The 186,469-nt window shown below is 64.6% G+C and carries 185 protein-coding genes, 5 tRNA genes and 1 pseudogene (1 of these 191 running past the window's edge); 89 read left to right on the top strand and 102 right to left on the bottom strand.

The features are described 5' to 3' along the window. Both groEL and RPS27_RS29720 read right to left on the bottom strand, forming a co-directional pair. The coding region (groEL, locus tag RPS27_RS29725; protein ID WP_313754825.1) for a chaperonin GroEL at positions 1–915 on the bottom strand (915 nt) is incomplete at its 3' end. A 45-nt stretch (positions 916–960) separates the two neighbouring features. Continuing rightward, on the bottom strand, positions 961–1,275 hold the full coding sequence (locus RPS27_RS29720) for a co-chaperone GroES (RefSeq protein ID WP_194403050.1): 315 nt from the start codon (positions 1,273–1,275) through the stop codon (positions 961–963). A gap of 378 nt (positions 1,276–1,653) precedes the next feature. Here RPS27_RS29720 and RPS27_RS29715 point away from each other — a divergent pair, with 378 nt between their 5' ends. Next, on the top strand, positions 1,654–1,941 hold the full coding sequence (locus tag RPS27_RS29715; RefSeq protein ID WP_194403049.1) for an usg protein: 288 nt from the start codon (positions 1,654–1,656) through the stop codon (positions 1,939–1,941). Between the two features lie 164 nt (positions 1,942–2,105). Here RPS27_RS29715 and RPS27_RS29710 read toward each other — a convergent pair whose 3' ends face one another. Then, positions 2,106–4,235, bottom strand: a complete 2,130-nt coding sequence (locus RPS27_RS29710; protein WP_313754824.1) for a tetratricopeptide repeat protein — start codon at positions 4,233–4,235, stop codon at positions 2,106–2,108. Between the two features lie 221 nt (positions 4,236–4,456). Here RPS27_RS29710 and RPS27_RS29705 point away from each other — a divergent pair, with 221 nt between their 5' ends. Continuing rightward, positions 4,457–4,984, top strand: a complete 528-nt coding sequence (locus RPS27_RS29705) for a cupin domain-containing protein (protein ID WP_194403047.1) — start codon at positions 4,457–4,459, stop codon at positions 4,982–4,984. A 114-nt stretch (positions 4,985–5,098) separates the two neighbouring features. Here RPS27_RS29705 and RPS27_RS29700 read toward each other — a convergent pair whose 3' ends face one another. Next, positions 5,099–6,349 (bottom strand): nucleoside transporter C-terminal domain-containing protein, encoded by a 1,251-nt coding sequence (locus RPS27_RS29700; RefSeq protein ID WP_313754823.1) that lies wholly within the window; start codon positions 6,347–6,349, stop codon positions 5,099–5,101. A 160-nt stretch (positions 6,350–6,509) separates the two neighbouring features. On the opposite strand from RPS27_RS29700, the gene RPS27_RS29695 reads away from it, so the two are divergent. Beyond that, positions 6,510–7,748 carry an MFS transporter gene (locus RPS27_RS29695; protein WP_194408376.1) on the top strand — a complete coding sequence of 413 codons (1,239 nt, stop codon included), beginning with the start codon at positions 6,510–6,512 and terminating at the stop codon, positions 7,746–7,748. Positions 7,749–7,918: 170 nt separating this feature from the next. Here the strand turns inward: RPS27_RS29695 and RPS27_RS29690 are convergent, their stop codons facing one another. The 6 genes from RPS27_RS29690 to RPS27_RS29665 all read right to left on the bottom strand — a co-directional run bounded on the left by RPS27_RS29690 (position 7,919) and on the right by RPS27_RS29665 (position 13,394). Beyond that, positions 7,919–8,677, bottom strand: a complete 759-nt coding sequence (locus RPS27_RS29690) for an SDR family oxidoreductase (protein WP_194403045.1) — start codon at positions 8,675–8,677, stop codon at positions 7,919–7,921. 26 nt (positions 8,678–8,703) lie between these two features. Next, positions 8,704–9,462 (bottom strand): proteasome-type protease, encoded by a 759-nt coding sequence (locus tag RPS27_RS29685; protein ID WP_194403044.1) that lies wholly within the window; start codon positions 9,460–9,462, stop codon positions 8,704–8,706. Positions 9,463–9,544: 82 nt separating this feature from the next. Beyond that, positions 9,545–9,952: a carboxymuconolactone decarboxylase family protein gene (locus RPS27_RS29680; protein WP_194403043.1), complete on the bottom strand. Its 408-nt coding sequence runs from the start codon at positions 9,950–9,952 to the stop codon at positions 9,545–9,547. A gap of 63 nt (positions 9,953–10,015) precedes the next feature. Continuing rightward, positions 10,016–10,858: a transglutaminase domain-containing protein gene (locus RPS27_RS29675; RefSeq protein ID WP_194403042.1), complete on the bottom strand. Its 843-nt coding sequence runs from the start codon at positions 10,856–10,858 to the stop codon at positions 10,016–10,018. 168 nt (positions 10,859–11,026) lie between these two features. Further along, positions 11,027–11,971 (bottom strand): alpha-E domain-containing protein, encoded by a 945-nt coding sequence (locus tag RPS27_RS29670; RefSeq protein ID WP_194403041.1) that lies wholly within the window; start codon positions 11,969–11,971, stop codon positions 11,027–11,029. Between the two features lie 4 nt (positions 11,972–11,975). Beyond that, a complete protein-coding gene (locus RPS27_RS29665) occupies positions 11,976–13,394 on the bottom strand; it encodes a circularly permuted type 2 ATP-grasp protein (RefSeq protein WP_194403040.1) in 1,419 nt (472 codons plus the stop codon). Positions 13,395–13,670: 276 nt separating this feature from the next. Between RPS27_RS29665 and RPS27_RS29660 the strand changes: the two genes are divergently transcribed. Genes RPS27_RS29660 through RPS27_RS29650 form a run of 3 tightly spaced genes read left to right on the top strand, consistent with a single transcriptional unit; the run spans position 13,671 to position 15,663 of the window. After that, positions 13,671–14,408 carry a competence/damage-inducible protein A gene (locus RPS27_RS29660; protein ID WP_194403039.1) on the top strand — a complete coding sequence of 246 codons (738 nt, stop codon included), beginning with the start codon at positions 13,671–13,673 and terminating at the stop codon, positions 14,406–14,408. A 40-nt stretch (positions 14,409–14,448) separates the two neighbouring features. After that, positions 14,449–14,976, top strand: a complete 528-nt coding sequence (gene gpt / locus RPS27_RS29655) for a xanthine phosphoribosyltransferase (RefSeq protein ID WP_063195254.1) — start codon at positions 14,449–14,451, stop codon at positions 14,974–14,976. 24 nt (positions 14,977–15,000) lie between these two features. Next, complete coding sequence (locus RPS27_RS29650) at positions 15,001–15,663, top strand: hypothetical protein (RefSeq protein ID WP_194403038.1); 663 nt, start codon at positions 15,001–15,003, stop codon at positions 15,661–15,663. 22 nt (positions 15,664–15,685) lie between these two features. Here RPS27_RS29650 and RPS27_RS29645 read toward each other — a convergent pair whose 3' ends face one another. After that, complete coding sequence (locus RPS27_RS29645; RefSeq protein WP_194403037.1) at positions 15,686–16,708, bottom strand: methionine synthase; 1,023 nt, start codon at positions 16,706–16,708, stop codon at positions 15,686–15,688. A gap of 143 nt (positions 16,709–16,851) precedes the next feature. On the opposite strand from RPS27_RS29645, the gene RPS27_RS29640 reads away from it, so the two are divergent. The 3 genes from RPS27_RS29640 (at position 16,852) to RPS27_RS29630 (ending at position 19,266) form a co-directional block, all read left to right on the top strand. Further along, positions 16,852–17,553: a glutathione S-transferase N-terminal domain-containing protein gene (locus RPS27_RS29640; RefSeq protein WP_194403036.1), complete on the top strand. Its 702-nt coding sequence runs from the start codon at positions 16,852–16,854 to the stop codon at positions 17,551–17,553. Positions 17,554–17,680: 127 nt separating this feature from the next. Next, positions 17,681–18,289 carry a 2-hydroxychromene-2-carboxylate isomerase gene (locus RPS27_RS29635; protein WP_194403035.1) on the top strand — a complete coding sequence of 203 codons (609 nt, stop codon included), beginning with the start codon at positions 17,681–17,683 and terminating at the stop codon, positions 18,287–18,289. After that, a complete protein-coding gene (locus RPS27_RS29630; RefSeq protein WP_194403034.1) occupies positions 18,289–19,266 on the top strand; it encodes an NADPH:quinone oxidoreductase family protein in 978 nt (325 codons plus the stop codon). The genes RPS27_RS29635 and RPS27_RS29630 overlap by 1 nt, the downstream gene beginning before the upstream one ends. A 99-nt stretch (positions 19,267–19,365) precedes the next feature. Here the strand turns inward: RPS27_RS29630 and RPS27_RS29625 are convergent, their stop codons facing one another. The 8 genes from RPS27_RS29625 to RPS27_RS29590 all read right to left on the bottom strand — a co-directional run bounded on the left by RPS27_RS29625 (position 19,366) and on the right by RPS27_RS29590 (position 29,858). Further along, a complete protein-coding gene (locus RPS27_RS29625; protein ID WP_194403033.1) occupies positions 19,366–20,256 on the bottom strand; it encodes a crotonase/enoyl-CoA hydratase family protein in 891 nt (296 codons plus the stop codon). A gap of 179 nt (positions 20,257–20,435) precedes the next feature. Then, the gene (locus RPS27_RS29620) at positions 20,436–21,857 is read right to left on the bottom strand and encodes an amidase (RefSeq protein WP_194403032.1); all 1,422 of its coding nucleotides are present in this window, start codon (positions 21,855–21,857) and stop codon (positions 20,436–20,438) included. After that, on the bottom strand, positions 21,850–23,022 hold the full coding sequence (locus RPS27_RS29615) for a M20 aminoacylase family protein (protein WP_194403031.1): 1,173 nt from the start codon (positions 23,020–23,022) through the stop codon (positions 21,850–21,852). Before RPS27_RS29615 ends, RPS27_RS29620 begins: the two co-directional genes overlap by 8 nt. A 13-nt stretch (positions 23,023–23,035) precedes the next feature. Next, entirely contained in the window at positions 23,036–24,541 is a 1,506-nt protein-coding gene (locus RPS27_RS29610) for a M81 family metallopeptidase (protein ID WP_313754822.1), read from the bottom strand. Positions 24,542–24,812: 271 nt separating this feature from the next. Then, on the bottom strand, positions 24,813–26,462 hold the full coding sequence (locus RPS27_RS29605) for an ABC transporter ATP-binding protein (protein ID WP_194403029.1): 1,650 nt from the start codon (positions 26,460–26,462) through the stop codon (positions 24,813–24,815). Positions 26,463–26,615: 153 nt separating this feature from the next. Beyond that, entirely contained in the window at positions 26,616–27,503 is an 888-nt protein-coding gene (locus RPS27_RS29600; RefSeq protein ID WP_194403028.1) for an ABC transporter permease, read from the bottom strand. A 19-nt stretch (positions 27,504–27,522) separates the two neighbouring features. Next, a complete protein-coding gene (locus RPS27_RS29595; RefSeq protein WP_194403027.1) occupies positions 27,523–28,464 on the bottom strand; it encodes an ABC transporter permease in 942 nt (313 codons plus the stop codon). Between the two features lie 263 nt (positions 28,465–28,727). After that, the gene (locus RPS27_RS29590) at positions 28,728–29,858 is read right to left on the bottom strand and encodes a M20/M25/M40 family metallo-hydrolase (protein ID WP_194403026.1); all 1,131 of its coding nucleotides are present in this window, start codon (positions 29,856–29,858) and stop codon (positions 28,728–28,730) included. A 270-nt stretch (positions 29,859–30,128) separates the two neighbouring features. Here RPS27_RS29590 and RPS27_RS29585 point away from each other — a divergent pair, with 270 nt between their 5' ends. The 4 genes from RPS27_RS29585 (at position 30,129) to RPS27_RS29570 (ending at position 35,527) form a co-directional block, all read left to right on the top strand. Then, on the top strand, positions 30,129–31,739 hold the full coding sequence (locus RPS27_RS29585; RefSeq protein WP_194403025.1) for an ABC transporter substrate-binding protein: 1,611 nt from the start codon (positions 30,129–30,131) through the stop codon (positions 31,737–31,739). Between the two features lie 109 nt (positions 31,740–31,848). Next, positions 31,849–33,471 (top strand): ABC transporter substrate-binding protein, encoded by a 1,623-nt coding sequence (locus RPS27_RS29580; RefSeq protein ID WP_194403024.1) that lies wholly within the window; start codon positions 31,849–31,851, stop codon positions 33,469–33,471. 229 nt (positions 33,472–33,700) lie between these two features. Beyond that, positions 33,701–35,293, top strand: a complete 1,593-nt coding sequence (locus RPS27_RS29575; protein WP_194403023.1) for a glycosyltransferase family 39 protein — start codon at positions 33,701–33,703, stop codon at positions 35,291–35,293. A gap of 15 nt (positions 35,294–35,308) precedes the next feature. Continuing rightward, positions 35,309–35,527, top strand: coding sequence for a hypothetical protein (locus RPS27_RS29570; RefSeq protein WP_194403022.1), 219 nt, complete (start codon positions 35,309–35,311; stop codon positions 35,525–35,527). On the opposite strand, the gene RPS27_RS29565 is transcribed toward RPS27_RS29570, so the two are convergent. The 3 genes from RPS27_RS29565 to RPS27_RS29555 all read right to left on the bottom strand — a co-directional run bounded on the left by RPS27_RS29565 (position 35,502) and on the right by RPS27_RS29555 (position 38,745). Continuing rightward, the gene (locus RPS27_RS29565; protein ID WP_194403021.1) at positions 35,502–36,749 is read right to left on the bottom strand and encodes a multidrug effflux MFS transporter; all 1,248 of its coding nucleotides are present in this window, start codon (positions 36,747–36,749) and stop codon (positions 35,502–35,504) included. The two genes, RPS27_RS29570 and RPS27_RS29565, sit on opposite strands and share 26 nt — an antisense overlap. A gap of 175 nt (positions 36,750–36,924) precedes the next feature. Further along, entirely contained in the window at positions 36,925–38,391 is a 1,467-nt protein-coding gene (locus RPS27_RS29560) for a hypothetical protein (RefSeq protein WP_313754821.1), read from the bottom strand. A 265-nt stretch (positions 38,392–38,656) separates the two neighbouring features. Then, positions 38,657–38,745, bottom strand: a tRNA-Leu gene (locus tag RPS27_RS29555). A gap of 172 nt (positions 38,746–38,917) precedes the next feature. Here RPS27_RS29555 and RPS27_RS29550 point away from each other — a divergent pair. Then, a complete protein-coding gene (locus RPS27_RS29550) occupies positions 38,918–39,343 on the top strand; it encodes a twin-arginine translocation pathway signal (RefSeq protein ID WP_212068201.1) in 426 nt (141 codons plus the stop codon). A 27-nt stretch (positions 39,344–39,370) separates the two neighbouring features. Here RPS27_RS29550 and RPS27_RS29545 read toward each other — a convergent pair whose 3' ends face one another. Together RPS27_RS29545 and RPS27_RS29540 are read right to left on the bottom strand one after the other, a co-directional pair. Next, entirely contained in the window at positions 39,371–40,573 is a 1,203-nt protein-coding gene (locus RPS27_RS29545; protein ID WP_313754820.1) for an FAD-dependent monooxygenase, read from the bottom strand. 19 nt (positions 40,574–40,592) lie between these two features. Then, the gene (locus RPS27_RS29540; RefSeq protein ID WP_194403017.1) at positions 40,593–40,838 is read right to left on the bottom strand and encodes a zinc-finger domain-containing protein; all 246 of its coding nucleotides are present in this window, start codon (positions 40,836–40,838) and stop codon (positions 40,593–40,595) included. 308 nt (positions 40,839–41,146) lie between these two features. Here RPS27_RS29540 and RPS27_RS29535 point away from each other — a divergent pair, with 308 nt between their 5' ends. Beyond that, complete coding sequence (locus RPS27_RS29535; protein WP_313754819.1) at positions 41,147–42,283, top strand: hypothetical protein; 1,137 nt, start codon at positions 41,147–41,149, stop codon at positions 42,281–42,283. A 107-nt stretch (positions 42,284–42,390) separates the two neighbouring features. Next, complete coding sequence (locus RPS27_RS29530; RefSeq protein WP_194403015.1) at positions 42,391–43,146, top strand: alpha/beta fold hydrolase; 756 nt, start codon at positions 42,391–42,393, stop codon at positions 43,144–43,146. A 93-nt stretch (positions 43,147–43,239) separates the two neighbouring features. On the opposite strand, the gene RPS27_RS29525 is transcribed toward RPS27_RS29530, so the two are convergent. Beyond that, positions 43,240–44,175, bottom strand: coding sequence for a LysR family transcriptional regulator (locus RPS27_RS29525; RefSeq protein ID WP_212068198.1), 936 nt, complete (start codon positions 44,173–44,175; stop codon positions 43,240–43,242). Positions 44,176–44,280: 105 nt separating this feature from the next. On the opposite strand from RPS27_RS29525, the gene RPS27_RS29520 reads away from it, so the two are divergent. Beyond that, positions 44,281–44,694, top strand: a complete 414-nt coding sequence (locus tag RPS27_RS29520) for a hypothetical protein (RefSeq protein ID WP_212068197.1) — start codon at positions 44,281–44,283, stop codon at positions 44,692–44,694. 100 nt (positions 44,695–44,794) lie between these two features. Here RPS27_RS29520 and RPS27_RS29515 read toward each other — a convergent pair whose 3' ends face one another. Together RPS27_RS29515 and RPS27_RS29510 are read right to left on the bottom strand one after the other, a co-directional pair. Next, positions 44,795–46,390, bottom strand: coding sequence for an MASE4 domain-containing protein (locus RPS27_RS29515; RefSeq protein ID WP_313754818.1), 1,596 nt, complete (start codon positions 46,388–46,390; stop codon positions 44,795–44,797). Positions 46,391–46,642: 252 nt separating this feature from the next. After that, positions 46,643–48,001 (bottom strand): hypothetical protein, encoded by a 1,359-nt coding sequence (locus tag RPS27_RS29510; RefSeq protein ID WP_313754817.1) that lies wholly within the window; start codon positions 47,999–48,001, stop codon positions 46,643–46,645. A 290-nt stretch (positions 48,002–48,291) separates the two neighbouring features. Here RPS27_RS29510 and cysE point away from each other — a divergent pair, with 290 nt between their 5' ends. Further along, complete coding sequence (gene cysE, locus RPS27_RS29505) at positions 48,292–49,116, top strand: serine O-acetyltransferase (RefSeq protein ID WP_194403010.1); 825 nt, start codon at positions 48,292–48,294, stop codon at positions 49,114–49,116. A 126-nt stretch (positions 49,117–49,242) separates the two neighbouring features. Beyond that, complete coding sequence (locus RPS27_RS29500; protein ID WP_007602550.1) at positions 49,243–49,461, top strand: DUF3126 family protein; 219 nt, start codon at positions 49,243–49,245, stop codon at positions 49,459–49,461. Positions 49,462–49,674: 213 nt separating this feature from the next. On the opposite strand, the gene RPS27_RS29495 is transcribed toward RPS27_RS29500, so the two are convergent. Next, on the bottom strand, positions 49,675–50,382 hold the full coding sequence (locus tag RPS27_RS29495) for a hypothetical protein (RefSeq protein WP_313754816.1): 708 nt from the start codon (positions 50,380–50,382) through the stop codon (positions 49,675–49,677). A gap of 222 nt (positions 50,383–50,604) precedes the next feature. Here RPS27_RS29495 and RPS27_RS29490 point away from each other — a divergent pair, with 222 nt between their 5' ends. The 3 genes from RPS27_RS29490 to RPS27_RS29480 all read left to right on the top strand — a co-directional run bounded on the left by RPS27_RS29490 (position 50,605) and on the right by RPS27_RS29480 (position 53,379). Then, complete coding sequence (locus RPS27_RS29490; protein WP_063195224.1) at positions 50,605–50,934, top strand: DUF6949 family protein; 330 nt, start codon at positions 50,605–50,607, stop codon at positions 50,932–50,934. An 88-nt stretch (positions 50,935–51,022) separates the two neighbouring features. Next, positions 51,023–51,553, top strand: a complete 531-nt coding sequence (locus RPS27_RS29485; RefSeq protein WP_259213339.1) for a gamma carbonic anhydrase family protein — start codon at positions 51,023–51,025, stop codon at positions 51,551–51,553. 131 nt (positions 51,554–51,684) lie between these two features. Further along, on the top strand, positions 51,685–53,379 hold the full coding sequence (locus RPS27_RS29480; protein WP_313754815.1) for a PAS-domain containing protein: 1,695 nt from the start codon (positions 51,685–51,687) through the stop codon (positions 53,377–53,379). A gap of 27 nt (positions 53,380–53,406) precedes the next feature. Here the strand turns inward: RPS27_RS29480 and RPS27_RS29475 are convergent, their stop codons facing one another. Beyond that, positions 53,407–53,571, bottom strand: a complete 165-nt coding sequence (locus tag RPS27_RS29475) for a hypothetical protein (protein WP_194403006.1) — start codon at positions 53,569–53,571, stop codon at positions 53,407–53,409. Positions 53,572–53,666: 95 nt separating this feature from the next. Here RPS27_RS29475 and RPS27_RS29470 point away from each other — a divergent pair, with 95 nt between their 5' ends. Together RPS27_RS29470 and RPS27_RS29465 are read left to right on the top strand one after the other, a co-directional pair. Further along, positions 53,667–53,981, top strand: a complete 315-nt coding sequence (locus RPS27_RS29470) for a hypothetical protein (protein ID WP_313754814.1) — start codon at positions 53,667–53,669, stop codon at positions 53,979–53,981. Between the two features lie 104 nt (positions 53,982–54,085). Beyond that, positions 54,086–54,460, top strand: coding sequence for a hypothetical protein (locus tag RPS27_RS29465; protein ID WP_313754813.1), 375 nt, complete (start codon positions 54,086–54,088; stop codon positions 54,458–54,460). Positions 54,461–54,650: 190 nt separating this feature from the next. Here the strand turns inward: RPS27_RS29465 and RPS27_RS29460 are convergent, their stop codons facing one another. Continuing rightward, the gene (locus tag RPS27_RS29460; protein WP_313754812.1) at positions 54,651–55,145 is read right to left on the bottom strand and encodes a hypothetical protein; all 495 of its coding nucleotides are present in this window, start codon (positions 55,143–55,145) and stop codon (positions 54,651–54,653) included. Between the two features lie 503 nt (positions 55,146–55,648). Between RPS27_RS29460 and RPS27_RS29455 the strand changes: the two genes are divergently transcribed. Further along, the gene (locus RPS27_RS29455) at positions 55,649–56,920 is read left to right on the top strand and encodes a DUF892 family protein (protein WP_285806904.1); all 1,272 of its coding nucleotides are present in this window, start codon (positions 55,649–55,651) and stop codon (positions 56,918–56,920) included. 226 nt (positions 56,921–57,146) lie between these two features. Here the strand turns inward: RPS27_RS29455 and RPS27_RS29450 are convergent, their stop codons facing one another. Further along, positions 57,147–58,691 carry a winged helix-turn-helix domain-containing protein gene (locus tag RPS27_RS29450; RefSeq protein WP_313754811.1) on the bottom strand — a complete coding sequence of 515 codons (1,545 nt, stop codon included), beginning with the start codon at positions 58,689–58,691 and terminating at the stop codon, positions 57,147–57,149. Between the two features lie 194 nt (positions 58,692–58,885). On the opposite strand from RPS27_RS29450, the pseudogene RPS27_RS29445 reads away from it, so the two are divergent. Beyond that, positions 58,886–59,491 (top strand): annotated as a pseudogene (locus RPS27_RS29445) (IS5 family transposase); the annotation flags it as partial. Here the strand turns inward: RPS27_RS29445 and RPS27_RS29440 are convergent. Genes RPS27_RS29440 through RPS27_RS29420 form a run of 5 tightly spaced genes read right to left on the bottom strand, consistent with a single transcriptional unit; the run spans position 59,488 to position 64,406 of the window. Continuing rightward, positions 59,488–60,225, bottom strand: coding sequence for an aspartate/glutamate racemase family protein (locus RPS27_RS29440; protein WP_313754911.1), 738 nt, complete (start codon positions 60,223–60,225; stop codon positions 59,488–59,490). The pseudogene RPS27_RS29445 and the gene RPS27_RS29440 overlap by 4 nt on opposite strands. A 20-nt stretch (positions 60,226–60,245) precedes the next feature. Then, positions 60,246–61,124: an ABC transporter permease gene (locus RPS27_RS29435; RefSeq protein ID WP_313754810.1), complete on the bottom strand. Its 879-nt coding sequence runs from the start codon at positions 61,122–61,124 to the stop codon at positions 60,246–60,248. A 3-nt stretch (positions 61,125–61,127) separates the two neighbouring features. Further along, complete coding sequence (locus tag RPS27_RS29430) at positions 61,128–62,081, bottom strand: ABC transporter permease (protein WP_313754809.1); 954 nt, start codon at positions 62,079–62,081, stop codon at positions 61,128–61,130. Between the two features lie 5 nt (positions 62,082–62,086). Beyond that, positions 62,087–63,376: a PotD/PotF family extracellular solute-binding protein gene (locus RPS27_RS29425; RefSeq protein ID WP_212068191.1), complete on the bottom strand. Its 1,290-nt coding sequence runs from the start codon at positions 63,374–63,376 to the stop codon at positions 62,087–62,089. 43 nt (positions 63,377–63,419) lie between these two features. Further along, positions 63,420–64,406, bottom strand: a complete 987-nt coding sequence (locus tag RPS27_RS29420) for an ABC transporter ATP-binding protein (protein ID WP_313754808.1) — start codon at positions 64,404–64,406, stop codon at positions 63,420–63,422. A 267-nt stretch (positions 64,407–64,673) separates the two neighbouring features. Between RPS27_RS29420 and RPS27_RS29415 the strand changes: the two genes are divergently transcribed. After that, positions 64,674–65,381, top strand: coding sequence for a GntR family transcriptional regulator (locus RPS27_RS29415; protein WP_211419067.1), 708 nt, complete (start codon positions 64,674–64,676; stop codon positions 65,379–65,381). Positions 65,382–65,808: 427 nt separating this feature from the next. After that, on the top strand, positions 65,809–67,569 hold the full coding sequence (locus tag RPS27_RS29410; protein WP_313754910.1) for a CYTH and CHAD domain-containing protein: 1,761 nt from the start codon (positions 65,809–65,811) through the stop codon (positions 67,567–67,569). Between the two features lie 121 nt (positions 67,570–67,690). Here RPS27_RS29410 and RPS27_RS29405 read toward each other — a convergent pair whose 3' ends face one another. The 4 genes from RPS27_RS29405 to RPS27_RS29390 all read right to left on the bottom strand — a co-directional run bounded on the left by RPS27_RS29405 (position 67,691) and on the right by RPS27_RS29390 (position 71,791). Continuing rightward, on the bottom strand, positions 67,691–68,314 hold the full coding sequence (locus RPS27_RS29405) for a transglutaminase-like cysteine peptidase (RefSeq protein WP_313754807.1): 624 nt from the start codon (positions 68,312–68,314) through the stop codon (positions 67,691–67,693). Between the two features lie 331 nt (positions 68,315–68,645). Beyond that, positions 68,646–69,257: a PilZ domain-containing protein gene (locus RPS27_RS29400; protein WP_194402994.1), complete on the bottom strand. Its 612-nt coding sequence runs from the start codon at positions 69,255–69,257 to the stop codon at positions 68,646–68,648. 69 nt (positions 69,258–69,326) lie between these two features. Next, positions 69,327–70,490 carry a CynX/NimT family MFS transporter gene (locus tag RPS27_RS29395; RefSeq protein WP_285806898.1) on the bottom strand — a complete coding sequence of 388 codons (1,164 nt, stop codon included), beginning with the start codon at positions 70,488–70,490 and terminating at the stop codon, positions 69,327–69,329. 53 nt (positions 70,491–70,543) lie between these two features. Beyond that, a complete protein-coding gene (locus RPS27_RS29390; RefSeq protein ID WP_313754806.1) occupies positions 70,544–71,791 on the bottom strand; it encodes an MFS transporter in 1,248 nt (415 codons plus the stop codon). A gap of 207 nt (positions 71,792–71,998) precedes the next feature. Here RPS27_RS29390 and RPS27_RS29385 point away from each other — a divergent pair, with 207 nt between their 5' ends. From RPS27_RS29385 to RPS27_RS29370, 4 genes are all read left to right on the top strand, one after another. Next, a complete protein-coding gene (locus RPS27_RS29385) occupies positions 71,999–73,150 on the top strand; it encodes a zinc-binding dehydrogenase (protein WP_212068186.1) in 1,152 nt (383 codons plus the stop codon). 144 nt (positions 73,151–73,294) lie between these two features. Beyond that, complete coding sequence (locus RPS27_RS29380; RefSeq protein ID WP_313754805.1) at positions 73,295–73,717, top strand: VOC family protein; 423 nt, start codon at positions 73,295–73,297, stop codon at positions 73,715–73,717. 103 nt (positions 73,718–73,820) lie between these two features. Continuing rightward, complete coding sequence (locus RPS27_RS29375; RefSeq protein WP_313754804.1) at positions 73,821–74,333, top strand: hypothetical protein; 513 nt, start codon at positions 73,821–73,823, stop codon at positions 74,331–74,333. A gap of 105 nt (positions 74,334–74,438) precedes the next feature. Next, a complete protein-coding gene (locus tag RPS27_RS29370; RefSeq protein WP_313754803.1) occupies positions 74,439–74,864 on the top strand; it encodes a GFA family protein in 426 nt (141 codons plus the stop codon). Positions 74,865–74,888: 24 nt separating this feature from the next. On the opposite strand, the gene RPS27_RS29365 is transcribed toward RPS27_RS29370, so the two are convergent. Together RPS27_RS29365 and RPS27_RS29360 are read right to left on the bottom strand one after the other, a co-directional pair. Then, positions 74,889–75,242, bottom strand: coding sequence for a cupin domain-containing protein (locus RPS27_RS29365; protein ID WP_259213273.1), 354 nt, complete (start codon positions 75,240–75,242; stop codon positions 74,889–74,891). A 117-nt stretch (positions 75,243–75,359) separates the two neighbouring features. Beyond that, the gene (locus RPS27_RS29360) at positions 75,360–76,100 is read right to left on the bottom strand and encodes a metallophosphoesterase family protein (protein WP_313754802.1); all 741 of its coding nucleotides are present in this window, start codon (positions 76,098–76,100) and stop codon (positions 75,360–75,362) included. A gap of 266 nt (positions 76,101–76,366) precedes the next feature. On the opposite strand from RPS27_RS29360, the gene RPS27_RS29355 reads away from it, so the two are divergent. After that, on the top strand, positions 76,367–78,313 hold the full coding sequence (locus tag RPS27_RS29355) for a DEAD/DEAH box helicase (protein WP_313754909.1): 1,947 nt from the start codon (positions 76,367–76,369) through the stop codon (positions 78,311–78,313). A gap of 75 nt (positions 78,314–78,388) precedes the next feature. Here the strand turns inward: RPS27_RS29355 and RPS27_RS29350 are convergent, their stop codons facing one another. Together RPS27_RS29350 and RPS27_RS29345 are read right to left on the bottom strand one after the other, a co-directional pair. Further along, positions 78,389–78,700 carry a hypothetical protein gene (locus RPS27_RS29350; RefSeq protein ID WP_194402987.1) on the bottom strand — a complete coding sequence of 104 codons (312 nt, stop codon included), beginning with the start codon at positions 78,698–78,700 and terminating at the stop codon, positions 78,389–78,391. A 126-nt stretch (positions 78,701–78,826) separates the two neighbouring features. Then, entirely contained in the window at positions 78,827–79,333 is a 507-nt protein-coding gene (locus tag RPS27_RS29345) for a GNAT family N-acetyltransferase (RefSeq protein WP_313754801.1), read from the bottom strand. 146 nt (positions 79,334–79,479) lie between these two features. Here RPS27_RS29345 and RPS27_RS29340 point away from each other — a divergent pair, with 146 nt between their 5' ends. After that, positions 79,480–79,866, top strand: coding sequence for a hypothetical protein (locus RPS27_RS29340; protein WP_313754800.1), 387 nt, complete (start codon positions 79,480–79,482; stop codon positions 79,864–79,866). A 53-nt stretch (positions 79,867–79,919) separates the two neighbouring features. Here RPS27_RS29340 and RPS27_RS29335 read toward each other — a convergent pair whose 3' ends face one another. Both RPS27_RS29335 and RPS27_RS29330 read right to left on the bottom strand, forming a co-directional pair. Further along, entirely contained in the window at positions 79,920–81,053 is a 1,134-nt protein-coding gene (locus RPS27_RS29335) for a DJ-1/PfpI family protein (RefSeq protein ID WP_313754799.1), read from the bottom strand. 109 nt (positions 81,054–81,162) lie between these two features. Further along, positions 81,163–81,717, bottom strand: a complete 555-nt coding sequence (locus RPS27_RS29330; RefSeq protein WP_313754798.1) for a PAS domain-containing protein — start codon at positions 81,715–81,717, stop codon at positions 81,163–81,165. A gap of 449 nt (positions 81,718–82,166) precedes the next feature. Between RPS27_RS29330 and RPS27_RS29325 the strand changes: the two genes are divergently transcribed. Both RPS27_RS29325 and RPS27_RS29320 read left to right on the top strand, forming a co-directional pair. Then, complete coding sequence (locus RPS27_RS29325; protein ID WP_409517579.1) at positions 82,167–82,997, top strand: rhomboid family intramembrane serine protease; 831 nt, start codon at positions 82,167–82,169, stop codon at positions 82,995–82,997. A 188-nt stretch (positions 82,998–83,185) separates the two neighbouring features. Next, complete coding sequence (locus RPS27_RS29320; protein WP_194402982.1) at positions 83,186–83,614, top strand: CBS domain-containing protein; 429 nt, start codon at positions 83,186–83,188, stop codon at positions 83,612–83,614. On the opposite strand, the gene RPS27_RS29315 is transcribed toward RPS27_RS29320, so the two are convergent. Then, the gene (locus RPS27_RS29315; protein ID WP_313754797.1) at positions 83,615–84,649 is read right to left on the bottom strand and encodes a patatin-like phospholipase family protein; all 1,035 of its coding nucleotides are present in this window, start codon (positions 84,647–84,649) and stop codon (positions 83,615–83,617) included. Between the two features lie 275 nt (positions 84,650–84,924). On the opposite strand from RPS27_RS29315, the gene RPS27_RS29310 reads away from it, so the two are divergent. Continuing rightward, positions 84,925–85,998 carry a hypothetical protein gene (locus RPS27_RS29310; RefSeq protein ID WP_313754796.1) on the top strand — a complete coding sequence of 358 codons (1,074 nt, stop codon included), beginning with the start codon at positions 84,925–84,927 and terminating at the stop codon, positions 85,996–85,998. A 421-nt stretch (positions 85,999–86,419) separates the two neighbouring features. Next, positions 86,420–86,683: a hypothetical protein gene (locus RPS27_RS29305; protein ID WP_249157277.1), complete on the top strand. Its 264-nt coding sequence runs from the start codon at positions 86,420–86,422 to the stop codon at positions 86,681–86,683. 36 nt (positions 86,684–86,719) lie between these two features. Here the strand turns inward: RPS27_RS29305 and RPS27_RS29300 are convergent, their stop codons facing one another. Further along, the gene (locus tag RPS27_RS29300; RefSeq protein ID WP_313754795.1) at positions 86,720–87,712 is read right to left on the bottom strand and encodes a zinc-dependent alcohol dehydrogenase family protein; all 993 of its coding nucleotides are present in this window, start codon (positions 87,710–87,712) and stop codon (positions 86,720–86,722) included. Between the two features lie 104 nt (positions 87,713–87,816). Between RPS27_RS29300 and RPS27_RS29295 the strand changes: the two genes are divergently transcribed. Continuing rightward, complete coding sequence (locus RPS27_RS29295) at positions 87,817–88,677, top strand: LysR family transcriptional regulator (protein ID WP_194402979.1); 861 nt, start codon at positions 87,817–87,819, stop codon at positions 88,675–88,677. A gap of 811 nt (positions 88,678–89,488) precedes the next feature. Further along, positions 89,489–91,951 (top strand): EAL domain-containing protein, encoded by a 2,463-nt coding sequence (locus RPS27_RS29290; RefSeq protein WP_313754794.1) that lies wholly within the window; start codon positions 89,489–89,491, stop codon positions 91,949–91,951. On the opposite strand, the gene RPS27_RS29285 is transcribed toward RPS27_RS29290, so the two are convergent. Together RPS27_RS29285 and RPS27_RS29280 are read right to left on the bottom strand one after the other, a co-directional pair. After that, positions 91,937–93,205, bottom strand: coding sequence for a serine hydrolase domain-containing protein (locus tag RPS27_RS29285; protein WP_313754793.1), 1,269 nt, complete (start codon positions 93,203–93,205; stop codon positions 91,937–91,939). The genes RPS27_RS29290 and RPS27_RS29285 overlap by 15 nt on opposite strands. Before the next feature lie 63 nt (positions 93,206–93,268). After that, complete coding sequence (locus RPS27_RS29280; protein ID WP_211419087.1) at positions 93,269–93,832, bottom strand: nitroreductase; 564 nt, start codon at positions 93,830–93,832, stop codon at positions 93,269–93,271. A 142-nt stretch (positions 93,833–93,974) separates the two neighbouring features. On the opposite strand from RPS27_RS29280, the gene RPS27_RS29275 reads away from it, so the two are divergent. Further along, complete coding sequence (locus tag RPS27_RS29275; protein WP_409517578.1) at positions 93,975–94,277, top strand: type II toxin-antitoxin system HigB family toxin; 303 nt, start codon at positions 93,975–93,977, stop codon at positions 94,275–94,277. A gap of 10 nt (positions 94,278–94,287) precedes the next feature. Further along, positions 94,288–94,659: a type II toxin-antitoxin system HigA family antitoxin gene (locus tag RPS27_RS29270; protein ID WP_194408370.1), complete on the top strand. Its 372-nt coding sequence runs from the start codon at positions 94,288–94,290 to the stop codon at positions 94,657–94,659. A 6-nt stretch (positions 94,660–94,665) separates the two neighbouring features. Here the strand turns inward: RPS27_RS29270 and thrS are convergent, their stop codons facing one another. Continuing rightward, the gene (gene thrS, locus RPS27_RS29265; RefSeq protein ID WP_313754791.1) at positions 94,666–96,711 is read right to left on the bottom strand and encodes a threonine--tRNA ligase; all 2,046 of its coding nucleotides are present in this window, start codon (positions 96,709–96,711) and stop codon (positions 94,666–94,668) included. A gap of 187 nt (positions 96,712–96,898) precedes the next feature. On the opposite strand from thrS, the gene RPS27_RS29260 reads away from it, so the two are divergent. Continuing rightward, the gene (locus RPS27_RS29260; RefSeq protein ID WP_194402973.1) at positions 96,899–98,071 is read left to right on the top strand and encodes an MFS transporter; all 1,173 of its coding nucleotides are present in this window, start codon (positions 96,899–96,901) and stop codon (positions 98,069–98,071) included. 90 nt (positions 98,072–98,161) lie between these two features. Beyond that, on the top strand, positions 98,162–98,551 hold the full coding sequence (locus tag RPS27_RS29255) for a hypothetical protein (protein WP_194402972.1): 390 nt from the start codon (positions 98,162–98,164) through the stop codon (positions 98,549–98,551). A 48-nt stretch (positions 98,552–98,599) separates the two neighbouring features. Here the strand turns inward: RPS27_RS29255 and RPS27_RS29250 are convergent, their stop codons facing one another. Then, complete coding sequence (locus tag RPS27_RS29250) at positions 98,600–98,926, bottom strand: GrlR family regulatory protein (RefSeq protein WP_194402971.1); 327 nt, start codon at positions 98,924–98,926, stop codon at positions 98,600–98,602. A 167-nt stretch (positions 98,927–99,093) separates the two neighbouring features. Continuing rightward, positions 99,094–100,416 carry an alpha/beta hydrolase gene (locus RPS27_RS29245; RefSeq protein ID WP_313754790.1) on the bottom strand — a complete coding sequence of 441 codons (1,323 nt, stop codon included), beginning with the start codon at positions 100,414–100,416 and terminating at the stop codon, positions 99,094–99,096. A gap of 319 nt (positions 100,417–100,735) precedes the next feature. Between RPS27_RS29245 and RPS27_RS29240 the strand changes: the two genes are divergently transcribed. Together RPS27_RS29240 and RPS27_RS29235 are read left to right on the top strand one after the other, a co-directional pair. Continuing rightward, the gene (locus tag RPS27_RS29240; protein WP_211419092.1) at positions 100,736–102,103 is read left to right on the top strand and encodes an APC family permease; all 1,368 of its coding nucleotides are present in this window, start codon (positions 100,736–100,738) and stop codon (positions 102,101–102,103) included. A 2-nt stretch (positions 102,104–102,105) separates the two neighbouring features. Continuing rightward, complete coding sequence (locus RPS27_RS29235; RefSeq protein ID WP_313754789.1) at positions 102,106–103,320, top strand: hypothetical protein; 1,215 nt, start codon at positions 102,106–102,108, stop codon at positions 103,318–103,320. On the opposite strand, the gene RPS27_RS29230 is transcribed toward RPS27_RS29235, so the two are convergent. Both RPS27_RS29230 and yidD read right to left on the bottom strand, forming a co-directional pair. Further along, positions 103,321–103,449: a hypothetical protein gene (locus tag RPS27_RS29230; RefSeq protein WP_283818399.1), complete on the bottom strand. Its 129-nt coding sequence runs from the start codon at positions 103,447–103,449 to the stop codon at positions 103,321–103,323. Between the two features lie 173 nt (positions 103,450–103,622). Continuing rightward, positions 103,623–103,961 carry a membrane protein insertion efficiency factor YidD gene (yidD, locus tag RPS27_RS29225; protein ID WP_194402966.1) on the bottom strand — a complete coding sequence of 113 codons (339 nt, stop codon included), beginning with the start codon at positions 103,959–103,961 and terminating at the stop codon, positions 103,623–103,625. Positions 103,962–104,189: 228 nt separating this feature from the next. Between yidD and RPS27_RS29220 the strand changes: the two genes are divergently transcribed. Further along, complete coding sequence (locus RPS27_RS29220) at positions 104,190–105,089, top strand: hypothetical protein (protein WP_313754788.1); 900 nt, start codon at positions 104,190–104,192, stop codon at positions 105,087–105,089. Positions 105,090–105,226: 137 nt separating this feature from the next. Here RPS27_RS29220 and RPS27_RS29215 read toward each other — a convergent pair whose 3' ends face one another. Beyond that, complete coding sequence (locus RPS27_RS29215) at positions 105,227–105,682, bottom strand: iron-sulfur cluster assembly scaffold protein (RefSeq protein WP_126257965.1); 456 nt, start codon at positions 105,680–105,682, stop codon at positions 105,227–105,229. Positions 105,683–105,924: 242 nt separating this feature from the next. Here RPS27_RS29215 and folE point away from each other — a divergent pair, with 242 nt between their 5' ends. From folE to RPS27_RS29195, 4 genes are all read left to right on the top strand, one after another. Then, on the top strand, positions 105,925–106,602 hold the full coding sequence (folE, locus tag RPS27_RS29210; RefSeq protein WP_194402964.1) for a GTP cyclohydrolase I FolE: 678 nt from the start codon (positions 105,925–105,927) through the stop codon (positions 106,600–106,602). A gap of 24 nt (positions 106,603–106,626) precedes the next feature. After that, on the top strand, positions 106,627–107,049 hold the full coding sequence (hisI, locus tag RPS27_RS29205) for a phosphoribosyl-AMP cyclohydrolase (RefSeq protein ID WP_313754787.1): 423 nt from the start codon (positions 106,627–106,629) through the stop codon (positions 107,047–107,049). Between the two features lie 107 nt (positions 107,050–107,156). After that, positions 107,157–108,218 (top strand): lytic transglycosylase domain-containing protein, encoded by a 1,062-nt coding sequence (locus RPS27_RS29200; protein WP_313754786.1) that lies wholly within the window; start codon positions 107,157–107,159, stop codon positions 108,216–108,218. A 202-nt stretch (positions 108,219–108,420) separates the two neighbouring features. Beyond that, positions 108,421–109,596, top strand: a complete 1,176-nt coding sequence (locus RPS27_RS29195) for a DUF2336 domain-containing protein (protein ID WP_313754785.1) — start codon at positions 108,421–108,423, stop codon at positions 109,594–109,596. A 103-nt stretch (positions 109,597–109,699) separates the two neighbouring features. On the opposite strand, the gene RPS27_RS29190 is transcribed toward RPS27_RS29195, so the two are convergent. The 3 genes from RPS27_RS29190 to RPS27_RS29180 all read right to left on the bottom strand — a co-directional run bounded on the left by RPS27_RS29190 (position 109,700) and on the right by RPS27_RS29180 (position 111,730). Beyond that, positions 109,700–110,278, bottom strand: coding sequence for an Hpt domain-containing protein (locus tag RPS27_RS29190; protein WP_194402960.1), 579 nt, complete (start codon positions 110,276–110,278; stop codon positions 109,700–109,702). Positions 110,279–110,307: 29 nt separating this feature from the next. Further along, on the bottom strand, positions 110,308–110,853 hold the full coding sequence (locus RPS27_RS29185) for a response regulator (protein WP_008549760.1): 546 nt from the start codon (positions 110,851–110,853) through the stop codon (positions 110,308–110,310). A 97-nt stretch (positions 110,854–110,950) separates the two neighbouring features. After that, entirely contained in the window at positions 110,951–111,730 is a 780-nt protein-coding gene (locus tag RPS27_RS29180) for an NAD kinase (protein WP_211419102.1), read from the bottom strand. 242 nt (positions 111,731–111,972) lie between these two features. On the opposite strand from RPS27_RS29180, the gene RPS27_RS29175 reads away from it, so the two are divergent. Continuing rightward, a complete protein-coding gene (locus RPS27_RS29175; protein WP_313754784.1) occupies positions 111,973–113,541 on the top strand; it encodes a S10 family serine carboxypeptidase-like protein in 1,569 nt (522 codons plus the stop codon). On the opposite strand, the gene RPS27_RS29170 is transcribed toward RPS27_RS29175, so the two are convergent. Further along, positions 113,531–114,916, bottom strand: a complete 1,386-nt coding sequence (locus RPS27_RS29170; protein WP_313754783.1) for a serine hydrolase domain-containing protein — start codon at positions 114,914–114,916, stop codon at positions 113,531–113,533. The genes RPS27_RS29175 and RPS27_RS29170 overlap by 11 nt on opposite strands. Positions 114,917–115,024: 108 nt before the next feature. Next, a complete protein-coding gene (locus RPS27_RS29165; RefSeq protein ID WP_194402956.1) occupies positions 115,025–115,570 on the bottom strand; it encodes a tetratricopeptide repeat protein in 546 nt (181 codons plus the stop codon). A 248-nt stretch (positions 115,571–115,818) separates the two neighbouring features. On the opposite strand from RPS27_RS29165, the gene RPS27_RS29160 reads away from it, so the two are divergent. The 4 genes from RPS27_RS29160 (at position 115,819) to RPS27_RS29145 (ending at position 118,315) form a co-directional block, all read left to right on the top strand. Then, complete coding sequence (locus RPS27_RS29160; protein ID WP_194402955.1) at positions 115,819–116,184, top strand: His-rich protein BRANT; 366 nt, start codon at positions 115,819–115,821, stop codon at positions 116,182–116,184. A 204-nt stretch (positions 116,185–116,388) separates the two neighbouring features. Beyond that, positions 116,389–116,823: a hypothetical protein gene (locus tag RPS27_RS29155; protein WP_313754782.1), complete on the top strand. Its 435-nt coding sequence runs from the start codon at positions 116,389–116,391 to the stop codon at positions 116,821–116,823. Between the two features lie 286 nt (positions 116,824–117,109). After that, positions 117,110–117,817 carry a porin family protein gene (locus RPS27_RS29150; protein WP_313754781.1) on the top strand — a complete coding sequence of 236 codons (708 nt, stop codon included), beginning with the start codon at positions 117,110–117,112 and terminating at the stop codon, positions 117,815–117,817. A 255-nt stretch (positions 117,818–118,072) separates the two neighbouring features. Then, on the top strand, positions 118,073–118,315 hold the full coding sequence (locus RPS27_RS29145) for a DUF6719 family protein (RefSeq protein ID WP_211419107.1): 243 nt from the start codon (positions 118,073–118,075) through the stop codon (positions 118,313–118,315). 27 nt (positions 118,316–118,342) lie between these two features. Here the strand turns inward: RPS27_RS29145 and RPS27_RS29140 are convergent, their stop codons facing one another. From RPS27_RS29140 to RPS27_RS29130, 3 genes are all read right to left on the bottom strand, one after another. Beyond that, a complete protein-coding gene (locus RPS27_RS29140) occupies positions 118,343–118,597 on the bottom strand; it encodes a hypothetical protein (RefSeq protein ID WP_194402951.1) in 255 nt (84 codons plus the stop codon). A 307-nt stretch (positions 118,598–118,904) separates the two neighbouring features. After that, positions 118,905–119,279: a hypothetical protein gene (locus RPS27_RS29135; protein ID WP_194402950.1), complete on the bottom strand. Its 375-nt coding sequence runs from the start codon at positions 119,277–119,279 to the stop codon at positions 118,905–118,907. 269 nt (positions 119,280–119,548) lie between these two features. Then, positions 119,549–119,749: a hypothetical protein gene (locus RPS27_RS29130; RefSeq protein WP_194402949.1), complete on the bottom strand. Its 201-nt coding sequence runs from the start codon at positions 119,747–119,749 to the stop codon at positions 119,549–119,551. Positions 119,750–120,055: 306 nt separating this feature from the next. On the opposite strand from RPS27_RS29130, the gene RPS27_RS29125 reads away from it, so the two are divergent. The 3 genes from RPS27_RS29125 (at position 120,056) to RPS27_RS29115 (ending at position 123,190) form a co-directional block, all read left to right on the top strand. Next, the gene (locus RPS27_RS29125) at positions 120,056–120,763 is read left to right on the top strand and encodes a class I SAM-dependent methyltransferase (protein ID WP_313754907.1); all 708 of its coding nucleotides are present in this window, start codon (positions 120,056–120,058) and stop codon (positions 120,761–120,763) included. Between the two features lie 88 nt (positions 120,764–120,851). Then, positions 120,852–122,681, top strand: coding sequence for a PQQ-binding-like beta-propeller repeat protein (locus tag RPS27_RS29120; protein ID WP_313754780.1), 1,830 nt, complete (start codon positions 120,852–120,854; stop codon positions 122,679–122,681). A 95-nt stretch (positions 122,682–122,776) separates the two neighbouring features. After that, the gene (locus RPS27_RS29115) at positions 122,777–123,190 is read left to right on the top strand and encodes a GFA family protein (protein WP_313754779.1); all 414 of its coding nucleotides are present in this window, start codon (positions 122,777–122,779) and stop codon (positions 123,188–123,190) included. Positions 123,191–123,203: 13 nt separating this feature from the next. On the opposite strand, the gene RPS27_RS29110 is transcribed toward RPS27_RS29115, so the two are convergent. Both RPS27_RS29110 and RPS27_RS29105 read right to left on the bottom strand, forming a co-directional pair. Further along, a tRNA-Thr gene (locus tag RPS27_RS29110) sits at positions 123,204–123,278 on the bottom strand. 157 nt (positions 123,279–123,435) lie between these two features. Next, on the bottom strand, positions 123,436–123,930 hold the full coding sequence (locus RPS27_RS29105; RefSeq protein ID WP_194402946.1) for a hypothetical protein: 495 nt from the start codon (positions 123,928–123,930) through the stop codon (positions 123,436–123,438). 283 nt (positions 123,931–124,213) lie between these two features. Between RPS27_RS29105 and RPS27_RS29100 the strand changes: the two genes are divergently transcribed. Beyond that, complete coding sequence (locus RPS27_RS29100; RefSeq protein WP_313754778.1) at positions 124,214–124,696, top strand: hypothetical protein; 483 nt, start codon at positions 124,214–124,216, stop codon at positions 124,694–124,696. 45 nt (positions 124,697–124,741) lie between these two features. Next, entirely contained in the window at positions 124,742–125,215 is a 474-nt protein-coding gene (locus RPS27_RS29095) for a hypothetical protein (RefSeq protein WP_194402944.1), read from the top strand. A gap of 61 nt (positions 125,216–125,276) precedes the next feature. Here RPS27_RS29095 and rlmB read toward each other — a convergent pair whose 3' ends face one another. After that, positions 125,277–126,107, bottom strand: coding sequence for a 23S rRNA (guanosine(2251)-2'-O)-methyltransferase RlmB (rlmB, locus tag RPS27_RS29090; protein WP_313754777.1), 831 nt, complete (start codon positions 126,105–126,107; stop codon positions 125,277–125,279). A 216-nt stretch (positions 126,108–126,323) separates the two neighbouring features. Between rlmB and RPS27_RS29085 the strand changes: the two genes are divergently transcribed. Beyond that, a tRNA-Tyr gene (locus RPS27_RS29085) sits at positions 126,324–126,409 on the top strand. Between the two features lie 98 nt (positions 126,410–126,507). Here the strand turns inward: RPS27_RS29085 and RPS27_RS29080 are convergent. Together RPS27_RS29080 and RPS27_RS29075 are read right to left on the bottom strand one after the other, a co-directional pair. Then, positions 126,508–127,539 (bottom strand): LLM class flavin-dependent oxidoreductase, encoded by a 1,032-nt coding sequence (locus RPS27_RS29080; RefSeq protein ID WP_313754776.1) that lies wholly within the window; start codon positions 127,537–127,539, stop codon positions 126,508–126,510. Between the two features lie 149 nt (positions 127,540–127,688). Next, on the bottom strand, positions 127,689–128,618 hold the full coding sequence (locus RPS27_RS29075) for a LysR family transcriptional regulator (protein ID WP_409517577.1): 930 nt from the start codon (positions 128,616–128,618) through the stop codon (positions 127,689–127,691). 105 nt (positions 128,619–128,723) lie between these two features. Here RPS27_RS29075 and RPS27_RS29070 point away from each other — a divergent pair, with 105 nt between their 5' ends. From RPS27_RS29070 to RPS27_RS29060, 3 genes are read left to right on the top strand one after another with little or no spacing between them, the layout of a single operon-like run. Beyond that, a complete protein-coding gene (locus tag RPS27_RS29070; RefSeq protein WP_194402941.1) occupies positions 128,724–130,082 on the top strand; it encodes an MFS transporter in 1,359 nt (452 codons plus the stop codon). After that, the gene (locus tag RPS27_RS29065) at positions 130,079–130,576 is read left to right on the top strand and encodes a GAF domain-containing protein (RefSeq protein ID WP_313754774.1); all 498 of its coding nucleotides are present in this window, start codon (positions 130,079–130,081) and stop codon (positions 130,574–130,576) included. The genes RPS27_RS29070 and RPS27_RS29065 overlap by 4 nt, the downstream gene beginning before the upstream one ends. 17 nt (positions 130,577–130,593) lie before the next feature. Continuing rightward, on the top strand, positions 130,594–131,841 hold the full coding sequence (locus RPS27_RS29060) for an amidohydrolase family protein (RefSeq protein WP_313754773.1): 1,248 nt from the start codon (positions 130,594–130,596) through the stop codon (positions 131,839–131,841). Positions 131,842–131,877: 36 nt separating this feature from the next. On the opposite strand, the gene RPS27_RS29055 is transcribed toward RPS27_RS29060, so the two are convergent. Then, positions 131,878–132,858: an NADPH:quinone oxidoreductase family protein gene (locus RPS27_RS29055; RefSeq protein WP_313754772.1), complete on the bottom strand. Its 981-nt coding sequence runs from the start codon at positions 132,856–132,858 to the stop codon at positions 131,878–131,880. Positions 132,859–132,913: 55 nt separating this feature from the next. Then, positions 132,914–134,971, bottom strand: a complete 2,058-nt coding sequence (locus RPS27_RS29050) for an ATP-dependent helicase (protein ID WP_313754771.1) — start codon at positions 134,969–134,971, stop codon at positions 132,914–132,916. Between the two features lie 121 nt (positions 134,972–135,092). Here RPS27_RS29050 and RPS27_RS29045 point away from each other — a divergent pair, with 121 nt between their 5' ends. Further along, positions 135,093–135,683, top strand: a complete 591-nt coding sequence (locus RPS27_RS29045; protein ID WP_313754770.1) for a TMEM175 family protein — start codon at positions 135,093–135,095, stop codon at positions 135,681–135,683. A 9-nt stretch (positions 135,684–135,692) separates the two neighbouring features. On the opposite strand, the gene RPS27_RS29040 is transcribed toward RPS27_RS29045, so the two are convergent. Further along, positions 135,693–136,073: a YciI family protein gene (locus RPS27_RS29040; RefSeq protein WP_194408367.1), complete on the bottom strand. Its 381-nt coding sequence runs from the start codon at positions 136,071–136,073 to the stop codon at positions 135,693–135,695. 197 nt (positions 136,074–136,270) lie between these two features. Between RPS27_RS29040 and RPS27_RS29035 the strand changes: the two genes are divergently transcribed. After that, positions 136,271–136,456, top strand: coding sequence for a hypothetical protein (locus RPS27_RS29035; RefSeq protein ID WP_313754769.1), 186 nt, complete (start codon positions 136,271–136,273; stop codon positions 136,454–136,456). A 23-nt stretch (positions 136,457–136,479) separates the two neighbouring features. After that, positions 136,480–136,683 (top strand): hypothetical protein, encoded by a 204-nt coding sequence (locus RPS27_RS29030; protein WP_194402934.1) that lies wholly within the window; start codon positions 136,480–136,482, stop codon positions 136,681–136,683. 10 nt (positions 136,684–136,693) lie between these two features. On the opposite strand, the gene RPS27_RS29025 is transcribed toward RPS27_RS29030, so the two are convergent. Beyond that, positions 136,694–137,407, bottom strand: a complete 714-nt coding sequence (locus tag RPS27_RS29025) for a transporter substrate-binding domain-containing protein (protein ID WP_313754768.1) — start codon at positions 137,405–137,407, stop codon at positions 136,694–136,696. 337 nt (positions 137,408–137,744) lie between these two features. On the opposite strand from RPS27_RS29025, the gene RPS27_RS29020 reads away from it, so the two are divergent. Continuing rightward, positions 137,745–140,156 carry an ATP-binding protein gene (locus tag RPS27_RS29020; RefSeq protein ID WP_313754767.1) on the top strand — a complete coding sequence of 804 codons (2,412 nt, stop codon included), beginning with the start codon at positions 137,745–137,747 and terminating at the stop codon, positions 140,154–140,156. Between the two features lie 342 nt (positions 140,157–140,498). Next, positions 140,499–140,572: transfer RNA gene (locus RPS27_RS29015), tRNA-Gly, on the top strand. Between the two features lie 80 nt (positions 140,573–140,652). Here RPS27_RS29015 and RPS27_RS29010 read toward each other — a convergent pair. Then, positions 140,653–141,114, bottom strand: coding sequence for a Fic family protein (locus RPS27_RS29010; protein WP_313754766.1), 462 nt, complete (start codon positions 141,112–141,114; stop codon positions 140,653–140,655). Between the two features lie 267 nt (positions 141,115–141,381). Further along, the gene (locus tag RPS27_RS29005; RefSeq protein WP_194402843.1) at positions 141,382–141,729 is read right to left on the bottom strand and encodes a hypothetical protein; all 348 of its coding nucleotides are present in this window, start codon (positions 141,727–141,729) and stop codon (positions 141,382–141,384) included. A gap of 55 nt (positions 141,730–141,784) precedes the next feature. On the opposite strand from RPS27_RS29005, the gene RPS27_RS29000 reads away from it, so the two are divergent. From RPS27_RS29000 to RPS27_RS28985, 4 genes are all read left to right on the top strand, one after another. Then, positions 141,785–142,090, top strand: a complete 306-nt coding sequence (locus RPS27_RS29000; RefSeq protein ID WP_313754765.1) for a hypothetical protein — start codon at positions 141,785–141,787, stop codon at positions 142,088–142,090. 63 nt (positions 142,091–142,153) lie between these two features. Further along, positions 142,154–142,606: a DUF2231 domain-containing protein gene (locus RPS27_RS28995; RefSeq protein ID WP_194402841.1), complete on the top strand. Its 453-nt coding sequence runs from the start codon at positions 142,154–142,156 to the stop codon at positions 142,604–142,606. After that, the gene (locus RPS27_RS28990; protein ID WP_313754764.1) at positions 142,603–143,940 is read left to right on the top strand and encodes a sorbosone dehydrogenase family protein; all 1,338 of its coding nucleotides are present in this window, start codon (positions 142,603–142,605) and stop codon (positions 143,938–143,940) included. The genes RPS27_RS28995 and RPS27_RS28990 overlap by 4 nt, the downstream gene beginning before the upstream one ends. Before the next feature lie 52 nt (positions 143,941–143,992). Continuing rightward, positions 143,993–144,196 (top strand): hypothetical protein, encoded by a 204-nt coding sequence (locus RPS27_RS28985; RefSeq protein WP_194402839.1) that lies wholly within the window; start codon positions 143,993–143,995, stop codon positions 144,194–144,196. Positions 144,197–144,199: 3 nt separating this feature from the next. Here the strand turns inward: RPS27_RS28985 and RPS27_RS28980 are convergent, their stop codons facing one another. Beyond that, entirely contained in the window at positions 144,200–145,135 is a 936-nt protein-coding gene (locus tag RPS27_RS28980; protein ID WP_313754763.1) for a sugar kinase, read from the bottom strand. Further along, positions 145,119–146,165: an SPFH domain-containing protein gene (locus tag RPS27_RS28975; protein ID WP_313754762.1), complete on the bottom strand. Its 1,047-nt coding sequence runs from the start codon at positions 146,163–146,165 to the stop codon at positions 145,119–145,121. Before RPS27_RS28975 ends, RPS27_RS28980 begins: the two co-directional genes overlap by 17 nt. A gap of 102 nt (positions 146,166–146,267) precedes the next feature. On the opposite strand from RPS27_RS28975, the gene RPS27_RS28970 reads away from it, so the two are divergent. The 8 genes from RPS27_RS28970 (at position 146,268) to RPS27_RS28935 (ending at position 155,589) form a co-directional block, all read left to right on the top strand. Continuing rightward, positions 146,268–147,032: an NUDIX hydrolase gene (locus RPS27_RS28970; protein WP_313754761.1), complete on the top strand. Its 765-nt coding sequence runs from the start codon at positions 146,268–146,270 to the stop codon at positions 147,030–147,032. 265 nt (positions 147,033–147,297) lie between these two features. Further along, a complete protein-coding gene (locus RPS27_RS28965) occupies positions 147,298–148,695 on the top strand; it encodes an MFS transporter (RefSeq protein ID WP_194402835.1) in 1,398 nt (465 codons plus the stop codon). Between the two features lie 119 nt (positions 148,696–148,814). Beyond that, on the top strand, positions 148,815–149,642 hold the full coding sequence (locus tag RPS27_RS28960; protein ID WP_313754760.1) for a 3-keto-5-aminohexanoate cleavage protein: 828 nt from the start codon (positions 148,815–148,817) through the stop codon (positions 149,640–149,642). A 136-nt stretch (positions 149,643–149,778) separates the two neighbouring features. Then, positions 149,779–150,996, top strand: coding sequence for an MFS transporter (locus RPS27_RS28955; RefSeq protein ID WP_313754759.1), 1,218 nt, complete (start codon positions 149,779–149,781; stop codon positions 150,994–150,996). Between the two features lie 105 nt (positions 150,997–151,101). Further along, positions 151,102–153,297: a pentapeptide repeat-containing protein gene (locus tag RPS27_RS28950; protein WP_313754758.1), complete on the top strand. Its 2,196-nt coding sequence runs from the start codon at positions 151,102–151,104 to the stop codon at positions 153,295–153,297. A gap of 191 nt (positions 153,298–153,488) precedes the next feature. Further along, positions 153,489–154,718 (top strand): CaiB/BaiF CoA-transferase family protein, encoded by a 1,230-nt coding sequence (locus tag RPS27_RS28945; protein ID WP_313754906.1) that lies wholly within the window; start codon positions 153,489–153,491, stop codon positions 154,716–154,718. Positions 154,719–154,882: 164 nt separating this feature from the next. Further along, positions 154,883–155,098, top strand: a complete 216-nt coding sequence (locus RPS27_RS28940) for a hypothetical protein (protein ID WP_194402831.1) — start codon at positions 154,883–154,885, stop codon at positions 155,096–155,098. Positions 155,099–155,196: 98 nt separating this feature from the next. Then, a complete protein-coding gene (locus RPS27_RS28935; protein WP_194402830.1) occupies positions 155,197–155,589 on the top strand; it encodes a RidA family protein in 393 nt (130 codons plus the stop codon). A 2-nt stretch (positions 155,590–155,591) separates the two neighbouring features. Here the strand turns inward: RPS27_RS28935 and RPS27_RS28930 are convergent, their stop codons facing one another. Then, a complete protein-coding gene (locus RPS27_RS28930) occupies positions 155,592–156,254 on the bottom strand; it encodes a TetR/AcrR family transcriptional regulator (protein ID WP_212068132.1) in 663 nt (220 codons plus the stop codon). Positions 156,255–156,566: 312 nt separating this feature from the next. On the opposite strand from RPS27_RS28930, the gene RPS27_RS28925 reads away from it, so the two are divergent. Continuing rightward, entirely contained in the window at positions 156,567–157,802 is a 1,236-nt protein-coding gene (locus RPS27_RS28925) for an acyl-CoA dehydrogenase family protein (protein ID WP_194402828.1), read from the top strand. 149 nt (positions 157,803–157,951) lie between these two features. Beyond that, the gene (locus RPS27_RS28920; protein WP_285806808.1) at positions 157,952–159,010 is read left to right on the top strand and encodes a phosphotransferase family protein; all 1,059 of its coding nucleotides are present in this window, start codon (positions 157,952–157,954) and stop codon (positions 159,008–159,010) included. Positions 159,011–159,109: 99 nt separating this feature from the next. Here RPS27_RS28920 and RPS27_RS28915 read toward each other — a convergent pair whose 3' ends face one another. The 3 genes from RPS27_RS28915 to RPS27_RS28905 form a co-directional block, all read right to left on the bottom strand. Beyond that, entirely contained in the window at positions 159,110–159,406 is a 297-nt protein-coding gene (locus RPS27_RS28915) for a GIY-YIG nuclease family protein (protein ID WP_313754905.1), read from the bottom strand. Positions 159,407–159,624: 218 nt separating this feature from the next. After that, positions 159,625–160,797, bottom strand: coding sequence for an acetylornithine deacetylase (argE, locus tag RPS27_RS28910; protein ID WP_313754757.1), 1,173 nt, complete (start codon positions 160,795–160,797; stop codon positions 159,625–159,627). Between the two features lie 982 nt (positions 160,798–161,779). Further along, the gene (locus RPS27_RS28905; protein WP_313754756.1) at positions 161,780–162,565 is read right to left on the bottom strand and encodes an SDR family oxidoreductase; all 786 of its coding nucleotides are present in this window, start codon (positions 162,563–162,565) and stop codon (positions 161,780–161,782) included. Between the two features lie 134 nt (positions 162,566–162,699). On the opposite strand from RPS27_RS28905, the gene RPS27_RS28900 reads away from it, so the two are divergent. Both RPS27_RS28900 and RPS27_RS28895 read left to right on the top strand, forming a co-directional pair. Further along, entirely contained in the window at positions 162,700–163,398 is a 699-nt protein-coding gene (locus RPS27_RS28900) for a histidine phosphatase family protein (protein WP_313754755.1), read from the top strand. A gap of 81 nt (positions 163,399–163,479) precedes the next feature. Further along, complete coding sequence (locus RPS27_RS28895) at positions 163,480–164,247, top strand: SDR family NAD(P)-dependent oxidoreductase (protein WP_097658708.1); 768 nt, start codon at positions 163,480–163,482, stop codon at positions 164,245–164,247. Between the two features lie 145 nt (positions 164,248–164,392). Here the strand turns inward: RPS27_RS28895 and RPS27_RS28890 are convergent, their stop codons facing one another. Then, positions 164,393–165,628, bottom strand: coding sequence for a serine hydrolase domain-containing protein (locus RPS27_RS28890; RefSeq protein WP_313754754.1), 1,236 nt, complete (start codon positions 165,626–165,628; stop codon positions 164,393–164,395). 151 nt (positions 165,629–165,779) lie between these two features. On the opposite strand from RPS27_RS28890, the gene RPS27_RS28885 reads away from it, so the two are divergent. Beyond that, a tRNA-Trp gene (locus tag RPS27_RS28885) sits at positions 165,780–165,855 on the top strand. A 115-nt stretch (positions 165,856–165,970) separates the two neighbouring features. Here RPS27_RS28885 and RPS27_RS28880 read toward each other — a convergent pair. The 3 genes from RPS27_RS28880 to RPS27_RS28870 form a co-directional block, all read right to left on the bottom strand. After that, positions 165,971–166,732 carry a glycosyltransferase family 2 protein gene (locus tag RPS27_RS28880; RefSeq protein WP_211419158.1) on the bottom strand — a complete coding sequence of 254 codons (762 nt, stop codon included), beginning with the start codon at positions 166,730–166,732 and terminating at the stop codon, positions 165,971–165,973. 146 nt (positions 166,733–166,878) lie between these two features. Further along, positions 166,879–167,385, bottom strand: coding sequence for a hypothetical protein (locus RPS27_RS28875; RefSeq protein ID WP_313754753.1), 507 nt, complete (start codon positions 167,383–167,385; stop codon positions 166,879–166,881). 9 nt (positions 167,386–167,394) lie between these two features. Then, a complete protein-coding gene (locus RPS27_RS28870; protein ID WP_313754752.1) occupies positions 167,395–167,901 on the bottom strand; it encodes a hypothetical protein in 507 nt (168 codons plus the stop codon). A gap of 142 nt (positions 167,902–168,043) precedes the next feature. Between RPS27_RS28870 and RPS27_RS28865 the strand changes: the two genes are divergently transcribed. Next, the gene (locus tag RPS27_RS28865) at positions 168,044–169,711 is read left to right on the top strand and encodes a hypothetical protein (protein WP_409517576.1); all 1,668 of its coding nucleotides are present in this window, start codon (positions 168,044–168,046) and stop codon (positions 169,709–169,711) included. Here the strand turns inward: RPS27_RS28865 and RPS27_RS28860 are convergent. From RPS27_RS28860 to RPS27_RS28780, 17 genes are all read right to left on the bottom strand, one after another. Continuing rightward, the gene (locus tag RPS27_RS28860; RefSeq protein ID WP_313754750.1) at positions 169,701–170,735 is read right to left on the bottom strand and encodes a Gfo/Idh/MocA family oxidoreductase; all 1,035 of its coding nucleotides are present in this window, start codon (positions 170,733–170,735) and stop codon (positions 169,701–169,703) included. The two genes, RPS27_RS28865 and RPS27_RS28860, sit on opposite strands and share 11 nt — an antisense overlap. A gap of 3 nt (positions 170,736–170,738) precedes the next feature. Continuing rightward, positions 170,739–171,944, bottom strand: coding sequence for a class I SAM-dependent methyltransferase (locus RPS27_RS28855; protein ID WP_313754749.1), 1,206 nt, complete (start codon positions 171,942–171,944; stop codon positions 170,739–170,741). A gap of 1 nt (position 171,945) precedes the next feature. Continuing rightward, positions 171,946–173,154, bottom strand: coding sequence for a class I SAM-dependent methyltransferase (locus RPS27_RS28850; protein WP_211419164.1), 1,209 nt, complete (start codon positions 173,152–173,154; stop codon positions 171,946–171,948). Positions 173,155–173,391: 237 nt separating this feature from the next. Further along, the gene (locus tag RPS27_RS28845; protein WP_313754748.1) at positions 173,392–174,363 is read right to left on the bottom strand and encodes a lysylphosphatidylglycerol synthase transmembrane domain-containing protein; all 972 of its coding nucleotides are present in this window, start codon (positions 174,361–174,363) and stop codon (positions 173,392–173,394) included. A 72-nt stretch (positions 174,364–174,435) separates the two neighbouring features. Then, positions 174,436–175,017, bottom strand: coding sequence for a WbuC family cupin fold metalloprotein (locus RPS27_RS28840; RefSeq protein WP_313754747.1), 582 nt, complete (start codon positions 175,015–175,017; stop codon positions 174,436–174,438). Next, entirely contained in the window at positions 174,995–175,660 is a 666-nt protein-coding gene (locus RPS27_RS28835) for a class I SAM-dependent methyltransferase (protein WP_194402812.1), read from the bottom strand. The genes RPS27_RS28840 and RPS27_RS28835 overlap by 23 nt, the downstream gene beginning before the upstream one ends. A 25-nt stretch (positions 175,661–175,685) precedes the next feature. Then, positions 175,686–176,078 (bottom strand): LIC12192 family sporadic carbohydrate cluster protein, encoded by a 393-nt coding sequence (locus RPS27_RS28830; RefSeq protein ID WP_194402811.1) that lies wholly within the window; start codon positions 176,076–176,078, stop codon positions 175,686–175,688. Continuing rightward, a complete protein-coding gene (locus RPS27_RS28825) occupies positions 176,071–176,877 on the bottom strand; it encodes a sporadic carbohydrate cluster 2OG-Fe(II) oxygenase (protein ID WP_211419168.1) in 807 nt (268 codons plus the stop codon). The genes RPS27_RS28830 and RPS27_RS28825 overlap by 8 nt, the downstream gene beginning before the upstream one ends. Beyond that, complete coding sequence (locus tag RPS27_RS28820) at positions 176,874–177,992, bottom strand: DegT/DnrJ/EryC1/StrS aminotransferase family protein (protein ID WP_285806769.1); 1,119 nt, start codon at positions 177,990–177,992, stop codon at positions 176,874–176,876. Before RPS27_RS28820 ends, RPS27_RS28825 begins: the two co-directional genes overlap by 4 nt. Beyond that, positions 177,982–179,088, bottom strand: coding sequence for a DegT/DnrJ/EryC1/StrS family aminotransferase (locus tag RPS27_RS28815; protein ID WP_194402808.1), 1,107 nt, complete (start codon positions 179,086–179,088; stop codon positions 177,982–177,984). The genes RPS27_RS28820 and RPS27_RS28815 overlap by 11 nt, the downstream gene beginning before the upstream one ends. Before the next feature lie 8 nt (positions 179,089–179,096). Next, complete coding sequence (locus tag RPS27_RS28810) at positions 179,097–180,056, bottom strand: transketolase family protein (RefSeq protein WP_285806768.1); 960 nt, start codon at positions 180,054–180,056, stop codon at positions 179,097–179,099. Positions 180,057–180,066: 10 nt separating this feature from the next. After that, positions 180,067–180,915: a transketolase gene (locus tag RPS27_RS28805; RefSeq protein ID WP_285806767.1), complete on the bottom strand. Its 849-nt coding sequence runs from the start codon at positions 180,913–180,915 to the stop codon at positions 180,067–180,069. Next, the gene (locus RPS27_RS28800; protein ID WP_313754746.1) at positions 180,890–181,927 is read right to left on the bottom strand and encodes an aminoglycoside phosphotransferase family protein; all 1,038 of its coding nucleotides are present in this window, start codon (positions 181,925–181,927) and stop codon (positions 180,890–180,892) included. Before RPS27_RS28800 ends, RPS27_RS28805 begins: the two co-directional genes overlap by 26 nt. Beyond that, positions 181,924–182,535, bottom strand: coding sequence for a hypothetical protein (locus RPS27_RS28795; RefSeq protein WP_285806765.1), 612 nt, complete (start codon positions 182,533–182,535; stop codon positions 181,924–181,926). Before RPS27_RS28795 ends, RPS27_RS28800 begins: the two co-directional genes overlap by 4 nt. 5 nt (positions 182,536–182,540) lie before the next feature. Then, positions 182,541–183,542, bottom strand: coding sequence for an NAD-dependent epimerase/dehydratase family protein (locus tag RPS27_RS28790; RefSeq protein WP_194402804.1), 1,002 nt, complete (start codon positions 183,540–183,542; stop codon positions 182,541–182,543). Between the two features lie 26 nt (positions 183,543–183,568). Continuing rightward, on the bottom strand, positions 183,569–185,134 hold the full coding sequence (locus RPS27_RS28785; protein ID WP_211419175.1) for a PfkB family carbohydrate kinase: 1,566 nt from the start codon (positions 185,132–185,134) through the stop codon (positions 183,569–183,571). Positions 185,135–185,219: 85 nt separating this feature from the next. After that, positions 185,220–186,230 carry an SDR family oxidoreductase gene (locus tag RPS27_RS28780; protein ID WP_313754745.1) on the bottom strand — a complete coding sequence of 337 codons (1,011 nt, stop codon included), beginning with the start codon at positions 186,228–186,230 and terminating at the stop codon, positions 185,220–185,222. A gap of 165 nt (positions 186,231–186,395) precedes the next feature. On the opposite strand from RPS27_RS28780, the gene RPS27_RS28775 reads away from it, so the two are divergent. Beyond that, a protein-coding gene (locus tag RPS27_RS28775; RefSeq protein WP_249132241.1) for an SIS domain-containing protein crosses the window boundary here: on the top strand, positions 186,396–186,469 show its start. 514 nt of this gene lie beyond the right edge of the window; 74 of the gene's 588 nt are visible here — the first part of the coding sequence; it begins with the start codon at positions 186,396–186,398; its stop codon lies beyond the right edge, outside the window.

Below are 186,469 nucleotides of genomic sequence, written 5' to 3'. Positions count from 1 at the left end.
GAGATCTTCCGAGATCGCCTGGCCGCCGGTCAGGATCGCGATGTCCTGCAGCATGGCCTTGCGGCGATCGCCGAAGCCCGGAGCCTTGACGGCCGCGACCTTCAGGCCGCCGCGCAGACGGTTCACGACCAGGGTCGCGAGCGCTTCGCCTTCGACGTCTTCGGCGACGATGACCAGCGGCTTGCCGGTCTGCACCACGGCCTCGAGCAGCGGCAGCAGCTCGTTCAGCGAGGAGAGCTTCTTCTCGTTGATGAGGATGTAGGCGTCGTCCATCTCAACGCGCATCTTGTCGGCGTTGGTGACGAAGTAGGGCGAGATGTAGCCGCGGTCGAACTGCATGCCCTCGACGACGTCGAGCTCGGTCTCGAGCGACTTGGCTTCCTCGACGGTGATGACACCCTCGTTGCCGACCTTCTTCATGGCGTCGGAGAGGAACTTGCCGATCTCCTGGTCGCCGTTCGCCGAGATGGTGCCGACCTGGGCGATCTCGTCGTTCGAGGTGACCTTCTTGGAGTTCTTGACGAGGTCGGCGACCACGGCTTCCACGGCCAGGTCGATACCACGCTTGAGGTCCATCGGGTTCATGCCGGCGGCAACCGACTTGGCGCCTTCGCGCACGATCGCCTGGGCCAGCACGGTGGCGGTGGTGGTGCCGTCGCCGGCCGCGTCAGCGGACTTGGAGGCGACTTCGCGCACCATCTGCGCGCCCATGTTCTCGAACTTGTCCTCGAGCTCGATCTCCTTGGCGACGGTGACGCCGTCCTTGGTGATGCGGGGAGCGCCGAACGACTTGTCGAGGACGACGTTGCGGCCCTTCGGACCGAGCGTGACCTTCACCGCGTTGGCAAGGATGTCGACGCCGCGCAGCATCTTGTCGCGCGCATCAACCGAGAATTTGACTTCTTTGGCTGCCATCTGGATTTTTCCTTGAGGTATTTGATTGGAGGGAAAGAGGGGCTCTTAGGCCGCCTTCTTCTTGGAAGCGGGGACGTCGAGGACGCCCATGATGTCGCTTTCCTTCATGATCAGCAGGTCGACGTTGTCGATCTTGACCTCGGTGCCGGACCACTTGCCGAACAGCACGCGGTCGCCGACCTTCAGGTCGAGCGGAACCAGCTTGCCGGCTTCGTCGCGGCCACCGGGGCCGACGGCGACGATTTCGCCCTGGGAGGGCTTTTCCTTGGCAGTGTCGGGAATGATGATGCCGCCAGCGGTCTTCTCTTCTGCGTCGATGCGCTTGACCACGACGCGGTCGTGAAGCGGACGGAATTTCATGCAGTCCTCCTAAGCATTTGCTCGGGTTGAGGTTTTGAGATTGTTAGCAATCGGTGCCCGCGAGTGCTAGCACGAGCAAGGCTGAAATAGGACAGGAATTTTGCGGGGGCAAGGGCTTCTAGCAGAAAATTTGGCGCTCTGAAGGCTCGGCTGCCAGAATGTCTTTCCATCGTTAACCGGGTTTAGGGACCGTATTAGCACGGTGCCGCATCTGCTGCTAACGCATTGAATTTCAACAGCTTGTTAAACTTTTGGGCTTGAGATGGATTGTCAGTTTGCGTCACATTTCTCTCATGTGAGCGCATCAGTACCGGGTGGCTCGTAAGGCGCACACCGACCAAGCCGCCCCTTGAATGCGCTCCTGCAAAGGAGGTTGGCATGGGCTTGCGGAGTGGGGTCGTTTCCGAGGATTTCCGGAAACAGATGCTGGGTTACGGGCTGACGACGGCGCAAATTCTCTACCGCATGCCGGATCATCCCTCGCTGCTCCAGACCTATGTCTGGCAGAACTACGACATGTTTCCGAAATTCCCGGCGCTGAAGGATTTCCTGGCATTCTGGCAGGAGAAGCTCGACGGCCCCCTCCATTCGGTCACCGTGGCGCATTCCAAGCTGATCAAGCCGGCCGAGCTGCGCGCCGTGGATGGCGTGTTCCGGCTGCATTGAGGACACCGGTCTCGTAGGGCGGGCAAAGGCGCGTTCTTCGCGCGCCGTGCCCACGCTTTTTCCGATCCGGTTACAGATGCGTGGGCACGCTTCGCTTTGCCCGCCCTACGATATCTCGGTTGGAGCTGCGCCGTGCGAACGCGCTGTCGTCGCCCGAGGCGCGATCAGGCGCCGCTGCTGCAATAGCGCTGCCACATCGCGCGATAGGCCTCGTCCACCGCTCGCCCGTAGGAGACGGGGTTGCCGGCGGCGGCGGCCCGGATCTGGTCGGGCAATGCGAGGCGCACCTTGTCGAGCTCGCCGATCTCCAGGGCGCGGCTCGTTGCGATGTCGATATAGGCCTCATTGCTGTCGGTGACCCAGTCGGGCAGGCCGAGCGCCGTGAGGATGGAGCCGGCGGCACGGCTGGGCAGGCTGTTGCCGAGCTTCGCGACCACAGGCACGCCCATCTGCAAGGCTTCCCACGTGCTGACGCCGCCGTTCTGCGGGAACGGGTCGAGACAGATATCGACACGATTGAACGATGCCAGATGTTCGCTTCGCAAGGTGGCGCCGAGCAGCTCGACGCGTTCGGCCGGAATTCCGCAAGCCTCGAACCGCGCGAGCAGATTTTCGCGGATCAGCCGGTCGTCCAGCGCGACATCCTTGATCAGCAGTCGCGAACCCGGCACGCGTTCGAGAATCCTGGACCAGACGTCCGCCGCCTCGTCCGAAATCTTGCTGATGCGGTTGAAGACGCCGAAGGTGACGAAGCCGTTCGAGATTGCCGGACTTGGCGCCCGCGCAATCTCGGCCGGCAGTGGCGTCAGGGTCACGAAGCACGGCAGGTCGACGACGGTCTCCGCAAACAGATGCCGAACCTCGTGCGGAATCGCGACCGGGTCCGAGATCAGATAGTCGATCGTCGGCAGCCCGGTGCCCGTGCCGTGGCCCCAGCCATGGACCTGGATCGGCGCCGGTTTGCGCGCGAACACGCCGAGGCGGTTCCCTCTGGTGTGGCCGGACAGATCGATCAGGATGTCGATGCGGTCGGCGCGGATCTCGTCGGCGAGGCGATCTTCGGTCCATTGCGAAGCGTCGTGCCAGCGATCGGCGATCTCCCGGAATTGGCTGGTCGTCGCATCCACTTTCGACGAGCAGGCGTAGCACACGATCTCGAACTGCGCCCGGTCATGGTGCTGAATGACCGGCATGAAGATCAACGCGGCCGAATGTGCGTTGAAGTCCGACGAGACATAGCCGAGCACCAGGCGGCGATCCGGATCGCGATTGTTGTCATGCGGTCTCGGCGTCTCCAGGGCGATCTTCGCGCCGACGCGTTCCCACCACATCTGACGCGCCTGCTGATGCCGCTCGACGGTGGCGTCGCCGGCAAAGTCGAGCGTGAATATCTTGTTGGAGATCGCGCTCTGCAGGTCAGGCTGGATGTCGAGAGCCCTGTCGAAACTCGCGAGGGCCTCGTCGACCCGGCCAAGTCCGGCGAGGCAAAGGCCCAGCACCAGATGACCTTGAATGGAATCGGGAGCGATCGCCAGCGCCTGTTCGCAATCGCGCGATGCCTCGGCAATTTGCTGGATCTGGAGTAGGACACCGGCCCGCGCGAGCCACCCATTCGCGTCGTCGGGAGCCAGCGCGATGGCCTGATTGCCGTCCGCCAGGGCTTCGTCAAAACGCTGGAGCTCCCGTAACACAACGGCGCGGTTCGCCAGCGCCGCCGCATAGTCGGGCTTGATCGACAGCGCGCGGTTCAGGCTTGTGATCGCCTCGTCATAGTTGCGCTGACGGCAGAGTGCCCAACCGCGGCCGTTATGGGCTTCCGCAAGGTTCGGGTCGAGTGCGAGCGCCTTGTCGTAGCTGTGCAGCGCCTCGTCGTGAAGGTCGAGGGCCGCGCTCGCGTTGCCGAGATTGGAGAGCGTTACGGCGTGGTTGGGCCGCAAGGCGAGGGCTCTTCGATAACTCGCGCGGGCTTCGTCGTGACGCCGCAATCCGTTGAGAGCGACGCCCAGGCTCATATGCGCATCGGCGGATCGCGGATCCGCGGCAACCGCGCGGCTCAGCAGGATTTCGGCTTGCTGATAGTTCTTGGCATCGGATTCCAGAATGCCGAGCATGTGCAGCGCGACGATTTGGTTGGGCGCGAGTTGCAGGACTTTGCGGTAGGCAGCCTGGGCTTCCGGCAAAAGTCCCATCTTGTGCAGCTGGAGTGCATGGCTGAGCATCGGCAATATTTCGGCTTTTTGCCGTTTCTGAAGCCGGGCATTCTGAAATGCTCGCTGACCTACGCTGCCGCTCATGAATCGAGTCCCCCAGAATCTCACGGGCGAGATTAATTCAGCGAGGAAACGAATACGAGGCGACGGCCGCTCACGACGACAGCTTCGGACAAGCTACGACTCTGGTCGTGCTTCGGCGCGTCCATCCTCGAGCCCCGCAATTGCCGCATCGTCCAAGACTGGATAATCTGCCTGCGGGGCGCGCCCGTCCGCGGGCGCGGTTCCGATCAGGGAGGCAGACAATGGCCAAGCAAAAGGCATCAAGACCCGCAACGAAGGCCGCGGTGAAGAAGCGCAGCAGCGCAAAGGCCGCGGCGCGTTCGTCGGCGCGCAAGGCGGTGAAGGCGAAGGCACGCATTGTGGCTCCGAAAAAGCCCACGCGCCCGCGGCAACGCATCGCGATCAGCCATCACCGTGAGGAAGACTTCAAGGCCGACGGCCTGCGTGCCTACGCCAAATACCGCGACCTCGGCATTGCCGACGCCACCCATGGTCTCGCGCAAGCGCATGTGATCCGCCTGCAGGGCCCCTGCAACCCGGCCGAGGTCTCGAAGCTGCACTTCCACGACGTCGAGTTCCAGATGGTCTACGTGCTCAAGGGCTGGGTGAAGACCTATATGGACGGGCAGGGCGAGACGCTGATGAAAGAGGGCAGCGCCTGGACCCAGCCACCAAAGATCAAGCACATGATCCTTGATTACTCCGACGACGTCGAACTCTTGGAGGTGATCCTGCCGGCGGAGTTCAGGACGACAGAGTTGAAGGCCTGACGTCATTCCGGGGCGCGCGTAGCGCGAGCCCGGAATCCATTGAGCGGCGGAGACGGTGGATGAATAGATTCCGGGCTCGCCGCTACGCGCGCCTGGGAATGACGGCGGAGAAACCTACGCCAACACCCCCACGACCGCGCCCATCAAGCACGTCGTCAGCGTCCCCGACACGATCGACTTAAGCCCGAGCGCGTTGATCTCCTCGCGCCGCTCCGGCGCCATCACGCCCAGGCCGCCGATCATGATGCCGAGGCTGGCGAAATTGGCGAAGCCGCACATCGCGTAGAGCATGATCAGGCGCGAGCGCGGATCAAGCGCGCCTTCCGGCAGCTTCGAGAAGTCGACATAGGCGATCAATTCGTTGAGCACGGTCTTGGTGCCCATCAGGCTGCCGGCGGTGACGGCCTGATCCCACGGCAACCCCATCAGCCAGCACACCGGCGCCATCACGAGGCCGAGCAGGCGCTGCAGGGAGATGGCGGCACCGCCGATTTGAGGCAGCAGGCCGAGGATCGCGTTGACGAGATAGACCAGCGCCACCAGCACCAGCAGCATGGCGACGATGTTGATCAGCAGCTCAATCCCCGCGCTGGTGCCCTTTACGATCGCATCCATCGTGCTGGCAATCTCCATCTCGGGATCTTCCAGCGTGCCGCCGGTGCGCTTGTCGGAGGTTTCGGGCACCATGATCAGGCTGATCAGGATCGCGGCCGGCGCGCCGAGCACGGACGCGATCACGAAATGTGCGGCGGCGTCCGGGATGAGGGGAGCAAGCAGCGTCGCATAGAGCACCAGCACCGTGCCGGCGATGCCCGCCATGCCGCCGGTCATCACCAGGAACAATTCGCTGCGGGTCATCTGCGCCAGATAAGGCCGCACGAACAGCGGGGCCTCGACCATGCCGAGGAAGATGTTGGCGGCGGTCGACAGGCCCACCGCGCCGCCGACCCCTAACGTCCGCTCCAGCAGCCAGGCCATGCCGCGAACAACAGGCGGCAGCACGCGCCAGTAGAACAGCAGCGTCGTCAGCACGCTCATGACCAGCACGATCGGCAGCGCCTGGAACGCCAGGACGAAATCGGCGCCCGGCACTTTGAGATCGAACGGCAGGGGGCCGCCGCCGATATAGCCGAACACGAAGGCGGAGCCGGCGCGCGAGGCCGCGGAGATCGCGCCGACCGCATCGTTGATGGCGCCGAAGGCATGCGCGACGGCCGGCAGCTTCAGCAGCATGATCGCGGTGACGACGGTGACGACGAGACCGATCGCCGCCTGTCGCAGCGACACGGCGCGCCGGTTCTCCGTCAATGCGAAGGCGATCAACAGCAATGCGAAAATGCCGAGTGCCGATTGCAAGCGCAGCATGATGTCCCCAAACCCTCAGTGATTATGGCCGCGCCTGCGCTGCAAAGGCAATGCCGGGACATCCGGGGTGCGTCCCGCTGTTGACAAGCGGGTCCGCCTCGGTCACGCGGAGGCCTTCGACATCGAGGGGAAGAGCGGTCCGAGGGTGACCCAGCAGGCGATGCCAGAGCAGCCAATATCCGGACATCCACAGGTCAGCGCCCGCGCGCTTCTCGCCCACCGTGCCTTCCTGTTTTTCCTGCTCTCGCGCAGCCTGTCGCGCTTTTCCAGCCAGATCGCGGCGGTCGCGATCGGCTGGCAGATCTACGATCTGACAGGGTCGGCCTTCGATCTCGGCATGGTCGGCCTCGTCCAGTTCCTGCCGACCGCGCTGCTCGTGTTCGTTGCCGGTCACGCCGCCGACCGCTTCGAGCGCAAACGCGTGGTCCAGCTCTGTCAGGCCGTGGAGGCCGCGACCGCGTTCTATCTCGCAATCATCACCTATCTCGGCGCCGTCGGCGAGGTTCAGATCTTCGTCGCGACCTTCGTGCTTGGCATCGCCGGCGCGTTCGAGAGCCCGACCACGGCGGCGCTGCTGCCGGCGATCGCGCCGCAGGGATCGCTGCAGCGCGCCACCGCCGTGTCCAGCGGCGCGGCGCAGGTCGCGACCATCACCGGGCCGGCTCTGGGTGGCTTCGCCTATGCGATCGCCCCGCATCTCGCCTATGCCGTGATGGTGCTGTTCTGGATCTTCGGAATGATCCTGACCGGCTTCATCCGGCCGCGCCCGCAGGCCATCGCAAAGGAAGGGACGGAGACGGACAACATCTTCGCCGGCGTCCGCTTCATCCGCAGCAATCCGGCGATCCTCGGCACCATTTCGCTCGATCTGTTCGCCGTGCTGTTCGGCGGCGTCACCGCGCTGCTGCCGATCTATGCCCGCGACATCCTGCAGACCGGCCCGGTCGGGTTAGGGGTGCTGCGCGCGGCGCCCGCGGTCGGTGCGCTGCTGATGACCATGGTGCTGGCGCGTCACGCCATCTCGCGCCATGTGGGGCTGCGCATGTTCCAGGCCGTCATCGTGTTCGGCCTCGCCACGATCGTGTTCGCGCTGTCGTCCTGGATGTGGCTGTCGGTGCTGGCGCTCGCCGTGCTTGGTGCCGCCGACACGATCAGTGTCGTGATCCGCTTCTCGCTGGTGCAGCTCGCAACGCCCGACGAGATGCGCGGCCGGGTCGGCGCGGTGAACTTCCTCTTCATCAACGCCTCCAACCAGCTCGGCCAGTTCGAAAGCGGGGTCGCCGCCGCGCTGCTCGGCGCCATGCCTGCCGCCGTCTTCGGCGGCGTCGCCACGGTCGCCGTGGCGCTGCTCTGGATGAAGCTGTTTCCGAGCCTGCGCCAGGTGGAGAGCCTGGAGTAGGGAAATGGTCTCGGGTCCCGGCTCTCCAAGAACGAGATCGGGGCGGCGTGGGCCCCGGCTCAGCAGCGCGTCATTTCATGCCGCGCAGCGTCCGGGGCACGGCCGTGGACAGAGCGTAGGGAAATCAAAGAGATCCCTACTGTGCATGGGGTTGTTTTCGCTTTTTTGATTTAGCCCCGTCCGACGAACGGCATCTTCGTCGCCATCACCGTCATGGTCAGCACATTGGCATCGAGCGGCAGGCCGGCCATGTAGGCGACGGCATCGCCGACCGCCTTGGCGTCCATGCGCGGCTCGTGCTTGGTCGTGCCATCAGGCTGCAGCACGCCGGGGCCGTTGACCATGCGGTCGGTCATCGGGGTCGCGGCATTGCCGATGTCGACCTGGCCGACGGCGATGTCGTACATGCGGCCGTCGAGGTTCGAGGCCTTGGTCAGGCCAGTGATGGCGTGCTTGGTCGAGGTGTAGGCTGCCGAGAACGGCCGCGGCGCATGCGCCGAGATCGAGCCGTTGTTGATGATGCGGCCGCCGCGCGGGGTTTGGTCCTTCATGATGCGGAAGGCGTGCTGGGTGCACAGGAACGGCCCGGTGAGGTTGGTGTTCACCACCGCCTGCCACTGCTCGAGGCCGAGGTCCTCGAACGGCACTGCGGGCGCGCCCATGCCGGCATTGTTGAAGAGCACGTCGAGGCGGCCATAGGTGGCCTTCACCTTGTCGAACAGCGCGGCGATCGAATCCGGCTTGGTCATGTCGGCGGTGACGCACAGGCTCTTTCCCGCGGGGCCGAGCTTCGCGGTCTCCTCGAGCATGTCGAGGCGGCGGCCGACCAGCACCACGGTGAAGCCGGTGTTCATCAATGCCAGCGAGGCCGCGCGGCCGACGCCGGTGCCGGCGCCCGTCACCAGGGCGATCTTCTTTGCTTCACTCATCGTTTCCTGCCTTTTCTCTTGAGCTGTCAGGTTTTGGGTTCTTTTTCGTTCTTGTAGGGCGGGCGTGGGATGTTCTGATGCGCGGCGCGCAGCGCCGCCGACCAGCGCGAGCGCAGGTCGTGGAAATAAGGCTCGCCCGCCTCGATACGGTGGTTGAGGTCGGCCTCGCAGGCGTCGGCGCGCACCACCAGCACGTCGATCGGCAGGCCGACGCCGAGATTCGAGCGCATGGTCGAATCCATCGAGATCAGGCCGGTCTTCAGCGCTTCGTAGAGCTCGACGTCGTAATGCATGGCGCGGTCGAGCACCGGCTTGCCGTATTTGTGCTCGCCGATCTGCAAATAGGGCGTGTCGGTGGTGCACTCGATGAAATTGCCGGCGGTGTAGATCATGAACAGGCGCATCCGGGAGCCCTTGATCTGGCCGCCGAACAGGAAGGAGACGTCGAAGGACACGTCCTCGGATCGCAGCGCCGGACCTTCGGTCGCGTGCACCGCGCGGATCGCCCGGCCGATGCGCTGGGCGGCCTGGAACATGGTCGGCGCGTTCATCAGCGTCTCGAGCTCACCCGTGTTGGGGTCCTCCAGGCCTTCGGTCAGCGTGGAGAGCACCGACTGGCTGATGGCGAGGTTGCCGGCGCTGGCGATCGCCATGATGCGCTCGCCGGGCTTGGAGAAGATGTGCAGCTTGCGGAAGGTCGAGACGTTGTCGAGGCCGGCATTGGTGCGGGTGTCGGCGATCATCACCAGACCGTCCCGAACCAGGATTCCGCAGCAATAGGTCATTTCCAGTCCCCGAACGCGTTTGCGCGGAATTACTAGCCAATTTCAAGGAGGCATGAAACCCCCGATTGCCCGGGGCGGGACCTCAGTCCGCCGCATCGACCAGAAACGCCTCGTCGACCGGCACGCCGAGCGCCGTGACCAGCCGGTTCGTCTCCGCGGCCATGCCGACGATGGCGAGCATCTCGGCATATTCGGCCTCGGTCATGCCCTTGGCCCGTGCGGCGGCGGTGTGCGAATGGATGCAATAGCTGCAGCCATGCGCGATCGACACCGCCACATAGAGCATCTCTTTGACCTTGGGGTCGAGCGCGCCGGGCGCCATCACCTCCTTGATGCTCTTCCAGGTCCGCCGCAGCGTCTTCGGATCATGCGCCAGCGCGCGCCAGAAATTGTTGACGAAGTCCGACTTCCGCACTTTGCGGATATCGTCGAAGACGGCGCGCGCTTCAGGGGAGAGTTCATCGTCGGAAAGCAGTTTGACAGTGGCCATGGGGACCTCGCGGGGGGCTGATCCCGCGAGTGTAGCATGGCCGATGCGATCCGACGGCGGCGCCTAGCTCTGCCGCTGCGATTGCGAAGGCCCGCCGCGGCCGGCCTGCTCGACCTTCACGGCCACCGTCAGCGTCTCCGTGCCGCCGCCATAGCGGGTGCCGCGCACGGGCGCCGCGCCGAGATAGTCGAGCCCGATCGCGACGCGGACATGGGCGTCGGTGGCGCAGATGCTGTTGGCGGGATCGAAGCCGACCCAGCCGAGATCCGGCACGAAGGCTTCCGCCCAGGCGTGCCCGGCGTCCTGATGCGAGAGACCGTCCGCGCGCAGGAAGTGGCCGGAGACGAAGCGTGCCGGCACGCCGCCGGCGCGGGCGCAGGCAATGAAGATGTGCGCGTAGTCCTGGCAGACGCCCCGTTTGAGCGTGAACGCCTCCGCCGCCGAGGTGCCGCTATGGGTCGGGTCCTCGTCGAACGTCATGTGATCGCCAATTTGGGTCATCAGCGCATGCAGGAAGCCGAGCGTGTCGCTCTCGGCCTCGCTGCGCAACTGACGCGCCACTGCCATCATCGCCGGGTTGACGGAGGTGAGGTCGGTCGAGCGCAGGAACATGCCCGCCGGAAAGCGTTCGTCGGTGCCGCGCAGCACGCCGCCGGTGTCGTGGGTCTCGATCAGCCCTTCGGCGGTGATCTGGATGTCGCCGACGGGACCGCAGGACAGCACATGCGTGACGTTGCCGAACGCATCCTCATGCGTGTCGAGCTTGGTGTCCGTGGAGACGTCGATCTGCCATTCCGCCACATATTGCCCGTCATGGCTGCCGGGCGTCATGCGCAGGATCTGGATCACGCTCGTCGCCGGCGGCTCGTAGCGATAGGTCGTGGTGTGCAGGATTCGCAGGCGCATGGTGGACCGTGTCGTTGGTTGTTAGGCCCGACTGCAGCCGCAAAGGAACTCGTCATGCCCGGGCTTGTCCCGGGCATCCACGTTCTTCCTCCTCGCGTGGAAGCAAGAACGTGGATGGCCGGGACAAGCCCGGCCATGACGCTATCCCATTTCGTCAGTCGAGGGACATCAGATCAAATACTGCTTCGTGATGATTTCGCCCAGCCTGGAATTGTCCGTGATGAATTCCTGAATGAATTCATGGACGCCGTGCTGGAAAATGTCGTTCATGTTGCTGTGTTCCAGCCGGTTGCGGATGCCGCGGGCGTGGCGCTGGGCCGCGCCCTGGCGGCCATAGGCGACGCCGATCTGGTCGAGGTTGCGCACGAGATTGCCGTAGCAACTGGCCAGCGAGCGCGGCAGCGTGTCGTTGAGGATGAGCAGGTCCGCGATCAGCCAGGGTTTCAGCGTCTCGCGATAGACCCAGTGATAGGCCGTCAGCGCCGAGACCGAGCGCAGGATCGAGCTCCACTGATAGAAGTCGAGGGGGCCACCGACATGCTCCTCCTCGGGCAGCAGCACGTGATACTTCACGTCGAGAATGCGCGCGGTGTTGTCGGCGCGCTCCAGATGCACGCCCATCCGCGAGAACCAATAGGCGTCGTTGCGCAGCATGGTCCGGTAGGCCGAGCCGTCGAAGCGCAGCGAGGTCTCCTGCACGAAGCGCAGGAACTTTGCGAGGTCCTCGCGCGTCGAGGTGCCCTTGCTCCAGACCGCCTGAAGCTCGATCCAGGCCGAGTTGATGGTGTCCCACATCTCGCTGGTCAGCGCGGTGCGCACCGAACGCGAGTTCAGCCGCGCCGCCTCGATGCAGTTCCTGATCGAGGACGGGTTGTCCGCCGAGAAGGAGAGGTAGTCGACGACGTTGTGCTCGTTGGCTTCCTCATAGGTCTGATAGAAGCTGGCGGCGACGCCGGCGGTGAGCAGCGCCGAGTCCCATTCATTGGTCTTGCCGATATAGGCGGCGGGAAGCGCGGTGACGCGCAAGGTCGCATCGATGGTGCGCGCGAGATATTCGGCCCGTTCGACGTAGCGGGCGAGCCAGTAGAGGTTTTCGGCGGTACGCGACAGCATCGATCTACTCGTCCAGGATCCAGGTGTCTTTGGTGCCGCCGCCCTGGCTCGAATTCACCACCAGGGAGCCTTCCTTCAGTGCGACGCGTGTCAGGCCGCCCGGCACGATGGTGGTGCGCTTGCTGCCGGTGAGCACGAAGGGCCTGAGGTCGACGTGGCGCGGCGCAAGGCCTGATGCCGTGCAGGTCGGGCAGGTCGAGAGCGCCAGCGTCGGCTGCGCGATGAAACCTTCGGGCTCGCGCTTAAGCTTTTCGCGGAACGCTTCGATCGTGGCTTTCGTCGCAGCAGGGCCGATCAGCATGCCGTAGCCGCCGGAGCCGTGAACTTCCTTGACGACGAGCTCGCTGAGGTTGTCCAGCACATAGGCGAGATCCTTCGGCTCGCGGCAGCGCCAGGTGGGCACGTTTTTCAGGATCGGCTCCTCGCCGAGATAGAATTTCACGATGTCGGGCATGTAGGAGTAGATCGCCTTGTCGTCGGCGATGCCGGTGCCGACGGCGTTGGCGAGCGTGATGTTGCCGGCCGCATAGGCCGACATCAGCCCGGGCACGCCCAGCACGGAATCGGGACGGAAGGTGAGGGGATCGAGGAAGTCGTCGTCGACGCGGCGATAGATCACGTCGACCCGCTTCAGCCCTTCCGTCGTCCGCATGAACACTTCGTTGTTCTTGACGATGAGATCGCGGCCCTCGACCAGCTCGATGCCGAGCTTGTCGGCGAGGAAGGAGTGCTCGTAATAGGCCGAGTTGTAGACGCCGGGGGTGAGCAGGGCCACCGTCGGCTCGCCCGAGGCGCTTTGCGGCGCCACCGAGCGGAGCGCCGCGAGCAGCTCGTCCGGATAGCGTTCGACCGGCGCCACCCTGTGGCGGGCGAACAGATCCGGAAAAAGCCGCATCATGATCTCGCGGTTTTCCAGCATGTAGGAGACGCCCGAGGGTGTGCGGGCGTTGTCTTCCAGCACGATGAAGTCCTCGGCGTCGACCCGGACGATGTCGATGCCCGCGATGTGCACATAGACGTCGTGCGGCACCTGCTGGCCGTTCATCTCGGGCCTGAACACCGGATTCTGGAAGATGAGGTCGTCGGGCACGATCTCGGCGCGGAGGATGTCGCGGCCGTGATAGATGTCGCGCAGGAACATGTTGAGCGCGCGCACGCGCTGCTTCAGGCCCTTCTCCAGCAGCGTCCATTCCTTGCCTGACATGATCCGTGGGATCACGTCGAACGGGATCAGGCGCTCGGTGGACTCGGCCTCGCCATAGACCGCGAAGGTGATGCCGATGCGGCGGAACAGGAGCTCGGCCTCCTGGCGGCGATATTCGAGCGCCTCGGGGGGCGTCTCCTTGAGCCAGCGCGCCAGCTCCTGATAGGCGGGGCGAAGCTCCCCGCCGGGGATGTTCATTTCATCAAACGCGACTGCCATAGATCCCGACTTGTCTCCGCAAGGCGTTGCGCCGCTGGTCAGGCCGCAAGGCCCCAGTGAAGCCGCATCGTCCTGGCCATGCGGCAAGAGTGCATGACTTTCATGCGGTAGCAAGGGCCGGGCCAGCGCGATAAGCATGGACGGACGGCATTTGCCGGATATGGCCGGCGGCATGCCTGAAAAAATGGCTGAGGACTGCTTATTTCGGCAGCAAAACCGCGTGACTTCAACGCGTTACCTCGGCAAAGTCGGCGCCATAGGTGAGGGACTGAAGTTATGAGCGAGATCGTCACGGCGGGCATTCTGGTCATTGGGGACGAAATCCTGTCCGGCCGAACCAAGGACAAGAATATCGGCTTCATCGCCGAATACCTGACCAATATCGGCATCGACCTGAAGGAAGTCCGGGTTGTCTCCGACGACGAGCCTGACATCATCGCGGCCCTGGATGCACTGCGGCATCGCTACACCTACGTCTTCACAACCGGCGGCATCGGGCCGACCCATGACGACATCACCGCCGACAGCGTCGCTAAGGCGTTCGGCGTCGGCATCGACCACCATCCGGAGGTCGTCGCCCGTTTCCGCGAGCGCTGGAGCGAGCAGGATCTCAATGAGGCCCGCTTGCGCATGGCCCGCATTCCCGACGGTGCCGAGCTGATCCAGAGCGCGACCATCCTCGCGCCCGGCTTCAAGATCGGCAATGTCATCGTCATGGCCGGCGTGCCCTCGATCATGCAGGCGATGATGGACATCGTGGCGCCCAAGCTGAAATCCGGCGTGCGCATGCTCTCCGACACGGTGCGCGCCAATGCGCGCGAGGGCGATATCGGCAGCCCGCTGCGGGCGATCGCTGCCGCCCATCCCGACACCATCATCGGCAGCTATCCCTTCATGGACGAGGAGCAGAAGCCCAACACCAATCTGGTGGTGCGCTCGCGCGATCCCGAGAAGCTGGCGGCAGCGATGGCTGCGGTGAAGGAGATGCTGGCAGGATTGAACGTCAGCCGCTAAGCCCCGGCTTGCCGGACGTTTTACGATGCAGGAGACGATGATGGCTGGTGAAGCACCGGAACTGAGCGCACAGGAGCGGGCGGGCAGGGCCTTTCCGGTCTCGTGGGATCAATTCCACCGGGATTGCCGGGCGCTGACCTGGCGGCTCAACGAGGTCGGTCCGTTCCACGCGGTGATCGCGATCACGCGCGGCGGCCTCGTGCCGGCCGCGATCGTGGCGCGCGAGCTCGGCGTGCGCGTGATCGATACGGTGTGTATCGCGAGCTACGATCACGACAAGCAGGGCGAGCTGCAGGTCCTCAAGGGCATTTCGGAGCAGGCCATGAAGCTCGGTGGAGGCACCGGCAAGGGCCTCTTGATCGTCGACGACCTCGTCGACACCGGCAAGACCGGCAGGCTGGTGCGCGAGATGCTGCCCGATGCGCATTTCGCCACCGTCTACGCCAAGCCGAAGGGCCGCCCGCTGGTCGACACCTTCATCACCGAAGTCTCCCAGGACACCTGGATATTCTTCCCCTGGGACACTGCGCTGTCCTACCACCCGCCGCTGCGCGACGGCGCGGCGTGACCAAAGGCGAATGGCGAGTAGCGAATGGCGAGTAGCAGCCCCTCCACTCGCAATTCGCCATTCGCTACTCGCCCCCTGCAAAACCGCGTCACGCCCACCGGCGACATTATCGCCACCCCGCATCGCGGCCTCTTCACCGGCAATCGCGGCATCATCCATGATCCCGCGACGAAGACGCTGCTCAACAAGCGCTGGTCATCGCCGGCCTGGATCACATGCCTGTGCGAATTCCGGGGATGGCGGCGGCCGGTGATGGCGCGGCGGAGCTGGACCGAGCTGTTCTTTCTCGACGAAGCCACCGCCTTTGCCGCGGGCCACCGCCCCTGCTTCTTCTGCCGCCGCGACGATGCCAACAGCTTCCGCGCGGCCTGGGAGAAGGGCAATGGTGCAAGCAAGGTGAGCGCGAAGGCGATGGACGCCCAACTGCACCTGGAGCGTCTGGACCATGGCCGCAAGCGCCTGCACCCACTGCCGGTGCCGCTCGCAGAATTGCCCGACGGCGCGATGCTGCAGCAGGGCGAGCAGAGCTTTCTGATAACAAAAGGCCGGTCGCTGCTATGGTCGCCAGCTGGCTATGCCCGCGCCGAGCACGCGCTGGAGAACGCGATGCTGCTGACGCCCCCGTCCACATTGCGGGCGCTGAGCGCCGGATATCGGCCGGCGCTGCATCCGACGGCTCTGGATTAGCAGAGCGTCCGGATCACGGCCATCACCCCAGCTTCTCGCGTGCCAGCGCCGCGCCGGCGCCGAGCGCCATCAGCTTGGCTTCGGCGATCTCGCGCCGCATCGGCGCCATGCCGCAATTGGTGGTGGCGATGATGTTGCTCTTCGGCACGAATTTCGACACGGCCTCGATCACCTTCACGACGTCCTCGGCGGTCTCCACTGTGTCGCTGGCGACATCGATCACGCCGGCCTGCACGATCTTGTTCTTCAGGAGCGCGAGCAGGTCGAGCGGGACCTTCGAGTTGCGGCATTCGATCGCGACCTGCTGGATCGGGCTCGCATCGATCGCCGGAAAGATCTGCTCGTATTGCCGCCACTGCGTGCCGAGCGTTTCTTTCCAGTCTGTATTGGCCTTGATGCCGTAGCCGTAGCAAATGTGCACGGCGGTGGTGCAGGTCAGGCCCTGCGCGGCGCGCTCCAGCGCCTTGATGCCCCAATCATTGACCTCGTCCATGTAGACGTTGAAGGCGGGCTCGTCGAACTGCACGAGATCGACGCCGTCGGCCTGCAAGGCCTTGGCCTCCTCGTTGAGCAGCTCGGCGAAAGCAAACGCCATCTTGACGCGATCGCCATAATAGCGATCGGCGATGGTGTCGATGATGGTCATCGGGCCGGGAAGCGTGAACTTCAGTTTCTTCTTGGTGTGCGTGCGCGCCACGCGCGCCTCGAAGGCATGGACGCGATCCCTAAGACGAAGCGGCGCGACCACCTGCGGCACCATCGCCTTGTAGCGATCTTTCCGGATGCCCATCTCGATCTTGTGGGCGAAATCGATGCCGTCGATCTTCTCCAGGAAACCGTGGACGAAATGCTGACGGGCCTGCTCGCCCTCGGTGAGGATGTCGACGCCGGCGTCCTCCTGGATTTTCAGCCAGATCAGCGTCGCGTCGCGCTTGGCACGGAGCAGCTCCTCGCCTTGCGATTTCCAGGGAGCCCAGAGCATATTGGGCTCGGCGAGCCATTCCGGCTTCGGCAAGGAGCCGGCGATCGTGGTTGGAAACAGCATGGCGGCCCTCCCGGCAGGTTATGTTGCGCCCCTTCCTGCCATGTCCTAACGTCGAGGTACAGAACAACGAAAGTCGCTCTCTATTCCGGCCGCGACGACGAGAAATGCCAAGGGAATGTCAAGGGAACGCCAAGGGAAAGGTCATGATCGACCTCTATTACGCGCCGACGCCGAACGGCTGGAAAATCTCGATCATGCTGGAGGAGCTCGGGCTTCCCTATACGGTGAAGCCCATCAATATCCGCGCGGGTGAGCAGTTCGCTCCTGAGTTTCTGGCGATCTCACCCAATAACCGCATCCCCGCCATCGTCGACCACGCACCCGCAGACGGCGGCGAGCCGTTCTCGGCCTTCGAGACCGGCGCGATCCTGATCTATCTCGCGGAAAAGACCGGCCGCTTTCTGCCGGCCGACCTGCGCGGCCGCTCTACAGCAATCCAGTGGGTGATGTGGCAGATGGCCGGCCTCGGTCCGATGCTCGGCCAGCATGGGCATTTCGCGCTCTATGCGGCGGAGAAGATTCCTTACGCGATCGAGCGCTATCGCGACGAGGCGGCCCGGCTCTATGGCGTGCTCGACCGGCAACTGGAGAAGACCGGCGCCTCTATCGCCGGCGATTATTCCATCGCCGACATCGCCTGTTTCCCCTGGACCATGACCCACAAGGCGCAGGGCTTCACGCTCGACGACTATCCGAACGTGAAACGCTGGTATGCCGAGGTCCGCGCGAGGCCGCAGGTGCAGGCCGGGCTTGCGATCGGCAAATTCGTGAAAGAGCCGTTCGACGAGGAATCACGCAAGATCATGTTCGGGCAGAAGGCTAAGGAAGTGCTGGGACGGAAGTAGGCACCGTCATTCCGGGGCGCGACGCAGTCGCGAGCCCGGAATCCACCGGGCCGCGGAACGAGAGGCGAAATGGATTCCGGGCCTGCGCCTTCGGCGCATCCCGCAATGACAGACATGAGGAACCACCATGATCGAATTCTTCTTCGACTGCTCCAGCCCCTGGACCTATCTCGCCTTCCACAACATCCAGCCGCTCGCCAGGGAGCTGGGCGCCGAGATCGTCTGGCGGCCTATCCTGGTCGGCGGCATCTTCAACACCGTCAACCCGAGCGTCTATGCGCAGCGTGAGAAGCCGGTGCCGCTGAAGGCGCGCTACATGAAGAAGGATCTGGCCGATTGGGCACGTTCCGCCGGCCTTGCGATCAAGATGCCACCGACGGTGTTTCCGGTGAACAGCGTCAAAGCGATGCGCGGCTGCATCTGGCTCGGCAAGGACATGGTGCCGTTTGCGACGGCGGTGTTCGAGGCCTATTGGGGCGACGACAAGGATATCTCGCAGGACGCGGTGCTTGCCGACATCTGCAAAAAGGTCGGCGTCGACGATGCAAAATTCTTCGCGGGCATCTCGGAGCAGGGGATCAAGGATCAGCTCAAGGCGAATACGGAAGAGGTCGTCGCCCGTGGCGGCTTCGGCTCGCCCACGATCTTCGTGAACAAGACCGACATGTATTTCGGCAATGACCGCCTGCCGCTGATCCGTGAGGCGCTTCTGCGCAGCAAGGCGAGCGCGGCCTGATGGTGCGCGCCGTCGTCTGCCGCTCGCTCGGCGAGCCCGAAAAATTGCGGCTCGAGGAGTTTCCGTCGCGCCCCCTGAATCCGGGCGAGGTGCGCGTTGCGATCCGCGCCGCCGGGCTGAATTTCCCTGACGTGCTGATGGCGGCCGGCCAATATCAGCTCAAGCCGGAGCTGCCGTTCACGCCCGGCATGGAAGCCGCCGGCGACGTGACCGAGATCGGCGCCGAGGTGAAAGGCGTTGTCATCGGCGACAAGGTCATCGTGAAGATGCGCCACGGCGCGTTTACCGATGAGGCGGTGGTGACATCAGCGCAACTGACGCCGATGCCGTCGACATTCGACTACGCGGAAGCCGCGACCTATCTTGCCGGTCATGGCACGGCCTATCATGCGCTGATCGATCGCGGCCGGATCGAACCGGGCGAGGTGCTGCTGGTGCATGGCGCAGGCGGCGGCACGGGATTGGCGGCCGTCGAGATCGGCAAGATGCTGGGCGCCATCGTGATCGCGACCGCCTCAAGTGACGAGAAGCTCGCCATCGCGAAATCGCGCGGCGCCGATCATCTCGTCCGCTACGACCGCGAGCCGTTTCGCGATGCCGTCAAGCGCATCACAGATGGTCGCGGCGCGGACGTCGTGTTCGATCCCGTCGGCGGCCAGGTGTTTGAAGATTCGATGCGCTGCATCGCCTGGGGCGCGCGGCTGCTGGTGATTGGCTTCACCGGCGGCATCGGTTCGGCCAGGACCAACCTCCTGCTGATCAAAGGCGCCAGCGTACTCGGTGTGCGCGCCGGCGAAGCGGTCCGAAAGAACCCTGCGCTCGGCGAGGTGCGCCTGAAGGCGCTGCTGCAATGGGCGGAGCAGGGCAAGCTGCGCCCCAACATCTCACACCGCCTGCCGCTGCAGGACTATGCGAAGGCAATGCGGCTCCTGATCGACCGCAAGGCGATCGGGCGTGTGGCGCTGATGATGGACTGATCAGTACCGACGACGTTGGGCGGGTTAGCGAAGCGTAACCCGCCGTTCTGCCTCAAGAGAAGAGGCGGGGTACGCCTTCGGCTAACCCGCCCTACGAACTTATTTGTACTCCCGCTCGGTCCACCACGGGAAATAGTCCGGCATGTCGGTCGAGACCTTGTTCTTGAACTGCGCCGGACGCTTCTCCAAAAACGACACCACGCCTTCCTTCACGTCGTCCGAGCGGCCGCGTGCGTAGATGCCGCGGCTGTCGACCTTGTGAGCCTCCATGGGATCGTCGGCGCCCATCATGCGCCACATCATCTGGCGGATCAGCGCCACCGAGACCGGCGCGGTCTTCGCCGCAAACTCCTTGGCGAGCGCGCGGGCGGTCGGCAGCAGATCATCTGGCGCGACGACCTTGCTGACGAGACGGCCGGCGAGGGCTTCCTGGGCGGGGAAGACGCGGCCCGAATAGCACCATTCCAGCGCCTGCGAGATCCCGACGATGCGCGGCAGGAACCAGCTCGAAGCCGCCTCCGGCACGATGCCGCGCTGGGAGAACACGAAGCCGAACCGCGCGGCATCGGAGGCAATCCGGATGTCCATCGCGAGCTGCATGGTGACGCCGATGCCGACCGCGGGACCGTTCACCGCGGCGATCACCGGCTTCAGGCATTTGAAGATGCGCAAGGTCACCTGGCCGCCGCCGTCGCGCACCTGCGGATCGCTGTAGTCGACCTTGCCGTCGGCGAAGCGCTTCACGGGCCCGCGCCGCGCGTCGCGATCGAAGGTGTCGGCGCCGGAAGAGAGATCGGCGCCCGCGCAAAAGCCGCGGCCGGCGCCTGTGACGATGATGGCGCGGACGTTGTCGTCCTTGTCGGCGGCGTCGAACGCGTCGATCAACTCGGCTTGCATCTGCGCGTTGAAGGCGTTGAGCTTGTCGGGCCGGTTCAGCGTGATGGTGAGGATCTGCTCGGCGACCTCGTATTTGATCGTCTCATACGCCATGGGTGGTTTCCTTCCCGGTTTCTTTATCGGTCTCTCTAGCACGTCATTCCGCGGCGCGCGAAGCGCGAGCTACGGTGCGCAATTGCGCACCTGAGAATCCATCAATCCGCACCAGTAGTGCCGATGAATGGATTCCGGGCTTGCGCCAAGTGGGCGCAACCCGGAATGACAGAGTGCGGCTACTTCGCCGGCGGCTTGGGCCACGGCCGCTGCGGGCCGCGCAGGGCCTCGAACGCCTTGGCCATGCCGAGCACGCCGATATCGTCGAAGCGCCGGCCGACGATCTGCACGCCGATGGGAAAGCCCTGGGCGTCGAAGCCACCGTTGACGGAGATCGCCGGGTTCTCCGACATATTCCACGGCACGGTATAGCAGATGTGCTCGAATGGCCTCATCGGATCGTTGGTCGGCGAAGCCCATTCCGCCGCATAGTTCACGTTCGGCGCGGTCGGCGAGATCACATAGTCGAGCTCGCAAAACAGTTTTCCGGCCGCGGCCCGGATCGCCATGGTCTGGTTGAAGCCGCGAATGACATCGACGCCCGAGAGTTTTGCGCCCGACGCACCCCATTTGAAAATGTAGGGCAGCACCTTGGCCTGCTCGGCCGGTGTCAGCTTCGCCAAATCGTCCCACATCCGCGCGCGCCAGAAATTGTCGAGGCCGTCGAGCATCTCGCGCGTGAGGATGCCGTCGACCTCGGTGACGACGCTGCCTGCGGATTCGAACGCCTTTGCGGCTTTCACCGCGACGTCGCGGACCGCTCGTTCCGCCGGCAGGCCGACGCCCGCATCGAGCATCAATCCGATGCGCAGCTTGCGCGGCGATTTTTCGAGGCCCTTCCAGTTGAGCGGCTCGGCAGGCAGGCTCATCCCGTCGCGCCGATCGGGCTTTGCGATTACGCTCATCATCAGCGCGCAATCGTCGACCGTGCGGGTCATGGGCCCGGCGACGCGCCCGACATAGGTGGGATCGATCGGCACGCGGCCGAAGCTCGGCTTCAGGCCGACGAGCCCGCACCATCCCGCGGGCAGGCGCACCGAGCCGCCGATATCGGTGCCGAGATGCAACGGGCCATAGCCGGCCGCCGCTGCGGCCCCTGCGCCCGCGCTGGAGCCGCCGGGATTCTTGGTGAGGTCCCACGGGTTGCGCGCCAGCGCGTGGAAGCTGGAGAGCCCGGAGGACAGCATGCCGTAATCGGGCATGGTGGTCTTGGCGAAAATGATCGCGCCGGCCTCGCGCAGCCGCGCGGCGGGCGGAGCGTCCTTCCCGGCCGGCACCAGCTTGACGCTGGCTGCCCCCAGCGGCACAGGCACGCCCTTGGTCGCGATGTTGTCCTTCACCGTGACGGGCACGCCGTCGAGCGCGCCGGATGGCTCGCCGCCGCTCCAGCGCGCGGTCGAGGCCTTGGCGGCTTCGCGCGCGCTGTCCGGATCGAACGCATAGAGCGCCTTCAGATGCGGTTCCCATGCCGTGACATGCGCGAGCAGATCCTCCAGCACCTCGCTCGGCGAGAATTGCTTGGCGCGATAGCCCGCGATCAGATCGACCGCGGACAGATCGTGCAGCGAGGTGACCGCATCCTCGACGCTCTTTTTATGCATGAGCGCCTACCGGCATGCGCGTCTCGATGATGCGGGCGAACATGCTGGCGCCGATCGGCAGGATCTTGTCGTCGAGCACGAAGCCGGGATTGTGCACCGGCACCGAGCCGTCATGGCCGACCCAGAAATAGGCACCGGGAATCGTCTCCAGCATGTCGGCGAAATCCTCACTGCCCATTTTGGGCTGGGCGCGGGTGATCACCTTGGCGGGGTCGACGATGGTGCGCGCGACCTCCTCGACCACCTTGGACTGTTCGACCTGGTTGACCAGCACGCCGAAGGTGTCGCGGATGTCGACGTCGATCACGCATTGGTAGGCGCTTGCGATGCCGGCGCAGATCGTGCGGATGCGTTCGCTGACGAGGCTGCGGACCTCCTTCGAGAAGGTGCGGATGGTGCCGCAGAGATGTGCATCGCCGGGAATGACGTTGTAGGCTGAGCCCGCGTGGATCTGGGTGATCGACACCACCGCGGCCTGCAGCGGCTCGACGTTGCGGCTGACGATGGTCTGGATCGCCTGCGCCAGCGTGGTCGCGATGATCACCGCGTCCTTGGAGCGCTCGGGCATCGCACCATGCGCGCCGTAGCCGGTGATGCGCAGGTCGAAGAAGTCGGCGCTGGCCATTGCAGGTCCCGGCAGGATCGCGATCTCGCCGTGATTGAGATCCGGCGCGTTGTGCAGGCCGTAGAGCTCGTCGCAGGGAAACTTCTCGAACAGGCCGTCCTTGATCATCGCGCGGGCGCCGCCGAGCCCTTCCTCGGCCGGCTGGAAGATCAGGTGCACGGTGCCGTCGAAATTCCGGGTCTCGGCGAGATAGCGGGCGGTGCCGAGCAGCATGGTGGTGTGGCCGTCATGGCCGCAGCCGTGGAAGCGGCCGGGGATCTTCGAGCTCCATTTCAGATTGGTGTTCTCTTCCATCGGCAGCGCATCCATGTCGGCGCGCAGGCCGATGCGCTTGCTGCCCGAGCCCTTGCCCTTGATGATGCCGATCACGCCGGTGCCGCCGAGGCCGCGATGCACCTCGATGCCCCAGCTCTCCAGCTTGTCGGCGACGATGCCGGAGGTGCGCACTTCCTCGAAGCCGATCTCGGGATGGGCGTGGAGGTCGCGCCTGATAGCGGTGAGTTCGTCGGCGTAGCCGTCGATGCGCTCGAGTGTGGGCATGGGTCCTGTCCGGTTAGCGTGAGGGAGGGTTGAAAACGGGGCCGTTCGGCTTGATGCGGATGCCCGGACGCAGGCGCGTCCAGGGCAGGGCAGCGGTGTCGGCCGGCATCGCGCCGGGCGCGGCGCAGATCATCAGGCTCGCAGCGATCGGCTCGAAATCCGCACGGAAGTGCACCGAGCTCTTGTTGACCAGGATCTTCTCCTGCGTCGGCTCGATGCCGACATAGCGATACATCGCCTGGTCGGCGAGCTGGGCCTTGTGCGAGGAGACGACGACGCGGACGTCGCCGATGCGCAAGGCTGCTGAGGGGCCCATCTCCATCTCGCGGCCGCCATAATAGGGGCCGGGCGCGATGAAGCGGCCGTCGGACAATTGCTCGACGACGAAGGTCTCGGTGTAGGGCGCGTCGCCGGGAATGCCGGACTTGCCGCCGAGCGACAGCGTGACGGTGGCGCCGACGCCGGCCGCATGCGCGGCCTTCGCGGATTCCGGATCGTAGATCGCCCCGGTCGCCGCGCTCGCTCTGTTGCGCACCAGTGCGCGCAGCATGCCGGTTGTGTCGGAATCGCCGCCGGCGCCAGGATTGTCCTGGGTGTCGGCGATGATGATCGGCTTGCTCGCGCTCTTCGCAAGTTCCATGGCGTGGCGCACGCCGTCGTCAGGCAACCAGATCTTGCCGTCGAAATCGTCCTCGTGGCTTTCGATCAGCTTGACGATCGCATCCGCCGCACGATCGGCGTCGGCTTGCGTCCTGCCATAGGCGAACACGCTCGGGCCGCAATCGCGGAAGTCGGCGGCCGGAAAGCCGGGCGCGAAGGAGAGCGTCGGAACCGCATCGGCCTCCAAGGCGGCGAGCTTTTCGTAGATGCCCTTGGTGGGGAAGTCATTGGTGCATTGCCAGCTGATCGCAATCAGGAACGGCAATTGCCGGAACGACTTTGCAAAGCGCTGCCTGGTCTTCAGCAGCAGCGCCAGATGCCGCGCGCAGGCGCGGCCGGTCTCGGCCATGTCGATGTGCGGATAGGTGCGATAGGCGATCAGCGCGTCCGCGTGTTCCATCATCTCGGGCGTGACGTTGGCATGCAGGTCGAGGCTGGCGACCAGCGGAACGTCCTTGCCGATGACACGGCGCACGCGCGCCAGGATCTCGCCTTCGCCGTCGTCGAGGTGCTCGCTCACCATCGCGCCGTGCAGATCGAGATAGACCGCGTCGATCGGGCCGGCGGCCTTGATGCCGTCGATCATCACCTTCACGATGCGCTCGAAGGCGTCCTTGGTGACATGCGCGGAGGGACTCGCAGCGGCAGCAATCGTCGGGATGAGTTCCCAGCCGTTGGCTTCGGCGCTGTCGACGAAACCGGCAAGGCCGACATTGATGCCCCGCATCACCTTCAGCACGTCGGCGCCTTCCGTCATCGCCGGCCAGCCCCCGCCATGCTGGAAATCGGCGAAGGTCGCCTTGGTGGGAGCAAAGGTGTTGGTTTCGTGCAGGAAGGCGCCGACGGCGATACGTGTCATCAATTCAAGTCCAGCATTGGAAAGTGCGCGAAATTAGCCTTGGCTTTGCGAGGAGAGCAAGGTGAGAGGCCATCGCGCCGCGCATGGCCTCAAGCTGTTTTGGGAATGCTGCGTCTCACACTCCGCCGTCATTCCGGGGCGCGCCACTTGGCGCGAGCCCGGAAATCCATCTTGCGACAGAGTCTGAGGCCCGCTGGATTCTCCGGTGCGCCATTGCGCACCAGAGCTCATCGCTTCGCGATGCCCCGGAAATGACCAGGGGAGAGTTGACTTAGGCGCTTGCCCCGACGCCTTCCGACACCGGCCGGAAGTTCGCAAAGTCCCAGTTGCGCCCCGGCGCGGCGTCCAGCAGCGCCTTGGTGTAGGCCTGCTTCGGATGCGTCAGCACCTCGGCGGCGGGGCCCTGTTCGACGACGCGGCCGTGCTGCATCACCACGACCTCGTCGCAGATTTGTGCGGCGACGCGCAGATCGTGGGTGATGAACAGGATGGCGATGCCGAGCCGCTGCTGGATCTCGTCGAGCAGTTCCAGCACCTGCGCCTGCACGGAGACGTCGAGCGCGGAGACCGCCTCGTCCGCGACCAGCACGTCCGGATCGAGCGCGAGCGCGCGCGCAATTGCGATGCGCTGACGCTGGCCGCCGGAGAACTGGTGCGGATAGCGCGACACCGCATCGGCGGGCAGGCCGACCAGTTCGAGCAACTCGCGGGCGCGCTTCATCGCCTCAGCGTGCGCGACGCCGTAATTGATCGGGCCTTCCGCAATACTCTCGCCGACAGTGACGCGCGGATTGAGCGAGCGGTAGGGATCCTGGAATACGATCTGGATCTTCTGCCGGTGCGGCTGCAGCAGACGCCGCGAGATGTCGGCGATCTCGCGTCCGGCAAGGCGCACGCCGCCGGAGGTCGGATCGATCAGGCGCACGATGCAGCGCGCCACAGTCGACTTGCCCGAGCCGCTTTCGCCGACGATGCCAAGCGTGCGGCCTTTGCGCAGCGTCAGCGTCACCTTGTCGGCGGCGACGACCTCGCGGCCTTTGCCGAAGAAGGCGCGCTCCTTGTAGACCTTGCTGAGCTCGTTGGCCTCGAGCACGATCGGCTCGCGGCTTTCCTCGCGCGGCGCCCGCGGCACCAGGCTCGGGACCGAGGCCAGCAGGTTGCGGGTATATTCCATGGTGGGATTGCGCAGCACGGTTTCGAGCGGGCCGGTTTCGACCAGCCGGCCCTGCCGCATTACCGCCACGCGGTCGGCGATCTCGGCCACCACGCCCATGTCGTGGGTGATGAACAGCACGGCTGTGCCGTGATCGCGCTGCAGCTCGCGGATCAGCAGCAGGATCTGCTTCTGCGTGGTGACGTCGAGCGCGGTGGTCGGCTCGTCCGCGATCAGCAGCTTCGGCTCCAGCACGAGGGCCATCGCGATCATGATGCGCTGGCGCTGCCCGCCGGAGAGCCGGTGCGGGTAGGAGGCAAAGATGCGCTCGACCTGGGGCAGGTGGACCTGCTCCATCATGTCGAGAATGCGCTTCTTGCGCGCCCTGGCGTCGAGGTTGGTGTGCGCGCGCAAGACCTCGTCGATCTGGCGGCCGACCGGCACGACCGGGTTGAGCGCAGTCATCGGCTCCTGGAAGATCATCGCCATCTTGGTCGCGCGCAATTGGCGGAGGCGGCGGTCGGTCGCCGTGAGGATCTCCTCGCCGACCAGTTTGACGCTGCCGGCGGTGGGAACCAGCGTGCCCTTCGGCAACAGGCCCATCGTGGTGAGCGAGGTCACCGACTTGCCTGAGCCGCTTTCGCCGACGAGACACAGCGTCTCGCGCTCGCGGACCTGGATCGAGATGCCGTCGATGATCTTGGGCCCATTCGGCTTCTTGCCGATGGAGACGACGAGGTTGTTGATATCGAGGATGGTGTCGGTCACGTCAAATCTCTCCGTCATTCCGGGGCGCGACAAAGTCGCGAGCCCTGGTGCGCAATTGCGCACCTGAGAATCCATCGGGCCGCAGCACATGTGGTGAAATGGATTCCGGGTTCGCGCCAAGAGCCGCGCCCCGGAATGACAACGTCAATTGCTTCACTTCCCCTCCCGCTGCTTCATGCGCGGATCGAGGGCGTCGCGGGCGGCGTCGCCGATGAGGTTGATGCTGAGGATGGCGATCGAGAGCAGCAGGCCGGGCCAGAAGATCAGCGACGGCTTGATCTGGAAGTACTGGCGGCCCTCGGCCATGATGTTGCCCCAGGTCGGCGTCTCCGGCGAGATGCCGGCGCCGAGGAAGGAGAGGATGGCCTCGGTGAGGATGGCGCTGGCGCAGATATAGGTGCCCTGGACGATCAGCGGCGCCACCGTGTTCGGCATCAGGTGCCGCAACATGATCTTCGGCAGGGACGAGCCGACCGAGATCGCCGCCTCGACATAAGGCTCCTCGCGCGCCGACAGCACGACGGAGCGTACAAGGCGCGCCACGCGCGGAATCTCGGGGATGGTGATCGCGATCAGCACGGTCCAGAGGCTGGCCCCGGACAGCGACACCACGGCGATGGCGAGCAGGATGCTCGGCATCGCCATCAGGCCGTCCATGACGCGCATCAGCACGGCATCGACCAGCTTGAAGAAGCCGGAGACGAGACCGATCGCGAGCCCGATGACGATCGACAGGATGGCCGAGCCGATGCCGATCAGCAGCGAGATGCGGCCGCCATAGAGGACGCGCGACGCCAGGTCACGGCCATAGGCGTCGGTGCCGAGCAGGAACTGCGCGGACGACGGCTTGAGCCGCTGCGAAGGCGCGAGCTGGATCGGATCATGCGGCGCGATCAGCGGCGCGAGGATCGAGATCAGGATGATCAGCGCGAGCAGGACCGTTGCGGTGGCGATGATGGGCGTCGAGGTGAGGAAGCCGAAGCGCGGCCGCAGCGGCGACGTGATCGGAATGGACGACTGGGGAAGGGTATCGACCGACATGTTTGTCCTTGTCCTTGCCTCAGTACCGGATCCGGGGATCGAGCAGGGTGTAGGCGACGTCGATGAGAAGATTGACGACGACATAGATCAGCGAAGTCAACAGGATCATCGCCTGGATCACGGGATAGTCCCGCGCCAGCACCGCATCCACGGTGAGGCGGCCGATGCCGGGGATGTTGAACACGCTCTCGGTGACGACGACGCCGGAGATCAGCAGCGCAAAGCCGGTGCCGATCACCGTGATCACGGGAACGGCGGCGTTGCGCAGCGCATGCCGCATCATCACGGCGACCTCGTTGATGCCTTTCGCACGCGCCGTTCGCACGTAATCTTCGCCGAGGACGTCGAGCATCGCGGCGCGCGTCATGCGCGCAATCAGCGCGATGTAGATGAAGGAGAGTGCGCAGGTCGGCAGGATCATGCGCTCGAAGAACGGTCCGAAGCCGGCGCTGATGCTCTTGAAACCCTGCACCGGAACCCAGCGCAGCTCGATGGCGAAGACCTGGATCAGGATGTAGCCGACCACGAACACCGGCACCGAAAAGCCGAGCACCGACAGCCCCATCACGAAGCGGTCGATCCAGGTGCCGTGCTTCCACGCCGCGATCACGCCCAGGGGAACCGCGACGATCACGGCGAGGATGATGGTCGACAGCGCGATCGAGATCGACGGCTCGACGCGCTGGCCGATCATCTTCATGACGGGCAGGTTGGAGATTAGCGAAGTCCCGAGATCGCCGTGCAGCAGCTTGTTCACCCAGGTGATGAACTGCACGATCAGGGGCTCGTTGAGGCCCAGCGACGTGCGGATGCGCTCAAGCCGCTCAGGCGTCGCATTGTCGCCGGCGAGAATTGCGGCGGGATCGCCGGGGGTGAGGCGGAGCAGGAGGAAGACGAACAGCGCGACGACACCCATTACGGGCACGGCGGCGAAGATTCGGCGAAGGAGATATCCGAGCAAGTTGGATCCGTCTGATTAGAGTCAAATCGCGGCAGCGATTACGGTGTTCTGCCACCAGCCTAACATTTCAGCAATTCCCGTGCCATCGGGGCCACAGTTATTGCAGTGCGGTCAATCGTTTCGGGAGGGGCATCTTTCCCTATGGCGCGCTGTCATTCCAGGGCGCGTCGAAGGCGCGAACCCGGAATCTCGAGATTCCCGGCTGCACAACCGCGCACCATGGGTCGACGCGTCGCGCCGCCCTGGAATGACCGGCTCAAAAATCACTCCAGCGTCGCCAGCAGCCCCGCCATCAGGCGGCCGCGCTCAACGAGACTCTCGACTTCGATATACTCCTCCAGCGTGTGGCCGTTGGCTCCGCGCACACCCAGGCCGTCGAGGGTGGGAATTCCCATCGCACCGGTGAAGTTGCCGTCGGAGCCGCCGCCGGAGCTCGCATGCGGTAATTCCGCGCCGAGAGATTTGGCGATGCCGCGCGCCTTCTCATACAGCGCCATCGTGCCCGCGTCCGGCTCCCACACAGGACGCGTCACGCCGCGCGTCACCTTGAAGGCGACGTCGTTGGTCGTGCCCGACAGCGCCAGCATCCGCTCGACGCCGCGGTCGAGATCGGCCTGCCGCTTGGCCATGGAGAGCGCTTCGCCGGTGGCGGTCGTGGCAACGCAATTGACCCATTGTCCGCCATGCACGACGCCGACCGAGAAGGTGCAGTCCTCGCTCGTCATCGCATCGATTGCGAGGATCTGCCGCGCCATCTCGCGGATGGCCGAGCGTCCCGCCGACAGCGTCGCGCCGGCATGACTCGGCCGGCCCGTCGCCTCGAGATTGAAACGTGCGATGGCATAACGTCCGGTGGTGACGCCGTTGTCGGCACGGCCGGGCTCGGGCACCAGCACGTATTTGTTGCGTGCGGCCTCCGCTTCGATGATGTCGCGTGTCGAGGGCGTGCCGACTTCCTCGTCCGGCGTGAACAGCACGGTGATCGGCAGCGGCGTGGTGAAGGATGCGCGCGCCAGCTGCCGGATCGCTTCCAGCGAGAGGTAGTTGCCGCCCTTCATGTCGTAGATGCCGGGACCGTAGCATCTGTTGCCCTCGCGCCGCCATTTCAGCTTCTCGATGGTGCCGACCGGGTGGACGGTATCCATATGGCCGGCGATCAGGATGCCGGGCTCGCCCTGCTTCGGATGCGGAAAGCGCGCGCGGATCACGCCGCCGAAGCCCTGCCGGCCGGCGATGCGCTCGATCGTCGCACCCATGATCGCCATATCCCGCGCTGCGATATCGAGCATCCGGTTGACGGCATCTGCATCCCAGGTCGGGCTCTCGCATTCCACCCAGGTGCGCAGGCCTTCGAGCATGGCCTCGGAATCGAAGGGAAGATTGGCTGGATTCATCTGAATGTCTCTCAGGCTTCGAAAAATGGAACGCGCATTGCATCGCCGCGAGGACGAGACGAGCGGAGAGTGTTGTAGAGCCAAACCGATCCTTGTGGAGCCCGCGGCCGCGCCGCCATGGCTTGCAGCGAAACCGGATTGACGCGCTGGGCACTGTCTGCAAGTCTCGAAAGATAAAGGCATTGCATGGGGTTAGTTCGCCCAAAGAACGAACCACATGCTCAATCAATAACCCGCCTTTGAACAGTTTCACGTCAGGAGAAACTTTTTATGTTGCACTTCATGCGCCGGGGGCCTCGCGCGTTCGCCTCCAAACTTGCGCTGTCTGTCGTCGCGCTTTCGACGGCGCTGGCTTCGCCGGTGCTCGCAGCCGGCAAGACCATCACGGCGGTGATGCATTCCGATCTGCGCATCATCGACCCGATCTTCACCACGGCCTACATCACGCGTGACCACGGCTACATGGTCTACGACACGCTGGTGGCTCCTGATTCGACCTTCAAGATCCAGCCGCAGATGGCGGATTGGAAGATCTCCGACGACAAGCTCACCTACACCTTCACGCTGCGCGACGGCCTGAAGTGGCATGACGGCGCACCGGTGACGGCGGAAGACTGCGTCGCTTCGCTGAAGCGCTGGGCCGCGGTCGACGGCATGGGCCAGAAGCTCATGGACTTCACCGCGAGCATCGAGGCAACCGACGCCAAGACCATCACGTTGAAGCTGAAGGAGCCCTACGGCCTCGTGCTCGACTCCATCGGCAAGCCGTCCTCGCGCGTCGCCTTCATGATGCCGAAGCGCCTCGCCGAGACGCCGGCGGACAAGCAGATCCCCGAGCAGATCGGATCGGGCCCCTTCAAGTTCGTGGCGTCGGAATTCCAGCCCGGCGTGAAGGCCGTCTACGTCAAGAACACCGACTACGTGCCGCGCAAGGAGCCGGCGAGCTGGACCTCCGGCGGCAAGGTGGCGAAGGTCGACCGCGTCGAATGGATCACCATGCCGGACTCGCAGACGGCGGTGAACGCGCTGCAGTCGGGCGACATCGATTTCATGGAGAACCTGCCCTACGACATGCTGCCGGTGCTTGAAGCGAACAAGGAGATCACGATCGAGGTCTCCAACAAGTTCGGCTTCCAGACCCTCGGCCGTATGAACTTCCTCTATCCGCCGTTCGACAACGTGAAGGTGCGCCGCGCCGCTCTTCTGGCGATGAACCAGAAGGACGTGCTCGACGCGCTGATCGGCAACGCCAAGTACCAGAAGATCTGTGGTGCCTTCTTCGTGTGCGACACGCCGCTCGCAACCGAGGTCGGCGGCGAAACCCTGGTGAAGGGTAACGGCATGGCCGAAGCCAAGAAGGCGCTCGCCGAGTCCGGCTACGACGGCACTCCCGTTGTGATCATGGCACCCGGCGACGTCACGACCCTGAAGGCCCAGCCGATCGTCGCGGCCCAGCTGCTGCGTGAGGCCGGCTTCAAGGTCGACCTGCAGGCGACCGACTGGCAGACCGTGGTGAGCCGCAGAGCCAGCCAGAAGCCGCCGAAGGAAGGCGGCTGGAACATGTTCTTCACCAACTGGGTCGCGGCCGACGTCTCCAACCCGATCGCCAATCTCTCGATCGGCGGCCAGGGCAAGAAGGGCGGCTGGTTCGGCTGGGCGGAAGACCCCAAGATCGAGCAGCTCAAGGACGCCTTCGTCCGCGCGCCCTCGCTTGACGAGCAGAAGAAGATCGCCGCCGACATCCAGAAGGAAGCCTACGAGCAGGTGATCTACATCCCGCTCGGGCAATACCTGCTGCCGAGCGGCTGGCGCAAATCGCTGACCGGCGTGCTCGACGGTCCCGCAACGCCGCTGTTCTGGAACGTCGACAAGTCGGAGTAGGGCCTAGTCCAGATGAGGAAGGCGCCTCGCGCGCCTTTCGCGCCGAACGTTACGCGGCGCCGCTGACATCAGCGGCGCCGTGCGCCAACCGCTCGCCAGGAGAACGTCAATGTTCCAACTCATGCGTCGGGGGCGTCTTGCGTTCGCCTCCAAACTTGCGCTGTCGGTCTTATCGCTCTCAGTCTTGGCACTTTCGGTATTGGCCTCTCCGGTGCTTGCCGCGGGCAAGACCATCACCGCAGTGATGCATTCGGATCTGCGTATCCTCGATCCGATCTTCACCAGCGCCTATATCTCGCGTGACCATGGCTACATGGTCTACGACACGCTCATCGCGACGGATTCGAATTTCAAGATCCAGCCGCAGATGGCGGACTGGAAGATCTCCGACGACAAGCTGACCTACACCTTCACGCTGCGCGACGGCCTGAAGTGGCATGACGGGACGCCGGTGACGGCCGAAGACTGCGTCGCCTCGCTGAAGCGCTGGGCTCAAGTCGACGGGATGGGGCAGCAGATGATGCTGTTCACCGCGAGCATCGAGGCGACCGACGCCAAGACCATCACGCTGAAGCTGAAGGAGCCTTACGCGCTCGTTCTGGAATCGATCGGCAAGCCGTCCTCGCGGGTCGCTTTCATGATGCCGAAGCGTCTCGCCGAGACAACGGTGGACAAGCAGATCCCAGAACAGATCGGCTCCGGCCCCTTCAAGTTCGTGGCGTCGGAATTCCAGCCGGGGGTGAAGTCGGTCTATGTCAAGAATGCCGATTACGTGCCGCGCAAGGAGCCGGCGAGCTGGACCGCCGGCGGCAAGGTGGTGAAGGTCGACCGCGTCGAATGGATCACGATGCCGGACTCGCAGACGGCGCTGAACGCGCTGCAGTCGGGCGACATCGATTTCATGGAATACCCCGCGATCGACATGTTGCCTGTCATCGAAGCAGACAAGGAGCTCAAGCTCGAGATCCTCAACAAGTTCGGCTTCCAGACGGGCGCGCGGATGAACTTCCTTCATCCGCCCTTCGACAACGTCAAGATCCGCCGCGCAGCATTCCTGGCGATCAAGCAGAAGGACGTGCTCGACGCGCTGATCGGCAATTCCAAGTACTACAAGACCTGCGCCGCGGCCTTCATCTGCGACACGCCGTTTGCGACCGAGGTTGGCGGCGAGACCCTGGCGAAGGGCGGCGACATCGCCGCGGCCAAAAAGGCGCTCGCCGAGTCCGGCTATGACGGCACGCCCGTCGTCCTCATGGCGCCAGGCGACGTGCTGTTGTTGAAGGCCCAGCCGATCGTTGTGGCCCAGCAACTGCGCGCGGCCGGCTTCAATATCGACCTGCAGGCCACCGACTGGCAGACGGTGGTGAGCCGGCGCGCCAGCCAGAAGCCGCCGAAGGAGGGCGGCTGGAACATGTTCATCACCAATTGGGTCAGCGCCGACGTGGACAATCCGATCACCAACGTCGCGGTCGGCGGGCAGGGCAAGAAGGGCGGCTGGTTCGGCTGGGCGGAGGATGCCAAGATCGAGCAGCTCAAGGACGCCTTCGTTCGTGCCGCCTCGCTCGACGAGCGCAAGAAGATCGCGGCCGAGATCCAGAAAGAGGCCTACGATCAAGTGCTCTACATGCCGCTCGGCCAGTATCAGGCGCCAAGCGCCTGGCGCAAGTCGCTGACCGGCGTGCTCGACGGCCCGGCAACGCCGGTGTTCTGGAATATCGACAAATCGGAGTGAGGGGAGGCGATTCTCCCGCCTTCGCTGTCTTAACCAAACGGCGCCGCTGTCATCAGCGGCGCCGTTGTCTTGTGCCGCTCCTGCGCCGGCCGGCAAGGCGTGAGGCTTTTAACTCTTCCAGTTTTCAATCATTGCTATTTGTTTCAATTCTGAAATAGATGCGCCGTGTTCCCGCATCGCTTTCCTTGTCCCATTTGATTCCGTGCCGATTGATTTTGCACTCCAGGCGATGGCCGAACGGTCCGATCGCGCGCCTTCGCGCTGGCGACGGCCTTTCCTGCATTGGCTCGATGGTGTCGAGGCGGGCTGGGCCGTTCCGCTTCTCGTCGGCTGCTTCGTCGCGGTCTGGACGCTCTATCTGGCGATCGCCTATGCCGGCGGCGGCGTGCACCCTGATACGCTCGAGGCCTGGACGCTGGGGCGGCATTTTGCCTGGGGCTATCCAAAGCATCCACCGTTGATGGGGTGGGTCGCGTCGGCATGGACCTCGGTCTTTCCACCCAGCGACTGGTCAATGCAATTGATGGCGATGGCCAATGCCGGGCTTGCGCTGCTCTTCGTCGACCGGATCTCGCGGCAGTTCGTCACCGGGCACAAGCGCGTCCTGGTGCTTCTGCTCCTGATGCTGACGCCCGCCTATCAATTCCACGCCCAGCGTTTCAACGCCAATGCCGTGCTACTCGCGACCTGGCCGCTGGCGACCTGGTGCTTCCTGCGCGCATTCGAGACGCGCGCGGTGCTGTGGGCGGTCGCGGTGGGGTGCACGACAGCCCTGGCGATGGTCGGCAAATATTATTCGATCTTTCTCGTCACGAGCTTCGCGTTTGCCGCACTGGCTCACCCGGCGCGGCGGGCCTATTTCACCTCCGCCTCGCCCTGGATCTCCGTCGTCGTCGGGCTCGCGGCGCTGTCGCCTCACATCTATTGGCTTGCGACCACGGGTGCGTCGACCTTCACCTACGCGCTGGCGCACGCAGGCGGAAACGCTGCGACCTCGCTCGGTGAGGTGAGAAGCTTCCTGCTGGGGCTGGTGGCCGCGATGAGCATCTCGGCCGCGCTCTGGGTGCTCGTCGCAGGAACGCGCTTGAGGCAGTTTCCGGCCGACTTCGCGGCGATGAGCCCGGGCCTGCGGCTTCTGTTCTACGTCACGATCGGCACGATCGTGCTGCCGGCCACGACGTCGCTCGTGATGGGCACTGATCTGCCCTCGCTCTGGGCGTTGCAGGGGCTATTCCTGTTCGCGGTTCTCGTGGTCTGCGGCACCAGCTATTCGATCGAGCGCTTCTACACCGTCAACCTTACGGTGATCGTGGTCGGTATCGCGCTCGCGGCCGTTTTGATCGCCGCGCCGATCCATGCCGTCTACCGCAACGATCACGGCTACGAGGAGGGCCGCAATCTCTACGCCCAGGCGGCCGGCGAAGTGACGCGCGCGTGGCGGGACCTCACGGGCCAGCCTCTGAGCGCCGTGAGCGGCGATGGTTCGCTGGCTTTCGCCACGGCGTTTTACGGCCCGGACCATCCGTATCATGTGAGTCCGTTCGAGTACGAACCCGGGTGGGGCTTGCCGCGCAGGACGCTCGATCGTGGCTGGGCCGCGCTGTGTTTCCGCGATCAGGAGCCTTGCATCCGATGGATGGAATGGGCGTCCCCCCAAATCGGGCATTTCGTCAGGCGTGAGTTCACCGTGCAGGCCACGCTGTGGGGGCGGCCCGGTCTTTCGCGGGACGTGGTTGTGCTGATGGTGCGGCCGCGGGGAATGCGGACGATTCCCAAGAGCACTGCGGATGATTTCAGCGCCAGCCGGCGCGCGACCGAGTAGACGTCGCGTTCAGCAATGGCTGTCGCGCAACTGCTCGAGGCCCTCACTCGCAAAGGGCGGCGTCAGCGCAGCCTGGCCGGTGCCAGGTTCGGAACCCTCCGCCGTCTGCGGTTCGACGTCGGCGTGATCTTCGCGGGGTTCCAGTTCCATCGCAGCGGCCTTTCGAAATTGCTGCAGGACAACATCGGGGCCGCCGGGATGTTCCTTGTCAGATGGGGCGATGATGCGGCTTGAACAGCCGACCCTTCTCGACCACCAGCACGATCGCGAGCGCGGCGAGGGTCGACAGGAAAAAGCCGACCGAGAACGGCAGCAGCGTGCCGTCAAAGCTCTGTCCGATCGCCATGCCGACCACGATTCCGATCAGGGTCGTGATCGAACCATAGAGCGAGGAGGCGGTGCCGGCGATGTGGCCCTGCGGCTCCATGGCGAGCGCCGTGAAGTTCGCCACCATCATGCCGAACGAGAACATCATCAGGGCGGAGAGCACCATGAACAGGCTCAGCGGCAGCACGCCGAGCATTTCCGTCAGCAGCATCACGCCGGCCACGACCGTGTAGAGCGTCAGCGCGCCGTGCGAGATCACGCGCATGCCGAGCCGCCCGACCAGCCGCGCATTGAGGAAGCCGGCGACGGCCGTGCCGGCGGCAATCGCGGCGAACGCGAGCGGGAAGTAATGGCCGAGGTGGTAGATGCCGGTGAAGACCTGCTGGGCGCAGAACACAAAAGCGAACAGCGCGCCGATGACGCTGCCGGCCGCGGTGGCATAGCCGATGGTCTGGCGATGGGTCACGGTCTGGCGGAACGCCGAAAGCACGTCGGCGGGCGCCAGCGACCTGCGTCCGGATTCGGGGAGGGTTTCAGGCAGCCGCAGCACGCACCATGCGAGCGCGAGCAGGCCATACAGCATCAGCACCACGAAGATGCCGCGCCACGCCGTCACCAGCAGCACCGCCTGTCCGAACGAGGGCGCGATCACGGGCACCGCGATGAACACCATCATGGCCAGCGACATCACGCTCGCCATCCGGCGGCCGACATAGCAGTCGCGCACGATCGAGGTCGCGATCACGCGCGTCGCCGAGGTGCCGAGTCCCTGCAGCGCGCGCGCCAGCAGCAGCGTCTCGAACGAGGGCGCCGCGACCGCCAGCACGCTCGCCACCGCATAGACCGCCATCCCGCCAAGCAGCACCGGCCGGCGGCCGAAGCGGTCCGAGAGCGGCCCCATGACGAACTGGCCGGCGCCGAAACCGATCAGGAAGGTCGACAGCACCAGCTGAAGATGGTTGGCGACGGGGATATTGAACGCCGCCCCGATATTGGGCAGCGCCGGCAGCATCATGTCCATCGCAAGCGGATTCAGCGCCATGATGGACGCGATCACGATGACAAATTCCGGAAAACCCATCGGACGGTGTCCCGTGGACACCCAGGAATCGGCATTAACGTCGGACAAGCAGCTCACCTCTGAAATCGAGCGACTTTATCGGTCTTTCATGCTGCGTTGCACAACCCATGTTTCGGGATGGCTGGCAGGCGGGGCAGGGGCGAACAAGAATTGGTGAGGCGCCGGCCCCGCGCGGCCGGGCGGGGTTCGCCGGAAACCGCCGCCCATGCCGGGCACCCTGACGTTACCTGGAAGCGGCCTCTGGCCTTGTGTAGAGGCTGACATACCCGCCGGTATATTCCTCTTTCCAGCCTCGCTCGCCGACCAGGAAGTGCCGCAGCTGGTCATGTGCTCTGATCCAGAGCACCGCGTCGATCTTGTACTTGCTGAGCACCTTGTCCCAGGTCGCCGCGTCGATGTCCCGCCGGACCAGCCTGAGATAGTCCCGCAGCAGCTCGTCGGGATAGGCGGTCGCCGCCCGGCCGTCGACGAAGAGGGGCACTGAGCCCTGCGTTCTGAAGATCAGGAGCCCGCCGACGTTCCAGTGGTTCAGCAGGTGCCCGCGCGAGGTGTGCGCCTGGAGATAGCGGGCATCCGCGTCCGAGAGCATGTCGGGCAATGCCAGCGCCGGTCTCACCTGCATGAACGTGAATGGCAGCAACAAGACGCCGACGAGGCCGGCCGCCAGCATCGCGCGTCGGATCTCGAAGCTGCGGCGCTTCGGCAGCAGCCGGTCGATGTGAAGCGCCATCGGCACGCTCGAGAAGATGAAGAAGAACGCGGTGTATCTGAACTGATAGAGGCCCAGAAACAGAAAGAGCCACGCCAGCACGCGGGCCTCGAGGGGAACGCGCGTGGCGTTGCGGTCTCGCAGCTCCAGGGCAGCGAATGTCAGCGCATAGGCGATGCCGGGAAGGCTCCCCGGCAGCTCCACATTGTGAAAATAGGATCGCCATTCGCTGATATCGGCCTGGACGAAATGCCCGAGCGTCGCCGTCACGCCGTCATAGACATGCCATCCCAGGGGATTGACGAGGATCGCGATGAGGCACCCGACGCCCGCCAGGCAATAGTTGCGAAGGCCTGTCCAGTCCCGCCGCAGCAAGGCGGCGCAACAGAAGACGCCGAGAATCGGAAAGGCGAGCACGAAGCCGCCATGCAGATTGACCCAGGCGATCATCATCGGCGGCAACAGGAACCAACGCCGCCGCTTGCATTCGCCGTAAAGGACCACGGCGAACAACATGGTCGCGATGTTCGGCGATGCCGCCAGATACATGTTGGGCGAGGCTTCGTAGCAGGGGTAGAGCAGGCACGCGGCGAACACGGCGATGCAAACCGCCGGCGCGGACGCGCCGCTGCTCAAGCCGCAAAAGGCGAGGTAGCCGGCAATGACCGCGCCGCAGGCGACGACCATGAGGACGATGCCGGCAAAGCCGGCCTGCTGATACAGCGCGCTGGCCATCACGTCCCAGAGCCAGGACAGATTGTACCATTGCTTGTCGCCGGCGGTGAACGACCACGGATCCTGGAAGGGCACCTCGCCCCGCTGCCTGATCAGGTCTCCGGCGGCGAGGTGCCAGCCGAGATCATAATGGCCGAGCAGCAGCGGTCCGTTCGACAGGTAAAATACCGACAGGAAGGCGATCAGGAAGACGTAGACCTCGACCCCGTGGAGGGGAGCCGCGGACGCCGCTCGCGATCGGCTCATCCTGGACCGGGACCAATCCTCGCGCGCGTCCATCGGAGCTCTCACCATCGCAGCCAGCCGCTCCAGGCCCTGCATGTCCCTGGGTCTGCATCGACGGGGCAGACATCGCCCGCTTTAGGGGAAGACGATCTAAAGTGGAGTAAAGGCCAGGGGCGCCGCTCGGGTTTCCCACGCGGAAGGGATGCTTGGTAAACGAACGATTGCGTGCGCGGCGCGCGTCATGGCTGCCGTCCCGCTTGCGGAGGCGGCGGTGCGAGCATCTCGCTGGTGCGGGCAGCCGGGGTCGAACCGGCACAGCGCTTGCGCACCGAGGGATTTTAAGTCCCTTGCGTCTACCAATTCCGCCATGCCCGCTTGATCCAACGAGATCAAACACTTAAGTCCAGCTCCGGCCGTCTGGAATTGGCGCTTTGCGTGACCGGGGACGGTTCTTCCTTAAGCGAGCCGGGCGCACAAGGCAAAGCCTCAATCCGGACATCTGGTGCTGCTTTAGGCATTCTCAATCCACGGGGACTATTCATCCGGCATGGCTGCTTCGTTTTCCTCTTCCCTGCGCGGCTCCGGCGCGCTCCTCGCGCTGCTTGCGGCCGCCGCCGCGCTGTCCGGCTGCGCCAGCATGAGCGAGACGGTCGCACCGGCCTTTGCCGATCCCGCCAAATATGATCTGTACGACTGCAAGCAGCTGGAGGGGGAGCGCAAGGCGCTCGCCAAGCGGACTGACGAGTTGCAGAGGCTGATGGACAAGGCCCAGACCGGAGCCGGAGGCGCCGTCGTGTCCGAGCTCGCTTATCGCAACGACTACATCGCGGTGCGCGGGCAGGCACAATTGGCCGAGGACGGCTGGCGCCGCAACAGGTGCCGGGAGACGCCCGAGGAGCTGCCGGCTGCCGCATCGTCGTCGCCCGCGGCCCCGGTCAAGCCCGCGTCGAGATCCGGCAAAGCGGCCCGCTGAGGCGATGCCGCCGGCGGGCGCTTCGCATCAGGGCCGCCAGCTGTAGATCCAGTCCTGCCGTGCCAGCATACGGTCCGGGCCGAGCGCGCGGATCGCGAGGTCGCGCGCGGCCGCAAGCGGTCCACTGAAATGATAGATGCGGCCCTGCTGCCGCGCGGTCCGCTGCACCCGGCGCACCCGCGTCTCGCGCGCGCGGCCGTATTGCTTCAGCGCAGCGCTGATGCCCGCGGTGCTCTCGGCGGCCTCGAGGCTCAGATGGCGGGCGAGCACCGCGGCATCCTCGATCGCCATGCCCGCTCCTTGCGCTGCGAACGGCAGCATCGCATGCACGGAATCGCCGAGCAGGGCCACCGGCCCTTTGCTCCAGGGGCAGCCGTCGGGCACGCCGAACAGCGCCCATTTCCGCCAGCTGTCGACCGTGGCGAGCATCATGCGCGCCGCCGGCGGCCAGCGTGGGCCGGCGAAGGCGTCCATCACCTCAAGGGGATCCCCAGGCGTGCTCCAGCCCGGCCTGTTCCAGGTGCCCGGCAGCACCGCGACCACGTTGATCTGCTGTCCGCCGGCGATCGGATAGGCGACGAGATGGGCGTTCGGGCCCATCCAGAGCTGCACCCGGCGCGCGGTGTAGTCCTTCGGCAGCTGCGTGGCATCGAGCGTGCCGCGCCAGGCGATAAGCCCGGAGAAGCGCGGCTGCACCTCGGGAAACAGATGCTGGCGGACCGTCGACCAGATGCCGTCGGCGCCGATCAGCGCGCTGGCGAGATCGCTGCGGCGGATCGTGCCGCTGCGATGGACCACCGTCAGTCCCTTGGCGTGAGGCGCGACGTCCTCGAAGGTCGCGCCCAGCTTCAGGTCGATATCGGGATGATCGGCGACGGCGCCGGATAGCGCCGATTGCAGGTCGGCGCGGTGCACCACCCAATAGGGGGCGCCGGCCCGCAGCGAGGCTGTTTCGCCGAGCGGCATGCGTAGCAGCTCGCCGCCGGCCCGCGCGCTCATGATCGAGACCGCTTCCGGGGTGACGGCGCGCAGCTTGAGACGTTCGGTGAGCCCGAGCTCGACCAGCACGCGGCTGGCATTGGGAGAGAGCTGCAGGCCGGCGCCGACTTCCTCGAGGCGTTCGGCCTTTTCCAGCACGACGATGCGGAAGCCGCGGGCCGCGAGCGCAAGCGCGGCCGTCAGTCCACCGATGCCGGCACCGGCGATGACAATCGTTCGGGAGAGCGCCACCCCTGACCGATGAAGACGGTCAGGCCACCTTGTCCTTCAGGACGCATTCCGGCGGGCGGGCTTCACCCGCCTTCAGGTCGGCCGCGAAGCGGTACAGCGTCGAGCAATAGGGGCAGATGATCTCGTTGTCGTTGCCGAGGTCGAGGAAGACGTGCGGATGGTCGAACGGAGGATTGGCGCCCACGCACATGAACTCTTTCGAGCCGATCTCGATGACGGGGACACCGGCATCGTTGTGGAAGTGCGGGACGACATGGTCGGACATCGTAGTTCATCCTGGAGTAGCAATGGCGGCAGACACAATCAAAAACTGACGCGGCATCTTTAAGGCGCCGCGGACCATACTGGCGGGTGCAGATGATTGCTAGTCCAGCGGAACCGAAAGGTCCGCAATTGCCCCATGCTCATTTGCTCATGCAAATTCGACACAATCTTGGGGCCTGAGAGAAGCCCTTCTTTCGTCGGGGACGTTGTGTCGCAATTTTGGCATACTATGTCTGTGGACGAGCGCAATTGCGATCAAAGACGAATCATCAGGCGCAAACGATTTCAGGGACCGTCCGGACTTTCCACATGAAGTGGCTGCGAATCACGACAGCGTTGACGGGTATCGCGGCCTGCGGCTTCATGCTCGTACAGGTAGCGCCGCACGCCCGTGAGGCCGGCGCGATCCTCGCAGCCCAGGATGACCCGGCCGTGCTGTCCGAGCTGAAGCTCGATCAAGTGCTGCGGCAGAACGACCGTCTGGTTCAGGACAACATCGAGGCCGCGCTCGCAGCAGGGGACGCCGATCTCGCCGACAGTTTCGTCACGCTCGCGCGCGACCGCAACATCGCGCTGCCGGACGATCTCCTGAGCCGCGTCAGCGATGCGGTCAAAGCCGAGAATTCGACCTCGCATTTTGCGAAGCGCTTCGCGACCGGCCTCGTCACCGGCAATGCCGACGACGTGGCGAGCCTGTCCGGAACAGTGGCCGGCGACCTCTTCGTCATCGGCGACATCCGGGATGTCGTCCGTGAGGGCAAGCACCTCGCCATGGACGAGGATACCGATCGTCTGGTGCTCGGCCTCGCGGCCGCCGGCCTTGCGGTGACTGCGGCAACCTATGTGTCCGTCGGTGGCGCTGCGCCCGTGCGCGCCGGACTGACACTGGTGAAGGATGCACGGAAGGTCGGACGGCTCGGCGAGGGGCTCGCCGTCTGGGCCGGCCGTTCCGCGCGTGAGGTCGTCGACACGCCGATGCTGCAGAATGCCGTGGCCAAGGGTTCCGTGTTCCGCCCCGGCGAGACCGTCAGCGCAATCAAGGCTGCGTTCCGGGCCGAGAAGGCCGGCGCGCTGGTCCGGCTCGGCAAGGACGTCACGCGCGTCGCCGGGAAGACCGGGACGCGCGGCGCCATGGATACTCTGCGCATCGCCGAAGGCCCGAAGGACGTCGCGCGCGCGGCGCGGCTTGCGGAGGCGCAGGGCGGAAAGACGCGCGCGATCATGAAGCTGCTCGGCCGCGGCGCGCTGCTGCTGATCGGCGGCGCGTTCGATCTGACGATGTGGCTGCTCGGCGCGGCGCTGACGCTGTTCGGCCTGTTGTCCTCGATCAAGGCGACCACCGAGCGCCTGACCCAGGCTTGGTGCGATCGCAGACGTGCCCGGCGGCTCCGCCGGGCCCGGATCGCCCCGGAGGCCGCTCTGGCCGGTGCGGCTGCGACGGCCTGAAGCTTTCGATTATTGTTTGAGCATGATGTTGCCGGAAAACCGCTGCACAGTTTTCCGGATCGTGCTCTAAGACCGATCACTCCCCACAACGACCTGCGGAACTGATGATGCCGAGCTTTCACAACGGCGCCGTTGAAATTGCCTATCTCGACGAAGGCGAGGGCGATCCGATCATCCTGGTGCACGGCTTTGCCTCGAGCAAGAACGTCAACTGGGTCTATCCGACCTGGGTCTCCGAGCTGCGCAAGAACGGCCGCCGCGTCATCGCGCTCGACAATCGCGGCCATGGCGACAGCGCCAAGCTCTACGAGCCCGCGCAATATTCCATACCCGTGATGGCCGGCGACGTGCTGGCGCTGATGGATCATCTCGCCATCCCGCAGGCCGACATCATGGGCTATTCGATGGGCGGGCGGATGGCGGCCTGGCTCGGTCTCAACGAACCGCAGCGCCTGCGCTCGGCGATCCTCGGCGGCATCGGCATCGGCGGCTTGATCGAGGGCACTGGTCCCGGCGAGAACGTCGCCAAGGCACTGGAAGCACCAGGGCTCGACGACGTCACCGATCCCGTCGGCCGCACCTTTCGCGCCTTTGCCGACCAGACCCGCTCCGACCGCCGCGCGCTCGCCGCCTGCCTGCGCGGCACGCGAGATCTCATGACGAGGCAAGAAGCCGCGCGTATCGACGTGCCCGTGCTGATCGCGGTCGGCTCGACCGACGACGTCGCAGGAAGTGCCAGCGCGCTCGGTGCCATCATCCCCGGCTCTGAAGTGCTGGACATTCCCAATCGCGACCACATGCGCGCGGTCGGCGACAAGGTCTACAAGACGGGCGTGCTGGATTTTCTCTCGCGCCGCGGCTGAGCCGGCAAAGGGCCAGGAAGGTCTTCGCCGACAAGTCCGTGAGACCTGGAGCTCGGTTGCCTGGCGCCCGGATTTTCGGTGACGGCCGATGCTTCACCCCGCCTTGTCGCTGAACGCGGCGGGAAGCGTGGTGAGGAACGACATGACGCGCTGTGTGCGCAGGGGCGGGCGGCGGCCGGAAGCGCGCAGCATCCATAGCGGTTCCCCAGGCGCGCGCCAGGGCGCCAGCACTTCGACCAGTCGGCCGGAGCGAAGGTCTTCGTTGACGAGCCACGCCGGCCCCCAGCCGACCCCGAACCCATTCGCGACCAAAGCGAGCGAAGCGTGCGCGTCGTCGCAAATGTGCTTGGGCCTGGGCGCGATGCGAATGGGTGCTTTGCCGCGCGGGTCGGCGAAGCGCCAGGTCAGGATCTGACCGCTCGCGGGATTGCGGAAGCCGACGTGGTCATGCGCGGAAAGCTCGTCAGGCGTCGCTGGCGCGCCGCGCGCCTTCAGATAGGCAGGCGAGGCGCAAGCGATCCAGGAGAATGTGCAAAGCCGCCGCGCCTGATGGCCGGGCGTGCGGTCGAGCGGCCCCGAGCGGATCGCGACGTCGACGCCTTCCCCCGCGAGATCGAGAATCTCGTTGCGGAATTTGACCTCGATCTCGATTTCCGGGCGTTCCCGCAGGAACGCGGGCAGTCGCGGCAGAATACAGGCGCGCGCGAACGAGGCGGGGGCGGTCACGCGCACCCGTCCGCAATCGCCGCGCGCGACTTCGCCGAGCGCGGATTGGACACGGGCGAGACTTTCGACCAACGCGCGTCCTGCCGTCATCAGCCTGTCGCCCTCTTCGGTCAGCGCCAACGAATGGGTGGAGCGATGCAAGAGCCGCAACCCGTGGGCCTTTTCGAAGCGGGCGACCGCCTTGGACATTGCCGAAGTGGTCGTCCCCGCCCGCCGCGCGGCTTCGGCGAAGGAGCCCGCCTCGACGACGCGGACGAAGGCGAGGAGACGCGAGAGATCGGGAGGCAAAGTTGTTGTGGACATGTAGTCCACATAGTCATGGCTGTGCCGTCACTACAAGGGCCGTTTCCGGACAGCTAATTCGGGGGCGTCAGCGCGCATTCTGCGGCTGGAAACGCGGGAAGTCCCATGAACCTCATCGAAATCACCCTGCAAGCCCTCGACGCCGCCGAGCGGGCTATCCCACCCGGCCAGCCGTTCTACATGCTCAATCTGCTGCGCTATCGCACGCAGGCGCATTACGAGGACGGATTCGACGCCGCGCCTTGCTCGGGCCGCGAAGCCTTTAATGAACGCTACAGGCCGGCATTCCGCCGTCTTGCAGTCGGCAAGCCGCTCGTGCGGATGTTTTCAGTCCCGGTCCTGGCGAGCCTCGTCGGCTCGCCAAGCGAACGCTGGGACGAAGCCGCGATCAATGAATACGGCGATTTCGCCACCTTCCGCGCGATCGTCGAAACCGAGACCTACCGGCGCGAAGTCGCTCCGCACCGTCATGCGGCGTTCGAAGATTTCCGGCTGATCGCGCTCGCCAAGGCGATGTGAGACTGCAATGACAATGCCGAGCATCGTCGCGGCACGACCTCACCACGGCCGCGGCGGGCCAAAAGCCATGTGGCGCGGTTTGATGTGGCGTAGTCGCGGCCTAGCCGCCCTTTGCAATAGGCAGGGCGATCTCGAATGTTGATCCCTCAGGTCCCGTATCGCCCAGGACCAGGCGGCCTCCATATCTCTCGATAATCGTGCGGGATATCGCTAGTCCCAAGCCCATGCCCGCCGATTTGGTCGTATAGAACGCTTCAAATACGCGGTCCCGATCAAGAAGCGGCACGCCGGTACCAGAATCCTGGATCGACAAGAGAACAAATGAATCTTGCGCGACCCGAGCGCCAATATTCAGTCTGCGGCTATCGCGTGGCATGGAAGCCATGGCCTCGATGGCATTCTTGATCAAGTTCAGAATCACCTGCTGCAACTGTACCGGGTCGGCTCTTACGAGAGGCGCTCCATCCTCGAAGTCGGTTACGACAAGCACTCCATTGAATTGCAGCTCATGCTGCAACAGGCGTAACACCTGCCGCGCTACGTTCTCGACGTTGATCGTGACCGGTTTGTCGGTTGCGTGCTTGAACAGTCCACGAATGCTTGTGATCGTGTTGTCAACTCTCAGGCTGGCTTCCACAATATCCTTAAGAATGGCACTGAGCTCTTCGAGCCGGAGAGGTTTTGCACCAAGGACCTGCTGAGCAGTGTCGGCGTTTAATGTGATTGACCCCAAGGGTGACCTGACTTCATGGGCTATCGCTGCTGTGGCTGCATCTATGCTCACGAAGCGATTGGTGCGCTCTCGCCGCTGCATCATCAGAGCGCTGGCCAATCTCGAATAAAGCATGGTCATTTCTGCGATCAATACGGACAGCAGAGTAACACTTGCGATGAGCGCAAACCCGCGAGCGGTGTACCAACCTACGGAAAATCGAGACGAGCCGGCGTATGCCGCCACCAGGAAATTGGGAAGGGCCGCGAATACAGTGACCATCAGCCACAAGTCGAGCACCGTGCGCCTTCGGACAAAGAGTATCAGGAGTACGAAGCCTGCCAATATCGTGAGGCCTATGTTGAATTGATTGCTGAGGCGCGTCTGTCGCATGAGACCTGTCGTAAAGAACTGCGGCAGATACTCAGTGCCGTCTATCACCAGCCACGACGGCAGGGCTATCAACACGAACACGATCGACAGCGTGATTGCGATGTTTGCCGTCGTCGACCCCTGCGACATCCTTCCTTTGTCTTTCAGCAGCGCATAGAAAAGGATGCTCAACGGAAAGGTGGTGTACCAAAGTACGAAGAACCAAGCCGGCGTGTTGTAGACGTCACCTATGAGCCCGTCTGGTGCATAACTGCCTGGAAAACTCAGAGTCTGCAGAAAGGCAAACGAGCCTGCGCAGATGTATCCGCTCGCGACGATCAGAAGGGCTCGGTGCGGCTGCACTGAATACTGAGCGAATAAGAGGGTCGCCGTCAGCAGGTCAGCTGTAGCCATGACCGTCTGAACGACCGGCAAAAAGCTGTCTACTCTGCCAATTTGTTGATTGGCGAACGGAGCCAGAAACGATGAAACGACCAGGATACTGACCACAAGACCGAGCGCCATCGCTCGGTGCCGTTGGGTGTAAGGCATCGAAGCGACCACGAGTGGAGGGTCGGTCTCCAGCGCAAAATGGCGATTGTCCGGGTTCAAGGTCGTGGTCCCATCTGCAGCCAATGTTGCAGCATATCCAAGGCTTCCGCGCTGACAATGTCTGCTTCGGGGACGCGAGCAGAGGTGCAAGCGCGTCGATCGAGAGTGCCTGGAGTCCGCCAGTGGTCGTTATGGGACACCGGTTCCTTGCCGACGCGACTGGCTTTTGAACACCAAGTCAGTTCTAGGGCCCTGTAGATGACAGCGATCGCTGCCCGGACGAAGCCGGGCGCGACGAACCTCACCCCAATCTCACCGCCCTTTAACGTCCTCCCCAAACCGCCGCCCCACCGCCACCAACACCACGAAGGTCGCCACCCACACCATCCTTGCGCCGTAGCGGTCGTGGGGGCCGGAGATGACGGCGCAGATGAAGGCGTTGCCGAGCAGGGCTAGTGTCACGGTGGCTGCCAGCAGCGTCAGGTCGTCGAGCTTGCGGTTCGCGAGCGCATGGCCGAGCAGTGCGAGCAGCGCCAGCATCGAGGCCAGCGCCACCGGCACGTGCAGCCAGTTGATCGCGGTGAAGTCGAGCTGCCAGTTCTGCTGCCGCGCCGCGCGCATCGGCGCGGCCTGCGCGGGGATATAGCGCTCGATGATGCCACGGGTGTGCGGGATCCAGCCATTGGTGCCTTCGCCGGTCGCGACATGCAGCAATTGCTGGCCCATCGCCCGCAGCGCCGCGCCGGCCTGCCAGGCCGGATATTCCCTCAGCGACTGCACGACGATGTAGCCCATCTCGTCGTTCAGCCCATCGAAACGGCCGAGCGCGTTGAACATGCTGTTGCCCCACAGGAACTCGTCGGCGGTCGCCGGCAGCTCATTGCGATACGGGCACAGCTTGTAGCGCTCGCGCGGGCAGTGGTCGTTCAGGTAACGCGCGACGATACCGTCCTGCATCATGCGGCCGAAGGCGACGCCGTAGCCGCCGGGCGTCCAAGCGACCTTGCCGGACAATGCATAATTCGCCGAGACCAGCATCACCGCGCCCGCGACGATGGTGAGGCTCGCCTGCGTCAGGCCAGCGAGCGGAAGGCGCTCCTTCAGAAACGGCCGTGCCATCCAGCCCGCGACGCAAAGCCCGAGCAGCACGCCGAGCGTGGCGCTGTGGGTCGCAGCGGCAAAGGCGGTGAAGATGAACAGCGCGATCTTTTCCAGCGCCGAGGTGCGGCTTGCGCCCACAATCAGCAGGAACAGCGAGAGCACCGAGAGCCCGGCAAAGATGTCGGTGAGCAGCATGCTCGCAAGCCAGGGCAGTGCGGTCGACACGATCAGCCCGAGGCTGATCGCGACGAAGCGGAAGGTCTGCATCATCGAGAGCACGCGCAGTGTGAGCTGCAGCAGCCACAGCGTCGCCAGCGACTGGACCGCGAGGTTGATCCAGAAGCCAAAGCTCTCGCCATAGTGCAGATAGAGCCCGAACACCGTGGAGCGGCTGGGGACGAGATAGCCCTCGTACCAGCGCGCCAGATAGCCGCCGGTATCCCATTGCAACAGCGGATAGCCGTTCCAGAACGCCGGCGCGATCATCAGCAGGGGCAGGCCCACCGCCGCCAGGCGCAGCCAAAGCGCACCTGCGGCGCGCGCGCGCAATTGATCAGTGGTGATGCTCAAATCCGGCCCCGTCCTCGCTTGCCGACCATGCCCGCAATAGCGGTTGGCAGAGAATTCACCAATAGTTTGACGCCGCCCGGCTTGAATTTGGCAAAACTCTGACCACCTTGAGCCGACCTCGCCGCTTGGGGGCGTCAGAAGAAGCCGTTGTGTTTCAACGTCTTGGTTTGCTTTCGCGGGGCGAGGTGCTGTTCACTCTCAGGCAAGCCGGTCAGGACTTTGCCGCCTAGACTATGCTATAGAGCCGGTCAAACGGGCCCATTCGAAAGCGCATCCCAGAGAGCAAATCCATGGCAGTGCATCAGGTCAATCCGGGAGGAAAGCTCGCATCGCTCGATCCGATCTGGGACCGGATCCGGGGCGAAGCGGAGGACATTGTCCGTCGCGAGCCGGAGCTTGCGACCTTCATTTATTCGTCGGTGCTGCATCACAGCCGCCTGGAAGATTCGGTGGTCCACCGCGTCGCCGAACGGCTCGATCATTCCGCGCTGTCGGGCGATCTGGTGCGCCAGGCCTATATGGATGCCCTGCGCGACGATCCCGATCTTGGCAACGCCTTCCGCGCTGATCTCGTTGCCGTCTATGACCGCGATCCCGCGACTTCCCGCTTCATCGATCCCTTGCTCTACTTCAAGGGCTTTCACGCGATCCAGACCCATCGCCTGGCGCACTGGCTCTATCTGAAGGGCCGCAAGGACTTCTCGTATTATCTGCAAAGCCGCGCCTCCGCGGTGTTCCAGACCGACATCAATCCCGCCGCGCGCATCGGCCGCGGCATCTTCCTCGACCACGCCACCGGCTTCGTCTGCGGCGAGACGGCGATCATCGAGGACGACGTCTCGATCCTGCACGGCGTCACGCTCGGCGGCACCGGCAAGGAGAACGAGGACCGACATCCCAAGATCCGCCACGGCGTGCTGATCGGCGCCGGCGCAAAAATCCTCGGCAACATCGAGATCGGCCATTGCGCGCGCATCGCCGCCGGCTCGGTCGTGGTCAAGCCGGTGCCGCACAACGTCACGGTCGCGGGCGTGCCGGCCAAGATCGTCGGTGAAGCTGGCTGCGCCGAGCCGTCGCGCACGATGGATCAGATGATCAACGCCATGGGGCTTTGAGAGGCCCTTGATGTAAGGGCCGGTTTTCCGGCCCTTTTCCTCCCCAAATTCTTTGGCAAATCATGCTGGCGGTTCGTCGCGTCTCGTCCTAAAACGCGGCCAGCCATTTTCGATCGGAGACTTGCCGTGGACGTCAAAGAAGTCAGAAAGTTAGATGCGTATCTGAAACGCGTATTCGGCAATCCCAAGATCCGCGTCGTGCCGCGGCCCAAGAAGGACGATTCCGCCGAAGTCTATATCGGCGAGGAATTCATCGGCGTCCTCTTCGTCGACGACGAGGACGATGATCGCTCCTTCCAGTTCCAGATGGCGATCCTCGAGGACGATCTGGTCGATCAGGAATAGTTTTCAACGCCGTCATTGCGTGCCCATGGGCCCCGGCTCAACAGCGCACCGTCGAAGCGACGCTGCGCTGCGTCCGGGGCACGCATCGAGATTGAGGCGCGCTCCTTCCGCGCCGTCATTACCCCAAAATCGCCTTCGAAAAATACGAAGAGCGCCAAGCGCTTGCTACTGTGCATGGGGTTGTTTTCGTGTTTTTTGTTTTGGGCGGACCGCTTACCCCTTCGGCCCGCGCAGCTGCGCGGTCAGCCTCTCCATCGCCTCCGCCACGTCATGCCACTGCGAGAGCCAGCTGCGCGGAAAGCGGAAGGTGAGGTCGGCGCCGCCGACGCGGCGTTCGGACAGGCACATGCCCGGCGTCGCCGCATCGCGGGTGCAGCGTGCGGTCAGTGCTGGGTTTGCCGCGGAATAGAGATCCTCGCTGCCGTAAGGCGTATCGGCGCGGAACATCCGCATGGTCAGGCCGTCCACGGGCTGGGCCGCGGCCTGGTCGAGATAGCGCGGATAGATCGTTGCGGTCCGCTGCTCGGGCGAGAGCGCATCGTGATGGGCTGCGATCGACAGGAAGATGCGATCGATCGAATGCACCGCCGCTTCCACCGTGTCGGCGGTGACGTGCTTGGGCGCGCCGGGCGGCTCCAGCGAGGGATAGAGGAAGTCGAGATCGATGCGCTCCTGCGGTCCGGAGTGCCGCTGGATCTTCATGCGGATCGCCGTCGTCGGCAGGTTGAACAGCGTGCCGCCGACGCTCACCGGCAATTTGTCCGGGGCGTTCGCGCCGCCCGCGCCCCAGGTCGGCCACAGTAGATAGGCGACGAGCGCGACAGCGCATGCCGCGGCAATGCCGCCGAGCACGATCGGGACGACATGCGTCCTGGCATGCGTGCGGGGGGACCTGAGGGGAGCTTCGGAAAACACCGTCATGAGCTAGCGCAAGAGAGCCGGATGTCGGCCGGTGGCCGACGAATCAGCGGCGAATATGCCATGCGGCGGCGATTTCGCGCAGCGTTCCGCACCTGCCGGCGGCGGGGACGGCCCTGCGCGGAAGGGGCGGCGACGTTAACCTTCCCTTAAGGATAATGTAGCGTTAACCAGCCCTATTTGTCACAGGAAGGCGGTGGCGTTGCGTAAGGGCGGACCGTTCCGATGACACCTGAAGCTTTCAATACCTTGTTCTCGATCTGCATTGGTTTCGCGCTCGCGGGCGCGCTCGTGAACGGATACCAGGCGCTCGCGCAGCGGCCCGCCGGCTTCGGCCTGTTGCAGGACGGCGTGGCGCCCAAGACCTTCGCGGCCGTGCCGTTCCTGGTGTTCGCCGCGCCCTTCATCATCATGCGCAACACGCTGCGCGGCATGCGGGTGGAAAGCCGCCGTGCCGAGTTCGTGATGATGGCAACCCTCATCGCCGGCTTCTGGAGCATGATGAGCGGCACCTTCTTCCTGATGACGCTGCGCGCCGCCGGCGTTCTGGGCTGAGGCCCGGCCGGATCGGCGAGCTGCCCGGTTCCTTTGCCTCTTCGCCGCCGTTTCGCTATGGCTGAAGTCGACGTGACAGGAGACCTCCATGGCGATCTACGAGCTCGACGGGCAGGCGCCCGACCTTCCCGCCGACGGCAATTATTTCATCGCGGAGACCGCGACCGTGATCGGCCGGGTGCGCCTGAAACCGGGCGCGAGCGTCTGGTTCGGCGCCGTGCTGCGCGGCGACAATGAGTGGATCGAGATCGGGGAGGGCGCCAATGTGCAGGACGGCTCGACCTGCCACACCGATCTCGGCTTTCCGCTTCACATCGGCCGGAACTGCACGGTCGGCCACAACGTCATCCTGCACGGCTGCACCGTCGAGGAGGGCGCCCTGATCGGCATGGGCTCGATCGTGATGAACGGCGCCAGGATCGGCCGCAACAGCATCGTCGGTGCCGGTTCCGTCATCACCGAGGGCAAGGAATTTCCTGAACGTTCCCTGATCATCGGCTCGCCGGCGCGCGTGATCCGCACGCTCGACGACGCCCAGGTGCAGAAAATGGGAAGCGCGGCGAGGTTCTACGTCGCCAACGGTCCGCGCTTCGAGAAGGGCCTGAAGCGGATCGGTTGAGCAGCCCGCGCTGCCGGCCGGGACCGGCGGGGCATCGGTTCCGTACCGTAAAAATACAGCTAGGTACTTTAATCCTCCGCTAGCGCGATCACGCTTATCATCGAGCGTTTTCAACCAGGAGGAGCGGCGCCATGAATGCGACGGCGCTGGAATCCGGCTTTGGTGCCGGAACCAATCTATTGAAGAAATTCGTGAGGTTCGCGCGCGGCACCGACACGCTGACCGTTGCGGAGAAGGTCTACAGCATTGCCGCCTTCCTCGCGATCGTCACCACTTTCCTCCTGGTGATGTCGGTCCAGTCTGTGCGGTTGCAGACGACCTATCGTCACATGCACGCCTCGTCCGCCGAGGCGGCGATCAGCGTCGGGCGCATCAATGCGCTGATCTACGCCATCGTGATGGAATCACGCGGCATCTACATGTCCACCGATCGTCGTGCGATGATGCCCTACGCGGACGGGCTGACCCGGCGCAACCGTGAGCTCGCCGAGGCCGTGAAGAGCATGGAGCGCACCGTCGGCGATGATGATGCCGAGCTGTTCGCGAGCTTCCGCCAGCGCATCACGCAGTTCATCGAGTTCCGCCAGGAGCTGGTGCGGCGTGGCGTGGAGATCAGCTCCGCGGCGGCGCGCGAATGGGGCGACAACAACGCCAACCGGAAGGTGCGCAGTCAGCTCAACAGCGATGTCGAGGCGCTCGAGCGCATCTATCAGCAGCGCGCACGTGAGGCGGACGCACTCGCCAACGAAAACCGTTACGCGGCGGCCTATCTGTTCGCGCTCGGGCTCGCGGCACTGATGTTCGCAGGCCTGAACGTCGTCGTCATGCGGGGCTCCGTGGTCGGCGCGCTGGCCGATATCACGCAGGCGACCGACCGGATCGCGGCCGGTGACGTCAAGAGCGAGGTGCCGCATCTCGGCCGTCACGACGAGATCGGACGTCTGGCGCGCGCCGTGCAGAACTTCCGCGATGCCGTTGCACGCATCTTCCAGCTCGAGGAGCTCGAGCTCGGTACCGCCCAGGCGCGCGACGCCGCGAGGACCGAGCGCGATAATTTCAACGACAAGTACCAGGCCAAGAAGTGGCAGCTCTCGGCGGCGATCAACAGCATGCCGCAGGGCCTGATCATGCTCGACGGCAAGGCCAACGTGGTGGCGATGAACTCGAACTACCGGCAGATCTACAATCTGCCCGAGACGATCCAGGCCGGATCCACCCTCGAGGAAATCCTCCAGCACCGGGTCAAGAGCGGGCTGTTCAACGGCGACGTCGCGAAATATGTCGCGGCGGTTCTCGGCCGGATCGCCAGGCGCGAGCCGGCGGTCTACGAGATTTCCCTCAACGACGGCCGCACCATCAAGATCTACGAGCGTCCGATGGATGGCGGCGGCTGGGTTTCGGTGCAGGAGGACGTCACCGCACAGCGCCAGCACGAGCGCATTCTGGAACGGATGGAGCGCTTCCTCGCCACCATCATCGAGAACGTCGCCGAGGGCATCATCGCCAAGGATGCGCGCAATTTGCGCTACGTCTTCGTCAATAAGGCCGCCGAGAAGATGATCGGCATGACGCGCGGCGAGATCATCGGCAAGACCGCGCGGGAATTGTTCTCCGCAGAGGCGGCTGAACTGATTGAGCGGCGCGACCAGCAACTCCTCGCGCAGAAGCAGCAGCTCGAGCCGATCGTCGACACTATCGACAATCCCGCGCGCGGGCGCCGCGTCATCTGCGCTCGCCGGATCCAGGTCGGCGGCGCCAGCGAAGAGTCCCACATGTTCGTGACCATGGTCGAGGACCGCACCGAGAAGGCGGCGGCCGCGGCATAGTTGCCCGCAGCAAATGCGAGCGGCGCGTCAGCGCCCTTCGGATTCGCCTGCTTCGATTGCGCCTGCGGCCTTCTCGTGGCCGGCGGCCCACAGCGCATGCTCGTCGCTGCCGTCGAGGTAGGGATTGGCCTCGGCCGGAATGTTCTCGCGCGCGGCGCGTTCGCCCTCTGCAAAGGGATCGCGATCGGTCATCGTCGGTCTTGCCTCCCGGCTTTCAAGCTGATGTGACGGCATTTGTTCCGGAACTGGACTCTGCCGCGGCGGTTGACCGCTAAAGGAGAGCTTCGATGGCCGCATCGCCCTTCGTTTCACGCAAAATCACGATCCTGATCTTCGCGCTCGCGGCGATGCCGTCGGTCGCCTTCGCGCAGGCGGCCGGCGGGTCTGCCGGATCGACGGGTGGCTCTGCGGGGGCGACCGGAGGTGTTGCCAACGCGCCCGCGCCACCGCCAGGCACCAACAGCCTGGGCACGGCTCAATCGTCCGGCGCGGGCGCCGGAGTCACCACCGGCAGCGGCACAGGCGGCTCGGCTGATGCCGCCGTCAATGCCGAGAATCGCATGCTCGACAAGAAGCTCAAGAGCATCTGCCGCGGCTGCTGAATGCTCGCGCGGAAGTGAGGCAGTGTGGCTGTCCGGAATGCCCAAGTGACGTTAGCTTGGTCCCGCTTTGAAGCGTGGAGCGTGTCCACGCGGAGGATCGAGTGATGTTACGCAGGATGATGATGGCGGCGCTGACCGTCGCGGCGGTCGGGCTGTCGATGCCGCATGCGGCTGAGGCGCGGGGATTCGGACATGGCGGCTGGGGTCATGGCGGTGGTGGCTGGGGCCATGGTGGCTGGGGTCATGGCGGCCATTGGCGTGGCGGCGGCTTCTGGCCGGGAGTCGCGATCGGGGCGGGCATTGCCGGCGCCGGTTACTACGGCGGCTATTACGGCTACGGCTATCCCTACGGCGGCTCCTACTATTATGATACCGGCTATGACGACTACAACGGTGGTTATGGTGGCTGCTACGTCGTCCGGAAGCGTGTCATGACGCCGGCTGGATGGCGCTACCGCCGCGTGGATGTCTGCGAATAGCCTCCTCGACGAGAGGCCAACCGACAAAAAAACAAGGCCGTTGACGCAGTATACCGTCAACGACCTTGCCAGCCCCGGACATTGAAATCGGCTCACGCCATCCGGTAACCGCGAGCATCGCGCGGAATCACACGGGCGAATGTGATCCAGTTCACAAGTCGAAAAAATTAGTCCCGTCGTCGTGAATTGCTTAGCCGCGCGAGCGCTTGCGCGCGCTGGCATGGACGCGGTGCCGCACCGGTTTCCTGCGGGTAACCGTCGGTGCTTCGACGTCGGTTGCGCGTGCGCTGGCGAACGACTGCCGCAGGCCGTCGATGGACTCGTTCAGCGTCGCGACCTGCTCGGACAGGCGCTTGGTGTCGGCCTGCTGCGCCGCCATCAGCCGCTTCATGGTCTGGAGCTGATCCTGCACCACCTGGAGCTGATCGATCGATTCCTGCTGGGTCGCCTCCAGCCCCTTGGTCTTCTCGACGAGCTGCTCGGAGGCCTGTGCGGCCCGGGCCTGGAGCTGCCGTGATGCCACCACCCGGTCGGTTTCGGGTGCGGCGCCGGCATAGGCGCGCCAGATCGCGATCGAGGTGACCCCGGCGATCAGGAGCAGGAGCGCTGCGGCGGTCAGCGCGATGGGCTGGGCGCCGAGACGAAGAAGGGGGTTGGACGGTGTGTCCTGTGCGAGATCGATCATCGCTGACAAAACCCAAATTGAAACTTGGTGAGTGGCGAAGACCGGCAGCCCTGAGGCCGCCGGGGCGTCCCGAAAGCGTTACGTTTCGGCAACGAATGGGACCAAAAAGAGGCTAAAGGCGAAAAAGGTAACCGATCCAGTCCGTTCGGCCGGACGGCCGCGTCCACCGATGGCAGGCTCCGTAAAAATACGGACAGGCGTCCTGGCGAGGTTTTGGCCGGCTACGCCGGCAAGCCGCGCCGCGCGGCCGCGCCGGCGGATCGGCGGTCGAGCGGGCAGCGATGGAAGCGACGCCTCGCTTTCCTGCAAGCCGAGCCGAACAAGTCGCGCACCTTCGCGCGCGACCGTCGCAACATCCTTGATCCGGTCTGCCTTCCTCCATGCTGGCAAGGCAGCTCGGCGTGCGTCGCCGCGGCGATGAGGCCTAGCCATCGCGATAGGAACAACCGCGACATGCATCCGTTCGGGAATCGATCTGTCCCCAAGCCCGAGGCCTTTCCCCTATGTATCACCACGTCAAGAAACTGATGTTCACCGTTCGCGTCGACGAGCCGGACCCTCGCTTCGGCAACATGCTGCTAGAACAGTTCGGCGGCGCCAACGGCGAGCTGGCCGCTGCCATGCAATACTCCATTCAGGGCCTCAACTGCGAAGATCCTGACCGCAAGGATTTGTTGATGGACATCGGAACGGAGGAGTTGAGCCATCTCGAAGTCGTCGGCACATTGGCGCGCATGCATCTGAAGCCGTCGAAATTCGACCGTCAGGCGGCGGAAGCCGATCCGCTGATCGCGATCGCCGGAGGCGGCGGCGTCAATCTGTTCAATTCGCAAGGCAACGCCTGGACTGCCGACTATCTGAAGATCACCGGGGAGCTGGATGTCGATCTGCGCAGCAACATCGCGGCGGAGGCGCGTGCCAAGATCGTCTACGAGCGGCTGATCAATTTCTGTGACGACGCCGGCACCAAGGATGCCCTGCAATTCCTGATGACCCGCGAAATCACCCATATGAAGGCGTTTGCACTGGCGCTCGAAAGCATGGGCAAGCCCGCCTTCAGCATCGGCCGCATTGCGCCGACGCCGGGCCTGGTCAACCAGTTCTTCAACGATTCGACGGGAGCCGGCGATCACGGCGAGATCGACACCCGCGGCCCCTGGAACGAGGGCGGCGACTGGGTCTTCACGGAATCTCCCGCGATCCAGGCCGGCGAGCCTGGACCTGCGACCGCCATCGTGACCGAGAGTTCGCCGGCGGTGGACGAAGCCGGGCTAGGCGACCTCCTGCTCGACGAGCTGCGCGATATCCTTCATGCCGAGAAGCAACTGACCAAGGCGCTGCCGAAAATGGTGGAAGCTGCGCGTTTCGATCAATTGCGCGAGCTGTTCGAGATGCATCTCGGCGAGACCGAGACCCAGATCGAGCGCATCAACGAATGCTTTGAGCTGCTCGGCAAGACGCCGCGGGCCAAGCCTTGCAAGGGCATGATGGGCCTCGTCGAAGAAGGGCAGGAGATCATCGACGAGGGCGAAAAGAAGGAGGATGCAGCCGCCGATCTCGCCTTGATCGGCGCGGCGCAGCGAGTGGAGCATTACGAGATCGCCGGCTACACCACCGCGCGCAACCTCGCCCAACAGCTGCGCCACAGCGCCATCGTCGCTTTGCTGTCGAAGTCGCTGGCCGAAGAGGAGAACGCAGATCAGCTGCTCAACCAGGTCGCGCGATCGCTGATGTCGGTCGCGAAGATGCCGGCCGCGGTGGAGCAGACCGAGTAGGGCGATGTGATCTCGCGCAATCGACCATCGGCGGCCCGCGATCGTTGAGAGCGGGCCGCCGAACCATTTTAGACGGAGCGAACGGTCGCGGGCTAGGGCGCGTACTCATAAATCGACTGCGATGTCCGCTTCGCGCCGACACCGACGCCTTTGTGCAACCGCAACAAATGACGCGAAAGGCCATGACCGGAAGTGCTTCGCTGCAGTCTACTCCCCATGCTGACCGTTATTCCGGCAATCCAGCTTGGCGCAATCCCTCTTCGTATCGCGAAACGTCGTCGGCCTTCTGATATGGTCCCAACGCCTCTTTCAAATTGGAAACAAGCAGCGTCGGATTTAGCTCCCGCAACCTAGCTACCGAACGACGTGCCGCTTCGAGGCGTCCAGCCATTGCATCGCTTGCAGCAGCGATCCGTAACGCGGGTTGGAAATCTGGACTATCTTGCAACGCCATTGCAGCCCAACCCGCCGCCTCGTCGTAATGGCGAGCGAAGAAGTGCGCGTGCGCGACGCCGCTTCGCATCCCGCCCATCCGAGGGTCGAGCGGGTCCAGACGCATGGCACGCGCGAAGCGCTCGATCGCTGCTTCGGGCTCTCCTAGCCAGCTTTTCACCCATCCGCTGAATCGCCAAGCCTCCGCCAAATTAGAATTGAGCACAAGCGCCCGATCCATCAAGTCAGCGGCGGCGCCGAGATCGCGAACGACAAACGCTAAAGCCCACCCGCTCCCGGAGAGCGCGATCGCATCGTCTCTTCCCAATTCAATCGCTTTGCGAGCCAGCCGCTTGACCTCCGCAATCTCGTCCGGCGTGATCACAACCCAGCTATCGGCTTTGAAACGGGCGTAGCAAGAGGCGGCCCTACCGTAAGCAGGTGCAAAGTATGGATCGAGCTCGATTGCACGGTAGAATAGGCGCAAGGCTTCTTCGTTCGCTCGCTGGCTGGCAAACTGATACATCTTGGCCATCCCGCGCAAATACAGGACATGAGCATCCAGATTCGGCTTTGGCTGGCGCCTGGCCCGCTCAATCTCCACCTTTTCGACAACCGATACGATCGCGCTGACCACACTCTCGGCGACTTGATCCTGCAGATCAAAGATATCGCCGAGGCTGCCATCGATCCGGTTCGCCCACAGATGTGCTCCGGAGGCGGTATCGATCAGCTGTCCCGTGATCCGTACGCGGTCGGCGGCCTTGCGAACGCTCCCTTCCAGGACATAGCGTACGCCGAGCTCGCGGCCGATATGCTTCACGTCCGCCGCGCGTCCCTTGTAGGTGAAGCCCGAGGTCCGTGCGATGACGAGCAGCGCCTTGAAATGAGACAGCGCCGTGATGATGTCGTCGACCATTCCATCGGCAAAAAAGTCCTGCTCGGGATCGGTGCTGAGGTTGACAAAGGGCATAACGGCGATCGACGGCTTATCGGCCAGCGCGACGTTACCTCCCGACGGATCAGACTGGTCATCTTCGCGTGACACAGGTCCCTCAAGCAGATAGCCGCGCTTGGGCAGGGTCTTGATGATCTCTTGTGCGGGATCGCCGATCGCAAGGCGAATGTCGCTGATACAGCGGGTCAGCGAATCCTCGCTGACTGTGACGTTGGGCCAGATGGCTGCGATCAACTCGTCCTTTGTCACCGTCTGTCCGGCGCGCTCGGCGAGATAACGCAGCACTTCAAAGCTCTTCGGCCGCAGTCTGATCTGACCTGCGGGGCCGAACAGACAAGAACGCCGCATATCAAGCGTCAAAGAGCTGAAAATTATCTTCATTTTTCGGAGCTTACCGGATTTGTGCGCTCTCGGCAGCGGGAAGTTTCAGGAGGATTTCAGGTCTATTTCAGGATCCGGATCGCCTTTCTGTAGTCTGGTCGCCTGGTGGAAAGGAGCTGGCCGCTTGCTGCTGCAATCCCGGTACTTTCGAGGCGCCACCCAATTCGTCACGGCGCTGGCCGCTTGGGCGCATTTGCCACCGGCGCTCTCGCCGAGGACGCCGGTCGAACGCGGCAGCTACCTCGTCAATGCCGTTATGCTGGGCCCGCATCATAGACGCGCTTGCCGCTGCTCACGATGCCACTGTCCAGATGATCGACACCGCGATTGTCCGCGTGCATCAGCATGCAGCCTGCATCACCAAGAACCAGCGGCAATCGATAGGAAGGTCACGTGGCGGTCTGGCGAGCAAAATTCACGCACTGGTCGATAGCAATGGTCTGCCAGTCCGGCTGACGCTGAGCCCCGGTGAGGCTCACGACGTTAGACTTGCCGGAAAACTGCTATCGCGTTCGAAATCCGGGTCAATGTTGCTTGCCGACCGTGGATATGACGCCGACTGGATCAGAGAGCTTGCCATGGAAAAAAGGCGCATGGGCGAACATCCCGCCGAAGAGCAATCGCAGCGATCCAATCTGCTTTAGCCCCTATCTCTACCGCGCCCGCAACAGGGTGGAACGGTTCCTCAACAGGATCAAACAATGTCGTCGCGTTGCGACACGCTACGACAGGCTTGCAGCCAACAACCTCAACTCGCCTCAATCAGGTTATGGCTTCGCGTTAATGAGTCCGCATCCTAGCCTTCCGGCTGGAACGGCGAAAACGGTCCGGAATAGGTCTTCGGCCGCGGCGCCGCATAGGGGCCGAGCCGGGAGGTCTTCAGCCCCAGCCGCACCAATGATTCCGCCAGCGTCACTGCGGCGGCGACGCCGTCAATCACGGGCAGGCCGTGGGTGGCGGCAAGCTCGGCGGCGAGATCGGCCATGCCGGCGCAGCCGAGCACGATCGCCTCAGCGCGGTCGTCGCGGATCGCAGCCGCGATCTCGGCGGAGATCTTTGCGAGCGCATCGGTGTTGCGCTCCTCCAATGCAAGCACCGGGACCTCGGCGGCGCGGACGCGGGCGCAGCGATCGGCGAGGCCGTATTTCCGCAAATTGTGCTCGATCGGCACGATGGAAACACTGAGCGTCGTCACCACGGCAAAGCGCGCCGCGATCAGGCTCGCCATGTGGAAGCCGGCCTCGCCGATGCCGATCACCGGCGCCTTGGCAACGGCGCGGGCGGCATCCAGGCCGGTGTCGTCGAAGCAGGCGATGATATGGGCCTCGGCACCGTCGCGGTCGGCCTCGCGGATGCAGCCGAGCATGCCGGGCACGGCGAAGGCTTCGTCGTAAAAGCCTTCGATCGAGACCGGGCCCATCGCCGGCTGGCGCGCATCGATCACCGTGCCGGATAACGCGACCGCACGCGCCGCGGCGGCGATCTTCGCCGTCATCGATGCGGTGGTGTTGGGATTGACGACGTGCAGCCGCATCGGATCAGACAAGTCCCTTGTCAAACAAGCCCTTTGCCGGCGTCCGAACCCTTGGCCGCCTGGCGCTTGTTGAGCATGTGGATGGTGCCGAGCGCAAGCGTGATCACGGTGAACGACACCGCCGAGATCACGGTGCCGAGCGCATAGATGTCGGGGTTGGTCACCGTGGTGGTGAGGCCTTGCAGATCGAGCGGCAATGTATTCACTGCCCCGATCGCCTGACTGGAGCGGGCGAGCTCGTCCCAGGACAGCGTGAAGCCGAACAGGCCGATGCCGATCACCGACGGCAGGATGATCGGCAGCACGACATGGCGGAACGTCTGCCACGGCGTCGCGCCGAGATCGCGCGCGGCTTCCTCGAGGCGCGGGTCGAAGCGGTTGAAGATCGCGAACATGATGAGCAGGCCGAACGGCAGCGTCCAGGTCAGATGCGCGCCGAGCCCCGAGGTCAGCAAGCCCATCGACGTCTCGAAGTTCTCGTTCCAATGCGCCTTGATCAGATCGTCGATGATGCGGAATTCGAGGGAGATGCCGAGCGAGGTGATGATCGAGGGAACGATCAGGCTCGCGATCGCCGAATAGAACAGGAGGCTCTGCGCTTTGAATCTGCGGCGGAAGGCCATGCCGGCGGCGACCGACAGCACGACGGTGACGATCATCACGATCATGCCGAGCAGCAGCGAGCGGCGGAAGGCCGCGCCGAGATCGACGATGCCGGTGCCCTGGAACAATTTTGCGATCCAGAAGGTCGACACGCCGTTCATCGGGAAGGTGAGGCCGCCCTGCGGTCCCTGGAACGACAGCACGTAGATCGCGATCATCGGGCCGTAGAGGAACAGCACATAGCCCGCGAAGAAGATCGCGAGCACGTAGAACGAGCGCGGGCGTCCTTCCTTCATGCTCTAGAGCTCCTTCTTGATGTCGACGATCCGCGACATCATGGTGATGATCAGGAAGGTGATGACGAGCAGGATCACGGCATTGGCCGCTGCCGCGGGGAACTGCAGCGCGTTCACCCGCGTCTCGATGATCTTGCCGGCCGCCGCGATCTGCTGGCCCCCCATGACGCCGATGGTGATGAAATCACCCATCACGATGGTGATGACGAAGATCGAGCCGATCACGATGCCAGGCTTGGCGAGCGGGATGATGACGTTGACCAGCGTCTGGAAGCCGGTGGCACCGGCGTCATAGGCGGCCTCGATCAGCGACTTGTCGATGCGGATCATCGAGTTGAAGATCGGCACCACCATGAAGAAGGTGAAGAGGTGCACCAGCGCCAGCACCACGGAGAATTCGGAGAACAGCAGCCATTCCAGCGGATGGTTGATCAGACCGGTCTTGACCAGGCCGGAATTGACGAGGCCGTTGCGCCCGAGCAGCGGAATCCAGGCGATCATGCGGATCACGTTGGAGGTCCAGAACGGGATCGTGCAGAGCAGTGACAATCCCATCTGCCACGTCTTGGACTTGACGTGGAAGGCGAGGAAGTAGGCGACCCAGAAGCCGATGAAAAGCGTGATCGCCCAGACCATGAAACAGAGCTTCAGCGTCTTTAGATAGGTCTTGCCGATCGTGCAGAGATCGGGGAGCTGCGCGATGCAGCCTTCGAACGTGTCGGTGTAGCCGCGGCCCGAGAAGGCCGGCAGCAACTGGTATTCGTTGTAGTCCCAGAACGAGACGATGACGACGAACACCAGCGGAATGAGGAAGAAGGCGAGAAACACCAGCATCATCGGCCCGGCCTGAAGCCAGGAGATGAAGGACGGCGACAGGCGCGTCGGTTTCGCGGCGCGCGCTGTGCCTGACCCCGGGATCAAGCCCGGGGACGCCTGTTGCAGGACTTCTTCCGACATGTCCGTTACGCCGCGATGAACTCGTTCCACTTGCGGACCATATAGTCGTTCTCGTCCATCACGGCGTTCCAGCAGGCAACGCCGCCCATGCGGTCCTCATAAGAGCCGCCGTCGCGCACGGCGCCGGCCTTCTCCAGCAGCGAGCCGTCGGGCGCCTTGATGTCCTTCTCGGCCGGCTTGCCTTCCATCCAGTACGCCCACTCGTAGGGCTCCATATGCGCCTTCGCGGTGGAGAGCACGGCGGAGTAGTAGCCTTGGCGATTGAGATAGGCTCCGGCATAGCCCGACAGGAACCAGTTGACGAACTCATAGGCCCATTCGAGCTTGGGACCCGACACGCCCTTCGAGACGCAGAAGCCGGACGCCCAGGAGCGGTAGCCTTCCTTCAGCGGCTGGAAGGTGCAGGCAATGCCCATCGAGCGCACCTTGGTCACGGCCGGCGACCACATCGATTGAATGACAGTTTCACCTGACGCCATCAGGTTGACGCTCTCATTGAAATCCTTCCAGAAGGCGCGGAACTGGCCGGCCTTCTTGGCTTCGGTCATCACCTTCATGGTGAGATCGATCTCTTCCTTGGTCATGTTGCCCTTGTCGGCATATTTGTACTTGCCGGTGGCTTCCACGACCATCGCCGCGTCCATGATGCCGATCGAGGGGATGTTGAGGATCGAGGCCTTGCCCTTGAATTCGGGGTTGAGCAGCTCCGACCAGGAGCTGATCGGCCGCTTGATCAGGTCGGGACGGATGCCGAGCGTGTCGGCGTTGTACACGGTCGGGATCAGCGTGACGAATTCGGTCGCCGACGTCGCGAACTTCTTGGAGTCTTTGCCCTCGAGATACAGCACCTTCCAGGGCGCGGTGCCCTGGCCGCCGATCTTCTTGCCGCCGGGCGTCTCGCCCTTGGTGAAGACGGGCGTGATGTTGTCGAATTCCTTGATCTTCCTGGCGTCGAGCGCAAGGATGTTGCCCGACGGCACGATCTTCTTCAGCGAGAAATATTCGGTGTCCAGCACGTCGAAGGAGTTCGGCTGGGTCATCACGCGCTTGGTGACGTCGTCGGTGGTCGCGGTGATGTATTCGATCTTGATGCCGGTGTCCTTCAGGCACTGCTTGGAGATGTCGTCGCCCTCGTTCACGGCAGTGCCGAGATAGCGCAGCACCTTGGTCTCGGCCGACTTCACATAGGGAAAGCCGGTGATGGCGCCGGAGCCGGCGGCAAGGCCGGCGAGACCCGCGGTGCCCTTCAATAGCGTGCGGCGGCTGACGCCGGTTGTCCTGGTCGTCTCGGTCATTTCGCTCACTCCTCTGTTGCGCATTTCCAGTGATCGATCGGCGCTATTGCAGACGTTGCGCCTTGGCGGGATCCCAGGTGGCCAACACGCGATCGCCCGGACGGAACGGGTGGACGTCGAAAGTGGCTTCGGGAACGTGGGAGAACAGGGCGGTGCCGTCGTCGAGCGTGAGCGAGACGGCGATGTAGGAGCCCTGGTACTCGGTCTGGGTCAGCAGCGCCGGCGCGCCGATCGTGCCGTCAGTGAACGGCGCGATGCCGAGCTGATCGGCGCGCACGGCGATGAGCTTGCCGGCGTCGCTGAGCACGTTGTGGCCACCGATGAAGCGCGCCACGAATTCGGTGCGGGGATGGTGGAAAATGTCGCGCGCCGTGCCCTGCTGCTCGATCTGGCCGTGGTTCATCACCACGATGTGGTCGGCGAGCGCCATCGCCTCTTCCTGGCCGTGGGTGACCTGGATGAAGCTGATGCCGAGCTCGCGCTGCAGTCGCTTCAATTCACCGCGCATCTTCACCCGCAGGAACGGATCGAGCGCGGACAGTGGCTCGTCGAGCAGCAGGATCTGCGGCTCGGTGATCAGCGCGCGGGCAAGCGCAACGCGCTGCTGCTGGCCGCCGGAGAGCTGCGCCGGGAGGCGGTCCGCATATTGGCTCATCGCCACCAGCTCCAGCAGCTCGCCGGCGCGCTTGTGGCGCGTCGGCTTGTCGATGCCGCGCATCTTCAGGGCGAAGGCGACATTGTCGATCACGCTCAGATGTGGAAACAGCGCGTAGGACTGGAACATCATCGCGGTGCCGCGCTCGGCCGGCGGCAGGTCGGTGACGTTCTGCGCGCCCAGGATGATGTCGCCCTCGCTGACCGCCTCGTGGCCCGCGATCATCCGCAGCGTCGAGGTCTTGCCGCAGCCGGACGGGCCGAGCAGACAGCAATAGGTGCCGGCCGGGATCTTCAGATTGACGGTGTCGACCGCCAGCGTCGTGTCGTAGCGCTTGGTGACGGCGACCAGTTCGAGGGCGGCGGGAGTGGCCATGGCATGTCCAGGGAGGGCGGTGCTTGCGGCCTCTCTCCGCAAGGTCCGTGCCAACCGCCGCTTTGCCGGCCGAATCCCGAAACTGTGCAGCGGAGTCAGATCGTTAGATCGAATCCTGCGCCTTTGGCCCGCCCGCCCTGTGCCCAGCCATCTGCACACAAAACAGGCGAAGATTGTATAAACTTCCGCCTGTGATTGGATACAGGTCGTCGACTAACATCGAAAAGCGAATGTCGCCGATCAGCCCTCAAGCTCAACCCTCGAACCATGGCCGCCAAGCCCCGTCCCAAATCCGACGCGCCCGATGCGAGTGATCGCGTCAGCCGCATCCGGGAGGGTGTGACCGCCGCGATCCTCGAGCATCGCCTGCTGCCGGGCACCAAGCTCGGCGAGGACGAGATCGGCGAGATCTACGGCGCAAGCCGCACGCTGGTCCGCACCGCGCTGCAGCAGCTCGCGCATGAGGGCATCGTCAACATCGAGAAGAACCGCGGCGCCTTCGTCGCGCGGCCGACGCCGGCCGATGCCCGCGAAGTGTTTGAGGCGCGCCGCCTGATCGAGCCCACCATCGTCGATCACGCCATCGATGCGGTCTCGCAGGCCTGGCTCGACCGCCTCCAGCAGCACCTTGCCGAGGAACGCGAGGCCGAGCTGCGCGGCGATGCCCGCGCCTCGGTCCGGCTCTCCGGCGAGTTTCACCGGCTCGTCGCCGAGATGAGCGGCCACAGCATCTATCTCGGCTTCCTCAAGGAGCTGATCGCGCGCTCCTCGCTGATCATTCTGCTCTATCGCCGCCACGACACGCCGGCCTGCGGCACCGATCATCACGCCGGCATCGTTGCCGCGATCCGCAACCGCGACAAGCAAGCCGCGCGCGCGCAGATGCTGTCGCATCTGGACGAGATCGAAGCCGAACTTTTCCTGAAGGATCCGGCGGCCGACGAGCTGCGGCTTGCCGACGTGCTGGGTGCGTGATCGCGCGGGACGGCGAGATACGATCGCACGGACCGCCTTTGCTGCTACGTCGGATCGCCGGGAACCGGCGTCTTGCTCCAGGGACCAGTCTCACTCTCCGTGATCCCGGAAGGCGGCACAGGGCTTCTTGTCGCAATTGAGCTTGTCACAATCCGGGGCCGTTCGTCGGACGCGTGACTTCTAAGCGTCTCCAAAACCAGAAAGAACTTCTGGGCTAGCATAAGGTCGAGCCCGCGGATGCGTTCATCTCGGTTTCGGGAGTGACGAGATTCGCTACCAATTCGATGACTCGCGAATCCCCGCAGCAATTTAGTGCACGACGTTGCGGCGAATTGTGACAGTCGTCGCGCGACGTAAGTGACTATTCCTCGTGGGCCTGACTGGCTATATGCTGGCGCTCTGTCATCGAACTGTCATGTCACCGGAAATGCTGAAATCAGATGCCACGTCGGCGCGCAAACCTGCGAGCGCGGCGGACGGGAATCGTGTCCCAAAGGACAACAAGAGAACGCAAGTCATCGCCGGCTTCCTCAGGCAAATTGAACCGGCCGGACCCGGCGCGGAACCTGCGGTCGTCGAGGTCGCTGTGATCGATCAGACGCCGTCGCAAAGCACGACGCCCACCCAGGGTCCCGCTCAGTCGAACATTGCCGCGCCTGCCGCCGGCGAGATCGAGCTCAAGCTTCTCGTCGATGCTGATCGCATGGCGGATTTCAACGCCGCGCCCGTTATCGCGGCCAATGCGCGCAACAAGGGCTCGCGAAGACATCTCAAGTCGGTCTACTACGACACGTCGGAGTGTCTGCTTCGGCGCAATGGCCTCAGCCTGCGCGTGCGACAGAGCGGTGCGCGCTTCGTGCAAACCGTGAAGACCGAGGTTGCGGATGACCCGCTGCGCCGTGGCGAGTGGGAGGCGAACGTGGCCTCGTTCGTGCCCGATCTCGCGCTGGCGATGCCGTTCATTCCGCAGAAGCTGCGCAGCTCTCTCGAAGCGCATCCGCTCGAAGCCGTCTTCACCGCCGACGTCCATCGCCATGCGCGCATGATCGACCTGCCGACGGGCACCGTCGAAGTTGCATTCGACCGGGGCGAGCTGACGGCCCGCGACCGCTCGCTGCCGGTGAGCGAGATCGAGCTCGAACTCAAGAGCGGCAGCGCGAGCACGATCTACGAGCTCGCCTTGCTGCTTGCGGAGCAGGGGAAGGTGAAGCCGTCGATCCGCAGCAAATCGGCGCGCGGCTTCGATCTTGCCGCCGACCGGCCGCCGGCGGCCCGACGGCCGCGAAAACTTCGCCTCGATCCGTCGGTGACGCTCGACGAAGCCTTCGCGACGATACTGCGCTCGTGTTTCGTCCATCTGCTGCAGTCGCCGCCGGCGGCCGAGGACGGCCGCAACCCGGAGGGCGTGCATCAGCTCCGCGTCTCGCTGCGCCGGCTGCGATCGGCGCTCGACCTGATGCAATCGGTCGGCACGCTCAGCAATCTCGACGCACTGGGGTCGGAAGCAAGATGGCTGGCGCAGGAGCTGTCCGCCGCGCGCGACTGGGATGTCTTCCGGCTCGGGACCTTGCCCATGATCGCAAAGGCCTGTCCTTCGGTCGCCGGCTTTGATGCGCTGGGTCGGGCCGCGGCCAAGCGCCGGTCCGATGCCTATCGCAACGCGCAGCACGCGCTCGACGATCGCCGCTGCGCCGTGTTCCTGATCGGCCTCGGTCACTGGATCGAGACGCGGGGATGGCGCAACGATGTGGCCGCCGAGGATCTCGGCCAGCTCGCCGAGCCCGCCGTCGGCTTCGCGCAGCGCGTTCTATCGGAGCAATATGCGAAAGTGCTCAAGCGCGGCCGCCGCTTCAAGTCGCGCACGGTCGAGGACTTGCACAGGGTCAGGCTCGCGACCAAGCGGCTGCGCTATCTCGGCGAATTCCTGCTGCCGCTGTTCGCCGATCGCAAGTCCGCGAAGAAATTCGCCCACAGGCTTGCCGATCTGCAGGAGGAGCTCGGCGCGTTCAACGACATGGCGGTCACGGCATCGCTGCTCGATGGGCTCGGCGCCGAGCCGGACGGTGCCATTGCGGCTGCGGCAATCGCCGGCTGGCAGGCGCGTGCATCGCTCGGTGTGCAGCCGTCCCTGCAAGGCACCTGGCGCGATTTCACCGCCGCGCGCGTGCCGTGGTCGTCGCAGGACTGATCGCAAGTCCCCAAAAAAGTTGCGGCCAGGCTTTGGGGGAAGCCTGGCCGCGCGCGAACCGGTCTGGGACGGGGAGGGGTGGGGATGTGACCGGGTCGCGTAACCTGTTGTCTCGTTCCTGTCAGTCTCTGGCGCTGGCGGTGGAGACCGCCGGCTTGGTATCGCCGAGCGAGACCCAGACGTTGGGATCGCTCTGCGACTGGCGCTTGACGAAGCGGTAGCCGGTCTCCGTCCAGGCCACGACGTTCTCGTTCTGATTGTCGAGAACGAACTCGCCCTTGTCGGTCTTCACCGTCAGCACCGCGTGTCCTTCGCCCTTCTTGTCACGCACGACGGTGATGAGCAGGGCCTCGCGCGGCCATCCGGCATCGATCAGCATCTTGCGCTTCAACAGCACGTAGTCTTCACAGTCGCCGTAACCGTCGGTCGGCAGCGACCATTTCTCGATCACGCCCCAGTGCTCCTGGTCGGTCAAAGGCTTGACGGTCTCGTTGACCCAGCGATTGACCTTGACGAGGTCGCGCCATGCACCCTGCGACATCACGATGTCGCGCGGCTGCGTCGCTGCGCCCTGGCACTGGGCGGCATTGTCTGCACAGAATTCGACCCAGCCGATCGGTGCACGTGTGGTGTCACCGAGGCTCGCGTAGAGCAGACGGCCTTCGCCGGCCTGCGCTGCCGTGCTGATCCCGAAGAGCATGGCGGCGAGCGCCAGCTTCTTCCCCTGTCCCCTGAAGTCAAACATTGCGGCCCCCGTTTCTTGTTGGGACCACATTTCGCACGGAGCTTTTGAGTTGCCGCTAAGTCGACCAAGTCAAGTCGAGACGAATACAAGTAAAACCTGCGGCGAATTCGATCTATACTTGAATCGAATTCTCATAAAATTTGAAACAACTGCAATTGATTCAAATTTTATCGATTAACGCGGAAACGCTGGCGGAACCGCCATTTCCACATGCAAACGCGCCGCGCGTTAACCCGCGCTGGAGCCGTCGCGCGCCAAGAAAAAGGCGGCGTCCGCATCGCGGAGGCCGCCTTCAGGGCTGGAAATACGGGGGTTTTAGCGCTCTCGCGCTTTACCGCGCGGTAACGCTCTCTTCGAGTGTCTCGATCGGCTGCGCGTGCAAGAACTCCAGCGCGAAGCCGTCTTCGAGGTTTCGGACCACGCGGCCCTGGACCCGGCCGAGCAGGACCGTCGATTTCAGCGGCGGGCGGTTCTCCGCGGCGATGGCGGCGCCCGACAGCGAAAGGTCGATGATGCGGCAGGTCATCTTGGTGCCGTCCTCGAGCGTCAGCACCGCGATCGGGTTGCGCGGCACGATACGGTCGTGACGGCGGTCCTCCGGCAGGTTGAGGATGTCGCGGTTGGCGAGCCAGGTCAGCTGGGCCGCGAGCTTGTCGCGCTTGCGGGGCGTCGCACCGATCGTCATGGCGAAGCCGTTGTCGATGATGCGGGTGATCTTGCCCTCGACGCGGCCGATATGGTCGAGATAGGCGACCACGCGGTCGCCGACATTGCCGATGCCGGGAGCGAGCAGCGCCAGCCCGCCGGGCGACATGTTGATCACCTGGCAGGGGAATTCCCGGCGGTCGGGCAGCATGTAGCGGCCGAGCAGGTGCACTTTCACCCGCTGGAAGCGCCGACGCTCCTCGGCGGCCGGAAGAAATTTTTTGTTCGCCAACGCCATTTTCAACACCCGACCCCCCGCCCGGGCGGAGTCCGGGACGACCCTAAGGTGCATAGGGTTAATGCCGCGTTAGGATTGGGTGCGGCGGCAACGGACAGACACAATGCGTTCGAAAAGCCACATCAGCAGCGGGCAGGCCAGCACCGTCAGCGCGCCGAGGTCGAGCGCGGCGGCTGCGGTCCCGGCCGACTTGGCCAGCCGGCCCGCAATGGCCGGTCCCAGCATCATCGCGGCATAGAAGAGAGTATAGAACACGCCCATTCCGATCGCCCTGGTCTCTGGGGCGAGCACGCGGGAGGCCAGACTCATGATCGGACCGGCCGGGAAGCCCCCGACCAGGCCAATCAGGACGAGGATCGTGATCACGGCGTCGGACCGGGTCAGCCAGGCCAGCAACCCGGCCACGGCGAGGCTGGCAGCGATCGTCAGGACAAGCGGCTTGCCGCGATCGGCTAGATAGCCGCCTGATGGGACCGAGATCACCGACAGCCACATCACGACGCTGATCGCCGAGCCCGCCGCGGCGATGCTCCAGCCGCGCTCGACCAGCAGGGAGGGGCCGAACGAGAAGATCATGGCGAAGCCGACATTATAGAGACCCCAGATCGCGCCTGCGACGATCACCGCCAGCAGCGCCAGGGGATCGAGCCGGCCTGAGCCGGCGGCGCTCGCGGTTGCGCCCGGCGGCGGCTGATAGATCAGGATCAGCACAATGCCGATCGCGGTCAGCGCGCCCGTCGACAGGAACACCGCGCCCGCGCCATACGCCGTGCCGATCGGCGGCAGTGCAAGCAACGAGATCGCAACGCCGGCCGGCCAGGAGTTGACGAAGATCGCCATTGCGGTCGCGATCTCTTTGCCGGCGAACCAGTCGGTGCCCATCTTGGTGAGCTGCACCGTTAGCAGCACGCCGCCGGCGCCGGAGGCGAGCCGGCCCGCCATCTGCCAGCCCCACACATCGGTCGTCGCCATGGCGAGGCTGCCCGCCGTCATCAGCAGCAGCGCCACGATCGTGGTCGGCTTGTCGCCGAGTTTTCGGCCGATGGCGCCGCCCGGCAGCGCCAGCACCACGCCGGGTGTGAAGTAGAGCCCGATCAGGATGCCGATATCGGCAAGCCCGACGCCAAAGCTCTGTTGCAGCAGCGGCGCGACCGCGGCCACGCTCTGGAACTGGAATGCGATGGTGAGACGTACGACGAACAGGATCGCAAGAATGCCCCAGCGATTGCGCAACGCCTGATCTCCCCTATGCCCTCGGTCGAAGGTGCGGTCGAGCGCGGTGAGAGTCAACCGGCCGCCTTCTTCGATGCTCGCTGATAGAGCAGGCACAGCAGCGCCAGCAGCACCGCAGCCGATAGTCCGAGCGACCAGTGGATTCCGATCGCCGCGCCTGCGAGCCCGACCGTGATGCCGCTGAAGGCCCGCATGCCGAGGCCGGCCATATTATAAAGACCGACGACGCGGCCGCGGATGTCGTGCGGCGCGTTCAACTGCACCAGGGCCTGCGCCATGGTGTTGAACGACAGCTCGAAGAAGCCGGCACAGAACAAGAGCGCGATCGCGATCGGATAGACCGGCACCGACGCGAAGCCGAGCAGCGCCACGCTCCAGAGCATCGCGAGCGTGATCGCGGTGCGCGGCGTGCCCTTGAGGCGTCCCCAGGATTCCAGCGCGATGCCGGCAAGCAGCGCGCCGGCCGCGTCGGCCGCGAGCAGCACGCTGTAGGAGACGCCGGGATCGCCATGGCCGAGATCGCCGGCATAGCCCGGCATCTGCGCGTGGTAGGCATTGCCGATCATGAAGGAGGTGAGGCCGGCAAGCCACGTCATCGCCGTCAGCACCGGCTGGGTGCCGATGGCGCGGATGGTCAGCACGATGTCGGCAAGGCCGCGCACGGCAAAGCGCCGCGCCGCGACGCTCTTGTCGCGCACGGGTGCCCAGAACAGCCAGAGCAGCATCGGCAAATAGAACAGCGTGTTGAAGATGATGCCGTGCGAGGTGCCGAGCGCCAGCATGATCACGCCGCCGACGGCGGGCCCGACCAGGATGCCGAGATAGCGCGCCATCGCGTTCAGCCGCACCGCGCTCGGCAGGTCCGCAGGTCCCAGGAGGTCGTAGAGCAGGAGCTGGTTCGGCGTCTGCCACAGCACGCCGGCGCAGCCATGGATCACCAGCAGCAGCATCGCGTGCCACATCTGGATCGTGTCGGTGATGAAGAAGAAGCCCCAGCCGGCGGAGGCCGTGATGAACAGCAGCATGCCGCACTGGATGATGCGCCGTGGATCGATGCGGTCTGCGAGCCCGCCGACCGCGACCGAGAACAAGAGGAACGGCAGCCAGTGCGACAGCACAGCAAATCCCCCCAGCGTCGGCGAATGGAATTTCTGGAACACCACCCAATAGCTGATCACATGCTCGATATTGTCGGCCATCATCGCCAGCACGTAGGCGATGAACTGGAGCCGATACGGCACCGACTTCATCGCCGCGAACGAGCCGGACACGGCGATGGGATTTTGGGGCAAGGGGTTCAAGGGGCGCTGCCTGGAAGGGATGCTTGCGGCCTTACACGTTCAGTGCTGAACGCTCAAGACACTTGGATTGGATAGTCGCCATGCACCGCTGCCGCACGCTCCATGCGGGCTACGAGACTTCGGCTTGGCACAGCTGCGCATCTCACATACGCTTCGCCTTACGCCCGCACCAACCAATCAGAACAGACGGGCAATGAGGAAACTGCCATGCAACAGATCCGCGTCTGCACCCACGCCGGTCCCGGCTCGGAACCCGTGATCAAGACTGTGCCGTGGCCCAAGGTCGGCCGCAAGGCGGCGCTGATCAAGGTCGGCGCCTGCGGTGTCTGCGGCACCGATTTGCATATCCTCAAAGGCCACTGGCCGAAGCCGCTGCCCTGGCCGTTCACGCTCGGTCACGAGCTCGGCGGCGTCATCGTCGAATGCGGCGACGAGTTTACCGAGGACTTCATGAGCAAGCCGCTGACCGTCGGCTCGAAGGTGATGATCCCGCCGCTGATGCCGTGCGGCCATTGCTATTACTGCATCCACTATCCCCAGACCGCCAACAAGTGCCTGACGCCGGTCTATTACGGCCGCTATCTCGGCTTCGACAAGGCGCCGCACATGTGGGGTGGCTGGGCCGAATATGTCTATGTCGATCTCGAGATGCTGCCGGGCACCAAGATCTACAAGCTGCCCGACGACATGTCGCTGCGCCTCGGGGCGCTGTCCGAGCCGCTGACCTCCTGCATCCGCGCCTTCAACCGTGCCAGCCGCGCCGGCGGCTTCACTTGGGGTGATACGGTGGTGATCCAGGGCTCGGGTCCGATCGGCATTCTGGCGGTCGCCGCGGCCAGGGAGATGGGGGCAGGGCGCGTCATTTGCGTCGGCGCGCCGGAGGAGCCGCGGCTCAAGCTCGCCCGCGAGTTCGGCGCGGAGGCGACTGTGAACATCGAGGAGCTGAAGTCGCCGCAGGAGCGCATCGATCGCGTCCGCGAGATCGTTGGCGGCTTTGGTGCTGACCTCGTAATGGACTGCTCAGGCCACCCCACGGCCGGCCCTGAAGGCATCGAGATGCTGCGCGACGGCGGCACCTATGTCGAGATGGGCCAGTTCACCGACGCCGGCTCGATCGACACCTCCTGGCACCGCATCTGCACCAAGGACCTCAACGTGCTGGGCTCCTGGGGTTTTACCGGCAATGATCTGCCGCTCGGCGTCGACATGCTCTACCGCACGGCGAGCAAATATCCGTGGCTGAAGATGCAGACGATCTATCCGTTCACGGAAGAGGGCGTCGCGCAGGCGGTGAGGGATGCGATGGCGATGAAGACGGTGAAGTCGACCATCGTGCCGTGGCCTGAGCTGGTGGACTAGAAGATGCCGTCCGTCCCGCACGATCTCGCGGCGTTGTCTCGGGCTTCGTAGCCGGATGGAGCGCAGCGCAATCCGGGACCGCCGCTCCCGCATTCCGCTTTGCTCCACGCGGGCTACGAACCGGAGTTTGGAATAAAGGCCACGATGACAAACGAACAAACACCAGCCCAACGCAACCGCTCCCCCTTCAACGCCATCCGCGCGATCGACTACACCGTCATCTTCGTGCGCGACATGGCGGCGATGCGGCGGTTCTATGAGGACGTGCTCGCCTTCCCGCTGCTGCGTGAGTTGTCGCCGAACTGGATCGAGTACGGCCTCGGCAGCAACACGCTGGCGCTCGCGCGACCGAGCCGGACCGCCGCCGATGCGCCGGTGCCGCCGGGCAGCGCCGCGCTGCAACTGGCGTTCAAGGTGTCGGCCATGGAGGTTGACCAATGCGCCGATGAACTCGTGCGGCAGGGTGTGGCGTTGGTGTCGCCGCCGACGAACCAGTCCTTCGGGCACCGCACGCTGTTCTTCCGCGACCCCGACGGCAATCTGCTGGAGGTCTATGCGGAAATCTGAGCGCGGCCGAATGGCCAAAAGTTCCATCTGATTTCCCGGGACTATCAGCATCGAGGTGAAACTTACGCCCAGGTTCCGGCTTTCACTTCGCGGGAGAGATACCGTGAAGCGAATCCTGAAACCGGTCACTTACGTCCTGGCTGCGATCTACTTCCTGGCGGACGCGGTCTTCATGGCCGTGGCGCGGCCGATCGCGCGCTGGATCGGGCGGCACGTCCAGTTCAGGCGTTTGCGCGCCTGGATCAGGTCCCTGCGGCCTTATCCGTCGCTGGCTCTGTTCTCCGTGCCCGTCATTATGCTCGAGCCGGTCAAGCCAGTTGCTGCGTACCTCACCGCAACCGGTCAGGTCCTGGGCGGTGCGGTGACGTTCATTGTCGGCGAATTGCTCAAGCTGGTGCTGGTCGAGCGCCTGTTTCATCTCACGCGCGACAAGCTGATGCGAATTCCCGCCTTTGCCTGGGCCTACGGAAAATACGCCGCGGCGAAGGCGTGGCTGCAGGCAACGGAAGCCTGGCGCGCCGTCCGCGCCGTGACCCGCGCGGTGAGGGACAGTGTTGCGCAGGCAAGAGCAAGGCTGGTCAACGGTTTCAGCAGGCTGGCGGCCTCCCGGGATTGAAGGGTTGCGCGAATTCTTCTTACATCGCGCTTGATCCTCGTTAAGACAGTCCCATGCGCCCGGATCCGGGCGTGGACATGATCTGGATCAGGGAACACGGGGACCATGAGCAGTGACGCGAACGTTCGAGCCGGCCAGTGCCATTGTGGCGCGGTGCGCTTCGAGGTGACACTCAGCGACGGCTTCAAGTCGATCCGCCGCTGCACCTGCTCCTATTGCCGAATGCGAGGTGCCGTCGTGGCCATGGCGGCTATGGGCGGGATCAGGTTTCTACGGGGAGAGGAGGCGCTGACGACGTACCGCTTTCACACCGGATCGGCGCAGCACTTCTTCTGCTCCCGCTGCGGAATTTACACCCACCACCAGCGCCGATCCGACCAGACCCTCTATGCCGTCAATGTCGCCTGCCTTGACGGCGTGAGCCCGTTCGACTTCGCCGAGGTGCCGGTCATGGACGGCGTCAATCACACCAATGATACCGGCATGCCGACGCGTCAGGCAGGCACGCTTCGCTTCATCCCGGCCGACTAAAGCTGTTAGCCCGCAATAAATCCCCTAGGCGAGCTTGCGCGCCGCGGCTGTCGCTTTGTCGCCCGTGTTCGGCGTGCCGGTCGGCTCGATCAGCATGAGGTGAACCTCCTCGCGCGCCACCGGCCGATGCTCGACACCTTTGGGCACGACATAGAGCTCGCCCGGGCCGAGCGTCACCGTGCGGTCCCGCAACTCGATATCGAGCTTGCCTTTCAGGACCAGAAAGAAATCATCGGTGTCGTCGTGCTTGTGCCAGGTGAACTCGCCCTTGACCTTCACCACCATCACGTCGCAATCGTTGAAGGTCGTGATCGTGCGGGGCGACCAGTGCTCCTGAAAAGTCGCGAGCTTGTCGGCAAGTGATATGCTGTCGGTCATGTTTCCTCTTGATGTCTCTTGATGCACGATTTGAGATCGCGTCGCAGGGGCGACAAGAGCGTCGTTCGGCGGCGATCTTTCCGGCCGATGTGGTCTCCGAGATCTCGCCCCAGCCGGCTATTTGACATACCCGGTCAACATCGCCTGCGCCCAGTCCGGGCGGTTATTTGCGAGTGCACGTGCCGATGCGGCTTCCCAATCATATTCGAGTGCCAGCAGTTCGACCTGCCAGCCCCGTTTCTTCCTTGTGAGTATCGCGTAGCGGGCGTGAGGTGAGCGATATTCCAGGTTTGCGGCAAACGGAATGTCGCCGAAGACCGGACAGCCGACGCTCCCCGGATTGAGAACGAGGCACTCGCCGGGACCCTGTACGACCGCCTGGCGATGGCTATGGCCACACAGCACTGCGCGGGCCGTCGGCTCGCTCGCGAGACGCGTGGCCAGCACCTCGCGGCGTGCCGGCACGTAGCGGCCGTCGTCGAGCGATTCCTCCAGCAAGCAGGTCGTGTCGTTGTCCGGCGTGCCGTGGCAGGCCAGAATTCCGTCGTCCAGCCGCAGTTGGGAGGGCAGGCTGTGGAGCATCCGACGCTGCTCCGCGGTCAATGCATTGCGCGCGAAGAGACCTGCCGGCGAGAGCTTGTCGTCCGGAAATTCCTCGATCCAACGGTCATGGTTTCCACGCACCGTCGGTAAGGACAGCTGTTGCAGGGCCTCGAAAGTCTCCTTCGGCCACAGCGGGCTGGTAACGCAATCGCCAAGGTTCACCGTGCGATCGGCGCCGCGCGCCTTGATGTCCGCGAGCACGGCCTCCAACGCAACAAGGTTGCCGTGGATATCGGAAATGACTGCCAATCGCATCGTTGCGCTCCACCCGCTATTTCGCCCGAACCCAACTCAGTCACCGGATATGTTTAGCATCGTCGGATAGGGTGTCCGCTGCGACCCTCAGGCGCGGTTCTCCTTGCGAAGCCATGCAACATAGGCATGGTGATTTCCGCGCGCTTGGCGTAAAGAGCGGCCAGATCAAATCGCCAGCGTGCGGCCGGGCCGATTGCCGCGCACGCCAGCCTCAGGCCTCTCGGCTCGTTGTCGCCGCGCCTGAATTAACCAAGGTTCTCCATCCAGTGTCTTTTCCGGCCCTGACCCCGCCGCTCGCCCGCGCTTTGGCCGAGCGGAACTATGATTCTCCGACCCCCGTTCAGCTCGCCGTGCTGGCGGAGGAAGCCGCCAATCGCGACCTCCTGGTTTCGGCCCAGACCGGCTCCGGCAAGACCCTCGCTTATGGCCTCGCCATGGCCAGCGATCTGCTCGGCGATGCCGAGCAGTTTGCCGCCGCGGCCGCACCGCTGGCCCTGATCGTGGCGCCGACCCGCGAGCTTGCCATGCAGGTTCAGCGCGAACTCGCCTGGCTCTATGGGCATACGGGCGGGCGCGTCGTTTCCTGCGTCGGCGGCATGGATCCACGCCGCGAGCAGCGCGAGCTTGCGGCCGGCGCCCATATCGTCGTCGGCACGCCCGGCCGGCTCTGCGACCATTTGCGCCGCGGCCGTCTCGATATCTCCGAATTGAAGGCGGTCGTCCTCGACGAGGCTGACGAGATGCTCAATCTCGGCTTTCGCGAGGACATGGAATTCATCCTGGAGACCACGCCGGAGACGCGTCGCACCTTGCTGTTCTCGGCGACGTTCCCGCGCGGCATCGTCGCGCTGGCCAAGCAATATCAGCAGCAGGCATTCCGGATCGAGGTCGCCGGCGATGAAGGCGGTCACGCCGACATCGAGTACCGCGCCATCCGGATCGCGCCCGCCGATGCCGAGCATGCCGTCGTCAACGTGCTGCGCTTCTTCGAGGCGCCGAGCGCGCTGGTGTTCTGCAGCACGCGCGATCACGTCAGGCATTTGCAGGCAGCGCTGCTGGAGCGCGGCTTTTCCGTCGTCGCTCTCTCGGGCGAATTGACGCAGAACGAGCGAACCCTGGCGCTGCAGTCCCTGCGCGATGGCCGCGCCCGCGTTTGCGTTGCGACCGACGTCGCCGCCCGCGGCATCGATCTGCCGAGCCTCGACCTCGTCATCCACGCCGACCTCCCCAACGATGCCGAGGTGATGCAGCATCGCTCGGGCCGCACCGGTCGCGCGGGCCGCAAGGGAACGAGCGTCCTGCTGGTGCCGCCGGCGCGACGGCGGCGCGCCGAGCTGCTGCTCAATCTCGCAGGGGTGGACGCGGCCTGGGGCACGGCGCCGCAGGCGGACGAGATCCGCAAGCTCGACCACGAGCGCATGAAGGACGTTCTGTTCACCGAGGAGACGACCCCCGACGACCAGGCTCTGGCGCAGGCCTTGCTGGCCGAGCGGTCGGCCGAGGACATCGCCGCCGCACTGGCGCGGCTTTATCGCGCGCGGCTGCCGTCGCCCGAGGACATCATCGATCCCGGCGAGCGCAGCGGCCGGCCGCGCGACGATCGCGGCCGCGACAGGTTTGACGGCGGCGACGATCGCGCCGCCAAGCCGCGATCGAAGTCCGGAAAGACGTCCTCGAAACACGCCATGGCGGAGGGCAGCGTCTGGTTCCGCGCCGCGATCGGACGGCGCAAGAATGCCGAAGCGCGCTGGCTGCTTCCGATGATCTGCCGCCGCGGCGGCATCGACAAGCGCGACATCGGCGCCATCAAGATCATGGACACCACCACCGAGTTCGAGATCTCCGCGCGGGCCGCCGAATCCTTTGCCGCCAAGATCAAGCGTCCGGACAAGGAAGACAGCATCCGCATCGAGCCGATGACGGAGGCGCCACAGCGACAAGAGGCTGCGGAAGAGCGATCCCACGCGCCTCGGCGCGAGGGCCGCGACAGCGATCATCGTGAACGTCGCGACGATCGTCCGCGCGACAAGGGTGAATTCAAGCCACGCAGCAAGCCTCACGGCGAGCGCGGGCCGAAATTCGACGATGCTCCGTCTTTCGCTCAGAAAAAGAAGCACAAGAACAAGCCGGGTCGCGCAGAGCCGTCGGTCACACCGTGGCCCGCGCAGGGCGCGCCTGGAAAGAAGGCGAAGAAGAAAAAGCACCGCGGCTGAGCCACCGCTCAGAACGAACGGCAATGATGCCGCCGGATTGCACCGGCGGCATCATCTGAAAGGTCAGGTGTGAGTTCAGCGGCCGCCGCCACCGCCGCCACCACCACCTCCGCCACCACCACCTCCGCCGCCGCCGGCATCACGCATGGACGAGCTGTAGCGGGGATCGGTCTGCTTCATGTAGGTCGGCGAGGTATCGTTGGCGAGACGAGCGACGGGGCGGCGTGCGCGGCCCGGGGTCGTCGACTCCGTGACGATGCCACAGCTTTCGAAGAAGCCGAACTGGCAGCCGTCGGTTCGGTGGGGCGCCGCATTGGCGCTGGTCGTTGCGAACGCGCTCGTCGCAACGCATGCAATCAAAGCAACTTTCGACAGGGTGAGCTTCATGGATGTTCTCCAGCCTCGGTTTGGCGAGACCGGAACGGCTCGCACACACCTTCGACGGAGCCTGATCTGATCCGGTTCGAGGGCACCGGTTCACGCCCGCGTGAGCTGGCCGGCCGGGCAGGGACCCTACGCCGTGGCAAGGTCGCGCAGCATATACGTCGCGTCTTCGCCATAGGATGCGAGCTTTGCGCGCAGTGCGGCGTCCACGGCGACGGGCCGAAAGCCGAGACGCTGCCACATCGGCTGCGTTGCGTAGACCGAGACCAATGCGAGCGTTGCGATGCGTGATGCGCGCGCGAGTTGCTCGATATCGGCGATATAGGCGCGCAGAACGCCGCCGCGAAACTCGGGCATCACGGCGACGTCGTGGACATAGAGACAGTCCGCGTCTTCGGGCAGGCGTTCGAGCAAGCCGTCGAGCGGCGGGATCTGATGCAGCTTCCAGGGATGCGCGAGGCCGTAGCCGGCGATTTCGTCGTCGGCAATGAGCACGCGGCAGCCATCGGGATAGAGCCGCGTCTTCTCGTCGAACACTTCTGGCCTTTCAGGAAGACCAGGATGAACCCGCGCCGCGATGGCGCTGATCGCGGGCAGGTCGGATGCGTGGGCGGGGCGCCAATGCGGCTTGCTCATGTCTTTCCGTCGTTCCGTCTCGGTTGGTTCAGTTTATTCCGCTGCCTTGATGCGCGCAGCGAAAAATATCCCGGCCGCCATCGCAGGAATATCAGGCCACGCGCGGCGTCCTACCCATGCAAGCCAATTGCATGACAGGAGAACACATGACGTCTTCGATCCGCCTCGCGCTCGCGCTCGCAATGTCGCTCGCGATCGTTCCCACAGCCTTCGCCGCGCCGCCGACCAAGACCGGCAAGACCGACAAGGGCAACGTGCTCACCGATGCCAAGGGCATGACGCTCTACACCTTCGACAAGGACATGGACGGCAAGTCCGCCTGCAACGGTCCATGCGCGACGAACTGGCCGGTGCTGAAGGCCGAGGCGAGCGACGCTGCCGGCGACGGCTACACCGTCATCACCCGCGACGACGGCTCGAAGCAGTGGGCCTACAAGGGCAAGCCGCTCTACACCTTCGCCAAGGACCAGAAGCCTGGCGATGTCACCGGCGACGGTTTTCTGAACGGCGCCTGGCATCTGGCGATGCCGTAACGGCCTTTACGCAGACACAGTGCATCGGCGACAGCCGGTGCGCTGCCGTGTCGTCATCGCGGATATTCCAGCTGCATCGCGACGAAGTCCGCCGTGCGCGGCCCGTAGCGTGCATCGATGGCGCGCAACGTCTGGTCCAATGCTTGCGCCGGCGGCAGGTCGGCGGTAGCCGGCGGCGTCAGCTGTGCCGGCCAATCGGCCGCGACCTCGTCGGGCAGGATGCGCAGACCGCCGCGGCTCGTCTGCGGCTTCGCCGTGCCTGCGAAGGTGAGGGCCCGCGAGCGATAGGTGCGCGACCACGCATCGGCCACGAGCGCGAGCGAGACTTCGTCGATGCCTGATGTCAGTGCGATTCCGAGCTGCTCGCGATTCCAGAATGCCAGCGTGTTGGCGATCGCCGTCAGCGCGAAGGGGCGGGTGAACTGGAACGCCTGGCTGCGGTGGCGCGCATCCCAATGCGCAAGACCGATCTCGCGGGCGACCGCCTCCGCCTTGGCGCGGCCGGCGATGGCCTCGACCAGGGTCAGCGCCATCGGCATGGATGCGGTGATGCCGGTCGTCGTCGCAACGCCGCGGTCGACCACCAGCCTGCGATCCGCGACATAGCGGATCGCGGAATGCTTCTGCAGATCGCGCACGGAATACCAGTGCGTAGTGGCCTGCCGGCCGTCGAGCAGCCCGCTGTTGGCGACGACCTTGGCACCGACGCAGACGCCAATGATGATCGCGCCCTTGCCGGCCTGGCTCCTGATCCATTGCAAGACGACGGCATCGTCCTCGCGGCTCATCGCGGGCACGATGACGTAATCGGCGCCGTCGGGATGCGCAGCGTCGAACTCGGCGATGGTCGCATGCGGCTGCACTTTCAGCGCGGGATAGAGCGTGACGGGTCCGGGCCGGGTCGCCAATGTCTGCACCTCGGCGACGTCGGCGCGCGCCAGAATGCCGTAGGGCATCAGATAGTCGGTGGTCTCGCTCATGTCGTTGATGCCGACGACGGCGATCAGCGGGCGTTTACGCTTTGGCGGCTGCAACGCCGCAAGCGTTGCCACGGTCTCGTCCTGGGAGATCGCGGACGCGGTTCCCTGAGCCGGCGCCCCAGGCAGCATCAACAGCCAGATCCCGCCGAACGCTGCAAGCAGCGCCACGCAGCCGACGCCGCTCAACGCCAGAATGCGCCATGTCATGCTCTCGTCACCCTTGTTGCTTCACGCGAGGCGGAAGCTAGTCGCTCCGAGCGACATCAGGAATGACGCAGATCCGGCAAAAACGGCCATCCGCACGCGGGACGAAAGGCTATCGCAGTCCCTCGTACACCATCAGCCCACGTGCGATCTGCAATTTCCGGATCGCGCGCGGCAGCAGCTTCTCCGGCTGGTGCAGATAGCGCCAGGAGGTGAGGGTGAAGGCGGACAGCGCGCCGCATTCGTCGTCGAACGGCGCGAGCACACCCGTCACGCTCACCGGCGTGTGCGGGCGGGCGTTGAAGGGCAGCAGCAACAGCTCGATATAGGCTTTGCTGCCGTCCTCGCGCACGGCCGTGACGCCGGCGATCGCGCCTAGCGCCTCGTCGGCGACGATGGTCGTGATCTCCTCGATCTCGCTGCGGCTTTCCTCGTCGAACAGGGCCGCGAAGCTCTGGTCCTTGAGGTCACGCCCCGCCAGTGCGCAGACGCGTGTGCCGGCGACGCGGAACGGGAAGCCGAGCTTCGGCTCGCAGGAGAGTACGAAAATGTCGCCGAGCAGGCCGCGGACCGCGGCCGGATCGATGTCGGCCCGGTCGGGGGCCCGTGCGGCGCCACGCTTTTCGTCCCAATACGCGAAGAACGCGCGGCTCGACGGATGTTTCATGTCTGAACGCTTACCCCGGGCCGCAACCTCCAGGGGACAAACCTGTCCCGCTTCAGTGCAGCCACGATCCCTTGTTTGTTGTGCAGGAGGGGATTTGCAGCGTCCATGCCGCGGCGGCGTTTTCGGCTCCGTTAAGCCGGTCTTTGCGTCGTTAACGTTAAGTTAACTATGCGCTTTGCCCCTCGCGCCGCGCTGCTATGGTGATCGCAGTTATCTCCGCCGCTTTCTCCAGGTTCTCGGCGGGGTCTGTACACAGGGCGTCAAACAGTTTGGCCACGGGCCGGGGAGGGGTGGGGATTCACCTTCATTCCCTGGGGCACCGGAAGGCCGACACGGATAGGCAGGGCTTCCCAGGGCCCTGCCTTTTCCTTTTGTGCACTTGCGCAAGGCTGGCAAAGGCGACTATCTGCAAGGGGATCGCTCCGATCGCGCCTGAAAGCGAAGCTGCCTTGGATTCCCCGCCGCACGATTCGTCGCAAGATCCTCAGCCCGGCCTGCCGGCGGTCCAGGTGGTTCATGAGGAGGCTTCGCGCGAGCCGATCCTGACGCTGCCGTTCGCGCTGACGGCCTATATCCTGCTGCTGGCGGTGATCCATCTGCGGGTGCTGCTGCCGCCGGAACTCGAGAATTGGACCATCGACGTCTTCGGCTTCATCCCGAAGCGCTACGATTCCTCCCTGCTCAATCTGCAGATCCCCGGCGGCACCGGGGCCAAGGTCTGGAGCTTCGTCACCTATTCGCTGCTGCATGCCAACCTGACCCATCTCGGCTTCAACGTGCTGTGGCTGTTGCCGTTCGGCAGCGCGCTGGCGCGGCGCTTCGGCGCCGTCAGGTTCTTCCTGTTTCTGGCGGTGACGGCGGCGGCCGGCGCCCTCGCCCATCTCGTCACCCATGAGCATGCGGTGGCGCCGATGATCGGGGCCTCGGCCTCGGTGTCCGGCGCGATGGCCGCCGCCATCCGCTTCGCGTTCGTCCGCGGCAGCTTCCTGTCGTTCAACCGTTCGGACGCGGATACCGCGGCAAGGGTTCCGGCGCTGCCGCTGTCGCGCGCGCTGCGCGACGGACGGGTGGTCGGTTTCCTCGCGGTGTGGTTCGGTGTCAACATCATCTTCGGCGTCGGCGCGATCGGCATCGATTCCGAAACCACGAGCGTCGCCTGGCAGGCGCATATCGGCGGCTTCTTCGCCGGCCTGTTGCTGTTCACCCTGTTCGATCCCGTGCCGCGCGCGCGAAACGATGCTGCGGATGCGTCATCACAGGACGTTTCAGACCGTATTTGAAGCGGCGCTTGCGGCGCGGCCCGAATTCATCCATCATTTGCGCGAAGAATGTTCCGAAGCGACAAGCCCATAGAGGCAACGCTTCGACAAGCGCGCGAGCATGCAACCCGCGCCGAAACTGTTAGTTGAAGACTCGAAGAACAAGTCCTGACCGCCAAGGCGGACGGCTCGGATTCAGGGAGGCGACAATGACGGTACGTTCCATTCTCAACACCAAGGGCCACCAGATCATGAGCGTCGAGCCCGACGCCAAGCTGGCGACCGCGGTCAAGCTGCTCGGCGAGAAGAAGATCGGTGCGGTGCTGGTGATGAACCAGAGCCGGCTCGAAGGCATCCTGTCGGAGCGCGACATCGTGCGCGTGCTCGGCGAGCGCGGCGCCGCCGTCCTGGAAGAGCCGGTGGCTCAGGTCATGACCCGCAAGGTCGTCACCTGCAAGGAGACCGATACGGTCGCCGAGCTCATGGAGATGATGACATCGGGCAAGTTCCGCCATCTGCCCGTGATCGACAACGGCAAGGTGGTTGGCCTGATCTCGATCGGCGACATCGTCAAGCGCCGGGTCCAGGAATACGAGTCCGAGCAGGAAGCCCTGCGCGACTACATCAAGACCGCCTGATCAGGCGCCATCGTCCGCTTTCGGCGCGTGCCCCGCGGGCGCCGGCGCCAGCACATCGATCGCCTCCTGGATGGAGTCCAGCGCGCGCTCGGCGGCGCGCGCACCGTGGGCGATCAGGTCCTCGGAGCGATGGAAGTCGAACCAGCCGAACTGGCCGATCCGTGGCGAGATCAGCAGATCCGGGGGATCGCCGGCGAGGCGGGCGCGGGTGATGCGGTCCTGCATGATGTTGAAGGCATCGACCATCACCGAGGAGATGCCGGGCCGGCCGTTGCCGCCGAAGAACTCGCGCTTCATGGTCCTCTCGGGCGAGAATAGCCGCGGGAAGCGCCGCTTGGCCGCCGGTTCTTCCGCCTCCGGCGCCACCGGGGTGGGCGGTGCGCCATGCGAATGGATCGTCGTGGAATGGGTGAAGATGTCGCTGGAAAGATTTGCGGCGATGACGATTTCGGCGCCGAGCGCGCGGGCGGCCGAGACCGGCACGGGATTGACCAGCGCGCCGTCGACCAGCCAGCGGTCGCCGATCAGCATGGGCTGGAAGATCCCGGGCAGCGCGTAGGACGCGCGCATCGCATCGACCAGGCGGCCACGCGTCAGCCAGATCTCATGGCCGGTGCGGACTTCGGTCGCGACGCTCGCGAATTTCACCGGTAAATCCTCGATCAAGGTCTGCCCAACCGCGTCCTCAAGGCGGCCCGCGAGCTTCTCGCCGCCGAGCAGGCCGGATCCGTTGAGGCGGATGTCGAGATAGCCGAGGATGTTGCGCATGCCTTGCAGGCTGCGCCCCCAATCTTCGAACGTCTCGAGCCGCCCGGCCGCATGCAGGCCGCCGACCACGGCGCCGATGGAGGTGCCGACCACGACGTCGGGCACGATGCCGTTGGCAAGCAGGGTCCTGAGGATTCCGATATGGGCAAAGCCGCGCGCCGCGCCGCCGCCGAGGGCAAGGCCGATGACGGGACGGCGGGTGGGGCCAAGGCCAATCTTCTCGCCGTTCGAGCCGTTTGCGCCGCGCCCCTTCAAGATGTCCAGCACCGAAACTCTCCTACGCCGGGGCCAAGGCCTGCGGCTCAAGGCTGCGGCCAAGCCCGTATCATTAGACTAGGCACCGCACTCGCACTCCGCCATCCCGGGCGCGAAGCATGGTTTATGCCGCTTTGGAGAGGGCACCGGGCAGGAGTATGGCGAGGGGCGATTGCCTCAGGACTAATCACGCAGGCGTCAACCGGGTTCCACAGAACGAACCGGCACCGTATTTCCTGGGGTTTCAGAGGCTTGAATTTGCCGCGTTTTCGGTGAAAAGCAGGAGCATGACACGCGGGGGTGACGGCATCATCGGATGGCGGCGCAGCGGCAGGCTGCTGCCGGCGCTGATCCTTGCCGCGTGCCTCGTTACCTCAGGCCGAAACGCTGCACAGGCGCAGCTTTTCTCCGATCGCCCGCCGCCGGTGCCGCCGGCTTCGGTGCCGGACCCCGGCGGCGCCGTCAACCTGGCGCCGCCCTCCGGGCTTGGCGCCGGTCCCCCGAGCCTGCCATCGACCCTGATGCAGCCGAACACGCCCAGCATGCCGCCGCCCGCGGTCACCACCGTGCCGCCGGCCGCGCCGCTCAATGCGGCCGTGCCCGGACAGGGCGTGCTGTCGCTGACCGCGAAATACGGCAAGGACACGCCGGCGATCACCAGCGGCCTGGTCTGGCGTGTCTTCGCCGACCGTCCGGATGAGAACGGCACCTTCAAGCTGATCCGCGAGGACCGCAACGCCTCGCCCAACATCGTGCTGCCGCCCGGCAACTACGTCGTGCACGTCGCCTTTGGCCTCGTCAGCGCGGTGCGCACCGTCAGCCTGAAGGCCGAGACCGACCGCGAATCCTTCGTGCTGCCGGCCGGCGGCCTCCGCATCGAGGGCCGGGTCGGCACCAGCCGCATTCCGCAGAACCAGATCTCGTTCGCGATCTACAAGGGCAGCCAGTTCGAATCCGGCGAGCGCGCCTCGCTGGTGCCGAACGTCGCCGCCGGCGACGTCGTGCTGATCCCGGAAGGCACCTACTACATCATCTCCAACTATGGCGACGCCAACTCGGTGGTGCGTTCGGACATTCGCGTCCAGGCCGGCAAGCTCACCGACGTCACCATCACCCACCGCGCCGCCGTGATCACGCTCAAGCTGGTCAGCGACAAGGGCGGCGAGGCGCTCGCCAACACCGCCTGGTCGGTGCTGACCCCCGGCGGTGACGTCATCAAGGAATCGATCGGCGCCTTTCCGCGCGTCGTGCTCTCCGAAGGCGAATACCGCGCCATCGCCAAGAACGAGGGCAAGGTCTACGAGCGCGGCTTCAACGTCGTGAACGGCGTCGACGGCGAAGTCGAAGTCGTCGCGCGGTAGTTTTCGTGTCCCGGACGCGGTGCGGCGTGACATGCCGCTCCGCAGAGCCGGGGCCCAGACGGCGCGGTGCCGATCCGGTCGACGGGCTCTCGGCTCTTCATCATCGAACAGCGTCCGCAATATCGTACCGCACTTCTCATCCAGCGCACGCAAATCCGGCCGGACGCCCATCCAGCCAGGGCGCTGCTCGACCGCCAATTTCGCTCCACGAAAGTCCGGTGCTCCCCGACCTTTGCCCTTGTGTTACCGATTTGAATACGCGCCAGCGCGACAAGGCGATGCTGCGAGATCGATTAACACCGGCGCCGCCGGCTTATTCCGCGCCTCGCGCGTTCATTACAGCCGGTGAAAGATACGTATTTCCGATCATCAATTTTATTCTCTTTCCACTCCGCTGGGTTATATGTCGGACATCCGTCAAATGGGGGAGGCCGGAGCAGGCTTGTGGGTCTGCGAGACCGGCGGGGAGCAGGGGACCAAGCTCGTCGACATGTTCGAAGTGATCCTCACCAGGCGCAAGCGGTTTGGCTGGCGATGGCAGGTATGCGACCAGTCCGGCAAGATCTTTGCCGACGGCTTCGAGCGCACCCGGCCGTCGGCCAAATATCATGGCGAGCGCGCGTTGTTCTTCCTGTTGTCGCAGGCTTACTTGCGCAACCGCTCGGCCGCGTCCAGCGAGGATTAGCGGCGGAGCGCAGCTCCATCCGCGCCACAAGCTCACTCAGATCTCGACGACCAGCTTGCCCTTGGCGGCGTGGTCTCGGATCAGCGCATAGGCCTCGCCGACGCTCTCCATCTTAAATCGCCTGGGGTTGAGCAGCGGCACGAGCTTGCCGGCCTCGACGAGGCGCGTGGCCTCCGTCATGATCTCCCCGTGATGGGCGCGGCCTTCGCCCGACAGCAGCGGCAGCAGCGTGAACACGCCGGAATAGGTGGCGGCGCGGAACGACAGTGGCGCAAGCGCATGCGTCCCCCAGCCGAGTGCGCTCACCACATGGCCGAAGCGGCGCACCGCTTCAAAGGAGGCGTCGAGCACCTTGCCGCCGACGGTGTCGTAGACGATGTCGAAGCCGCGGCCGCCGGTATGCTGCGCAAGGTAGGCTTCGACCGGACTGTCGCGATCGATGAACACGGCGCCGAAGCCTTCGATCGTGGCGCGCTGCGACGCCGAGCCGGTTGCGAACACGTCCGCTCCGAATGCGCGCGCGATCTGGATCGCGACATGGCCGACGCCGCCTGCGCCGCCGTGGATCAAGACCTTCTGACCGGCCTTCAACGCCGCGCGGTCGATCAGGCCTTCCCAGGCCGTGATGACGATCAAGGGCAGGGCGGCAGCTTCCCGCATGCTGAGATTGGCGGGCTTCAATGCCAGGAGGCCGGCATCGACAGCGGCGAATTCGGCCAGCGATCCCGGCACGCCGCCAACGCCACCGGTCATGCCGTAGACCTCGTCGCCGACCTTGAACCGGGTCACCTCACGCCCCGTGCGTTCGACCACGCCGGCGAGATCGATCCCGGGGATCGCCGGCAGCGGATGGCGCGCATGCGCGGCCGCGCCGGCATGGATCTTGGTGTCGAGCGGATTGACCCCGCTCGCGCGCACCCGCACCAGCACCTCGCGCGGCCCGATCTCGGGCCTTGAAATCGTCGCGAGGCGCAAGGGGGTGTTGTTAGCCTCCAGGACGCCAGCGCGCATCGTCAATTGTGTCGACATGACCGTCTTGCTCCGTTGTCGGCCTCCAATATGCTCATGAAGTTTTGCATGGGAACGAACAAGGCTGTACGGTCCTCATACAGTTCTGTATGGCGGGGGACTTGATGGACTGGAGCGATCTGCGCATCTTCCTGGCGATTGCCCGCGAAGGCACCCTCGGCGCCGCTGCGCGCAAGATCGGCCAGACCCAACCGACGATGGGCCGGCGGCTTCGCGCGCTCGAGACAGCGCTGGGACAGACATTGTTCCAGCGCACGGCGGATGGTTTCGTGCTGACCGACGAGGGCACCGCCGTGCTCCGCCACGCCGAACGGATCGAGGACGAGGCGCTCGCGCTGGAGCGACATGTGTCGGGTGCGGAGACGCAGCTCGACGGCCTGTTGCGCCTGTCGTCGTCGGACTGGTTCGGGACGGTGATGCTGTCGCCGGTGATCGCCGCGTTCGGCAAGCGCCACCCAAAGGTTACGGTGGAGCTTCTGACCGATGCGCGGCTCTACAGCCTGCCGCGGCGCGAGGCCGATCTGGTCTTCCGCATCAAGCCGTTCAGCGAGCCCGAGGTGATCTCCAGAAAGCTGCTGCACATTCCTTACGCGCTCTATGGCAAAAAGGGCAGCAAGCCGCCGCGTGCCGGCGACGGCAGCGCTGTCCGCGTCGTCACCATGAATGCCGAGTTCGCCGACATGCCGGACGCGGTCTGGCTGAAGCGCACGCTGCCGAATGCGCAGATCGCCTCGCGCAGCAACAATAGGCAGGCGCAGGCCGAGCTATGTGCGAGCGGCGGTGGACTGGCGGTGCTGCCGCGTCTGCTCGGCGATCGCGACCGCCGCCTCGTCGCGCTCGACATCGGCACGGCGCCGCCCGGCCGCGACACCTATGTCGGTTATCACCGCGATCTCAGGCGTCTTGCCCGCCTGCGCGCGCTGCTTGACCTCGTGATCGAGAGGTTGGCTGCCAGGGCTCCGTAGTCAGGCACCCTGCGGCCACAATCTCTTGCGTTGCCCGACGGGCGAAACACCCGAGCTATGGGTCAACGCTTGTCGCCGAAAAATATTCCACTTTACCGAAATTCGGAAAGCGCGTATGTGTCGCGGCAACCCGGCCCAAGGAAGAGGGGCGTATCGCGATCGTCACGAACGCGGGCCGGGCGGCGGTGGACGCTGATTGCATCGGCGCGAAAGAGTCTTGCAGGGCGGGTAACCGTGAGCAAGGCACCTCGCGCATACGACCGGTGTGATCGGCGTACGGCAAAATCGTGTGGTCCTGGCGCCCGCAGTCTGTGCGTCAAGTCTTGTGGTGATGCGGCGGCCCGACCGGGCACGTGCATCAGCGATCCGCAAGGCGACGGGGGCAATAGTGCATCGCTCCCCGAGGAGAGCGCGACATAAGCCGTAAAACCACTGCGCAGGGAAGGCCGGATGCTCGGCTCCACCTGTATGCCGCTGTGCAAATTCTTGTTGCCACCTTTCGCACAGTGGACCGTGGGTGCCCGGCCGGCACCCGGTCTTCCCTGCGCCCTCGTTCAATGGGCGTGATGCGACCAGGCGAAGCTCGGGCGAATGAGCCGCGAGGATGCGAAGGTGTGTCTGTCGTTGAGAAGTGCTACGCGCAGCGCGTCCGGCTCGCCTTCGCGCGACCGTCATAGTCTCTAATCCGCACTAACCAACACCCGACTTAAAACTGTCATAATCGCTGAACGGAACCCGCGCTCGCGCGCTCTTTACACGTCGTTAAGTGCGCCTGCATTGGATGCGCCCGGAAAGTGCGCTGGGGACTGCCATGAATGCTGCGAAGAAGATGCCGGGAAAACCGGCCGCCGAAATGTTCGACGACATCCCGGTGCTGCAGCGCAAATGGCGTGCCGCGTTGAAGCCGGGTGACCGGCTGCCGCGCTACGAGGACGTCATGCTCGGCAGTCTCGGACGGCTTGCCGATCACATCGCGCTCCTGAGGAACGATGGCGCGCTCGAGCTGTCGCGCAGCGGACGTTACGTGCAGAAATGGCTCGGTGAGGAGAGCTGGGACATTCCGGTTTCGGATCTGTCGCCCGATTGCGCCACGGCGCTGACGGAAGCCGCCACCATTGCGCTGACGACGGGACAGCCGCATCACGCCAGCGCGTATTGCGTGCGCGACGGCATGGTCAGGACTTACGACTTGCTGGCGCTGCCGACGGCCTCGCGCTGGGGCGCCACGCTGGTCGGCGCCTATATCAACGAGCGCGGCACGCAGTACAATCTGCTGGACGCGATCTTCGCCTCGACTGACGACGCGGTGATCTCGCTCACGACCTTGCGCGATGCCGGCGGCAAGCCGTTCGATCTTCAGGTCGTGCATCACAACAACAGCGCAGGCGCATTGCTGAAGGTTGCGAGCGGAAGCCTGTTGTGGCGGCGGATCGGCGAGGAGACCACGCTGCTGGCTCTGCCCGAGGTCATGGACTTTCTGCTCAAGGCCGTCGCGGGCGGCCGCGGCGAGCAGCTCGAGATCGAGAGCGAGGGGCGGCATCTCCGTCTCAGTGCCACGGCCTTCGCCGACGTGGTCTCGCTGACGATCTCCGATGTCACCGCGTTGAAACGGCGGGACGCCTCGTTCCGCCTGCTGTTCGACAACAACCCGATGCCGATGTGGGTGTTCGACGCGCAGACCAAGCAATTCCTTGGCGTCAACGACGCCGCTGTCCAGCATTACGGCTACAGCCGCGCCACCTTCCTGCGCATGAAGTTGCACGAGATCTGGCCGGAGGACGAGTGGGAAAGCCACGCCGAGGCGCTGGAGCGCGTCGGCGACGCCTATCATTCCTCGCGCAACTGGCGGCACCTGCGCGCCGACGGCAGCGAGATCGAAGTGCTCACCTTCGGCCGCCGCGTCGCCTTCGATGATCGCGACGGCTATCTGGTCGCGGTGGTCGACATCACCGAGCGGCGCAAGGCCGAGGCGCGCATCGCGCACATGGCGCACCATGACGGGCTCACCGACCTGCCGAACCGCGAATATTTTCAGGAGCGGCTGAAGCAGGCCCTGGACCAGGCCGGGGACAAGCGCGTCGGCGTGCTCTACATCGACCTGGACCTGTTCAAGAACATCAACGATTCCTTCGGTCATCCCGTCGGCGATCGCCTGCTCAAGGACGTCGCCGGGCGCCTGACCAAGGCGGTCCGCGGCGCCAATCTCGCCGCCCGCCTCGGCGGCGACGAGTTCGCGGTGATCCTCAGTGCCGACGTCTCGCCGAACGAGGCCAGCGCCTGCGCGAGCCTGCTGATCGACATGCTGAAGGCGCCCTATGATCTCGACGGCCAGGAGATGGTGATCGGCGCCAGCATCGGCATCGCGCTGTCGCCCGGCGACGGCACGACGCCGGGGGAGCTGATGCGCAATGCCGACATGGCGCTGTACCGGGCAAAGTCCGATGGCGGCGGCGTGCACCATTTCTTCGAACGCGAGATGGATCTGCAGGCGCAGAAGCGCCGCGACCTGGAGCTCGATCTGCGCCGCGCCTTCGCCAATGGTGAGTTCGAGCTGCACTACCAGCCGCTGGTGACGATCGCATCCGACCGCATCTCAGGCTTCGAATCGCTGCTGCGCTGGCGTCATCCCGACAAGGGCATGATCTCGCCGGCGGAGTTCATTCCCGTCGCCGAGGACATCGGCCTCATCACCCAGTTGGGGGAGTGGGTGCTGCGCGAGGCCTGCGCCGAGGCGGTGAAATGGCCTGCCGATGTCAAGGTCGCGGTCAATCTGTCGCCGGCGCAATTCCGCAGCCGCAATTTGGTGCAGGTGGTGATCTCGGCTCTCGCGCAGTCCGGCCTGTCGCCGCGACGGCTCGAGCTCGAAATCACCGAGTCGATCTTCCTGGCCGAGACCGACGCCAATCTCGCAATCCTGCACCAATTGCGCGAGCTCGGCGTCGGCATTTCCATGGATGATTTCGGCACGGGCTATTCCAGCCTCAGCTATTTGCGCAGCTTCCCGTTCGACAAGATCAAGATCGACCGTTCGTTCGTGAAGGACCTGGCGCAGCGGCCCGATTGCAGCGCGATCGTGCGCGCGATCTCCGGCCTCGGCCGCAGCCTCAACATCACGACCACGGCCGAGGGCGTCGAGACCGAGGATCAACTCGACTGGCTTCGCGCCGAAGGCTGCAACGAGGTGCAGGGTTTTCTGTTCAGCGCGGCGCGGCCCGCGGCCGAGATCGCCAAGCTGCTCGCCAATTTCGGTCAGCGCGCCTCACGGGCGGCGTAGCCCCTCGGGGTAGCAGTCGTACACCAGCGCCTTGAAGGCGGGCGTGATGCGGCTGCGCTCGTTCTGGGTCTGCTGCATCATGAGGTAGACCATGTCGAGCTTGGGATCGACGCCGAAATAGGTGCCGCTCCCTGAGTCCCATTTCAATTCGCCGAGCGAGCCCGGCGGCGGCGGTTTCGCGTTGCCGGGATCGGTCCGTACCGCAAGGCCATAGCCATAGCCGAAGCCGTCGCCCGGAAAATAGAAGTAGTCGCGTCCGACGCCGGAGCCGGGGCCGATATGATCGGTCGTCATCGCCTTGAAGGCGGCCGGGCTCAGATAGCGCTTGCCCTCGAACTCGCCGCCGTTGAGCAGCATCTGCGAGAAGCGCTGATAGTCGGTGATGGTCGAGAGCAGGCCGCCGCCGCCGGACTGCCATTCGGGATGGTCGAGACGCTCGCGCTCAGCGGCGAGCAGGATGAAATCGTTCGGCAGCGGCCGCGCCATCCGCGCCAGCTCGTCCTCCGTCGCCAGAGCGAATTTGGTGCTGGTCATGCCGAGCGGATCGAAGATGCGTGCCTTCAGGAATTCGTAAAGCGTCTGGCCCGAGATGATCTCGATGACAGCGCCGAGCACGTCGGTGGAATGGCCGTAGCGCCACAGGGTTCCCGGCTGCCGCGCCAGCGGCAGCTTGGCGATGCGGTCGGCGAACTCCCTGTTGTTGAATTGGCCTTCGAAAATGTTGGCGGCCTTGTAGGCCTGCTCGACCCATTTGCCACCGATGTAATCGTAGCTGATGCCCGAGGTGTGCCGCAGCAGGTCCTCGATGTTGACGGGGCGGACCGGCGGCACGAGGTCGAGCTCCAGCTTGCCGTCGGGCAGGGTGACCTCGAGGCCGACCTTGGTGCCCGCGAACAGCGGGACGTATTTCGACACGGGATCGGTGAGCGCGAGCTTGCCCTCGTCGATCAGCATCATCGCGCCGAGGCAGGTGATCGGCTTGGTCATCGAGTGGATGGCGAAGACCGTATCGGGCGTCATGGCAAGGCCCGTCCGGGTGTCGCGCTCGCCGAATGTCTTGAGATAGACCGGTTTGCCGTGCTGCTGCACCAGGATCACGGCGCCCGGCAGCCGGCCGCTCGTCACCTCGTCGTTGAAATACGCCGTGATGCGGTCGAGCCCGTCCGGCGACGGGGCGGGGATGTCGGCAGCGCGGCTTTGCGCCATCGTGCCGGCGAGCATCGCGGCCCCGACCAGAAATTCACGCCGTCTCATCCGACCTTCCTCCCTCGGCGCGATCAAAGCCGCAAGACGCGAGAGGCGTCAACACGACATCGCTTAAAAACGCGTCACGATTTCCGAAAGGAACGGTCGCGGACGGTCTTCGCTCGGCTTGGTCGGCTTGCCCACGTGAATGAAGCCGGCGAGCTTCTCGTCCGGCTTGAGGCCGAGGCCGTCGAGCACGTCGCGATCGAACGAGAACCAGCCGGTCAGCCAGCAGGCGCCGTAGCCGAGCGCGGTCGCGGCCGTGACGATGTTCATGGCGCTGGCGCCCGCCGACAATTCCTGCTCGAACGCCGGCACTTTCGGATGCGGCTTGGTGAAGCTGACGATGCCGATCACCAGCGGCGCATCCATGAGGCGCTTGCGCTCGATCTCGACGTCGGCCGCCGGCGCGCCGGGATTCTTCCGGGCAAAGACGTTTGCGATCACCTCGCCGGCACGCTGGCGGGCATCTCCCTCGAAGATGATGAAGCGCCAGGGGGCGAGCTTGCCATGATCAGGCACGCGCGCGCCAATGGTGAGGATGGTCTCGAGCTCGGCCGCAGAGGGGCCGGGCCCGGTCATCTCGCGCGGCTTGACCGAGCGGCGGGTCTTCAGGAGTTCGATGGCGTCGGGCACGGGGCGTCCTTATGGCTTGCTACTTCCGCCCGGAGATAGGCATGGCAGACGACGAATGGAAGAGATTTTAGAGGGATTATGAGTCTACTGGCCCGGCCAGAAAGTTGTGGTCCCAATTTGGGACTATGCTAAGATGAATAGAATGAGGATCATAGCGCTCAGCACGATCAAGGCATTTCTCGATCGGGCGAGCGAGCCTTCCGACGCTCACGAACCTCTGATGGCTTGGTTTCGGCAGGTCAAGCGGGCCGATTGGGCGAAGCCCGCGGACGTCAAGCGAGATATCAGAACCGCTAGCATCCTCAGGGATGGCCGCGTCGTCTTCAACGTCGCCGGCAACAAATATCGTGTCGTGGTCTGGATCAATTACCCATACCGCGTAGTCCATGTCCGCTTTGTCGGAACGCATCGGCAATACGACGCAATCGATGCGCAAACCATTTAGAAGGTCGATGATGGAAATCGCGCCAATCAAGTCTAACCGGGATTATCGTCGCGCCCTCAAAGAGATCGAGACGTTGATGAGTGCGCGCCGAAACTCGCCTGAAGGCGATCGGCTTGATGTGCTTGTGACGCTCGTGGAGGCGTGGGAGCGTAAGCATTACCGGCTCGATCTGCCGGATCCGGTAGAAGCCATTAAGTATCATATGGAGCAGAGCGGCCTGCAGCCAAGGGACTTGATTCCCTTTATCGGCAGCCGCAATCGGGTTCACGAGGTGCTCAACCGGCGGCGCGAATTGACGCTCAGCATGATCCGACGCCTGCATGAGGGGCTCGGCATTCCGGCCGAGTCCCTCATTAAAGTTGGGCAAGACAGGGCCGCTTGAAAGACGTCAGGCGGTCCCGCGCGCTCGCTTCACATCCGGCGGCGTTGCCTCTTCGACCAGCGCGGCAATCGCCTCCTCGGTCGTCATCACCTTCTGGCCGTCGCTGCCGAGCCGGCGGACCGAGACCGAATGCGTCTCGGCCTCCTTTTTGCCGACCACGAGCAGCGCCGGGATCTTGGCCAGCGAGTGCTCGCGGACCTTGTAGTTGATCTTTTCGTTGCGCAGGTCGATCTCGACCCGAAGCCCGGCGCGCCGGGCCTGCTCCATCACCACCTTGGCGTACTCGTCGCCTTCCGAGGTGATGGTGGTGACCACCGCCTGCACCGGCGACAGCCAGAGCGGGAAGTTGCCGGCATAGTGCTCGATCAGGATGCCGATATAGCGCTCCATCGAGCCGCAGATCGCGCGGTGCACCATCACGGGCGGTTTCTTGCCGCCGTCATGGTCGATGTAGAACGCACCGAACCGCTCCGGCAGGTTGAAGTCGACTTGCGTGGTGCCGCACTGCCAGTCGCGGCCGATGGCGTCGCGCAGCACGTATTCGAATTTCGGTCCGTAGAAGGCGCCTTCGCCCGGGTTGATCTCGGTCCTGATGTGGTTGTTCTGCGTCTGGATCTCGCGCAGCACCGTCGCCATCACGCGCTCGGCGTGATCCCACATCTCGTCCGTGCCGACGCGCTTTTCCGGCCGGGTCGACAGCTTCACGGTGAGATCGCCGGTGAAGCCGAAATCGGCATAGGTCGACAGGATCAGGTCGTTGATCTTCAAGCATTCCTCGGCAAGCTGGTCCTCGGTGCAGAAGATGTGCGCGTCGTCCTGGGTGAAGCCGCGCACGCGCATCAAGCCGTGCATGGCGCCGGAGGGCTCGTAGCGATGCACCACGCCGAACTCGGCAAGGCGCAAGGGCAGGTCGCGGTAGCTCTTCAGGCCGTGCTTGAAGATCTGCACGTGACCGGGGCAGTTCATCGGCTTCAGCGCAAACCAGCGCTTGTCCTCCGCCTCGTCGCCGGCCGACTGCGCCGCGAACATGTTCTCGCGATACCAGCCCCAATGGCCCGAGGTCTCCCACAGCACCTTGTCGAGGATCTGCGGCGCGTTGACCTCGCTGTAATCGCCGGTCAGGCGGCGGCGCATATAGGCAATGAGCTGCTGGAAGATGGTCCAGCCCTTCGGGTGCCAGAACACGACACCCGGACCTTCCTCCTGGAAGTGGAAGAGGTCCAGCTCGCGCCCGAGCTTGCGATGGTCGCGTTTCTCGGCTTCCTCGATCTGCTTGAGATAAGCGTCGAGGTCCTCCTGCTTGGCGAAGGCGGTGCCGTAGATGCGGGTCAGCATCGGGTTGTTGCTGTCGCCCCGCCAATAGGCGCCGGCAACCTTCATCAGCTTGAACGCGTTACCGACCTTGCCGGTCGAGGTCATGTGCGGGCCGCGGCACAAATCGAACCAGTCGCCCTGGTAGTAGATCTTGATCGGCTCGGTGCCGGGAATGGCATCGACCAGCTCGACCTTGAAGGCCTCGCCCTTGTCGCGGAACACCTGTTTGGTCTTCTCGCGGTCCCAGACTTCCTTGGTGAAAGGCTTGTCGCGCGCGATGATCTCGCGCATCTTTTTCTCGATCGCGGCAAAGTCTTCCGGCGTGAACGGCTCGTTGCGGAAGAAGTCGTAGTAGAAGCCGTTCTCGATCACCGGACCGATGGTGACCTGCGTGCCCGGCCACAGCGTCTGCACGGCTTCGGCGAGCACGTGGGCGCAATCGTGGCGGATCAATTCGAGCGCTTCCGCCTCGTCCCGGGTGACCAGCTTGATCTTCGCATCCGCTTCGATGGGATCGTTGAGGTCGGTGAGCACCCCGTCGAGCGCCATCGCAACCGTGCGCTTGGCCAGCGACGGCGAGATGCCCTTGGCGATATCGAGGCCCGTGATGCTCTTGTCGTATTCGCGCTTGGCGCCGTCGGGGAAGGTGAGGGTGATTTTGGCGGCTGGGGTCACGGGCTTGAGATTGGAGAGGCTGTACTGGAAGCCGGACTCGGATTTGGGGGGCTGTTCGGTCATTGCTTTTCTCCTGAGGCTCACTCCTGCGAACGAGCGCAGGTAAGCGGGAACGAGCGATATATCAGGCGATTCGGCCTGCGCAATCCGGCAATTCCAAGAAATCGGCGCGCAAAAGCCGGGGCCTGGCACCAACTATTTCGAGCAACGGGCCTTTAACGGGCGGCGGGCCTGCTCTACATGCACTTGCATGGAAAAATCCCCTGCCGCCGGCCGTTTCGCGCCAACTGCCCTCATGCTTGGCAATCTCGTCACCGGCTGCTCCGTGCTGGCCCCGGCGGGCATGCTGCCGGAGTTGGCGAGGGGGCTCGACATCAGCATTCATGCCGCCGGGCTGTTGATCACCTTCGGCGCGGTGACGCTGTGCATCGGCTCGCCGCTGACGGCCTGGCTGACCAGCCGCATCGAACGGCGCACGCTGCTGACGACGACGCTCGCGGTGCTCGCGCTCGGCAATCTCGCCTCGGCCCTTGCGCCCGGCTACACCAGCCTCCTCGTCATCCGTCTCGTGATGCTCGCCGTCGGTGCGCTCTATACGCCGCAGGCTGCCGGCACCGCGGCGATGATCGTGCCGACTGAGCGGCGCGGCAGCACCATCGCCTATATCTTTCTCGGCTGGTCGCTGGCTGCCGCCGTCGGCTTGCCGCTGATCACCTTCATCGCCAGCCGCTACGGCTGGCAGGCGGCCTATGGCGGGATCGGCGCGCTCGGTTGTCTCAGCGTCCTGCTGTTGCTGCTGCGCTTGCCGGCGGGCTTGAAGGGGGTGCCGGTGGATCTGAAGACCTGGCGCGAGGTCGGCCGCGACAAGACAATTCTGCTGCTGCTCGCGATCACCATGCTGCAGATGTCGGGGCAGTTCGTGGTGTTCACCTTCATGGGTCCGCTGCTGGGCAAGCTCACCGGCGCCGGCCCCGATGCGATCGGCATGGTGTTCGCGCTCTACGGTGTCTGCGGCTTCCTCGGCGTCGTCATCGCCACCCGCATCGTCGACAGCTGGGGGCCTTATCGCACGTCGCTGCTGTTCGCCTGCCTGCTGCTGACCGGCATCGCCGGCTGGGCGATCGGCGCAGGCGCGCTTGCCTTCATGGCGGCCGGGGTCGCGGTCTGGGGTCTCGGTTTTGCCTCGACCAATTCGATGCAGCAGGTGCGGCTGGTTGCGGCCGCGCCGCCCCTGGCATCGGCGACCGTCGCGCTCAACACGTCGGTCCTCTATATCGGCCAGGCCGTCGGCTCCGCCATCGGGGGATTGTTGTTCGCCCGCGAGCTCCTGCATACGCTCGGCTTCGTTGCAGTCGGTTTCGTCGTGCTGGCGCTGATCCTGATCGTCCTGACCCGGCCCCATCGGGTTGCCGCCGCGGCCTGACTGCCGCGTTTCCTGTGCGCAAGGTGCTTGGCAAACCGCGCGCGGGAGCGCTAGAAGGCCGGTCATGGGGACCAAAGAGAGTTGACTGAAATGAGGATGATTCTGGCGGTTGCCGCGGTGCTCTATTCAGCCTCCGCGTTTGCGCAAGCCGACAAGCCACCGATGGTCGGGGACAAGCCCTTGGTGCAGGTCAAGCCCAAGGGTACCAAGGCGGGGACCAAGGAAGCGGCGGCGAAGCCGGCCGCGGCGCCGAAGGGCAAGCCGCAGTCGATCGCGGTGCGGCTCCAGGCCTGCCTGGAGCTCGATGACGGCACCAAGGACCGGCTGAACTGCTACGACGCCATTATCCCGCCGGCGCCGAAGCCGAAACCGGCGAAGGCCAAGGGCTACGCCGATTGCAAATTCTTCAAGGAAGAGGACGAGCGGCTCGCCTGCTACAACGGCTTCGCCGAGAGCATCCCGAAGCTGCCCAAGAGCTGAGGCTGCTAGAGCTGAGGCTGCAAGAGCAGAGGCTGGATCGGCTGAGGCTCAGTCGCTGATCCGGCTGAGCACGGCCCGGAAGGCAACGCCCGGCGCCTGCAGTGCGTTGCCCTCGAATTCCGCGGTGTCGCCGTCCTCCCGGCCGGCGAGCGCCAGCGTGATCCGGTCGACGCCAAACAGCGCCTTGAAGGACGGGTCGTCATTGTAGCGCTGGGTCGAGATCTTGACCTTGATGCTGTCGCCCTCGCCCGTATAGGTGCCGATGAAGGCGAAGGCGGAATTGCCCCCGCGCATCCTGCCATCCATCACATAGACGACGCCGCAGCCCGTTCCGTGCACGGTGTGGAAGTCGACCTTGTACAATCCCTGACGCACTGCCGCCCCCGCAGAATTCCAATCACAAACCGGCCGGCAAAGTATGAGCCTTGCCGGCGGAAGCAATCCGGCGGCTTCCGGGGATTTCGGCCATCAACATCACATTTTGATCAAAGCCTGCGAGAATTGCAGGCAACGCAGCCGAATACCGCCGCGCGCAAAATCGGTTAGCGGCTCGCCGCCGACGGATTGGTGGAGGCCACCCGCGTCACCGCCAGCGCTGGCGTCGCAGCCATCTTCACCAGCACGTCCTTGAGCGGATCCCGCGTCCAGGCGCGGGTGACATAGTCGCGATGGGTGATGCCGTCGGCGGTCTCGACGAACACCACGCTGCCTGGACGGAGCGGCCCATCCATGTCCTCGGCGACGCTGATGCCTTTCTGGCGGAGCGTGCTCATCAGCTCGCGGTCGCGCCGCGCCGTGCCGCGGGTGTAGGCGCTGACGAAGAAGCCGGAACGATGGCTCTCGATCCAGGATGCGAACTTGTCCATTTCGCCATAGACGGCGTCGAACAGCACGACGCCGCGGACGCGGTCGCTGATGCCGCCGACCTCCAGGCTCCAGGCCGTCGGCAGGAAGCCGCCGCTATAGCCGACGATCACGATCGGCATGTTGGCAAAGGCGCGCGCGCTGTTGGGATCGCCGGTGACGCGGGCGAGGTGGTCGGCCGATTCCGCCATGAAGCGCTTGAAGCCGCCCGGTTGCCAGAACTTGCCGGCGCTGGAATCGGCGGCATCGACGGCCATCTGCGGTGCAAGCAGCACGGCATTGGCGCCGGAATCGGTGATCTGCTTGGGCACAAGCTGGCGATCGCGCACGTCGCGTTCGAGCGTTGCGCCGTTGCCGTGGAAGAACACCACGATCACGCCCGGCTTGCGCACGTCGAAATGCTCGGGCACGTGCACCAGCACGCGGCTGTCATTGTAGGTCTCGTCCTGCCAGAACACGCGACCGGAATAGCTGCGATGACCGCGGCGGTCGCCCTTGGAGATGTTGAGGAACGGCGCGTCGGAGGCGGGGTTGTTGCCGAAATAGGGGAAGGCCGACGACTTCATGCTGACGAGGGTCGTCAAATCGTCGCGTGGCGAACGCTTATAGGGGACCTGCGGCTCGAGCGATGCGACCTTGTAGGGCGCCTGCTCCGGCGGCTGGTGCTGTACGGCGTGCTTGGGCGAGAAGTCCGACATCTGCCGTTGCAGGAGACTTTCGCTCGCCGACGGGAAGCGCTCCCTGAACTGGGGGGCCGGGAAGCGATCCTCGAACGTGTCGCCGCTTGCGACTTGGGTGTTGGTCTTGGCGACCACCTGCACATTGGCCTGCGAGTTCGCCGCGAGCGCCGCCGGGTTCGGCGCCTTGCCGCATTGAACCAGCGTCAGCGACAGCGGCACCAAGGCTGAGATCAGGCAGGCCCGGAGCGCACGACCGCGCCGACCGGACGGTGTCCGATCAGCACGATCATCAGCTCTCGGTTTCGGAACGGCCCCGACCATCCACCCATGACCCCAAAGTCACGTCCATCGGCATTATTGAGACAATTGAGCCGACCGGCGTTTAGGCGACGTTAAGCGTCCGGAGAAACTTCCCCACATCCGGAACGCTCAAAAGGACCACGCAATCGTGTCCTGATTGTGGGGAGAAGGAGCGGGACTTTCCGGTGCTCGGCGGCCTTTTCGTCTGACAGCGGGGATAAGCGGTGCTGAAATACCCGCTGCCGCTGCCTCATTTAACCCTTGTTAACCCTGCTTGAATTGACTGGGCCAAACTGCACGATGCGCCCGCGAGGCAAGACGCCTCGGCTTAAGGACCCCGATGACGGCATCAGATGCGGGAACGGCACCCTGGACTGGCCGGCTGACCGGAGGCGGGACAGGGGTCTCGGTTCTGGTCGCAACCGCCATCGTGGTGGCCGACATGATCGGGGTCGGCGTCTTCACCAGCCTCGGCTTCCAGGTCAAGGATATCCCGTCCGGCTTCTCGATCCTGCTGCTGTGGACCGTCGGCGGCATCGTCGCGCTCTGCGGCGTGTTCGCCTACAGCGAGCTCGGGGCGATGTTTCCGCGCTCGAGCGGCGAGTACAATTTCCTCGGCCGTGCCTATCATCCGGCTTTCGGCTTTCTCGCCGGCTGGGTGTCGGCGACGGTGGGCTTCGCAGCGCCGGTCGCGCTTGCCGCGATGGCGTTCGGCGAATACGCCAAGTCGGTCGTGCCTGACCTGCCGCCGATCCCGCTTGCCATCGCCGTGGTGTGGCTGGTCTCGCTGGTGCAACTGACCGGCGTCAGGCACTCCTCGACCTTCCAGCTGATCTCGACCATCATCAAGGTCGCCCTGATCGTCGCCTTCCTTGTCGCCGGCTTCGTCATCGGCGTGCCGCAGCCGATCGCCTTCACACCGCAGGCTGGCGATCTCGCCCATATCGTCAGCGCGCCCTTCGCGATCGGGCTCGTCTTCGTGATGTATTCGTTCTCGGGCTGGAATGCCGCGACCTACATCATCGGCGAGATGAACATGCCGCAGCGGGACCTGCCGCGTGCGCTGCTCGCGGGCACGCTGATCGTGCTCGTCCTGTACGTCGCGCTGAACGCAGTGTTTCTCTACTCGACGCCGGTTGGCGCACTCGCCGGACAGCTCGATGTCGCCAGCGTCGCCGGCAGTGCCATCTTCGGCGGTCTCGGCGGCAGGATCGTCGGGGCGATGATCTGTTTCGGCCTGATCTCCTCGATCTCCGCGATGATGTGGATCGGCCCGCGCGTGATGATGACGATGGGGGAGGACATTCCGGCCCTGCGCGTGTTCTCGAAGCGATCGACGAGCGGCGCGCCGGCCTATGCCATCCTGTTTCAGCTCGCGGTCGCCAACCTGCTGCTGTTCACGCGCAGCTTCGAGGCGGTGCTCGACTTCATCCAATTCGCACTGCTGTTCTGTTCGTTCTTCACCGTCGCCGGCGTCATCAAGCTGCGCATCACCGATCCCGACTTGCCGAGGCCCTATCGCGCCTGGGGATACCCGTTCACGCCGCTGGTTTTCCTGCTCGTGACCGGGTTCATGATGTACTACCTGTTGACCGAGCGGCCTGTGCAGTCGCTCTCGGGGATGCTCGTCATGCTCTCGGGCCTGTTGATTTATGCTGTTTTCCGCAGGCGGCCGGTCGCTGCTGGCCATTCACATCATCGCGAATAGATATGTTTCGACCCCTCAGAATCGTGGCCGTCGCTCTTGCCTTGCTGGCTGCGGCCGTCTCGTCCGCCCGTGCCGCCGACGTCACTTTCGATGACACCGCGCGCTTCCTTGCGGGCATGCAGCCTTCGGCGGACTCGCCGCTGCTGCCGCTCACTAGGGATCCCGGCTGGCAGCGACACGCAAAATTCTTCGACGGCGCCTTCGCCCAGCTCGAACAGCGCCAGCTCTCGAAGATCCGCGATTGGGCCGACGTCAATCTCGCCGCGCCCCGGCCGACCATGTTCTACATGTTCAGCGGCCCCGATTTCCTTTACGCCAACGCCTTCTATTCCAAGGCCAGCACCTACGTGCTCGGCGCGCTGGAGCCGGTCGGCGCCGTGCCCGATCTGACGCGGCTGCCGCGCGGCTCGGTCGGTGCCGCGCTCTACAATGTCGAGCGTTCGCTCGGCTCGATCCTGAGCTTTTCCTTTTTCATCACCAAGCAGATGAAGGTCGACCTGCACGCCAACCAGGTCAACGGCACCTTGCCGATCCTCTATGTCTTCCTCGCGCGCTCGGGCAAGACCATCCGCAACGTCGAGATGATCGCGCTCGACGACAAGGGGGCAGTGCATGTCGGCGACGACAATCCCGGGCGTAACGCGACGCGCGGCGTCCGCATCACCTTTGCAGGCGCCGATGGCGAAGCGCGCACGCTGTATTATTTCTCGACCGACCTTTCCAATGCCGGCGCGCGCAACACCGGCTTCCTGAAGTTTTGCGAGACGCTGGGGCCCGGCAACAGCCTGCTCAAGAGTGCATCCTATCTTCTGCACAAGAGCGATTTCGCGGTGGTCCGCGACTGGCTGCTCGCCAACAGCGCCACCATCATCCAGGACGATTCCGGCATTCCGCTCGCGAACTACGGCGCACGGCAGTGGCGGTTCTTCCCGTTCGGCCGCTATCTCGGGCCGATCGGCGAATTCCCCGGCCGCTACCAGGAGCGCTACGCCGAGCTGTTCGCACGCGCCCAGCCGATCGACTTTGGCGTCGGCTACCGCTGGCGGATGCATGAGTCGAACTTGTTGCTGGCGGTGAGGGTGCCGGGCACCGAAACGCCGCCGGGCGGGGAGGCCACCTCGTCGGCCGATCCGACGCCGAAGCCGCCGCGTCCGAAATGGCTGCGGCCGCCCGAGCCGATTCCGCCGCCGCCCGGGCGCTTCTACTGGTTTCGCTGATTACCAGTGCACGTTCTGGCTCGGCACGATGAACGCCGTCGTGCTCGCCGGTGTCGCAAGGCTCGATGCCAGATACCAGCCGGAGCCGAGCACGAGCGCCAGCAAGGCGACGATCGCGAGCAGGTCCATGGTTCTGGGATCGTGATGCCGCCTGGAGCCGGGGGTGGGCCTAAGCTTGGCGTGAATATGAGGGCTGATTTTCCAGCGCATTGTTGTTTCCTCCCGGGGGAGCATCGAAACAACGCGGGAAGATTGTCTCAGGTTCCGCTCAGGCTACCGATGCACAAAGCATCGCAGCAATCTCAGGATGCATTGACCCCGCGCCAGCGGCCGTAGCGCCATGGCAGATACCAGCGCGCACCTTGCGGCGCGGTGAGCGGTACGTTGTCGATGCCCGAGGTGCCGAAGGGATTGCAGCGGAGCAGCCGCGCGAGCGTCATCCAGCCGCCGGCCCAGAGCCCGAACCGTTCGATCGCCTCGTCGCCATAGACAGAGCAGGTCGGCAGATGCCGGCAATTGTAACCGACCAGGGGCGAGAGCGTATGTCGGTAGAGCCAGATCAGTGCCCGGCCGAATCTGCGTGGGAGCCGAAGCGCCCCTTCGACCGAACTGGAACAATGCCCGCAGGCTGAATGCTTCATGTGCGCCGTGATGCGATGTTGAGCGAAGGATTGCGCGGTTCCGCGGCAGGGAACTGTAAGCTGTTGTTTCCACGCCATATTTTGCGTGCTTTTTGGGAGCAGTGCAGCAAGTGCCTATGGACGATCTGTATTCGCCCGGATACCATTTTTGTGACGTCCATGTGTAGACTCATCGGACGCTAAACGGGGCTTGCCTGAATCGCTTTGGGGCTTGGGGAAGGGACCAGTTTGAAAGTTCTGACGTCGCTCAATCTTCGCGGCTGGTTGCTGGTGGGAACCGCCGTCTGTGGAGTCGTGCTGGCTGGCGCCGTTGCGACACTCGGGTCGTCGGCCCGCGCCGGTGCTGTGCTCGAAGAGCGCAAGCTGCCGATGAAGTTCAACTGGGTCGCCTGCGAGCCGAACTGCCGCGGCTGGGTCAGCGCGGTCGGCATCATCACCGCCGATACCCCGAAGGATTTCGAGGAATTTTCTCGCGGCCGCCAGCTCGGCGGCGCCACTGTGGTGCTCGATTCCAGCGGCGGCTCGGTCAATGACGCGATCACGCTCGGCCGTCGCTTCCGCAATCTCAGCCTCCTGACCACCGTCGGCGTCAGCCTCCGCGGCGGGCAGTCGGCTCGTCCGGCGGTCGCGCCCGAGGCCTATTGCGAATCCATGTGCGTGTTCCTGCTGCTGGCCGGCAAGAAGCGCTACGTGCCGGAAGCTGCCCATGTCCGGGTCCACCAGATCTGGATGGGCGACCGCGCCGATGATGCCAAGGCGGCAAGCTACAGCGCGCAGGACCTGATGATTGTGGAGCGGGACATCGGCCGTCTCGCCAAATACACGTTCGACATGGGCGGAGCGGGTGACCTGCTGTCGCTCGCGCTCAGCGTTCCGCCCTGGGAAGACCTGCATGAACTGGACGCCGGCGAGCTCAAGCTCACCAATCTCGTGACGACCGATCTCGTGGCCGACGTGCTGCCGCATGTGGACATTTCCGCGCCGGCGATGGCGGAGCTTGCTCCGAAGACGCAGGCAAGGTTTGGCGTGGAACCGGAGCAGGCAGCCAAGTCGACCAAGACGGCGGAAGCTGTGGTGCCAACGGGCGGCGTGGCTGCCGCGCCGGCCGCTGCGGCGACGCCGAAGTAAGCTCTTCGATCTGGCTTGTCATTCCGGGGCGCGCGTAGCGCGAACTATGGTGCGCAATTGCGCGCCTGAGAATCTCGCGCTGCAATCTCGGGGGTTGCGGGTTCGTCGCTTTGCGAAGCGCCGAAACGACGCGGCGCTTACCCCTGCGCCGCGGCCGGCTGCTTGGCTTTGGCCTCGATCTGGCCGATGGCATCGACCACGGCATCGAAGGTCAGCAGCGTCGAGGCATGGCGGGCCTTGTAGTCGCGGACAGGCTCGAGGAATTTGATCTCCTCCCATTTGCCTTCCGGCGGCGCGCCGTTCTCCTTCAGCATCTTGCGAACAGTTTCGCGTAACTCACGGAGTTCGCTTGCAGTCGAGCCGACAACCCGACTTGCCATGATGGATGAGGAGGCTTGTCCGAGTGCGCACGCCTTCACGTCATGGGCGAAGTCGGTGACGGTATCTCCGGTCATCTTGAGGTCGACCTTGACGGTCGAGCCGCACAGCTTGGAGTGAGCGGTGGCGGAGGCATCGGGGTCCGGCAGCCGTCCGAGGCGCGGAATATTCCCGGCGAGTTCGATGATCCGCTTGTTGTAGATGTCGTTCAGCATGTGATGGAGTCCAGCACTTCCGCGCCCGATCGGCCTTGGCGGGCGCCATTCAGGGTCCTATATAGGGGCGGAACTGGTGGAAAAACAGTCCAGCGGTGCAAGGCGGTGATCCGGATCTGCGCCGCCAGCGTTGTCAGCTCAGGACCTTTTGCGCCAAAACTGTTCTCTTCAGGCGTCCGGCGGCTTGGCCGCCCCGTCTGCCGGTGACACTCCGGCCGTTAAGGCCGTCGAACGGAGTCGATATGGACGCGACAATCAAGCCGATCCGCCCCAACAAGCTGCCGGAGAGCCGTCCGGCCGAGCTTGATCCCGCCGAATTCCTCGCGGCCGCCGTCCGTGCCGACCAGCCGCGCCCGGCGCGCGCCGAGGCGGAAGCGGCGGTGAAGACGCTGCTCGCCTATATCGGCGAGAACACCGAGCGTGAGGGCCTGCTCGACACGCCGCGCCGCGTCGTCGAAGCCTTCGACGAGCTGTATCAGGGCTATCACCAGTGTCCGGCCGAGGTGCTCGACCGCACCTTCGGCGAGACCGCCGGCTACGACGATTTCGTGCTGGTGCGCGACATCGAGTTCACCTCGCAGTGCGAGCATCACATGATGCCGTTCTACGGCAAGGCGCACATCGCCTACACGCCGGTAGAGCGCGTCGTCGGCCTGTCCAAGCTCGCCCGCCTCACCGACATCTTCGCCCGCAGGCTCCAGACCCAGGAGCATCTGACGGCGCAGATCGCCGCCGCCATCGACGAGGTCCTCAAGCCGCGCGGCGTTGCCGTGCTGATCGAGGCCGAGCATACCTGCATGTCGGTGCGCGGCGTCGCCAAGCATGGCGCCTCCACCTTCACCAGCCGCTTCACCGGCATGTTCCGCGACAATCCGGCGGAGCAGGCCCGCTTCCTGTCCCTGGTGCGAGGCACGCGCTGACCTCGCGAATAGATCGGCAAGGTCGTGTCCGCCCACTCCCATGAGACCGAGGAAGGTCTCGCCTTCCTGCCCAAGTTCGACGCCAGCGGCCTCGTGACTGTCGTCGCGACCGACGTCGCCACCGGCGACGTTCTGATGGTCGCGCACATGAACGACGAGGCACTGCGCAAGACGATCGCGACCGGCGAGGCCTGGTACTTCAGCCGCTCGCGCAATGCCTTGTGGCGAAAAGGTGAGACCTCGGGTCAGACCCAGCGCGTGATCGAGATGCGCACCGATTGCGACCAGGACGCAGTCTGGATCCGTGTCGAGCAGGTCGGGGCTGCCTGCCACACCGGGCGACGCTCGTGCTTCTATCGCAAGGTCGAGGGCGAGGGCGGCGGCGCCAAGCTGGTCTTCACCGATGCGGAGCGGCTGTTCGATCCGGATGCGGTCTACAAGAAGTAGCTCGCTGCATTCCGGGCACGCGAAGCGCGAGCCCGGGATGAGGGTGAGGGCTGAATTAACCCCGCATTAACCATACCTGTCCCACGGTGAGACGACAGGCGTCCGAATTGCCGGCGCCGCTCAACGCCGCACGGGGCGGGCACTTCATCATGTCGGTCGACAATTCCAGTGCCACGCAGACGGTCGGTCTCGATCCGACGCGGGCGCGCGTCGCCGGTGCGATCAAGCAGGCCTCGAACGTCAGCGGCGTCAGCTTCCAGTACATGCTGACCACCGCCAAGATGGAATCGGATTTCGATCCCACGGCAGGGGCCACCACCTCGTCCGCGCATGGGCTCTACCAGTTCATCGACCAGACCTGGCTCGGCACCGTGAAGGAGGCCGGCACCCAGCTCGGCTACGGCAACTATTCCGACGCCATCACCAGGACGTCGTCGGGCGGCTACAGCGTGGATGATCCCGCGATGAAGCGGTCGATCATGAAGCTGCGTGACGATCCGGAAGCCGCCTCCAGCATGGCGGCGGCGCTGACGCAGTCGAACAGCTTCAAGCTCACCGGCCTGCTCGGGCGCAGGCCGAGCGACAGCGAACTCTACATGGCGCATTTCATGGGCGTCGGCGGCGCCGCAAAACTGATCGCGAATGCCGAGGACAATCCGCAAGCGGTCGGTGCGCGGCTGTTTCCGAACGCCGCCTCCGCCAACCGCTCGATCTTCTACGCCAAGGACGGCCGCGCCCGCAGCGTCTCCGAAGTCTATTCGGTGCTGGATGCTCGCTATGCCAGCGCGGCCAATTCGAAAGTGACGCGCAGCGCGATGGCGATGTATGGCGGCACGCCGTCGACGACGCAGGTTGCGAGCGCGAATGGGGTGCAGCCGACCGCGCCGATGGTCGACAACGCTGCTTATCTCCAGACCTTTCCCAACACGAACGCCGTGACGCCCGTCAGCGCGACATCGCCGACAACGGTCGCGGACAATACGCCGACCACGCCGGCATTCCGCTCGATCTATCAGCCCGGCGATACCACGCAGCCGGTCTCGACCACCGTGCAGAAATTGTGGGGCAACAACGCCTCGCTCTCCTCGGTCGCGTCAGCTGCGCCTGACGTGCGGCCGCCGCAGCCGCTCGATCTCTTCAGCGATCGCAACGGCACGTTCTCGAGCTAGGTCTCGCGTCCCTTACGCGCAGCAGCTCGAAGCGCTGCTGCGCTACGTCCGGGGCACGCATCCCGAGCGGCTTTTGTTCCTTAACAAATCCTCAACAAAACCAGCCAGTTATGGTGAACGCTTTGTTAAGCGTCGTGGTTTATTTTGTGTTGCAGGTGACGAGCCGTCACCCTTTTCGTTTGTTGTGTAAGCCGGAAGCAGCATGATTGTTCGGCAGTTCATCAATTGGATCAGAACGGCGCCCGCCGGCGAGCGGGCCGAGGCAACACGGGCGCTGGCCCGGGCCTGGCTGATCTCAGACCTTTCGACAGACGACCGCATCGCCGCCGAAGGTGCGCTGTTGATGCAGCTCGACGATCCCTCGCCCCTGGTGCGGCAGGCGATGGCCGAGGCCTTTGCGCGCAGCCTCGATGCTCCGGCGTCGATCGTGCGGGCGCTGTCGGCGGACCAGCCGACCGTCGCGCTGCCCGTGCTCGAACATTCTCCGCTGCTGATCGACGCCGATCTCGTCGATATCGTCGCCACCGGCAATGACGAGGTGCAATGCGCGGTCGCCCGCCGCATCGCGCTGCCAATCTCGGTCTGCGCTGCCATCGCCGAAGTCGGCTGCGCCGCGGCGGCGCTCGAGCTGATCGAAAATCCCCATGCCGAACTTGCGCCGTTCTCCTGGAATCGCATCGTCGAGCGCCATGGCCATCTCGCCGCGATCCGCGAGGCGATGCTGGTGCTGGATGACCTGCCGTCCGCAACCCGCGCCGCGCTGGTGGCAAAACTCTCCGAGACGCTCGCGCAATTCGTCGTGGCGCGGAACTGGCTGAGCGCCGACCGTGCCGACCGCATCACGATCGAGGCGCGCGACCGCTCCACCATCAACATCGCGGCGCGCTCGCGCGGCGAGGACATGCAGGGCCTGGTGCATCATCTGCGCGTCACGGGCCAGCTGACGGCCGGCCTGATCCTGCGCGCGCTGTTGTCGAGCAATCTCGACCTGTTCGACGCGGCACTCGCCGAGCTTGCCGATCTGCCGCTGGCGCGCGTCTCCGCGCTGCTGCATGACCGCGGCGGCAACAGCCTGCACGCGCTGCTCCGGCGCGCCGGGCTTCCGGAGGCGACGTTTGCGGCATTCCAGGTCGCGCTCGATGCCTGCCACGAGCAGGGCTTCGTCGACAGCGACGATGGTGCGGTCCGGCTGCGCCGTCGCATGGTCGAGCGTGTGCTCACCCATTGCGAGACCGACCGCGGTGCCGCCGAGCCGTTGATGGTCCTGCTGCGCCGCTTCGCCACGGAATCGGCGCGGGAAGAGGCACGGCTGTTCTGCGACGAGCTGGCCGCGGATGATGCGGTCGACCCGGTGTACGACGATCTGATCGCGGCGTGATGCCGTAGGGTGCGGGCGAAGCGACGAAGCAATCCAGAATCTCCCCGCGAAGGGATTCCGGATTGCTTCGATGCGCTCGCAATGACGGGGACGGAGCCGAGCCTTACTCCGCCGGCGCGATGCTCGGCGCCAGGATCACCTCGAGATGTTCGGGGCGATCGCGGTTGACCTGCGCGAGATAGTCGTCGGCGACCTTGCGCAGGCGACGGCTGAGTTCGGCGGAGACGCTAATGCGGTCGAGCCGGGTATTCTCGTGCACGATGGCGAGGATGGCGTTGATGTGGTGCGTGAACAGTTCGGCCGGGACCTTTTCCAGATCCGGCGCGTGCTCGATGACGCGGCACAGGCTCTCGGCTACTCCCGCCGCGGCCGGATAGCCGAATGTCACGGCGTCGCCCTTGATGTCGTGAGCGGCGTGAAACAGCTCGTCGCGCCGCTCCTTGGTGAAGCCGTCGTTGCGAACGGCGACATAGGCGGCCGACAGACGGTTGACCTCGGTCGTCATCCAGTCCTTGAACTCGCCGGAAAGGCCCGCGAGCGCCTGTTCGGCGCGGCCGACCGGATCGTCCAGGTCCTTCTCCTCGACGCGGCGCAGGACCTTGCGCAGCGGGTTGGGCTGCGTGATGACCTGATGCGTGGCGAAGGCCTTGACCTCGATGTCCTTTGCACTGTTCTTCGCCATGATGCCTGCCTCGTCTGAAGACGCCTGCGCTAGATGGAGGAGCGGGCCTTGTCGAGCAGCGAGGGCTGTTGCAGCACCTCATGCTTTTCGCCGACGCGGCGCTCGGGACCCATATAGGCGGAGTTGGTGTTGCGGCGCCGGTCCGGCCCGAAATAGGTCTTGGTTTTGATGAAGGGGCGGGGATTGGCGACCACGTTGAGGATGCGCTGATAGAGCCCCTTGGCCGAGATCGGCTTGGCCAGGAATTCGGTGACACCGGCATCGCGCGCGACGGTGACGCGGCGCTTCTCGGAATGGCCGGTCAGCATGATGATCGGCGCGTAGGGGTTGCCCTTGGATTCCGGCTGCCGGATCATCTGCGCAAGCTCGAGTCCGTCGAAGATCGGCATCGCCCAGTCGGTGATGACGATGTCGGGCACGTAATGGCTGTACATCTCGAGCGCGGTGGCGCCGTCCTCGGCTTCATAGACTTCGCGTGCGCCGAAGGAATGCAACAGCGTCCGCAGGATGCGGCGCATGTGCGGATTGTCGTCGCAGACGAGGAAGCGCAGCTTGTTGAAGTCGATACGAAACATGACGCCCGGGCCAAAGGGTCAACCTTCGTTAACCATATCGTGGCGAGGGTTAACGAAGGGTTGCGACCGAAGCCGCATCGGCGGACGGAGGGTGGTTCTAGTACCCGAACTGCTCGCGCAGGATGCGCTCTTCCAGGCTGTGGCCGGGGTCGAACAGCATGCGCATCGAGATGCTCTTGTCGGAGAGGACCTCGACGCGCCGGACCCTGCGTACCTCCTCATGGTCGGCGACGGCCGCCACCGGACGCTTGTCGTCCTCCAGCACCTCGATCACGACATAGGCGGTGTTGGGCAGCAGCGCGCCGCGCCAGCGCCGCGGCCGGAAGGCGCTGATTGGGGTCAGCGCCAGCAGGGCGGCGTTGATCGGCAGGATCGGTCCCTGCGCCGACAAATTATAGGCGGTCGAACCGGCCGGCGTCGCCACGATGATCCCGTCGGCGATCAGCTCGGGCATGCGCTCGCGCTCGTCGATCATGATCCTCAAGCGCGCCGCCTGGGAGGTCTGCCGGAACAGATAGACCTCGTTGATGGCGTGATGCAGGTGGACGCGGTCGTTGCCGTCGGTCGCGCGCATCAGAAGCGGATTGATCTCGGTTTCATGCGCCGCCTCGAGCCGCGCGCGCAAATCGTGCGTCGAGTATTCGTTCATCAGGAAGCCGACGGTGCCGCGATGCATGCCGTAGATCGGCTTTCCCGTGTGCATGTTCTGGTGCAGCGTCTGCAGCATCAGGCCGTCGCCGCCGAGCGCGACCACGATATCGGCCTCCTTGGGGTCGCAATTGCCATAGTCCCTGGTGAGCTGGACATAGGCGGCCTGCGCCTCGCTGCTCGGGCTGGCGACGAAGGCGATCCGGTCGTATCGCGGGGATTTGGTCATGGCTTGTCGGGCAGGCCCGCTGGCTGGAGAAAGTTCCGCCGGGCTCGTCTATACGAGGTGGCCCTGTATTGTCGAGGATGACCGCCGCTTAGGGCAAATGGGCGATTGTCGATCCGGAGAACAAAACAGGTTGATTTGAGCCGGCTTGGGACGCACCGCCGACCCTCGATCCTGCAAACCGTCGCAATTCCTCGCTAGCCTCGCGGCGCACCGGCTATAACAGCCGGGCAGGGAGAACGATCATGCGCGCGATCTTGCCGAGGCTGCGACGAACCGGGCTGGTGCTGGCCGCGTCCGTGGTCGCATTCGCAAGCGTTGCGCGTGCGGAGGATCCGCCGCAGCCGCGCTCCGAGGCGGCAGCACCTGCCGGACAGAAGGGCGGGCGCGCCGGCAATGCGCAAGGTGCGACGCAGGCTGCGCCGTCGGCGGGCGAGCCGCATCGCCTGCCGCCCGATACGACCACGAAGCAGACGCTGGAGCTGCCCGGCCGTACCCTCAACTTCGCCGCGACCGCCGGCTCCATCCGCGTGTTCGACGGCAAGGGTGAGCCGCTGGCCGACATCGCCTACACGTCCTACCAGCTCGACGGCGCCGACCGCGCCACGCGCCCGGTCACGTTCCTGTTCAACGGCGGACCCGGTGCATCCTCGGCGTGGCTGCAGTTCGGCGCGGCCGGTCCGTGGCGGCTGCCGCTCGATGGCGATGCGCTGTCGCCGTCGGCATCGCCCGAGGTGAAGCCGAACGCCGAGACCTGGCTCGATTTCACCGACCTCGTCTTCATCGATCCCGTCAGCACCGGCTACAGTCGCTTCATCGCGAGCGGCGACGATGCGCGAAAATCGTTCTATTCCGTCGACGGCGACGTCAACGCGATCGCGCTCGTGATCCGCCGCTGGCTCGAGAAGCACGACCGCCTGACCTCGCCGAAATACGTGGCGGGCGAGAGCTATGGCGGCATTCGCGGGCCCAAGGTCGTGCGCCAGCTGCAGCTCCAGCATGGCGTCGGCGTCAAGGGCTTGATCCTGGTGTCGCCGCTCTTGGACTTCCGCGAGTTCACCGGCACCAGCCTCCTGCAATATGTCGCGACCTTGCCGAGCTATGTGGCGGTGGCGCGCGAAGCTAAAGGGCCGATCAAGCGCGCCGACCTCGCCGATGTCGAGGCTTACGCGCGCGGGGAATTCCTGGCCGACCTCGTCAAGGGCGAGGCGGACAAGGAGGCCACCAATCGCCTGGCCGACAAGGTCGCTGCGCTTACCGGCATCGACCAGGCGGTGAGCCGCCGCCTCGCCGGGCGCTTCGACGTCGGCGAATTCCGCCGCGAATTCGACCGCAAGAACGGCAAGGTGACGGGACGCTACGACGCCTCCGTGCGCGGCTTCGATCCCTATCCGGATTCGAGCAGCTCGCGGTTCGGCGATCCCTCGGGCGATGCGCTTCAGGCGCCGCTGACGAGCGCGGCCGTCGACGTGCTCTCGCGCAAGCTCAACTGGAAGCCCGACGGCTCCTATGAGGTGCTGAACGGCACCGTGGAAGGTCATTGGGATTTCGGACGGGGCATCAACCCGCCGCAATCGGTGTCCGAGCTGCGCCAGATCCTCGCCACCGATGCCAAGCTGAACGTGCTGGTCGCGCACGGCCTGTTCGATCTCGCCACGCCCTATTTCGGAACGAAGCGTGTGCTAGATCAATTGCCCGCTTTCGTGACGCAGCGCGTGAAGTTCGTCGTCTATCCCGGTGGCCACATGTTCTATTCGCAAGGCGGCTCGCGGCAGGCGTTTCGCAGTGAGGTCGAGGCCCTGATCAGGGAGTAGGCCTGCGTTTGCGCGGCTTGTATCTCCGCACGATCTCCTTCGCGACGACGCGCTCCGGCTTCACGTTGGCGCCCGCGACCCAGATCTCGCTGATCTTGCCGCGTTTGTCGCGGATCCGGCGCACCGGCTCGCCATGGCTGGAATAGCCGGCAGCCCAGGAGAGCTTGCCGGTGTCACGGCCGGTGACCTCGATTTCGGCGGCATCCATGAAGGGATTGTTGAATTGCGGATTGGCGACGAGCACGCGGTTGCCGGTGGGCACGAGATCATTCGCTCCCCAGATGGTCCACCAACGGCCGGTCCAGTCGCGCAGACGGCGGTCAGGTGCGCCGCGGGTCTGGAAGACGCGCAATATCTGCATCGCGCCGTCCATCCAGAACGGCGCCGCGCCGTCGATTGAATTGCTGAGGATGCTGATCGAAAGCTCGCAGGCCGGGATGGCGCAGGTTCGCGAGATATAGCCCTGGAAGCCGCCACCATGGCCGAACCAGTCCCAGCCGTCGGTCTTGCCGGCATTGACGCCGAGGCCGTAATAGCCCTCGAAGCTCTGGGGGATGCGCCAATGATGACGCGTCATCTCGCGGCGGCTTGCGGCCGACAGCACGCTTCTTCTGGCATTCGGCGCAAGCTGCGCGAAGAAGCGCGCGGTGTCGCCGGCGGTCGCCACGAAGCCTGCGGCCGACGCCATCGCGTGCGCGGGGTTGTCGCCGGGGATCACACAACGCTCGCCGAGCGGAACCTTTCGCGTATGGCCGCGCGCGAACGGCGCGCCCTTAAGAACCGGTGCGTCCGGCTCGGTCTCGCGCAGGCCCGCGGCCTCCACGATCTCGCGCTTGATCCAGACGGAGTAGGGCTCCTTCGTCACGGCTTCGATGACGAGGCCGAGCAGACCAAAGCCGTGATTGGAATATTTGAAGCGGGTGCCGGCCTCGATCGCGGTCGGCAGCTTCAATTCCGCGAGCAGCTCCTTGGCGTCGAGATAGGGGCGGCGGTCGATGAACTGGCCGGAATCGACGCCGTCGCGCGTCAGCCCGGCGCTGTGTGAGAGCACCTGCGCGATCGTCGTCTCGGCGACGCGCGGATGCAGGCCGCCGACATATTGGCCGACGGTGTCATCGAGCCCAAGCTTGCGCTGCTCGCGCAGCTTCATGATGCCGGCCGACGTAAAACTCTTCGAGTGGGAAGCGATCCGGAAGCGATGGCGCGGGGTCAGCTTCTCGCCGGTGTCGAGATTGGCGAGGCCGAATGCATGCTCGGCGACGATCTCGCCGCGATGCGCGATTGCGACGATGACGCCTGGCTGCTGGATTGTCGTCAGTTGGAATTCGATCCAGGAGCCGATGTAGTCGATCGCGGATCGCAGCCAATTGTCCATTGCACACCAATTTTTGCGGGGAGGATTGGTGCGGGAGGCTAGCCGAGAAAGCGGAACGGGCACAACCGGGAAGGTTGTGCCCGTTCGCCTCATGCGACGATGCGAGGTTCAGTAGACGAGCGTCGCGCCGGTCGGCTTGTCGAGGGCTGCCGCAAGCGAGCGATATTCGGAGCTGTCGGTGCCGGCGAGCGAGGCGATCTTGTTCAGATGATACTGCGCCTGTTCGCGGTTGCCCTGCTCGAGTTGCCAGAGGCCGTAATACTGCCAGGTGCGGACGTGGTTCGGATCGTCCTTCAGCGCCAGCTCGTAATAGACCTTCGACGACTGATAGTCGCCGAGCTTGCGATAGGAGTAGCCGATCAGATTGGCGACGTCGGCGACGTCGTCGCGCTTCAGCGACTTCAACTGACCGATCGCGCCGGAGTAGTCGTGGTTGTCGTAGATCGCGGTGTAGGCGGTGCGATAGGCGGAGAGGAATTTGGGATCGCTGACGGAAGAGCTCTTCTTCTTGCCCTTCTTGGACGAGGACGAGTCCGACTTCGGCGGCGAGGAGGGCTCGTCGCTGCCGGCGGCATAGGCGCTCGACAGCACCGGTGCGGCCGCCAGCGACATGGCGACAAGTCCCGGCACGACAAGCATTGAGAGTTTGCGCATCTAAATTCTCCCGTATGGAACGTGGCGATCCTACACGATTGCCTGAAGACCGAAACACCCGTCAGCCAAAAACATTCCCGCATCGCACGATCTGGTCGTCCAGGGCAGATGACAAACTAGTCATCGAGATGAACGGAAGCCTGCAAGGGGCTTCAGATTGGGTTCAGTGCGCCGTCCCTAGGCTCCACCTACGATCGAAGGGTAGGCGAGAGGGCGCCGCCTCGAGATCCTTCCAAGAGGAGACCACCATGCTGAAGACCATTTCCGCAGCCTTGCTCGCAGCTACCGTGATCGCAGCCCCGGCCTTCGCCGCCGAGGCCGGCAAGACCACCACGACCGCCCCGGTGATCAAGGCGGACCAGAGCCAGACCAAGGCTTCGACCACCGTCGCGAAACCCGAGGCCGGCCTCAAGGCCGACACCAAGGCGACCGACGTCAAGGCGGACGCCAAGGTGGATACCAAGTCGAAGGCGATGAACGCCAACGCGGCCGTGACGCCGGACGAGCACAAGACGGTGCGCACCCATCGCCATCACCACAAGCACCTGTCGGCGAAGAAGCTGAAGGCGCAGCCGGAGGCGACCAAGCCGCTGACCACCGAGAAGCGCAGCTAACGTCTGATCCCGCGCGGCGGCACCGTGCATTGCCCGCCGCCGCGTACGGATTTCAGGCCCGTCCCGGCACCTGCGCGAAAGCGCGAGTGCCGGCGGCGGTGCGGCGCGTTGCTGACAGGACCTCTCGCGCAGGACTGAATTCCCTTTGCGCGCCCTTGGGGCTAGAACATCCCCGTAAGTCTGTTCGCGTGGAGAGCGGAATCTGTGGGGCGATTGGCGAAATTTGCGGTGCGCTTGGCATCCGTCCTGGCCTTGCCGTTGGCGCTTGCGGCATGTTTCGGCAGTGATGGTGACCGTCCAACCTTCATCGGCGGGACCCAGGCCGGAGGGCCGCAGCCGTTTCCCGACAATTTCCGCAGCGACACGCTGGCCCTGATGCGCACCTACCTGAACAACCCGGTCGGCGTGCGCGAGGCCAGCATGGCAGAGCCGGTCCAGCGCGAAGTCGGCGGCCGGCAGTTCTATGTGAGCTGTCTGCACTTCATCCCGCGCGAGACCGATGGCAGCTACAAGACCATGCGGGAACGCGCCGTGATCTTCGTCAACGGACGCGCGGACCGTGTCGTCGACCGCACCAGCGAGCTCTGTGCCGGCGCGGTTTACGTACCCTTTCCGGAACTCGAAAAGATGACGCGGTAGCGCAAAGCCCGCTTTCATCGGTCGGTGCTAGAAAGAGCTGGTGCCGGAGCTCGCTGGATCACATTTCGGGGAGCTTTGAACGGGGCGGTTCGTCTTGCGACAAATTGTTACGGCAGGCCTCGCGCAGGCGACAAAACAGTCGGCGCGGGCGACGTGACGGAACAAAATCGCGATGTTGCCACCCCGTCACAGTAACGAACGATCAACGTTCCGGCATCGCCGCGAAGCAACCCAATTCACGCCACGTTGTTTCCTGAGTGTCGTAAATGAAAGAACGGGGATGATCATGAGATCGATTTTGCTGGGTGCAGTCGCTCTGCTTGCGCTGGCCGCGCCGGCTGCAGCCGCGGACATGCAGCCGCGCACCTACACCAAGGCGCCGGCCTATACGCCGCCACAGGCGATCTACAACTGGACCGGCTTCTACATCGGTGGCCATGTCGGCGGCACGTTTGCCGGCGACAGCAGCTTCCAGTCCAGCGACGCCCGCTTCCTGGGCGGCGTGCAGGGCGGCTTCGACTACCAGTTCGCGCCCAATTGGGTGGTGGGTATCGAGGCCCAGTATTCCTGGCTGCCGACCAACAACAATGGTGTCACGTTCCCGCTGGGCACGCAGGTGACCTCCAACACCGACCAGCTCGGGTCGGTGACCGGCCGCATCGGCTACACCTGGGGACCGACCCTGCTGTACGCCAAGGGCGGTTACGCCTGGCGCAACAACAATCTCGGCGTCAACATCGCCGGGGTGCCGCAGGCCTTCACTGCGACCGGCAACAGCAAGGACGGCTACACGGTCGGCGCCGGCCTCGAATACATGTTCGCGCCGAACTGGTCCGCCAAGGCCGAGTACCAGTACTATAATTTCGGCAGCACCACCTTCACCTCCGGTCCGGCCGACGTCGTCGGCGTCCGCGGCCGGGAGGACGAGCATACCGTCAAGGTCGGTGTGAACTACCGTTTCGGCTGGGGCGGTCCGGCAGCCTCGCGCTACTGACCCGCACCCAGACGACCACGCATCCAGGCAAAGGCCGGCTCCGCCGGCCTTTCGCTTGTCCGCCCGCCCGGCGGCCACCCCAGTATTTGCAATGCGTGAACCATCTGGCGCGTCATTTGCAGACAAACATTCCGGCGCGCGCCTTCTCACGCGTGTCATGGGGCTCCGGTAAAGCAAAAATAATTTTTGCCGCTTACGGAACTCGCGCTCCGGAACGCGTTATATGAGAATTACCGGGCTGGTGGGACGACGGACATGCGTATCTTGGTGTCGGCAGCGGTGCTCTCGTGCTTCTTCTGTCTGCCGTGCTCTGCACAGACAATCCTCAAATCCGAGCCTCTGATGTTGGCACCTTACGAGGTGGCCTTCGTCAAGGACGCGTCCTGCCCGTCGGGCAAGGTGCTGAAGGTCACCGGTGCGATCCGCGGGCTGCACCGCCGCAAGGCCTGCGTGGTGATGCCGGGTGAGCAGGCCTCGCTGGCGACAGCAACGCCCTGATCCCCTGCGGCGTCCGCCGGCGGCACCTCACGAATTCAGCTCGAGCTCGATCTTGGACTGGCGCTCGGCCTCGGCCTTGTTCTTGGCAGGGTCCTCGCCCTGGGCGGCTCGGCAGGGCCTGATCTCGTAATCATTGTCGAGCACTCGGCGTGGCCCCGGACGGTCCTCGTCGGGGCTGACATCGACGACCAGGCCGCTCCGCTCCGCGAGCTGCCAGATGTCGGATTCGCTCGGATAGGCCTTGCTGATCTGGGCGTCGTTGCAGAACAGGGCGTAGGGCATCTCTTCCCGCTCCAGGAAAGCCCGTTAACGGTCGGGCCGGCCGGCAGGTTCCGGGCGAGGGGTGATCACGGGGCCGTGATCGCGTGTGCCGGGCCGTGAGTCCTTAACGAGTCCTGAATCGCGAAAAAAAGAATCCCTGGGACTCGTTTGGCGGAATCAGCGGATGTTTTCCGCCATGACGAGCGACCTGAAGACCTCCTGCGGGCACATGCTCCTGCCGCTGACGCTGGCGCTATTCGGCGCCTGCGCGGCCAATCTGTGGCTGGTGTGGTCTTGGCTATAGGTCCTCCCGCGGGAGGGGGAGACCTTACTTTTTGGCCGGCGGGCTAGGGACGTCGCGGATGGCGGCGCGTAACTTGGTCAGGGTTTCGGCACAATATTCCTCGCGCTCGCGCTCGAACCGCTCCTGATGCTTACGGAAATTGGCAATGCGGGCCTGCATCTCGGTACGGAAATCACCGACCGCCCGCGGCGGCGAATGCCGGGCGGGCTGAGGATGCGGAGGGGGTGGGGGCGGCTTGATCTCGACCATGACGGCCTCGACCGGGACGGCCTCGACGGTTGCCGCCGAAGAATCCGACGGCGCATCCGGCTGAAGGAGGTCGTCCTTCTTGCCGGTCACCGATTGGACGAAGGCCATCGTCTGCGCGATGAGCGCGTCGCGCTCCCTGATCCACTTCATGCTTCACCTCAGCCGGGCCCTATTCCAGCAAAGCGACTGCGCCGAATCAAGGTCGTTCGCAAGGGATTGCATATTTTTCCCGGTCGCACGACATTAGGCGGATGGATTCCGAAAAAGAACGGTCGCACGAAGTGGAGGGCCTGAGGCTCATCCGCGCGTTCCTGTCGCTCCCGCCCCACAAGCGGGCGGAGGTGATCGCGTTCGTGGAGGAATTGGCACGTGCCCAAAGCCGGCCCCAGGAGGGCACGGAGGCATCGCCGAGGTGAGGGCTATCGCGCGCGCGGATTAACGTTGGGCTCGAACGGTGCGCCCACCACCCGAACCGGAGTTTGATCCGATACCCGGGTGACGTCGATCATCGCTCGCTCGGCGACCTGCCTTTCGGGGGCCGGCCCAAGCGTCGGCTCGAGCAGCGTCAATGTGCCGGCAACTGCGGTACAGCACAGTGTCACTGTCACCAGCAGAAACATGTTTCGGTTTTCTTCGCGGATTCGCATGGGTCGAGAACGAACCAGGTGCGCCTTTGGTTCCGATTTGGCCCCATGTTCGGGGTGCTCATGCCACCTAGGGCGCCAGCAGAAATGCCATGGCGATTGCAAACAGCACCGCCGTCATCACCACGGCCGTCACCGCACCGGCGGCGATCCTGGCCGTCTCTTTGGTCGTCATGGAGCGCATCGGGTCCGGATGTTGGCTGACGCCCGGTCAGGCAATTTCGAATGGGATGCACGCGATGTATGGTGCTTGCGACCAAATTTCGACCTGTGTCTGATCCGATGATCGCCAATCGTCCCCCCGTGCTGGCCCACGAACGCTTCGTCGCCGACCGCGACAATTTCGCGGGCCTCGATCTCGCCGCGCGGTTCGAGCGGATCGAGCGGACGAACCTCTGGGGCGCTGCCAGCTCGGTCTCCGGGCTCGGGTCGGAGGACATGGCGACCGCCGCGGTTCGGGAGGCGCTTCCACCGCTGCTGCAACGGCTCGGCGCGCGTTCGCTGCTCGATGCGCCCTGCGGCGATGCCGGCTGGATCGGTCGCATCAAGCTCGATATCGACTACATCGGCATCGACATCGTGCCGTCGCTGGTCGAGGCCAACAACAAGCGCGTGGCGGATGGCGAACTGGCCGGCCGATTCCTGGTTGCCGATCTCACGCGCGATGCACTGCCGCGCGCCGACCTGATCCTGTGCCGGGATTGCCTGGTGCATCTGAGCTTTCAGAACATCGCACGCGTCACCGCCCGCTTTCGCGAGAGCGGCGCGCAATTCCTGCTCGTCACGACGTTTCCGGAGATCGAGGACAATCGCGATTGCGAGGACGGCGACTGGCGCGCGCTCAACATGACGAAGGCGCCGTTCGACTGGCCCGCACCGCGCGAGCTGATCGACGAGCGCTGCGAGGAGGGCGACGGCGGCTGGCGCGACAAGAGCCTCGGGCTCTGGCGGCTCGACGAGCTGCCGGATCCCGATCGCACGGGTGCGTGACAGAAGCAGGCACAACGTCCATTGCGCTCGCGATCGCGGCGGCGATAGACTTCGGGTTGTGTGAAGCGATCGCATGCCGGAGCCCACCATGAGCGCTCGTGCCATCTCCGCCGCGTTGCTGATCTGGTGCAGTGCGCCAGCGTTGGCACAGGAAGGGGCCGCGCTCTATGCAGCGCATTGCGCGCAATGCCACGACAGCGAGGCGCAGACCCGCGTGCCGGCCCGGAGCGCCATGCAGGCGATGTCGTTCGACCACGTGCTGGGAACGTTGACCTCCGGCAGCATGGCGGCGATGACGAAAGATCGCAGCGATGCCGAACGCCGCGCCATAGTGTCCTTTGTCACGGGCAAGATGCCGACGAGCGGCGCTACCGCCGACGCGGACGGCCGCTGCGCGCAGCCCGGAAGCGGCTTTCTGCAAGCCCTCGACGGCCCGCGCTGGAACGGATGGGGCGTCGATGCCGGCAACAGCCGCTTCCAGCCGGCCGACATGGCGGGACTGACCGCGGCGCAGGTGCCGCGTTTGCGGTTGAAATGGGCTTATGCCTTTCCCGGCGCATCGGTGTCGTTTGCGCCGCCCACCATCGTCGGCGGGATGCTCTTCATCGGCGGCACGGATCGCAAGATGCACGCGCTCGACGCGCGAAGCGGCTGCACGCTGTGGACGTTGGCGATCGATGCGGCGGTGCGCGCCGCGATCAGTTTTGCTCAGCTTCCGGGCTCCGATCAGTACGCGATCTTCTTCGGGGATTTGCGTGCCAACGCCTACGCCGTCAATGCGCTGACCGGCGCGCTGATCTGGAAGACCAAAGTCGAGGAGCATGCCGCCGCGCGCATCACCGGCGCTCCGACGCTGCATGCCGGCGTGCTCTACGTGCCGGTGTCCTCGATCGAGGAAGCGGCGGGCTCGCAAGCCGGTTACGAATGCTGCACCTTCCGCGGCAGCGTCGTGGCGCTGGACGCCGCGACCGGCAAGACGATCTGGCAGGCCTATACGATTCCGGAAGTGCCGCATCCGACCGGCAAGAATGCCAGGGGCACGCAGCTCTTCGGTCCGTCCGGCGCCGCGATCTGGTCGGCGCCGACGATCGATGCGAAGCGGGGCGCGGTCTATGTCGCGACGAGCAATTCCTATTCGAATCCGCCGGCCGCGACCGCCGATGCGATCCTCGCTTTCGAGCTCGCGACCGGGAAGCTGCTGTGGAAGCAGCAGGCGACGCCCAAGGACGCCTTCGTCGTCGCCTGCTACAATGCAGACAAGACCAATTGTCCCGAGGATCACGGGCCCGATCACGATTTCGGCCAGTCGCCGATCCTCGTGACCTTGCACGACGGCAGGCGCGTGCTCGCCATCGCGCAGAAATCCGGCGTCGTGCACGCGCTCGATCCCGACGACGGCGGCAAGATCCTGTGGCAAACCCGGATCGGGAAGGGCGGTTCGCTCGGCGGCAGCGAATGGGGCTCGGCCGCGGACGGCGAGCGCATCTATGTCGCCAATTCCGACCTGCGCTTCAAACGCGACGGCACGCGGCAGCTCGATCCCACGCAAGGCGGTGGCCTGTTCGGTCTCGACCTCGCCAGCGGAAAAGTCGTGATGGAAGTGCCGCCGGTCGCCTGCGGCGAACGCCCGCAATGCAGCCCCGCGCTCTCGGCGGCGGTGAGCCTGATCCCGGGCGTGGTGTTTTCCGGCGGCGTCAGCGGCTTCCTGCGCGCCTACGCTCCCGACGGCAAGCTCGTGTGGGAGTTCGACACCGCGCAGGATTTCAAGGCGGTGAACGGCGTCCCCGCCCATGGCGGCGCGATCGATGGCCCCGGCCCGGTCATCGCCGGCGGCATGCTCTACACCAATTCCGGCTACGGACAATGGAGCGGCGTCGCCGGCAACGTGCTGCTGGCGTTCGAGGTCGGGACGGAGTGAGGCTCTGAGGGGTGCGGAGCGCGCTGCAACGTGTCATTTGAGACGGGCACCGCTGCCTCTTCAACTCTATCTGCCGTCAAGGGAGACCAGATTCCATGATCGATGCCAGATGCAGCTGCGGCGCGCTTTCGTTGTCGCTTCCGGGACCCTCGCGCCTCGTCGTCGCCTGTCACTGCCTCGACTGTCAGCGACGGACCGGCGCGCCGTTCGGTATCGGCGCTTTCTACGCCGCAGAGACCGTCACGATCTCTGGAGCGTCAAAGCCCTATGTTCGGACCGCCGCGAGTGGCGGCAAGGTGCGCAGCCATTTTTGTCCCGACTGCGGGTCAACGGTCTATTGGCAAGCCGACAATCTGCCGGGAATGATCGCTGTCGCCGTCGGCGCGATCGCAAATCCGGACTTCCCGGCGCCGGTCAGGTCGGTGTTCGAGCAGTCGAAACATCGCTGGGTGGAGATCACAGGTGCCGAGCACTTCCAGCAGAGCAGCGCGGCAAAGCGCGCAGGATGAGGGTGTCAGAAGCTGGTGCCGGCTGAGGGGATTGAACCCCCGACCTTCGGTTTACAAAACCGCTGCTCTACCGCTGAGCTAAGCCGGCGACGCGGGCAGGGCCGGCTGAGCCGGGGCTGTCTGCCCGTGCGCGCCGCAATACCAGACTTGATCGGAAAGTGCCAGAACCCCAAGGCGCGTCCTGGCGGACATGAATCAGGCGGCCTTGACGGCCGCCTGATGTTTCGCGCTAGAGCTGAATCGCCTTACTGGCAGATGTGCCGGCGGCCGTCTTGTCCCTTGAACCAGGTGCCGGGCGTACAGACGAAGCCATTACGCTGGGCGTAGGTGCGGGTGTCCCAGCCGCGATTGTCCCAACCGCGGTTGTCCCACGAATTGTCGTAGGCATAGGAATTGTCCCAGGCGCGGAACGGCGCCGAGGCAATCGCGCCGGCGGTGCCGATCGCGGCGCCGGCTACGCCGGCCGCGACGTCGGTCGGCCAGAAGCCGGTGCGGCTCCTGTTCCAATCGTTATTCCAATCGCCATTGGCCTGACGATAGGTGTTGGTCTGACGGTAGGACATGCGGTGATGGCGGGATCCACGATCGGTGTAGGGATTGCCGGGGCCGAGGTTCTTGCAGTTGGCATTGGGGAATTGCGCCGCGCAGCGGCCGGGTTCGTTGACGACCGCCTGCGCCATGGCAGAGCCTGCCAGCATGGTCGCCGCAATCGCCGTCGCTCCGAGTAGCTTGATGTTCATGGTTGTTGGCTCCCATTTGTTGACGAGAGCTAAACGCTTGCGACGCCGGACGTTCCGATGAAACCGGTGGATTTTCGTTACACGAAGGTCAAACGGATGTGAGCGCACGGCGCGGTTCCGCGGCGGCGACGCCATGCGCCGTTAACGCTTCGCTAGCCCGCTTTGCAGCATTTGAGCGACGCGCGATCCTTACGCATTAGGCTTACCGGAAGTTGGTGAGCAGGCCTTAACCCTCTCTGCGTGGTGATCGGGTAGGTTGCAGCCGGATAACCGGGGTTTCCTCATGCGCGCTGTAGCGCTCGCCGCCCTTCTGATCGGACTGCCTGCGACGGCTTTTGCCGGCGGCTTCGACGTCGTCGTGCCCGGCCGCCCCGGCGTGCCTATCATCATCAACAATATCGATGCGTCCTACGCCGTCGTCGAGGGTGTCTGGGGCCTCGGCAAGAACCAGCAGGTGCAGCCCACGATCTATGGCGGGCGCTATGTCGCCGAGCGGCAGCCCGAGGACGTCGGCCATTATTATCCGACGCTGGGCCTGCGGCCCGGCTACGGCCGGCTCGAGGTCGAGCCGCCCGCGAACCGCAAATTGCCCAAGCCCGCCGAGAGGTATCACCAGAGCTGGGGTGCGCAATCGGCGCCGCTTCCGGCGCAGATGGATCCGCCCGTCGATCCGCCGCCGGTGATCTACGCGCCCGAGATCAACGATCGTCCGCGGCCACCGCGACCGCGGCCGCACGTCCAAGTCCCCGGCAGGCCGCCGGGTTAAGAAACGTCAAGATCCAACAAAAACGGAAATCAACAGGAGAGAGTAATGCGTCAGATGATTTCGGGACTGGTCGCGGCAGCCGCCGTGATGTTCGTCGCCACGGCACCAGCCGCGGCCTGCGGCTTTAACCCGTGCCAGCCGGTCGCGCCGGTCTATTCCGGCTGCAACACCGGTTGCGGCGGCTATGGCTACGGCGCCTATGAGCGTCTCGCCGAGCCGACCACGCAATATTACCACGTCAACCAGGGTCCGACCTACACCGGCCCGGGCGCCTTCGCGCCGTATCCGACCTATCGTGAAGACGCGGTCGTCGCGCCCGCCAATTACGGCTACGGCTATCGCGCCGCTGCCGCTCCCTATCACCGGCCGTATTACCGTCCGTATCGCTATGGCTATGGTCCGCGCTACGGCTATCTGCCGCGCGTGCACTACGGCCACGGTCCGCGCTACGGCTACGCCCACCGCCACGCGCCGATGCCGTACTACGGCGGTCACCGCGTGCTGCGCCGCTATTACTGATCTCTGATCGGTCGAGTGACGAGACGCCCGTTCGCGCGATGCGAACGGGCGTTTTGCTCTTCTACCGCTTCATCAGCCCCAGCCGGCTTGCGCCGACATAGAGCGAAAGCACGGCGGCATTCGACACGTTGAGACTCTTGATCTCGCCGGGCATGTCGAGCCGCGCCACGACGCTGCAGGTCTCGCGCGTCAATTGCCGCAGACCCTTTCCTTCGGCGCCGAGCACGAGCGCGAGCGGCTCGCGCAGCGCGACGTCCGAGAGGTCCTCGCTGCCTTCGCTGTCGAGCCCGACGGTCTGGAAGCCGCGTTCGTTCAGCGCGGTGAGCGCGCGGGCGAGGTTCTGCACGGTGATGATCGGCACCAGCTCGAGCGCGCCGGATGCGGCCTTCGCCAGCACGCCGGTCGCTTCCGGACTGTGGCGTGCGGTGGTGACGATCGCCTTGACCGCGAACGCTGCGGCCGAGCGCAGGATGGCGCCGACATTGTGGGGGTCGGTGATCTGGTCGAGCACCAGCACCATGCCTTCCTGCTTCAAGGTCTCGATATCGGGCGAGGGCAGGGGATCGGCTTCGGCGAGCAGGCCCTGGTGCACGGCATCGGGTGACAGCAGGCGGTCGATCACCTGAGGCCGGACGATCTCGGGCGTGACTGGGGTCGCGATGTTTTCGTCCGCCAATCGCTTGGCCGCGTTCTCGGTCAACGTCAGTTTGCGAATCCGCCGCTGGGGGTTGGCCAGCGCCATGGAAACGGAGTGCCAGCCATAGAGGATGACCGGCCCGTCGGTTGCCGAATCGCGGTCGCGCCGGGCCGGGCGACCGGCCGATTTCTCGGCCTTCTTGAAGGGCTTACCGTCCCGGCGACGGCCCTTGGGTGCGAATTTTCGATCGTTCATGGCTGCGCTTGTGTCACGGGTTCCGGAATATGGCAATTTGGCCATCTCCTGAGGCCATTATGGACCATTTTCCCCGAACGCCTCGGTTGACTTTACCCCACCGCTTCGCCCATAACCGCGCCCGGTCGCGCCCCCATCCGGGCTGTCGCGGCCTCACGTTCCATGGCCGTCTTCGGTCCGCCGGCAAGGTCCGGCCCGATTGTGCTGCCGTTGAGCGGGGGAGTGTCCCGAGTGGCAAAGGGAGCTGACTGTAAATCAGCCGCCTCATGGCTTCGCAGGTTCGAGTCCTGCCTCCCCCACCACGCTTCGCCCTTCGGGCTACGCGTGGCGCAGCCACGCGATGCCTGAAGGGCGAGGCGTGGTGTCCGGCGAAGGGCGAAGACGGACTGACGCGAGTTTCTCACCCCATCATCTCCCGCACCATCGGCACCACCTTCCGCCCATAGAGCTCGATGCTCTTCATCAGCTTCTCGTGCGGCAACGGCCCTGCCGAATACTTCAGCTGAAAGCGCGAAATGCCGAGCGCCTTTGCGGTCTTCGCGATCTTGCGCGCGACCGTCTCCGGTGAGCCGACATAGAGCGAGCCGTGCTCGGCTTCGCTGACGAATTCGTCGCGGCCCATCGGCGGCCAGCCGCGCTCCTTGCCGATGCGGTCGCGCATCGCCTTGTAGTCGGGCCATAGCTCTGCGCGCGCCTGCTCGTCCGTCTCCGCGACATAGCCGGGCGAATGCACGCCGATCGGCTGGGCGGTGCGGCCGAACTCCTTGGCGGCGCGGTGATGGAGATCGACGAAGGGCGCAAACCGCGCGGGATCGCCGCCGATGATCGCGAGCATCAACGGCAGATCGTAATGAGCGGCGCGCACGACCGACTGCGGGCTGCCGCCGACACCGATCCAGGTTTTCAGCGTGCCGTTCTCGACCGGGGGATAGACCAACTGGTCCCGCAGCGGTGGACGCAGCTTGCCTTCCCAGGTCACCGGCTTCTGCGACAGCAGCACCGCGAACAAATCGAGCTTCTCCTCGAACAGCTCTTCATATTTGCGCAGGTCGAAGCCGAACAGCGGAAAGGATTCGGTGAACGAGCCGCGGCCGAGGATCACCTCGGCGCGTCCGTTCGAGAGTGCATCGAGCGTCGCAAAGCGCTGGAACACCCGGATCGGATCGTCCGACGACAACACCGTCACGGCCGAGCCGAGGTGAATGCGCTTGGTGCGCGAGGCGATCGCCGCCAGCACGGTCTCCGGCGAGGAGATCGCGAAGTCGGCGCGGTGATGCTCGCCGAGGCCGATAAAGTCGAGGCCGAGCTCGTCAGCCAGCACGGCTTCGTCGACGACGTTGCGGATCACCTGCGCATGGGGAAGCATCGCGCCTGAGGCGTCCTTGGTGACGTCGCCAAAGGTGTCCAGTCCGAATTGAAGGGGGGCGGTCATTGATCAGTCTCTGCGGGCGCAGCTTGCGCCGCTCACTGTGGGGAGGGCATCGTTGCGGTGGAGCTAGGCCGCGGTGACCGGTGCAACAATACTGGTTCGAGAAACCCACCGTTTCCTTTTTGGATCGTGTCGGGTTTCGGCCCGCGTCGTCAGTCGGTTTTGGCGAACATCCCGACCAGGGTCTCGCGCAGCCAGCGCTGCGCCGGCACGGTGTCGTTGCGTTGGTGCCAGAACAGGCTGACGATGCGCGCTGGCGCCCGAAGTGGAAGCGGCATGGCGTGCAGGAACGGCGCGTGCCTTGATTGCGAACGCAGGTCGCTCGGCAGCACCGCGATCAGGTCGGACTGGCGCACGACCTCGTAGGCGGCACTGTAGTGATTGACCGTCGCGACCAGGTTACGCGACAGTCCGCGCGAGGCAAGGAAGAGGTCGTAAGACGGCAAGGTCTTGCCGGCAAGACTCACGTCGACATGTCCGGCGTTGAGGAAGCTGCGTGTGCTCAGCCGCTTCTGTGCGGCGAGCGGATGTCCGCGCCGCATGAAGCAGGCGTAATCGACCGTCCACAGCGAGCGCGAGCGGATGGCGGCCGGCTGCTGCGCCTCGTTGACATAGACGCTGAGCACGCAGTCGACGCGATTGTCTTCGAGCTGATCGGCGATCTCCAGGATGGTGTTGGGGACGGTGTGGACGCGCGCCTTGGGTGCGACCTTGCCGAAATGGCCGAGCAGGTCTGGCATCACCAGCGAGGCGACGTAGTCCGACATCGAGAGGCTGAACTCGGTCGGCGCACGGCTCGGATCGAACACCTGCTCGTCGAGCGCGCCGCGAACGCGCTCGAGCGCCTCGCCGATCGGCTCCCACAGCACCACGGCGCGCTGGGTCGGACGGATTCCGGTACCGGACCTGACGAACAGGGGATCGCCGAGCGCCTCGCGCAGCCGCGCCAGCGCGTTGCTGACCGCAGGCTGGGTCATCGTCAGCGCGTTTGCGGCGCGCGTGACACTGCCCTCGGTCATCAGGGCTTCGAACACTTTCAGCAGGTTGAGGTCGAGCGATCGAAACGACAGAACATTCACCACAGTGATGTACTAGATCATAATTATAAATTATGACGATAATATCTCTTTGTCTATGGTTCCCCCAGGGAGTTGCGGAGGCCGGGCCGCCGGACAGAGGGGACTGACATGTCGATGATCTCGGCGCGTATCGAGCGCCTGCCATACGCGCGCTTCCACACGCACCTGCTGTTGATGGGCGGGCTCGGCTACATGTTCGACGCGATGGACGCGGCCGTGCTGGCGTTCATCCTGCCGGTGCTGCGCACCGCCTGGAATCTGACGAGCGTGCAGATCGGCGTGCTCGGCAGCAGCACTTATATCGGCTTCCTGTTCGGCGCGCTGCTGGCGGGTACGCTCGGTGATCTGATCGGCCGCCGCGCGGTGATGATGTCGGCGCTGGCGCTGTATTGCGCCGCATCGATCGTCAGCGCCGCAGTGGACAGCTGGTCGTCGTTCTTCGCCGCCCGGGTCGTCGCGGGCATGGGCACCGGCGCGGAGAGCGCGATCATCGCGCCTTATCTCGCCGAGTTCGTGGCGCGGCGCTTCCGCGGCAGCTTCACCGGCGCGCTGGCGGGCTTCTTCTCCTTCGGCTTCGTCGCGGCTGCCTTGCTCGGCTATTTCATCGTTCCGGCCTATGACAATGGCTGGCGCATCGTGCTGGTGATCACCGCGGTGCCGGTCGTCATGCTGCTGTGGTGGCGCAGGGCGCTGCCGGAATCGCCACGCTGGCTGGAGAGCCGGGGCAGGGCGAAGGAGGCCGAAGCGGTGCTGGACAAGATCGAGGCCGGCTTCGCGCACCAGGGCGTTGTTCTGCCGCAACCGGTCGTCGAAGCAGCAGCGCCCGCCGTGACCGGCGGGACGCTGCTCGCCAATTTCGCCGCATTGCTGGCGGGCCGGCAGGCGCGCATCACCATCATGACCTGGATCATGTGGCTTGCGATCACCTTCAGCTATTACTCCTTCTTCGTCTGGATCCCCGGCCTGCTGGTGCAGAACGGCATGAGCATCACCAAGAGCTTTGCCTATTCGATCGCGATCTATTGCGCGCAGATCCCCGGCTACTTCAGCGCCGCCTGGTTCAACGAGCGCATCGGCCGGCAGGCCACGATTGCCTCCTACATGGTGCTCGGCGGCATCAGCGCGCTCGGGCTCGCCTTCGCGCAGACCGACCAGCACATCATGGTTGCCGGCATCTTGCTGTCGTTCTTCATGAACGGGACCTATGCCGGCGTCTACGCTTATACAGCGGAGGTGTTTCCCACGCCGGTGCGGACCACCGGCGCCGGCCTCGCCTCGGCGATCGGCCGCATCGGCGCGATCGTCTCGCCGATCCTGGTCGGCTACCTCTATCCCAATTTCGGCTTCGCCGGCGTGTTCGGCATCACCACCAGCGTCCTGCTGATCGGCGCACTCACCGTCGTGGTGATGGGCGTGCCGACCCGCGGCCGTTCGCTGGAAGACATCGCCGCGGGCGAAGTTGCATGAGGCAGACGACATTCCGGGCCGATCCGCTGCTCTGCGCTGTAGCGGCTGCGCAGGGCAGGGTGGATCAGCCCGATGCGCTGTTCTCGGCGCTGGACCAGGCCTTGAAGTCGGCGATCGGGCACAAGCTGTTCACGATCCTCACTTATGACGACGGCAGCGGGGAAGCGGCGCGGATCTATTCCAATCTTCCTGGGCCTTATCCGACGGGCGGGCGCAAGCGCCTGGCGCCCGGCCCGTGGACCGAGGCCGTGCTCGATCGCGGCGAGGCCTATGTCGGCTACACGATCGACGATCTGCGCCACGTCTTCTCCGATCACGAGCTGATCGCTTCACTCGGTTGCGAGAGCGTGCTCAACATGCCCGTGCGCTGGCGCGGGCGCACGCTCGGCTCGCTCAACCTGCTCCATGAAGCGGGTTGGTACGGCGAGGACGATGCCGCCGCGTGCCTTCCGTTCGCCCAGCTCGCCTTGCCCGCGCTGCTCACACAGTCCTGACCAGACAGGAAACGACCATGCCCAGCACTCTCTTCAAGAATGCCGCTCTGCTCGATCCGCTTCGATCGGATCTGCTGGAAGGCCACCACGTGCTGGTCGAGGACGACGTGATCAGGGAGGTCTCGGACCGGCCGCTCAATGTCACCGCCGATCGCACCATCGACCTGAAGGGCAAGACGCTGATGCCCGGGCTGATCGATCTGCATGTGCATGCGATCGCGGTCGAGCTCAATCTGGCACAGCAGGTGCGCATGCCGAACGTGCTGGTGACGCTGCGCTCGACCCTGCTGCTGCGCGGCATGCTCAGGCGGGGCTTCACCACGGTGCGCGATGCCGGCGGCGCCGGCCACGCGCTGAAGCAGGCGATCGAGACAGGCCTCACCGACGGCCCGCGGCTGTTCGTCTCCGGCCGCGCGCTCAGCCAGACCGGCGGCCACGGCGACATGCGGGCGCGCTCGGATTACCTCGCCAGCGACGCGCCATGTCCGTGCTGCGTGCGGGTCGGCGCGCTGGCGCGCGTGGCCGACGGTGTCGACGGCGTGCGCAAGGCCGCGCGCGAAGAGCTGCAGATGGGCGCCGACCAGATCAAGATCATGGCCTCCGGCGGCGTCGCCTCGCCGACCGATCCGGTCGGCGCCTTTGGCTATTCCGAGGACGAGATCCGCGCCATCGTTGAGGAGGCGCGCGGGCGCCAGACCTATGTGCTCGCCCATGCCTACACCGCCGCTGCCATCGAGCGCGCGGTTCGCTGCGGCGTGCGCACCATCGAGCACGGCAACCTGGTTGATGCGCCGACCGCGCGCCTGATGGCCGAGAAGGGCGCCTATGTGGTGCCGACGCTCGTCACCTACGAGGCGCTGGCGAACGAAGGCGCCCAATACGGCCTGCCGCCGGAAAGCGTCGCCAAGATCGCCGATGTCCGCGACGCCGGGCTGCGCTCGCTTGCGATCTATCGCGACGCCGGCGTCAAGATGGGGTTCGGCAGCGACCTGCTTGGCCCCTCGCAACGCCTGCAGAGCGACGAATTCCGCATTCGCGCCGAGATCCTCGGTCCCCAAGCGGTGATCGCCAGCGCGACAGTGATTGGCGCCGAGGTGCTCGGCATGGAAGGCAGGCTCGGCCGGATCGTACCCGAGGCCATCGCCGACCTGCTGGTGGTCGACGGCAATCCGCTGCGCGATGTCACCTGCCTGCTCGGCCAGGGCGAGCACATCCCGATGGTGATGAAATCAGGCAAGGTCCAGTTCGACAGGTTGAGCGCGTAGCCGGCGCTACCGCCACATCCCGCGCGGCGATGCATCCTATTTTGAGATCCGCACGACCATCTTGCCGAGCGCCCCGCGTGTCTGCATGGTCCTGAACGCGTCCCGGAAATCCTCGAGCGGGAAGACGCGGCCGACCACGGGCTTCAGCTGGCCGTCGGCGAGCCAGCCCGTCAACTGCGACATCAGGTGCTTCTGCACCTCTGGCTCGCGCACCGGAATCTGCGCGAGGTCGACGCCGAGCAGGGCGCCGCCTTTCAGCAATGGCAGGTTGAATGGCAATGCCGGAATCGCACCAGCCGCAAAACCGACCACGAGATGGCGGCCGCGCCAAGCGATGGAGCGAAACGCCTGCACCGAGATCTCGCCACCGACGGGATCGAAGATCACGTCCGCGCCGTGTCCTCCGGTCAATTCCTTCAACGTGTCCCGCCAGCCGGTCTGCGTGTAGTCAATCACAGCGTCGGCGCCGTGTTGTTGCGCGAACCTGCGCTTGTCTGGTGTCGAGGCCGCCGCGATCACGCGGGCGCCGAGCAGTCTGCCAATCTGGACCGCCGCGATTCCCGTGCCGCCGGCCGCGCCCAGCACCAGGAGCTGTTCGCCTGCGCAGAGCGAGGCGCGTGCACTGAGCGCATAGAGCGCGGTCAGATAATTGGCGCGAAACGAGGCGGCGACCTCGGCCGCAACACCGTCCGGCAGCGGGTAGACCGCTTCGGGCCTGACGACGATCTCCTCGGCGAGCGCACCAGACCGCGTCATGCCCATCACGCGCATGCCCGGCTCGAAACCGCCGGGGGCGCCGGGAGCCTCGGTCACAACGCCTGCGAATTCCGTTCCCGGAATGAAGGGCAGGGGATCCTTGGTCTGATAGCGTCCCTCGATCTTCAAACCGTCGACGAAGCCGATCCCGGCGGCCTCCACCCGGACACGCAGCTGTCCAGGCTCGATGCGCGGGGACGGAACGTCCTGCAGCTCGATCTGATCGATGGGGGCGTATTGCTCGACGACGACGGCTTTCATGTCGGACCTCTGTGTTCCACTGATCCTGACAGGTCTCGCGACCGGCCTCTTGCGTCTACCGCCACATCCCCCGCATCCGCGCCCCGATGTCGATCTTCGGCCCCTGCGCCGCGGTGCGGGCTGCACCTGCGGCGGACTTCGGCCAGGCGGTGCGCTCGAACAGATAGACCAGCTGCTCCGGGATGAAGCGGGTGCGCGAGGCGTAGACGTGGCGGTCGCCTTTGGCGGCCTGGCCATGGACGAAGAAGCGCTGGGGCACGACGAGGTGCAAATCGTCCTTGGCGCGCGTCATCGCGACGTAGAGCAGGCGGCGCTCCTCCTCGAGCTCGGCGCTGGTGCCGGCGCCGAGGTCGGACGGCATGCAGCCATCGACGACGTTGAGCACGAACACGGACTTCCACTCCTGGCCTTTGGCCGAGTGGATAGTGGAGAGGATCAGATAATCCTCGTCGCGCAAGGGCGGACCCGATTTGTCGCTGGTCGCGTCCGGCGGATCGAGCGTGAGCTCGGTCAGGAATTTCTCGCGCGAGGGATAGCCGCTTGCGATCTGCTCGAGCTGCATCAAATCGGCGCGGCGCGTCTCGGAATCCTCGTGGAGGCGATCGAGATGCGGCTCGTACCACAGCCGGACGCGTTCGAGATCGACGGGCCATTCCGAATGGCGCAAGTTCTCGACCGTGCGGACGAAGGCGATCCAGTCGTCTCCGGTGCGTGCCGGCACCGGGAGATGCGCCAGCGCGTGCAGCGGGTCCATGCTTTCCGCCATCTGATCGAGCACGCGCTGCGCTGTCGCGGGGCCGATACCCGGCAACAGATGCAGGATGCGGAAACCTGCGACGCGGTCGCGCGGGTTCTCGGCGAAGCGCAGCAAGGCCAGCACGTCCTTGACGTGCGCGGCGTCGAGGAATTTCAGCCCGCCGAATTTCACAAAGGGAATGTTGCGGCGGGTCAGCTCGATCTCGAGCGGGCCGGAATGCGAGGACGTCCGGAACAGCACCGCCTGGTGCTTGAGCAGCGCGCCTTGCTCGCGGTTCGCCAGCACCTCCTCCACGATGTAGCGGGCCTGGTCGGCCTCGTCGTGCACGGTGACGAGCTGCGGCTTGTGCGAGGCGGTGCGGTCGGTCCAGAGGTTTTTGGTGAAACGCTCGCGTGCGAGTCCAATCACGCCGTTGGCCGCGGCGAGCACGGCCTGGGTCGAGCGGTAGTTGCGGTCGAGCGTGATCATCTCCGCGCGGGGCGAGAAACTCTGCGGAAAATCCAGGATGTTGCGCACGGTGGCGGCGCGGAACGAGTAGATCGACTGGGCGTCGTCGCCGACCACGGTGAGCCCGCGTCCGTCGGGCTTGAGCGCCAGGAGGATCGAGGATTGCAGGCGGTTGGTGTCCTGATATTCGTCGACCAGCACGTGGTCGAAGCGGCCGCCGATTTCTTCCGCGATCAGCGCATCGCTCATCATCTGCGACCAATACAGCAGGAGGTCGTCGTAATCGAGCACATGCTGGGCCTGCTTGGCTTCGACATAGGCTGCGAACAGGCCCTTCAGCTCGGCGGCCCACCCCGCACACCAGGGATAATGCTGGCCGAGCACCTTCTCGATCTCCATCTCGGCATTGACGCAGCGCGAGTAGATCGACAGACACGTGCCCTTGGCCGGAAAGCGGCTCTCGGTCTTCGACAGCCCGCGCTCGTGCCGGACCAGGTTCATCAGGTCGGCGGAGTCCTCGCGGTCGTGGATCGTGAAGGCAGGGTCGACGCCGATCCGCTCGGCATATTCGCGCAGCAGCCGCGCGCCGATGCCGTGGAAAGTGCCGGCCCAGGTGAGGGCATCGCGCATGATCGCGGCGTTGTTCTCGCCCAGCACCTTACGGGCGATGCGCTCGACCCGGCCGGCCATCTCGGCCGCCGCGCGTCGGGAGAATGTCATCAGCAGGATGCGGCGCGGATCGCTACCTGCGACGATCAGATGCGCGACGCGGTGGGCCAGCGTGTTGGTCTTGCCGGAGCCGGCGCCTGCGATGACGAGCAGGGGGGCGCCCACGGTCGCGCCGTCGGCCACGCCATGCTCCACGGCGCGGCGCTGCTCCGCATTGAGCGTGTCCAGATATGTTGCCACGAATCGCCCCGGTGAAAGGGCGAGAGTCGGCGATCCCATCGCGAATCGCAATGCGGCTGGACGGAACCTGAATTAGGATTTAGGGGAGGACGGCCCGAAGTTCCAGCTGCGCACACCCGACATGACCGAGCTCAAGCCCGACCAGTTCGAGATGCGGCGGCTGGAATCGCTCAGCAACACCATTTTCGGTGTCGCCATGACGCTTTTGGCCTACGACCTGCCCAAGGCCGCGGTGTTCACCAGCGCCCCCGACTGGAGCGACCTCGCCCATGTCTATTCCGGCAAGCTCGCCGGCTTCGCGCTCAGCTTCATCATCGCCGGCGTGTTCTGGATCAGCCATCACCGGCGGCTGGCGCGCCAGCCGGTCGGCAGCCGCGGCGGGGTGATCCTCAACCTGTTCTTCCTGCTTTCGATCGTGCTGCTGCCTGTCACCAACGGCCTCTACACCAATTACGGCATGAGCAGTGCAGTCGCGGTGCTCTACGGCCTGCACCTCACCGCGATTGCCGGGCTCAATGCCTGGCTGTGGTGGACGATCCTCGGCAGCTGGCGCCACGAGATCATGGCCTCGCTGTTTCCGCTTCTGGTGTTCATCCCCGGCACGATCGTGGCGGCATTTGCGCCGCACGTCGCGCCTTTCGTCTGGTTCATCGCCTTCGGCGGGCTCCTGATCCAGCGCTTCTATGGTGCGCGGACCGGGCCGGGCGGCTAGGGCTGCGCCTCACCCGGACGTCGCGCCGAACCCATCGGCAGGCACGTAAAGCTTGACCGGGCGGATTTCGTAGACCGCGGTCGGATTGACCGCACGCAGCTTCCGCGCCGCCGCGATCGCCTCGTCCTCGGTGGCGCATTCCATCAGGTGGAAGCCCAGGAGCTGCTCCTTGGTCTCGGCAAACGGCCCGTCCAGCACCATGCCTGCACCCGGGCCACGCAAGGTGCGCGCCTTTCGGGTCCCATCCAAACGGGCGGCCGGCCCAAACTGTCCGCTTGCCCGCAAGGGCTCCTGAACCGCGATGACCTTTGCCACGACCGCGGCGTCATGCTCCGGCGTCCAGGACGTGACCTCGTCTTCCACATGATAGGCCAGAATGGCGTAAAGCATCGTCACCTCGTTGTTTTCTGTACAGATCCCAAGGACGTCCCACCGCAGGCGGTGCCGACATTCCCGAAGCAAAATATTGCGCGGGCCGCAAGCGACGAAACCGTCCTGAAACCCGATTGCGGCCCGGCCGCGTGAACGCCGTCGGAAGCGGTCGCGACTGATGACCACAAACAACAAGATTTGTGCTGGAGGCGGCAATGTCGGGTCACATCATCAAGATCATCTGCGACGCGCGTCGGGCCCGACGATCGGAGACGGCCGATCTACACGACCAAAGCGGTCACCACCGCTATTACGGCAGCTCGGCCGAGAATGGCGGCGAGCGCATCGTGGAAAGCCGGCGCGGCAAGCGCCCGCGTGCACCCGGCGGCTGCGGCGTCTGAAGCCTCACGACACCGTTTCCTGCATGGACCTTCTGCAGATATCGATCGCGGCGATGCCGTTTCTCGTCTCGCTCGTGAGCCGCAACGGCAAGGCCATCGCGCCGTGCCTGCTCGCGAGCATCTTCACCGTGCTGCTCGGCGGGGAGCCTCACCGCGCAGTCGTGGCCTGGTGTGTCGGCATATTGATCGCAGCCGTCGCATTGCGCGAGCGGCTTCGGATGAGCTGACTGACGGCTCTCACGGCCCGCCCAGGACCTGCTTGACCAGGACTTCGCGCAGCGCCGCCAGTTCGCCGCTCGCCTCCATCTCAGCGATCACCTTGCCCACTTTCGGTACCAGATCGCGATGGCGTTCGTGCAAATAGTGGTAGATGTGGATGCGCTCGAGCGGTGGCGAGAGCGGGTAGATCCTGGCCTGCAGATTGAGTTTCCTCACCGCGGCGAGGCCGCTGAAGAGGTCGGTGACCATCACGTCGAAGCGGTCGGCGTCGAGCATCCTGACCATGTTGTCGAGGCCGGTGGTCGCCGTGATGCGGGCCATGCCGCGCGTGCCGGCTTCCGAGGAGCCGACGCCGCGGACGATGCCGATGCTGTAGTCCTTGATCGAATCCCAGCCGGCGACGTCGAACCGGAGCCTGGTCGCGAACACTGCGGGCTCGATGTAGTTGATCGCCGGCGTGACCTGGACCAGCGTCGGGTAGTCGCGCGAGAGCATTCCGATCCGCTGGATCTCGCCGTCGACCTCGCCGGCGCTCGACAGCGCGAGCGCGCGCTTGCCGGGGACGTCCTCGAACTCCAGCCTGATGTTCAGCTTGGCATAGACAGCCCGCAGCATCTCGCCGCCGACATATTGATCGGGGATGTCGGCGATGCGCGCCAGCCGGATCACGTCCTGCGCCTGGGAGGGACCGGCTGCGAGCAACGACAGGCAGGCGACCATCAGCCGCCACATGAGGCGCCTCCTTTGGTTGCTACCACTGGATTCGGACGCCCGCGCGATCTACCGGAAGTGGGCACCTGGGGGCCGGCAACCGTTACCGCTTGCCCTGCGAGCGACTCCGCACTTTCACCGATGTCATTCTAGCACGCGCAGTGGTAGTTTGCGCGGGTATCCTGCTGCTGGGCGCAAGACATGACTTGTCGACCTCAAGCCGCCCACGGGCCGACAGGATGATTGCGCGCGGGGTGACGAGGCGGGCGTCTCAACTCCTGGATTGCTACTTTTGGATTGCTCGAGACTGCAACCGGCTGGCCGGAGCAGGGAGCCGCCATTTCCGAGGATGTGGTGCATGGCCAACGCAGGCGACGAGGACCCCAAGCACAGCCGCGCCGTCGCGCCGGCGGCTGCGAAGCCGGGTCTGACCGGCGTCGGGACCACGCTCGCAGCTCCGGTGTTCCCGTCGCTGCTGTCACGGCTCTTCAACTGGTCGCGCAGCGGCGTCGGACCACGGCTCCTCGCCGCCGTGCTACTGTTCTCTTCGGTCGTGACGCTGACGCTGACTGCGCTTCAGCTCTATCTCGATTACGATCGCGAGGTCGCCCTCATCGAGACGCGGCTCGACGAGATCGGCCGCAGCACGACCGGCAGCCTCGGCGAGAGCCTGTGGAATCTCGACCAGAACCAGCTCAAGCTCCAGCTCGACGGCATCCTGCGGCTGCCTGACATCCGGGCCGCTGAAGTGCGCGAGATCGCCGATCGTCCCGATCCGATCCGCCTTGCGGTGGGCGAGCCCAGCACCCGCTCCGTGGTGACGCGCGACTATCCCTTGAACACGACAGTGCAGGGGACCGCGCGCGAGATCGGCCTGCTCCACGTCGAGGCGACGCTGACCGACATCTATCAGCATCTGCTCAACCGGGCGCTGGTCATCCTGGCCAGCCAGGCGGCAAAGACATTCCTGGTCTCGCTGTTCATCATCTACATGTTCCATCTGCTGGTGACGCGGCATCTGGCCGCCATCGCCGAGTTCGTCAGCAAATACAGCCTGGCGCGGCCGCCGCCGCCTTTGCGCCTGGAGCGCCGGCCGCCCTATGAAGCCGATGAGCTCGACAAGGTGATCGACGCCTTCAACGCGATGTGCGCGAACCTCGAGCGCGCCTATGGCGAGCTGCGCGAGGCCAATGCAAATCTCGAGCGCGATCTGAAAATCCGCCGGCGCGCCGAGGAGGACGCCCGGGCGAGCGAGGAACGTTTCCGCGACTATGCCGAGACCGCATCGGACTGGTTCTGGGAGACCGGCCCGGATCATCGGTTCACCTACCTGTCGGACCGGGTGGTCGCCTTCGGCATGGATCCCAAGGTTCGGGTCGGCACGCGCCGCATCGATACCGCGCTCGACCGCGAGACCGAGCCCGAGAAATGGCGTGCGCACCTGGCGGCGCTGGACCGTCACGAGCCGTTTCGAAAGTTCGAATATCGCGGGCACGACACCAAGGGCCGGATTCATCATTTCAGCGTCAACGGCAAGCCGGTCTTCGATGCCGACGGACGCTTCACCGGCTACCGCGGCTCCGCGACCGACCTCACCGCGCAGCACGAAACCGAGGAGCGCTTACGTCAATCCCAGAAGATGGATGCGATCGGCCAGCTCACCGGCGGCGTCGCGCACGATTTCAACAATGTGCTCACGGTCATCACCGGCACCATCGAGATCATCCGGGACGGGCTTGCGGACAAGCCCGAGCTCTCCGCGATCGCGCAGCTGATCGACGATGCGGCCGCGCGCGGCGCCGAGATCACCTCGCAGCTCCTGACCTTCGCGCGCCGCCAGCCGCTGGCGCCGCGCGAGATCGACGTCAACGCGCTCGTGGTCGAGACCGCGAAGCTGCTCAAGCCCATCCTCGGCGAGCATATCGAGATCGACATCCGGCTCGCCGACGACGCCTGGTCTGCGATGGCGGATCCCTCGCAGCTCTCCTCCGCGATCGTCAACCTCGCGGTCAATGCACGTGACGCGATGCCGGGGGGCGGCAGGCTCACCCTCGAAACCGCGAACCGGGAGTTCGAGGGCGCCGGCAGCGCCGCCGACGGCGACGCCGTGCGCGGCGCCTTCGTGATGGTCGCGGTCGGCGACACCGGCCACGGCATCCCGGCCGACATTCGCGACCGGGTGTTCGAGCCGTTCTTCACCACCAAGGGCGTCCGTCGCGGCACGGGGCTCGGGCTCAGCATGGTCTACGGCTTTGCCCGCCAGACCGGCGGCACCGTCGCAGTCGAGAGCGAGGAGGGGACCGGCACGGTGATGCGGCTGTTCCTGCCGCGGTCGAAGGGCGAGGCGCCGGCCAGGGCGACACCGGTTCAGGCGCCCGTCACGGCACGTGGGCAGGAGACGATCCTCGTAGTCGAGGACGATCCGCTGGTGCAGGGTTATGTCATCGCCCAGCTCGGCAGCCTCGGCTATCGCACGCTCGTGGCCGGCGACGGCGCATCGGCGCTGGCGCTGGTCGACCAGGGCGCCAAATTCGATCTCCTGTTCACGGACATCATCATGCCCGGCGGCATGAACGGGCGGGAATTGGCCGACGCCGTCCGGCTCCGCCGGCCCGGCGTGAAGGTGCTCTACACCTCCGGCTACACCGACGATGCCATCGTCCACGAAGGGCATCTGGATCCCGGCGTGACGTTGCTCGGAAAGCCCTACCGGAAGTCGGAGCTGTCGCAGAGAATTCGCGAAGTGCTTGCGGGCGAGCCGCCGGCCTGAGCCCCGCGACCGACAGAAAGGCCGGCGACGAAAAAGGCGCGGCGGGAAGCCCCGTCGCGCCCGATTTCGTGCTCGCTGGTCCAGGGCTGAGAGCGCCCCGATGCCAAGCCTTATTCAGAGCTTAGCGGGCGATCCCAGCGAGGTGACAGCGCTTGGTAAAAGACACTGGATCACCTCCTTTCGTTGGTTGCGGAAGATTTCAATATAGGCGGCATTGCCGCCGCTGTTAAGGGGCTGCGGGTCCGGAAGGAACCGGCGGAATTCGCAGGGCTGAGAACGCACCCGAAAGCGGCGTCCTGGTAGTTGAGACCGCCGCCCGGCCGTGTTAGGGAGCCCCGTAGCGCGGGTGTAGCTCAATGGTAGAGCAGCAGCCTTCCAAGCTGAATACGAGGGTTCGATTCCCTTCACCCGCTCCAGCCATTCCCTAAGAGGGTGATGGTCGGCGATCTGGTTGAGCCGTGCGAAGTATCCTTCGTTGGCTTCAGGATTCCTCTTATCAAGCGCCTTTGCTTTGCTCATCGCGCTTGAGCCGTTGCTGCTCGTATTCTGCTTGGACAGCCGGATCGTCGTTGCTCCCGCGAACGGTGTCCGTCTCGCCCCTGCCGCCATCGAGTCCCTTGGCAGCGTTGATGTGCTCTTTGAGATCGCTAACAGCCGGGCGGATGTAAGGCTCGAGATATGTGTCGAGGATGCCCTTGCCGGGATCGTCGAGTTCCCTGGTGAGCGCTTGCAGGTATTCGGTCTTATCGGTCGCAGCCCAGTCGATGCTGAAGCCGGCGCGTTGCGCCAGTATGGAGTAGACGACCATGATCGTGCGGCCATTGCCGTCGAGGAACGGATGGCCGTGGGCCAAATAGCCCATGACTTCGCCCGGCTTCTCGCGCATGGTTTTGGGATCGTTGCCCAGTTTCAGCGCATGGTCGATTGCCTTCTGAATAGACTTCGGATGGGCGAACAAAAACGCCGTCCCGGCTCACGGCGATATCCGGTGCCGTCGTGGCGCGATCCTGACCAGCCCACGGGTACATGGCCTCGAACAACGTCTTGTGGGTACTGAGCACGTCCGCGTAGGTGAGCGCCTGCTTTTTCTGAAGCGCCGTGAATGCTTCATCGATGCCGGTCGTGAAGGAAGCATGTTCGAGCCTCTTTACGATCGCTGGATCTTTCTCTTGAGCAAGGTTGCGTAGATATCCGCGCGCTTCGAAGTCGCCGAACGGATCGAAGGTCACGGCCTGACTTCACGCAAATAGGCAGCCTGCAGCTGGATCATTTCCGGGCGCGTAATTCGTTCGGCTCGCACTAACCCGATGAGCAACAATTCGATTTCGTCCAACTCGACGGGATCCCCGGCCAGGCGCGAGATATGATGTGCCAAGCGGTCGTTTGGGCCCTCGGAATAGGACACGTGGAACGTCCGGGCGAGTGCCCGGATGTGCTCTGCGGTCGAGGAGGCGGTTACCTTATCCACATCAATAATATAGCACTTTTGGGCTGGGATTCCAGCGTGCCGATTCGCGATGGTGACCTCTTCACCCGCTACAACCATCAACGCAGCAGGCCTGATCCAGGTCAATGTCCCGCGCGCCGGATGGTTTATCCATCGGTCGCAACTTCGGGACGACCACGACATGACCGACAAGCCGATCGACTGGACGCCAGACCTTTCTCTGCCGACCTCCAAATCCACCGTCCAGCACTTCATCGCAAATGCCGGCGGCGACCGCCTGGAGATTGACACCACGCCCTGGGGCGAGGCCGATCTCACCGTCAACGGCCAGTCGATCGCGCACATCGCGACGGCACCGAGCGCCGGGGACGCATTTCGGGTGCTCGAGACGATCGCGGAAGATCTCGAAGCCGGCAAGGATTCGCGCCTGGATCAGGTGATCGAGGATGATGAGGTCCGGCAACGGCTGGGCCTGCCGCGCAGCTAGGAACCATCACCCCGCGCACGAGTTGGCCGGTCGGGCAGGACCGAAACTCACACGAGGCCGACCGTGCAGCAAGACGTGCGCGTGCGCACCACCGCGCAGATCGCGGGTCATCCCATTCATCCAATGCTCGTGCCGATCCCGATCGCGTGCTTCGTCGGCGCGCTCCTGACCGACATCGCCTATGTCGCCAGCGCCGAGATCATGTGGGCGGATTTTTCCGCATGGCTTCTGCTCGTCGGCGTCGTCTTCGGCGTGCTGGCGGCGATCGCGGGCCTGACCGATTTCCTCGGCAACCGCCTGGTGCGGGCGCAGACGCCGGCCTGGCCGCATCTGATCGGAAACGCGCTGGCGCTGATCCTCGCCATCGTCAACGCACTGATCCACACCCGCGATGCCTGGACCTCGGTGTGGCCGACGGGGCTCGTTCTGTCGGTGCTCACCGTCCTGATCCTGCCCATCACCGGCTGGCTCGGCTGGGCCCTGGTCTACCGCCACGGCGTAGGAGTTGCGCGATGAGATCGAAGCTTGCCCGCGCGCTGCTGTGCTCCTCGCTGCTGCTCCTGGCTGGTTGCGATGACGGCAGCGGCGATCCCAAGGCGCAAATCGGCGCCAACCCTAAGCTGCCCGACATCCAGCAATACCTGCTGCCGCCCATGCACATCGCGCGCATCGTCGGCTGGAAGAAGGACGAGACGCCTTCCGTGGCGGAGGGCTTGCAGATCAAGGCCTTCGCGACCGGCCTGCAGCATCCGCGTTTCCTCTATGTACTGCCCAATGGTGACGTGCTGGTGGCGGAATCCAAGGCGCCGAAGGGGGCCGGGATCAAGCGACCCAAGGAGATCGTCATGGGATATATCGAGTCCTGGGCGACCTCGGGCGGCAACGACACCGGGCCGGGCAACCGCATCACACTGCTGCGCGACAGCAATGGCGACGGCGTGCCAGATACGCAAAGCGTCTTCCTCGAGCAGCTCAACTCGCCGTTCGGGATCGCGCTGGTCGGCAACGAGCTTTATGTCGCCAATGCCGATGCGATCGTCAGATATCCCTATAAGGAAGGCGACACCAAGATCACCGCGCCGGGCACGGTGCTGACGCCGCTGCCGGGCGGGCCGATCAACCATCACTGGACCAAGAGCCTGGTCGCCAGCCCCGACGGCTCGAAACTCTATGCCGGCGTCGGCTCCAACAGCAACATCACCGAGAACGGCATGGAGGCCGAGCACAATCGCGCCGCCATCCTCGAGGTCGACCGTGCCAGCGGGCGCTGGCGTATCTTCGCAAGCGGCCTGCGCAATCCGAACGGGCTCAGCTTCGAGCCGCAGACCGGCGCGCTGTGGACGGTGGTGAACGAGCGCGACGAGCTCGGTCCCGATCTCGTCCCCGATTACATGACCTCGGTGAAGGACGGCGGCTTCTATGGCTGGCCCTACAGCTATTACGGCCAGCACGTCGATCCCCGCGTCAAGCCGCAACGGCCGGATCTCGTCGCCAAGGCGATCGCGCCGGATTACGCCCTGAGCTCGCATGTCGCACCGCTCGGGATGGCCTTCAACACCGGCTCCGCTCTGCCGGCGGCCTATCGCGGCGGCGCCTTCGTCGGCGAGCACGGCAGCTGGAACAGGCAGGTGCTGAACGGCTACAAGGTAGTGTTCGTGCCGTTCACGGACGGCGAGCCGAGTGGACCGGCGCAGGACGTGGTGACCGGCTTCCTCAACAGCGACAACAAGGCACGCGGCAGGCCCGTCGGCGTTGCCATCGACAAATCAGGCGCGCTGCTGGTCGCCGACGACAGCGGCAACACGGTGTGGCGCGTCACCGCCGCGCATCCGCAACTGACGCAACGTTAGACGCGCGGGCGCGTTATCCGGCAGATGGATTCTGAAACCCAGGAGTTGGACAATGGGCCTCGCTCAATATGCCATCGTGCCGGTGCAGGATGAATGGGGCGTGCTGCACGACGGCGACGTCAGGAGCAAATATGCCACCAAGGAGGCTGCCTTTGAATCGGCGGTCGCGGCCGCATCCCTCGCGCTTCGTGAGGGGCATGAGGTCCATGTCAGCGTGCCCGGCCGCGAAGCCGGCGAGAACGCACTGGGCAGTTAGCCATCACACGATCAATCGGCCGCGCCGCCGGGCAATTCCGATTGCAACCTCGGCGCCGGCATTGAAATCGAGGCGGTCGGCTTCGACGCCGTCACTGAAGATCACGCCGTTTTCCGGCATCAAGGAACGGATGCGCAATTGCTCTGCGGGAGCGAGCCGGCCGCAGACGAGATTGGTCTTGGAATGGCGGCTGGGGAAGGGCTCGCGTACCGCGAAGCGCAGCTCGGCCGCGTCCCAGGGCAGCGCCTCGTAGCCGCTGAGCAGGGGAGGCTGGCCAAAGCTGCCGGCAATGGCAAGCGAGCCGGTGACGATGCTCTTGAACCAGGCGGTCGATCCGAGTCCGGTCGAAACAATCAGGCCGCTGGAAGACTGCCGCTCCATGGCACCGCCGGCCGTGAGCTCGTAGATCGCCGAGACATGCGTACGGGCGCCGATGAAGAGGTCGTTGACGGCGTAGAGCACCTGGCCGTCACCGAGCCGTGCTTCCGCCATCGTCACGGTCTGGCTGCCGCGCTTGTCGGCGGCCACCTCCGGCAGGAGCTTCGCGAGGTCGCGCGGCGCGAAAGGAAGCAGAATGCCGTCGTGGCGCGCGGGGTCGGGGTTGAGCCCGATCAGCGGATGGTCGTTGAGATATTTCATCGTGTTGGCGACGAGGCCGTCCTGGCCGAGCGCGGCCACGATGTCGTCGGGCCCGAAGATGAAGTTCGGCAGGAAGCTGCGATCGATGATCTGATAGCGCCCCCATTGCTCCAGTACCTGCAGCGTGGTGCGATGCTGCGCCCGATAGACTTCGTGCTCCCGTTCATAGTCGGAGAAGTCGGCGCCGAGATGCTCGACATAGAAGCGCGCCTGCGCCGCCGTCAGGTGGCGCGCGATCAGGTCCTCCAGCCTGGTCTTGCGCGTCACCAGCACGACCTTGCGGTCATTGGCGGTGGGCATTGGCGGCCTCCATCGGCTTCGGCTTCTCCATCAACTGGCTGAGCAGGTCCGGAGAGACGTTGAGCTGGCCGATCTTCTCGGCCTTCTCGGCGATGCCGGAGAAGGCTTGCGCGATCAGCTGACCCGGTTGCATGCCGGCGGCGGCGAGCGCCTGGATCACGCGGGTGTCGACACCCTCGAAGATCTTCATCAAGGCACCGACGCGATAGGCTTCGGCGTCGGCCAGCGTCCTGGTGTTCTCGGCGTTGAGGCCGACGAAATCCTTGCGCTTGCCTTCCAGCACGATATCCGCCGCCATGCCGGCCTCGCGCAGCTCGTTGCGCTTGGCGGCCACGCTCGCCTCGGCGTCCATCTGGGTCTCGCGGATCGACCGCTTCTTCTGCTCGACCGCGATCTCGGTGTCGAGCTCGCTCTCGCGGATGGCGCGCTCCTGCTCGACGGCGAAGTTGCGCCGCGCGAAGATGGCCTCATCCGCGGTCTTGAGGATCGCTTCGCGGGCCTGCGCCTCGAGTGCCTTCGCGGTGTCCGGTGTCGGCTTGATGCCGCGAACCGACACGCCGAGGATTTCGAGCCCGAGGGAGGCGATATCGGCGCGCTGCCTCAATCCGCCCGCGATGATGTCGGCGATGCGGTCGGACGCCTGCAACGCGTCCCTCAGCGTCAGTTCCTTCACCGCTTGCTGGGCGAGGACCTCGACCGTGCCGAGGATGCGTTCCGGCAGCTTTTCCGGATCGTCGCTCTCATAGGTCTTGCCGTCCGCCTTCAGGGTGAAGTCGAGCATCGAGGCCGCCTTCTTCGGGTCGCTGATGCGATAAGTCACCTGACCCTGGACGGTCAGCGTCTGGAAGTCGCGCGCGGTCTGCTCGAAGATGAAGGAGGTGTCGCGGCTGCCGATCGGCACGGCGACCAGCATGGTCGCCGGCGCGTAATACAGCGTGGAAAGACCGGGGCCCTCGGCGACGATAGCACCGCCGCGGTACTTCATCAGATAGGTGGTAGGCTGAGCCTTGATGTATCTGACGCCGAACATGGCCTGTCTCCGGTGAGCGTTACAAGTGTGTCTGAGCAACTAAGTAAGTTGGACTGTACAACTAACTATGCTAGTGTCAAGTCCTGGCAGCGGAGTTTGGCGATGGCAGGCGAGGGGCTCGGCAGGGGTCTTGGCAAGGATTTTGGCAAAGGCGTTGGCAAGGACATTGGAAAGTCGCGGCATTTGGACTTTCCGCGTCCCCTGACGACGGTCGACGTCGTGATCTTCGCGATCCTGGATGACAGTCTTCAGGTGTTGCTGGTGCAACGACCGGCGGGCGAGGGCGAGCCGTTTCCGTCGGCCTGGGCTTTGCCGGGCGGCTTCGTCGATGTCGCCAAGGACAGCGACCTCGCGGCCTGCGCGGCCCGGAAGCTGAGGGAGAAGACTGGGGTCACCAGCCCCTATCTCGAGCAGCTCGGAAGCTGGGGGAGCGCGACGCGCGATCCGCGCGGCTGGTCGGCGACGCACGCCTATTTCGCGCTGATCCCGGAGGCGGCAGGCGTGCTTGCGCCGGATGCGCGCTGGTTTCCAATTCGCGGGGGCAGGCTCAAGGACAAGCTTGCCTTCGATCACGGCGAGATCCTGGCAACCGCAATCCAGCGCCTGCGCAACAAGGTGGAATACACCTCGCTTCCGGCCTATCTGATGCCGGCGGAATTCACCCTTCCGGATCTGCAGCGGGTCTACGAGATCGTGCTCGATCGCCCGCTCGAGAAGAGCGCCTTCCGGACCCGCATCCTGTCAGCCGACATGATCGAGCCGGTGGCCAGGATGAGGCGCGGCGCCAACCGCCCGGCGCAGCTCTATCGCCTGAAGAAGGATAGCGAGCCTGTGTATTTCGTGCGGACGTTCAATCCGCCGGAATGATCTCGCGGCGACATGCCGGGCTGCCATTCGGCGAGCGCGACCGCGGCGCGGGGCAGCGCTCCGACCTAGATAACATCATGTTAGGTTTATCGCATAACAGGGTAATTGTGTTACTCGGGCGATAGCCTATCGTCGCAACCAATCAGACATCCATCGGCAGTGACAAGCGCTCGCGAAAGTCCCGCGGAGCGCCGGGAGAATGCTGCCCAATTTCCAGTGAAGCCCGCCAACGGGACATCAGCAAACCCGGGAGGAAATCTTCGAGATGACAACAGCTCGCGCGACCCACGATATGAGTCAGTCCAGGAAGGCTGCTGCCAGCGGCTGGATCGGATCAGCCCTCGAATATTATGACTTCTTCATCTACGCGACCGCGGCGTCGCTGATCTTCCCGCAAATCTTCTTCCCGTCGGACAATCCCACCGTCGCGATCGTCGCGTCGCTGGCGACTTATGGCGTCGGTTACGTGGCCCGGCCGATCGGTGCCTTCGTGTTAGGTCATTGGGGCGACACCCATGGCCGCAAGACGGTGCTCATCGTCTGCATGTTCCTGATGGGTATCTCGACCATGGCCGTTGGTCTTCTGCCCACCTATCAGCAAGTCGGCATGCTGGCGCCGATCCTCCTCGTCATCCTGCGCCTGGTGCAGGGATTTGCCGTCGCCGGTGAAATCTCCGGCGCGAGCTCGATGATCCTGGAGCACGCGCCGTTTGGCCGGCGCGGCTTCTATGCAAGCTTCGCGCTTCAGGGGGTGCAGGCAGGACAGATTCTCGCAGCAGCCGTCTTCCTGCCGCTGGCCGCCTATATGCCCACCGATGCCTTCAACAGCTGGGGTTGGCGGATTCCCTTCCTGCTCAGCTTCTTCGTCATCGTCGCTGGCTATGTCATTCGCCGCGAAGTCGATGAGACCCCTGCCTTTGCCCGCGAGGGCGAGCGGGGCGAAACGCCGCGCGCGCCCATCGTCCAGGCCATCAAGCTGAGCTGGCGGGACATGCTGAGGGTCATCTGCATGGCACTGATGAACGTCATTCCGGTGGTGGCGACCATCTTCGGCGCAGCCTACGCGGTGCAGCCGGCCTATGGCATCGGCTTCGCCAAAGACGTCTATCTCTGGATCCCGGTGCTCGGAAACATGTTGGCCGTGTTCGTCATTCCCTTCGTCGGCCATCTCTCCGACAAGGTCGGTCGCAAGCCTCCGATCATCGTGGGCGCGTTGCTCTCGGGCCTGCTTGCCATCGGCTATCTCTACGCCATCAGCATCAGGAACGTGCCGCTTGCGATCACGCTCTCGCTGCTGATGTGGGGCGTCGTCTATCAGGGCTACAACGCGATCTTCCCGAGCTTCTATCCGGAGCTGTTTCCGACGCGCACGCGGGTGTCGGCGATGGCGATCTCGCAGAACATCGGGACCACCATCACCGCGTTGCTTCCGGCCCTGTTCGCCACCGTGGCGCCTCCCGGCTCGGCCAACATCCCCTTGACGGTGGGCGCGATCGCCTTCGGCATCACGGTGATCGCCGCGCTGGCGGCGGTCTCGGCGCGGGAAACCTATCGGATCAGCATCGACGATCTCGGCAATCCCAAGGCCGTTCCGATGCCGCGGGCGGACTATGAGCGGCAGCGCGCGGAAGCGGCGAGCGGGGCGGCCGCAATTCCGACCTGATGGCGAAGTGACGAGGCAGCCGCTGCGAGCCATGATGTTTGCAGCGGCAGGGCTTCATGCGCTACTTAACGATCTATTCGACTTTGTGCGCGCGAGCGCGATCATCATGAGGTCCAGGGATGAACCCCGTCGTCGTTGCTGTTGCCATCACCGGCTCCGTTCCGCGCAAGAAGGACAATCCGGCGGTGCCCATCCTGCCGTCCGAGCAGGTCGAATCGACGCACCAAGCCTTCGAGGCCGGGGCCACGCTTGCCCACATCCATGTTCGCAACGACGACGAGACGCCATCCTCGGATCCCGAGCGTTTTGCCCTGGTGCAGGAGGGGATCAGGAAGCATTGTCCTGGCATGATCGTCCAGTTTTCGACTGGCGGGCGCGGCCGCGATCCTTCGGCACGTGGATCCTCGCTTTACCTCAAGCCGGACATGGCATCGCTATCCACCGGCTCGGTGAACTTTCCGACGATCGTCTACGAGAACAGCGCCGCTCTGGTCGAGACTCTCGCGACCGGCATGAAGGCGAATGGCGTCTTGCCGGAGATCGAGATCTTCGACCTGTCGCATCTGCATGGTGCGCGCCGCCTGATCGAGGCGGGGCTGATCGATCCGCGTCCGCATGTGCAGTTCGTCATGGGCGTCAAGAACGCGATGCCGGCGGATGAGCATGTCCTCGACATTCTCCTCGAGGAGCTGAAGCGGCTGATTCCGAAAGCGACATGGACCGCGGCCGGGATCGGACGTCATCAGGCCGAGGTCATGGGCTGGGCGCTGGCACGGGGCGCCGACGCGGTTCGGACCGGGCTCGAGGACAATATCAGGGTCGACAAGACGCGCCTCGCCGCCAGCAACGCCGAGCTCGTGACCATCGCTTGTGAGGCCGTCACGCGCCACGGCCGGCGCGTCGCAACCGCGGCCGAGGCGCGATCCTTGCTCGGCATCGCGGCGTAAGGGACGGCGCTCCTCCGCCTGACATGCTCCCGGCTGCCTTCTGCCATTCGGCGGCCGGCGTTCCCGCGTCCTGACTCTCGGGCTAAGAGAGGTGTCACGGGCGCGATCGCGCCTGCCGGGCAGGCGATCGTTTGGAATGCGGTTCTTGAAATCTGACAGCAGGCTGATCGGCGTCCTGCTGGTGCTGGCCATCACGCAGCTGATCGGATGGGGCACGATCGGGCTTCCTGCCATCGTCGGGCGCGATCTCGCCGCCGATCTCGGCATGAGCCTGCCGGCGGTGTTCGCCGGGACATCCGTTCTCTATGTCGCGATGGGCCTGTGCGCGCCCTGGCTCGCCAAATCGTTCGCACGGCATGGCGCGCGGATCGTCATGATGGTCGGCACGGTCGTCACCGCGCCGGGCTTCGTGCTGCTGTCCCTCGCGCGCGAGCCAATGCTCTATTTCGCCGCCTGGATCGTGCTCGGCGTTGCCGGCAGCGCCACGCTGTCGACCGGCGCCTATATCATGCTGAACGAGATCGCCGGGCGGCAGGCCAAGAACGCGATCGGCGCCCTGATGCTGGTGACGGGCCTGTCGAGCAGCATCTTCTGGCCGACGACCTCGTTCCTGAGCGGTCACCTCGGCTGGCGCGGGACGTGCCTCGTCTATGCCGCGATGATGCTTGTCGTCAGCCTACCGCTCTACGCACTCGCACCGCGCCGGAAGGTCGTAGGGGATGGTGCCGGCGAGCCGGTCAAGTCGTCGCCGCCGCCCGCGATTCCCAGGAGCACCTTCGGCCTCGTCGTCGCCGCGATCACGCTGAACGCCTTCGTCAATTTCGGCATCAGTGCCATCATGATCGAATTGTTGCGGACGGAAGGGCTGGCGCCGGCGCAGGCACTTCTGTTCGGCTCGATGCTGGGCGTGATCCAGGTCAGCGCCCGCGGGCTGGATCTTCTCGGCGGCGGGCGATGGGACGGCATCACGACCGGGCTCGTGGCCGGAACGGCGCTGCCAATGGCCATGCTGCTCTTGATGCTGAGCGAGGGTGCGACCTGGGCGGTCGCGGCCTTCATCCTGCTCTACGGCGCCGGCAGCGGCGCGATGGCCGTGGCGCGGGCCACCATCCCGCTCGTGTTCTACGACCAGGCCGAGTTCGCCAAGGCGATGTCGATGATCGCGCTGCCGCTCAATCTGGCGTCCGCGATCTCGCCGCCGCTCCTCGTCGGCCTGCTGACCGAATTCGGCAGCCGCGGCGCGCTCGGTCTCACGCTGGTGTTCTCCTGCGCGACGGTGCTGATCCTGGTCCTGCTCGGGCGGCGGCGGCCGCGGGTCGTGGTGGCTGGTGCGGTACCGGACATACACCCATAGATTGCCGGCCCGCTGTCGTGTAGGATTGGCGGAGGGCCGCCTCCGTGCGGCGATATTGCCGTTTGCTCTCCATTTCGGTTGCTTCGTCCGAAAGTGATTTCAGCGATGACGGATCCGGTGATGCCTGCACAAGGTCCCGAGCCGTCCGCAGGCACGCACCCGGCGCCTGCGGAAGCGTCTGCCGCGCGCGGCTCTCCCGATCCTCCACGGAGCCTGCCGGCATTTGCCGCCAAGGCGAACGATCTCGAGGCGTTACGCGGTGCGGTGGTTGACGCCGCGAATGTCAGTGCCGGCCTCTGGCTCAGCTATCTCTTCGTCCTGCTCTATCTCGCCATCGCCGCCGGCAGCGTGACCCATCGCGACCTTCTGCTCGAAAAATCGGTCAAGCTGCCGTTCCTGAATGTCGAGCTTCCGCTCGTTCCCTTTTTCGTGATGGGACCTGCGCTCTTCCTCGTCGTGCACGCCTACGTGCTGTTGCATTTCATGCTGCTCGCCGACAAGGCAGGGGCCTTCCACCAGCAACTCCGGCGGCAGATCGACGACGAGGACATCCGCGCGAGCTTGCGCCGCCAACTGCCGAGCAACGTCTTCGTGCAGTTCGTCGCCGGACCGCCCGGCGTCCGGTCGGGCGGGGTCGGGCTGATGTTTCGCGCAATCGCACAGATCAGCCTGATCGTGCTGCCGGTCGGGCTACTTATGCTGTTTCAGCTTCAGTTTTTGCCGTACCACAGCGAGCCGGTCACGTGGTGGCAGAGGATCGCAGTTGTGATCGACCTTTCCCTCATCTGGGCGCTCTGGCCTTCGATCAATCGCGGCGAGATATCACGACTGGCGTTGCGGGATTTGCTGCGCTGGCGCGTCGTAGCGATGGCCGTTGTAAGTGTACTGGTCATCCTGATGGTTGGCGCCGTCGCCACTTTCCCCGGCGAGCGACTTCATACGGCGTTACCATCGCTGCCAATCGTCCCTGCGAAATACGTCACGGGAACGCAATCGTCCAATTGGGTACCTGGCCCAGTGGGAATTCAACCTGAGCAGGTCAAGTTCAGATCTCTCCATTCGGTGCTCGTTGCTGGGGAGGTAGACCCGGTTACACGCAGGCCTATCAGCATATGGTCCAACCGTCTTGTTCTGCCGGAGCTGAACATACCGACATCGTCAAGCGAAGGCTTCTCTTTGCGCGGGCGCCGGCTGGAAGGAGCAGTGCTGGCGGCGGCAAAGTTGGCGGGCGTCGATTTGACTGGAGCTCATCTAGAGGAGGCAAATCTAGATGGCGCAGACCTCAGTGGATCTCAACTCGGATGTGGCGCGGCGACGCTGATTGAAAAGACCGATCCGGATAGCGCGAAGAAGACAGCGCTCCATTCTTTGCCCGACGGTCGGGCGTTCGTGATCTTGGGGGAAATCTACACCGAAAAGGATTGCGTCCAATTGCAAGGTGCCACTCTGAGGAATGCTTCGCTTCAGGGCGCTCTTCTGGAGAAGAGCGACATGCATGGAGCCGATCTCACCCGTGCTCGCCTGCATGGCGCCGTAATGATAGATACCAAGTTGGACGGGGCTTCTCTGTCCTTGGCCGAATTGCCGGGGGCAACTTTGGAAGGCGCTCACCTCGTTGGTGCGAACTTGGTTGGGGCTAAAATGTACGGTGTTGTCTTCAACAGCGCAAACCTTTCCGGGGCCAATTTAAATCACGCCGAGTTGCAGGGAGCGCAGCTCGATAAAGTTATCTTTAACGGCGCTTCACTCGAGGAGCCGCACTTGTGGCGAGCCGTTGCTTCCAATCCCATCCGGGACAAGCAGGCGCTAACATACGTGCACGGACCGGACTTCGAACCACGCTATGCCAGTGAGAAAGGCTCATCATGCAAGGACGAGCGCGACCGGCGCTGCCCGTGGACATCAGCAACATTCGAATCGCTTAAAAAAATCTTGACTGAGAGCGTCTCCGATCCCGGAAGGCGGAACGATGCACTTGCACGTATCCGGAGGCTGGATCCTGACGATCCGCAGCCTGTCGATGACATTTCGTTCTGGCGCAACCTCGAAAAAGCACCGCCGTCTGACGCCGACCTACGGAAGACGCGAGTCGCGGCGTTGCGACCGACGATCTGCAATAACGGCGTCGCCGCTCCGCACGTCCTGCATTCCTTACTCAAGCGCTACCATACGATGCCGGAACTCAAATTGTTGGCGAAGGAGCTTTTGGACGATAGGACCTGCGCTGTGGCGCGCTCACTCTCCCAGCATGACAAGAAAGTCCTCGAATGGCTCAGGCCGGGCAAGAACGCTGCGGAGTGACGACTGAGCTTCGCGTCAGCCAACGCGAGATTCGAGGCCGAAAATTTCCGCCGTGGCCTGGGCGGGGATGGCCGTATGCTTGGGGCGCAGTGCTCAGAGCACAAAAATAGTGTATCCGCAGGAAGCACGGAATGGCTTCTCGCCGCCGCGCCAAGAACAGCTCCAATACCCAGTTCCCGGAGGAAGCTTACATGTCGGCCCTGCCGCTCTCAGGCATCAAGATCCTTGACCTCACGCGCGTCCTTGCCGGGCCCCTGTCGGCCCAGATGCTGGGCGATCTCGGCGCGGAGGTGATCAAGATCGAGCGGCCGGGCACCGGCGACGACGCGCGCGCTTTCGGGCCGCCCTACCTGACCGACCCGGAAGGAAAGGCCAACAACAACAATTCCTTCTACCTCTGCGCCAACCGCAACAAGAAGTCGGTGACCGTCAACATCGCCAAGCCCGAAGGGCAGGCGATCATCCGCGAGCTCGCCAAAGACGTCGACGTCTTCATGGAGAATTACAAGGTCGGCGATCTCAAGCGCTACGGCCTCGACTACGAGACCATCAAGGCGATCAACCCCGGCATCATCTATTGCTCGGTGACCGGCTTCGGCCAGACCGGACCTTACGCGCCGCGCGCCGGCTATGACGCCATCCTGCAGGCGATGGGCGGGCTGATGAGCGTCACCGGCCACATGGACGGCGAGCCGGGCGAGGGCCCGATGAAGGTCGGCCCCTCCATCGTCGACTACATGACCGGCATGAACACCTCGATCGGCATTCTCTCCGCGCTCTATCACCGTGACGCCAACGACGGGCAGGGCCAGCACATCGACGTCTGCCTGTTCGACACCGTGATCGCATCGCTGTCGCACTGGCTGCAGATCTACCTCGTCAACGGCAAGACCCCGCCGCGCCGCGGCACCTGGGGCAATGGCGGCATGCCGGCCGGCGTGTTCCGCTGCACCGACGGCGAATTGATGCTGGTGGTCGGTAATGACGGCCAGTTCCGAAAGACCTGCGCCGTGCTCGGCGAGCCGGAGCTCGCGAACGATCCGCGTTTCGTCAAGAACAACGACCGTGTCGTGCACGGCAAGGAGATCATGGCGATCTTCGCCGGCCTGTTCCTGAAGCAGCCGGTGGCCTACTGGCTGGAGAAGCTGGAGGAGGCCGGCGTGCCCTCGGGTCCCATCAACAATTTCGAGCAGGTGTTTTCCGATCCGCACGTGCAGTCGCGCGGCATGCGGGTCAAGACGCAGCACAAGTTCGAGCCCAAGCTCTCCCTGATCCGCAACGCGCTGACCCTCTCGGGCACCCCCATCACCGAATACCGCGCCCCGCCGCTGCTCGGCGAGCACACGCAGGAAGTGCTGGGCGGCAAGCTCGGCTATGATGCCGGGAAGATCGAGGAATTGAAAAAGCAGGGGATCATCTAGCGCCTTTCTCCCCTTCTCCCTCAGAGCGAAAAGGGGAGCGACGCTCGGCCTTGCCTGAGGCTTGCGGACCATCCCCAGATAAGTCCGGTCCGTAGTCGCACAGGCTTCCGCTTTGCGCGCGACTCTGATTCGATCTCTCCACTTGAGTTCGGGGAGGGAATAGAATGTCCTACACGATCGGGTTCCAGGCGAAGAACCAGAAGTCCATTCTGGCGACCGAGGCGGCCACCGCCAATCAGGCCGTCGCCATCGTCGCCGCGCTGCGGCAGAGTGCCGACGAGATCAAGTTCATCCGCTCGCCGCAGGAAGGCGAGATGGGTATCGAGATGCTGTTGCTCCTCGCCAAGGAAGAGGCCGAGGAGATGCCGCAGCGGGCCTGACACCGCCGCTCCACCACACTTCGATCGGAAGCGAAGCATGTCGGCTGACGAATAGTGTAGTCAGCCGTCACTCTCGCTCGAACCGAAGGTGGCCGGCCATGAAACGCGAAGCGCTCCGTGTCGAGCCGATCTCGACCTTTCTCGATCGCGTGAAAGCGCCGACCTCGCCGGTGACGCGCGCCGGAAACATGATCTTCGTCGCCGGCCTGCCGCCGTTCGACCCCGAGACAGGCGAGATCGGCGGGATGGCCATCGAGCGGCAGAGCGAGATCATCATGGAGCAGATGAAGCTGTGCCTCGCGGCGGCCGGTGCCTCGCTCGACAACGTCATGAAGTGCAATGTCTACTGCACCTCGACAAGACACTTCGCCGCGTTCAACGCGGTCTATGCCCGCTATTTCCCTGATGATCCGCCGGCGCGGATCTTCGTCTGCACGCCGGAATGGTTCGGCCCGTTCGACGTCGAGATCGACTGCATCGCGATGATGTGAGGTCAGCGCGCCGCGACCTTCGCCGCCGGCTTCGTCTCCGCCTTGCCCGCCGTCAGCGCCATTGTTGCCACGCTGACCACGCGCGCGACGACATCCTCGACGTCGTCGAGGTCGCATTTGCCTTCCGACAGTTTGGTCAGCCGCTCGCTTTCGCGGATGGTGTGGTGCGCCATCGCGAGCGCGAAGTTGAGGCCCCAGTAGATGTCGACGTCGCTGCGCTCGGGCAGGGCGCGGCGCATGGCGCCTGCGAATTTCCTCAAATGGTCGATCTCGCGGTTCTTGATGCGGCGGATCGGCGGCACGGATTCGATCGAGGCGCGGATCATGAAGCGCGCCGCGGTCGAGCGCTGGTTCTCAGGCCCGAGGCAGCCGCGCAGCGTCGGACCGACGAGGGCGCGCAGGATCACCTCGATCGGCGCGCGGCCGCCGCCTTGCTCTTCCGCCGCCTTCAATTCGCGCAGGCGTTCCCGGTTGGTGGCGATCGAGCGCGTGACGAATAATTCCGCGATCAGCTCGTCCTTCGAGCCGAAATGATAGTTCACTGCGGCGAGGTTCACGCCCGCCTCTGCGACGATGTCGCGTAGCGTCACGTCGCTGAAGCCGCGATCGGCATAGAGCCGTTCGGCGGCGGTCAGAATGGCAGACCTCGTATGATCGCTGGCCATGGCTCTTTTCCCGTCATTCCGGGACGACGCGAAGCGCCGAGCCGGAATCTCGCGCCACATTTCGAGATTCCGGGTTCAGCCCTACGGGCGGCCCCGGAATGACGTCGTGGGCGAGGGAGTTGCAATTCAAACAGTTGTATGAAACTATCGTTTGAAGGTCGGAGATGTCAATCCGCATTCGAGACTCGTTCGCAATTCGCGGCCGGCTCGGAAAGCCTCGCAAGGCGCGCGAAGTCGCGCTTGCGGGCTACGCAATGCGGGAGGACAGTCCGGCACAAAACAGGTTTGCAAAAGAGAGACGAGGAGCGTCCCATGGATTTCGATCTGTCCCCCAAGCAGAAGGAATGGCTCGACCGCGTGCGGTCCTTCATGGCCAAGCACGTGCGCCCGGCGGTGCCGATCTACGACCAGCAGGATCACGCCGGCGAGCGCTGGAAGGTGATTCCGATCCTGGAGGACCTCAAGAAGAAGGCGAAGGCTGAAGGCCTCTGGAACATGTTCATGCCGCCGAGCGAGCATGAGGACGACGAATTCCGCGGCGCGGGACTGACCAATCTCGAATACGCGCTGCTGTCGGAAGAGATGGGCCGCATCACCTGGGCCTCGGAAGTGTTCAACTGTTCCGCGCCCGACACCGGCAACATGGAAGTGTTCATCCGCTACGGCACCAAGGAGCAGAAGCGCAAATGGCTGCGTCCGCTAATGGACGGCGAGATCCGCTCCGCCTTCCTGATGACGGAACCGGCGGTCGCCTCGTCCGACGCCACCAACATCGAGACCCGTATCGAGAAGGACGGTGACCATTACGTCATCAACGGCCGCAAATGGTGGTCGTCCGGCGTCGGCGATCCCCGATGCAAGATCGCGATCCTGATGGGCAAGACCGATTTCAAGGCGGCCAAGCACCAGCAGCAGTCGCAGATCCTGGTTCCGCTCGACACGCCAGGCATCAAGGTCGAGAAGATGCTCCCTGTGTTCGGCTTCGACGACGCGCCGCACGGCCACGCCCAGGTGCTGCTCGACAACGTCCGGGTCCCGAAGGAGAACATCCTGCTCGGCGAAGGCCGCGGCTTCGAGATCGCGCAGGGCCGCCTCGGCCCGGGCCGCATCCATCACTGCATGCGCACCATCGGCAAGGCCGAGGAGGCGCTGGAGAAGATGGTGAAGCGGCTCACCTCGCGCACCGCCTTCGGCAAGAAGATCGTCGAGCACTCGGTATGGGAGCAGCGCATCGGCGAGGCCCGCACCAACATCGAGATGACGCGTCTTCTGTGCCTCAAGGCCGCCGACATGATGGACAAGGTCGGCAACAAGACCGCGCAGGCGGAGATCGCGATGATCAAGGTCGCAGCCCCCAACATGGCGCTCAAGATCATCGACGAGGCGATCCAGGCCTTCGGCGGCGCTGGGGTGTCGGACGAGGCGGGTCTTGCCAAGGACTACGCCCACATCCGCACGCTCCGTCTCGCCGACGGTCCGGACGAGGTGCACAATCGCGCCATTGCCAGGCTTGAGGTTCGGAAGTATGCCAACTCTCCCAGTCATTGATTAAGAGGGAGCGCCAGGCGGCGCTCCCGACTTGAAGAAACGACAGGGCATGGTCCCATTCGCAATGACCGCTTGACGCAAGTGCGTCAGCGGTTACCGATTAGGATCATGCTCGACCTGAAAAAGGTCAGGACTGAAGAGGGAGCGTCATGGCCGACGGCGTCAGGAGAGACGAAGAGTTTTCGGGCACCAAGCCGGTCGAGGAGCGGCATCGTTTCGACGAGCTGCGCCTCGAAGCCTGGATGCGCGAGCACGTCGAAGGTTTTGAGGGGCCGCTGGTCGTGCTGCAATTCAAGGGCGGCCAGTCCAATCCGACCTATCGGCTGAACACGCCGAACCGTTCCTACGTGATGCGCAGAAAGCCGTTCGGCAAATTGCTGCCGTCGGCGCACGCGGTCGACCGCGAATACCGCGTCATTGCGGCCCTTGGAAAACAGGGCTTTCCGGTCGCGCGCGCCTATGCCCTCTGCCAGGACGATGGCGTCATTGGCGCTGCCTTCTACATCATGTCGATGGAGGAGGGGCGGGTGTTCTGGGATCCGACGCTGCCGAGCCAGGATGCCGAGTCGCGCCGCAAGATCTTCACCAGCAAGATCGAGACGCTGGCGAAGCTCCACATGTACGACCCTGTTACGATCGGCCTCGGCGACTTCGGCAAGCCCGGCAATTATTTCGCGCGCCAGATCGATCGCTGGACCAAGCAGTATCGCGCATCCGAGACCCAGCATATTCCCGAGTTCGAGAAGGTCGCCGAATGGCTGCCGAAGACCGTGCCGGAACAGGCGCGCGTCTCGATCGTCCACGGCGACTATCGCCTCGACAACATGATTTTCCACGCGACGGAACCGCGCGTGCAAGCCGTCCTCGACTGGGAGCTGTCGACGCTCGGCGATCCCATGGCCGACTTCACCTATCTCTTGATGCAGTGGATCATGCCGGGCCTCGAGGGCGCCGATCTCAAGGCGCTCAACATCCCGAGCCTGGAAGAGGCGGCGCAGATCTATTGCAACGTCACCAAGATGACGGTGCCGGATCTCAACTGGTACTTCTCCTACAATCTGTTCCGTCTCGCCGGCATCACCCAAGGCATCGCCGGCCGCGTCCGCGACGGCACCGCCGCCAACGCCAAGGCGCTGGAATCCGCCAAGCGCACCGTGCCGCTGTCGAAGGCGTCGTGGGAGTACGCGCAGAAGGCGGGCGCGGTGTAGCGAAGGCGCGGCCTGTGGCCGCGCTCTTTCTCGGCGCACGCCTCTCGTGTCCCGGACGCGGTGCAGCACGAAGTGCTGCTCCGCAGAGCCGGGACCCAGTTACGTCGCCAAGGTATTCAGCTCGTCGCTGAGATCGCGCCAATTCGGATTGAGTTCCTCGATCAGCTTGAGCTTCCAAGCGCGCCGCCAACGCTTCAGCGCATGCTCGCGCGCCCGCGCTTCAAGCACTGACTCGAAGGCTTCAAAATAGACGAGCAGGGTGATGTCGTACTGCCGTGTGAAGCCGGGGGTCAGCTTGGCCTTGTGCTCGCTTATTCGACGAGCGAGGTCATTAGTCACTCCGATATACAGGGTGCCATTTCGTTTGCTCGCGAGGATGTACACGAAATAGGGCATGACCGTGCAATCAACGTTGACCATGGCGCCCTCTAAAGTTGCATGTTTCGATGCCATCGCCAAGCGTCTCTGGGTCCCGGCTCGGCGGACCGTCACTTCGTGCCGCACCGCGTCCGGGACACGAGACCGATTTGCGGCCTCGCTCTCGTGTCCCGGACGCGCTGCAACGCGTAGCGTTGCTGCGCAGAGCCGGGACCCAGCCAGCTACTGAACTGCGACTACCCCTTCGCGCAATGCGCGATCAGCCTCTCCACGAAGCCCGCGCATTTCTCCAGCTCGGCCATTTCCACAAACTCATCCGGCGTATGCGCCTGCGCGATCGCGCCGGGGCCGATCACCACCGACGGGATGTCGGCCATGCTGGCGAACAGGCTCGCCTCGGTGCCGAAGGCGACCTTGGCGTGGTCGTTGCGGCCGGCGAGGCTCTTGGCGAGCGTGACGATGGCGGCATCGGCCGCCGTGTCGAGCGCGGGATAATCGAGGATCTCCTCGAAATCGATGCCGCATTCGGGGCTGCGCACCTTCATCGCCGGCTCGAGCTCGGCTTTCGCCCAGGCGACGATCGCATCCGTGACCTCGCGCGACTCGGTGATGCCGATGCCGCGGCATTCGAAATCCACCGTGCAGGTGTCGGGCACGATGTTCAGCGCCGCGCCGCCATGCACGATGCTGGTGAGCAGCGTCGAGTGCGGTACGTCGTAGAGACTGTTCGTTGCGCGCGCGGCCGCGAGCGCTACGGCGCGGCGGCGGATTTCGACGATCAGCTCGGCTGCATATTCGATCGCGTTGACGCCGTCGGGCGCGATCGACGAATGGCGGGCGAGCCCGCGAAAGGTCGCGCGCACGCCGTGCTTGCCCTTGTGGCCGATGATCACCTTCATCTCGGTCGGCTCGCCGATGAAGGCGCCGAGCGGCCGAACCTTCTTCTTGGCGACCTCGCCGAGCATCGGCCGTACGCCGACGCAGCCGATCTCCTCGTCATAGGAGATCGCGAGGTGAATCGGCGTTGCAAGCTTCGCCTCCACCATCTCCGGCACCATGGCAAGGCATACCGCGACAAACCCTTTCATGTCGGTGGTACCGCGGCCATAGAGCTTGCCGTCGCGCTCGATCAGCCTGAACGGATCGTGGCTCCAGTCCTGGCCTACGACAGGCACGACGTCGGTATGGCCCGACAGCACGAAGCCGGGGCGGTCGTCGGGGCCGATGGTGACCCACAGCGAGGCCTTTTGCCCGGTCGTGTCGACGAAGCGCTCGCTCTTGACGCCGAACGCGGTGAGGTAGTTCTCGATATGGGCGATCAGCGGCAAGTTGGTGCGGTCACTGACGGTGTCGAAGCCGACGAGGTCGGCGAGGAGTTTGCGAATACGGTCGGGTCTTGAGCTTGGCATTGTCACAGTCTTGTCAGGGTAGGGAAGCGGAAGTGCCTGCAGGAACCATACCAACGTGAGGCCCGATGGGGCAAATCAACATCGCACACCGTCGTTCCGGGGCGATGCGCAGCATCGAGCCCGGAATCCATCGGCCTACATCACACGCTGCGAAAATGGATTCCGGGCTCGCGCCTTCGTCGCGCCCGGAATTACGAGGGAGAACCACAATCCCTTGCGTTGCCCGTCGGGCAAAACACCCAAGCCATCGGTCAATCCGCGCTGGCAAAAATATTCCGCTTTACCGAAATTCGGGAATGGCGTATCCATCGCGACAACCCGGCCCAAGCACAAGGGGCGTATCGCGATCGTCACGAACGCGGGCCGGGCGGCGGTGGGCGCCGATGATACCGGCGCGAAGGGCTTTTGCAGGGCGGGGCAACCGTGAGCAGAGCCGTCGCGCACACGACCGGTGTGATCAGCGTACGGCAAAATCGTGTGGTCCTGACGCCCGCAGTCTGGCGTCAAGTCTTGTGGTGATATGCGGCCCGACCGGGCCATACATCAGCCATCCGCAAGGCGACGGGGCAATAGTGCAACGCTCCCGAGGAGAGCGCGACATAAGCCGTTCCAACCACTGCGCAGGGAAGGCCGGGATGTCTCCGGTTGCCCTGTTCTCCGCTATGCAGCAGCACACGCAGTCTGCTTTTGGCATGGCGGTCCACGGGAGCCAACCGGCTCCCGGCCTTCCCTGCGCCCTTGTTCGATCGAGGGCAAGGCAACGAAGCAAAAGCTCGGGCGAGATGCGCCGCGAGGACGCGACCCCATGTCAGTCGTCTCATGTCAGTCATTCACCACCGCTCTCGCGCCCCGGACGCAGCGCAGCGTCCCTTCGACGATGCGCTGCAGAGCAGGGGCCCAGGTGGCGGGCCGTGCAGCCTGCTGGGTGCCGGCTCTGCGCCGCAACGCTTGCGCGCTGCGTCGCGTCCGGCACACGGTAGGGTCAAACCGGCTTGCCCGTATACGGCATCGACGCCGTCAGCCCGCCGTCCACCGGGAATGCCTGACCGTTGACATACGACGCCTCATCGCTCGCCAAAAACAAGCCCATCGCCGCGAGCTCGTGCGGTTGGCCGGGGCGCTGAAGCGGGTTGAGCTGGCCGATCTTGCCCTGCGTGCCGCGCTCCTTGGCGCGGTCGAAGATCGGCTTGGTCATGCCGGTCTCGATCAGGCCCGGGCACACCGCGTTGATGCGCACGCCGGTGCCGGTCAGTGAATACGCCGTGGTCTGCACCAGGCTGATTACGCCCGCCTTGCTCGCCGCATACGGATGTCCGCTGGCGCCGGCCTTGAGGCCCGCGACGGATGCGGTCAGCACGATCGCGCCGGACTTCTGCTTCACCATGTGCGGCATCGCATGCTTCACGGCGAGGAACGGCCCGATCAGATTGACGCGCAACACCTCCTGCCAATGCTCCACGGTCTGCTCGCCGAGTGGGATGAGTCCGCCGGAGACGCCGGCATTGGCCCAGATCACGTCGAGCCGGCCGTGGGCCTTCACCGCCTTGTCGATGACGGCGCTGACGTCAGTCTCGGAACCCGCGTCGGCGATCATGGCCTCCGCGACGCCGCCGGCCTTCTTGATCTCGTCGACGGTCTCCTTCACTGCCTCGCTGCGATCGACCGCGATGAGCTTGGCGCCCTCCCGGGTGAACAGCAGTGCGGCGGCACGACCGATGCCGCTGCCGGCGCCGGTGATGATGACGGATTTGCCTTGCAGGCGGCCCATGCGTTTCTCCCTGTGGTGCCTCGCACGACGCTTGCCGCGCGACGGAATTTCAAACAAGATTTCAAACGGTAAAGTGTCTTGAGACACGTTCACACCTGACGTACAGCGACATCAAACGGGATGGAAGGGTTTCGATGGCGGATGCAGACAAGCCCAACGTGGTCGTCACGCGATGGTGGTGGGTCCGCCACGCGCCGGTGCGCAATGACGGCGGCAACATCTACGGACAGAGCGACATCGCCTGCGACACCAGCGACACTTATGTGTTCGACGCTGTTGCCAAGGTGCTGCCACGCAAGGCGGTGTGGTATTCGAGCAATCTGAAGCGTACGCACCAGACCGCCGAAGCGATCTGGGAGGCGGGCTTCCCGCGGCCTGCGTCGATGAAATGGGAGGCGGACCTTGCCGAACAGAATCTCGGCCGCTGGCAGGGCATGAACCGGGCCGAGTTCATCGCCAGCCGTCCCGTCGGCGCCAGCTGGTTCGCGGACATCAACGAGCCCGCGCCCGGCGGCGAAAGCTTCATGGATCTCTACAACCGCACGCGCCGCACCGTCGAACGCATCAACAACGAGGCGGCCGGGCAGGACATCATCGCGGTCGCCCATGGCGGCACCATCAAGGCGGCGCTGGGACTCGCGCTCGACGGCCAGCCGGAGCGGGGACTGTCGTTCGACATCGACAATTGCTCCGTGACCCGGCTCGATCATTTCGCAAGTCCCGAGCGCACGGTCTGGCGGCTTCCGATGGTGAACCAGCAGCCCTGGATAGCCGATGACGCGCACGCGGCGATGCATCAGCCGGCGGGGCCGGAAGTCAAGAAGCTGGCGTAAGCCAAGCTGTCATTCCGGGGCGATGCGAAGCATCGACCCCGAAATCTCGATGTGACAAGAACATCAATCTGGGAGAGACACATGACCTTGTTCGATATGAAGGGGAAAGTCGCCGTCATCACGGGATCGACGCGCGGCATCGGGCTCGCCATTGCCGAGCGCATGGCCGAGCACGGCGCCAAGGTCGTGATCTCCTCGCGCAAAGCCGACGTCTGCGAGCAGGTGGCGAAGGGCATCAACGACAAGTTCGGCAAGGGCACTGCCGTCGCGATCGCCGCCAACATCTCGTCGAAGGAGAATTTGCAAAACCTCGTCGATGAGAGCAACCGCGCTTTCGGCAAGATCGACGTGCTGGTCTGCAATGCCGCCTCGAACCCGTATTACGGTCCGCTCGCCGGCATCTCCGACGATCAGTTCCGCAAGATTCTCGACAACAACATCGTCGCCAACAACTGGCTGATCTCGATGGTGGTGCCGCAGATGATCGAGCGCAAGGACGGCTCCGTCATCATCGTCTCCTCGATCGGCGGTTTGAAGGGTTCGACCATCCTCGGCGCCTACGCGATCTCGAAAGCCGCCGACATGCAGCTCGCGCGCAACCTGGCTTGCGAATACGGCAAGCACAACATCCGCGTGAATTGCATTGCGCCCGGCCTGATCAAGACCGACTTTGCCAAGGCGCTGTGGGACAATCCGGAGAACCTGAAAGCCTCGACCGCGCGCTCGCCGCTGCTGCGCATCGGCATCCCCGACGAGATCGCGGGCGCCGCGGTGTTTCTGGGATCGAAGGCCGGCGACTTCATGACCGGCCAGACCATGGTGATCGACGGCGGCGCGACGATCAGCTGATGGTCTCGTGTCCCGGACGCGGTGCGGCACGCAGCGCCGCTCCGCAGAGCCGGGACCCAGAAGGCTGCGAAAGAGATCGCCGATGCATGGGCCCCGGCTCTGCGACGCACCGCTGCGCGCTGCGTCGCGTCCGGGGCACGAGACCTCACTCCACCGCCGCGTAGACCAGATCCCTCACCAGCGTCCGCGTGTAGTCGCGCTGGCCCGGCGCCTGGCTCATGAACACCGCGAACAAATCCTCCTTCGGGTCGATCCAGAAGAAGGTGCCGGCGATGCCGCTCCAGAAATAGTTGCCGACGCTGCCGGGGAAGGGCGCGATGCCGGCCTCGCGGCGCACGGCGAAGCCGAGGCCGAAACCGTGGCCGGGCGAAAGCAGCGTGCCGTTGGTCTGAACGTGCGGTCCGAGGTGATCAGACGCCATCAGCTCCAGCGTCTTGCGGCCGATGATCCTGTTGCCGTCGAGCGTGCCGCCGTTGCGCAGCATCAGGCAGAAGCGAGCATAGTCCATCGTGGTCGAGACCAGGCCGCCGCCGCCGGATTCCATCACCGGCTGCTCGAGCATGTTGAACAGCGCGACCTTGTCGCCGGTCCAGGGATCGGCCGCGAACGGCTCTGCGAGCCTGCCCGCATTGGCCTCGGAGGTCGAGAAGCCGGTCTCGGTCATCTGCAGCGGGGCAAGCACGCGCTCGCTAAGGAATGCGCCGAGCGACTTGCCGCTGACGATTTCGATGATGCGGCCGAGGATGTCGGTGGAGCGGCTGTAGTTGAAATCCGCGCCGGGCTGGCAGACCAGCGGGAAGCTCGCCACCAAGGCGGCATGCTCGGCGTTGCTGATCTTGCGGCTGCGGACGCGGGACTCCTGATAGAGCTTGTGCACGGGGCCGTCGCCCTGGTGCTCATAAGTGAGGCCCGAGGTGTGGCGGAGCAGGTCCTGCATGGTCATCGGCCGAGCCGGCGGCACCAGCTCCAGCTTGCCGTCCTTGACGATGCCGACCTGCTGACCGCCAAATTCCGGGATGAACTTTGCGACGGGATCGCCGAGCAGCAGGTGGCCGTCCTCGACCAGCGCCATGATTGCGACCGACACGATCGGCTTGGTCATCGAGAAGATCCGGAAGATCGAATCACGGGCCATCGGCGCGGCGGCCGCCGGGCTCTGCCTGCCGAGCGCCTCGAACCAGCCGATTTGGCCGCGACGGGCCACCAGCACGGTGACCCCGGGAACGGTCCCCTTGTCGATCTCGCGCTTGAAGGCATCCGACATGGTCTGCAGGCGCGGCCGCGACAGCCCGAGCGTCTCCGGGCGGGCCTCCGGCAGGGGCGGGGTGTGCGGCCCGATCGAGGCCTGTGGGCCGGCTGTAGCGGTCGCTGTGGCGGTCATGGGCGCTCCCAATTGTTTTTCATTGTCGGAAAGCAACTGTGGCCCAGAAACCCCAGCACAAACAAGCGAAGCGGGCGCGGTTCACCCTTGCAATCCGGCCGCCCCCTGTGCTTGAAAGCGGCCTGATCCGAAGCGGCGACGCAGGGTCTGTAGGAGTGTAGCTCAATTGGTAGAGCACCGGTCTCCAAAACCGGGGGTCGCAGGTTCGAGCCCTGCCACTCCTGCCAGTTAAATCAACGACTTAGATCAGATGCTGGCGGGATAGGACGAGCGCGTCCCTGAGGCGAATCGCCATGCGCTGCGACCCCCTGATGTCCAGTGCCAGGCCCCAAGGAGGCTCGCCTAGCGCGCCTGAACACGCTCTGCGTGGCTGGAAACCTGGCTGAGATCGACGTTCCGGATGGGAACGCGGCGCAGCAGCGAGACGATGGTGCCGCCGAGCTCGAAATAGGTGCGCAGCCGCAGGGCACGGGATGACCCCTTCAGCTCCGCGTTCAGGCTGACAGGCACCTGCACGTAGGTGAGGCCGAGCTGGAGCAGCGAGACCAGCGCACAGATCTGATAACCGTAGCCGTCGGCCTTCACCGCGATCTGGCGCAGCCATTTCACGGGATAGACGATCATGCTGTGGTAGTCGGACAGCCAGAAGCCGAACAGGTAATTCAGGATGAACCGCAGCGAATGCGACTGCAGCGAGCGGTTGACGGAGCGGTCCGACTGGTTGTCGCGATAGGTGATGACGAGGTCGGCGGCGCCCGCCGCCTTGAACATGCGGGCAACGCCTTCGTTCTGGAAGGCATGATCGCCGGGAATGAGCGTGATGGCATCGAATTTCGCGCGCGAGAGTGCGTATTCGAAGCCGGCCCCGACGCCGCGCCGCTCGGCGTTGTGTTGTACGATGATGCGCGGCTCGCCGGCCGCGAACTCGTCCATGATCGCGCCGGTGGCATCGGTGCTGCCGTCGTCGATCAGGAAAATTTCGAAGTCGTCGAGCAGCTCGCGGGCAAGCGGCAGCACCCCGCCAATGGTGTCGGCGATCTTGTCCTGCTCGTTCAGAGCAGGGATGACGATCGTAAGCCTCTTCGCTGCCCTGGAAGGTGTCATCCTATCCCGCCCGTTGCCGGCCACTCCTGACTGGTGGACCCCCTTGTGCAACTGTAAGTCATCCGCGCCGAGCGAACAACAAGGCGTCCGCAGATCGGATCCGCGCAACCGGCACGAAACCGGGGATATCTGTGTGTTCCGCGCAACTAGTCGGGAAAATCATAGAGGCTGGTGTCGCCAATGCCGAAGGCCCGGCGCAGCTGCCCGACGCGCCGCGCCATCGTCCGGCCCGCTGTCGTCGCCGCGAAGTGTGAACCGGTGCGCTCGACCAAGCCGCCATCGACCAGGTTCCCGATACGTCCCTGGAACAGATCTGGAACCTGCTGTTCGACGATCTCCGAAAGCGGAGCTCGCCGCTCGGGCCGGTCGACGACGCCGAGGAGAATGTCCAGGGAAACCGACTTGTACACTGCGCCAAAAGCGAAAACGTACGCCATGACGCAAAACCCGAAAATCGATGCGGCGTCCCAATACCGAAATTGCGCAACGACGAAAATTCCGAGCGTCACGCCGAGACCATGGGTGACGATCGCAGCGATCGCGAGCAGGGCTACGGGTCCAATCGTCCATCCGCGGGCGCGGGCCATGAGTTGCAGGGCAGGCGCCAGCAGGGCGAAGGCGACGGCGGCAACGAGGCCGATAGCGAAGGACATCACAGCCGCTCACCCGAGCCCGGTCGACAGACGAACGAGTTTGACGAGACGCGCGACAGCCAACCCCTTGGCCGTCGGAGCCAGCTTGCTGTCTGCCGTGATCACCATCCCCGCGCGGACCAGCAATTTCAGGCGGTTGTGCGTGAAGGTGCCGAGATCTCCGCCCTGCATGTAGGCGACGGCCCATTGCTCCAGAGTGAGGGGATGCCCGGCTTGGACGAGCGCGGTGAGCAGCGTCAGCGTAAAGCCCCAGGCCAGCAGGCTGAACAGGATGTACCAAAGCATCATCGCCGTCGCCAACAGAAACAGGCCGCCGAGCATGTCGGCGAGATGGCGCTCGCCGGGGAGCGCGATGCAGGCGATTGCGTAGAGGACCATGATGCTGAGGCAGCCGAGCCGGAAGCGGCGGCCGGATCCGCCGGTGGCGGCAATGCGCGCGTAGCACAGCAACAGCAACGGCAACGCGACACTGAGACCAATCGCTGCGGCTTGCGCCGGGCCCGGTAGCATGTTCATCGTCCCGGATGCCTCTCAGGCCTAGCCACAGCAAAAGTCTATAGGAGGTCGTATTTTTTCGGTCAAGGGAGCCCGTCATCCCGCCCTTGCGGACGTCAGTTGGCCGTGCGAATCCTAAGCCCGCGCCCTTCCTCCGTCCGAGATGTCCCCATTGCTGCGTGCGATCGTCGTCCTCCTCATCGTGTTGCTGGCCGCGCATGCGCCGATGCTCCTGAACGACGGTCTCTTCATGGACGACTGGCTGGTGCTGAAGCCCCGTCCCGACTATTTCATCGACATCGACTTCCTGCTGAATGGCGCCGGTCATCCGATCTTCTACAGCTACGACACGTTCGCGAACTGGACGGGCGCCCCGGTTCTCGTGATGGTATCGCTGGCGCTCGCCGGAATTGTGTTTGGCGCCATGTCGCTCGCACTGACCGCGACGCGTCTCGGCCTGCTCGACCGCGCCGAGGCGGTCGGTTTCGCGCTGATCGTCTGGACTTATCCCGGCTATCAGCTTTGGGCGGGCAAGGCGAACGCGGTCTACGTCTTCAGCTTCGGGCTGCTGTTCATCGGTGCATGGCTGTTGACGCTGGCCTTCGGCGCTCACGGTCTGCGGCGGGTGCTGCTTCGCGTGGCCTGTGCGCTCGTGTTCCTGCTGAGCTTCGCACTCAACTCAACAATTGTGCTCTATGCCTTCGTTGTGCTCGGTCTGTTCGTCGCGATATGGCGGGAGGGGAGCGCGGCGGACGGCTTCGTGCGCCGCACATGGCTCGCTTGCTGGCGCTGCGCCCTGCGCTATCCGGAATTGGTGGTGCTTCCTCTGATCTATTGGGGCGTGCTCAATATCTGGTTCAAGCGGATCGGCGTGTACACCCAGCACTATGACGCCCATCTGCCGACGTTTGGCGAAATGGCAGGCGGATGGGGTACATTTTTCGCCGCCGGCTATTGGGACGTCGGGGAGCATGCGTTCAGCGTGGCGACGGAGGTCCCCGCCTTCTTCATTCCAGCGGCGATGCTCGTCGCCATCGTCTTGCTGCTGCGTCCCGACCCGAAGCGGGCCACGTCCGCAATAGCGACCGTCTTGCCGCTGGTGCTCGCCGTGGTTCTGTTCCTGGCGTTGTCGTCTCCCTATCTGATCGCCGGCCTCCGGCCGTTGTCCACTCAATTCTACGAAAGCCGTCATCTGCTGATGTTCGGCTTGCCGTTTGCGCTGACGCTCCTTGCATTGAAGCGGCTGCTCGAACGTTTGACCGGTCCCACCGCCGCTTTCGCGCTCCTGTTCGGACTGGGCCTGGTCACGTCGATCAGCATGCTGTGGAGCGGCTACCTCTTCATGCAGGCGAGAGCGCTGAAGCAAGAGGCGCTGGCGCGCGACCTTGCCGCCAGGGTCCAGCCGGCCGCGACGGTTTATGCGCTCGACGACGGCTTTTTCGACTCCAAGTCCCGGCACATGCTGTTCGGCCTTGCCGAGGTCACCGGCATGCTGCGCCTTGCCTGGGGCAATCAGCCATTCTTCGGATTTGCACTGCGTGCCGAGCGGCCCGACATCCTGCAGAAGATGGAGGAGGCGCGGACGGCACCAGGAAGCGCATTCCGTCATTTCGATCCGTCGGGGCCGCAGGCGACGATCTCGTTCCAGCCGGGCCCGGGCGCCGCACCAAACCAGGCTTTGGTGCGGAAGTACTATGCATGCCGGTTGCTGGCGCGCTGCGATGTTGCAGAGTTCCTGTCTCGACTTGCGCAGGTCACGATCAAGGCGGGTCCGATCCCCGGCATCCTGCCGCTCGATGGTGCAAGCAAGAGTGCTGAGCCTAGCCGCTAGCCAGCCGCTTCCAGACTGTTTCCGCGAGCGCGATATCGATCACCGAATCCTCGCCGGAAGCGAGCGGGGTGCTCCGCGCGGCGACGTCGGAAACGAAGGCGTCGGCCTGGCGCCGAAATGCCCAGCTCGTTTCACCCGTCAAGCGCGTGCTTTGACCATCATGGTCGATAATGACCTCTGCCTCTTGCTCGGCAAAGGGTGGGGGCAACGCCAAGGTCACCGCGCCGCGCTCGAAATTGATCGTCAGTCCCTCGCGCCAGGCTCCTTCAGAGCCGTTCACGAGATCCAGCGCGCAGGCGATGCCGTCGAAGTCGAGCGTGATGCGCGCGGCTCCCGAAGTCTCGATCGTGCTTTCGCCGACCGTCGGCGACGATCCGAGCAGGTCGCGCGAGAGATTGATGACATGGCTGAAGACGTTCAGAAAATTGTCGTAGCCGGGACGCATCGTGCTCGGCATCCAGTCGGGGCCATCCTGCCAGAGCTCGAGCCCGTCCGGCCGCGCTTCGCCGGTCATCACGAAATTGTCCTGCGACCGGCCGGTGTCGCCGCCGAAGCACCAGCCTGTGGCCCGGACGATGCGTCCGAGTGACTGGTCGCTGCGCAGGCGTGCCAGCACTTGCCGCGCCCGTGCCACACCGGCATCGTGACGCTTCATGTAGCCGATGCTGTAGACGACGTGTTGCCGCCGCGCGGCTTCGACCAGCGAAATGGCCTGGGCCGTCGTGTAAGCCATCGGCTTCTCCGACAGCACATGCCGGCCGCTGTTCAACGCCTCTAGCACGATCGGGCCCGTGGCACGACGCTTGGTCACGACGACGACGGCGGACACCGCGCTGTCCGCGAGCAGCTCCCGGTGCGTGCCGTAAACCTTGGGGATGCCGAACTTCTGCGCTGCGGCGGCAGCGAGGTCCGGCCGAAGATCGGCGATCGCGACGACGCGGCAGGCGGGATTGGCAGCGAAATTGGCGAGGTGGCACATCTGGCCGACCATGCCCGTTCCGATGATGCCAATGCCTGGCTTCACTGGCTACGATCCCTCGAGACGCTTCCGGACGACGAGAAAATGCGCCGGCTGTCCCCATGTGTTGATGAAGGCCGGATCCGACTGGGTGAGGGCGGTGACCGCGGACGCGTCGCGTCGCCCGATCGCGCCAAAGACGCGATGGAAACTGTCGAGCGTGGCAGTGATGGCTTCGATGTCCGCAGCGTCGTCGGCGAGTACGTCTGCGGTGCGGATCGTCTCGCGCAGGGACGCGAGGCCCGCGACCACGCGCGGCAGGCTCTCGCCGAAGGGATCGTCGATCATCCCATCGACGTCGAGCACCAGCGCCTCGATCGACGCGGAGATTGCCTGCACGGCATCGGACGTGCCGACCAGATACAGCTTTCGCCCGCCGAGGAAACTCAGGCGGCTGCGGTCGAGATGGCGCCTCGCGCGATGCAGCTTCTCGTCACCGGACAAGACCTTCTTGTGCCAATAGATGTCCAGGCTGTCGCGGTAGGCGGGCCATGCCGAATGGATGTCGAAACCTTGTTCATGCGCCGCCGCGCACAGTGCGGCCGCGTCGAGGAAGTAGCGATACCTGACGAACGGATTTTCCAGCACGTCCATCAGCCAGGATTCGAAGCTGCGGGTGTGCGGGATGCTGTTCCACTTCGCCTCGAACAGCATCTTCGCCGTCTCCAGCGCGGGGCGGCCGGTCAATGCCTTGCCGGCCGCGTGGATCGCCTTGAGCGCGAGCTCGAAGAAGCCGCCGTAGCGCTCGTAATAGGACACGACGGCGTAACCGTCGGGATTGAGCAGGCGGTGGAAGATGCCGAGCCATTTTTCGCTCGGCTGCACGGTGTAGATAAAGCCTTCGGCATCGATGATGTCGAAGCGGCGATCACTGTGGAAGCCTTCGACATCGGCCAGGGCGAGCTCGCGGAGACGTTCGGTCAGGCCGTAATGCGCGAAGTAGGCCTCGATCTTGGGGTGGGCATGCCGGTTCGGCTCGGCGAGCGCCATGTTCGCGCCCCAGCCGGCAAACACCAGCGCATTCTCGCCGGAATCGGGGCCGAACTCGAGCACCTCGGCATTGCGGAACAGCCGCGGCAGCAGCACCAGCTTGTCCGAGAACAGTTCGCGCCGCTGGCTCGCGTAGGCTTCGAGCTCGGTGGAGGACTTGAAATTTCCGAACGTCGGCAAGACGTCCTGACGTTCGTAATAGTTGAAGAGCTTGTCCTCAGCCATGCTACGACCTTAGCGCCGCCTCGAGACGATCGAGCTCACTCCAGATGTCGGAGGGCGCGAAGATCGAAACGATCTGCAGCGGACGCTTCACATTTTCGCGCAGCCGCTTGCTGACCTTGGCTTCGTTTTCCTCGTTCACGGCGAGAAGACAGACGATTGGCCCCGACTTGCCGGCGAGATCATCCGGCGAACGGATCGGGATGCCGGTGCCGGGCAGGAACAGCCCTTGACGCTCCTTCTGATCGTCGACCGAGAGGTCGACGAGATCCGCCAGCTCGTGCGCGTTCGTGAAAGTGCAGGCACGGCAGCCGGCGCCGTAGATGACGATCTCGGCGCCGTTGGCGTGGGCTTTGGCGAGAACCGGGCGAAGACGTGCGCCATACTCTCTCGCGCGTTGGCCGAATTTCTCGCCGACGCCGGACGGCGCAGGCGGCACCGTCACCGTGCCCGCGGCACGGCGGGCTGCGATCGCAAGGCTGCCGCCGCTGAAATTGTATTTTTTCACGGACACCGCCTCGAAGCCGTGGCGCGCCAGCAGCGCGAGCAGGGTCGGTTCGGTGAAATAGCTGACATGCTCCTCCCAGAGGACGGATAGGTCTCCCGCCGCCGAGCCGGGGGCGAAATCGGGCACGTCGATGAACAGCAGCCCGTCGTCGCTGAGGGCGATCTTGACGCAGTCGAAGAAGTTCTCGAAATCGACGATGTGCTCCAGCACCTGACGCGATATGACGAGGTCGAACTTTCCGGACTGAGCGACTGCGTCGTGGGCCATCTCCGGACTGAGCATGTCGGCATAGACCTTGATGCCGCGCTCGCGGGCGATCTTGCCCGACACCGGATTGGGCTCGACGCCGACCATGACCTTGGTGCCGCGTTCGCGCAGCTTGTCCATGAACAGGCCGTCATTGCAGCCGATCTCGAACACGGATTGATGCTTGGAGAATTTCGCGATGGTGTCGAGCTCGTCCGCCTGATGCGGCTCCGGCTTCCAGCTGCTGAAATTGTAGTTGAATTGGCGGTACAAAATCTCGGGATCGATCGGCTTGACGATCTGGGGCAGGCCGCAATCGCCGCAGGCCAGCACCTCGAACGGGAAGCGTTCGTCCTGCTCGTTTCGGCTATGCCGAAGCCGATGCGCAATCGGCATCAGTCCGAGGTCGATGACCGGACGCAGGTTGGTCGAATGGCAAAGGCGGCAATGGTCGGTCAATGGTCTGGCTCTTTGCAGGAAGAACAGGGGGACACAGCCCCCGGGCGAGACTCAAACTGGTTCAAGCCTATATAATGGCGCCGCCTGCGCCACAATTCCTAACTTACCCTGTCCTCCCGCGCCACCAGCGTCGGAACAGCTCCGCGCCGCAGCACGGTCGTCTTTGATCAATGGCATCCGGCTTCTCCGGCTACCGCGGCAGTTCCATGCGGTGCACGTCCCCCAAGATTCGCGCAATTACCGCTGGCGGAGCGATGTTGCAGTGTCATCCGGTTCGGCGCCGTAAGTCGCACGCTCCGGTGCAAGCAGCCACACCGCGCCCCCGATGAAACCGACGACGAGATTGCAGAGCCCGAGCAAGATCGATATCGCGAGCGCCTTGTCGGATGCGATGCCGACGAGCCCGAGCGCACCGACCATCGCCCCCTCGCGAATGCCCCATCCTCCGATCGAGAGCGGAACGGCGGCCGCCATGATGACCAGCGGCACGAGGACGAACGCGTCGAGTGCGGACAACCCGGCGTCCACGCCAATCGCGAGCGTATAAGAAGCCGTAACGGTCAGAAGGTGAACAACAATGGCCGAACTGAACAAGGCTTTGCGTCCGGCTCTGGCAAGTAGCGGCGCTTCGAGAAGCGCCGCAAACTGCATGATTCGGACGGGAAGAACGGCAGTCATGCGGCCCGGCAACCTGCCCAACATCATGAGGACAATTGCGCCGAAATATGCGGCAGCGACGATGGCTGCGACGGCGAACAGCAAGACGTTGTCATGGATTCGCGAGATCAAGAACGGCATTCCCAGCAAGATGAGGAAGCCGAGGGTCAGAAGTCCGATGAACCGATCTCCGACAATGCTGCTCAACGTCTGCGACCACTTTATTCCGTGCCGCCGCAACATCCATATGCGGACCGCTTCGCCGCCGGAGGGCAACACCTGATTGAACCAGGCGCTGGCAAGAACGATGCGCCATCCGGCCACCCAATCCAGAGACACGCCGATCGCGCGGAGGATCAGAATCCAGCGGTTGCACAGGACGAACGTCTGCGCGAACAGCAGCGCCATCGCCAGCGCGAGCATGTGCAATTTGACAGCGAGAAGGTCCGCCTCGAGCGACGAAAGATCCAGGTCGCGCGCGACCAGAACGATGATGCCGGCGGAGACCATGAATTTGGTCAGGACAATGATTGTCTTCTTCCCAGGTCGCATCGTCAGCCCGTTCCACCAGTCGAGCTCGCCGTCATGTGAAGATGATCGGGACCAGCGGAGCGGTCACGGCTCTCAACCTTGCCTCGCCAGCTGCTCCGCGGCTAGGGCACCAATCCTTGTGACGTAGTCCTGCACCGCGGCAGCGTCACTGCCGTCGGGCGCCCAATCGGGAAATGCCGTGCGGGAGGGATCGAACGGCCCGGCGGTGGTTTCGTGGAACACCAGCCATTCCGATGTGATCAGGATCGAGTGGAAGACGTGTTCAGGCATCCGGTAGTAGCAGCGCTTGCCCTGGCCGTAGGGCGCCATCTCGAGCACGTCGCGAATGCGGCCGTCGTCCTCGAAGATCACGACCTGTGCGGTGCCCTCGATCACGTGAAACGATTCAGGTTTGCCAAAATGCTTGTGGGGCCGCACATAAGCCTCGCGATGATGCACGATCAGCATCTCGTGCAGGCCGGACGAGGGGTCGGGGTGCGTGCACAGCCGGCTGCGTAGACGCGGGTTGCCGGCGGCGATGCGTTTGAGCTCGGCGATCGTGGCGTCATCCGCCGTGACGATGGTGTCGTCCGAATAATAGACTTCGGGATTTTGCGCGCGCAGCGAGGTCGGCCGGCGCCGGCCCGTCGCCTCATTCGAAGAAGATGAACCCATGGTCGCCCCGATAGCCGCATTTGTCGTAGATCCACGCCCAGGTCTCTGGGCCGTGGAAGCTCAGGCAGGTGAGCTGCCAGTAGAGCAGATTGGCCTTCTCACGCTCGTTGCGGAAGGATTCCACCATCAGATATTTCGAGGTGCCGCGTCCGACGCGTTCGATCTCGGGCACCGCGCGGAACACGTCCTCGAGCGGAAGGTTGTGCAGCACGCCGAGCGACACCACGAGATCGAAGCTGTGATCGGGGTAGGGGAGCTCGACGGCGCTGCCGACCTGTAGAAGCGGCCGGACCTCCTCCTTGGCATTGGCGATGCCGTAGTCGGAGATGTCGATGCCGGCAATGGTGAGGTCGGGGACGAGCTGGGTGAACTCGTAGAGCAAATAGCCCTTGCCGCAGCCGACGTCGAGCACGCTCATGCCGGGCTTGATGCCGTAGCGATCGATCAGGGTCTGGGCCAGCGGGCGCCAGCGTCCGTCATAGCGATAGCCGCCATAGCCGTAGCGCCGATCGCCGTCCCAATAGTCGCGGCCCCATTGCCGTGCCACGGCGGCGGATTCCGCCTTGTCGTGCTCGACCACGCGCTGAACGTAGTTCCGCCTGGTCGAAGCGTGCATCGGCTGGAGCAGGTTGACCTCGGCCATGATCGTCAACCGGTTCGCGGCATCGTCACAGGATGGTCGCGTATTGATTGACCAGCAGGATGTCCTCGACGGCCTGGATGTCCTTCCGCGACGACAACGTGATCTCCTCGACGGCGGCGTGGAGGTCGCAGCCTTCGCGCAGCACGCGGTCGTAGATTTCCCGCCGGCGAGCCTCGTCGGGTGGCAGCATGAAGATGCTGTAGAGGATCATGCCGTTCAGGCGGGGCAGCTCGTCCAGGATGTCCTCGAGCACCATGTAGCTGCCGGGCATGATGTGCTCGACGGCGCTGAGCAGAAACTGCAGGTTCTTGCGCCGCGCGTAGTCGCGGATCACGATGTTCTGGACGTGCTGCGGGGTGCGGCTGCCGTTCAGCGGCCGGGCACCGATATAGCCGCGATGGCCGGCTCGCTCAGCCATGGAAGCCTCCCGGTAGCTTGTATTGCATGCCGACCCGTGTCGCCGGGCGCAGCAGGATCGGTTCGAAGAACTCGCCGAAGCGCTTGTCCGCGTAAGGCGACATGATGCTCTTGAAGCGGCAGTTCATGCTCCACCGCGTGCCGGGCTCTTCGTTGACGCGGTTGCCGTGCATCAGGGTCTGGTTGAACAGCATCACGTGACCGTAGGGAATCTCGATGAAGGTCGCGTGCGGCTTGATGGTCTTGTACAGCTCCTCGGCGCTGCGCAGACTTGCCATTCGGTCCTGCATGTCGCCGTTCAGCGACGGCGGCAGCAGATACATCGCTTTGGTGCGGTGGACGTCCACCAGCGGCACCCATACCACGACCTCGAACGGCGAGTCGCCCGACCAGACATCGGAATGGGTGGCGAGCAGCGAGGAATCGTCGCCAGGCATCTGGATGCTGAGATTGACGCGGCGCTGCATGCAGAGCTCGTTGCCGACGATGGTCTCGATGGTCGAGCGCGCGAGGCGGAAATAGGTCGGCCGGAACCATGGTTCGGCGTTCAGGCCGTTGAAGACATGCAGCCGCAGGCCATTGAGATCGTCGACGCTCACGCGCGTGTGGATGCTGTCCAGCATCGCGTAGGGATCGTTGCTGTGCGGCAGTTTCAGATAGTCCGCCGCGAGCTCGGCGGCGCGCCGCTGGATGCGGTCGAGCCCAGCGCGATCGTCGGCCGGCGTGGTGACGAAGCCGTTGTCGATGAAGCGCTGCGCCAGCGCCTGCTCATCGGCCTGAAGGAAGTCCGTATCCGTCATGCGAAGTACTCCCGGGCGGTCGCGCAGATGTAACTGATGTCGGCGGCCGACAGGAACTGGTTGATGGGAAGCGTGAGGATCTGGTTCGCCTGCCGCTCGGTTACGGGGAACGCGCCGCGGCCGTGCCCCAGATGCGCCGCCGCCGGCTGCAGGTGGATCGGGACCGGATAGTGGATCGCGGTCTCGATGCCCTTGTCGGCGAGATATTTCTGGAAGTCGTTGCGGCGGTCGGTCTGCACCACGAAGGTATGGAAGGTGTTGAACTCGATGTTGCGGCAGGGCGGGATGAACAGAGGAAGCCCTTCGAGCTCGGCGCGATATTGCGCGGCGTTGCGCCGCCGGCGGTCGATCACCGAGGGCAGATGACGCAGGCGGATGCGCAGCACTTCGGCCTGCACCGTGTCGAGCCGTGACACGATGCCCCATTCCTGGACGTCGCTGCGGTTGATCAGGCCGTGATTGCGCAGCCGGCGGATCCTGGCGGCCAGGTCGGCGTCGGCAGTGACGAGGAATCCGGCATCGCCGGCAGCGTTGAGATTCTTCAGCGGATGGGCGGAGAAGCAGCCGAACGTTCCGATGGTGCCGCTCATGCGGCCGTCATAGGTCGAGCCGACGGCTTGCGCGCTGTCCTCGATCACGGCGAGCGCGTGCTTGTCCGCGATCGCCATCAGCGGGTTCATGTCGGCCATGCGCCCGGTCAGATGCACCGGCATGATCGCCTTGGTGCGCGCCGTGACGGCTGCCTCGACCGCAGCCGGATCGATGTTCTGGTCCGGCAGCACATCCGCAAAGATAGGCGTGGCGCCGACCGCGATGATTGCGGCGGTCGATGCCACGAACGAATTCGGCGGGGTGATCACCTCGTCGCCAGGGCCGATGTTGAGCGCGCGCAAGGCGAGGATCAGTGCGTCGGTGCCGGAATTCAGCGTCACCACATGGGGCGAGCCGAGATAGGCCGACAATTCCTCTTCGAGCTTTCCGACTGCCGCGCCGCCGATGAAGTCGCCGCGCTGGAATACGCCTTCGACCGCCTGCATGATCTCGGCGCGCTCTTCCTCGAATTGCGCGGGAAGATTGACGTAACCGATGCGCCGGCGGCCGGTGTCAGCGTCCATGGCAGAACTTCCTGACGGTCTCGATGACGCGGTCCTGCTGGGCACGCGTCAGGTGCTGGTCGACGGGGAAGCTGATGACCTCCTTGGCGTGGCGGTCGGTGACCGGGAAGGTGCCGGGCGCGTAGCCGAGATGCCTCAGGCCTTCCTGCTGATACAGCGGGATCGGGTAGTGGATCTTGGCCTCGATGCCATTGTCCAGGCAGTATTTGTAGAGCTCGTCGCGGCGCTCGGCGAACACCATGTAGAGGTGATAGACGTGCTTCACGTTGGGCCGGCGCGCGGGAACGCGCAGGCCAGGCAGGCCGGCAAGGCCCGCGTCGTAATAGGCGGCGTTCTCGATCCGGCGCCGCGTGATCTCGCTGGTCTGGCCGATCAGCCAATTGCCGACGACGGCCTGCAAGGAATCGAGCCGCGAATTGCAGCCGAGGATCGCGATCTCGTCGCGGTTCTTCATGCCGTGGTTGCGGATGAGACGAAGCTTCTCGTTCATGCCGTCATCGTTGGTGACGACGACGCCGGCATCGCCCCAGACGTTGAGGTTCTTCAGCGGATGCAGCGAGAAGCCGGCGGCGATGCCGTGGGTGCCGGAGCGCTTGCCCGCGAACTCCGACAGGATGCCCTGGCAGGCGTCCTCGACCACGGGCAAATTGTGACGCTGCGCGATCGGCATCAGCTTGCCCATGTCGGTGACTTCGCCGGTCAACTGCACCGGCATGATCGCCTTGGTCTTCGCAGTGATCGCGGCCTCGACCTGGTCGACATTCATGCAGAAGGAATCGTCGCAATCGACCAGCACCGGCGTCGCGCCGGTTTCCGCGATGGCACCGACGGTGGCGATGAAGGTGTTGGCGGCGGTGATGACCTCGTCGCCATGACCGATGCCGAGCGCCTTGAGCGGCAGCTTGAGCGCGTCGGTGCCCGATCCGACGCCGATGGCGTGGCGCACGCCGATCAGTTCGGCAAAGCGCTTCTCGAATTCGGCAACGGGCTTGCCAAGGGTGAAGTCCCCGGTCGCCACCAGCCGGCCGATCTCGGCGAGGATCGGGGCGGGGTCGGAGAATTGCTCGAGCAGATAGGAATATCGAACGTCGTACATGTGACCCGTCAGGTGGAATGGAGTTGAGGAGAGGAGGGGTGCGAGGCGGCAAGCGTGCGCTCGATCGAGGTCGCGATGGCGCTAGCGGAGAGTCCATGCTTCTTCAGCAGCGAATCCTGCGAGCCGTAATTGTGCATGAAGCGGTCCGGCAGCGACAGCCGCAGCATCGCAGGCAGGCCCGAACCGAGCTTGTCGATCAACGTCTCGGCGACCGCGCTGCCGAGGCCGCCGGAGGGGACGTGCTCCTCGAGCGTCACCAGCAGGCGCGTCGCGCGCACCGCCTGCAGCAGCGCTTCGGTGTCGAGCGGCTTGACCGTATGCATGTGCAGGATGCCGGCGCGAATGCCTTGCGCGCCCAACAGGTCGGCCGCAGCGAGGGCACGCTGGAGCATGATGCCCGTGGTGATTATCACGACGTCGCCGGGCGGCCGCATCAGGATGGCCTTGCCGATCTCGAAGCCGTGCTCGGCCTTCGAGACGATGGCGTCGCCGCCTTTCCCGAGCCGAATGTAGATCGGGCCCTTCCAGTCCAGTGTCTGCTCCATCATACGCGCGGCCTCGTCGGCGTCGCACGGGCAGATCACCGTCATGTTCGGCAGCGCCCGCATGATGGCGATGTCCTCGATCGCCTGATGGGTGGGGCCGAGCGGCGCGTAGACGAGGCCGCCGCCATTGGCGATCAGCCGCACCGGCAGATTGTGCAGGCACAGATCCACGGCCACCTGTTCATAGCAGCGCCGGGTCAGGAAGGTCGCGATGGTGTTCACGTAAGGAACAAAACCTTCCATCGCGAGACCGGCCGACATGCCGATGATGTGCGCTTCCGAAATGCCCTCGATCAGATGGCGCTTGGGAAACTCCTTGCTCATCGCGCGCAGCGTGCCGGCGCCGGGATCGGAGCCGATGTAAAGCACACGCTCGTCTCGCGCAGCGAGCTTGTGGACCATGTTCATCGCGGTGTTGCGCATGGGGAGCCGATCAAAAATCGCCGACGGCGACGCGAATGGCGTCGAGCTCGCTGTCGGTCAGCTTGTTCTTGTGATGCCAGTCGGCGTTGGATTCCGCGGCCGGCAGACCTTTGCCCTTGACGGTATGGCAGATGATCGCGGTGGGTTTTCCCGGGACGGCCGGAATCTGCTTCAGGACCGTGCGCAAGGCGCCGACGTCGTGGCCGTTGACCTCCTGCACGGCAAAGCCAAAGCTGCGCCACTTGTCGGCGAGCGGCTCCAGCGGCAGCACATAGTCGGTGGGCCCATAGCTCTGGAGCTTGTTGTAGTCGATCATAGCGACCAGATTATCGAGCCCGTGCTTGGCCGCGCCCATGGCGGCTTCCCACACCGATCCCTCGTTGATCTCGCCGTCGCCGAGCAGGACGAAGGTCCGGTAGTTGCGCTCGCGCATTCGGGCGGCGAGCGCAAGGCCGACGCCGATCGACAGGCCGTGGCCGAGCGCGCCGGTCGATGCCTCGACGCCCGGCACCATGCCGTATTCGGGATGTCCGCCCAAAATACTGTCGGGACCGCAGAAGCCGGCCAGCTCCGACAGCGGGAAGAAACCGCGATCGGCGAGCAGCGCGTAGAGCGCGAGGCAACCGTGCCCCTTGCTGAGGATCGCGCGGTCGCGATCGGGGTCGCGTGGGTTCGTCGGGTCGATCCGCAGCACGTCGTCGTAGAGCACGCGGACCATTTCGATCAGCGACAGGGCCGGACCGACATGGCCGCGTCCGGCTGAACGTACAGAACCGAGGACCAGACGGCGCAGATAGAGGCTGCGCTCGTCCAGCGTGCAGGTGAGGGCAGCTTCAGCGTGGGGTGAGATCTGGATCACGTTGGCAAATCGTCTGATGAAGCCGGCGGGCTTTGTCGAGCTGACCGGCAAGGCGGACCGTCAGATCGCCACCTTGCGCAACCAAGGCGCGCCGGGAGCGGCTTTCGGGCAAATAGGCATTCAGGACAATCAGGCACCAAATCGCCCCGAACAGAGGATACAGCACGTCACGGCGGACCGCAAACGCGTCATCCCTAGCCGAGAAGGCTTGCGTGAGGCGTTCGATCAGGCGATTCGCATTTGCCGCCGGCAGATCGCTGCCCGGGTGGATCGCGGTGTCGGACAGGAGTTTGACGGGATCGTCCCAGCCGAAATATTCGAAGTCGATGAAGCGCAGGCGGCCGTCGTCGCCGCGCAGGGCGTTGTGCAGCCCGAAGTCGGACGGGCTGAGCACGCGATGCGCAGGCGCAAGCTCCGCTGCGGGATCCCGGCCCAGTTCCGCATAGCGCTGGCGAAGCCGTCGAATGGCGGTGGTCGTGCTGGGAACCAGGCTGCCGTCGATGAACGCGCGCAGCTCCGGATGATGGTCCGAGGCCCGCCTCAGCCCGTCGAGGCGCTGCTCGTACTGGGCGATGGCTTCCTCGGGCGAAAAGATGCTGGCCGAGGCGTTGCGCAGAGCCCGAGCACCCTCGGCGTCGCGCAGCTTCTGCAACTCGATCAGGAAATCGGCCAGCTGGTCGGCATCGTTCTCCTGGGGACGCAGCACCGCCGCGTCTCCGTCGAACCATTGATACAGCGCGCAGAACGCATCTGTGTCCTTTGCGATCGGCCGCGGCGTCGTGGTCATGCCGTGTCGCGAGAGAAACGTGAGCGCGTCGTATTCCTGTCCGAGGCGATCACGCCCGTCGGACGGATAATGCTTGAGGGCGAGGGGCGGTGCCTTCGCCATCTCCAGCCGGAACACCCGGTTGTTGCCGCCGGACCGCGCCGGTTGGGCGGCGACGACCCGCGCCCCGGCCAGGCGGCTGCCGATCGAAATTGCATCCTGCGCGCTCAGCTCCGGCCCGCTCATTGCGCGAACACTCCGCGGCTTATCTCCGCCCAGCTCGCGATCGGCTCGCAATGGCCGGGATGAGGCGGCTGCGACTGCGTGAACAGGATCGCTCGCGTCGCCTTGGGATAATGCGGCTGCTCGAACACGTCGACGAGATCGTCGATGAAGATGTCGAGGTTCAGGCTCGCAAGCCGCTCGACCTTGGCCGCCAGCGTGTCCTCGAAATAGACATCGCCCGCCGCCAGCGCCGCATCGGCGGCGTCGATGAGGCCCGCGCTCTTCAGCCAGCCCCGCGCGGCCTCGCGCAAATCGACGCGGTCGGGGTCCTGATGGCCGAACTGCGTCTTGTGGCTGACGATGTAGACGCGCGCACCGGCCTTGCGGCAGCTCGCGAGGAATTCGCGCACGCCCGGATAGATCGTGGCGCCGCCGATGCCTTTGCCGTAGACGAAGCCCTGCAGCCCTTGCCAGGCCAGCTCGCCGCCGGCGCGGGACCGCAGGTGATCCCGCACCTCGGTCTTCAGGCCGACCCAGCCCTCCGGCACCAGCCCACGCTGCCGCGCGACGGCGGCAAAGACCTTGTCGTAGCAGATGATCGTGTTGTCGAAATCGATGCCGATCCGCACGCCGCTCACTTCAGGCTGATGTTCTGCATCATCTTGATGTTGAAATACCGGGGATCGTTCAGCGAGTTCGGCAGGCGGCCGCCCCTGAAGGCGTCCACGAGGCCGGACACGGCCTGCTCGATCGTGTGGGTCGGCGCAAATCCGAGCTCGCGGCGGATCTTCTCCGAGGAGACGTGGTAGGAGCGCAGATCGTCGGTCGGCTCGACGGCCACCTCGACGTTGTCTCCGACCACCGATTTGACGATGTCGGCGATCTTCATCAGCGAGTGGTTCTCGTAGCCGATGTTGTAGGTCTTGCCGTCGATCTTCGCGTCATCCTGCTGCAGCAGGAACAGATAGGCCGCGGACATGTCCTGGATGTGCAGATTGGGCCGCTTCTGCGTTCCGCCGAACACGCGGATGCGGCCGGTGTTGACCGCGAGGTTGGTCAGGATGTTGACGACGACGTCGAGCCGCTGCCGCGGAGCGTAGCCGCAGACGGTGGCGGGACGAACTGTGCAGGTGACGAAGCCGGACGCCGCCTCTTCGGCGAGGTCGGTCTCGCACATCGCCTTGAACTTGGAGTAGTCCGTGAGCGGCTCGCAGGACAACTCCTCGGTCACCTCGGCTTCGTCCTTGATGCCGTAGACGCTCGACGAGGAGGCGTAGATGAAGCGCTTGATGCCGGCCTTCTTCGCGGCGCGCACCATGGGCCGGAAGCAGTCGTAGTTGATGGACTTGCCGAGCGCCGGATCCAGCTCGAACGAGGGGTCGTTGGAGATGCAGGCGAGGTGGATCACCGCATTGTTGCCGCGCAGGGCCTCGTTGATCGCGGCCTCGTCGCGGATGTCGCCCTTGATCAGGCGAAGGTTAGGATTGTCGCGAACGCCACTGAAGACGTCGTCGCCGTACATGAACAGGTCGAGCACGGTGACCTTGTGGCCGGCCGCCAGCAACTGGGGAACCAGCACGCTGCCGACATAGCCGGCGCCACCGGTGACCATCACGTTCCATTTCTGATCAATCACTGTCGTTCTCCAGATTTTCGATCGCGCTACTTCAACAACGCGGTGACGAACTTGACCAGCGGTGCCTTTTCGACCGAGCTGCGATGGCCGACGATACCGACCTTGATCGCGCCCGCCGCATTGCCGATGAAGGCGACGTCCTCGATGTTGCCGCCGGCCGCCACCAGCGGCGCCGTAATCGTCAGGAAGGCATCGCCGGCGCCGACCGTGTCGACAACGGTCTTGGTGAAAGCGGGCACGCGCGCGACGCCGGTCTTCGACGAGAAGGGGTAGCAGCCGAAGGAGCCGTGGGTGATGATCATGTTGTCGCAATCGATCTCGCGGTGCAGGCCGTTCTCGATCACCGACGCGATGTCGTTGAACTTGTCGGTGGCGGCGAGCCGCGCTTCCGGCGCGTCGATGCAGATGTAGTCGGCCCGCGGATACTTCGTGATCAGATTGTAGCCGTGGTTGCCGCTGTTACTCTGGGCGTTGACCGCCAGGAACTTGGAGTTCGCGATCAACGCCCCGATCGTGCTGGATGCGATCATGCCGTGACCGAAATCGGTGACGATGACCACGTCCGCGCCGCGCACGCGCTCGGCGGTGACGCGGTCGATCTCCTTGCGCGTGGTCTCGTCGAGCGGTGTGTCGTCCATGGTGTAGACTTCGAAGAGCTTGTGCAGATAGCCCATCTCGACGTAGCGCAATTTGCGGGTCGTCGGGCGGCCCTGAATGCGGATCGGCGTCACCGTGACATTCGGGCGGACATGCGCGCGAATGAACTCTTCGGGATAGTCGTTGCCGCCCAGCGTCGTGACGATCTCGACCGACTTGCAGAAGCTCGCGACGTGGTTGGCCGCGGCGATGACGCCGCCGGCAAACTGCTCGCCATTCTTGAACAGGGTGGCGACGATGTTCTCCTTCGACGCCTTGCCGAGCGCCGTGACGTACTGGTATTCGTCGATGATGGTATCGCCGACCAGCACGACGTGCATGTCCTGGATCTTGTCGATCAGCTTCAGCAACCGCTCGGCGCCGCCGCCTTCGCGCACCTTCTGCAGGTAGTCGCGCAGCGGGGGATCGTAGATGTCGAAGTAGCGGTTCAGCAGCGACGAGGAGCTGAAGGTCACGTCGCGCGTGAAGACGATTCGGCCGCCATGACGCTCGACGGCCTCGCGCTCGACGGCGATCTTGCCGGTGACGTCATCCTCGGGATTCTCGTAGTCCGAACCCTTCACATAGATATCGGGGCGCACGGTATCGAGGACCGGCTCGGCGCTGGAGGTCTGGTTGATGCCGACCCAGTCGACCGTGCCGAGCGCGGCCAGCATCTCGGCGCGCATGTTCTCCGGAAAGATCGGCCGTCCCGGGCCCTTGTTGACGAATCGGTCGGCAGTGATGGTCACGATGACCACGTCGGCCTCGTTGCGCGCCGCCAGGATGTGCCGGACGTGGCCGAGATGCACCAGATCGAACACGCCGTGGCAGAGCGCGACGGTCAGGCCCTTGGCCTGCGCGGCGCGCGCCACCTCGCCAAGCTGCTCGACCGTCTTGATCTTGTCGTGCGGTGCCGGATGGACGGCCGGCCTGTCTGTGCGTGCATTAGCCATGTGAATCACCCAAAGCGCCGGTAGGTCTCGAATGGCCGCCCGGAAATGATCGAATCGCGGCAAGGATATCCCGCGAACCTGTTCACTAGCTTGCCTTCGGTGAGCCCTTGTCGTCACCGAGATATTTGAACCAATCCTTGGTGGCGTCGGCGATCTTGTCGACCGTCCACAGCGGCGCGTCCTTGTACTGATCCATCGATTTCAGCATGGTCGCGACGCCGTCCTCGAATTTCACCTTCGGCGCCCAGTTCAGGACACGCTTGATCTTGGTGATGTCGGCGTAGGTGCAATCGGGCTCGCCCGGACGTTTGGGGATGTGGACCTTGTCGCCGCCGAGAAGCTCGACGAGGCGGTTGACGCTGTAGGTGTTGTCCGAGCCGACGTTGAATATCTCCTGCGAGATATCGGAGCGCGCGGCGGTCACGAAGGCATCCGCGACGTCGCTGACGAAGGTGAAGTCGCGCGTCTGCTCGCCGTCGCCGACCACCGTGAAGGGCTTGCCGGCAAGCTTCTGCGCCATGAACACGCCGAACACGGCACCATAGGTGCCGGTGGTGCGATGGCGCGGCCCGTACACGTTGAACAGGCGCAGCGCGACCGCGGGCAGCTTGTAGACTTGGCACCAATGCATGACGCACTGCTCGCCGAGATTCTTGGTCAGTGCATAAGGGTACATCGGCCGGATCTCGGCGCTCTCCGGCGTCGGGTAGACGTCGGGAATGCCGTAGCAGGACGATGAGGCGGCGTAGACGAAACGCTTGACGCCCGCGTGCCTTGCCGCCTCGAGGACGTTGACGGTGCCGTCGACATTGGCGCGATGATACGGGAGCGGCGACTCAATCGAGGGAACGATATCGGCCAGCGCCGCGAGGTGAAAGACCCAGTCGATACCGTGAAAGTACGGCTTGATCGATTCGAGGTCGGTAACGTCAGCCCGCACCACCTTCAGCTGGCTCGATTTGGCGCGCGAGGCCAGATTTTCAGGGCGACCGATGACGAAATTGTCGAGCGCGATGACCTCATGGCCATCGTCGATGAGTCGATCGACGAGGTGACTTCCGATGAAACCTGCGCCGCCAGTGACAATGCATTTCATGGGGAACATCCGTGACGCGAATGCCCAGCGAAACAGGCCGGCCAATGTTGAGTGAAACCCGAAAGCCGACTATCAGCCGCTCGCCGACTTTGCAAGCATTATGCCTTTGCAATCCTTGGTGATAGCCGGTATCAGGACGTCATGTTGCAGCCGAGCCGCCAGCCTATGCCTGTCGAGTCCGTCGATCCCGATCACAAGGCTTTCCTCGACGATTATGTGGGGCGCCTGCATCGCGCGAC

The organism is Bradyrhizobium sp. WYCCWR 12699, assembly GCF_032144035.1.
GTDB lineage: Bacteria > Pseudomonadota > Alphaproteobacteria > Rhizobiales > Xanthobacteraceae > Bradyrhizobium.
The sequence above is the reverse complement of the archived record's forward strand: the minus strand, read 5'-3'. Positions and strand labels throughout refer to the sequence as shown.

Coding starts and splice junctions, on each gene's coding strand:
- RPS27_RS29720 (WP_194403050.1), bottom strand. CDS start 1,275: ATGAAATTCCGTCCGCTTCACGACCGCGTCGTGGTCAAGCGCATCGAC.
- RPS27_RS29715 (WP_194403049.1), top strand. CDS start 1,654: ATGGGCTTGCGGAGTGGGGTCGTTTCCGAGGATTTCCGGAAACAGATG.
- RPS27_RS29710 (WP_313754824.1), bottom strand. CDS start 4,235: ATGAGCGGCAGCGTAGGTCAGCGAGCATTTCAGAATGCCCGGCTTCAG.
- RPS27_RS29705 (WP_194403047.1), top strand. CDS start 4,457: ATGGCCAAGCAAAAGGCATCAAGACCCGCAACGAAGGCCGCGGTGAAG.
- RPS27_RS29700 (WP_313754823.1), bottom strand. CDS start 6,349: ATGCTGCGCTTGCAATCGGCACTCGGCATTTTCGCATTGCTGTTGATC.
- RPS27_RS29695 (WP_194408376.1), top strand. CDS start 6,510: ATGCCAGAGCAGCCAATATCCGGACATCCACAGGTCAGCGCCCGCGCG.
- RPS27_RS29690 (WP_194403045.1), bottom strand. CDS start 8,677: ATGAGTGAAGCAAAGAAGATCGCCCTGGTGACGGGCGCCGGCACCGGC.
- RPS27_RS29685 (WP_194403044.1), bottom strand. CDS start 9,462: ATGACCTATTGCTGCGGAATCCTGGTTCGGGACGGTCTGGTGATGATC.
- RPS27_RS29680 (WP_194403043.1), bottom strand. CDS start 9,952: ATGGCCACTGTCAAACTGCTTTCCGACGATGAACTCTCCCCTGAAGCG.
- RPS27_RS29675 (WP_194403042.1), bottom strand. CDS start 10,858: ATGCGCCTGCGAATCCTGCACACCACGACCTATCGCTACGAGCCGCCG.
- RPS27_RS29670 (WP_194403041.1), bottom strand. CDS start 11,971: ATGCTGTCGCGTACCGCCGAAAACCTCTACTGGCTCGCCCGCTACGTC.
- RPS27_RS29665 (WP_194403040.1), bottom strand. CDS start 13,394: ATGGCAGTCGCGTTTGATGAAATGAACATCCCCGGCGGGGAGCTTCGC.
- RPS27_RS29660 (WP_194403039.1), top strand. CDS start 13,671: ATGAGCGAGATCGTCACGGCGGGCATTCTGGTCATTGGGGACGAAATC.
- gpt (WP_063195254.1), top strand. CDS start 14,449: ATGGCTGGTGAAGCACCGGAACTGAGCGCACAGGAGCGGGCGGGCAGG.
- RPS27_RS29650 (WP_194403038.1), top strand. CDS start 15,001: ATGGCGAGTAGCAGCCCCTCCACTCGCAATTCGCCATTCGCTACTCGC.
- RPS27_RS29645 (WP_194403037.1), bottom strand. CDS start 16,708: ATGCTGTTTCCAACCACGATCGCCGGCTCCTTGCCGAAGCCGGAATGG.
- RPS27_RS29640 (WP_194403036.1), top strand. CDS start 16,852: ATGATCGACCTCTATTACGCGCCGACGCCGAACGGCTGGAAAATCTCG.
- RPS27_RS29635 (WP_194403035.1), top strand. CDS start 17,681: ATGATCGAATTCTTCTTCGACTGCTCCAGCCCCTGGACCTATCTCGCC.
- RPS27_RS29630 (WP_194403034.1), top strand. CDS start 18,289: ATGGTGCGCGCCGTCGTCTGCCGCTCGCTCGGCGAGCCCGAAAAATTG.
- RPS27_RS29625 (WP_194403033.1), bottom strand. CDS start 20,256: ATGGCGTATGAGACGATCAAATACGAGGTCGCCGAGCAGATCCTCACC.
- RPS27_RS29620 (WP_194403032.1), bottom strand. CDS start 21,857: ATGCATAAAAAGAGCGTCGAGGATGCGGTCACCTCGCTGCACGATCTG.
- RPS27_RS29615 (WP_194403031.1), bottom strand. CDS start 23,022: ATGCCCACACTCGAGCGCATCGACGGCTACGCCGACGAACTCACCGCT.
- RPS27_RS29610 (WP_313754822.1), bottom strand. CDS start 24,541: ATGACACGTATCGCCGTCGGCGCCTTCCTGCACGAAACCAACACCTTT.
- RPS27_RS29600 (WP_194403028.1), bottom strand. CDS start 27,503: ATGTCGGTCGATACCCTTCCCCAGTCGTCCATTCCGATCACGTCGCCG.
- RPS27_RS29590 (WP_194403026.1), bottom strand. CDS start 29,858: ATGAATCCAGCCAATCTTCCCTTCGATTCCGAGGCCATGCTCGAAGGC.
- RPS27_RS29585 (WP_194403025.1), top strand. CDS start 30,129: ATGTTGCACTTCATGCGCCGGGGGCCTCGCGCGTTCGCCTCCAAACTT.
- RPS27_RS29580 (WP_194403024.1), top strand. CDS start 31,849: ATGTTCCAACTCATGCGTCGGGGGCGTCTTGCGTTCGCCTCCAAACTT.
- RPS27_RS29575 (WP_194403023.1), top strand. CDS start 33,701: ATGGCCGAACGGTCCGATCGCGCGCCTTCGCGCTGGCGACGGCCTTTC.
- RPS27_RS29570 (WP_194403022.1), top strand. CDS start 35,309: ATGGCTGTCGCGCAACTGCTCGAGGCCCTCACTCGCAAAGGGCGGCGT.
- RPS27_RS29560 (WP_313754821.1), bottom strand. CDS start 38,391: ATGAGCCGATCGCGAGCGGCGTCCGCGGCTCCCCTCCACGGGGTCGAG.
- RPS27_RS29550 (WP_212068201.1), top strand. CDS start 38,918: ATGGCTGCTTCGTTTTCCTCTTCCCTGCGCGGCTCCGGCGCGCTCCTC.
- RPS27_RS29540 (WP_194403017.1), bottom strand. CDS start 40,838: ATGTCCGACCATGTCGTCCCGCACTTCCACAACGATGCCGGTGTCCCC.
- RPS27_RS29535 (WP_313754819.1), top strand. CDS start 41,147: ATGAAGTGGCTGCGAATCACGACAGCGTTGACGGGTATCGCGGCCTGC.
- RPS27_RS29530 (WP_194403015.1), top strand. CDS start 42,391: ATGCCGAGCTTTCACAACGGCGCCGTTGAAATTGCCTATCTCGACGAA.
- RPS27_RS29525 (WP_212068198.1), bottom strand. CDS start 44,175: ATGTCCACAACAACTTTGCCTCCCGATCTCTCGCGTCTCCTCGCCTTC.
- RPS27_RS29520 (WP_212068197.1), top strand. CDS start 44,281: ATGAACCTCATCGAAATCACCCTGCAAGCCCTCGACGCCGCCGAGCGG.
- cysE (WP_194403010.1), top strand. CDS start 48,292: ATGGCAGTGCATCAGGTCAATCCGGGAGGAAAGCTCGCATCGCTCGAT.
- RPS27_RS29495 (WP_313754816.1), bottom strand. CDS start 50,382: ATGACGGTGTTTTCCGAAGCTCCCCTCAGGTCCCCCCGCACGCATGCC.
- RPS27_RS29490 (WP_063195224.1), top strand. CDS start 50,605: ATGACACCTGAAGCTTTCAATACCTTGTTCTCGATCTGCATTGGTTTC.
- RPS27_RS29485 (WP_259213339.1), top strand. CDS start 51,023: ATGGCGATCTACGAGCTCGACGGGCAGGCGCCCGACCTTCCCGCCGAC.
- RPS27_RS29480 (WP_313754815.1), top strand. CDS start 51,685: ATGAATGCGACGGCGCTGGAATCCGGCTTTGGTGCCGGAACCAATCTA.
- RPS27_RS29475 (WP_194403006.1), bottom strand. CDS start 53,571: ATGACCGATCGCGATCCCTTTGCAGAGGGCGAACGCGCCGCGCGCGAG.
- RPS27_RS29470 (WP_313754814.1), top strand. CDS start 53,667: ATGGCCGCATCGCCCTTCGTTTCACGCAAAATCACGATCCTGATCTTC.
- RPS27_RS29465 (WP_313754813.1), top strand. CDS start 54,086: ATGTTACGCAGGATGATGATGGCGGCGCTGACCGTCGCGGCGGTCGGG.
- RPS27_RS29460 (WP_313754812.1), bottom strand. CDS start 55,145: ATGATCGATCTCGCACAGGACACACCGTCCAACCCCCTTCTTCGTCTC.
- RPS27_RS29455 (WP_285806904.1), top strand. CDS start 55,649: ATGTATCACCACGTCAAGAAACTGATGTTCACCGTTCGCGTCGACGAG.
- RPS27_RS29450 (WP_313754811.1), bottom strand. CDS start 58,691: ATGAAGATAATTTTCAGCTCTTTGACGCTTGATATGCGGCGTTCTTGT.
- RPS27_RS29440 (WP_313754911.1), bottom strand. CDS start 60,225: ATGCGGCTGCACGTCGTCAATCCCAACACCACCGCATCGATGACGGCG.
- RPS27_RS29435 (WP_313754810.1), bottom strand. CDS start 61,124: ATGAAGGAAGGACGCCCGCGCTCGTTCTACGTGCTCGCGATCTTCTTC.
- RPS27_RS29430 (WP_313754809.1), bottom strand. CDS start 62,081: ATGTCGGAAGAAGTCCTGCAACAGGCGTCCCCGGGCTTGATCCCGGGG.
- RPS27_RS29425 (WP_212068191.1), bottom strand. CDS start 63,376: ATGACCGAGACGACCAGGACAACCGGCGTCAGCCGCCGCACGCTATTG.
- RPS27_RS29420 (WP_313754808.1), bottom strand. CDS start 64,406: ATGGCCACTCCCGCCGCCCTCGAACTGGTCGCCGTCACCAAGCGCTAC.
- RPS27_RS29415 (WP_211419067.1), top strand. CDS start 64,674: ATGGCCGCCAAGCCCCGTCCCAAATCCGACGCGCCCGATGCGAGTGAT.
- RPS27_RS29410 (WP_313754910.1), top strand. CDS start 65,809: ATGCTGAAATCAGATGCCACGTCGGCGCGCAAACCTGCGAGCGCGGCG.
- RPS27_RS29405 (WP_313754807.1), bottom strand. CDS start 68,314: ATGTTTGACTTCAGGGGACAGGGGAAGAAGCTGGCGCTCGCCGCCATG.
- RPS27_RS29400 (WP_194402994.1), bottom strand. CDS start 69,257: ATGGCGTTGGCGAACAAAAAATTTCTTCCGGCCGCCGAGGAGCGTCGG.
- RPS27_RS29385 (WP_212068186.1), top strand. CDS start 71,999: ATGCAACAGATCCGCGTCTGCACCCACGCCGGTCCCGGCTCGGAACCC.
- RPS27_RS29380 (WP_313754805.1), top strand. CDS start 73,295: ATGACAAACGAACAAACACCAGCCCAACGCAACCGCTCCCCCTTCAAC.
- RPS27_RS29370 (WP_313754803.1), top strand. CDS start 74,439: ATGAGCAGTGACGCGAACGTTCGAGCCGGCCAGTGCCATTGTGGCGCG.
- RPS27_RS29365 (WP_259213273.1), bottom strand. CDS start 75,242: ATGACCGACAGCATATCACTTGCCGACAAGCTCGCGACTTTTCAGGAG.
- RPS27_RS29360 (WP_313754802.1), bottom strand. CDS start 76,100: ATGCGATTGGCAGTCATTTCCGATATCCACGGCAACCTTGTTGCGTTG.
- RPS27_RS29350 (WP_194402987.1), bottom strand. CDS start 78,700: ATGAAGCTCACCCTGTCGAAAGTTGCTTTGATTGCATGCGTTGCGACG.
- RPS27_RS29345 (WP_313754801.1), bottom strand. CDS start 79,333: ATGAGCAAGCCGCATTGGCGCCCCGCCCACGCATCCGACCTGCCCGCG.
- RPS27_RS29340 (WP_313754800.1), top strand. CDS start 79,480: ATGACGTCTTCGATCCGCCTCGCGCTCGCGCTCGCAATGTCGCTCGCG.
- RPS27_RS29335 (WP_313754799.1), bottom strand. CDS start 81,053: ATGACATGGCGCATTCTGGCGTTGAGCGGCGTCGGCTGCGTGGCGCTG.
- RPS27_RS29330 (WP_313754798.1), bottom strand. CDS start 81,717: ATGAAACATCCGTCGAGCCGCGCGTTCTTCGCGTATTGGGACGAAAAG.
- RPS27_RS29320 (WP_194402982.1), top strand. CDS start 83,186: ATGACGGTACGTTCCATTCTCAACACCAAGGGCCACCAGATCATGAGC.
- RPS27_RS29310 (WP_313754796.1), top strand. CDS start 84,925: ATGACACGCGGGGGTGACGGCATCATCGGATGGCGGCGCAGCGGCAGG.
- RPS27_RS29305 (WP_249157277.1), top strand. CDS start 86,420: ATGGGGGAGGCCGGAGCAGGCTTGTGGGTCTGCGAGACCGGCGGGGAG.
- RPS27_RS29300 (WP_313754795.1), bottom strand. CDS start 87,712: ATGTCGACACAATTGACGATGCGCGCTGGCGTCCTGGAGGCTAACAAC.
- RPS27_RS29295 (WP_194402979.1), top strand. CDS start 87,817: ATGGACTGGAGCGATCTGCGCATCTTCCTGGCGATTGCCCGCGAAGGC.
- RPS27_RS29290 (WP_313754794.1), top strand. CDS start 89,489: ATGAATGCTGCGAAGAAGATGCCGGGAAAACCGGCCGCCGAAATGTTC.
- RPS27_RS29285 (WP_313754793.1), bottom strand. CDS start 93,205: ATGAGACGGCGTGAATTTCTGGTCGGGGCCGCGATGCTCGCCGGCACG.
- RPS27_RS29275 (WP_409517578.1), top strand. CDS start 93,975: ATGAGGATCATAGCGCTCAGCACGATCAAGGCATTTCTCGATCGGGCG.
- RPS27_RS29270 (WP_194408370.1), top strand. CDS start 94,288: ATGGAAATCGCGCCAATCAAGTCTAACCGGGATTATCGTCGCGCCCTC.
- thrS (WP_313754791.1), bottom strand. CDS start 96,711: ATGACCGAACAGCCCCCCAAATCCGAGTCCGGCTTCCAGTACAGCCTC.
- RPS27_RS29260 (WP_194402973.1), top strand. CDS start 96,899: ATGGAAAAATCCCCTGCCGCCGGCCGTTTCGCGCCAACTGCCCTCATG.
- RPS27_RS29255 (WP_194402972.1), top strand. CDS start 98,162: ATGAGGATGATTCTGGCGGTTGCCGCGGTGCTCTATTCAGCCTCCGCG.
- RPS27_RS29245 (WP_313754790.1), bottom strand. CDS start 100,416: ATGGTCGGGGCCGTTCCGAAACCGAGAGCTGATGATCGTGCTGATCGG.
- RPS27_RS29240 (WP_211419092.1), top strand. CDS start 100,736: ATGACGGCATCAGATGCGGGAACGGCACCCTGGACTGGCCGGCTGACC.
- RPS27_RS29235 (WP_313754789.1), top strand. CDS start 102,106: ATGTTTCGACCCCTCAGAATCGTGGCCGTCGCTCTTGCCTTGCTGGCT.
- RPS27_RS29230 (WP_283818399.1), bottom strand. CDS start 103,449: ATGGACCTGCTCGCGATCGTCGCCTTGCTGGCGCTCGTGCTCGGCTCC.
- yidD (WP_194402966.1), bottom strand. CDS start 103,961: ATGAAGCATTCAGCCTGCGGGCATTGTTCCAGTTCGGTCGAAGGGGCG.
- RPS27_RS29215 (WP_126257965.1), bottom strand. CDS start 105,682: ATGCTGAACGACATCTACAACAAGCGGATCATCGAACTCGCCGGGAAT.
- folE (WP_194402964.1), top strand. CDS start 105,925: ATGGACGCGACAATCAAGCCGATCCGCCCCAACAAGCTGCCGGAGAGC.
- RPS27_RS29195 (WP_313754785.1), top strand. CDS start 108,421: ATGATTGTTCGGCAGTTCATCAATTGGATCAGAACGGCGCCCGCCGGC.
- RPS27_RS29190 (WP_194402960.1), bottom strand. CDS start 110,278: ATGGCGAAGAACAGTGCAAAGGACATCGAGGTCAAGGCCTTCGCCACG.
- RPS27_RS29185 (WP_008549760.1), bottom strand. CDS start 110,853: ATGTTTCGTATCGACTTCAACAAGCTGCGCTTCCTCGTCTGCGACGAC.
- RPS27_RS29180 (WP_211419102.1), bottom strand. CDS start 111,730: ATGACCAAATCCCCGCGATACGACCGGATCGCCTTCGTCGCCAGCCCG.
- RPS27_RS29175 (WP_313754784.1), top strand. CDS start 111,973: ATGCGCGCGATCTTGCCGAGGCTGCGACGAACCGGGCTGGTGCTGGCC.
- RPS27_RS29170 (WP_313754783.1), bottom strand. CDS start 114,916: ATGGACAATTGGCTGCGATCCGCGATCGACTACATCGGCTCCTGGATC.
- RPS27_RS29165 (WP_194402956.1), bottom strand. CDS start 115,570: ATGCGCAAACTCTCAATGCTTGTCGTGCCGGGACTTGTCGCCATGTCG.
- RPS27_RS29160 (WP_194402955.1), top strand. CDS start 115,819: ATGCTGAAGACCATTTCCGCAGCCTTGCTCGCAGCTACCGTGATCGCA.
- RPS27_RS29150 (WP_313754781.1), top strand. CDS start 117,110: ATGAGATCGATTTTGCTGGGTGCAGTCGCTCTGCTTGCGCTGGCCGCG.
- RPS27_RS29145 (WP_211419107.1), top strand. CDS start 118,073: ATGCGTATCTTGGTGTCGGCAGCGGTGCTCTCGTGCTTCTTCTGTCTG.
- RPS27_RS29140 (WP_194402951.1), bottom strand. CDS start 118,597: ATGCCCTACGCCCTGTTCTGCAACGACGCCCAGATCAGCAAGGCCTAT.
- RPS27_RS29135 (WP_194402950.1), bottom strand. CDS start 119,279: ATGAAGTGGATCAGGGAGCGCGACGCGCTCATCGCGCAGACGATGGCC.
- RPS27_RS29130 (WP_194402949.1), bottom strand. CDS start 119,749: ATGTTTCTGCTGGTGACAGTGACACTGTGCTGTACCGCAGTTGCCGGC.
- RPS27_RS29125 (WP_313754907.1), top strand. CDS start 120,056: ATGATCGCCAATCGTCCCCCCGTGCTGGCCCACGAACGCTTCGTCGCC.
- RPS27_RS29120 (WP_313754780.1), top strand. CDS start 120,852: ATGAGCGCTCGTGCCATCTCCGCCGCGTTGCTGATCTGGTGCAGTGCG.
- RPS27_RS29115 (WP_313754779.1), top strand. CDS start 122,777: ATGATCGATGCCAGATGCAGCTGCGGCGCGCTTTCGTTGTCGCTTCCG.
- RPS27_RS29105 (WP_194402946.1), bottom strand. CDS start 123,930: ATGAACATCAAGCTACTCGGAGCGACGGCGATTGCGGCGACCATGCTG.
- RPS27_RS29100 (WP_313754778.1), top strand. CDS start 124,214: ATGCGCGCTGTAGCGCTCGCCGCCCTTCTGATCGGACTGCCTGCGACG.
- RPS27_RS29095 (WP_194402944.1), top strand. CDS start 124,742: ATGCGTCAGATGATTTCGGGACTGGTCGCGGCAGCCGCCGTGATGTTC.
- rlmB (WP_313754777.1), bottom strand. CDS start 126,107: ATGAACGATCGAAAATTCGCACCCAAGGGCCGTCGCCGGGACGGTAAG.
- RPS27_RS29080 (WP_313754776.1), bottom strand. CDS start 127,539: ATGACCGCCCCCCTTCAATTCGGACTGGACACCTTTGGCGACGTCACC.
- RPS27_RS29070 (WP_194402941.1), top strand. CDS start 128,724: ATGTCGATGATCTCGGCGCGTATCGAGCGCCTGCCATACGCGCGCTTC.
- RPS27_RS29065 (WP_313754774.1), top strand. CDS start 130,079: ATGAGGCAGACGACATTCCGGGCCGATCCGCTGCTCTGCGCTGTAGCG.
- RPS27_RS29060 (WP_313754773.1), top strand. CDS start 130,594: ATGCCCAGCACTCTCTTCAAGAATGCCGCTCTGCTCGATCCGCTTCGA.
- RPS27_RS29055 (WP_313754772.1), bottom strand. CDS start 132,858: ATGAAAGCCGTCGTCGTCGAGCAATACGCCCCCATCGATCAGATCGAG.
- RPS27_RS29045 (WP_313754770.1), top strand. CDS start 135,093: ATGACCGAGCTCAAGCCCGACCAGTTCGAGATGCGGCGGCTGGAATCG.
- RPS27_RS29040 (WP_194408367.1), bottom strand. CDS start 136,073: ATGCTTTACGCCATTCTGGCCTATCATGTGGAAGACGAGGTCACGTCC.
- RPS27_RS29035 (WP_313754769.1), top strand. CDS start 136,271: ATGTCGGGTCACATCATCAAGATCATCTGCGACGCGCGTCGGGCCCGA.
- RPS27_RS29030 (WP_194402934.1), top strand. CDS start 136,480: ATGGACCTTCTGCAGATATCGATCGCGGCGATGCCGTTTCTCGTCTCG.
- RPS27_RS29025 (WP_313754768.1), bottom strand. CDS start 137,407: ATGTGGCGGCTGATGGTCGCCTGCCTGTCGTTGCTCGCAGCCGGTCCC.
- RPS27_RS29020 (WP_313754767.1), top strand. CDS start 137,745: ATGGCCAACGCAGGCGACGAGGACCCCAAGCACAGCCGCGCCGTCGCG.
- RPS27_RS29000 (WP_313754765.1), top strand. CDS start 141,785: ATGACCGACAAGCCGATCGACTGGACGCCAGACCTTTCTCTGCCGACC.
- RPS27_RS28990 (WP_313754764.1), top strand. CDS start 142,603: ATGAGATCGAAGCTTGCCCGCGCGCTGCTGTGCTCCTCGCTGCTGCTC.
- RPS27_RS28985 (WP_194402839.1), top strand. CDS start 143,993: ATGGGCCTCGCTCAATATGCCATCGTGCCGGTGCAGGATGAATGGGGC.
- RPS27_RS28980 (WP_313754763.1), bottom strand. CDS start 145,135: ATGCCCACCGCCAATGACCGCAAGGTCGTGCTGGTGACGCGCAAGACC.
- RPS27_RS28975 (WP_313754762.1), bottom strand. CDS start 146,165: ATGTTCGGCGTCAGATACATCAAGGCTCAGCCTACCACCTATCTGATG.
- RPS27_RS28970 (WP_313754761.1), top strand. CDS start 146,268: ATGGCAGGCGAGGGGCTCGGCAGGGGTCTTGGCAAGGATTTTGGCAAA.
- RPS27_RS28965 (WP_194402835.1), top strand. CDS start 147,298: ATGACAACAGCTCGCGCGACCCACGATATGAGTCAGTCCAGGAAGGCT.
- RPS27_RS28960 (WP_313754760.1), top strand. CDS start 148,815: ATGAACCCCGTCGTCGTTGCTGTTGCCATCACCGGCTCCGTTCCGCGC.
- RPS27_RS28955 (WP_313754759.1), top strand. CDS start 149,779: ATGCGGTTCTTGAAATCTGACAGCAGGCTGATCGGCGTCCTGCTGGTG.
- RPS27_RS28950 (WP_313754758.1), top strand. CDS start 151,102: ATGACGGATCCGGTGATGCCTGCACAAGGTCCCGAGCCGTCCGCAGGC.
- RPS27_RS28945 (WP_313754906.1), top strand. CDS start 153,489: ATGTCGGCCCTGCCGCTCTCAGGCATCAAGATCCTTGACCTCACGCGC.
- RPS27_RS28940 (WP_194402831.1), top strand. CDS start 154,883: ATGTCCTACACGATCGGGTTCCAGGCGAAGAACCAGAAGTCCATTCTG.
- RPS27_RS28935 (WP_194402830.1), top strand. CDS start 155,197: ATGAAACGCGAAGCGCTCCGTGTCGAGCCGATCTCGACCTTTCTCGAT.
- RPS27_RS28930 (WP_212068132.1), bottom strand. CDS start 156,254: ATGGCCAGCGATCATACGAGGTCTGCCATTCTGACCGCCGCCGAACGG.
- RPS27_RS28925 (WP_194402828.1), top strand. CDS start 156,567: ATGGATTTCGATCTGTCCCCCAAGCAGAAGGAATGGCTCGACCGCGTG.
- RPS27_RS28920 (WP_285806808.1), top strand. CDS start 157,952: ATGGCCGACGGCGTCAGGAGAGACGAAGAGTTTTCGGGCACCAAGCCG.
- RPS27_RS28915 (WP_313754905.1), bottom strand. CDS start 159,406: ATGCCCTATTTCGTGTACATCCTCGCGAGCAAACGAAATGGCACCCTG.
- argE (WP_313754757.1), bottom strand. CDS start 160,797: ATGCCAAGCTCAAGACCCGACCGTATTCGCAAACTCCTCGCCGACCTC.
- RPS27_RS28905 (WP_313754756.1), bottom strand. CDS start 162,565: ATGGGCCGCCTGCAAGGCAAATCCGTCATCATCACCGGCGCCGGCAGC.
- RPS27_RS28900 (WP_313754755.1), top strand. CDS start 162,700: ATGGCGGATGCAGACAAGCCCAACGTGGTCGTCACGCGATGGTGGTGG.
- RPS27_RS28895 (WP_097658708.1), top strand. CDS start 163,480: ATGACCTTGTTCGATATGAAGGGGAAAGTCGCCGTCATCACGGGATCG.
- RPS27_RS28890 (WP_313754754.1), bottom strand. CDS start 165,628: ATGACCGCCACAGCGACCGCTACAGCCGGCCCACAGGCCTCGATCGGG.
- RPS27_RS28880 (WP_211419158.1), bottom strand. CDS start 166,732: ATGACACCTTCCAGGGCAGCGAAGAGGCTTACGATCGTCATCCCTGCT.
- RPS27_RS28875 (WP_313754753.1), bottom strand. CDS start 167,385: ATGTCCTTCGCTATCGGCCTCGTTGCCGCCGTCGCCTTCGCCCTGCTG.
- RPS27_RS28870 (WP_313754752.1), bottom strand. CDS start 167,901: ATGAACATGCTACCGGGCCCGGCGCAAGCCGCAGCGATTGGTCTCAGT.
- RPS27_RS28865 (WP_409517576.1), top strand. CDS start 168,044: ATGTCCCCATTGCTGCGTGCGATCGTCGTCCTCCTCATCGTGTTGCTG.
- RPS27_RS28855 (WP_313754749.1), bottom strand. CDS start 171,944: ATGGCTGAGGACAAGCTCTTCAACTATTACGAACGTCAGGACGTCTTG.
- RPS27_RS28845 (WP_313754748.1), bottom strand. CDS start 174,363: ATGCGACCTGGGAAGAAGACAATCATTGTCCTGACCAAATTCATGGTC.
- RPS27_RS28840 (WP_313754747.1), bottom strand. CDS start 175,017: ATGGGTTCATCTTCTTCGAATGAGGCGACGGGCCGGCGCCGGCCGACC.
- RPS27_RS28835 (WP_194402812.1), bottom strand. CDS start 175,660: ATGGCCGAGGTCAACCTGCTCCAGCCGATGCACGCTTCGACCAGGCGG.
- RPS27_RS28830 (WP_194402811.1), bottom strand. CDS start 176,078: ATGGCTGAGCGAGCCGGCCATCGCGGCTATATCGGTGCCCGGCCGCTG.
- RPS27_RS28825 (WP_211419168.1), bottom strand. CDS start 176,877: ATGACGGATACGGACTTCCTTCAGGCCGATGAGCAGGCGCTGGCGCAG.
- RPS27_RS28820 (WP_285806769.1), bottom strand. CDS start 177,992: ATGGACGCTGACACCGGCCGCCGGCGCATCGGTTACGTCAATCTTCCC.
- RPS27_RS28815 (WP_194402808.1), bottom strand. CDS start 179,088: ATGTACGACGTTCGATATTCCTATCTGCTCGAGCAATTCTCCGACCCC.
- RPS27_RS28810 (WP_285806768.1), bottom strand. CDS start 180,056: ATGCGCAACACCGCGATGAACATGGTCCACAAGCTCGCTGCGCGAGAC.
- RPS27_RS28800 (WP_313754746.1), bottom strand. CDS start 181,927: ATGAGCGGGCCGGAGCTGAGCGCGCAGGATGCAATTTCGATCGGCAGC.
- RPS27_RS28785 (WP_211419175.1), bottom strand. CDS start 185,134: ATGGCTAATGCACGCACAGACAGGCCGGCCGTCCATCCGGCACCGCAC.
- RPS27_RS28780 (WP_313754745.1), bottom strand. CDS start 186,230: ATGAAATGCATTGTCACTGGCGGCGCAGGTTTCATCGGAAGTCACCTC.